A 204,783-nucleotide genomic window follows, 5' to 3' on the forward strand; every position below is an offset into this window, starting at 1 on the left:
AGTAAAACCACTGAGTATTAAAATAGCCTGTGGTTTTACTGTAGTTAACCTGAACTAAGTTAGTTAACGCCATATCCCCACGGCGCAGCCGGTGGTGTGATAGGTTTAGTTAAATCAAAATCAACACGGAATTCGCGACCTTGGCGAATAAGTCGATAAGTGAACTGTTCAGGGTAAATATACATTTGCCATGTATTGCCTACCGATTGCGGTATGCCTTGGCTAACAAATAACTCTTTTGAATACTGATCTGCAGGGAATGACTGCATATTAGCAAAACCCGCATCCACAGTATGACCGCCATACATAGTAGACACATCATCGCTGCCATCTTTATGGCGATGATCGTGCTTTAGGCTCAAACCACTACCTGTTTTAGTAATGATCCACGTACGTGAAGCATCATCACCGACATGAAACGGCACCTGTAACTCACGGTCATTACACTTACGCACATGCATAATTAACTTTTTATCGGCAAATGAACTCGGCCCTGTTGCATTATCAACCGTTACTTTACCCTCGAAAGCTTTACCGCAGTGAGCAGCAATACTATTGAAAAAGCTATCATGACTTGGAATTGATACCAAAGGCGCTGGACGTGCTAATGCAGCAGTGGATGCCAGCATAAACGCTGCAGCTGTTAATAATTTCATAATGTGTCCCTAAACATGTAAAAAATCAGCTTAGCGTTTAAGCAAACACAAAGAAAATAATCACGATGAACAGCAATAAAAATTAACAGAACAATAGGGTTTTACTTTAATTAATTAGTAAAAAAATATCGCTTGAAAGAAGATAAGAAATTAAATATTGTTGTTTGATAAAGGGGAAATAACTAATACCAATTCGCTTAATTAAGCGGTCTATTTTGAGGCAGGAAAAACGGGGTGATAGCTAGGCAAAAAATTCGCTATTTAGTTGTTCGAAATTAGAATTTTTTAACACAGATAGCGACACGTTTAGCCCCGCAAAATGATTGAGTATTATTGCGGATTGGTATAAACGTAAAGCCAGTTTTAGCGCGGAGCACATATTTAAATGGAAAAATATATCGGCTTAATAATCATCGTATTACTATTAATTATTCAAAATCGCTACACTCTGCACATATATCAACACCTTGCTGAGCAGCACCCAGAACAATGGAAAAAATTATCACAAAATTCATTAGATGGGACACCCTATGCCAATCTTGCTGAGTCATTTAAAGATGGTTTTTTTTCGACTATCAACGACCCAAAGGTAGTCCGCTACCAGAAATTTAAAACTCTCAATTTATTACTAATGGCAATGATTACATTAGCAAGCTTATTGCGTGGTTTTTTAATATAAGCGATTAAAAAAGCGCAACCTAAGTTGCGCTCCAGTTTCATATGTAAAAGGTTACTGCCACGGTCTCTCTGCGGCTAACTGCTTTTCAAACGCATCAATTTGCGGATTGAGGGTTTCGGTTACACCAATAAAGTCTAAGCCACTTAATAAACGCTCTTTCACGTCTTTGCGAATATCAAAGCGAATTGGCGCAAACTTATTGCTGGTAAGTAACTGGTTTTCAAGATCCACATCAATGTGAATATCGTCGTGCTGCTCACTTAACACAAATAACTCTTCCAGCGTTTGCGCTGGCAATGTAATAGCAAGCATTTGATTGTTACCACAGTTATTAAAGAAAATATCAGCAAAGCTTTCAGCTAAAATCACTTCAAACCCATATTGCTTTAATGCCCATGGTGCGTGCTCGCGTGATGAGCCACAGCCAAAATTATCGCGGGTTAATAATATTTGCGCACCTTGGTAACAAGGACGATTTAAAATAAATTCAGGGTTTGGCTCGCCATTATCTAAATAACGCCAATCGTAAAACAGTGCTGCATCAAAACCATCACGGCTGGTTGAAGTTAAAAACTGCTTAGGAATAATTTGGTCGGTATCGACGTTGTTTTTATCAAGTGGGGCCATTAAGCCGCTAAAATAGATGCTCATTAAGCTTCTCCTCTAATATCAACAAAGTGACCATGTATTGCAGCTGCTGCCGCCATTGCAGGGCTCACTAAGTGTGTACGCCCGCCGCGCCCTTGGCGACCTTCAAAATTACGATTCGAGGTGGAAGCACAGCGTTTACCAGCTCCTAAACGGTCATCGTTCATAGCTAAACACATCGAACAACCCGGCTCGCGCCACTCAAACCCTGCAGCTTTAAAAATATCGGCTAAGCCTTCATCTTCAGCTTGCTGCTTAACTAAGCCTGAGCCTGGAACAATCAGCGCTTCAATACCAGCTAAAACCTGTTTACCTTCAACAATTTTTGCTGCAGCGCGTAAATCTTCAATGCGGCTGTTGGTGCATGAGCCAATAAATACCGTGTCTACTTTGGCGCTTGATAGTTTATCGCCCGCTTTTAAGCCCATGTATTTAAGCGCACTGCGAATTGCATCGGCTTTAATTAAATCGGTTTCTTTATCTGGATCTGGAATACATTCATCAACGCCAATCACTTGCTCTGGATTAGTCCCCCAAGTAACTTGCGGTTGAATACTGCCTGCATCTAACTCTACTTCTAAATCAAAATGAGCACCATCATCCGTTTTTAAAGTTTCCCAGTAGGCAACAGCGGCATCAAAATCAGCACCTTTAGGTGCAAACGGGCGCCCTTTTAAGTACTCGTAAGTGATTTTATCTGGGGCAATTAAACCTGCCTTGGCACCCATTTCAATGCTCATGTTACACAATGTCATACGGGCTTCCATTGATAGAGCTTCTATGCCTTCACCACAAAATTCCGCCACATAGCCAGTGCCACCAGCAGTGCCTAGCTTACCAATAACCGCCATAATTAAATCTTTAGCTGTTACTGTAGGGCGTAATACACCGTTAATTTGAATTTTTAACGACTTCGCCTTTTTTTGCTGTAGCGTTTGCGTAGCTAATACATGCTCAACCTCTGAGGTACCAATACCATGTGCCAAGGCACCAAACGCACCATGCGTTGAAGTATGACTATCGCCGCAGACTATAGTGGTACCTGGTAAAGTAATCCCCTGCTCAGGGCCAATAACATGCACTATGCCTTGGTTTACTGAATTTAAGTCGTACAGCAAAATGCCAAATTCTTTACAGTTTGCATCCAGTGCCATTAATTGATTTTTAGAGACTTCGCTGGCTGCATCCAGTGAACGACTTTTAGTTGAAACATTATGATCCATGGTGGCAATGGTTTTTTCTGGACAACGCACTTTACGATTTTTTTCACGTAAGCCTGCAAATGCTTGTGGTGACGTCACTTCGTGTACTAAATGACGGTCAATATAAAGTAAATCGGTTTGCTCATTAATACTGGCAACGGTATGTGCTTGCCAAATTTTATTGTATAAGGTTTGGGCCACTTGCTAACTCCCTGATCTGATTGAGCCACAGCCTGACGGTGCTGTGGCTTTAATAATTAAATGCGTGAAACGATGGCCGCTGCTACATCGGTGGTGGTATAGCCGCCCTGCGGATAAATATCTGGCGTTCCCACACCGGCTTCAACCGCCTCTGCGACTGCTTTTTCAATCGTACGAGCCGCTTCGTCTTGGCCTAATGAGTAACGTAGCATTAATGCGGCACTTAAAATTTGTGCGATTGGGTTTGCCACCCCTTTCCCGGCGATATCAGGCGCTGAACCACCCGCGGGTTCATACAAGCCAAAGCCTGATTGATTCAAACTTGCCGACGGTAATAACCCCATCGAACCGGTGATCATGGCGCACTCGTCCGATAAAATATCACCAAATAAATTATCGCAAAGTAATACATCAAACTGGCTAGGTTGCTTAACCAGTTGCATCGCTGCGTTATCTACATAAATGTAATCTAAGCTCACTTCTGGAAAGTCTTTACTCACTTCGGTTACCACTTCGCGCCATAAAACGCTTGATGCTAAAACATTGGCTTTATCAACCGAGGTCACATGATTGCTGCGCAACTTAGCGGCCTCAAAAGCAAAACGTGCAATGCGCTCTATCTCTTTACGTGAATAAGTTTGCGTATCAAATGCAGTTTCTTCTGCCCCTTCGCCACTGCGGCCTTTCTCACCAAAATAAATACCACCCGTTAGCTCGCGCACACATAAAATATCAAACCCTTTTTCGCTAATATCAGCACGTAGTGGTGATGCAGCGCTTAATGCGGGTAACAACTGAGCAGGGCGTAAGTTACAAAACAAACCAAAGTGCTTGCGCAGTGGTAACAATGACGCGCGCTCCGGTTGGTCATTCGGTGGTAAATGTTCCCACTTAGGGCCACCCACGGAGCCAAATAAAATAGCATCGGCGTTTTCACACGCTTTTAAGGTCGTATCAGGAAGTGCTTTGCCAAATTCATCAATGGCAGCGCCACCAATAGCATGGTGTTCACGGTTCAGAGTAAAGCCAAACTTATCACTTACTGCATCAAGCACTTGCTCTGCAGCTGCCATAACTTCTGGGCCAATACCGTCGCCCGCTAATACGGCAACGCTGTAATGTGTTTTACTCATCCTGCTTTCCTTTGTTGTTTTAAATCAGACACTTTTTGTGCTCGATAAATTAAGTTATAAACCCGAACCATAGCGCGTACTGAGGCTTCGACCACATCGGCCGCAATACCGGCACCGTGATAAGGACGGCCATCATATTTAGCAATAATATTCACTTGTCCTAATGAGCTTGCACCTTGGCCGGTGGCCTCTAAATTGTATTCAATCATTTCAACGCTCATACCAGTTAAGCGCTCAATGGCTGCAAATGAGGCTTCTACCGGGCCGTTACCTGTGGCCGCTTCTTGTTTTGCTTCGCCATCAATCAACAAACCTATCGTTGAGCTGGCTACCGATTGAGAGTTCGACGTAGAGTGAACAAACTCTAATTGATATTTTTCATCTTTGTCACTGATTTGATTAAAGTAAATCATTGCTTCTAGGTCGTAGTCATATACTGTGCCTTTTTGGTCAGCTAACGCAACGAAACTTTGGTATAAGCTATCCATGTCGTAATCAGATTTTTGATAACCTAACTCTTCTAAGCGATGCTCTATAACATGACGCCCTGAACGCGAGGTCATATTTAATTGATTACTTGGCACACCCACACTTTCAGGTGACATAATTTCATAGGTATTTTGCGCTTTTAATACACCATCTTGGTGAATACCTGAACTGTGGGCAAACGCATTTTCGCCAACAATCGCTTTATTTGGCTGTACCGGCATATTACAAATTTTGGCTACTTGGCGAGAGGCGCGGTAAATTTCTTCGCTTTTTATATCGGTATATACGTTTAAATGGTCTTTGCGCATTTTCATGATCATCGCCACTTCTTCAAGTGAACAATTACCCGCGCGCTCCCCTATACCATTAATGGTGCATTCGATTTGGCGCGCACCGGCTTGAACGGCAGCAACAGAGTTAGCAACGGCTAAGCCTAAGTCGTTATGGCAATGCACACTTAAACGGGCTTTATCAATATTTGGCACGTTGTTCATTAAATGACGGATCATTGCTGCGTATTCATCTGGCGTTACAAAACCGACGGTATCTGGCAAGTTAATCGTGGATGCACCGGCATTAATAGCTTGCTCAACTATTTTGCATAAATCCCAATGTGGTGTACGTCCTGCGTCTTCACATGAAAATTCCACATCATCAGTGTAATTACGGGCAAGCTTGATTGATTTAACCGCCATCGCGGTTGCATCATCTAAGCTCATACGTAGTTTATGCTCAAGGTGTAAAGGGCTGGTTGCAATAAAAGTATGAATACGGCTTTGCTGTGCACTGCGAAGCGCCTCGCCACAGGCTTCAATATCTTTGGCAACCGAGCGTGCTAAGCCACAAATAATAGGGCCTTTTACTTCAGTGGCAATTCGCTGCACTGAGCGAAAGTCAGCGGGGCTCGAAACCGGAAAGCCCACTTCCATGACATCCACATTTAAGCGGCTAATGGTATGCGCTAGTTGAATTTTATCATCTTCAGTCAGGCTTGCTTTAAGTGCCTGTTCGCCATCACGTAAGGTGGTATCAAAAATCCATACTTTATCTTGCTCTTGCATAACTGCCTCTCATTCCTGTGTTACCCAAATTTCGATTTATCCCTGCAGCGAGATAAAAAAAACCCCGCAATTGCGGGGTTTTGTTGTTTAGCTCAATGCAAACACACTAATCCCCGCTCACTTGCCACAGCAGTAAGAGGTTTAGTTTTAGTGTAATTAAACGATTAGTTTGCATTTGTTTTCTTGTGTGTGTGTCCAATGAGGCTTATTTTTATCATTGCAGCGCAGTAGGTGCAAGCATAAAAATGCCATAAAAATAATTACACAAGACTTTTAAGGGATTTTAAATTCAATAAATAGATAAAAAAGAGATAAAGAATTCAACCTTGGAGGGCGTGGCGTTTAAATTAACAAGCACCGTAAAGTACAGTGCTTATTTTAACTTTTTTTAATATTTACTCTTTCTTTTCTGCGCGTACGTAATTTGACGCACCACGAGTAATATAGCGTAACTGCCAAATAACTCGCTCAATTAATTCATCGCGTTGCTGACCTTCAATATCTAGCGCTTCGGCGCCAGCATTAAATACCAACGTAACCATAGCCTCTGCCTGAATATACGCATGAATCGCATCACAGGGCGTTTCACTTTCTAAATAATGAGCAAGCTCTAAAATAAAGTGTTTCACTTCACGTGCTACTGCCGCTCTAAATGCTTTTGAGGTACCTGAGCGTTCACGCAGCAATAATCTAAATTGATTACTAGAGTTATCAATAAACTCCATAAAAGTAACCACAGACGTATTTATTACACTGCCGCCACTGGCTATTCGCCTACGAGCTTGACGCATCAGCTGACGCAGCGTTAAACCCGCTTCATCAACCATGGTTAAACCTAGCTCGTTCATATCTTTAAAGTGACGGTAAAAAGAGGTGGGCGCAATACCGGCTTCGCGCGCTACTTCACGCAAGCTCAAATTTGAAAAGCTATGATCAGCACTAAGCTGATTAAAAGCAGCTTCAATTAATGCTTGTCGTGTTTTTTGTTTCTGTTGTGCTCTAACGCCCGACATCAACAGCTCCCTGAATGAATTTGTAATAAATTTTTAATTAAAAAAATAGCTAATAGTACAGTCTAATACTTGACGGCAGCAGATTGAAATATTATTTTAGCGTACAGTTGTACGCTGAGAAATGAGAAAGATGAAAAAACCACCACTTATATGGACCAACGTCCTTTTCTTTAGCCTGACGTTTTTGGCTGCTGTTACACTTGTACCTTGGTATGGGTTTAACTATGGCTTTACAGGCACACAATGGGCTGCTTTTGTAGCTTGCATGTTTTTCGCGGGATTATCGATCACTGCGGGTTACCATCGTTTATGGGCGCACAAAACCTACAACGCACACCCGGTCGTTGAATTTATTTTTGCCTTAGGCGGCGCGTTTGCTTTGCAAAACAGTGCGCTGCATTGGAGCAGCGATCATCGTATTCACCACGGTCAAGTTGATGACCCTGTAAAAGACCCTTATGCCGCTACCAACGGCTTTTGGTATAGTCACATAGGCTGGATGCTGCGCGACTACCAAGGCGATAGCTACGGTGATTACAGCAATTGCCGCGACCTACAACGCAATAAAATAGTGATGTGGCAACATAAACATTACTTAAAGCTGGTAGTTGCCATGAATGTTGGTTTACCACTGGTATTAGGTTTAATGTTAGGTGATGTGTGGGGCATGTTATTACTAACGGGACTACTTCGTTTAGTACTGAGCCAGCATTTTACCTTTTTTATTAACTCTGTTGCGCACATTTGGGGTTCTCGCCCTTACACAGAAAAAAATACCGCACGCGATAACGGCTTTTTAGCCTTATTTACTTATGGCGAGGGTTATCATAACTTTCATCATATTTTTGCTAGCGATTACCGCAACGGCATTAAGTGGTTTCATTACGACCCAACTAAATGGATGATCCGCTCGTTAGCTGCACTTGGTTTAGCGAGTAAATTAAAGCGCACACCGGTTGAGCGCATAGAAAAAGCTAAAGCAGAAACCTTGATGAGCAAAACACAAGGTCGCCTCGCAAAATTGCCTTTAGCGCAAGATAAGCTTACATTATTACAACAAGAGTACGATTTGTTGCTTAAAAAACTGCAAAATTATTGCTCATTACAAAAACAAGTGTTGGAAGCTAAAAAAAATAATATGGCAAAGCAGTGTGAAAAGTCGGCATTAATGGCACAATATCACGAGCTTGAGGCCGCCTGGGAAACACAAAAACAGGCATGGCTAGCACTTAATGCGAGGTTATTAAAAGCCTCTTTTAGTTAAAATAGGAGTGGCTGTGGCCAAACAACCAGAAAAGAAAAAAGTACCCGTGACATACCAATATGATGCAATCATTATTGGCACGGGTCCTGGCGGTGAAGGGACCGCTATGAACCTCTCTAAAAGTAACAAAAAAGTAGCGGTTATTGAACGCCAAACAGCCGTGGGTGGTGGCTGTGTACATTGGGGTACCATTCCTTCAAAGGCACTTCGTCATTCTGTTAGTCGCTACATTGAATACAAAGCAAATCCTTTATTTAACGTAGGCGAGCGTCCGGTAAGACTTACCTTTCCTGATATTTTACGCCATGCCAGTTCGGTAATTTCAAAGCAGTCAAACTTACGCAGCAGTTTTTACGATCGTAACCGCATTCATATGTTTCAAGGCGACGCTAGCTTTGTTGATAAGCACACTATTGAAATTAGACGTAATGACGGTTCTACTGAGCGCCTTACTGCACAAACGATTGTTATTGCTACCGGCTCACGACCTTATCGCCCACCAGGGGTGGATTTCACCCACTCACGAATTTACGAAAGTGACACTATTTTAGGCCTTGAACACGACCCGCATCGCGTACTTATATACGGCGCGGGTGTAATTGGTTGTGAATATGCGTCTATCTTTAAAGGGCTAGGTGCCAAAGTCGACTTAGTGAATACTCGCGATCGCTTATTGGCGTTCATGGATGCTGAAATATCTGATGCATTAAGCTATCACTTTTGGAATAGCGGTATTGTAATTCGTCATAACGAAGAGTTTGATCGCATTGAAACCCGTGATGACTGCGTTGTTATGCATTTAAAATCGGGCAAACGTGTTAAAGCTGACTGTATTTTATTTGCCAATGGCCGAACAGGTAACACTGATACCCTTAATTTAGAAGCCATTGGCTTAAAAGCAGATAGCCGCGGACAGATAAAAGTAAACGAAACCTACCAAACAGAAGTAGACAATGTATACGCGGTAGGTGATGTTATTGGCTATCCAAGCCTTGCGAGTGCTGCCTTTGATCAAGGTCGAATTGCCGCAGATGCCATCGCGTGTGGTAATTGTGATGAAAAGCTGATTATTGATATTCCAGCCGGTATTTATACTATTCCTGAAATGAGTTCTGTCGGTAAAACAGAGCAGCAATTAACTGCTGCAAAAGTACCGTATGAAGTGGGACGTGCGCAATTTAAACATTTAGCCCGCGCGCAAATTGCAGGCACCGATGTGGGCAGTTTAAAAATATTATTTCATACAGAAACCAAAGAAGTACTCGGCGTGCACTGCTTTGGTGAGCGTGCCTCTGAAATTGTGCATATTGGCCAAGCTATTATGGAACAAAAAAATGGTGGCAACACCATCGACTACTTTGTAAATACCACGTTTAACTACCCAACGATGGCAGAAGCCTACCGAGTTGCGGCGTTAAATGGTTTAAATCGCTTGTTTAAGTAATATTAAGCACTAGGTAACAAAAAGCCCGCTTGAATCAAGCGGGCTTTTTTAATAACTCATCGTTATTTAGAAACTATTTATGATATTGCGCACTTAATTCATGCACGGCGTTAATGAATACACCGGCATTTTCTGGGTCAACATCTGGTGTAATACCGTGGCCTAAATTAAATACATGGCCATTGCCAGTACCAAAGTCTTCTAAAATAGTACCAACCTCTTGGCGAATACGATCAGGCGTACCATGAAGCATTGATGGGTCCATATTACCTTGCAGTGCAACTTTATCGCCAACACGACGTTTAGCATCACCAATGTTAATAGTCCAATCTAAACCTACTGCGTCACAGCCCGTTGCGGCAATCGCTTCAATCCACTGACCACCATTTTTGGTAAATAAAGTAACCGGTACTTTACGGCCATCGTATTCACGAATTAAGCCATCAACAATTTTATGCATGTATTGCAATGAAAACTCATTGTAATCACGCGGGCTTAGTACACCGCCCCATGAGTCAAATACCATTAGCGATTGCGCACCCGCTTTAACTTGCGCGTTTAAGTAATCTATCACCGAATCAGCTAGTTTATCGAGTAATAAATGCAGTGTTTGCGGCTCAGCAAACGCCATTTTTTTGATTTTACCAAATACTTTACTGCTACCACCTTCAACCATGTAAGTTGCAAGTGTCCAAGGCGAACCAGAAAAACCAATTAATGGCACTTCGCCTTTAAGTTCACGACGAATAGTGCTCACTGCGTTCATTACATAGCCAAGCTCATCGGTAGGATCAAGTTTAGGAATTTTTTTAACATCAGCTAGTGACGAAATTGGGCGTTCAAACTTAGGGCCTTCGCCTGTTTCGAAGTACAAGCCTAATCCCATTGCATCGGGAATAGTTAAAATATCACTAAACAAAATAGCTGCATCTAATGGGTAACGGCGCAAAGGCTGTAATGTTACTTCACAGGCTAACTCAGCATTTCTACACAGGCTCATAAAATCGCCCGCTTGTGCACGTGTAGCACGGTATTCAGGTAAATAACGTCCTGCTTGACGCATCATCCATACCGGCGTGACATCAACAGGTTGCTTGGCAAGGGCACGTAAATAACGGTCGTTTTTTAATTCGCTCATAGCGTATAGAGTCCTAGGGCTTTTAGAAATTGTGCAAGATTGTACCACCATATTCACGCCCCCTCTATCGCTAAGCGATTAAATCGCTACAGAGTAGCGCTAGATCAAGTAATTTTTAATTTTCATGTTACTTTGTACATAAAACAACCAAACAAACGTTAATAATAAAAACTTTTCATTAAACTATTTGCAACATCTAAAAAAGCTTGATATTGTATCTCCCGCGTTAACAAAACAATAACAAAAATTGTTAATATAAAAATAATAAAAATAAGAATGCTTGTTTAAACAAGTCTAATAAAGAAATTAAACCACCGTAATAGGTGGTTTTTTCTTGCCTGGAATAAATTACTTACAACTTATACCCTTAAACAAAATTCCCTCTGGTATTACATCTATTTTACTTGTTGATATACACGCCAATTAAATATATCTTGGATAACATAAGTTTTATTTTTAATTTAAAAAATCCAACCCAGCTTAGGAGAAGAATTATGCTGAAGCGTGTAGAAAAAGCTCAACAAAAGTGGGGGGGTAGCCATACGGTCATCGATAATTGGTTAAACGAACGCCAAGAGTTGATTGTGCTTTACTGTAAAATTGCAGGCTTTTCACCTTATGAGAAAAAAGATCAGTCTTTGCCTGAACCATCACAAATTCAGGCATTTTGCCAAATTTTAATGGATTATTTATCTGCCGGCCACTTTGAAGTGTACGACGATATTGCTAAAGCCTGCGAAAAGAAAGGCCTAGAAAGCCAGCAACTCGCTAATACGATATACCCACGTATTTCAGATACCACTGACATCGCTCTGGATTTCAACGATAAGTACGCTGAGGTAGACGCTGAAGATTTACTAGAAGGCTTTGATAACGATCTTTCAGTAATGGGTGAAGCACTCGAAGCGCGCTTTGCACTTGAAGATGAGCTGATTGATAACTTATTTTCTAATCACACTGACTAATTAGTTATTCAACGTAATAAAAAAGGGACCTAAGGTCCCTTTTTTATTATCTATAACGCTTATTCTGCAGCGGCAGCTGCTGCATCATTTTGAATTTCTAATAATTCAACTTCAAAAATGAGTGTTGAATTAGCAGGAATTTTACCTAAGTCACGATCGCCGTAAGCAAGGTCTGAAGGAATAGTAAATTTGTACTTAGACCCTACAGGCATAAGTTGTAAACCTTCAGTCCAACCAGGAATTACACGGTTTAGTGGGAACGTTGTCGGCTCGTTACGTGAGTAAGAGCTATCGAACTCAGTACCGTCTAACAATGTGCCTTTATAATGTACTTTAACCACATCAGTTGCTACTGGTTTTGCGCCTTCGCCTTCGCTCATTACTTCGTACTGTAAACCAGACTCAGTAACCATCACGCCTTCTTTTTTAGCGTTATCAGCTAGGTATTTTTCACCTTCAGCTTTGCTTTTTTCAGACTCTACTTTTGCTTTTTCTTCTTGTTTAGTACGCACTGATTCGTCTAATGCTGTTAGTACTTCACGAATTTTCTCTTCGTCAATTTTTGCATTACCCGCAAGTGCATCTTCAAAGCCTCGCATTAATAAAGCTTGGTCTAATTCAATACCAATTTCTTTTTTATCCGCTAGGTCTTTATTTAAAAAGTTACCCACAGATGCACCAATACCGTACGCTTGTTGCTGTGCTACAGTATCTAGCTTAACGTCTGCTTGCTCTTTTTTTGCTTCTTGATTACAAGCTGTAAGCGCTAAAACTGACGCTGCAATCAATGACAATTTAATCGTCTTTCTCATTTTAAATCTCCGACACACTTTGCAGTTGCCATTTATTGTAATATTACTAGTTAAAGATTAACGGCCTACATGGTAGGCTGCTTGTTTAATAGCTAAACTAAAAACATATCCAGTGATTAGACAAACAACCTAGGCGTTTAACGAGACCTAGTCTAACCTCTCAGTCACTAAGAGTTAAGAGGAAATACCTGTAATATGTCGTTATTTCGTACTTTTTTAGTCGCCACTTGCTGTTTATTAACAATTGCATGTAGTGATGAAAAACAACAAGCAGTGGCCAGTTTTGAGCACACTGCACAGGGCGCCTTTTCATCTGCGTTATCGCACGATGGTCAATACAGCTTAGTGTCTTCTATCCATCATGGGGTCGCCCTTTGGGATAATCAACAGCAAGCGCTTAAATACCAATGGTTTCAACAGCAGGCTGAAGATAGCTTAGTTTATGCCGTAGCCATTGCTTTTGATAATAGCGTGGCTGTTACCGCCGAAAAAACCACCTTTGCGGTCTGGGATATTGCCACCGGCAAAAATAAAGGCTTTTATAAAATACAAAAAGCCAGCATTCGCGATATTGCCATTAGCAACCAAGGCCAAAGTGTTGTTTACGGGCGCAGCGATGGCGTTGTGGTATTTATAAACCTTAACACAGGTAGGCGCATTGAATTTTTAGGCCATCAAGAAAAAGTAAATACCGTTGACCTATCACCCAACGGGCGCTATGCACTAAGCGGCTCTAACGATTATGTTGCCTACTTATGGGATACTCAAAGTGGGCAAGTAGTTCATCGCTTTAATCACCCAACCCGAGTAACGCAGGTCGCTTTAGATCCTCAAGGGCGCTATGCTTTTACCGCCGACAGTATGGCACAAGCAAATGTATGGAAGCTGACTACAGGTGACCTTGTTAGTAAACTAAAGTATATTGCGCGTCAGAAAATTTTTACCGCAGTGCGCTTTAACGATCAAGGCACTTTATTAGCAACCGGTTCACCCAATAAACGGGTTGATTTATGGCAGCTAACCAGCGGTGAAAAAATTCAAACATGGCAAGTCACTCCGCGAGAAGGCAGTAAGCCCAAATCGGCAGTGGTACTTGATGTGGCATTTACAGATAACGGTAAATCATTGTTAACTGAAAGCTCGAGCGGAATCGCTGAGCGCTTTATTATACGAGAACCAAATGAACACAATTGAACATCGGCTAATGGAACTTGAGGCTAAAGTGGCTTTTCAAGACGAAACAATTGAAATTTTGAATGATGAAATAAAAGTTCACCAGCAACAGTTGGCAAAAATAAAGCGCCAAACCGAATTGCTGGCTGAAAAACTTAAAGAGTCACAAGCATCGCAACCTATGATGTCGAATATGCCGGAGCCTCCGCCACCGCATTACTAAACTGTTTAGGTTTAGTCGCCTGGATTAAACACGCCAATGATCTGTTCAAATTGGCGTGTTGATGCCTGCACAGCCTGCTCTGGTTGAGCCATTTTATGACCACACTGCATACATTCAACTTTTTCTACGTCATGCTCTTTGTAGAGCATTAACATATCCATGGTTTTACACTCAGGACACGTTGCTCCAGCAATAAATCGTTTTTTATGTTTCACTTCGTTTTTCCTACCATTTTAACTGACGTTATTTTATCGCAATATTTGCCTACTTGATACGATTGATATAGCTAATAAGATCCGTGTTATAATGGCTGCAATTCAATCAAGGCACAGTAAAGTAACGTATTTATGATCCAAATCTCAGAAATAGAACTGCTTCGCGGTGGCAAAGCTTTATTAAAAAATGCATCGGCTACATTATTTCCAGAGCACAAAGTAGGCCTTGTTGGTGCTAATGGCTGTGGTAAGTCAACGCTATTTAGTTTATTAAAGTCTGAGCTTTCATTAGATGGCGGTAATTGCAGTATTCCTAAAGATTGGTCACTGGCCTCAGTAAAACAAGAAACCCCCGCCCTTGAAATAAGCGCTATAGATTACGTACTGCAAGGCCACCCTGAATATTATGCGCTACGAATTGCTTTGCGTGAAGCTGAGCAAACCAATGATGGCGACACTCAAGCTAAAGTGCATATTCAGCTAGAAAATATTAAAGGCTATAGCATAGAAGCCAAGGCAGGAGAGCTATTACATGGTTTAGGGTTTGCTAATAACCAAATAGAAAATCCGGTAAGTGCATTTTCGGGTGGTTGGCGTATGCGTTTAAACTTAGCCCAAGCGCTTATTCGCGATGCCGACTTACTGTTACTGGATGAGCCTACAAACCACCTTGATTTAGATGCTGTGTATTGGCTTGAGCGTTTTTTACGTGCATACACTGGTACACTGGTACTGATATCTCATGATCGAGAGTTTTTAGATGCGGTGGTTGATCAAATTTGGCATATAGATAAACAACTTATCAATGTATATAAAGGCAATTACTCGCAGTTTGAACGCCAAAAAGCTGAGCGTTTATTACAGCAGCAAGCCATGTTTGAAAAACAACAAGATCAAATTGCCCACTTAGAGCAATTTATTACTCGTTTTAAAGCTAAAGCCAGTAAAGCCAAACAGGCACAAAGCCGCGTTAAAGCGCTAGAACGCATGGAAAAACTTGCCCCTGCACATGCTGACTCGCCATTTGATTTTGAATTTGCCGAGCCAACCGCTCTGCCTAACCCGCTAATGACGCTCGACAAAGCAAAAGCTGGTTATGGCGATGTGACCATTTTAAACAGTATTAAGCTGAACTTAGTGCCAGGCAGCCGTATTGCACTACTTGGTAGAAATGGCGCAGGTAAATCAACACTTATTAAGCTGCTCTCTGGTGACTTACAACCTCAAGCAGGTGAAGTGTTTCAGCATCAGGGGTTAAACATTGGCTACTTTGCGCAGCATCAATTGGAATCACTTGATTTAAAAGCCAGTGCCGTCACTCACCTGCAACGTTTAAACCCTAAAGCCAGCGAACAATCACTGCGTGACTTTTTAGGCGGCTTTGCCTTTGTAGGCGATAAAGCACTCGACCCTGTTGCCCCTTTTTCAGGCGGCGAAAAAGCGCGCTTAGTGCTAGCTATGTTAGTCTATCAAAAGCCAAACTTACTGTTACTCGATGAGCCAACCAACCACCTTGATTTAGAAATGCGCCACGCATTGGTTATGGCATTACAAGGCTTTGAAGGCGCTATGGTCACGGTATCGCATGATCGCCACATGCTTAAAAACACCGCTGATGAATTTTACTTAGTTGATAACGGCGAAGTTACTCAGTTTGGTTACGACCTAGACGCGTATTATCAGTGGCTGCTTAATGCTAATAAAGAAGCCGCTAAAAGCGACACCGATGACGAGCCAAAAGCCCACTCACAAGTAAACCGAAAAGAGCAAAAGCGCTTAGAGGCCGAGTTTAGAAAAGCGATTCAACCGCTTAAAAAGCAAATTGAAAAGCTTGAAAAACAATTGGATAAATTTGCTGCAGAATTAGCTGACGTTGAAGAGGCGCTCGGCGATAACACACTTTATAACGATGAAAATAAAGCTAAGCTCAAAGAGCTAATTACCAAGCAAGCCACACTTACGCCTAAGCTTAATAATGTTGAAGAAGAGTTATTAATGGCCCTTGAAGAGATGGAACAAAAAGAACAGGCATTCGCCGATGAACTTGCTTAACAGCAACGATTTTTGGCAGTTTGCATGTCAGCTTTATAGCGAAGATGGCATGCAAGCGCGCCTGTTAGATTACCAAAACCTGCAAGGTAAAAACGTCAACCTATGCTTGTTGCTGTATTACTTAGATTCTCTCAATCTAGCTATTAACCAAACACAGCTGAGCAAGCTTGAACAATCTATTAGTGAATTTGAGCAGCAGGTATTAAAGCCTCTACGTACTACCCGCGCCTATTTAAAAACAATTCAAACCGAGATTACCGATTACGCCGCAATTCGAAAAGCACTTCTCGGCGCCGAGTTGAAGTTAGAAAAGCAGCAACAAATAATATTGATTGATGTAGTTAATAGTATGGATTTAACAGCCTGTTCAACGCCCAATAACAGCGATAAATATTTGGCATGATTTTTCACCATTATTTTCATCATATCACTTATATTATGAATATTAGCTCGTAATATACGTGGTTACTTTGGTTTGTTTTATAAACCAAGCTGCATATCTTTGGCTTTGTATTGAAACACCTCTTCTAATGGCAAGTTAAAAACTATAGAAATTTTAAAAGCCACTTCTAGAGAGGGTGAATATTTATTTGCCTCAATTGCCATTACCGTTTGCCGAGTTACACCAATAGCATCTGCTAATTGCTTTTGCGTCATTTCATCGCGTAAAAAGCGTAATGTTCGAATAGAGTTAGTTATTACATACTCACTCATAAATATTACCCGTTCTACCTTTATAAAGCTGCGCTATATAGTTGACTATTTCGGCAATCAAAAAAGCACCTACCATGACGTGCATTGGTAAGTATGGAATATTATATTCAATGGCTGGGCCCCAGTTATTAGCTTCAATTTGATACTGAACAATAGCAACACAAATTCCCGTCTGTAATATTATGGCCTTATATTTATAACCCACTAAATTTATTTGCTTTTCTCTCACATCAGGTGGCTGATTTAATTCATTATCACTGATAAATGAAAGTAATAAATAGCTCAATACTATAAGTATCACAGAATAAATTAACACCTGTAGCAATAAACCAGATAACCAAGAAACAGAACTAAGCTGCTGCGTACTCGCATTCATTAGGCTGTTTACATAAAAGTAAGATATGTACACGCTTACTAGTAAATCGATACTCAGCGTCAGTTCTCTAAAACTTATGCTTTGTAAAAATTCTTTAAAGTGCTCTGAACGAGTCATATAAAGCTAACCCCAAGTAAAATATTTTTGACTTTAAAACTATAAGTTCACTCTTTAGCCATGTCAAATATATTTAACACTAGGTTTATTTTATTTAACCTAAAACAAAGCAACGGTTATTCAAAGCTGAACTTTGCTGACCATCTTTATTATAAAAGTGATTAAAAAATCGCAGATAATTTACTAAAAAGTGCAAAATCGACTTAACTTTATTGATCAAAATCAACATCTGCATTGCCCATTTTATAATCTTTTAAATAGCTTGATCTGGATCATATCAAGCCCTGCCAAGCCAGCCTATGATTAACCCATAGACATCAGGAGGCCATTATGGACGTATTCTTTAGAGATTTTTTTAGCGACCCAGTACTATTTTTATCATTTGGATTTTTAGGCGTCGTTATTAGTTTATGCCTCTTCTTTGTGTATTTTTTCATGAAAAAAGTACACGATGCAGATATTAAAGAACAGCATTAAGCACGACGCACAAAGCGCCTTATTAGTTTACTGATTAGGCGCTTTTTATTTTTAAATATAAAAAATTTGCTACACTAGCGCTTCGTTTATTGCAAAGTGCGTAGTACAGACATGATCCCTAAGTTCAAACCCGCATGGTGGATGACCAACCGACACGTTCAAACCATAATGCCGCGTTTTTTTCGCCCTTTTCACCATACTCGCTACGAACTTGCGCAACTTGATACACCCGATGGTGACTTTATTGAGCTTGCTTGGTCACTCCCGCATAACGAAACGGCGCCGCTCGCAGTGGTACTTCATGGACTTGAAGGCAACATAAATAGTTTTTATGCCAAAGGCATGATGAAAGCATTAAAAAAGCAAGGGTTTGCAGTGGTGCTAATGCACTTTAGAAACTGCTCAACCGAAGTCAATCGCCTGCCAAGAGCCTACCATAGTGGCGACACTGCCGATTTAGCTTTTTTTATAAACCATTTAAAACAGCAATTTCCAAAGCGCCCGATTGTGGCGGTTGGCTTTTCATTGGGTGGTAATGTGCTGGCTAAATACTTAGGGGAAGAACACATTCACTGCCCGCTTAGTGCAGCCGCCGTGATATCTGCGCCCTATGATTTGTCATCATCTAGTGATGTTATTCGTAAAAGCTTAGGTAAAATTTACCAAAAATATTTGCTCGATCGGATGAAAAAGTCGATGCAACGCAAACTACCACAAATTAAACAGCAAATACCGATCACCACCGATCAGTTAATGGAAATTGACGATTTATTAGAGTTCGATAACCAGCTTACAGCACCGCTACATGGCTTTGAAAATGCGCACGACTACTACAAAAAAGCCAGTGCCATGCCGTATTTAAAAGATATTGCGACACCCACACTAATTATTCATGCCAAAGACGACCCTATGCTGTCGATTAAAGCAGTTCCAAGTAGTCAGAATGTGAGTGAGCATGTTACGCTGCGTATCTCAGAGAAGGGCGGCCACGTAGGTTTTATTAGCGGTAACAACCCATTTAAACCCGTGTTTTGGTTAGAGCAAGTGGTGCCTGATTATTTTAAGCAATGTGTATTTAATAACACCGATAAAGAGTGGCTATGATTATTCCTTTTGAACAACTTGATAAAGACACACTGTACAACCTAATTGAAAGCTACGTTTTGCGCGAAGGCACTGACTATGGCGAACAAGAGTTCAGTATTGAAAGTAAAGTAGCGCAAGTAAATCAGCAATTAAAAAGCGGCGAAGCTATGGTATTTTTCTCTGAGCTACATGAGTCGGTCACCATAATTTCTAAAAGTGAATTCAAAGCACTACAAAGTGAAGCGCAATTCGACGAGTAAACTTGTCAGACACGGCGTAAAAATAGACAATGGCTTTTTTAACTTAAAGAGCCATTATAAATGATAAAACTAAGCTCAATAGTTATTGCAATGTCGATTGCATTAACAGGTGCAGTACACGCAGAAATTAATCCCTCGGATAAAGCAATTAAGCTTGCACACGATACCATTTTAATCGATACCCACATTGATGTACCTTACCGTATTCACGCAAAATGGGCTGATGTAACTAAAGCTACTGATGGCGGCGATTTTGATTACCCTCGTGCAGTAAAAGGCGGTTTAAACGCGCCATTTATGTCGATTTATATTCCTGCTCATTTAGAGTTTGAAGGCAAAGGCAAAAGCTTTCAATTAGCGAATCAATTGATTGATGGTATGGAAGCAATTGCACAACGTGCACCTGACAAGTTTGCCATTGCCAGCTCAACAAGCGATATCGAAGCACAATTTAAGCAAGGTAAAATGTCGATTGCTATGGGCATGGAAAACGGCTCACCCATTGAAGGCGATTTAAACAACCTACAGCATTTTTTTGACCGTGGTGTGCGCTATATCACCCTTGCTCACTCGCAAAGCAACCATATTTCTGACTCATCATACGATATTCGTCGCAAGTGGAAAGGCCTAAGCCCATTTGGTAAAGAACTAGTAAAAGAGATGAATAATATCGGCATGCTGATTGATGTGTCTCATATCTCGGACGATGCGTTTTATCAAGTGATGGAACTGTCTAACACCCCTGTGATTGCATCACACTCATCACTACGTAAATACACACCAGGTTTTGAGCGTAATATGAATGACGACATGTTATTAGCTCTTAAAAAGAACGGTGGTGTTATTCAAATTAACTTTGGTTCAAGCTTTGTTACTGCTAAAGCAGGTACGTGGGGCAAACAGTTAAAAAGTAAAAAAGAAGCGGTAAAAAAAGATGGTACTAAGTTAAGTAAAGATTTTGATGCGATGTACCGCGCTAAAAACCCTTACCCATTTGCAAGCTTAGAGCAAGTGCTTGATCATATTGATCACGTTGTGAAGTTAATTGGTATCGAGCATGTTGGTATTGGCTCTGATTACGACGGCGTAGGTGACTCACTGCCTATCGGTTTAAAAGATGTGTCTAGCTACCCCAATCTAGTTCAAGGTTTAATGGACAGAGACTACAGCGATAGCGATATTAAAAAGATTTTAAGCTGCAATACGCTAAGAGTGTGGAAGCAAGCTGAGCAATACGCAAAATCTCATTAAGCTTTACGCGCTAGGCTTAGGTCTAGCGCTTATAGCCACTTTAAACACCGTATTTCGCCACTCACGCCCCGCATTCTTAATTAACCCGTATATTTAACCCTCATTTAACACACTTTTTAACAGACTTATATTTCGAAAACAGATAAATTACCCATTTTAGAGGCTGATTATTTTATGACTATAAACAAAGGAACTATTGCGATTGCTATAGCAACACTTGCCTTGGTAATTTCATGCTACGGAACATTTTTTAAAGATCAGGCCAGTTCGCTTAATAAACCCAACCAGCAACAGCTAAGCTCCACAGTTTCTATTAGTACTCCTGCAGAATACCAGCAATCAAATGAAGCCCTAATTGACGAACTAAGCAAGAAAGTAAGTTCGCTACAACGCAAAATAGCAAACTTAAAACTGCACGCTAATGACTCTTATCAAGAACAAGATACCGACGAATTTAAGGAGCTTGTTCTTGACGTACTAGAGGAAAAACAGCAGCAAGAAGATGAAAAACGACGTGAGCAAAATCCTCTTTATAGCTTTTATGCAGATTTACCAGAAGACTATGATTTAAGGATCAAATCAGAACCTGATTATGCTAAACAAATAAACTCTCAATTAAGAGAGCAAACTTTAGATCCAAGCATCTCTGATTTAAATAGGTTAGCTGCACTGAGCCAACTGCAAATGAATATGTATATTCTAAATAAATCTACTATGCCTGAGTATGACTATGAAGTAGTGGGTAACATTTTAAATTTAGCGAACAACAGTAGTGACGAAAAGTTTAAAATTCAAGCTGTTGAGTTATCAACTCAAACACCGGTACTTGATTACCGCCTTGCAGAGCAGTTTACAAACTTGTTAGAGCAAGACTCGAATGATTATATCCGTCGCTTAGCTGCACAAGGGTTGATGGCGCAATACTACCAAGCTCAAAATAAACAAGGTGGTTATACGAAGCAAATGGCGCAACATCTACTTTCAGTTTATGACAATACCTCTGACAATGCAGTCAGGGCAACGCTTGACGAAATGATGGGTAACCAAGATATGCTTGATGAATTACGTAAGAATGCTGGTTACTAACTAATTAAGTCCATACTCCTACTTTGTTACAGCGATAACATTAATAATTACATTTTACCTCAGGCATAAAAAAACCGAGACTGAGCTCGGGTTTTATTAATGCTTAATGCATTACAACTAATGATTACTCTACGATAGTTGCTACAAAGCACCGATGCCTAAGTAAGTGCGCCACCTTCATGCTTTATCCTCTGAGTTCGATAAAACTCAACCCATGCTACGATGATCAAATTAATACCGCTTTGCTCTGCCTGAAGCCTCGCACCTAATACCTGAAACCTGTATTTTTCTTGAGACATTAAAAAGCCCGACGCTAAGCTCGGTTTTTTTCGTATTAATTAGCTAGGCTAATTATTACTCGTTGAACGTTGCGACAAAGCACCTACCCCTAAGGTAAGAGCGCCACCTTCACATGAAGTAAATTGCAGACATTAAAAAACCCGAGGCTAAGCTCGGGTTTTTTCGTATTAATTAGCTAGGCTAATTATTACTCGTTGAACGTTGCTACAAAGCACCTACGCCTAAGGTAACTGCGCCACCTTCACATGATGTAAATCGCAGCCATTAAAAAAGGCCACCTAAGTGACCTTTTTCTAACAATTAACTTAAACGTTAATTATTACTCTACGATAGTTGCTACAACACCAGCACCTACAGTACGGCCACCTTCACGGATAGCGAAACGAAGACCTTCGTCCATCGCGATTGGCGCGATTAGCGTTACAGTCATCTTAACGTTATCACCAGGCATTACCATTTCTACGCCTTCTGGTAACTGTACGTCACCTGTTACGTCAGTTGTACGGAAGTAGAACTGTGGACGGTAACCTTTGAAGAATGGAGTATGACGACCACCTTCATCTTTCGAAAGTACGTATACTTCTGAAGTGAATGTAGTGTGTGGCTTGATTGAACCAGGCTTAGCTAGTACTTGACCACGTTCAACGTCTTCACGCTTAGTACCACGTAAAAGTGCACCAATGTTCTCACCAGCACGACCTTCGTCAAGAAGCTTACGGAACATCTCAACACCAGTACAAGTAGACTTAGTCGTCTCTTTGATACCAACGATTTCAACTTCGTCGTTCACGTTGATGATACCAGCTTCAACACGGCCAGTTACAACAGTACCACGACCTTGGATTGAGAAAACGTCTTCGATAGGCATGATGAATGGCTTATCGATGTCACGCTCTGGCTCTGGAATGTAAGTATCTAGTGCTTCTGCAAGCTCTACGATTTTAGCTTCCCATTGCTCTTCGCCTTCAAGTGCTTTAAGTGCAGAACCTTGAATTAGTGGTAAGTCATCACCTGGGAAGTCGTATTCAGAAAGAAGTTCACGAACTTCCATTTCTACTAGCTCAAGTAGCTCTTCATCATCAACCATGTCACATTTGTTCATGAATACAACGATGTAAGGAACGCCAACTTGGCGAGAAAGTAGGATGTGCTCACGAGTTTGTGGCATAGGACCGTCAGTCGCAGCAACTACTAAGATAGCGCCGTCCATTTGAGCAGCACCAGTGATCATGTTTTTAACATAATCGGCGTGACCAGGACAATCTACGTGTGCGTAGTGACGAGTAGGCGTATCGTACTCAACGTGTGAAGTTGAGATTGTGATACCACGCTCGCGCTCTTCTGGAGCGTTATCGATTGATGCGAAATCTTTAGCAACACCGCCGTATACTTTTGCAAGTACGTTAGTGATTGCTGCAGTTAGTGTAGTTTTACCGTGGTCAACGTGGCCGATTGTACCAACGTTTACGTGCGGTTTTACGCGTTCAAACTTTTCTTTTGCCATGACGGAACCTATCAGTTTTGTGTATCTAGATTACATATGAAAATAATCCACCATAGGTAGATTAAGTTAATTTTTTCAAATTTCAAATAGTTTTTTCTGACAGATAAAGGAAGTGTTTAAGGCGATTCGATTGACTGGTGCTGATAGGCAGATTTGAACTGCCGACCTCACCCTTACCAAGGGTGCGCTCTACCAACTGAGCTATATCAGCATCATCAAATTGGAGCGGGCAGCGGGAATCGAACCCGCATCATCAGCTTGGAAGGCTGAGGTAATAGCCATTATACGATGCCCGCTTTAAGGAACCTGTTCTTAAACTACCTCTAACCGTCTAGAATAAAGTGGTGGAGGGAGCTGGATTCGAACCAGCGAAGGCTGAGCCGTCAGATTTACAGTCTGATCCCTTTGGCCGCTCGGGAACCCCTCCACGATAATTCTTTACTAAGCACTTCCGGTAAAAGGAAAGTGGTGCCGACTAACCGAGTCGAACGGTTGACCTACTGATTACAAGTCAGTTGCTCTACCAGCTGAGCTAAGTCGGCACTGCTTTAGTACGGGGCGAGATTCTAGAGTAAGGTTTATTGGGATGCAACCAAAAAATTAAAAAAAATGTGATTTAATGCTTCAAATGCTCACTATTCGCGCAAAAAGCTGTTTTTTTGTTGTTTTTAACTCTTTTTAGCTAACTCATACCAGTAATTTAAGCCTTTCATTACTAGCATTGGGTCGAAAATACTCTGTGAAAAATGCCCTTGTAACAGCTGACCATAACCACCCGCAAAAATTAAGAGGCTATTTTTTGTCTTTAAATGCAATCTTGCTTGCTCAATGGCACCCATAGTTGCCACTAAGGCTCCGTTTTTTAACCCATTAGGGGTGTTTTTTCCAAGCTCATTAGCAAATGGCGTGTTTGCATCATCAAATACCCGCTGAGTATTTTGAGTGAGTGATGAGGTCATTAAATCAAGCCCAGGTAATATCCAGCCTCCTAGATGCTGCCCATCATTATTGAGAACGTCTATAGTAGTAGCCGTGCCAGCATCAACAACAATAGCAGCCGTATTAGGGTAAAGCGTATAACCGCTAATAAGCGCCAACCATCTATCTATACCCAAATTACCTACTTGCTGATACGCGCAGCGCAACCCACCAAGCTCACTACTAACCGTAGCCTCAAAACAATCAATATTATGCGTTTTGGCTTGCGCTAATAATTGTTTAAGTAACTCGCTACGACCAACACAAGCGTAAATAACAACCGTAATTTGCTGCCATGAAATATTATTAATATCACATGGCTGTATTTGCCCGTTTTCCCACAATACGGCTTTGAGTGAAGTATTACCTACATCAATTAACAATCTCATGCTTGCGCCTTTCTTAATGAAATCTCGCCGCCATAATAACTTTTTACTTCGCCGTCTTGGCGAATACGTACACCACCGTGCGCATCTATACCTTCACAAATGCCACGCCAACTACGATGCCCAGTATTAAGCTCTACCTGCTCGCCTGCAAACGCATTTAATGCATTCCATTGTTGATACATAGTTTGTAAGCCGTTCTCGCGATATTGCGCTAAGCGCTGCTCTAACCAATAAGTTAATGAAGCTACTAATTGATTTTTATCTAGCTGCTGGGTGTGCTGACTTAAATCTGTCCATGCTTGGTCAATGTGCTGACTTGCACTTTGTGGCATATTTAAATTAATACCAATTCCTATCACCAACTGACAGGGCCCTTGTGGTTGCCCGTCTAATTCAACTAATACGCCAGCGAGCTTTTGTTTGTTTATGTAAATGTCGTTTGGCCACTTTAACTCTACATCAATACCATAAAGTGCTTTTATCGCATCATACACCGCTAAACCAACCGCAATCGATACACCCATAGCGGCTTGTAAACCATCATCTAATCGCCAAAAATAGCTGTAGTATAAGTTGGCACCAAATGGCGATTGCCATACACGCCCTCGACGCCCCCGACCTGCTTGCTGCATTTCGGCAACGATTACCGTGCCCGACTGAAGTGGTGTTTTAGCCTGAATGCGGCGCATTAGTTCGCTGTTGGTTGAATCAATGAGCGGCTGCACTTCAATATTAGCGGTATTTTGCCCTAACTCAGCATAAAGCTGTTGTATTTTTTCCTGATTAAGTAATCCTACTTGGTTATTTAAGCAATAGCCTTTACCTGTAACTTTAAATACATCTAAGCCCATAGCTTGTAGGCTTTGAATGTGTTTACTAACAGCGGCACGACTAATTCCTAATTCCTCTCCTAAAGCTTGCCCAGAGACAAACCCGCCTTTATTAAGCGCATTTAAAATAGCCAGCTTGTTTCCATCAGGTGCTTTCATGCTGATTGCTCCAAAGAGATATGGCATTCATTGTGTTGATCAATTAACCGCACTTCGTGTTCTAAGTTTATGTTATAGCGCGCTAAAACAGTGTTTTGAATATGGGTGATCATGCTGATCAAATCATCCCCTGTACTGTGACCATGGTTAACGAGCACCAAAGCTTGCTGCTGATGCACTTCAATACCGGCAATCTTATATCCCTTTAATCCCGCTTGCTCTATTAACCACCCCGCTGCAACTTTATGATGACCGGCTCCGTGTGGGTAATGAGGTAACTCAGGAAACTGCGCAAGTAACGGCACTAACGCAGCATTCGTAATAATGGGGTTTTTAAAAAAACTCCCAGCATTAGCTAGTTTATAAGGGTCTGGGAGTTTGCTATTGCGTGTTTGTATCACCTGCTCACATACTTGCTGTGGCGTCGGGTTTTTTAGTTGTTGTAGCGGTCCATAACTGAGTACTGGTTGCCATATTTTTGGCAGTTTAAAGTGCACTTGGGTGATCACCGCTTTATTTTTTAACGCGTGTTTAAAAACCGATTCACGATAAGCAAAGTGGCATTGCTGATTAGTTAAAGATTTGAAGCAGTTGCTATTAATATCAAAATAGTCAACAGCTTCTATAAATTGTGCTATTTCTAAACCGTAGGCACCAATATTTTGCACTGGCGCAGCACCGACTGTGCCAGGTATGAGTGCTAAATTTTCAAACCCTGCTATGCTTTGCTCAAGCAAGTAAGTCACTAATTGATGCCAATTTTCACCGGCAGCCGCACTGACTAAAAAATCATTTTCCCGTTCAGTAATATTAATTCCTTGGGTCGCCATTTTAATAACCGTGCCAGCATAATCATTTAAAAAAATGGTATTACTGCCCTCCCCTAACAGACAAAAAGGCGCGTTAAAGCTCTGAGTTTGAAGCTGCGCTGAGTCGGTGATCTCAATAAAATTTTGGCATTGGCTACTTAATGCAAATGTATGTAGGGGTTGTAATGAGTGCGCCACAAGGGTCCTAAAGGTACCAGTAATTAATCGCTCTAGTTTAACTCATCGTCGCAAATTGCGCATCAGCTTGTAAAAATTGTTCAACCCACTGTGGCAATCATGTTATAAAACGGGTACTTTTTTATTTGTACTCAAGGTAATTATGAAAATCAAACCTCTTTTTTTAAGCCTCGCTATGGCCGGTATGTGCTCGCAAGTAATGGCTAGCGCTATTGATCAAAATTCCTACGCCAACCTTGATGATGTTATCACCACGCATTTAAACCTTGATTTAGACATCGACTTTGCCGACAAGCAATTAGAAGGTTTTGTTGAGCATACGCTACAATGGCAAAACGCGAAAAGCACAAAGCTAGTACTTGATACCCGCGATCTTGATATTGATAAAGTGATGTATCAAACAGCCAATGGCAATTGGCATAAAGCCAGTTTTAACCTTGCTAATCGCGACGATGTTAAAGGCTCAAAACTAACCATTACATTTAAAAGCCAAGCTGAAAAAGTCCGTATTTACTACAACAGTCGCCCAGAAGCGTCGGGCTTACAGTGGTTAACGCCAGAGCAAACAGCCAGTAAAACGCACCCGTTTATGTATAGTCAATCGCAAGCGATACATGCACGTAGTTGGATCCCTGTGCAAGATACCCCAGCAATGCGTGTGACTTATTCTGCACGTATTCATACCCCTGAAGATGTGCGTGCGGTAATGAGTGCCGATAATAAAGATGCCCTTTATAAAGACGGTGATTACCACTTCAATATGCCACAAGCAATTTCGCCTTACCTAATTGCGATTGGTGCTGGTAACTTAGAATTTAAAGCGATGTCTAAACAAACCGGTATTTTTGCTGAACCGACTATTTTGGATGCCTCAGTTGCTGAGTTTAATGACACCCAAGCGATGATCGACAAAACCAATGCGATGTATGGTGAATATGCTTGGGGTCGCTATGACTTACTTATGCTACCGCCTAGCTTCCCATTTGGTGGCATGGAAAACCCGCGTCTATCATTTATTACCCCAACCGTTGTTGCTGGCGATAAAAGCCTAGTTAACCTGATTGCACATGAGCTTGCTCACTCTTGGTCTGGTAACTTAGTAACCAATGCCACATGGGAAGACTTATGGTTAAACGAAGGATTTACCTCTTACGTTGAAAACCGCATTATGGAAGAAGTATTTGGTCGCGACCGTGCAGTAATGGAGCAAGCGCTTGATGCTGCTGGTCTGCGTGCGCAACTTAAAACCATTGATGCACCAGACACTCGCCTTAATTTAAAACTTAATGGCCGCGATCCGGATGATGCGTTTAGCTCAGTGCCTTACACAAAGGGTCAGCTATTTTTAATCTACCTAGAAGAAAAATATGGCCGTGATAAGTTTGATGACTTTGTTAAAACTTACTTTAATGAATTTGCGTTTAAATCGCTAACCACTGCGCAATTTGTGACTTACATCAAAGCTAACTTAATTGAAAAGTACCCTGGTGTAGTGAGCATGGATAAAGTGAACGAGTGGATTTTTGAGCCAGGTTTACCAAGTGATGCACCTAACCCTACCTCTGATGCGTTCGATAAAGTAGATGCTGCAACACAAGCATGGTTAAAGGGGGATACAACTGCCGCACAATTACCTACTGCAAATTGGACAGTGCATGAGTGGCTGCACTTTTTAAATAACCTACCGCGCGATTTAAGCATTGAAAAAATGACTGAATTAGACGGCGAGTTTAACTTAACCCAATCAACTAACGCAGAACGCGCATTTGCATGGTACATGCTAGCAGTGGGTAACGGTTACCAACCGATTTACCCTGCGCTTGATAAACACTTATCGGGTATTGGTCGTCGTAAGCTAATAGTGCCACTTTACAAAGCACTTATTACACATGGTAAAAAAGGCTGGGCACAAAGCGTGTACTTAAAAGCACGTCCGGGTTATCACCCACTTGCACAAGGTACCATTGACGCGTTATTTGAATAAATAATAGCGTTACCAATAAACTAAAAAGGGCCAATTTGGCCCTTTTTTAATGCTTAATTATTTTGTTACTTTATCTAAAAAAGCCTGCCTTTCAGCGAGCGTTGCTTGTTGCCACCAAAAGTCGAGCATATTTGCCGCACTTGGCATGCCTTTTCCATTAATTGGCGTAATCGGTTTAATGGGACGACTCGGTTTTTGCGGGCCCGCTGGGGTTGCTGTTGTTTGCTGGTTAAACTGTGCGCTTTGAACTTGTCGTTCGGCAATAATATTTAATGGCTTAGCTAAGGTGCTGCCTTTTGCTTTTAAACTCACTTGCGGTGCCTCAGCAAATACTTTTGCCGCTACCGCATTTTCAGCACGATTAAATACTAAGGTGTAATCTTTACCCGCTTCAATGGTTACATTCACCCAAAAAGGTTCTGACTCAATCACTTCATGATCGTCATAACCTAAGTCATATAAATCTGTGTATTTAAGTTTTAGCTGATAAGTACCCGGTGCTAATTCAACATCATCAACACGACTAAAAAGCGAACTTTCAATTATTCGTTCACCCACTTGCAAAGGAACAAATTCCTCAGGAAAGTGAATATTTTCTGCCAAACTCGATGCACTCACTAAGAGCGCCGCTACACTGCCTAATAATATTGATTTACGCATAATTACTCCTTTAGTTGATTTCAGTTTGACACTGCTAGCAAAATTTGTCATTAGTGACACATATATTAATCAAATAAATTAGAGTCATCATTATGAGCCAAGAGACTATTTTTACTAAAATTATTAATCGCGAAATTCCAGCAGATATTATTTACGAAGACGATGACACGCTAGCGTTTAAAGACATTAATCCTCAAGCGCCATTTCATGTATTAATTATTCCCAAGCAACCAATTGCCACTATAAATGATATAAATAATGAAAACTCACATTTAGTTGGTAATTTATACACGGTCGCCGCAAAACTGGCCAAGCAACACAACTTTAGCGATGACGGCTACCGCGTTGTGATGAACTGTAATGAACATGGTGGCCAAACTGTGTATCACATACATTTACATATGCTCGCAGGTAAAGAAATGGGCTGGCCTCCATACCAAGAAACTAAAAAAACGGCGCTATAGTGCTTAGTTAAATCTTAGATTAGTTTAAAAAAATCAAAAATACGGCGTTTTTCTTACTACACGAAAAAAAACAATTACTTATTTGCAACATTTTATGTTTAAATAATCGGAAATCGCACCTTTTCTCCAGTGAAATAATGATTTTCTAATACAAAAGGTGTGTAGGGATTGTGGTAAAATTAATTAGCCAGCTTTATAAAAGAGTAAAAAAACATGAGCAGTTCAGCCTTTTTGTTGTTAGATGAAGAACCAATTAACACTATTGGTATTAACGTTTTAGAGCCATTGTTAAAAACGCAAGGCCTTGACGTAACTACGGGTACAAATATTTTAGATGTTCCGGTAGGTACTCGCTTATTGTTCATTGAAACATCAAGTAAAGACGCATGGACAAAGCTAAAAGAGCAACTCGTTAATTTACGCATCAAGTGCGATATTGTGTTGTTCAATTTAGATGAAAACCCAGAGCTTGCTAATCGCGCATTACTTAGCGGTATTCGTGGTGTATTTTACACCACAGATAATGCCGATGTACTCATGAAAGGGATTCGTTTATTACTCGAAGATCAGCTTTGGTATCGTCGTGACATTATGTGTAATGCGCTTAACCGCATGCTGCAATTTAATAAAGATGCCCTGCATAAGCTAACTGATGGTGATATTGAACCAATAAAGCTAACGAAGCGTGAAAAAGCAATTATCTCGTTAATGAGTAATGGTTCTAAAAATAAAGAAATTGCTGAAGAGTTAAGTATTAGCCCGCATACGGTTAAAACTCATTTATACAGTGCATTTAGAAAAACTAAATGTCGTAACCGTATTGAATTACTTTCTTGGGCACAACAAAACATTCCTGACGAAATTCGTTAACGTTTGTTTGAATAAATACCATACAGGCACTTTAAGTGCCTGTTTTTATATCTTCTTTAAAAAACGCTGTTGGGGTCTTAATGCTCGACTCATTTACGCTTTATTTTGCCAGTATCGCCGTTATGACAGTGATGACGCTACTGAACTTTTTAACCTGGCGTACCAATAAGCATGTTCCCGGCACGTTACTTTATATTTTCTATCCTTTACTGCTATTAGCTGCCATTGTTAGTTTTGCGCTAATAGGCAAAATTCCTGATCAGATTGCCATTACCCTTGCTAATAACATGATGTTTTTAGCCTCTATTGTGCATTGTTTGTCACTGAGTCAATTTTTAAATTATCATGGTCGTGGCCTTAAGTTTGTTTGCCTATTTACAGCGCTCAGCGCTTTGCTGCTTGTTTATTTCACATTTTTACAGCCCTCAATGCGCTCACGGGTATATATTTCTGATTTGCAGCATATTGTAGAGGCCACTTTTTTATTATTTATATTTATAAAATATGCGCGAAAACCCTACCCTAACGCCAGTATTGTTTACATAATTATTTTAACTTTAGTTGCAGCAAGTTTTATTACCCGAAGCCTATTTATGGATGACATTGCACAACAGGATGCCATTTTAAATTCATGGTTTAACTCACTGTTATTTTTAAATAGTGTTATTGCCCCCATGTTCTATGCTGCAGGTATGGCGTTGTTATGTAATGAGCGCAGGGAATTACGACTTAATAAACTCACCGAAAAAGCTCATAAAGATTTAGAAATTCGCGGACTGTTTTTATCCACCATCAGCCATGAAATACGCACACCACTAAACGGCATATTAGGCAGTGCACAACTAGTATTAAACCAAACCAGCGACAGCCGTAACAAAGCCTATTGTGAGGCAATTATCAACTCAGCAGAGTCACTCAACTTACTGGTAGATAAAGTGCTGGAATATGCAAGCTTAGATCAGCACGACGAAGCCCTGTACGAAGAAGACATAGAGTTTAAAACGTGGCTGCAAAACTTATGTTTGCTGTTAAGCCCTCTGGCCGAACAAAAACAACTTAAATTTGAGCTCGCCTGTAATATCCCCGACAAAGCCTGTTACTACTGCGACCAACAAAAACTCAGACAAATTATTATTAACCTTGTCGGTAATGCGATTAAATTTACCGATACGGGGATGGTAAAAGTACAAATAGATTTAATTAATGAAACCCAGCTAGATCATACCCTTAAAGTAAGCGTACTCGATTCAGGTCCAGGCATTGAAAAAGATGAAATTGATTATTTAACTGAGCCCTACATTCAAAGCAGTGCCGGTAAAGAAAAAGGCGGAACAGGCCTAGGACTAGCTATAACCAGTCGTCTTCTCGATAAAATTAATAGCCAGCTAGAAATTACCAGTGAGCTGGGAGTAGGCAGTGTCTTTAGCTTTAACATGACGTTAGCCATTGGTGAGCTTAGTCTCGTAGAGCAACGCCATCAAAGTAAGGATTATTTAACTGGGCTTGATGTGTTACTTGTTGAAGATTTAGATCTGAACCAAAAAATTGCCGTTGAATTTATGGCTGACGACGAGCATAAAATTAAGCTCGCTAAAGATGGCAAAAGTGCGATTGAGTTAATGAAAAAATACCACTTTGATGTGGTGCTACTTGATATGAACTTACCCGATTTAACAGGGCAACAGGTACTAAAAACTCTCAAACGGGTGGAGCATAAAAATCAGCGAACGCCGGTGCTGGCCTTTACTGCCAGTTTGAGCCCTGATGAAATAAAAGAATACTTAGCACTGGGTATTAAAGACATTGTTGGCAAGCCATTAAAGCAAGAGAAACTACGCCAAGCATTGAGTGATTCACAGTCAACACAAACAGCTAATATTGCCGTCGAGCTGATTGATACGTTATACGATGAAACCGCAACAGACACCCTGACAAGCTCTTTTAGTATTGATGAAGTGTCTTCTATCTATAATGAATTTATTCTTTCTGCTCGTAATAAGCTGAGCCGTTGCCAAGCTTTATTAGAGCAAGACACCGAGCAATGCATTAAGTTATTACATCGCCAAGCTAGCACCGCTATGCAACTTGGTTTTAATAGCTATGGACTAGCTCTAAAAAAAATTGAGCGACGCTTACTAGATAAAAAACCATTAAATAACTCGTTAAATGAAGCCAGCACACTGTGGCAACACAGTTTAGAGGCGTATTTAAAGTATGTACGGCAAGGACTAGGGTAAAAACGGGCTACGGGCTACGGGCTACGGGCTACGGGCTACGGGCTACGGGCTACGGGCTACGGGCTACCAAGTTTTACTGCAGTGACAAATAATCAAGCATTTTCACTATTTATACTGTTATTTTCTGCCGTATATATCGTCAAATCGCTCTATATCGCTTTCATCTAAAATGGCACCCGTTTGCACTTCAATAACAACTAAGGGCTCGGGCTGATTATTCGCTAAACTGTGCAGCTGTTTTGCAGCAATATAACAAGACTGGTCATGGGTCAGCGTTAAGCTTTGCTGGTCAATACATATATCTGCAGTGCCCGACACCACAACCCAATGCTCAGCGCGATGCTGATGACGCTGCGTTGAGAGCCTAGCCCCACTATTAACGGTTATTTTTTTTACTTTAAAACCGATACTTTCTACCAGCGTACGATAATTTCCCCAAGGGCGGTAAACCACCTGATGGTGTGTCAGTTTGTTATTATGTGTTGTTGTCAATTGCTTGAGTAATAACGGGAGGGCATCAAGCGCATTTTGATCAGCAATTAAAGTGGCGTCGTGGGTATGAATAACCGCTAAATCGCTTACCCCTAACGTCGCTATTGTGTGTCCATCTTCGCTAATAACTAAGTTGTTACTACTGTTTTGGGCGATATGTTCTTGGTGTGGGCTATTACCCTGTGGATCTTTTTTACTCAACGCTGCGAGTGCAGAAAAACTACCCACATCGCTCCAATTTAATGCAACGGGCATTACCACCACATTATTACTACGCTCTAAAATAGCATAATCAATCGAGTCACTTGGGCAAGATTCAAGTGCATGAGTATTTGCTCTTGTAAACGCTAAGTCTTGTTTAAAATCAGTGGCACTAGCAACACTTTTAGCTATTTTTGGCGCAAAGCGTTCCAGCTCTTTTAGATATGCAGCGGGAGTAAATAAAAACATTCCACTGTTCCAACTATAACCGCCCTCAGTTAAATAGGTTGATGCAGTTGCTAAATCAGGTTTTTCTTTAAACTGGTCTACCTCAAAGCAAGCAGTACCTATAATTGCTGTGCCCTGTTTGATATAGCCATAACCGGTATGCGGCTCTGTTGGCGTAATTGAAAATGTAACTAATTTACCTTGCTCAGCCAGTGTCACCGCATCAGATAACTGAGCAGTTAATGGCGTAAAATCTTCAATATAATGATCGGCAGGCATCACCAACAAAGGACCTGTAATATTATTTTTTAATGCATAGTGCGCGGCAAGGGCAATGGCTGGTGCGGTATTTTTGCCTTCTGGCTCAAGTACTATGGCATGGGGCTTTGCAAATGCTGCCTGCTGCGCGGCAATAAATCGATGCTGCTCATTACAGACCAAAATAGCGGGATTAAAGTCCTCAGTTGCAACACGCACTAACGTGCTTTGCAATAACGACTGCTGGTTTTTATTATCAAGCAAAGATAAAAACTGCTTTGGCATTGCTTGGCGCGACAGCGGCCAAAGCCGTGTGCCAATGCCGCCAGCTAAAATTACCGGTGTAATAAGGGTTGTATTCATAAAGCCGCCAATAAAAATATCAGCGGCTATTTTAGCACTTTATCGGCTGGGCGCTAATTTATACCAATGTAAAAGCATCAGCATCTAAATGTGCCGGAAATTTAGCTCTAAACTCATCAAGCGGCGCTTTATTTAACATGATTGTTAGTAGTGCTTGCTGGTCGTCATTCGCTTTAATCAGTGGCTCACCTTTAAAGTCATACACTGCAGTTCCACCACTGTGGTCAATACCATTGCCATCTTCACCAACCCGGTTTACGCCAACCACGTAGCATAGGTTTTCCATTGCTCGTGCCATTAATAAAGTGTCCCATACATTGCGCCTTGCTGCTGGCCAATTGGCAATATTTATCATCACGTCGTAGTCATTGTTATTGCGCTGAAACACCGGAAACCGTAAGTCGTAGCATACTTGTGGCAATATTTTAAACCCATTGAGTTCAAACACTTCACGCGTTTGTCCTGCCACTACAAACTCGCCTTCGTTACCTAAACAAAATAAGTGCCGTTTATCGTAATAGCTCACTTCTCCATTTGGTTGTACCCAGTAAAACCGATTCGCTTTTTTACTTCCTTGGGTTACCAATACCGAGCCTGCAATTACCGCATTATAGTGCTTCGCCTGTGCCTTGAGCCAACTCAGTACTGAGCCATTTTCAGCTTCGCCACAGTCAAGGTTAACCGCAAATCCAGTGGCAAAGGTTTCAGAAAGTACAATTAAATCAGGTTGATTGGTGATATTAGCAAGCTGTTTTTCAAACATAGCTAAATTGGCTTTTTTATCGAGCCAATGCAGCGAGCTTTGTAATAATGCGAAGGTTAAAGTTGACATAAAATATGTGCCGCCTCTATTAAGGTTTGATCATTTTTAGCAAAACATAAACGAATAACTTTATCATTGCTTGGTTGCTGATAAAACACGCTCAGTGGAATGGCTGCAACGCCTGCTTGTTCTGCTAACCATTGGCAAAATTCTACGTCATTTAAATCCGATACATCACTGTAATCAAGCAGTAAAAAGTAGGTGCCTTCACTTGGTAAAATGCTAAAGCGGCTATCTTGTAGAGCATTACTGAGCACATCGCGTTTTTGTTGATAAAACTCACTTAGCGCATCCACATGCTCACCTTGCTGTTCTAACATATCGGCGAGTGCATGTTGCGCAGGCGTGAAGCTTGAAAAAGTCACATATTGGTGAATTTTACGAAACTCGACCGCAAGTGTAGCGGGTGCGATGCAGTAACCCATTTTCCAACCAGTGCTATGAAAAGTCTTGCCAAAGCTTGAGATCACAAAGCTGCGAGCAAACAATTCCTCATCTCGTAACACACTTAAATGTGGTTGCTTATCAAAAGTAATATGCTCGTATACTTCATCACTTATCAGGTATAAATCATGCTCGATGACTAAGGCTTTTAGGGCATTAATATCGTGCTGTTTTAACGTTTTACCACTTGGGTTATGTGGAGTGTTGATAATAATAGCCCGCGTTTTGCTATTAATAGCCGCAGCCACCGTTTGCCAGTCAATTACATAACTCGGAGCATGCAGAGCAATATTAACTGACTTACCACCGGCCAATTCAATCGCTGGCTGGTAAGAGTCATAAGCAGGGTCAAATACAATGACTTCATCACCTTCGCGCACTAGCGCTTGAATGGCAACAAACAGCGCCTCGGTTGCCCCTGAGGTTACCGTTACTTGCTGCGCGGCATCTATTTCAACCGCATATTTTCGTTTTGCTAACTGGGCAATTTGTTGCTGCAGGCGCGGTACACCAGATGAAGGTGAATATTGATTAACTCCTTCAAGCACATAATGATTAAGCTGTTTTTTAAGTAGCTCAGGCGCATCAAACTCAGGAAAACCCTGCGATAAATTAATCGCTTCGAATTGATTTGCTAAAGCAGTCATTTGACTAAAAATACTGGTGCCTAAATTTGGCAATTTACTTTCAAACACTGGTTACCCTTAATGATGGTTTTACGCCCAAAGCGATGCTATCATTGCTTAAAACAGAAGTATAGCCGTCTAAAACAAATAGCTTTATGCTCATTAGTGAGGAATGTATGCAAAACAATACCGCTATTTCAGAACTTATTGAAGCCGGAAAATGGGTCAGTCAAAAAGGTTGGGTACCCGCAACAGGTGGAAACTTTTCAGCTCGCACCAGTACGGGCTTTGTAGTCACAGCCAGTGGCCACGACAAAGGCGCGTTAATGCCTGAGCATTTTCTACAATTAAATCATTTAGGTGAGCGTGTTGCAGGGGCAATAAAACCCTCAGCCGAAACACAACTGCATTTGAGCTTGTATCAACTTATTCCTGACGCGCAATATGTTTTGCATACTCACTCGGTAGCGGCAACTGTACTTTCAAATATTATTCAACGCCATCAGCTTGAACTAACCGGCTACGAGATGCAAAAAGCGCTCAGCGGTATTACATCGCACTTAGAATCACTGGCCATCCCTATTTTCGATAACGATCAAGATATAGACCGTTTAAGCCTACTTGTGAGCGACCATCACTTACACTCACCAATTAAGCATGCCGTATTGATCAGAGGTCATGGTTTATATGCTGTTGGCCGTAACATTGATGAAGTTCGCCGCCATTTAGAGGCATTAGAGTTTTTATTTAGTTGCGAGCTAGAACGCTTAAAAATAACAGGAACCGCACTATGATCAAAGCATTGCTAACTGATATTGAAGGCACTATTACGCGTATTTCGTTTGTAAAAGATGTGCTATTTCCTTATGCCGCACAACAACTGCCTGCATTTGTGCGCGGTCACACAGAACAGCCTGAAGTAGCAGAACAAATTAGCGCTGTAAAAGCTGAAATTAACGAGCCTAATGCCGATATCGACATCGTTATTAGCACTTTACTTACTTGGATTGAAGAAGATAAAAAAATAACGCCACTTAAACAATTACAAGGTTTAATTTGGCAAACAGGCTATGAAAACGGTGATTTTACTGGTCACTTATACCCAGATGCTTATCAATTTTTACAACAACAAAAGCAAGCTGGCCAACAGTTATACGTTTATTCGTCGGGCTCTGTGAAAGCACAGCATTTAATTTTTCAGTATTCTGACTTTGGCGATATTCGCTCACTATTTAGTGATTACTTTGATACCAAAGTAGGCGCTAAACAAGCGCCAAGCGCCTATGAAAACATAATAACGCAATTGCCTTTTAACCCAGACGAAGTATTGTTTTTAAGTGATGTAGTTGCAGAGCTTGATGCTGCAAAAACCGTTGGGCTTAAAACTTTACATTTAATTCGCGATGGGCAAGAAAGCTCATCAAAGCACAGCTACATTAACGATTTTAGCCAATTTAAAGCGGAGCATTTAGCATGAGCCAACTCACTATTTTTGCAGATTCTGACGCCAATAATGCACTGCTGACCAGTAGCGACGTTCAAAATATTGCCGCTGAACTTGCTAAGGTTAATGTGCGTTTTGAGCAATGGCAGGCAAATACCGAGATCACTGAAAGCACCAGCAATAATGATATTTTAACTGCCTACAGCGGCGATATTGAACGCTTAAAACAGCAAGGCGGCTATCAAACTGTTGACGTTATATCACTAGCTAAAGGCAACCCTGATGCTGCAGAATTGCGCAAAAAATTTTTATTTGAACACACTCACAGCGAAGACGAAGTACGCTTTTTTGTCAAAGGCCAAGGGTTATTTTGCTTACACATTGGCAGTAAAGTGTACCAAGTACTTTGTCAACAAGGCGATTTGATCTCAGTACCTAAGCTGACCCCTCATTGGTTTGATATGGGTAGCGACCCAGAATTTACCGCTATTCGTCTATTTAACAATACACAAGGTTGGGTAGCACAAAGCACGGAATCACCGATTGCAGAGCAATTTCCATTATTACCGTAATTTAATCATTCAAAACCCTGGTCCACACTAATAAACATAACGTGGACCAAACGCATCGCAAAATTACTTCAGCTTTAAAAGCACGCCACTTTCTACCTGACTTTGGTTATAAACACCGGTATCTAACACCCACCCAGTAACCAAGTTTGCGGGTGTTACGTCAAATGCGGGGTTATATACATTAGCATTCGTGGGAGCCCACAATGCCTCGCCAAAACTACCACTAACACCACGCACTTCTTGTGGATTACGTTGCTCTATTTCTATATCGCTACCTTGGGCAGTATTTACGTCAAGCGTAGTAACCGGTGCCACCACATAAAATGGAATATTATGAAAATGCGCAAGCACCGCTAAATTATAAGTACCGACTTTATTGGCAAAGTCGCCATTAGCAGCAATACGATCAGCCCCTACAACAATTTTATCTACCTTACCTGCAGCCATTAAACTGGCCGCCATATTATCGCAAATTAGCGTGTAAGGTATTTGCCAACGCTCCAATTCAAACGCGGTCAAACGCCCGCCTTGCAGTAAGGGGCGTGTTTCATCCACCCACACATGGACATTGCCATGGACTTGTTGTGCTTTATAAATAACACCCAATGCCGTACCTATGCCCGCAGTGGCTAAAGCGCCGGTATTACAGTGAGTTAATATATTGTCGCCGCTATTTATTAGCTCGGCACCACGTGTTGCCATACGCTCACATAGCTTAATGTCTTCAATAAATAACTGCTCAGCCGTTGCAACAATACTGGCAACATAATCAGTTTGTTTAAGCGCTTGGCGCAACGCCGCCATACAATGCATTAAGTTAACCGCTGTTGGGCGAGTGGCTTCTAGCTCATTTATGGCGGTTGCAAGCGCGTCTCTAGTCATACCTTGCTCAGCTAAATAAGCAATTAATAAACTGGCCCCTAAGCCTATAAGTGGCGCACCACGCACTTTTAAGCTGATGATCAGCTCTTTCATTGTCTCTACAGTGTGGCATTCATGCCACACTTGTTGATGAGGAAGCAAATATTGATCAAGTACGCTCAGCGTACTATTTTCATATTTTAAACTGCTTGCGATTAAATTTTGCATAAGGCTTAAAAGATTAGAAGTGCGTAGGGTTATTTTACACCACTTTGAAGAACTCTCAAGTTGGACTTATAGACATCTAAACATTTAAAAGTATAGAATGCTTAAATGCATCTTTATTGAGAATAAAACCATGACTAACTATGTTGCTTTTAATGCACAGCACGCTATTAATTACATCAATTCATTAATTGAATCTAATCAATACGACTTTTTTAAGCCGGGACAAGCGCTTACCGCTTATGAATTTGGTGACGGTAATCTCAACTTAGTATTTAGAATTACGGATGAGCTAAACAACAGTATTATATTAAAGCAAGCTTTACCGTATGCGCGTTGTGTAGGTGAGTCGTGGCCATTAACACTTGATAGGGCACGAATTGAGGCAGAAGTTTTACTTAATCATGGGACTATTTGCCCTGCGCATACGGTTACTGTTTTACATTACAATAAAGACTTAGCTCTGACCATTTTAGAAGATTTAGGTGATTTGCAAATTTTGCGAACAGCGCAAAATAATGCTGAACAATTTCCAAACCTTGCTCACCACGTAGCTGTGTATTTAAGCCAAACGGGCTTTTATAACTCTGACTTTTATTTATTAGCGCAAGATAAAAAAGCACGTATTAGCCAATTTACCAACCCTGAACTGTGCCAAATTACTGAAGATTTATTTTTTAGCGATCCGTACACAGAACATGAACGCAACAACTATCCGGCACAATTACAAACTGAAGTTGAGGCTATTCGTAAAAACGGGGCATTAAAACTTGAAGTAGCAAAGCTAAAAGCTAACTTTTTATCGAACCCACAAACCTTGTTGCATGGCGATATGCACAGCGGAAGTATTTTTGTTAATCAAACTACCACTAAAATGATCGACCCTGAGTTTGGCTTTTTTGGCCCTATTGGCTTTGATATTGGATCTTTTATCGGTAACTTACTACTAAATTACTGTGCTCAGCACGGTCGCATTGACGACTTTGTAGCACGTCGTAATTATCAAACCCATTTATTAAGTACATTGGTTGAATGCTACGCCACATTTGAACAACAGTGGTTTGAGCTCATAAATAAGCAAACAACTGATGAGACACTTAAAGCTTCAGGCTACGCAGAGTATTTTATGAAACATGTTTTACAAGATGCTATTGGCTACTGTGGCATAGAGCTAATTAGACGCACTATAGGCCTTGCTAATGTAATTGATATAGAAGGCATTACCGATGAGGCCGCACGGTTAAACGTACAAAAACAAACATTAGCACTGGGTGAGCAATTGATTTTAAATGCCCACACTTGCGATACTAAAGACGCGTTTTTCAGCTTGCTAATAAGCCATTTAAATTAGGGTCTGTTTGACCCTAAACTAAGTCTTTATTTTATTAAAAAAGGCGCTTTAAGCGCCTTTTAAGCTATATTTAATGATAGTGCTCGTACATTTTATCTAGTGGCTCAGAAAGACCGCTCTCTTGCACTATACGCACATGTTTGCGTTTTAATTCGCGAGCACTGGTAACGCCACAAGAATGTGCAATAAGCCCCGCACCGTAATGAATGTATTTATTATAATTTGCGACCCGCTGCGCTTTATCCTCAACATTTAAACCACGCTGTAAACGTTCATTATGCGTAGTAATTCCTGTGGGGCAGGTATCTTTATTACATTGCATAGCCTGAATGCAGCCTAGTGCAAACATATGTCCACGTGCAGACACAACAAAGTCGGCACCTAGTGCTAATGCCCACGCAACTTTTGAGGGCACAATTAATTTGCCAGAGACAATAATTTTAACTCGCTCTCTAAGGCCATGCTTTTTTAGTAACTGAATAACTAAAGGAAGACTTTCTTTTAGCGGTAACCCCACCGAATCGAGTAAAGACTGAGGCGCAGCGCCGGTACCACCATCAGCACTATCTATGGTAATGAAGTCGGGTGCAGACTCAATACCACGATGATTTATCTCGGCAAATAAACTTTCTAACCAAGCATGTTCACCAATTACCGCTTTAAAGCCTGTCGGTTTACCGGTTGTACTTCTTATCGTGGTGAGCATGTCTAAAATATCGTTTGGATTTTTTATTTCTGGGTGCCCATTTGGGCTAATTGAATCCTGCCCCTCAGGTATGCCTCTTATTTTAGCAATTTCAGCATTCACTTTTCGCCCAGGTAACATACCGCCTTTACCTGGCTTGGCACCTTGGCTCATTTTCAGCTCAAACATTTTAACTGCTGGGTGTGCAGCAACGGCTTTTAGTTTTTCTGTGCTTAAATTTCCCTGCTCGTCGCGTACACCATATTTAGCCGTACCAATTTGAAACACGATATCGGCACCACCTTCTAAGTGATACGGACTAAGTCCGCCTTCCCCCGTGTTCATCCAACAACCGGCTAATTTTGCCCCCTTTGAGAGTGCACGAACAGCAGGACTAGATAACGCGCCAAAGCTCATGCCCGATATATTAAATAACGAATTTGTGGTGTAAGGAAATTTACAATAAGGCCCAAGCGTTACGTTGCTAGGCGCTAGGGCTTCTTCATCTAAGGTAGGAAATGCGCAGTTCATAAACATTACGGTGCCTGTCGTTTCTAAGCTTTGGGTTGAACCAAAAGCAGCCGTATGATCAACATCTTTAGCAGCCCGATATACCCAACTGCGTTCGGCGCGATTAAAGGGCATTTCTTCACGGTCGAGAGCAAAAAAATACTGACGAAAAAACTCACCTTGGCGTTCAAAAAAGTAGCGAAAACGTCCAATTACTGGATAATTACGCCTAATAGCATGCTTTGTTTGGGTAACATCTCGAACATAAAAAATAGCAATTAATATAACCAGCAATCCAAATACAACAATAAATAAGCTGGCAAACACATCGATACTGAACATTATAAATTGACTCATTACTTATCCTTAAATGCTAAAAAAGCGTGATGTCATTAAATAACACCACACTTTTATAGTTTCAAAATAATGCGCTTTTAGCTATCTGTTTTTGCTAATTCTGCTTGTATATACAAACGTATTTGCTGCTCAAGCACCGACAAAGGCACTGAACCATGGCGCAATATTTGATGATGAAACTCACGAATATCAAACTGCTGACCTAATGCTTGCTCGGCCTCTGCACGCAGACGTTTAATTGTTAACTCACCAATTTTGTATGACAACGCTTGTGCAGGCCATGAAATATAACGATCGGTTTCTGTTTTTACATTGTGTAATGAAAGCGCCGTATTATCGGCCATAAAATTCATTGCACGCTCACGACTCCAGCCGTACATGTGCATACCCGTATCAACCACTAAACGTGCAGCACGCCACATTTCGTAGGTTAAACGACCAAAGTTGCTGTACGGGTCTTGATAAAAACCCGCTTCAACACCTAAGTACTCTGAATACAGTCCCCAGCCCTCACCAAACGCTGATAAATACGCATCACGGCGATAGCTAGGTAAGCTTTCAAGTTCTGCATTGAGTGATATTTGTAAATGATGACCCGGAACAGCTTCGTGCAAAGTTAATGCTTCTAAAGCGTAGAGTGGTCGTTTATCTAAAGCGTAGGTATTCACCCAATAAAAGCCGGCTTGATCATCACGGCTCGAACCCGAATAGCGCCCAGTAGTGTACTTAGGAGCAATATTGGCAGGCACCGGCGCTACGCCATAAGGTTTGCGCGGTAAGGTATGAAATAATTTAGGCAACTGCGCATCCATTTTTTTGGCAATATACGCGGCCTCTTTTAATAATTGCTCAGGCGTTGTGGCGTAAAACTGCGGATCTGTTCGTAAAAAGTGGATAAATTCTGCAAACGTGCCTTTAAAACCTACTTCTTTAATAACCGCTTCCATTTCACTACGAATGCGCGCAACCTCCGCTAAACCCAGCTCATGTATTTCTTTTGGGGTCATTTGTGTGGTGGTGTAATATTTAGCACGATTTGCATAAAAGGCCTCACCATTTGGTGTTGACGAAATACCAATATCACTACGTGCGCCTGGTAAGTATTCGTTATTAAAAAAAGTTAAGTAGTCTTTGTAGGCATTAATAACTTGGCTACTGATAATTGCTTTAGCTTGTTGTTGCAAATCTGCAAATTCACTATCACTTAAACCCGCGGTATTGTTTAAAAATGGCTTATAAAATTCAGATTGTGTGACGTCATCAACAATGTAAGCAGTAATCGAGTCTTGATAACCAATTAACACCGCTTTGGGTTGAGTTAAACCAACCTCTAATCCTTTACGCATCCATGCCATATTTTGCTCAAAAAAGCGCGGAACTTGCTGTAATCGCTTTAAATAGTGTTGATAATCTTGTGCGGTTTTATAATCAGAGCTATTAACAATAAACGATAGGCTTGAATGGAATCCATATTCTGACGTTAAAGGCATGTAGTGCGTATTAAATACATATTCATCAACACTATTTTGCACTTGCGCTCGAATAATACTGTAGTTAATTTGGTTTTCATCACTGAGCTTACTTACATCTATGGCATCTAAATCTGCTAATAACTGGGTGTTTTTTTGATATTGCTGCGCTAAAAATTCAGCTGACAAATTAGGTAATAAGTAGCCATCAACTCCTTCGGGGTTACTATACGGGCTAACATTTTGGCGATGCTGTACGATATTTTCAGCCGCTTGCGTAAATTGTTGATCCGCATTAATTGCGGTGAGCTGACACGCGCTTAGTGAGCACACTAAAGTGACACTTAATAAGGAAAGACGCATTTGTTTTGAAAGAGATAAATTCATAGTGAGTGATCTTAGTAATATTACAGATGTGATAAACCTATCGTAGCCTAGATAAATAGCAAATAGATATACGACCAACTGCGCAAAATATACGCCCGTGAGACATTGTATTAACTTAAGTTAATACAAAACTATAAATAACTTAGAGTAATTGCTCAGAAAAACAACGGTTATTGAAATTATAGTGCTATTTTAGCCAACTCCGACTCATTTTACTTTTAAATAACGGATATAATGATTATTGTATCGTTGCTTGGAAGCAAATTGCCTCATTGGACGAGTTTTATAAATCAGCATTTATGCGTATTTGGTTGGTAATTGCAAATGATGTTCCATGATTCCATGGCTTTAGCACAAGAAAAAATGACAAAAGTATGTATGTTTTTAGAGCATCATGTTTTGCCTCCTACCCCCTTAAATTTTCAAGTTGTGTATACATACATTAGTAAAATCCATTTTGCGCTTAATAATGCCATTGATAATGCCATAGATGCCCATCAAAATATTGATGAGCTGTTTATTGAACAACTCTATTTTGAATATTTAAATCAAGGGCATAAAACCGAAGTAGCAATAATTGAAAACGTCAATGGCGTGATCAATTCACTATCGCAAAATGCTCAACAGACCGAAAAAAAGCTAAATGACTTTGCAGGTCATGTTAATGACTGTATGCACTCTCTAGATGAAAATAATATTGCCAACAGCCGTATTGCTTTAGAAAGGCTTAATGAACAAACTCAGCTTTTATTAACGCAACAAGCACAATTTAAACACCAACTAAGTCAGGCCAAAAAACTACACGAAGCAACTAAAAAACAACTTAATACCTTACGCAAACAACATGTGATTGACCCACAAACTGGCTTATATAAACGCCATTATTTAACCAAACAAACACAGTTATGGTTAAAACAAGACAAATCAATCTCAGCTATTGCAATTCAAATTGATAATTTAGAGCATTTTATTAATAATTTTGGCGATGCCATTGGCGAAGTGATTTTAAATAAAGTGGCTAAGCAAGTGCAAAAATATGTTTCGCAAAGTGGCTTAGCTGGGCGCTCTGCAAAAGATCAATTCATCGTTTTACTTGCTAACATAGAGCCCGAAACCGCTAACCTTATTGCACAAAAAGTGATAAGCGGAGTTGAAAAGCTACGTTTTATTAGTTCAAAAAGCGATCTAAAACTACCCCCCATTTCTCTCTCACTAGGGATCACTGAGCAACAACAAGGCGACTTTAACCAGCTGGTTAAAAGTGCCTCAAACGCCGCTTTTAAGTCACACTCTTCTCAATAACCCAGTACACTGTTCAAACAATAAAATTAACTGATAAATCATATTCAAATTGCACCCTTGGTGCACAATCAAGTACACTAGTCTTTATTACCACGATAGAGATTAATCATGAACGAGAACCCTGAAAAGACCACGCATTTTGGCTATAAAACTGTTGCCGAAACCGAAAAAGCTTCTATGGTTGCTGATGTATTTCATTCTGTTGCGACAAAGTACGATGTTATGAATGATCTCATGTCTTTTGGTATTCATCGTTTATGGAAACGTCAAACAATTGCCAGCTCAGGTATTCGTAAAGGTCATCATGTATTAGATTTAGCCGGTGGTACTGGCGATTTAACTGCAAAGTTTAGCCAGCTTGTTGGCGAAACCGGTCAGGTTGTTTTAGGTGATATAAACTCTTCAATGTTAAAAGTAGGCCGCGAAAAGCTGCATAACTTAGGCCTTGTAGGCAACATTGATTACGTACAAATGAATGCCGAAGCCTTGCCTTTCCCTGATAATAGCTTTGATTTAATTACGATTGCTTTTGGTTTACGTAATGTGACGGATCAAAATAAAGCGCTGCGCTCTATGTATCGTATTTTAAAGCCAGGTGGTCGTTTACTCATTCTTGAGTTTTCAAAACCAGAGCAAGAATTGTTGAGCAAAGCATATGATTTTTACTCTTTCAACATTTTACCTACTATGGGTAAGTTGGTTGCTAACGATAGTGAATCATACCAATATTTAGCTGAGTCAATTCGTATGCATCCAGATCAAGAAACGCTAAAAGCGATGATGGTCGAAGCAGGATTTGAACAAGCAACTTATCAAAACCTTACAGGCGGCATTGTTGCACTTCACCGTGGGTTTAAATACTAAGGTTAGTAATTTATGGCGCTTGAAGAAAACAATAAAGAACAATCGGCTGAAAGCAGTTTTTTTATGCTACCGAGCTTTGTGCTTTCGCTTATTGAACAAGTATTAAATCAAGCGCTTAAACTCGACCCGAGCTTAGTCGATAAGCTAAAAGCGGTAGAACATCAGCGTTTATTAGTTGAAGTTAGAGATTGGCAGCAAAAAATAGCCATTACTTATGCCAATCAGCAGCTACATCTTTACACTGCATTAGCACATGCTGACGCTGACTGTATGATCAGTGCCAATATAAACACCTTGTTAGCTCTTAAAAATCCAGCCATGCTTACCCAGCTTATACGTCAAGACAAACTTGATTTGCAAGGGGATTTAAACATAGCTCAAAATTATAGCTCCGCCTTTTCAAGTTTAGACATTGATTGGCCAGAGCAACTAGCAAAGTATGTTGGGGATGCACCTGCACAGCAACTTTATTTGCACTTTCAGTCGTTTAAGCAGCAAGGTAAAAAAGCAAAATCACAGCTCGATAGCACCTTGATTAGCCTGTTCCAAGATGAATTGGCAATTACAATTCACCCATTAGAGCTTGCGCAATTTAAACAACAAAATAGAGCACTAAAAAGCCAAGTTGCTGCCATTGAGCAACGCATTAACGCCCTAATTAAAGCACTTTAACGCGCTAAGGATTTTTTGTGTCAACTGCCCGACTGTATTACATAACTAAAACCCTGCTTAGCTACGGACTCGATGAGCTTATTCCAAAACACAAAGTACCTTGGTTTGCTAAACTTGCACGAGGAAGTTTGTTTTGGTTGCGCAACCAACACAAAAATAAACCCCCGGGCTTAAGACTTCGTTTAGCGCTGCAACAACTTGGCCCGGTATGGATAAAATTTGGCCAAATGCTCTCAACCCGTCGTGACTTGTTACCCCACGATATCGCGCTAGAGTTAGCCTTTTTACAAGATCAGGTAGAACCTTTTGAAGGTGAATTAGCGCAAAAGATCATCGAAAAAGCATTAGAAATAGATGATATTAGCCAGCTATTTAGCGAGTTTTCACAAACCCCCTTGGCATCGGCCTCAATTGCTCAAGTGCATACTGCCACCCTAGTTGATACGCAGGGCGAATCGCAAGATGTTGTTATTAAAGTTATTCGCCCTAACATTGAGCAGCAAATTAATGCCGATTTAGCCTTAATGGAAAAATTAGCTAAAGTTGTTGGTAAGTTAATTAATGAAGCGAAACGCTTACGCCCTGTAGAAGTGGTTAAAGAGTATAAAAAAACATTACTCGATGAACTCGACTTAATGCGTGAGGGTGCTAACGGCATTCAATTAAAGCGTAATTTTGAAGGCTCAGAATCGCTATATATTCCAACAGTATACAGTGACTATAGCCGCAATAATGTGCTGGTTATGGAGCGAATTTACGGTATTCCGGTGTCAGATACTGAAGCACTGATGGCACAAAATACCAATATGAAATTACTAGCTGAGCGCGGAGTGGAAGTGTTTTTTACTCAAGTATTCCGCGATAGTTTTTTTCATGCAGATATGCACCCTGGCAATATTTTTGTGTCGCGCGAAAACCCGCATAATCCTAAATATATTGGCATAGATTGCGGCATTGTGGGAACACTTAACAAAGAAGATAAACGCTATTTAGCTGAAAACTTTATTGCCTTTTTTAATCGTGACTACCGCCAAGTAGCTCAGCTGCATGTTGATTCAGGGTGGGTGCCGCCCGATACCAGCATTGAAGAGTTTGAATTTGCTATTCGTACCGTTTGCGAGCCCATTTTTAATAAACCACTTGCTGAAATATCATTTGGCCATGTACTGGTTAATTTATTTAATACCGCACGTCGTTTTAATATGCAGGTTCAACCACAACTCGTATTATTACAAAAAACCTTGTTGTATGTTGAAGGCTTAGGTCGCCAGCTTTATCCACAACTAGATTTGTGGAAAACCGCAAAACCGTTTTTAGAAGACTGGGTAAAACAACAGGTTGGCCCGCTTTCTGTACTAAAGCAAATGTATGCAAACTTACCGTTTTGGGCAGAAAAGATGCCTGAGTTGCCTGATTTAATTTATCAAAATTTAAAACGAGCACCGCACGCACAACCTCCAACATCAACGGTTTCACATAAGCCCTTGGTTTTAGGACTTTTTAGTAGTGCAGCGATGATCGTTTCAGCTTTATTTTATTTACAACACAACTTAATGGCTGCTGGCGTTGTCTTAGGCTGTGCTGTAGTTGGCTTTATAGCGGCTTGGCGCCGCGCATAAACTAAGTGCTATTTACCGCTGTGGGCGTATAATCAGCATTTAATCTTAATATTAACGGCTTTAAAAGCAGGAGAAAACCATGGGGTTTGGTGGTATTAGTATTTGGCAGCTATTAATTGTACTTGCAATCATTGTACTTTTATTTGGTACCAAAAAGCTACGCGGTATCGGTGGTGATTTAGGCGGCGCAGTTAAAGGTTTTAAAAAAGCGATGTCGGATGAACAAAGCGCTGAAAAACAAGCCAGCGAAAATAAAACAGAACACATTGAAAAATCAGCAGAATCAACACCTATCGATTCAAGTACAACTAGCAAAACTAAAGACAACGACAAGGTTTAACCAGCATGGGAATGTGGGAGCTTGTTGTTGTATTTATTGTCGGTTTGGTGGTGCTTGGCCCTGAGCGTTTACCTGTCGCTATTAGAACTGTGAGCCGTTGGGTTAAAACAGCAAAAGCAATGGCCAATTCCGTAAAAGCGGAGGTGAGCGAGGAGCTTCGTGTGCATGAACTACACGAAAATCTAAAAAAAGCAGAGCAACAAGGTCTTAAAGATTTAAGTCCTGACCTACAAAACTCTGTTTCTGAGCTACAACAAGCGGCGCAATCAGTCACCCATAGTTATAAAAAAAGTCAAACGCCAGCATCAAATAGCCAACAAACAGATGACTCAAAGTGAACATAGCACTCTCTTTTTTTCATGCACTTAATACACGGTATAAAACACAATGACTGAGGAAGTAAAATCAGGGTTTGTCGCTCATTTAATTGAATTGCGCGACCGGCTAATTAAATCGTTATTAAGTATTTTAGTGATTTTTATTGGCTTAATTTACTTTGCAAACGATATTTATACCTTTGTAGCCGCTCCTTTAGTTGCTCATTTACCTAGTACAGCCACTATGATTGCAACGGATGTTACTGCACCGTTTTTTGCCCCTTTTAAGCTGACGTTGTTTGTTGCTTTATTTGCTGCCATTCCTTGGATTTTGCATCAAATTTGGGGGTTTATAGCCCCGGGTTTATATCAACATGAAAAGAAAATGCTGATGCCCATATTGGCTTCCAGTATTATCTTATTTTATAGTGGCATTGCTTTTTGTTACTTTGTGGTGCTACCTATAATTTTAGGGTTTTTCACCAGTGTAGGGCCGCAAATGATGACGCTTGCGCCCGATATAAGTAGTTATTTAGGCTTTGTGCTCAAGCTGTTTTTTGCTTTTGGGATCGCATTTGAAATCCCAGTTGCAATTATGTTGCTCTGCTGGAGCGGTGCAACAACCACACAAAGTCTAAAAGAAAAGCGTCCCTATATAGTGGTTGGCGTATTTGTAGTGGCAATGTTTTTAACGCCACCTGATGTGCTTTCACAAACCCTATTGGCACTACCTATGCTGCTTTTATTTGAGCTTGGTTTAATTTTAGCTAAATTTTATACCGCAAAACCACAACAAGAATCTAAGGAATAATATGAACAAGTATTTACTTTCTTTACTCGCTTTAGTCAGCGTACCGGTTGTAGCCGCTACTCCTATTAATGAGCAAGCTTTGCAAGCCTGTAGTTTTATTGAAAACGACTTTAATCGTTTACTCTGCTACGACAACACCATTGCCGGAAAGTCATTAACACAACCAGCACAAAGCCAGCTAAGCAAATCGGCACAAACAAATGTAAAAGCTGAAACTCCCGCTGCAACAGCGCCTGTGGCCATTAAAGCAAAAGAGTTTGGTTTAGAGCATAAAGAAATTGTGGAAAATGGTGAAGAGTCTATTACGTCAATGATTTCATCTGTTAAAAAAGCACCTTATGGTGAGCTAATCATTACCTTAGAAAATAACCAGCAATGGCGTCAAATTGGTTCAGATAGCTTAAGATTAGACGAAGGCGATACTGTTATTATTAGCCGTGGCGTATTCAACTCTTTTTTACTCAAAAAAGCAGATCAAAACCGTTCAATTCGTGTAAAACGTACTCAGTAATGCAATACACGTTAATTGATGCTGGCGTAAATTTAACTAATCATCAATTTGATGGTCAGCATCAAGAGGTGCTCGCCAGAGCAAAAGATGCGGGCGTAAACCAAATGCTGATTATTGGCTGTGATATCAGCTCCAGTGAAGAATCATTAGCACTTGCTGCGCACTATAATCAATATGCTACCGCTGGTATTCACCCTCATGACGCTAAAACAGCAACCCCTGAGCTTGAGCAACAACTTACTCAGCTCGCTCAAAATGAGCAGGTTATTGCCATAGGTGAATGCGGACTAGATTACAATCGCGACTTTTCCCCTAGAGATATACAACGTGCTGTTTTGCGTCGTCAGCTCGCATTAGCTGAAAAACTCAACTTGCCTGTTTATTTGCATGAACGTGATGCCAGTGAGGATATGCTCACTATTTTAAAAGAATTTACTGTTCGCGGTGTACTGCACTGCTTTACAGGTAATGCACAAGCACTCTCAGGTTACTTAAACTTAGGACTTTATATTGGTATTACCGGCTGGGTATGTGACGAAAGACGTGGCGAGGAGTTACAACAACTTATACCGAGTATTCCTATTGAACGTTTATTAATAGAAACCGATTCGCCTTTTTTAATTCCTCGTACAGTTAAACCAAAGCCAAAATCAAGACGAAACGAGCCAGCACTGCTGCATTATGTGTGTGACACGCTTGCTCAGCTTTATGGCATTCCGGCATCTGAAGTGGCAAAGCATACTCGTGAAAACTTTAATCGCTTATTTGGATTAGAGAAAAAATAATGCGCATCTTTAGCACCTTGCTGGCATTCATCATGGTGTTTTTTACATCCTGTTTCCCTGCAACTGCAATTGATATAAATAGTGAATTTAGCTCAAAAAAAATAGAGTCTATTCATTATTCATTTACCCCCAACTCATTAGAAGATGCGCAACAAAGCAACTTACAACAATGGCAGTCACTTAATAATAAACCGCTTAATTTAGGTCTTGAAACTCGCCCTGTGTGGATTAAATTTCAACTAAATAATTATCTTAATAAGCCAACAGAGCCAATTTTATCGTTAGATAACCCACTTCTAAACAATGTATACCTGTACCACTTTATGGGTGAGAAGCAACTAAAATCGGAACATCTTGGTGATGCTCTTCCTTTATCTAATAGAGCGATTAAAAGTGAGTCTTTGCTGGTTAAATTAACACTTCCCGCTAACAGCGAAACCACCGTTTATCTTAACGTTAATAATAATGCGGGAATCGGGCTTCGCGTCCCCCTCACCTTATGGCAACAAGATGCATTATTAGCCCATAAAAGTATGCTTAACTTGCACTATGGATTACTGATTGGATTTATTTTTTCTTTGGCTATCAGTAGCTTGGTTTTATTTGCTTTTTCACGTAAACATTATTTTGCCTATGCAGGTGTGATTACACTGATGCTTAGCCTATTTTTAGCATATTTAGGCGGATTTGGGTTTCGTTATGCCCCTCCAAGCATAACAGCCTTACAGCAATTAATGCTGCCTATTTTGCTAATGCTGATCACGGTATTGTTTCTTCCTTTACAGCGCCATGTTTGCATACCCATTAAATCCAACTTAGTTAAAGGGCAAACAATAATTACCACCTTATATGCATTGGTTATTGTACTTATAGGGTTGCTGCCTACTCCAAGCGTGGCTTTGTTTGCTATTTTAAGCATTCCTGTCATTTTAAGTTATCATGTTGTCACAACATTATTTTACCTACGAAAAAACCCCACGAGCCCCAATAAATCTCTATTTATGGCACTCGGGTTCTTTTTAATTGTAGTCATTCATTTTTCCGTTGCGTTAACAGGCCTGTATACCGTCACTAGATCCAGCTTAATACTCACCTTCGCGGCCTCTTTAAGCTGCTCATTTTGTTTAAGCTACACCGTCATAAAATTATTTATATTACAACGCGATGAGCAAGTCACAACACAACAGGCATTGATTGCAAAAAGTGCAGCGCAAGACGCGTTGTTAAATGAACGAATTGAATTACAAGAGCGCACTCGTCATGAACTTGAAAACCAAGTTGATGAGCGCACCTTTGAGTTACAAGTCACACTTAGGGAACTTGAAGATAAAAACCGCGAGCTTGAACAACTCAATATGGAAGATGCTCTAACAGGGGTAAAAAATAGACGCTTTTTTGATAAAAAAATAATCATGGAAATTCGCCGTTCACGCCGTGAGCAAACACCCTTGAGCATCATTATGCTTGATATAGATAAGTTTAAAGCAATCAACGATACGTATGGCCACTTAACCGGCGATCAGGTAATTCGAGCAGTCTGTGATGTTATTAAACAACAATTAAAACGTCCTCTTGATGAAGTGGCGCGTTATGGTGGTGAAGAATTTGTCGTCCTGCTACCCAATACTAATAATCAAGGTGCGTTAGCTATTGCCGAGCAAATACGGTGCGCAATAGAAAAAAACACTGTCAGTGTTGCAGGTACTACGATTAAATACACCATTAGTGCCGGTGTTTATACTCATATTGCCGATGATGTTCATAACCCTGAAACATTTACTGAGCGTGCCGATAAGGCACTCTATCTAGCAAAACAACATGGCCGCAATCAAGTGGTTAATTTTCCAATCTCACAGTAGGAGCGTATAACTTATGGCCCAATCTGGACTAGACCTTTTCCCATATACTCGCATGCGTAGAATGCGCCGTAATGATTTCTCTCGTCGCCTTATGGCTGAAAACCAGCTGAGTGTTAATGATCTTATTTATCCTGTTTTTGTGCTTGAAGGTAAAAACCGTCGTGAAAGCATTGAATCGATGCCCGGCATTGAACGTTTATCAATTGATTTACTGCTAGAAGAAGCTAAAGAATTAGTTGATTTAGGCGTCCCTGCGCTTGCTATTTTCCCTGTTACGCCTGCAGATAAAAAGTCTCTACTCGCTGAAGAAGCGTATAACGATGATGGCTTAGCACAAAGAACTGTACGCGCATTAAAAGAAACCTTTCCAGAGCTTGGCGTGATCACCGATGTTGCACTTGACCCATTTACTGTGCATGGTCAAGACGGCATTATTGATGATGCAGGTTATGTAATTAATGACGTCACTACCGAAATTTTAGTTAAGCAGGCGCTATCACACGCACATGCAGGTGCTGATGTTGTTGCTCCATCAGACATGATGGACGGGCGTATTGGTGCAATTCGTGAAGCCCTTGAAGCCGATGGCTTTATTCACACTCGCATTATGGCCTATTCAGCAAAGTATGCATCAAGCTACTATGGCCCATTTAGAGATGCTGTCGGTTCAGCAGGAAACTTAAAAGGCGCTGATAAAAAAACTTACCAAATGGATCCTGCCAACTCTGATGAAGCTATTCGCGAAGTGGCTCTTGATTTGCAAGAAGGCGCCGATATGGTAATGGTTAAGCCAGGTATGCCTTATTTAGACATTGTACGCCGCGTTAAAGATGAATTTGGTGTACCAACATTTGCTTATCAGGTAAGTGGTGAGTACGCGATGCATAAAGCCGCTATTGATAACGGCTGGCTGAGTGAGGAAGCCACTATTATGGAGTCTCTATTAGCATTTAAACGTGCAGGTGCTGATGGCATTCTGACTTACTTTGCAAAGCAGGCAGCCCGCTATTTAAATAAGTAATAAAAGCATATTGATATAAAAGGGCTTTATTGCCCTTTTTTTATGTTTAAGAACAACACATAGTTGGCATTTATGCAGCGTTACCCCCTATTTTTATAGATAGTAATCACACTACACAGGCTCTGTCTTACCTAAAACTAAACACACAACTGTACGTTCTACCTCAAAAAATAACAAAACTTAATATTGTTAACATTCTGTATTCTATTTGTAATCATTTTTCATTACACTAAGCGTCCCATTTGGGGAAACAAAAACACGGGAAAAAATAATAATGTTGAAAACAAAAATAACGCCATTGGCGCTTGTGTTAGCAAGCCTCAGTGCACCCGCTACCGCTAACCTCGTTATATCAGAATACGTAGAGGGCAGTAGCTATAATAAAGCAGTAGAACTATTTAATAATTCGACAACCCCACTGTCATTGGATGGCTACACCCTAAGTCTCTATTCAAATGGCAATACAGAGGCAAACAATACGCTCGATTTAACCGGTGAACTTGCTGCTAATAGCACTTATGTCATTGTTAATGGTAATGCTTCAGTTGAATTAAAAGAAAAAGCAGATCAACTCAGCGCCGTCACTAACTTTAATGGTGATGACGCACTGGTACTTACGCAAGGCTCAACCGTTATTGATAGCTTTGGTCAACGCGGCGTAGATCCAGGTTCATTTTGGTCTGAAGGTGGCGTACAAACACAAAATAAAACACTGCGCCGTAAAGAAACTCAATTAAACGGACGCACTGATGCCGATGGCGCTTTTAATCCAAGTGAGCTATGGCTGCAATTTGATCAAGATGATTTTAGTGATCTAGGTATCTTTGCAGGGAATTCTTCACCTAATCCAGATCCTGAGCCAGAACCTGAAGATCCTTTACTATGTGGCGCTGATAAAACATTAATTAGCAGTATTCAAGGTGAAGGCGCAAGCAGTCCACTGGTTAACACTGTGGTTGAATTTGAAGGCGTTGTGACAGCTGATTTCCAAGCAGATGATCAGCTCAAAGGCTTTTTTGTAAATTCACTTAATAGTGATGAAGATACAAATCCCCTTACTTCTGAAGGTGTATTTGTTTACTTTACCAATACTGATGTTAATGTTGGCGACCATGTTCGCGTACAAGGTACTGTTGAAGAGTACTTTGATGCCACCCAAATTGGTAATGTTAGCCAAGTTGCTATTTGTGATACCGGCCTTTCAGCTTATCCGACTAAAATCACTTTACCCGTTATCGATCAAAGTGAGTTAGAAGTATTTGAAGGTATGTTGGTGACCCTAGAGCAGCCATTAGTTGTCACGAATAACTATGGTTTAGGTCGTTACGGTGAATTAGAGCTTGCCACCGAACGTTTATATCAAGGGACACAAGTTGCACTTCCTGGTGCGGCAGCAAATGCGGTTGAAGCGCAAAATCTAACTAAAAAAATACTCGTAGATGATGGCTCAACTCGTCAAAATCGCGATCCTATTGCTTACCCTGTACCTGGATTATCAGCAGAGAATACGCTGCGTACTGGCGATACAGTAAATACCGTTACTGGCGCCCTAGCGTACAGCTTTAGCACTTACCGTATTCACCCAACGGTCACACCTCAGTTTATAGCTACGAATCCACGCACCGATGCGCCAGAGTTAAACCCTGACGCTGATTTACGTGTTGCCAGCTTTAACGTGCTTAACTACTTTAATGGCGATGGCCAAGGCGGCGGTTTCCCAACTAGCCGAGGCGCTGACTCAGAAGTAGAATTAATTCGTCAACAGGCCAAACTAGTTAGTGCTATCAGTGCTATGCAAGCTGATGTGATTGGCTTAATGGAAATTGAAAATGACGGCTTTGGCGAATTTAGTGCAGTTGCAAGCTTAGTAAATGCACTTAATGATGCCGACAGTCAAAATCAATATGCATTTGTGGACTTTGGTGTTGATAAAATCGGCACCGACGCTATTACTACCGCGCTTATTTATCGTGCTGATAAAGTACAGCAAGTAGGAACAGCAGCGATTACAACTGACGCGCCTTTTGACTACAGCAATCGCGCACCTATTGCGCAAAGCTTTAAGTCTTTAGAGACAGAAGAAGTCTTTACTGTTGCCGTTGCTCACTTAAAATCTAAAGGTGGTTGTGGAAGTGCAACTGGTGGAAACGCTGATCAAAATGACGGCCAAGCATGTTGGAACGAAATTCGAACTGCTGGCGCCAATGCATTTGCTGATTGGTTAAATAGCAAACCAACAGGGGTTGATGATGAAGATATCATTCTTGTTGGCGACATGAACGCCTATGCAATGGAAGATCCTATCCGTGCATTTGCTGATAAAGGCCTTAAAAATGTGGTTGCTGAGCTAGATGGCAACACTTTAGGTTACTCTTATAGCTTTTCTGGCCGAGCGGGTAGTTTAGATCACGCCCTAGTCAGTCCAAGCTTATTAAATAAAGTAGTCAGTGCAACCGATTGGCACATTAATGCCGATGAGCCTATCTCGCTTGATTATAATGTTGAATTTAAATCTGACGCACAACAATCAACCTTATATGCTCAAGGTCCTTACAGAGCGTCAGATCATGACCCTGTTATTGTCGATATTCGCTCGACCATTATCGCGCCACCTGAGCCAGAACCTGAAGTAATTATTGGCGAAATTAATAATATTGGCGGGTGGTTTTGGTGGAAAAGCTACAGCTTTGAAATCCCACAAGGTTATGACGAGCTAACGGTTAGCCTTGACGGTGGCTGGGGTGATGCAAACTTATTTGTACGCCATAAAAGAAACCCGACTCTTTTCAGAAAAGATTGCGCCTCAATAAGCTTCGGTAATAGTGAAAGCTGTTCATTTACCAACCCTAAAGAAGGTAAGTGGCGAGTGCGTGTAAACGGCGCCATTCCTTTTGGTAATGTTAAATTAACGTACAAAGCAACAAAGTATGCTGATTAAGCTTAATTAGTCGGTTAACAATTAGGTATTGTGACCTAAAATATCTATATAGTTACTCAAAAGCCGCTTTCGCGGCTTTTTTATTTTTTATACAAATGTAATTCAGACAAGCTTCAGCAAACATTGCTTACTATCTATGCAAACCTTGATATGGCCTTTATCAAATTTCACACCTTTCATTTATTGTTTAATAAATACAAAGTGTGAAGCTGCGTTACTACACCTGCGCTAAAACGATAATTGCCCAGTCCTGCTAACCCATATAAAAACCATTGAGATAGACGTTACTCTCGCTGTAAATATATTTTTATAAAGGATTCAAAATGAAAGAACGCATTCACCTTATATCAACTTGTCAAAGGGCTTTTAAACCTTTGGTAGGGATGTTGATAGTTTTTTCACTGTGGGGAACGAACAACGCCATTGCAGCAATCTCATTAGAAGCGGCAATACCACAAGGCAGCTTATTTGATGTGATAAGTGCGCGTGCTAAAAAGCTTGCTGAGCAAGATTACATTGCACCTAAAAACATACAAATAGAAGCGCTCAATAGTATTGATTATCAAGACTACCGCTCAATCCGCTTCAAACACGATCAATCGGTATGGAAAGATGAAGGGCTTTATGAGCTGCAACTGTTTCACCCAGGTTTTTTATATAAAACCCCAGTCAAAATCAATATCGTTGATCAAGATGCCAAACTTAGCCGCCTCCCATTTAGCACAGACTTTTATCAATATGATGGAACAGCAGCACACCTAAAAGATGAAATAGCAAAAAGTGTTGAAGGTACACAGTTAGGGCATGCTGGTTTTAGATTGCATTACCCACTAAATAACGATGACTATAAAGATGAAATTATGGTGTTTCAGGGCGCTTCTTATTTTCGCCTAGTTGGACCTAATCAAGTTTATGGCTTATCAGCACGCGGATTGGCAATTGATACCGCACAAACATCTGGTGAAGAGTTTCCTTCATTCAAAGAGTTTTGGTTAGTAAAACCAACACCAGAGCAAACTAATATTACTATTTTTGCTTTACTCGATAGCCCATCGGTAGCGGGAGCCTACAAGTTTGAAATAGACCCAAACACACAGACACGAGTTAACGTCGACATGCAAATTTTTGCGCGTAAAGATGTTAAAAAGCTAGGTATAGCGCCATTAACGAGCATGTTTTATCACGGTGAAAATAGCACTAAGTTTTTTGATGATTACCGCCCTGAAGTACATGATTCAGATGGTTTGCTCACGCAGTCACAAGAGAGCAATTGGGTATGGCGTCCGCTTAATAATCCATCCCAACTCAGTGTAACCTCTTTTTCTTATGAGAATCCAAAAGGCTTTGGCCTTGTGCAGCGTGACCGTGACTTTAATAACTACTTTGATATAGAAGCGCATTACCATGACCGCCCTAGCCTTTGGATAGAACCACAAGGTGAATGGGGCAATGGCCGTGTTGAGCTAGTAGAAATTCCAACAGATACTGAAACAAACGATAATATTGTAAGTTATTGGGTTCCTGAAAAGCCGTTCAAAGCAGGAGAGGCATTAAAGTTTAGCTATAAGATGACGACGTTTAATGATTATCTAAGCCAAAATAATTTGGCCAAAGTAGCTAGAACGCGTATTGGTAGTGCCGCATTACCTGGTGAAGATAATCCACCGCCAAAAAGCCATCGTCAATTTACTGTTGACTTTACCGGCCCTGATATCAATCAGTTATCAGCAAAATTAGCACTTAGCGCAGATCTTCAGCTTACTACCGGTGAAGCCCGCGATATTACAGTGCAAAAATTACCAAAATCATTAGGTTGGCGTGTTGCTTTTAAAGTCGCTCCCCAAGGTAGTGATCCTGTAGATATGCGTTTATCGCTAAAGCTACGTAATAAAGAAGTGAGCGAGGTATGGAGCTATGTTTGGTATCCAAATGACATCAAGTAAACAAAGCGCAGGCACGCCGATGCCTTTTAAAACACTTCGTGTGTGGTTATTTGCTATCGCTGCTATTGGTCTTTCAGGCTATGGCATTTCAATTATGTTTGAAATTTTAAACTCAAATGGCATGACCTTGCTTGAGTATGCACTTCTTGCTTTATTTTCTATTACTTTTGCGTGGATAGTCACCGCATTTTGTAGTGGTTGTATTGGTTTTATACTGCAGCTATTTCGGATAGATCCACTCACACTTAAAAAAATAAAGCCGGTCTCTATTAACAGTGAAGCACTATCACAGCAAAAAACAGCTGTGGTTATGCCTATATATAACGAAGATACGCACAGAGTGATTGCAGGCTTTGAAGTCAGCTTACAATCATTAAAAGCGACAGGGCAATTAAAACACTTTGATTTTTATTTACTAAGCGATACACAAGACGCAACTATTGCTAGTAATGAATTAAGTGCATGGCATGCGTTATGTGAGCGCTTAGGTGATACTGCAAAGCAGGTATTTTATCGTCGCCGTGAAGATAACAAACATCGTAAAGTGGGTAACTTAACCGACTTTTGTGAGCGCTGGGGTAGCCAATACGAGCATATGATTGTATTGGATGCCGATAGTGTAATGACTGGCCAATGCATGCTAGAGCTCACTACCAGTATGCTAAATAATCCACAAGCGGGATTGATTCAGACTATCCCTATTCCTGTGCGCCAAGATACCTTTTTTGGACGCTTTTTACAGTTCGCTTCAATTCTTTATAGTCCAATGTTAGCTACCGGCTCTGCTTTTTGGCAGACCGACAAAGCCAATTACTGGGGCCATAATGCCATTATTCGCGTCAAAGCATTTATTGATTGCTGTGGCTTGCCAACACTAAAAGGTAAAGCGCCTTTTGGTGGTGAAATTTTAAGTCATGATTTTGTGGAAGCCTCTTTATTACATAGCGCGAATTGGGACGTATTATTACTTGCCGATATTGAAGGCAGTTACGAGGAAGTTCCGAGCAACATATTAGATTATGCTGTACGCGATAGACGCTGGGTTCAAGGTAATATTCAACACCTTGGCTTATTATCATCAGCAAAATTAAAGCTAATGAGTAAGCTGCATTTTTTACTGGGTGCAACCGCGTATATATCATCACTCATTTGGTTATCTATGCTGGCGTTAAGTACCATAGATGCGGTAACACGCGCTTTAAATAGCGATGTCTATTTTAATCGCGCCTATCAACTATTTCCAACTTGGCAAATAGCCAAAACAGAACTCATTGACTCATTACTTTACCTAACTATCATTATTTTATTATTGCCTAAACTCATGGGCGTGATTGTTACCTTAGTACACCGTAAGCAGCGCTTTGGTGGTGCATTAAAACTTACTTTAGGGTCTATAATTGAAACCGTGTTTGCCATTATTGTGGCACCATTAATGATGGTTTTTCATGCATATTTTGTAGTCTGTGTATTTTTAGGTAAAAAAGTAAAATGGGACGCTCAACCGCGTGAAGGCAGAATGGTGCCATGGAAAGAAGCGTTTAGTTATACATTGCTTTCTTCGCTGATTGCCATTGTATGGGGTAGCGTTGCTTATTACTTTACGCCAGTCTTTTTTTGGTGGTTATCTCCTATTTTATTAGGGCTCATACTCGCTGCACCTATTGTGCGCTATTCAAGTAGTATCAAGCTAGGCGTTAAGCTCAGAAAATGGGGGATTTTTCTCTGCCCGAGTGAAGTCGATAATGATGCAACATTAGCGGCACTTAAAGTACACCTCAAAGAGATAACCGTTCCACCTGCAGGGCGTTATTCAACAGCAATACCGCTGTTACCACAAGAACATAAAGTAACCATGCCTATTCAGAGCTTTAGTAGTGAATCACATCGTAAGAAGTTTAAAGCACTCATCACAAAAACAGCTAATAAGCTAAATTAATACCAATTCGCTTAATTAAGTCAGCTATTTTGAAGATTGGTATAGTCATAATAAATAAAAAAGGAGCAACTAACTGTTGTTCCTTTTTTATGACCGCACGTTTTAATTTTCGAGCTTAATAACCTTCAGACAATAAAAAACCCGCAACAAGTGCGGGTTTTTTTTAAAGAGTTAAAGTGCTAATTACTTAGCTGCTTTTTTCTCTTTTTCTGCAGCGATTACTGTGTCAGCTACGTTTTGTGGACATGGTGCGTAGTGTGAGAACTCCATAGAGAACTGACCACGACCTGATGTCATTGTACGTAGTGAACCGATGTAACCGAACATTTCTGATAACGGTACGTCTGCTTTAATGCGAACGCCAGTTAAACCAGCTTCTTGGTCGCTTAACATACCACGACGACGGTTAAGGTCACCGATTACGTCACCTACGTGATCTTCTGGCGTGAACACGTCAACTTTCATGATTGGCTCAAGAAGTTGTGCACCCGCTTTAGGGATAGACTGACGGAAAGCGCCTTTAGCTGCGATTTCGAATGCGATTGCTGATGAATCCACGGCGTGGAAGCCACCGTCGAAAAGTTCAACTTCAACGTCAAGTACTGGGAAGCCAGCTAGAACACCTTCGTTCATCATTGACTTAAAGCCTTTCTCAACTGCAGGCCAGAATTCTTTAGGTACGTTACCACCAACAACTGAAGATGTGAACGTGAAACCAGAACCCACTTCGCCAGGCTTGATACGGTAATCGATTTTACCGAATTGACCAGAACCACCAGATTGTTTCTTATGCGTGTAGCTATCTTCGATTTCACGAGTGATAGTTTCACGGTAAGCAACCTGTGGTTGACCAACGATAAGGTCTACACCGTAAGTACGCTTAAGGATATCTACTTTGATATCTAAGTGAAGCTCACCCATACCTTTAAGGATAGTTTCACCTGAATCTTCATCAGTTTCAACTTGGAAAGATGGATCTTCTGCAACCATTTTACCGATAGCAACACCCATTTTCTCATTACCGCCTTTATCTTTAGGCTGTACAGCAATCGAGATTACTGGAGTTGGGAATACCATTGGCTCAAGTGTTACTGGGTGCTTAGGATCACAAAGAGTGTGACCAGTTTGCACGTTCTTCATACCAACGATAGCGATGATATCGCCCGCTTGCGCTGAAGTAAGCTCTTTACGCTCATCTGCTTGCATCTCAACCATACGGCCAACACGCTCAGTTTTACCAGTAAATGCATTAAGGATAGTGTCACCCTTGTTAAGCACACCAGAGTAGATACGTACGAATGTTAATGCACCGAAACGGTCATCCATGATCTTAAATGCTAACGCTTTGAAAGGTTCGTCAGCAGATACGATTGCATGCTCGCCGTTTTCGTTACCTTCTTCATCCATAAGAGGTTGAGGATCAACTTCTGTAGGAGCAGGTAGGTAATCTACTACTGCGTCAAGTACAAGTTGCATACCTTTGTTTTTGAATGCAGAACCACAGAATGTAGGGAAGAACGCAAGGTCACGAGTACCTTTACGGATACAACGCTTGATGTCTTCGATTGAAGGGATTTCACCTTCCATGTACGCTTCCATTAGGTCATCGTCTTGCTCTACAGCAGTTTCGATAAGCATTTCATGGTATTCATCAGTTTTCTCTACCATGTCTGCAGGAACGTCTTCAATAGTGTAGTTTTCTGGAAGACCTGTCTCATCCCAGATGTATGCTTTTTTGTTTAAAACATCAACAACACCACAGAACTCATCTTCGATACCGATTGGTAAAGTCATGATAAGTGGAGTAGCACCAAGTACTTTTTGTACTTGCGCTGTTACACGGAAAAAATCAGCACCCATACGGTCTAATTTGTTTACGAAGATGATACGTGCAACACCTGACTCATTCGCGTAGCGCCAGTTAGTTTCTGATTGTGGCTCAACACCACCAGAACCACAGAATACACCCACACCGCCATCTAATACTTTAAGTGAACGGTAAACTTCAACGGTGAAGTCAACGTGTCCAGGAGTATCGATAACGTTAAAACGGTGATCTTTCCAGAAACAGCTTACTGCCGCAGACTGGATAGTAATACCGCGCTCAGCTTCTTGATCCATGAAATCGGTAGTCGATTCACCATCATGAACCTCACCTGTTTTGTGGATAGTACCTGTAAGCTTTAGGATACGCTCAGTAGTTGTGGTTTTACCCGCATCAACGTGCGCGAAAATACCAATGTTTCTGTACTTCGATAAATCTGCCATTAATTTTACTCTTAATAAAGTCGATAAATTATTCGGCGGGAGTATAGCATTACTTAAAGCGAACATCACCATAGAAGTCGCTTAAAATGCAATCAATTTATAAAAAACTTGCTTTAAAGATATTTTGAGGTATGAGATGGGCTTAAAAGAGGCATATTATAAACTGTATTTAAACGACTTAAGTCTTTATCAGCGTCATTGTTGAACGTCAAAAGCGCAATCGGATGATGACATGAAGCAAACACAATTATTTTGCTCCATGTAAATCGTTAGTAAAATCACTCAAAACTCATAGTTTTGACTTTGTCGCTAATAACTAAATTACCCGCAGTTTTGGCTTTGATTTCATCAATAGTCACACCGGGTGCGCATTCTAATAAATGAAAAGCGCCATCTTTTATTTCTAATAGAGCCAAATCAGTAATTACTTTATTGATACAACCAACGCCGGTTAACGGTAGGTTGCATTTATTCAGTAGCTTTGATTCACCGTGTTTATTAGCATGGGTCATAGTGCAAATAATGTTTTTTGCCCCAGCCACTAAATCCATCGCCCCGCCCATACCTTTGACCAATTTATTAGGGATCATCCAACTGGCAATGTTACCGTTTTGGTCCACTTCAAACGCACCCAGCACGGTTAAATCAACATGCCCACCGCGGATCATGGCAAAGCTCTCAGCAGAGCTAAAAATAGCGGCACCCGTAGCTGCGGTTACTGTTTCTTTTCCTGCGTTGATCATATCGGCATCTACATTTTCAGCGGTAGGATAGGGCCCCATGCCCAGTAACCCATTTTCTGATTGCAGCATTACCTCAATGCCCTTAGGCACATAATTGGCCACCAATGTAGGTATCCCTATTCCTAAGTTAACGTAGTAGCCATCTTGTAATTCCATTGCCACGCGTTTTGCTATTTGCTCTCGTGTTAATGCCATTATGTGCTCCTTAGGACTTTGCCGCTCGAGTGGTGGTTTTTTCAATACGCTTTTCAAACTCACCTTTAATAACGCGATCGATATAAATACCTGGCGTATGAATTTGGCCTGGCTCAAGCTCTCCGGGCTCGACAATTTCTTCAACCTCTAATACGGTTATTTTACCTGCGGTTGCGGCCATTGGATTAAAGTTCATCGCTGTATGACGATAAATACAATTACCATAGCGATCTGCCTTCCACGCTTTAACAATGGCAAAGTCACCGATTATACTGGGCTCTAATAAATATTCGCGCCCCTTGATTGAACGGGTTTCTTTACCTTCAGCCACAGGCGTACCGACACCCGTTGCGGTATAAAATGCTGGAATTCCGGCGCCGCCTGCGCGCATTTTTTCGGCTAGCGTCCCTTGTGGCGTTAGTTCAACATCTAACTCGCCACTCAGTAACTGCTGCTCAAATAACGCATTTTCGCCCACATACGAGGCAATCATTTTGCTAATTTGCTTGTCTTCAAGTAACAATCCTAATCCAAAGCCGTCAACACCACAGTTATTCGATACTAAGGTTAAGTCTCGGGTGCCTTGGCGCTTAATCTGTGCAATTAATCCCTCAGGAATACCACATAAACCAAAACCACCAGCAATCACGGTCATGCCATCTTCAAGCCCAGTCATAGCGTCACTGTAGCTTGTTACTACTTTATCAAAACCTGCCATTAGCTCCCCCTTATTGTGCAGTCCAACCGCCATCAATGGCGATTGCTTGAGCGGTAATGTTGCGTGCAGCATCTGCCATTAAAAAACTCACGGTATGCAAGATTTCGTCTAAGCCGATAAATGCCTTTTTCGGCATGGGTGCCAGCATAATGGTGTCAATTACTTGCTGCTCAGAAATACCATGCTCTTTGGCTTGTGCGGCAATTTGCTGCTCCACTAATGGCGTTTTTACATACGCTGGGCACACTGTATTAATAGTAATATTGGCATCACCTGTTTCTAATGCTATGGTTTTAGCAAAGCCAATTAAGCCATGCTTCGCGGCGATATAAGCAGATTTATACTTAGAGGCCACCATGGCGTGAATAGAACCTATATTAATGATGCGGCCAAAATCTTGCTCACGCATGCGTGGCAGTACCGCTTTAGTCATCATTGCGGGACCTACCAACATCACTTGCTGTAAAAGCAGCCACTTATCTGCAGGAAAGTCTTCTAATTTAGCTACATGCTGTATTCCTGCATTATTAATTAATACATCCACAGGTTGCGTAAGAGTGCTAAAAAAATCTTCAATCGCTTGGCTATCTGCCACATTCAATGCATAGCCCTGAGCGTTACCGCCCTGATTAACTATTTTTTGCGCGGCTTGTTGAGCTACCTGTTCATTAAGGTCGGTTACAATAATGCTATGCCCAGCTAGGGCTAGCTGCTCAGCAATGTGTAGCCCTATACCACTAGCCGCGCCGGTGATTAATACGTTTTTACTCATACTGCTACTCCTCTAAAAATTCACTGATCAGCTGCGCTTTAGGCGAGATTGAAAAAATTCCATCGAGATGCCCCCAGCCGCCTTCAATTTCAGAAAGCTGAACCTCTTTCCCAAGCGACTTCATTGACTCATATACAGTGCGCATATTTTCAGGGCGTAGCAGTAAATCATTGGTTGCAGGCAATAACAGTGTTTTAGCGCTAATTTTTTTAAGTGCTGCGCTTAAGTTGCCTTCCATACCGGCAGTAAACAGTTGTGATGCCCGTACCAAATACAATACATGATTTGCATCTTGGGTTTGTGCACGCGCCATTGCACGCTGTGCTAGTACTTGGTTTAACTTAGGCAAGGTACGAATGTCTTTTAACGCGCCTTCATCAAGTACGTTAAAGTCAGGGAAGCTAGCGTTATAAATAATTGGATGCATCGCATCTTGGGTAATATTTAGCATGGTTGCGGCAAGTCCATCTAATGGGCGCTCCTTGTCGTAGTAATTACCTTGCTGCCAGTTTTTATCTAAACGAATGGGGAGTGCCCATTTTTCAAGCGCAGCGACAGTCCATGCATCCATGGTTGCTGCACCAATAACATGGATTAGGCGTTCAACCTGATCTGGATAACGCGTTGCCCACTCTAGCGCCTGAAAAGAGCCCATAGATGCGCCCATCACGGCATGTAATTTAGTAATACCCAAACTCTCTAATAAGCGTTTTTGTACGTTAACAAAATCAGTAATAGTAACCACTGGAAAATCCAAGCCATAAGGTTTACCTGTCGCAGGGTTAATTGATGCAGGCCCCGTAGTGATTACGTGTGGGTCATGCCAATTAGCATTGACTAAGGTGTCAGAGCTGATCACAAAATACTTGTTAGTATCTATGGCTTTTCCTGGGCCAATTAACGCATCCCAGTATCCTGCTACGGCTTCGTCGGCTGAATATTTACCTGCTGCATGAGAGGTTCCTGAAAAATAATGAGTGATCAAGATTACATTATCTTTGGCTTTGTTAAGCTCACCATAACTTTCCCAACCAATATCAACCTGTGGCAACGTTGTGCCAGAAACCGTTGTGAAGTTTTCTGTGCTGAAATGTTGCTTTTCTACTAGTAACGGCTCGGCTTTATCAGCGCCAGACACCGTACTACTAAATAAAAACAGCAACCCTATTATTAATATTGTTTTCATTGCAATTCCTTAAAAAGTGATGAATAAGCTCAGCGCAAGAGCCACCCCAACCAATGGGATAACCACCGTCAATGCGGCTAATGGCCAATAAGCGCGTTGATGTGTTTCTTTACAAATGGCACGTATAGTTGTGACCACGTAACCATTATGTGGCAGGCTGTCTAATGCACCAGAACTAATAGCAACCACTCTGTGTAATTGCTCTGGATTAACCCCCATATCCAAATATCCAGGAGCCACAAGCGGTAGTGCAATCGCTTGCCCGCCTGATGCTGAACCCGTTAATCCGGCTATTACGCTCACGGCAACAGCAGCCCCCACTAACTCATTACCTGGCATATGAGTCATAGCATCAACAGCAGCAATAAACGCCGGTGATACTTTAGCCACTGCGCCAAACCCTACTACAGCAGCAGTGTTACCTATAGCAACTAAGGCGCCAGTGGTACCCATATTGATGGCATTTGCCATGTTATGAAAATACTTGTAATTGATGACCACAATACTTAAAACACCACCAAGCAACGCCACAATTAGTGCGGTTTGTTGTAAAACATCATGCAACATAAATGATAAGAGTAGCACCACCAGCAAAGGAATTACGCCGGTGATTGGATGAGGGCGTTCACGCTCTAAAATAATTGGGTCGTCTTCTCTAGCAGCAAAACGCTCACCTTTGGCAACCGCCTTTTTAATCATTTTATTTAGCCAAAAGTAACCGACTGTTGCCATAAAAATGGCCACTACTAAGCTTACTTCCCATGCCGCATAGGGTGAGGTACCTAAATGCTTTACGGGTATCCAATTTTGAATTTCAGGCGAGCCCGCAGAGGTCATAGTGAATGTCACTGAGCCAAACGCTAATGTTGCGGGTATAAAGCGCCGCGGCAAATCGGCATCTTTAAATAAACTGAGCGCCATTGGGTAAACCGAAAACGCCACAATAAATACACTGACTCCGCCATAAGTCAGCACGGCACAAGCAATCACCACCGCCAGCACCGCATGCTTCATACCTAACTTGCCAACAATGTAACTGGCTACACTATCTGCTGCACCAGTATCTTCCATAAACTTACCGAACAACGAGCCCAGTAAAAACATAAAAAACCATGCACTTAAAAATCCAGCAAAGCCATCCATGTACGCGTTAATAAAATTACTGTCGGCAGTCACCGGGAATATAGCCATCCCGCTTGTTAGTGCCACCAACAATGCACATATTGGCGCGGCAATAAATAAATTGACCCCGCGCAACGTTAAAATTATCAGCAGTATTAAACCGCCTAACAGCCCTATCATGCTCAGCATAGACATTCCTATAATTATTGTTATTACCCAGATGAGGTGACATCGCAGTAACTGTTGTTAGTTTTATCGCTCAGCGCAAATAAAGACATAGCACTAAGGTACTATACGTTATAAAACTTACACAAAAATCATATAAGTCAAGGTGTTAAGCTTTTATAGCACTATGGTACTAATTCATTTTTTAACACTATCTTCTACATTAAGTGCAGGTGACATGAGCAAACAAATAATCAACTAATAACAACAGGAACACACCAATGATAAAGCTCAAACAAAATATCACACCCGTTACACTCGCTGTTTCACTCGCCTTATTAAGTGCAACAAGTGTGGCAGCTGAACAAGCGCCTAAAGTAAAAAAAGCAGAGTTAGAGCGAATAGAAGTAACCGCTCGCAAAACCGTTGAAAACTTACAAGAAGTTCCGGTTGCCGTAACCTCAATTGGCGCACAAGAATTAGCAGAAAACGGCATCAGCGTAATGACTGAAGTACAGCAGTTTTCACCCAACACTACGCTACAATCAAGCCGAGGCACTAACTCTACCATCACTGCGTTTATTCGCGGTGTAGGTCAGCAAGACCCGCTTTGGGGCTATGAACCTGGCGTAGGTATTTACATTGATGATGTATACATCGCCCGCCCGCAAGGTGCCGTGCTCGACTTACTTGATGTACAACAAATTGAGGTGTTACGTGGCCCACAAGGTACGCTATATGGCAAAAACACTATTGGTGGTGCAGTTAAGTATGTCACCAAAGAAATGAGCGGAGATGCAACGCTAAATATTCAAGGCACCGTAGGCAGCTACAGCCAAAAAGATTTAAAAGTCACTGGGCAGCTCCCGCTTATTGACGAAAAACTCTATGTTGGTTTTGGTTTTGCCACATTGAACCGTGATGGCTATGGTGAATTTTTAACGTCAGCGCTTGATAATCAAGACCGCGAAAACTATAACAAAGATGTTACCGCAGCACGGGTGACGTTAGAGTACACCCCTACAGATGACTTATTCTTTCGTTTAGCGTGGGATAAAACCGATGATGACTCTAACGCGAAAGGCGGGTATCGCTTACTTCCAAGCATATTAACTAATGCACCTGTGCCAGATAGCGTGTATGACTCTTATACTAGTTTACCAACATGGAACAAAGTAGAACTTGAAGGTATGAGCTTAACTGCTCGCTGGGATATGAGTGCAAACACGAGTATTAAATACGTTGCAGCAACAAGAGAAAGCTATTCACCAACCAATATCGACTTTGATAATACCTCTTTACCTATTTTTGATGTTCCAGCCATTTATGACGATGAACAAACCACGCATGAGTTGCAGCTAAATCACAGTGGCGATAACTATAAAATGGTCTCAGGGCTTTATTATTATGATGGTGAATCGTGTGGCCAGTTTGAAGCAATATTAGGTGTGCTTGGTCAAAGTTTAGGTTCCCCTGGGCTTACGCGTGAAGTAAGCGGTTGCAGCAATTCCACCAGCAAAGCGGCTTATATACAAGGAAGCTACGACTTTGATGAAAAATGGTCAATGACACTTGGCGCTCGCTATACCAAAGACAGCAAAGAAGCGATTGTAAATAATGGTCTTATTTTTGACATTGTTTACCCTGAATCAGGTTGGATCCCGGGTTATGTTCGCCCAGAAGGACAACTCGTGCCTACGGTACTAGATGACAGCGAAGATTGGTCACGCTTTACGCCTCGTGCGGGTGTTGAATATCAATATAATAACGACATCATGTTTTTTGCTAGTTACTCGCAAGGGTTTAAGTCAGGGACATTTAATCCACGAGCTACAACAGCAGAACCTGCAGCAAGGCCCGAAGTGGTTGACTCTATTGAGTTAGGCATGAAAAGCGAATGGAATGATAATTTACGCGCAAATTTAACTGTATTCACACTTGATCATAAAGACCGTCAGTACATATCGGTATTACCCGGTGACAGCGCCGCCGATTTAAACCAGCGCTTAGGTAATATTGGCGAGTCTAAGTCTGATGGCGTTGAATTAGAACTTAGCTATGTTGCAAACGATGCACTAACTTTCGACGCGTCAATAGGTTACATCGACAGTAGTTTTGAAAATGTAATTGATACCAATCCTGATACCGGTGAAACATTTGATAAATCAGACCGTTTTAGTGTTTCAAACACCCCAGATCTAACTTTCAACTTAGGTGCTACCTATCGTTTATACACAGAAATGGGCGACTTTGTTATGAATGGAAATTATTACCATCGCGGTGATTACGCACTGTTCGAAGAAGATAGCCTCTTAACACAAGACGCCTACGGATTATTAAATATTGGTGTTACTTGGTATAGCGCAGATGGCCATTGGACTGCGGGTATTTATGGTAAAAACCTAACCGATGAAGAATACATGATTGGTGGTTACCAGTTTGTAGCACCTGACCCGTCAGATCCAACTGATACCAGCAAATACACACCGGGTCTTGGTGGCGATAATACCTTAATTGGTTATTACGGTGACCCCCGCACAATATCACTCACTGTGGGCTATCGTTTTTAAAATTTAATATCACTAGGGCCTGTTGACCTTTGCGGATTGAAATTTGTTCAAACTAGGGGCTATTTTAATCGCGGCGCGAGGTTTGTAACCTAGTGGGCTAAGTAAAAACCGAGCAACAAAGAGTAAATCGCCCCTCGGAAGAACCCGAAGGGCAGCGCCTGTTTGGCATTGATGCTGCAAATTCAATCTTGAAAGGTGAACAGACCCTAGGGTTTGTCTGTATATCCCCACAGACAAACCTTGTTTCACATCGCAAAATCACATATAACTTATTGCATTGGAGACTATTTGAAATGGCTTGTGCTGTGAATACCATAATTGCTGATGATCACCCTTTATTCAGAAGTGCGCTACGTCAAGCAGCAGCGACTTCTGTACCAGAACAATATATAAAAGAAACCAGCGATATCGATGGGTTATTTAGCTTATTAAAATCACACCCCGAGATAGAGCTGATATTTTTAGATTTAACAATTCCTGGCGCCAATGGTTTACAAGCGCTCTCGCAACTAAGAAATCAATACCCTGATATATTAATTATTATGGTATCGGCTAACGAAACCCCCACTATCATAAAACAAGCCATGAGCTTAGGTGCTGCAGGCTATATTCCAAAGTCATCATCCCTTGATGTGATCAGTGAAGCCATTGAACATGTACTCAATGGAGACTCCTGGTTGCCAACAGATATTGACTTAACTGATGTGGTTGTTAATGACGAACAGAGCAATTTTGCCCGCAACCTAGAAAAACTCACTCCACAGCAATACCGTGTACTCGCGATGATAGCCGACGGGCTTTTGAACAAACAAATTGCCTTTGAAATGTCGATTCAAGAAACCACCATAAAACAACATGTATCGGCCATTTTGCGAAAGCTGAATGTGTATAACCGTACCCAAGCAGGCATTTTGTTTAACCAGCTATCTCAAGTTGGTAAGTTAGAGGCGAGCTAATATGAATTAATACACTTTAAGTATTTCTTTATAATCTTTTTTAAGGCTGTCTAGCTGAAATTGTTAATACATACATTAGCACCTGCAACTAGCTGGCTCATACGCGGACTGTACTACCCACCAAACGCGCCAACCAAAAAGTTAACAAATGATGTAAAATTGCAAAAAACAAACCAAATTTAAAAAATTTCATGTTGATATTTTTATGCAATAAAAAACTAAAAAACACCGAAAAAAACCTTTTTAATGAATAACCTCCCTAGATTAATGAATATTGATTTTAAAGCCACACCCACCGCACCTGATTACATCTCATTAACATGCTTTCTTGATATAAAACAATAATCAAACAAACATTCACAGGGTCAAAATGAAAAAGTTTAAAAGAAAAATTCTTGCTTGCGCAATTACAACTCAATTAATCACCTCTTATCATGCCTCAGCAGAAGAAAAGCCTAAAGTTGATAAAGAAATTGAACAGATTGAGGTTACTGCTACACGTCGCTCAGGTTCAATTCAAGAGGCTCCTTTAAATATTACAGCGCTTAATAGTGATGTCATAAAGGATCAAAACATTGGTGATTTAGAAGATGTAGCTCGTTGGGTCCCAGGCCTAACAGTTTCAGATCAAGGTGGTCGTGAAGGTTCTCCAATTATTGTTCGAGGTTTAAATACTAACTCGTCAGATCGTGGCTCTGATGGGGGCACTGTAGCTACTTATGTTGGTGAAATACCGCTTAATATTAATCTTCGCTTGACTGATATTGATCGAGTCGAAGTATTAATTGGCCCGCAAGGTACCTTATATGGTGCTGGTACTTTAGGTGGTGCTATACGCTATTTATTAAAGCAACCACAATTAGACATTACTGAAGGTAGCGTGAGTGGCGATTTATTCGCAATTAATGAAAGCGATGATACTGGGGGTGAGTTTGGCCTGGTATTTAATACCCCGCTTATCGATGACGTATTAGCCGTTCGTGCCAGCGTTAATCATTATGACAGACCTGGTTATATTGATTATAAATACGTAGTACGAAACCCAGGGGTCTCAAACCCTAATCCAGATTTTACAAACCAAGATGATATTGATGAAAACTTACAACGCGTTAATGACGTTAACGATGAGCAAATCACTACGGGACGCTTTTCTGTTCGTTGGCAGCCAAACTCATCAATTGATGCAACACTCAATTACTTTTATCAAAAACAAGAAAATGGCGGCAACTCAACGTCACAATATGGCGCATTAGCAAATAGCAGCGCACTTCAAGGTACTGTAGGTAAATATGAAAACGCAGCTCGCGTGCTTGAACCGGGCGAGCAAGAAAACGATTTACTTAGCTTAGAAATCAAAGCTGATTTAGGCTTTGCTGAACTTGTATCAGCCTCTGGTTGGTCAAGCTATGAGCAGTCTGGGCAGCGAGATCAAACCGACTTACTTTATGATATTTGGACTGGTTACGCTGATTTTCCTGCATTTGTTGGTCAAACTTTAGATACTTCAGATCAAGATAACTTCACTCAAGAATTGCGTTTAGTATCGGCTTCAGAGGGCCCATTAAGTTGGATTGTAGGCGGCTACTATAATAAGCAAGAAAACTTATCAGATGACCGCGAATATACCCCAGGCTTAACTGACTTTTGGGGCGGTGGTATTGCGAACGTACAAAAAGATCTAGAATATATCGCCCTTAGTAATTCAGAAATAACAGAAAAAGCATTATTTGGTGAGGCTGGCTATAGCTTTACTGATCAGTTTGATATCACTTTGGGCGCGCGTTTATATGAATATGATATCTCCACCAATGCAGGGTCAGCTACACCACTTTATTCTGGCAATTTCTCGTCTCTTGACCAAATTGAGATGAAAAATGTTAGCGCCAATGATAACGGTAATCTATTTAAATTTAATGCAAACTATACGTTTGATTCTGGTGTACTCGCTTACTTTACTGTCAGTGAAGGGTTTCGAATTGGTGGCGGTAATGGTATTGCGCCGTGTCCAGATGTGTTACCAGAACAGCAAATTGTTTGTGCTCTTCCAAGTGAAGAAGACTATAAGGCTGATACTACGGTAAACTATGAACTTGGCTTTAAATCAACCTGGCTCAGAAATCGATTGCACTTTAATGCTGCACTCTTTAATGTTGACTGGAATGACGCCCAAGTGGGTAGCTCTACTGTTAATGGCCAAGAGCTTATTACATCAAATGCAGGCTCAGCAAACTCAAAAGGCGTAGAAATTTCATCTCGTGCAATCATTGGCGATCACTGGACAGCTTACGCGACTTACGCTTATGCAAAAGCAGAACTAACTGAAGATGCACCAGATTTATTTGGTATTGGCATTGGCGCTATGAATGGGGATCGATTACCCGGCGCCCCTGAGCATCAGTTTTCATTCGGCCTTCGTTATGAGCAAGATGTGCTCGACGATAAACTACTGAGCGTTAACTACGGTATGACTGCACAAAGCGATATGATTACCAAAGTGGGCTTAAGAGACGATGGTGAGACATTAGCTGGCTATTCATTAAGCAACTTATCAGCTAAGTTAACAGGTGATATGTGGTCAGCTACATTATATATCGACAACCTGTTCGATAAGTATGCTTTTACTTCGGTACGCCGTGATAAGTCATGGGCTGGTATGTCGACCTCTGGCGCTAATAAAGCGTTACCTGAATTACAACGCGTATACGCTCACTATACAACAACGCCTCGCACTATTGGTATGAAGTTTACTTATAACTTTGAACTATAAAACTGAGCGATAGTTAAAAGCCTTGTTGATAATCAGCAAGGCTTTATTATTACCTCTCGTTAAGGTTATTTATGCTAACAGCACATCAACATCAGTTAAAAACACAGGTATTTACAGCAATAAACAATAACCAGTTATCCGCCGCTCACCAACTGCTAGTTAAGCAATTACAGTACGATGCGACAGACCATTTTTGCTATTACCTACTAGCCGAAGTGAATATTGCTGCAGGCGACAACTACAAAGCCATACAACTGATAGAAAAAGCCTTAACAATCAATAACCATCCCTTATATGTGCTGCATTTATCTAAGCTAATGATACTAAAGGGTGACGTAACATTGGCGACCAGTTACTATCAGGAAGCTATCAAGTATCAAGGTTATGGGCCTCTAGAGTGGGATACCTTAGCTAATATAGCGACTCGACTTGGTGACTATAAACATGCTTTAGCATGGCAAAAAATAGCTTATGAAGCCGCACCTACACACCCCAAAATTAATTACAACTTAGCCATTGCCTATAAAATAAATGGCCAATTAGATCACGCAAAAACGCTATTATTAGCGCTTATAAAACGCGAGCCAAGTTACTTACAAGCACATTACTCTCTTGCAGAACTAAATACCTCAACTGAAGCAAAAACACATATTACCGAGCTAAAAAAACGACTTAGTAGTAGCTTAACTGCAACAGAACAGCAAATGATTTATCACAGTTTGGCACTAAATCACGAACATATTGGTGATTATGAACAAGCTTTTAGTTACTTTCGTGATAGTAAATTGGCTATAAAACATCAAGTAAACTATGAAGCCAGCAAACACCAAATATTTTGCCAACAATTAATAGCATTAAGTGAAAAGATTCAATTAACAGCAAAAAACGCTGACTTCTCACCCATATTTGTCATGGGTATGCCTCGTTCTGGTACCACATTAGTAGAAAAAATTATTAATCAAAGTACCGAGGTGACCGGCCTTGGGGAGCTAAATGACATTGCACAGCTACTTCAAAGCACTGCGGCGTCAAAACATGTTTTAGATATCCGTATGATTGAGCAGGCATTTCAAAAGTTTACGCTTGATAACCCCTTAAATGGCTACCAATCGCGCTGCGAAGGCATGATGACTTCATCTAGGAGCTGTGACAAGCAACCCTTTAATTTTTACTTTATTGATTTTATTTTAACTGCGTTTCCAGAGGCAAAAATAGTCTGTATGCTGCGCGACCCTGTGGATAGCTGTATTGCAAATTACAGGCAGCTATATAGCCCGCACAGTGCATTTCATCATTACAGCTATGACTTACAAGATATTGCTCATTTTTATCAAGATTATAAGTTACTTATCAACCACTTTCAGAAAAAGTATCCTAATAATGTAATGATTCAACACTATGAAGAGCTAGTAACAGATGCCACCTTGCAAACTCAAACATTATTTAATTTTTGTAATTTACAATGGCAGCCCAGCTGCTTAGCGTTTTATAAAAGCAACAGCGCCTCGGCTACTGCTAGCAAAGTGCAAATTCGCCAACCACTCAATAGTAAGAGTATTGGCTACTGGCAACATTATCAGCAAGCCTGTGATATGTTATCGAATAAGTTTAATTAATCGATAATAATTAGCAAGTCATGCCTTTCACCCGCAATTAGTGATTTAAACATAGCTAAAAATCATGAAAAACAAGGCTCTGGTGTGTTATTAACCCACTTACCTTAAAGTAAAGTCAGTCGTTTTATCATTCTTTTTAATGCCGGTGCTTTAAGTGGTTTGTACAATAAAGGATAACCTGCATCGAGTACGCGCTCGCGTATTTGCTCATCATGGTTTGCAGTATTAACAATGGCAGGCAACGTCATTAATCCTGCTTGTTCAATCACCTCAAGCCCCGTTACACCATCATCCAATTGATAATCAACAATAAGTAGTTGTGGTAGTGTATTTTCTGCTTTGAGTTGCTCAAGTTCAATTAAGTTAGTGGCGGTGGCAATTTCACAGCCCCAGTTTTCTAGCAACTGTTTTAGCGCTTCAAGTACATTACGATCGTTATCCACAAGCCAAATACATAAACGACCCAATTCAGTTTCTGAATTGGCAGGTACATGCGCAGTGGCTGGTGTTTTTAAACTAGGTTTGCATGGCATGGTTAAAGTAAATTGAGTGCCTTTATTAAGCTGAGAGCCCATTACCAAAGGAATATTTAATAAATCACAAATACGTTTGGTGATAGAAAGCCCCAATCCTAATCCCTCGGCGTTAGGTTTATCGCCCAGCTGCTTAAATTCTTGATAAATACTCTGCTGATCACTGGTAGCAATGCCTATGCCTGTATCTTCAATCACAAACGATACATGATGTTCATCAAGTAAAACTTTTAAACGTACTTCACCATACTCTGTGTAGCGTATAGCATTACTAAGTAAGTTTCTTAGTACACGCTTAAGTAATGCTTTGTCGGTATAAATTCGCGCATCGCACGACTCAACGATAAAACCGAGGCCTTTTTCTTGAGCTAGTGCTAAATAATCATTACGCAGTGGCTCTATTAAACTACTCACATTAAATTCCGTTAACTGCACTTTAAACGAACCTGAATCGAGTTTAGTTAACTCTAAAATACTCGAAAGTAGCTCTTCTGCACTTGCTAAGGAATTTTTAATATTCATAGCTAGATCTTTAAGCTCAGTATCTTGGGCTTTTTCGTTCATTAGCGAACAAAATAAACTTGCGGCATTAAATGGCTGCAATAAATCGTGACTCGCCGCGGCAAAAAAACGCGTTTTACTTACTGTTGCCTGCTCTGCTACTTGCTTAGCTTTAGAAAGCGCTTGGTTAGCCTGTGTTAATGCTGCAGTGCGCGTAGCCACTTTTTCTTCAAGACTAACATTCGCTTCGGTGAGTGCTTTTTGTTGTTTTACAAACTCACTTATGTCGGTGTAAGTCGTTACAAACCCGCCACCAGGCAAGGGATTTCCTTGCATTTCAAATACTCGGCCATCACTATGTGCGCGTTGATATTTATACGCACTGCCTTGTTTTAAATAAGCTAAACGCTTATCGACTTCTGTATTAATATCCTCACCACGAAATAAGCCTCGCTCAGCGTTAAAGCGAATAATATCGGCAACGGGTCGGCCTATATATAAAGCACTATCGGGGTAATTAAACATGTGCTTATAGCCCTGATTCCAAGCGACCAAACGCAACTCACTATCTACTACGCTAATCCCTTGTTGAATATTTTCAATGGTAGATTGCAGTAAATCACGATTAAATTTAAGCACTTGGCTAGCTTCATCGACAAACTCAGCAACTTGCTCTAAAGGCTGACGCTGCTCATTTTTCGCTACATCTAAAATTAGCCGTGCTGATGCACCACCAATAACCGCTGACATTTCACGCTCAACTAATAACTCAAGCTCAACATTAGCAATCCGTTTCCATTGGCTTTTGTCATGCGGAAAATACTGCTGCACTAAAGAATGGCTCGCGTCTTTTTCAGCAAAACGCTGTAATAATGCCCCTAAATCTTCATAATTGAGTGGCTGCAATGTGGTGTTTAATCGCGAGTCGTTTAATTGAGATATGAACTTATTGCTTTGCAGGCGCTCAGCAAGCGTTGCACGACTAAATAGTGGTACAAGCAAATACACTAACGTATTAACCCCTAACGACAACAGTAATGATTGGCTAATACTTTCTAAATTCAATGAAAGTAAATTAGTGGGCGCTAACCAAGCAACTTGCCATGGCCCTTCTATTAACCAACTACTTTGACTACCAAAACCACTGGCTAAATTAGGTAGCAGTAAAGTGTAACCCCAAATTACAAAGCCACTTAAAATACCGAGCTGTGCACCACGACACGATGCGTGGCGCCACCATAAACCAATAATCATCGCAGGAGCAAATTGCGCAACTAAGGTAAACGACATAAGCCCAACGGTTGCAAGTGTGGTGGTTTCTGCCAGCACTCTATGAGTGAAATAGCTGAGTAATAAAATAAGTACAATTACAATTTTACGCGCATGCAATAAGTTGTTTTTATCCAATCCTCGGCTGCTTGACGTTAACTGTGAGCGACGCAAAATAAACTGATTAATAAAATCATTAGTGATCATCACCGACAGCACAATTGCCGACACAATCACCATACTTGTGGCCGCTGAAAAGCCACCTAAAAAGGCCAGTAAGGTTACCCCGCTATTATCTGTCGCCATTGGCAACGCTAATACGAAGGTATCTTGACCAACGCTACTATCACTAAAATAAACCAGCCCAGCGTAAGCTATAGGTAAAATAAATAAGTTGATCAGTAATAAATACAACGGAAATAACCAGCGAGCGGTTGCCAGCTCATTATTGTTATTGTTTTCAATAAAGCTCATATGAAACTGACGCGGCAAACATAACGTTGCCAGTATCCCCAACAAGGTATGTGCAACATAGACATAAACGGGGCTTTGAGTCGCGGCAACGTGTGTTGGTATGTTTAGCGCTTGCGCCTGTTCATACAAAGCAATAGGGCTATCAAATATAGAAAAACACACATACAAGCCCACCGCAATAAAGGCAAGTAACTTAACAATTGATTCAAAGGCAATACTGGCAATTAACCCGGGGTTATGCTCACTGGGCTTAAGCCTGCGAGCGCCAAATAAAATAGCAAATAAAGCCAGCAATAACGTAATATAAAACGTACTATCTGCCCATACTTGGTTACTTTGAGTGGGGGCTCGGTCGGTGAGTAAATTAATACTTTGTGCGGTCGCACTAAGTTGTAAAGAAATATACGGTACAATTGCTATCACTGAAATAAGTGAAATAAGCCCTGACAAACTCGACGACTGCCCATAGCGAGTAGCAATAAAGTCAGCCATAGAGGTAAGCTTTTGCTGTCGACAAATATGCGCAATACGACAATACAGCTGCCAGCCAAAAATAAATAATATAATCGTGCCCGCATAGGTAGGCGCCAACCACCAGCCATTACTAGCCGCTTGTGCTGTGGTGCCGTAAAAAGCCCATGAGGTACAATAAACACCCAATGACAGCCCGTAGGTTAAACCTTTGAAAGGAAGTACCTTACGCCTATCCGCCCAGCCCGCAACTGCAAATAATATCCCTAGATACACCACAGCAATAAGGCTAATAAACCAAATTGAAAACATATTTTTGTTCTTGTTATTATTTTTATAATACTTAACTTAGCATAAGGGGATGTGTAGCAAAAAGCAGCCCTTACTTTAGTGCTATAAATGAACAAAAAGGTAAAATAAGAATTATTTGCATTTAGGTGTTGACAGTTATTTAAATCTAATTGATAATCACTATCAACAAGACGAAGCATACTTCTTGTGACGGAAAAGTTCATTTGTTTCTCGACCCTGAAACAACGTGTGGCGCACGTTAACAGCTATGGAAACCTGTTATAAACCACAACGCCCCTTGCTGTTTATGACCTGTTTCCGCCCTACTCATTTACTTGCTACATTGCTCATATCGGTGACGGTAGATATGAAACTAAAAAAGCCCTTACGGGCTTTTTTTATGTCTGTAATTTAGTGCGTAAGGCCTTAACCTGCGCTTTTATAAATTAACGACGGTTTTTTCGTGCACGTGCTCGGCGTTGTTTTTTCTCTTCTTCTTTGGCTTGCTTTTTCGCCTCTGCTGCCGCGCGCAATCCAGCCACCATTATTTCTTCTTCTTCACGCATGGCAGGTGTTTCCATGGTAATACGACCGATAATGCCATCTCGTAATTCATTAATTAGAATTTCCGACATTTTATACGTATCGATTTGGTTACCACCGCGAATACAGCCGCGCTTTTTACCCGCCATTTCAACAAACTCCCAATCGCTTTCTGGCAGTTCATCTAATTTATAGCGCGCTTTTAAAAGCTCAGGATAAGCATGCAATAAATACTCAGCGGTGTAACTTGCCACTTCTTCGTACTCAATAGCGGTATCACGTATCGCACCGGTTGCGCCTAAACGATAACCTGAGTTTTCGTTCTCTACTTTTGGCCACAGCATCCCTGGCGTATCGTAAAGCATAATGCCATCATCAAGTTTAATACGTTGCTGCGCCTTAGTAACTGCAGGCTCGTTACCCGTTTTAGCCACTATACGCCCAGCAAGCACATTTATGAGCGTCGATTTACCTACGTTAGGAATACCCATGATCATGGCTTTAATTTGCTTATCGGCACCGACTTTATGTGGCACTAACTTTTTACATAGCTCATTAATTCGATGCACTTCTGCGGCTTTATCGTTACCAAATGCAATGGCTTTTACGCCATTTTCTTGCTCAAAATAGTCTTTCCAGGTTTGCGTCATTTTAGGATCAGCTAAATCGGCTTTATTGAGAATTTTGATGACCGGCTTACCTTCACGCAGGGTAGCCACCATCGGGTTTTCGCTACTGTAAGGAATGCGCGCATCTAGCACTTCAATGATCACATCCATTTGTGGCATTATTTCTTTAATTTCATTTCGGGCTTTATTCATGTGCCCAGGGAACCACTGGATAGCCATTTTTAACTCCTAACATATAATTTGTAGCTATTTTAACTGGCAATTCATTTAATTGCGCTATACTGACGCAAATTTTTTCATATAAGACACTATGGCTCTCAAATCTACCATCATGAAGGCGCAGTTATCGCTTAGCGATATGGACCGTCACGTATACCAAGACTTTCACCTGACCTTGGCACAACACCCATCAGAAACAGATCAGCGGTTGATGATCCGCTTACTCGCTTTTGCACTTAATAGCTGTGATGGTTTAGAGTTTACCAAAGGGTTAAGCGCTGATGATGAGCCGGAGCTTTGGCATGTCAATTACAGTGAAGAAATAGAGCTGTGGATTGAGCTGGGGTTACCAGATGAAAAGCGCCTTAAAAAAGCCTGTAATAAAGCTAAAAAAGTAATTTTATATACCTATGGCGAGAATAACCAAGCTATTTGGTGGCAAAAGCATCAGCCTAAATTATATGAGTTTAAAAACTTAAGCATCTTTAGTCTTGATTATGCTGCTACTCAGCTATTAGCTGCGTTGGTTGATCGTAATATTAAATTGGCAATTACCATTCAAGATGGTGAAGTTTGGGTTAATACCGACACCACTAACATTGAGATAAAACCTCAGCAATTAATGTAACTAGAATAGGTTATACCAATTGCATTAAATTAGTTATCTATTATAGCGACAAGTAAATAAGTCGGTAACAAGGCGAAAATTGTGACATATAGTTGTTCTATATAAATAATTTTTAACGTAGGTAGCGGATTATTTAATACGCTAGAATGATCATGTTTTTAATAAAATTGGTATTAGGGGGCATATGAAAGTTAAACACGTTATTGTTTTACATGGCTTATATATGTCTGGCTTGGTGATGCGCCCGTTGTGCTCACGCTTGGAGGAGTCGGGGGTGAAAGTTTTAAACCTTACCTACAATACGCGTGACCCTAATCGGGATGCTATTTTTTCGCAAATAGATGAATTTATTGGCAACGAGCCTTCTGCTTTAGTGTGTCACTCTATGGGGGGCTTAGTTGCTCGCGCCTATTTAGAGGCAAACTCAGCGCCAAGTCATCATGTTGAAAAGGTAATCACCTTAGGAACCCCACATACTGGCAGCCATATTGCTGAAAAAATGCAGCAAAAAGGGTTCGAGCTATTATTAAAAAATAGCGTTGAGTTTTTACTCTCTAAGAATGGTGATTGGCCTTTTAAAGCCAAGCTATATAGCATTGCCGGCGACTTACCGATTGGCTTAATGCCACTCATTGTAAAAGGCAGCCGCTCTGATGGCACCGTATTATTAGATGAAACCAAGCTAAAGGGTATGGCCGAACATAAGGTATTTCACTTAAGCCATACCAGTATGATTTACTCACGCCAAGTCGTTAATTATATTCTTGAGCGCTTGAATGAGGACATTTAGTCCTCGGCTGCAGCCGCCACTTTGTAGCTGATCAAAAATATAATACCTAGCACTAAGGGCATTGGTGCAGCAATATAGCCAAAGGCATCAGAGTTTGCAAAACTTGCACCCGCTAAGTGCGCAACTAACCCTAATACAAACCCTAGCAAAGCAATACCAATAACGATGAGTTCAGCTTTATTTTCTTTACGTGTTTTAGCTTCCATAATTTCTCTCCGCATCTAATCAAGTAGCCCCTTAACTCAATAAAGTGATCTCTATCAAGTTGGGTTATAGTGATTATGCGCTTTACTTATGAGCGTTTTTTGACCTACATCAATAAATAAAATAAGTGTGCGCTGCGCCTGTCAAAAGCTTGTTTTAGATCATATTTTGTACTCACAAAATAAACAATTTCGCTGCTCAAGGTAGTATTTTTATAAACACAACCCATATCTATTGAACAGCGTTAGCTAACTTATTTAAAAAGTCGAGCTACGGTGATAGCTTTTAGCTATGACACCAATATGTATAAACGATTTTATTAATACACCATCTTAGGTAATACTGACTGTATTGAACAAGGTGTAAACAAATTCATAAAACGGTTATTTAAGGAGCAAAGTATGTCGCAAGTAAATGCAATTGGTTTAAACAGTACAAAAAGTGAAGATATTATTAAGTCACTGAATACGCTTTTAAGCAGCTATCAAATTCAATATATGAATGCGCGCGGTTTTCACTGGAATATTAAAGGCCGAAACTTTTTTGAATTACATTTAAAGTTTGAAGAAATTTATAACTTACTACTGTTAAAAGTAGATGAAATCGCAGAACGTATTTTAACGCTTGATGGTGCACCGCTACATGCATTTTCAGATTACTTAGAAGTAAGCGAAATTAAAGAAGCAAAAGGGATCAGCGACGGCGTAACCGCAGTAGAGAACTTACTTGCCGGATACAGCAGCTTAATTAAAATGCAGCGCGATATTCTTGCACAAGCCGCTGAAGCTGATGATGAAGGTACCGCGTCATTAATGAGTGACTACATTAAAGAGCAAGAAAAACTAGTGTGGATGTTAAAAGCCTACCTAGATTAAGTTATTTTAAAAAATAGAAAGCCTCAGTTATTACTGAGGCTTTTTTGTAACAATCATTTACGGGCTATGACAAAGCGATAAAAAAGGCCATTTCTAGCGCTTTTTCTTCTAAGCTTTTAAAGCGACCCGATGCCCCACCATGTCCTGCATCCATGTCGGTTTTAAACACTAAAATATTATCATCGGTTTTATATTCACGCATTTTAGCCACCCATTTCATTGGTTCCCAATACTGTACTTGTGAGTCGTGCAAACCGGTTGTCACCAGTATATTGGGATAGTGTTGCGCACTAATATTGTCGTACGGTGAATACGCTTCAATAATGTCGTAAAAATGGGGGTCATTTGGGTTACCCCATTCATCATACTCATTTGTTGTAAGCGGAATGCTTTCATCTAACATTGTGGTGAGTACATCTAAAAATGGCACATGGCAGCCCACTCCACAGTAAAGCTCAGGCGCTTGATTTACCACAGCTCCCATTAATAACCCCCCAGCACTGCCACCAGAGGCAAACACTTTACTTTTGTTGCCATATCCTTGCTCAGTGAGCGCTTTGGTTACATCTATAAAGTCATTAAAGCTATTTTGTTTATGCTGTTTTTTACCATGTTCGTACCATGAACGCCCTAGCATTTCGCTACCACGCACATGCGCAATCGCATAGACAAAGCCACGGTCTAGTAAACTCAGTGATGTACTCGAAAAACTAGGATCTATGGTGATCCCATACGCGCCATAACCATATTGAAACAACGGATTTGAGCCATCTTTGTTAAAGCTATCTTTACGATATACCAACGACACGGGTACTTTTACTCCATCTCGAGCGCTTACCATAAGTCGCTCTGACTGGTAGCCTTCTGCGTTAAAATCACCGAGTATTTTTTGTTGTTTAAGTAAGGTTTTTTCGCCTGTGGTTAAATCAACATTATAGAGCGAACCTGGCGTTGTTAAGCTTGAATAGTAAATGCGTGCATGGGTTACACTTGGCTCTGGGTTCATCGCAATAGCGGCGTAGTAACAAGGATCATCAAACTCAAGGTTCATTCGCTCGCCGTTTTTGTTAACCACAACAAAGCGTGCTTGGCCTTGTTCGCGCTCGCTAAGCACTAAAAAGTCGTTAAATAGTTCAACGCCTTCTAATAATACAGTTTCACGGTGAGGGGTATGTGCTTGCCACTGGTTTTTATCAGCAATGGTGTCGCTTGTTGCGGTCATTAATCTAAAGTTTTTGGCCTGCCAGTTAGTCACTATATAAAAAGTATCACCAAGCTTATCGATATCAAATTCATGCCCCTCTTCGCGCGGCATTAAAGCGGTAAACTCACCTTGCGGTTGATTGGCATCAAGCACCCACATGTCGTTAGTTTCTGTGCTCGCTAAATCAATAATAATTAAGCTTTCATCACGACTTTTACCTAAGCCCATAAAAAAGCTGCTGTCTTGCTCTTCGTATACCAGCACATCTTGGTGTTGCTCAGTCCCTAGCTCATGTCTAAAAACTTGATAACCCAATAAGGTTTTTAAATCCTTTTTTACATAAAATACGGTTTTATTGTCGTTCGCCCAAACAACTTGCCCCTCGGTAATCTCAAGTGCATCGTCGAGCATTGTATTGCTACTTAAATCTTTAAACCGTACTGTGTATATACGTCTGCCGTCGGTATCTTCAGAGTAAGCCATTAATTGCTCGTTGGGGCTCAGTGCCACTTCCCCTAACTCATAAAATTCATAGCCATTGGCAAGCTCATTAACATCAAGTAGTAGTTCTTTATCAGCCATTGCCATACTGCGGCTGCGATAATGACGCGCATATTCATCATCTCCGCGAACCTCTGAGTGATACCAATACTGGCCGTCTTTTACCGGTACAGTGTTATCGTCTTTTACAATACGACCTTTAAGCTCCTCAAATAATGTATTTTGTAGTGGCTTAATGGCAGCTAATTGTGCATCACAATAGGCATTTTCTTGCGCTAAATGTGCGAGTATATCGGCATTTTGTCGCTCATCATCGCGCATCCAATAATAATCATCACTGCGTGTTTTAGCATGAGTAGTCAGCGCATGAGCTTGCTTTTTAGCAACAGGGAAATTAGGTAATAAGCTTAAAGAATAATCAGAAGAAGACACAAAAAAACCGCTTAAAAAATAACAATGGCGGTCAGTTTATCATAAAAATAAAAAAGCCCACTCATAGTTGAGTGGGCTAAAGCGGTATAAATTCGATAACTAAAAACTACGAGAATTTTTATTGTTGTCGTTATACCTAAGGGAAGTTGATTTACTGTATTTGCTGCCAAGCCATCGCCCAGCTTTCACCAACGCCTGGCTCAAACATAGCGCTATTCTCATTCACACGGCAAAACTCACTAAATGGCCATGCCTTACACTGGTATATATGCCCTGTTTTTGGCTGTAATACTTTGGTGCCCGCACTGTACATATCGCCATTTTGAGGATAAACCGCGTCGTATCCAAGGCTATTGACTGTGATTAATTTTTTATTTTTTTCAGCGCGATTAAAGTGAACCACCGCGCTACAAATACCACTGCTTTCAAGTGCAAATATTTTGTTATGTCGGTACGCAACCACCAATCCTTGCTCTGTCATTCTACCAGCGCACACAAGCGGAATATGCATATTAATATGCTCAACCACCAGCAAACTCCAAGCATGCGGTTCGCCCTGCTCTGGAGAGAGTATTTCATAATCAAACGCTAGCTGAGTTAATTCGCCATGCTCATCGTAAAAGCTCACACTAACCGTATCACCAACAAAGAGCTGGCTATACTGATCGAGCCCAAGACAGCCAATAGTTAACCATTCTCCACATGTTAATGATGAATGTATAAACACTGCAAAACCTTAAAGAGTCAAACGTCGCCCATAACATATGGCTTTCAACAGGCAAACTAGCTCGTGAGCTAATATGCGTTAACTAAAGTATTAGGTTAAAAACCATTGTGTAATACCAATACCGACTGATTGTAATTCGCAATGTTGCAATAATCAAACAAAAGAATGTAACCAGAGTTTAAAAACAATACTAAAGTTTGCACTAATGAGCATAAAACAAAAAAGCCAACCGCTTTATAAACGGTTGGCTTTTTTCAGCTACATGATCTGGGTGATGTTAACTTACGCTCGCTTTTTTACTTGCGAACGGGCGCTTAAATAGCGCGCCTATGTCGGTTAAAATAATATACAAACACGGCACCAAAATAAGGGTGATCAGTGTTGCAAACATAACCGCAAAGCCCAGAGCTACCGCCATAGGTATTACAAATTTGGCTTGTAAACTGGTCTCAAACATAATCGGCAATACCCCTGCAAAGGTCGTAATTGAGGTAAGTAATATGGGCCTAAAACGTGCACAGCCTGCTTCAATAACCGCATCTTTTATACTGATACCAGCACGACGCGCCTGATTAATAAAATCAGTCATCACTAAGGAGTCGTTAATAACCACCCCTGCAGCAGCAATTAAACCAAAGCCCGACATTAAACTAATATCTAAACCAAACCAAAAATGACCCCATATTGCCCCCGTTAAACTAAATGGAATAACCGACATTACAATGAGAGGTTGTGAGTAACTTTTTAACGGTACGGCAAGTAGTATATAAACTAAAATCATACCACCAGCAAAAAATAGCAGTTGCTCATTAGCTTGCGCCTGCTGTTCTTCAATTGCGCCACCTAGTTCTGACTTAACACTTGGGTATTCGTCCAACAGTTGTGGTAGTAAATTTTCTTTTACTTGCTTAACCACTTCGCCTGGCTCAATCACTTCCTCATCAATGTTGCCATACACATAAACAGTGCGATAACCGCCTTCACGACGAATATAACTAATACCAGGGGTTTCAGTTAGCTCAACCACATCTCCTAGCAATACTTCTTTGCCTTGGGGCGTGGTGATAACCGCGTGTTTAAGCGATGAAAACGCTTCGCGAGTAAGCTTAGGGTAACGTACCATCACCCGTACTTCTTCACCGCGACGAATAACACGTTGCGCCTCGCCACCATAAAAACTGGCACCGACTTGATTTGCAATTGAGGCCAAATCTAACCCTAAGTCAAAGGCGACTGGTTTTAAGCTCATTTGTACTTCTTTGCTAGCAGGATCAATGGTAGAGCTTATATCAAATAAGCCTTCTTGCTGCTGCAATAATCCAATAAAGCGACGCCCTGCTTCATTCAATGTATCGATATCAGAGCCATACAGCAAGTAACCAAACTCACCGTTACCGCCGCCACCTCCACCGCCAACATCATCCTGAATAGTTAACGATTTAACGCCCGCAATATTAGGCATCGCTTCACGCCAGCGGCGCGAAAGCTCAAAGGCATTATAAGGGCGTAAATCTTCATCAACCAATGGCGCTAATAACTGCGCCTCTGTACGACCTTGGTTAAATACCAATACATCGCGAATCATCTTTTGCCCTTCTTCTCGCTCGGTTTGCTTATCTATTTCAAGCACCATGGCTTCGATTTGGCGAATAGCATTAATAGTTTGGATGTCTGATACGTTATCGTTCATCTCAACATTAATTTGCGGGAAGTCATGCGGCACTTTAGGCGATGGGATCATTCTCACCTGATTTGACGATATTAACGCAAAGGTGAAAATTAGTAGCGCAATAAAACTAAACAGCACCGTCCAACGCCACTTTATACAATTAACAATAAACTGCCTATACGGTCCATTTACAAAGCCAAAAAAGCGCTTATTAAAGCGTGCTCGCCAACCGTCAGGGTTAATAGGTGAAAAGTGAGTATGCGCAATGTGTGCCGGTAATATCAGCTTAGATTCAATCAAGCTAAATATTAAACATAAAATCACCACCACTGAAATACCTATAAAAAAGGAACTTTCAGGGCCGCTTGAAAGCGTAAACGGCGCAAATACCGCAATGGTTGTTAGTACACCAAAGGTGGCAGGGGTTGCCACTCGTTTAGCGCCATTAACCACATTAACAACACCACCGCCTTTTTTTTCTATTTCGGTGTAGGCACTTTCACCTATGACAATGGCATCATCCACCACAATCCCCAGCACCATAATAAAGGCAAATAAAGACACAATATTAATTGTGATACCAAATAACGGCATCAGCATCATCGCACCTAAAAAGCACACTGGTAAACCAATCATTACCCACAGTGCGAGCTTAAAACGTAAAAATAACGAAAGCATAATAGCGACTAAAATTGCACCTTGCAGCAAATTAGCTTTCATCATGTCTAAGCGTGCATTTAGATAGTAAGTAAAGTCCATTAGCGGCTCTATACGTACACCCAATGGCAGTTCTTTATTTTTTTGATCAATATACGCTTTAACCGAATCGGCCACCGGAATAATGTTTTGATCTTCGGTGGCTTTTACCGATAAATAAACCGCGTTTTCGCCATTAAATTTAAAGTAACGCTCACCTTCAACGAACTGATCTTTGATTATAGCAATATCTTGTAGCAACACTTTGGCACCATTGGCGCCAATTTTTACCGGAATTTGCCTAAACTCTTCACCAGAATAAAACTGATTTTCTACTCGAACCGAAATAACACCCGCATCAGTTTTTAGTTGTCCGGCTGAAAAGTTAGCCGAATAACGACGTACCGCGTTCGCTACATCCGATAAGGTTAAATTATATTGGCGCAGTGTGTCGGGCTCTATTTCTATGGCAATTTCATCCAGTGGCACATCGTTTACCACTAAAGATACATTCGATAACTGCAAGAGTTCATCTTCAACCTGATTTGCGATTGGCTTAAGCTCATTTAGCGGTAGGTCAGCCACGAGCGTCATGCCAATTACATCTTGGCGAAACTCTATTTGGCTAATGGTAACCGGCTCCATTCCTGCAGGAAAAGTCGCGATACCATCTACTCGCAGTTTTACCTTATCGAGAACGTCAGTAAGCTCTGCGTCAGTATTAATTTCAAGGCTGGCAGAACCCCCATTACGAAAAGCGCGATATACCCCTTTTTTTATCTCAGTTATATCTTTTAGCGACTCTTCAATTTTTATTAAGATACTTTCTTCAATTTCTTGTGGCGACGCCCCCGGGTAGTTTGCATTTACAGTAATATAGTTGACTTCTATATTAGGGAACATTTGTCGCTGAATGGTAAAGTAGCTTATAAGCCCCATTACAATAATAAAAAACATCATTAAATTGGCAGCAACAGAGTTGTTAGCAAAATACGCAATTAACCCTGTTTGTTTGGTTGTATTGGGCTGTTCTGTGTTATTCATAACTCACCCTACCTTAAAGTTTTTCAGTGGATGCATTTTCTGCTGCATCTGTATTTTTAGTCTCTGTTAAACCGGCTATTTTTACTGCCATGCCTTTTTGAGGGTATTCCGGTAAGGTGGTAACGAGCTTATCGTTGGCTTGTAAGCCATCGCTAATATAAAAATATTCGCCTTCTTCACGAATCACTTTTACTTTACGCGGCTCTAACTGTTGCTCATCATTAACTATCCACACGGTTTGGTTATTTACTAACTCTTGCGGTAAACGATAAATATTATTGAGCATAGTGCCGGCAAAGTTTACTTGTACATAAGTGCCAAATTTAATTGCAGGCTGCTGATTAGTCAGTCCGTAAGGATCTTCAATTCTTACCACTAAACTGCTCATGCGAGTCGCGTTATCAACAATCCCTAAATCGCGGTCTATTACTGCTTGGCGAGTAAACCCATTGAATCCTGTTTTAATAACGGTTGCCGTTACCCCTTTAACGCGCTCAGGTAAAAACACACTGTCAAAACCTGCGATCGGAATAATCACTTCAGCGGTTTCAATATTATTCAGCTCGGCAATTTGAGCGCCCATACTAACAAACTGGCCAACCCCCACATTCCGACTAACCACTAATGCATCGTAAGGTGCGGTGATTTCACAATTGTCTAAATCGCGTTGGGCTCTTTTTAATGCTGCTTGCGCCGACTTAACTGATGCTTGCGCACTCAGCACTTGTGGTTTGCGTAAAAATAGATCTGTACGTGCTTTATTTGGGAAACGTTTTGCTTCGTCTTCTGCGACTTTGGCTTGCGCTTGCTCTTCAATTAACATCGCTTGAGCGCGGGCAAGTTCAGCTTCAGCTTGCAATACCGCAGCCTCGTAGTTATCTTTTTCAATAGTAAATAAGGTTTCGCCGCGACCCACAACACCACCCGCCACAAAGCTTGGATGCCAGCTGACGACTTCACCTGACACTTGCGCTGAAAGTTGGGTATTTTCTAGTGGCTGCACTTCACCATAACTATTAATGATAACTTGATGATCGTTAGCGGAAACGGCTTCAACTTGCACCGTTGGTCGAGTGTCTATGACTTCTTTTTTGTCTGACTCTTTTGCAATCGCATTAATTGCAACAAAACCAGCAACACCTAATGCCAGTGCTACAAATGGAAAAGCCCATCTAAGTACATTACCTTGCATCTGTTTATTTCTCCCAAATTACTATTAGCACTATGATACCAAAGCTTAATGAAACATTAACGTGACATTTGTAAGCAACTGTTACAAAAAGGTATAAATAAGGTCTTCCTCAGCAAATAAAAGGTAAGTCAAAAGCACTGTTAAGCCGCTTTATAAATGTATTGTTACAATCTTTTACCATTATAAATCATAAAGCTAATCACTTTAGGTTAGTATTTATTAATCATACTGTGCGAAAAAGCATGACACACCGTACAGTAAAATTACATTAACAACTAAAAAAGACTAAACGATGAAATTAACCACACTTACCTTGGCGCTGAGTATAGCGCTTAGTGGCAGCTATGCTGTTGCAGCAGAAAAAAAAGAAGAAAAGAAACCACAAACATTAACTGAAATGATTAAAGGGCAAATCGAATTTGCGGGTATTTTTAATCTTTACCAAGATGAAAAAACCGGCGATCACTTAATGGTGATAAACGAATCACAACTCGATACGCCCTTTGTGTACTTTGCGCATACCATTGATGGTGTAACTGATGCGGGTCATTTTCGTGGGTCGTATCGTGAAACAAAGCTGATTGAATTTAGAAAATACTTTGATCGTATTGATATTATTAGTAAAACCCCTCGCTACTTATTTAACGAAAATAGCGCACTTGCCAAAGCCAGTGAAGCTAATATCAGCGAAGCCGTGCTTGCAAGTATAAAAATAGAAAAACAAGAAGAAGGTAAAATAGCCTTTAATGTAAATAAGCTTTTTTTAAGTGAAGCGCTACATAAAGTGTCTCCTACGCCTAACCCGAACGATAAAAATGCTAAAAAGCGTTTTAAAGTAGGTAAATTAGACGATAAAAAATCACGCATCATCAAACAGCGCCCATACCCTAACAACCTAGATGTGGTTGTTGATTATGTTTTTACCAATAGCAGCCCAACCGTTCGAGGTTCAGGTGCTGTAAGCGACCCCCGAAGTGTGTCGGTAAAAGTACAACATTCATTTGTGGCTTTACCAGAAAACAATTACCAACCTCGCTTTGATGATGCACGTATTGGTTATTTCACCAATCAGTTTGATAAAATGACGTCAACCGACTGGGCGCCATACCAAGATGTCATTAAGCGCTGGGATTTACAAAAGAAAGATCCAAACGCTGCACTTTCAGAACCAGTAAAACCGATTACCTGGTGGATAGAAAACACCACACCGGTTGAATGGCGTGACACCGTGCGTGATGCCGTACTTGCTTGGAACACCTCATTTGAAAAAGCAGGCTTTAAAAATGCACTTGAAGTGAAAATACAACCTGACGATGCCGATTGGGATGCCGGCGATATTAACTATAACGTACTACGCTGGACTTCATCACCCAAACCACCGTTTGGTGGGTATGGGCCAGCATTAGCGAACCCGTTAACCGGTGAAATTTTAGGCTCAGACATTATGCTTGAGTTTGTATTTATGAAAAACCGCTGGATATACGACACACTGTATACTCAAGGCACGATGAGCCATACACAGCCAACCAACTATTCAGAACTCAATTGCTCTTTAGGTCATGAATTACAGCAAAGCCTAATAATGGCCAAGGGCTTAGCAAATGGCGCTGATATTGAAGATACCCAAATGATACGCCAAGGCTTAACTCAGCTGGTTTTACATGAAGTAGGGCATACTCTAGGTCTTAATCACAACATGAAGTCTTCTATTTTGTGGGATGAGAAAGAAGTTCACGACAAAAGTAAAACCCAAGGCATAGTTACCGGCTCGGTAATGGACTATGCGCCAGCAAATATAGCGCCAACGGGTGTGACTCAAGGCGATATTTTCCAAACTAAACCAGGTCCATACGATGATTGGGCAATAAATTACGGCTACAGCGTAGCGCTTAAAGATGAAGCTGCAGAGCAAGCTCGCCTTGATAAAATACTCGCTCGCTCAAGCGAACATGCGCTTGCCTTTGGTAATGATGCCGACGACATGCGTGCCCCTGGCCGCCATATAGACCCTCGCGTGATGATAGGTGACTTGTCGTCTAACCCTGCAGCTTACGGGGCAGATAGAATGGCACTGATCAATACGCTCTTTGCAGAACTTAAAGACAAAGCTACAGTAAAAGGTGAGTCTTACCAACAGCTTGTTACTTCAACTAACAGCCTATTTGGCCAGTATCGTGGACAAGCAGGCGTGGTGTCTCGTCAAATTGGTGGCGTGTATGTAGAGCGTGCCGTCGTGGGCGATGAAAATGCAGCAAAGCCTTTTACACCGGTACCACTTGAGCGTCAAACCCAAGCAATGGCTATTTTAGCTGAGTATGTGTTTGCTCCAAATGTACTGCAAAGCATGCAGCCATTGTATAACTTTATGCAGCAGCAGCGTCGTGGGTTTAATCATTACGGTAAAAACGAAGACCCTAAACCGCATAAAATGATTTTAGGTATGCAAAAGAGTGTACTAGCGCAACTACTACATCCCGCTGTGTTACTGCGTATTTCAGATACTGCTTTATATGGTAATGAATACAGCCTTACGCAATTTATGGAGGATTTAACTGCAAGTATCTTTGTTGATAGTAAAACCGCTAATTCAGTCAGTCATAATTTACAGATTGAATATGTTAATCAGCTAATTGCGATTGCAGGCCTAGAAAAAGCAAGTAAATACGATAACTTAGCGAAAACAGCCGCGCTATATCAGCTAACTCAAATAGCCGATAAAAAGGTTGCATGGGGCGCTGATACCGCAACCAAAGCACATAAAAAATATATCGACCGCTTAATTAGCAAAGCGCTAGAAGCATAAATAACACTGAGTAAACCAAGGCCACGTCATACGTGGCCTTTTTTACACTAACTCAAAGGTAAATAGTGCCTTTAAGGTACCTTACGGCATGACCCGTTAATGTCACTGTTGTATTGCCTACTTCACAGTGTAGCTTCCCACCTCGTTGTGAGGCTTGATAAGCACTGAGAGAATTTTTTCCAAACTGCCCTGCCCAATAAGGGGCAAGCCCAGTATGAATTGAGCCGGTTACAAAGTCTTCATCACTCCCACTGGCAGGCCAAAAATAACGAGAAATAAAGTCATACTCAACACTCGGTGCTGTTGCAACCACATCTAATGGGGCTAATTTTTTTAGTTGTTCATTAGTTGTTTTCAGATCTACAACCTGCTGCTCATTATCATAAATAGCAAAATAAGCTTGGCGGTTTTTCAGTACTTTAACAGGTTGTATAGACAGGCCAGCTAATAGAGCATCAGGGATGAGCTGAACCTCTTCAGGGGCTTGTTTCGGAAAGGTCATAGCAAAGCTGCCATCGTTATTTTTATTAACAATCAGTTTGCCCACCGCCTCTGCGCTAAAGCACACCTGCGATATACTATGTTGCTCACAAAGCACATAGGCCGCCGCTAAAGTAGCATGGCCGCAAAAATCAATCTCCATTAATGGCGAAAACCAACGTATCGCAAAGCTTCCATCTGCCGACTGACAAGTAAAAGCGGTTTCAGACACATTGTTTTCCGAAGCTATATTCAGCATAAGATCATCACTAAGCCAAGACTCCAATGGGATCACGGCAGCATAATTACCTTTAAACAGTTCACTGCTGAACGCATCGATTTGATGGATAGTTAATTTCATAGTGGGCACTTTTTATTTATTGGTCACTCAAAGTGCCACAAATGAAATTAACGGTCACTATAATTTTATGCCAACACAGGACGTACGCGATAATACTGCATACACGCAAATTGCAGCGCATTAGTTAGCAATATCATAATAAACATTAATATATGCGAAGTACTTTGCACTGGCATGGCTAGCTCTGCAAACAAACCACAGATACCTGCTATAAATTGCAAACTAAAATAGCGCGCACTCAGGTTACTAATATTCCCTGTTCGCAATGTTTTATAGGTTTGTGGCATAACCCGAACCGAACTCATAATTAAGCCCACATAAGTTAAGCCGTTTAGCACAGAGGCAGTATCTAGGTTAGGGTTTAACAGCAACAAAAAAGGTAATAACGAAAAGCTAAGCATGCCAAGTAACTGCAGCTTCTGACGTTTAGCGGCATTATAACGGGCAAAAAAGTATAAAATTAAACCACTCAACAATCCTGTCGCAAAAAACGGCAAGGCAATATAAAAGCGAGCAAAATAAAGATTGTAGCTAATAAAGTACACACTTTGCGCTAAACCAAATGTCATCATTAGCAGTGATACACCCGATACACTGCGGTTTTTAATAATTTTATTAAGTAGCGGTAAAAAACTAAAAACCAAAATAAACACTGACAAAATAGGCAAATAATACGCCAAAGCAAACCTCGCTCGTTACATTGTTGTTAATAAAAAGGAAGAAATAAAACACTTTTTAAACATCTGTTTTTAAAGGCTTTATTTGTGTGCGCGCATTGTAGGGCTGGCTAGGTTTTATACAAGCTTAACGCTTACTTTAGTTTTTAGTGATGGCAACTTGAGTATACAAAAACCGTTACTAAAACTTCACAGCACGCCACTTTAACTAATTGCAATACAAATGATAACTGTTATCATGCGCATACGTGTAATTTAACATACAAGCTAAAATAATGAGAAAAACACTGTTTAAAATTCATAGTTGGTTGGCGCTAATTGCCATTATTCCGTTAATTGTTATTAGCATTACTGGCAGTGTTTTAGTGTTTAAAAGTGAAATAGACGGCTTACTGATGCCTGACAAACACTTTGTGGTACAGCAGCAAGCTGCTCGCTTACCTATGGACTCATTAATAGATAAAGCCGAAGCAGCCTTTCCTGAGTATGTAGTAGGAAGCTGGGAGCTTTTTAATAACACCACCGCCGACCGGCTTTATTTGGTTAAGCGTGGCACTGACGATTGGTATAAGTTGCATTTAGACCAATACACAGGAGAAGTTTTATCAGAACCCGTAAGCACAACTCATTATTTTACCGACTGGTTTTTAGAGCTCCATTACACCTTTTTACTTAACGACTTAAAAAGTTTACCAGGGCAAACAGGCACCGTATTAGGGTTCTTTTTTGCTTTATTTTTATTAACTTTAGGTATTACTGGCTTAATTATTTACCGCAAATTTTGGCAGCGACTATTTAGCGTACGCTGGCGCGCAACGTTACAAATAGTACTCAGTGACATTCATAAGATGACCGGTGTTTTAGGCTCACCTATTCTTATCGTTTTAGCGATTACAGGTGGTTATTTTAATGGTGCAGTGTGGTATCACGAAGTAATAGAACACGCAGAAGAAGAGCACCACACTATTACAAATAAATTATATAGTGACGACATCTCTTTTGAGCGGATTCTTAATGATAGCAAGCTGCAAATACCCACTTTTAATACAACTTTTTTAGTTTTTCCACGAGAGTCCGATGAAAATATCACTCTTTATGGCGAAGTAAATACCAGTAACCCACTTACCAGTGAATATGCCAATACCATAACCTATAATAAGCAAATAGGTGAACACATCGCTAACTGGGATATTCGAGAGGCTGGTGCTGGTTGGCAAGTAATAGACAGTTTTAGAAAACTACACTTTGGTTATTTTGCTGGGCTTATCAGTAAAATACTATGGTGTATTGTTGGCCTTAGCCCTGTATGGCTCGCTGGTACAGGCTTTTATTTATGGCTCACACGCCGTAAGCGTAAAAAGCAATCACACAAAAATCGCTTAACTCAACGACGAAGCGCGAATGCTTGATAAAACAATCACTCCCTTGTAAAGTGAAACCAACGAGGGAGTGAGTTAATGAATATGTTCAAGGTAATAATAAGTTTAACTTTTTTATTTGTTGTGGGGTGCAGCAGCAAAATCAATACGCAAACTCAGCTCGTACAATTAAGTTCATTAATTAATCACACATTATTTGTACAACAAACCACACCTTCTGAAAAGGTTATATTTGAACTTCCCGAGGCAGAAAAAGCACGCTTTTTAGCCTTCGTAACAAAACAACAAACAGCTAATATTCGTAGTGACCGTATTATTTATAACTACCTTGAAAATCAGCTCTCTAATTTTAATTATCATGGCGATACGCTTACATCATCTCAATCTCTCAACCTTGCACAAGGTAACTGTATCAGCCTTGCTGTTCTTACCCAAAGTTATGCACAAACATTAGGGCTTAAAACCAGCTTTCAAGAAATGACTAGCGAGCCAGTTTACGCACAGGAAGATAACTTGGTTTATGTAGCAAACCATTTTAGAACTAAAGTTTATGCCCCAGAAGAGGAACTGCCTGAAAAAGAAGAAAATGTGATCACTTTTTTTCGCCCAGGAACCTTAATAGACTACTTCCCAACCAGAGGTAGTGTGTATTCTGATAGTGCTAATTATAATGATTTAATCTCTAAATTTTATAGTAACTTAGCTGCTGACGCGCTTTTAGATAAGCAGCTTGATCAAGCGTACTCTCTTATTTTACAAGCAAATAAATACACCCCTTATGATCCTGAGCTATTTAATATGGCTGGAATTTTACATCGACGAGCTGGCGATTTAAAAAGTGCACAGCTTATTTACCAAACTGCTTTAGATAATAAGCTGATAAATATAAATTTACTTACTAATTATCAAGTTTTAGCCAAACAAATTGGTGATCAGCAACTTGTTGAACAATTAGCAAGCCGACTTGCTGAAGTAGAAAAAGATCCTTATGAACTTTTAGTTATTGCAAAAAATGATCTAGAAACAGGACGAATTAATACCGCTACAGAGCATATTGAACAAGCCATAACAAAAGCGCCGTATATTGCAGAACTTTATTTAGAGCTTGCTAAAATTCGCTATCAACAAGGAAAAAATCACCAAACACAAAAATTACTTGAGAAAGCGATAGAGCTCGAAAAAGACAAGCAAAAGTTAAATGTATATCAAGCTAAGTTACTGTCCTTAAAAGCGAGTAAGTAACTTAGCTAAATAGGCTTTTACAATGAATAGTAAAAGCTTAACCACGCGCGCATTTCATCTTCAAAGCTGTCACCTTCTACTCGCGACAACCCCATATCAAAGGTTAAGTCATTAACGCCCGCAGGCCCCATCCCGAAGCTAAAGTCACCTTGGTATTTTAAGCCGTAACTTTGTGCATAAACGTTGCTATCTAATTGATGTTGCTTGTAATAAAGCCAAGGCATTCCCTCTTTAAAGCTAATGCCACCACCATACCCTTGGTAGCGCTCAGTGGTTGCACTATAAAAAGGCAGTTCAGCAGCAAGCACAAATTCACTACTTTGCTGCTGATTAATTAAATTAGAACTAAAGCCGCCTAATGTCAGGCTACTGTCATCTCTTTGCTTTTGCTCAAAGTTAACAAAAAGTGGTATATCAAACGCTTTACCAAATATTTTTGCTGCCAAGTCATAACCTTGCCAATGACTACTGTGATTCTGCCCATCATAAATGCTGGCATAAATACTCTGCCCAATAGCAAATGCTTGGCGGTCATGTTGCCAGCTTTGAGCAATACTCAACCGTGTCCAATTTTTATGGCTATTTTTATAATCTGTATAGTTATAGGCCAATTCTGGGGTTAAATGTAACTGGCCAAACTTCAATGGGTGGCTTACTGCAGCATAACCACCTCGGGCTTCAATATCAGCGTTTAAGCTAGGTTGATATTGATGTGATGTATCCAAATTATAATCAAATAGCGCAAGCTTAAACTTTGTATTTAACGCATTGTATTTTGCTTGTATAAAGCCGCCATGTAATGCACCGTCATGCAAATCAATGTTATAACCCGCTTGTAAATCAAGTTGTTTTAATAGGTCGCTACTTTTTATACCTACACTTAGCAAACTGGTTGACGCTGAATAATACTGAGATCCCAAAGCAAACGTCGCTTGCTGATCAAGTACTGCGTAATCGCTTTGTTCTGCTATCTCATCGGTATATATTTTTGCCGGTGGCAGAGTATGCTTATTTACCATCAACAATGGAGCTTCACTGTTTACAGCGAAATCAGTCACGGCTGTGCGGTTTTTTGTTGTAAGCGTTTTTACATCAGGGCCATCGGCATTAATAGAGAAATAAAGTAGTGAGCCATCTTCAGCCTCAATCGGGTATGCGAGCGCTTCTTGCCCGTTAGTTAAGCGGGTGAGGGTGTTATTTTTTATATGATAATTATAAATATCAGTTTTATTATTTAGGCCAGCAACAAAATAGATAGATTCCCCATCTTGACTGAAACTCGGCTGACTTAAATACTGATACCCGTTAGGCATTGGGATTGACCGCCTGGCATCACCGTTTAAGCCTTGTATATACAACTGCCAATTTTCGTTTAATGATGCTGATAAGTAAGCTAATTTTGTTTCATCGGGGTTCAGTGTCGGGTAATCATAACTTGTTTTTAAGCTCTTAGTAAAAAATGGCGTGATTGTTTGTGTATTAAGATCGACTTTTACTAATTCAGAATACCCAGCTCTTATTTGCTCACCGTAAAGTGTTTCACCATCACGGGTAACACTAAAACGGCGAATACCGGCCAGCTCTGTAAGTTGCTCTATGTTGCCAGTGTCGGTGTTGTAGCTAAAAATGTCAGACACTTTGTTATAAGTTCCCGATCCTTCACTACTGTAGGCATTAAAATAAAGTGTGTTGTTATTTACCCATTGCGGGTTAGCAATACCTGCGCGATTAATTTGATTTAGTACTTGTTTTTGTTCGCGCTTAAACACGATTGGCGGGGTATCAGGAACATCTTGCTTATCGTTCTCTAGGAGCTCCTTTTGCACCTTAGTAAACTTATCTCGTGCTTTGGTGTTGTCTTCTGTACTGTAAATTATTAGTTTTGTTTTACTCTTTTCATCACGTTCAACTATCGCAATTTTGCTACCATCATTTGAAAGAGCTGGATTGCTAGCGTATAAATCAAGTTCTAACCAAAGCTTGCTATTAAGTGATGATTCGGTTTGCTCTTGTTGCATCGCTTTATAAGTGTATTCAGCAATAAATCGACGATATAACCTTGCAGCGCTTTGCCCAAATACACCAGAAAATGCGTCGTCAAAATCTCGTGATTTCACTGCTCGCATACGAACCCATACATTATCGAGTAGCTGCTCTGAGTAATTTTGCTCTAACCAATATAAAAAACGACTTCCCATTAAATATGCCATAGAGCCCGCCATAAAGCCCTCATCGCTATTTAGTTGCCCATAGGTGGGAAGCGCTCCCTGCTGAGCAAACTCTCTAAGTATTGCCTCAGCATAGTTATCAAATAAGCGCCCTCGACCTGTCATTTTTGATTCAATTAAAGTGGCGTACCCTTCGGCTACCCAGCGCGGTGTATCACCATAGGTTAAATCGTATATATCCCATACACCGCGAATCTTTTGCTGCCAGTCGTTACGGGTTGGCTGCGCTAAATGGACTAAATGAATGTATTCGTGCAGCACCAACAATTGCTGCCAACCCGATGAATTTGATATCACGGTATCCGACTGCGGTGGCGTAGTAAAAAGCGCCATAACAGGATTATTAGAGGTTGGTAAGGCAAAGCCATTCGCTGCATTTAGAGGGTCAAACACCACCACATCGACGATTTTATCAAGCGCCCGATTTTGTTGCTCAAGCACTTTAGTGCGAACAATTTCCAGCTCCACAGCAGTCGATTTAGCAAAATCAGTATGCTCACTACTAAAGTGAACATTAAAATGCTCGGTATGAATGGTTTGCCAATTAGCAGCAAAGCTAGGTGCAGCCAATAATAAGGCTGATGCAATGAGTGACTTTTTCACAATAATCCCTTAAATAGTACATTTGATAATGTTTAGAGTATTATCAAATGGAAAAAACGGGCAGTAAAAAAGTGTAATAAAGCATGTGCAAATGTGTATTTACACCCGCTTTATTATTTAATCTGAGTTTTGAACAAAGGAAGTTACATCCAACTGCGAGGGTCTGACTCAGCCTGCATAAGTGTAAAATCTATAATGAAGTCAGCATCTTGCTGTTTTAAATATGGGACGTACGCACCGCCTGCAGCAAGTTGTATATACAGGCTTTTTAAGCCAGAACGACGCATAAAAAAGGTGCTCACACTGCGAGCGCTTTGTGCTTTGTACAGCTCAAATACCCGGTAATGCACACCAATCATACCTTTGCGTACCACCAAATAAAAACGCCCATCTTGTTGATGAAGGTAATACCCATAACGTTTATAAGATAAAAACACTAACGCGGCTAATACCAAGAATAATGCTAATGCAATTAATATATTAAGTTGCATAAAGCTAATAAAAAAACCAGAAGCAACGCTCGGTAGCAAAGCATAAAACACCGTGTTTTTATATAACAACGCCCTTTCTACCGCATTGAATGCCAGCTTTTTACTGTCAAACCACGGATAAATCCACTGACACACATTATCAACTTGCTCCTGCGTGAGCACAGGCAGCACTAAGGTTTGTTTATTCTTTTTCGCCATGCTTGCAGCACCGCCGCTACTGGCTTGCAAACACTCCACAGTAGAGCGTTTTAATAGCCTAGCAACTAGGTTTTGCTTAATAACGATTGACTGTACTTTGTCTAAACTAATTGATAGTTGATGACGCTCTAACAGCCCTGCAATACGTTTGAATTTATTATTTTTAAAGTAAAGCTGATAGTTATAAAAACGAATGAGCGACATAGTTACCGATAAAAGTACCGCTATAAATATCAAAATAATGATCAGAGTAATTATTGCAAACACAGCTGCATTAGCCATCAAACCGAGCTCTTGTTGATAATAACTCTCTATTTTTGTTATAAATTGCTGCTCTAAAAAGTCGATGGCCACATTCATAAAAGGGGCAATTGCCGCAAGTGCCAAAATAGCCATATTCGACATTAAACCAAACTTAGCTATTTCTTTATTTGAGATGAGTAAGCTATTTTCGCTCAGCTCTTCAATATGAGATTGCGCTGAATCAGCCACCTCAGCTGATGGTTGCTGCTGCGCTTTATAGTCAAACACTCGTTTACGCATTTGTTGCGCGTAATCTTTAGTTACCCCTGGCAAAACAGCTTCTTGAGCCACACTGCCTGCCGCATCAAAAATACAATTAACTAACCCTATGGGGGTGAAGTAAAATGGCTCCGCTATATTTACGTTTTGCACTCGAGAAAATTTTAAGGTAAGTCGCTCTTTTTTAAATACGCCTTTATTAAGTAAAATTTCATGCTCGTCAGTAATACAAAAACGAAAACTACGGTAATACAAAAAACAATAGGCAAGCAATGAGGTCAAAGCAACCGCGAGCCCAACCTGCCCCCAAAAGAGTTTATTTTCTACTTGGGTAACAAATACCACCAACACGGGCAGTAAATTAAATAAGCCGTCTTTTATGAAGCGCACACTAAAATGCATCACAAAATAAGCCAGCGCCCAGGGCGACACTTTTTGCCAATTAAGTGAAGGTGACGTTATTTGCGCAGCATCAACACTCAATGGCAGCTACCTCGCTTGCGGTTTCATCGTGGCGATAGCTTTGTACAAACTGACGAATATTTTTGCATTTTTCGTGGGTCAGGCCGCTAATTTGTAAATCGGCACTCATACCGCCGGCGCTATAAAGTCTTAAACTGGCTAAACCAAGCTTTCGCTCTATGGGCCCACGGTGTATTTCAATATGCTGCACACGCGCTAACGGTAAAATTGTCACCTGCTGCCAAATAATGCCTTTTTTAAAAGCAATATCGTGGGTACGCAACGCGCTGCCCTGTAATTTTATGCTGAACACGCTATATAACATACACAGTAAAATTAATAGCGGAACAGCAACCAATAAGTAACCTTGCGCCATAGCAGCAAAGTCTGTATTAAAATAGCAAACAGCCGCTAGTACTAAGCAAAAAGGAATGAAAAATAACAACCAATTCAATTGTGCATGCAACAATGCTTTGTCCGCAAGCGGCTCAAACACTATGCTTTTATGTTGCGGTAGGTCGGTTATTTGTTGATTAGTAAACACACTTTGCTCCATTACACGTATGGTAGGCTTAGCCAAGCCACTTAATTGTTGTTACTAGGGTATGACTTTGTTTTGGCTCAAGCGTAACCGCATCTTCAAGTACATTCGCAGCCTCTAGGCATAACATGCTTTTATAATCATCATCGGCAAAATTTGATAGCCTCTTTGATTTTTCAATCCATGGATTCCATAACACGCACGAGCGCGAGTTTTCTCTGCTAACGCTGATCATCCCTTGAGGAGTTTCAATGGTTTGCACAGCCGCGGCTTGGGTATAAACCATATCGGTTTCACGGGTAAAACCAACCACATCACTTTGCTGATAAGGCCCTTGGCCAAATTCTATGTATTGCGCTCCTTGCAGCCCTGTTACGCGAGTATTATTAATATCATCAGTTGGAAAGTAAGTATGCAGCGCCTGTGTATAACTAAATGGGGTGTTACCTAAATTACAGGTGGTTAAACGCACCTCTAACTGCTCAGATAAAATAAACTCAACCCTTAAAGAAGATTGATGAGGCCAAAAGGTAGAATCTATCTGCTTCATTGGTAATTTAAGACTAACAGTAATCTCGTTCTCGGTTTCATGCACTTCATCGGCTTGCCATACGTGCGTGCGCGCAAAACCATGTGCTGGAAAGTCTTTATTTTCATGTTGACCAAACCAAGGCCAGCAAATAGGAATACCGCCACGAATGCCCTTCCCTTCACTAAAGGTTTCATCCCCAGACACCCACAATAGTGGCAATTTACCTTTGGGTGTAAACTCAGTTATTTGCCCACCTTGTAAAAATATCTTCGCCTTACATTGGCGACTATTAATACTAATAAATTCCAAACCGCTATGTGTACGCTCAATACATACTGAGGGTGATAATTGCATTTTATTTCCTTTAACACTGAGACTAATTTTTAGTACTTAACCTGAGTTCAGGTTACTGTACACAAACAATAATGCATGCTTAAAGCATAAGCTACATAGAATAGTTATTTAAATTGAGTTAGTTACTATATTTTTATGCCACATCAACGGCTCAATTACGACTAAAGTTTTAAACCTGTGGCTTGCGTATCGCTTTTAACTTACGTAAGGTGCGCAGCCTTAGCAAACAGAGTGTTATTAACTTTTAATAAAATAAAGATAATAAATGCCATTTTAATTACTGCTCAAATTAATAAAAACCAATAAAAACTAATAACAGCGGGCTAAAACAACATATATCATTTGAATTCAATTTATTTGATGTGTAACATTTCGTGATTACGGCAACTGATTCGCCTTTCATGAGACAAACAAATGCAAAAATATGACGAGTTACTAGTTTCTTTACGCAAGGTGATCCGTGCGATTGACTTACATTCAAAACAACTTAATAAAACAGCGGGTTTAACTGGACCACAACTGCTTATTATGCAAGAAGTGTCTCAAACTGATGGTATTACCGCCAGTCGTATTGCGCAAAACGTCAATTTAAGTCCGGCAACGGTCACAAATATTCTTGACCGAATAGAAAGCAAGAATTTGGTAACACGCGTTCGTAGTCAAATGGACAAACGCCGGGTCAGCTTATACCTTACTGAACAAGGTAAAGAATTACTCGAAAAAGCGCCTCAGCCCTTGCAAGAACACTTTATCGAAAAATTTTCAGCGCTTGCTGAATGGGAACAGAGCCTACTACTTTCATCAATGCAACGTATTGCCGCAATGATGGATGCAGATAAGCTAGATGCCTCTCCTCTTTTAGAAGTAGGCGCACTGTTTCAAACTTCTAAAGAATAAAACGCAGTATAAAAACAATAAACTAAATTAGTCTGCCATTTTCTCCTTTTTCCACACTAAGAGGCGCATCGTTGCGCCTTTATTTTTTAATCACAATCAAAACGGCTATTATGACTAAACTCTCAAAACTAACACTCGCATTAATTTTAAGTGGTGTTGCTAGCAATTCTTATGCATCAAATCTTCAACCTCTCCAAAGCCAATTAACGCAGTTAAAGCAACAAGTAGATAAACTTGAAAGCAAACTCGCTGAAAAAAAGTCTCAGCAAGTAGAACAAGTTAGTAAACAGTTGCAAGCTACTTCTACAGATACTGCACAGCAAGAAAAGCAATCATCTGGAATAAAGGTAGGAGGTGCTATTCGCGCTAACTACGGTATAAACTCTTACGATGAAGACAATGAAGATCGCGGTGGTGACTTTGATTTTGATATTTTCCGGTTAAATGTCTCTGGCGAAATTAATGATATTTCAGTCAATGGTGAAATACGCTTTTACGATTATATGACTGTCGTAAAGTACGCTTACTTAGGGTACGAATTTATTGATGGCTGGGAAGCTCAGGCAGGCATAACAGCCGTGCCGTTTGGTAACGGTCCTTATAATTCCCACAGCTACTTTTTTAGCACTAACTACTATGTTGGCCTAGAAGATGATTTTGATTTAGGTGTGGTTGCTAAGCGCAAACTTAAAGACAACTGGACACTTGATTTAGGCTTTTTCAAAAATGATGAACTGGGTGGAGTTGATGGCTCAGCATCAGACAAAAATCATCGTTACTCTTATGATATTGTTGGTAGTCGCCCTGCAGATGAAGGCACCTATGCCGAGCCAGCAAAGCAACTTGGTGAATACAACACCTTTGCTGGTCGCGCTACTTATCAGCTTGAGCATAGTAAAAATATCACAACTGACATCGGGGTATCGTTACTCAGTGGTGGACTTCACGACGGTGAAGACCGCGCTGGTAATTACAGTGCTTGGGCTGTTCACTTAAACAGCAACATTAATAACTGGAATATTCAATTGCAACACGGTGAATATGACTACGACTTAGACGATGGTAATAACCGCTTTGCGGTGGGTGCTTTTGACTATTATGACAGTGTATCGAGCCAAGCCACAATGACCAACTTTAATATTGCCTATGACTACGCACTAGAATGGGGCCCAGTTACCAACCTGCAGTTTTATAACGACTATGGGATCATCTACAACAAGTCAGATAATAGCGCCAATACTTGGATGAATGTAACCGGTATGAGCATTACTGCTGGCGGATTCTTTAGTTATGTTGATTTCGTACAAGCCCGCAATCAACCCTTTATTGGCGGTACCATTATTGGTGATGGCGATACCGAGCGCCGTTTTAATATTAATTTAGGCTATTACTTTTAATAGGTAGTGCAATCAGGAAATTCTTTTCCTTTGCTAACCCTAAATGGCTTAGTTGATAACATGCAACTAAGCCATTTTCTCTTCATTTTACCTTTTAATTAGCTTACCCTTTTACCGTTTAATTAATTAAAAAAGAGCTAAAGTGAGCATAAAAAACGTTTTTATTTATTATAAAAATTTCGGCTTTAAATTGCTGGGGCTACTGTGTGTATTACTGGGCATTATTGGTGTTGCCCTACCGGTTATGCCAACCACGCCGTTTTTAATTTTAGCCTTAGCCTGTTTTGCTCGCTCATCCGTGGCGCTTGAGTCTTGGCTATTAAACCACCCTCGCTTTGGCACAACATTACAACATTGGCGCGCCCATCAAGTGGTTCCTGTAAAGGCAAAGTATGCTGCGGGTATAGGTATGCTAATAGGCTTTATATTTTTATTATACAACAGCCCTCCAGCTTGGATTATTGCCCTAGTGGCTGTTGTTGAAGTGCTGGTTATGGCTTACTTAATTTCTAAGCCCTCAGCTCCTCCTAAAAAATAAAGTGTAAAGTTTGGTAAATAAATTTGTAACAGCTAATGCAAATCATTATCATCCGTATAAATTAAATAACCCAGCTCCTTTTATGCCCTTTGTTAATAAACGCACTTTATATAGTACAAGTCGTACCCTACATATCTATATTTCCACCGCTTTGTTTTTTTTACTTATTCTATTTTGTGTAAGCGGTATAGTGCTAAACCATGTTGACTGGTTAAAAAACGATAAAAAAAATGGCCAAATTACGGTCCAAATCCCCCAAGATCTGCTTACTCAAGCAAATACACAATTAAATAGCCTGCCTGCTATTTATCCCCAAATAGAAGCTTATTTAGCCAAACACTATGGGCTTAATAAAGTGAAAAGCATTGAATGGGAAAAGCAAGATTCACTGGTTATGCTCGACTACCCATTACCAGCAGGCTATGCCTATGCAGAGTTTGATTTTATCAGTGGCGAATTGTTGCTCGATTATCAAACCGGTGGTTTTTTAAGTGTTATCAGCGATTTACACAAAGGTCGTCACTCAGGAGAAGTATGGAGCTGGGTTATTGATATATCAGCGGTGCTGATGATTCTATTTGCCATCACCGGCATGATTATTTTATTTCAAAACAGAAAAAAACGCTTAGCAGGAATATGGATAACCGTATTAGGAATCGCAACACCATTGGTTATTTATTTATGCTGGGTTCCACAAATTAAAGGAGTGTTTTAATGTTCAAGTTTAAATCTTTAATTAGCACCGTATTGCTGTTAATTGCCGTGTGTTTTCACACTTCGGTGGCAGCGCAATCACCCCAATTAGAAATCGAATTAACTTTACCTGAGTTAGATGTGCAGCCCTATCATCGACCTTATGTTGCTGTTTGGCTCGAAACACCAGAGCGTAAACATGTCACAACTTTAGCGCTTTGGGTACAAAAAGCGGAATGGTTTAAAGACCTACGCCAATGGTGGCGTAAAGCAGGTAAAAGTGATGCAAACTTCGATGGGGTTAGTAGCGCAACCAAACGCGCAGGCACTTATACCATTAATTGGGACGGAAACGATCTTAATGGCAAATCAGTTATCGCAGGAAAATACCTGTTAAATGTTGAAGTTGTTCGTGAAGAAGGCGGGCGTGATTACAGCCGTATTGAGCTTGATTTAACCCAATCAGGAAAAATAACCATTGATGGCAAAAACGAATTTTCAACCAGCTTTGTCACTGTATCCGCTAGGTAGTCCCTACTTATCATTCAAATTTAAAGGAAAAATAATGAACGTTAATTTATTAAAAACAGCACTCATTGGCGCACTGAGTTTATCAGCGCTGGTATCAACAGCTGCAAGTGCACATGGCCGCTGGTTACTACCTTCGCATACCTCGCTATCAGGGGATAAAGCCCATTATGTAATGATTGATGCGAGTATTTCTAACGAAATTTTTGCACCTGATAAAGCATTTCGTCCAAGCACAAAAGGCGCAGAGTACGACGATACTCTGCTTATGGCACTTGCCCCAAATGGCGAGCAAGTTACCGATACCATTCGTGCCTATTACCTACAACGCAAAAGCTCTGCTGCAGTAAAACTTCAGCAACAAGGCACCTATCATATTGCGATGACGCAAAAACCTATGTACATGACATTCTACAAAAATACAGCAGGTGAGCGAAGCCGTGTATTCGCCAAAAAAGCAGATGCCAATCTACCTAAAGACGCCAGCGACATCACTACAATTAAAACCATCTCTACTGTTGATACCTTTGTTAGTCATAATGGTACCTCTAAACCAGCACAATTAGGTCAAGGCTTAGAGCTTAGCGGCCCAACGCATCCAAACGATTTATTTGTTGGCGAGCAAGCGCGCTTTCAGCTAATAAGCGATGGAAAGCCGGTTGGCGAAGGCATTGAAATAAGCATTTTAAAAGGTGATACACGCTACCGTAACGAACGTGGCGAAATAAAAGTAACGACCGACAAAAACGGCATGTTTAGCACAACGTGGAAAGAGCCAGGCCTATACCTAATCGAAACCTCTCAAAAAGTGACAGTAAACGAAAAAGATGTAGACGCCAGCCGCTATGTATTATTTACCACCCTTGAAGTAGCACCTGAATAAATTTTTAATTCCCTACAGGCCACATTAATCGTTTGGCCTGTAGCTTCTTTATAATTAAACCCCTTTAGCAAAGCTTTAAAGCAAGTTAGTCTTTTTCGCTGCCTAAATAAGCATAATCCTATATTTTAGCCTCCTTGTCTGTTCCTATTTCAATCTATTATTCCGATCACTTATTTTTATGAAAATAGTTGAATAACTTAGTCAATTTAGATCTTTGCGATGCATTAGCCGCTTATATATGATGCGCCCTTTTCAAAATCTTCAAGGCACGCTCAATGACTTTTCAGCATTTATCAGCTAATAAAAAATTAGCACTTAGCTTGGCTATTACCACCGCACTTAGCGCCTCTTTTTCAGCTGCTAATGCGGCTGAGCAAACTAACCAAGTCGAAGAAAATATCGAAGTAATTTCAGTAACAGGCACGCGCCGCAGTTTGCGTAGTATTGCGCAAAGTACTGTGCCTGTAGATATTATTAGCAGTGACGATATGGCAAGTACGGGGCAACTTGAAATTAGCCAAGTGCTCGCTAACCAAGTCCCGAGCTTTAACTACCCAAGTGCCACACTCTCTGATGGCACCGATCATGCTCGCCCAGCGGTTTTAAGAGGCCTTGCACCCGATCACACCTTAGTCCTTATTAACGGTAAGCGTCGCCACTCTGGTGCGTTATTAAACTTAGGGGGTACGGTTGGTCGCGGCTCTACCGCGGTTGATTTAAACATGATCCCAACCTCTGCAATTAAGCGTGTTGAAGTACTGCGCGATGGGGCTGCAGCACAATATGGCTCTGACGCCATTGCGGGAGTAATCAATATTGTTTTAAAAGATGCCACCGAAGGCGGCAGTGTTAGCGTAACTTATGGCCAATACGACAGCCAAATGGCCGGTGTACCGCAACTAAATAGCACTTATGCGGATGATAACGGCAACCTTGCATTTAATTTAGGCGACGATCGTCACGTTAACGACGGTAGTACCCGCACAATTAGCGCAAACTCAGGTTTTTCATTAACAGACAATGGTTTTGTAAATGTATCAATTGAATACCGTGATAACGACTCAACTCAACGCTCTGGTTTTGATCCGCGCGAACAATACAGCCGCCTAGATGATGGCAGCCTAGACCCACGCGAATTTACAATTGATCGCTACAATCACCGTTTTGGTAAAGCAGCGCTGGAAGACTACGCTTTGTTTTACAATATGGGATACGATTTAGAGAATGGCTTTAATGTTTATTCGTTTGGTAGCTATTCAGAGCGTGAAGGTAACTCGGGCGGATTTTACCGTCGTGCAAAAGACAGCCGCAATGTTTTAGAGCTATACCCAAATGGCTTTTTGCCACAAATTGCTACCGACGTAAAAGATTACTCGCTGGCACTTGGTTTACAAGGCGATAGTGGCGACTGGACTTGGGATGTAAGCACCAACTACGGCCGAAATGACTTTGGTTTAGGGGTTGTAAATAGCCTAAATACTTCTTTAGGTACTAACAGCCAAACTGAGTTTGATAACGGCGCCATGGTTTACGATCAATTTTTAGTTAATTTTGATGCCAATACCAGCGTTGATTTTGGTCTACCCGATGATGTGTTTTTCACTATTGGTGCTGAATACCGCCGTGAAAGCTATAAAATAGAGCAAGGCGAAGAAGCCTCTTATATTACTGCGCTTGATAACAACGGTAACCCAATTGCTGCTGGCGGTGCGCAAGTGCTTCCTGGGTTTGGGCCGCAAAGCGCAACCAATGAAAGTCGTCATAATGTTGCTGTATTTGCTGAATTTGATACTTACTTAACTGATAAATGGAATGTTGTTTTAGCCAGTCGCTATGAAGATTACAGCGATTTTGGTAACACATTTACTTCAAAATTAGCCACGCGTTACAGTATTAACGACAACCTATCGTTACGTGGTGCGGCAAGTACTGGCTTTCGTGCGCCGTCACTTGCACAAAGCTCGTACCGTCAAATATCGACTATTCTCGAAAATAACCAGCCTTTTGAAGTTGGTCTATTCCCAAGCTCTGCTCCTGCAGCGCAAGCGTTAGGTGCAAAACAGCTCGATGCAGAAGACTCAGTTAACGTTACCGCTGGATTTGTTTACACTCAAGGTGGCTTTAGCTTAACAGTTGATGCGTATCGCATTGATATTGATGACCGGATTGTACTCTCTGAAAACTTAAGCGGTAACGCTGTGCAGCAAATTCTAGCGAATGCTGGCGAGCTAAATACCGAAAGTGTTCGTTACTTTACCAACGCCATCAATTCGCGCACGCAAGGTGTTGATATTGTGGCAACGTACACACTTGATTTAAATACATTGGGTGATGTGCGCTTAAATGCGGCGGCAAACATTAACGATACCGAAGTGACTCATGTAGATGCAAACCCGAGCGAGCTAAATTCTTTAGGCGATGACTACGTGGTATTTGCCCGTCGTGAAGTAGGCCGTTTTGAGCAAGGCACACCCGATAACAAACTAAACCTATCGGCTGTTTGGAGCTTTAACCAATGGCAAACAACCTTGCGTGCAACTCGCTATGGGGAAGTGGCAGATATTTCAACCACCAGCGAGGGTGATGAATATTTAGATGCTAAATGGATTGCCGATTTAGAAGTCGCTTATCGTCCTAACGAAGCGTGGAAATTTGCAGTGGGTGCAAATAACTTGTTCGATCAGTACCCTCAAGCAACGGTAGATAATATTGGCTACTCTAACTTTGGCCAAATATTTCCGTACACGCCTTACACACCCTACAGTTTAGATGGGCGCTTTTTATACGGTAACATTACTTACAATTTTTAAGTAAAACGCCCATTAACAATAGAGTAATTACAAAAGGATGCAGTGTGCATCCTTTTTATTAACATTTAGTATTTTTAACCATATTTTAGCATTTTAACTTTTTAACTACTGCTGCCATCTCATATAAAACAACAACTTACATTTCGGCCTCAATTTTGCTCTATACTTTGTATATTAACTAAAATAATCAATATCAAAGGACTAAACATGAGCGCATCAACTCTATTCAACTTCACTAAGCCCGTTTCACTAATTAGCGGCATTTTATTACTCAGCGGTTGTGTATTTCACATATCGCCCAGTGTCGCATCAGTTAAACAAACCCAGCAGCTTTCACTACCAAGCAATAACCTTGAGCACCTAACGATATTAAGTGGTGCCGGTTCGCTCGATATTCAGGGCTCTAATACTGCAACCAATATTAGCGTTGATGCCATCATCTACACCGCCGACATTGACGATGAATACGAACTCACCCTTGAGAAAAGCGGTACACAAGCAAAACTTGTTGCACAAAATACAAGTAATAATGGGATTAGCTTTTACAGCGGGCAATCACCAAGTATCAATTTAGTTGTTACCGTACCTAACACCCTAAATTTAGATATTAACGACGGCTCAGGCGATATTGTTATTAACGAGATGCAAAGCAATATTGATGTAAAAGATGGTTCTGGCAGCTTATCTATCAATGGTGCTAAAAGCCTAAATATTGATGATGGCTCGGGCAGTATTTACGTAAAAAATGTGGTCGGCGACTTAGTATTAAATGACGGCTCAGGCAGCATTGATATTGATAATGTCAGTGGTAATGTCGCTATTGAAGATGGCTCGGGCGAAATGCAAGTGACTAACGTAACAGGCGTATTAAATGTTGAAGATGGCTCGGGCGGCATAACTATTAAACATATTAAAGGCGCAGTCACCGTAGACGATAACTCAGGAGATATGTTGATTGAACATATTGGCTCAAGCGTGACGATTGAAGATGGCTCTGGCGATATTCGCGTTAATTACGCTAAAGGGCTAACAATTACAGAAGCAGGCTCTGGCGATGTTAGTATCGATAATATCTCTGGTTCAGTAAAGCTAGACTAATAATCTAATCTTATTTTTAAATCATATAAAACGGTCAATTAATTGACCGTTTTTGGTTTTGTATAATCAATGGTGTGGTCACAACTGCCATCGTTTTCACAATCATTTATTCCATCGCCATCGCTATCCCAGCTTGGGTGCATAGTTTTTACAGGCACGGCTACACCTGCATGTTTAATGATGGTTAACTTATAATCACTTGTTTCACCACGTCTCGCTGCATTACGCATTAAATAAACTCGCACAATATAATCTCCATCTGTGCTGAGTTGATATTTAGCTTCATGCCCTTCTATTGAGCCAATAAATACGGCTTCATTACTGTCTAAGGGCAAAATATTAAAGTAGTTACTTAAATTTGAAGGAGTCAGAGTCACATTCAGGATATCACCTGCTTTTGCACTAACTAAATAGTCATTAAATTCATCACCAGTAATTTGCTGTTCAAGCTCAGCTCGCTGTGGTTCAAACTCAACCTTGTACTGTTGAGCTTGCACCGTTTGTGTAAACACCGCAGCAAACACAGTGGTCAGCATAATTTTTAAAAGCAGCTTAATACTCATTTTAGTTCCTATAAAAAACATATTATTAAATTTAATGGTACACAATAAAGTAATACCAATTCGCTTAATTAAGTGAGCTATTTTGAGGGAAGGCAATCGTGTCGATAGCAAGGTAAAACTTTGTTATTTAGTTGTTCTAAAAGAGAAGTTTTTAACGCAACTAACATCTGGTTTACCCGTTCAAAATGATTAAATAGTATTGCGGATTAGTATGCGTTAATAATGTTTCTTTCACAATTAACTCAAACTTAATTTATAGTAGTATCAAAATATAAATAACTCCTAACCTCAAGAGAGCACCCCATGCTAGAAATTGCTTTAATTTATTTAGCCGCCGCCATTGTGGCTGTTCCTATTGCCAAACGACTTGGCTTAGGATCAGTACTGGGTTATTTAATTGCTGGCATACTAATTGGTCCCTATGCATTGGGAGTCGTAGGGGATCAAACCGATGTAATGCATTTTGCCGAATTTGGCGTAGTGATGATGCTATTTTTAGTCGGACTTGAACTACAACCCTCACGACTATGGAAGCTTCGGCACTCTATTTTAGGGCTTGGTGGCTTACAGGTGGTGCTAACTGCGGCGGTTATTTTTGCCTTTTGTTATTGGTTTTTTACCATGCATTGGCAAACCGCATTGGCCATTGGTTTAATGCTGGCACTTTCTTCTACCGCGATTGTATTGCAAAGCCTCGAAGAAAAAGGCTGGTTAAAGCAAGAAGCTGGGCAAAATGCATTTTCGGTTTTATTATTTCAAGATATTGCCATTATTCCTATTTTAGCGCTACTCCCCTTACTGGCCTTTGCTGCACCAAGTAGTTCAAAACAAATTAGCGATTCAATCATTGCTGACTGGCCTGTTTGGCAACAAGTAGGCGTTTCTGTAGCTGTTATTGCCGCTATTATTGCCGGCGGTAAATATGTTTCTGCGCCACTGTTTAGATACATCGCACAAACTCACATGCGTGAAATATTCACTATTTTTGCATTGTTTTTAGTCGTGGCTATTTCGCTTGTAATGCACAGTATTGGCCTATCACCTGCTTTAGGTACTTTTTTAGCCGGTGTAGTATTGGCCGAAAGTGAATTTAGACACGAATTAGAAGCCGACATAGAGCCCTTTAAAGGCCTATTGCTAGGACTATTTTTTATCACTGTAGGGGCTTCAATTAATTTTGAGCTATTATTTAATCAATTTAGTACCGTGGTTGCTTTAGTTGCCTTATTAATTGTCATTAAAGCCTGCATTTTGTTTGCCCTTGCTGTCACATTTAAAATTAGCTCAAAGCAAAAACTATTGTTTACATTGGCACTAGCACAAGGTGGTGAATTTGCTTTTGTACTTTTAAGCGTGACCACCACATTAAGTATTTTAACCCCAGAACAAACCAGTCTAGTGACCTTAGTGGTTGCGGTATCTATGTTGATAGCTCCTTTATTACTGATGCTGTATGAGCAAATACAAAAACGCAGTAGTAGCACTAAGCCTGAGTTTGATAAACCAGAACAAATAAATACCGCTAAACACGTAATTATTGCGGGCTATGGCCGCTTTGGGCAAATTATGGGACGTTTATTACATGCACAAGGCTACGAAATTACCGTACTTGATCACAGCCCAAGCCAAATAGAACTGCTGCGCCGCTTTGGTAACACCGTATTTTACGGTGATGCTGCTCGCCAAGAACTGCTTGAAGCCGCAGGCGCGCATACTGCACAAATGCTGGTTGTTGCGATTGATAACCCAGATAAAACCATTGAAATTATTAAGCTGGCACATAAAAACTACCCACAATTAAAAATAGTGGCGCGCGCAATCGATCGTCGCCATGCGTATCAACTACTGAATCTAAAAGTGGATGCGTTTAACCGCGAAACCGTCGACTCAGCCATTAACTTAGCCATAGAATCACTGCAGCTACTTGGCAATAGCAAAGAAGACGCTGAGCGTGCTGGTAAATTATTTAGGGATCATGACCGTGCATCTGTGTTACAACTTTCTGAGCTTTGGGGAGATGATGCCAGCTACGGCGTTGCAGTACGCCAACGTATGGAAGATTTAAAACAGGTATTACAGCAAGATAAGCAAGCACAGCAAAATTTAAATACCTGTGATGCCAACGATTATGAAAATGGCTTAACAGAAGACTCTGCTAAGCCCAAAAAACGACCTAATGATGATGTCCACCTTGAATAGCCTCACCTTGAGGATTATAAAAACCGGTGGCGCCGTGCTCTATAAAGCCTAGGTTAATCATTTTTGCTAAAAATGGGTCGCTTTCGTTATCGCCAATGTCGGCATAGTCGGTGGTTTGAAAGTTATCCCATTTTGCAAACTGAGCCTTAATAGCTGGTGTGTCATTTTGCACCGCGTCTAAGCTAAGTGACATGCTTGCTTTATTCGCTAGGTTACTAATGCTAAATGTTTTTACCAGTTTTGAATGGGTAAAAAATGCCAAGTTATACTGAGAGTTATTTTCTTCTAAGCTGTAATTTTTTATTTCGTTGCAGCCTTCACCTTCAGTGCTCACTAATGTCATTTTTTCAATAAGATGATTATCTACCAGCTGTACTTTTGCACTCCAGTTTTGCACTCCTTGCACCTCTGAGGGCTGATATTCAATACCGCGCTGCTGCGCATTAAAATAACGAATAGGCCGTATTTGATTGTTGCTCGTATGCTGCCAAAGCTCTGTTATAACTTGGCTTTGGTGCGCCACTTGTTGCTCATTTCGCCAAAGGGCGAGAGTTTGGCTGTTTTCCTTATTATTTTTAAGCGTTTGTGGAGCCTTATTAATAATAGTGTAAGTGGCTTTTAATACCTGTGGATTTATATCGCACTGCTCAGCAAAGCTGCTTGCGCTAAATAATGCGCTCATTATTAAAAATACTTTTTTCATTGGGCTATCTCTTTAGTTAATCGCTTTTAGCTTAATTGCCTTTAACATAACCAAAAATAATGGCAGTTTAATGACATAAAAAACCCGCACAGTGTGCGGGTTGTTTTATATCGCAAGGTTTATTGCGCTACTTTTTCATCCGCGGCTTTTACAAAGTCAGCGGCAAAGTCCATAACATGGAATAAAAAGCTTTGCTCATTAGTACCTGTTACTAAATGCGCCCCTGGGCCCATTGCATACACACCTACATCTTCGCCTGCGTGAGTTTCTGATGATAGTGGCACAAGTGCCTCTTGGTGAAAACCTGGCGTTGTTGTATCAACATTACTTAAATCAACACGCCCTGTAACGGGTGCTGCTAAGTAAGATGCATCAGCATCGGTTTCTGCACCTAGGTCTCTGTAGCCTAAACCATTAGTGTAACCAACTGTAGTATAAGGCATATCGTCGGCAGCAAGGCTGGGCTCTGTTTGCCCTACACCAACCACTTTACCTAAAATTGGGTTACCGCGTTTAGGGTAGCCCGCAATGGTAAATACGTGACTGTGATCGGCTGTCACTACAATTAGCGTCTCTTCTGGGTTGGTGTTTTCCATCGCTACTTTTACTGCTTTAGCCAGCTCTACAGTATCGTTCAGTGCGTTGTATGCATTACCCGCATGATGCGCGTGGTCAATACGACCCGACTCAACCGTTAAGAAAAAGCCTTTATCGTTGTTATCAAGCACATCAATCGCTTTTTCGGTCATTTGTGATAATGAAGGCTCGCCTGCAATATCATTGCCACGGTCGGCTTCGTATTGCATGTGAGATTCATTAAATAAACCAAATACACGCTCAGTTGTGGTTGCATCAATCGCAGCAAAACCCGCTTGATCCATCACATAAGCCCCATTTGGATATTGCGTTTTCCACTCGGCGGTTAAGTCGCGATTATCTGTACGATCGCCCTCTACAGCACTAACTGCGTCAGCAGAGTTAAACGCGGCATCTTTTGGTAAAAAGTGACGACGCCCGCCACCCATAACCACTTCAATTCCGTCTACATCAATACCACTAAAACGTGCTTCTAGGTTCTTTTCAAAGTTAACCAGCTGTGAGGCAATATCTTCACAATTAGCTGACTCAGAAGCAGGCATATCTGAAATATCTTCCCAGTTACGGTCTGCCGATTTAGCGTAGGTTGCCGCAGGTGTTGCATGGGTAATACGTGCAGTAGAAACAATACCCGTAGACTTACCGGCAATCTCAGCCAGCTCTAATGACGTAACAAGCTCATGTCCTTTGCCTGATGCACAACTACCACGTTCAACCGCTTCGTCTATACCAATTACACCCACATCGGTTTTTACACCTGAGGCCATTGCCGTCATTGTACCGGCAGAATCTGGCGTTTGTGCATCCACGTTATAGGTTTTTACAAACCCAGAGTACGGCATGGTTTCAAAGCTTAATTGGTGATCTTCACCCATTTCACCCTGTAATTGCCCCGCTAAAATACGGGCAGCTGTCACAGTAGAAATACCCATTCCATCGCCAACAAACAAGATCACATTTTTAGCTTTACCCGATTCAGTTACCACTTTACTTGCAGCATCTTGCGCGCCGGCGAGCTTAGTTTGTGCATCACTAAACCATACGTTATTGCTAAGAGACGCCAGCTGCTCGCTCGTTAATGAGGTGGCTGGGTCGTTACAGACTAAGTTAGTGTGCGTTACTTCGTTGCTCTCTAATTGCCCGTTTGTATTGGTATCAACACCGCTTTGTGTTTCTACGCCGCCATTGATACATTGTGCTGAGCCTACAGCAATTGGGAGATCGACCGCTAAAATATTATTGCTGTTTTTGTCGTCATCACTCGAACACCCCGTTAATGCGACCATTACTGCTAAAGAAAGTACTGTTAATTTATTCATGTGAGCCGCCATTATTGCTGAGTTAGTTCAAGAGCTTGATTAATTAAATGAAATACAACGTTTTGCTCAATAACACCTTGAGCTAGGTGAGCACCCGGTCCGGTTGCATGCAGTGAAATATCTTCACCTGCGTGTGTTTCAGAGCTCAGTGGTACCGTGGTTTCTTGGTGAAAACCTGGCGTTGTTGTATCAACACCATTTAGCTCAACACGTCCTGCAACCGCAGCTGTTTCATAGCTTGCGTCCGCATCCGTTTCATCGATTAAGTTTCTAAAACCGAGGCCATTTGCATAACCTACTGTGGTGTATGGCATGTTATCAGCAGCTAGCGTTGGTGTAGTTTGCCCTACAGCAACCACCTTACCTAAAATTGGGTTACCACGTTTAGGGTAACCTGCAATAGTAAATACATGGCTATGGTCGGCAGTAACTAAAATAAGGGTTTCTTCTGGATTGGTGTTATCAACGGCAGCTTGTACTGCTTTTGCAAATTCAATGGTGTCATTAAGTGCATTATATGCGTTACCCGCATGGTGAGCATGGTCAATGCGCCCCGACTCAACCGTTAAGAAAAACCCTTTTTCGTTTTTACCCAGTACATCAATGGCTTTGGTGGTCATCTCGGTAAGTGAAGGCTCGCCTGCTATATCGTTGGCACGGTCAGCTTCGTATTGCATGTGCGATTCGTTAAATAAACCAAATACTTTAGTGGCGTCATCGGCAATGCTATTAAAACCGGCTTCATCCATCACATAAGTGCCATTTGGATACTGTGTTTGCCACTCAGTAACAAGGTTACGCTCATCGGTACGATCGCCTTCTACGGCGCTCATAGCGTCAGTAGAATTTGCCGCGGCCTCTTTTGGTAAAAAGTGACGACGGCCGCCACCCATTACAAAATCTAAGCCATCAACATCGGTTCCGACAAAGCGTGCTTCTAGGTTTTTTTCAAAATTAACCAGCTGTGAGGCAATATCTTCACAGCCAGCATTAACAGCCGCTTCGGGCATGTCTGAGATATCTTCCCAGTTGCGATCAGCCGATTTAGCATAGGTTGCCGCAGGCGTTGCATGGGTAATGCGGGCAGTAGAGATAATTCCTGTTGCTAGGCCTTTAATTTCAGCAAGTTCAGTGGCTGTAAGTAACTCATTACCAGCCACCGTTGAGCACTCACCGCGCTCAATATCTTCATCAACACCAATAACACCCACATCGGTTTTTACACCTGAGATCATGGCCGTCATGGTGCCTGCAGAGTCTGGCGTTTGTGCATCCACATTATAGGTTTTAACTTGCGCAGAGTAAGGGAACTGCTCAAAGCTTAAATAGCCTTCTTCGCCAAGCTGATTATTGCGTTGACCTTGTAAAATACGCGCTGCGGTTAAGGTAGAAATACCCATGCCATCGCCTACAAATAAAATAACATTTTTAGCTTTAGTGTTTTTAATTGCCTGCGCTTGCGTTGTTTTTGTTGTTAGTTTTGCTTGGGCAGCGCTGTACCAGCTGCTGTCTTTTTGACTTTGCGGTAAAACATTGGCATGACTAACGGCACTAAACGCACAGGTTAGTGCGATTGCCGCAGCAACTTTTTTAATTTTCATCCGTAATTCCCATTATGTAGTGGTTATTTTTAAAAGTGTGAACACAAAAAACATCAACCGCTGTACTCTAAAAAAGAGTTATGACTAATAAAGGTAATTTTGATGAAGAAAAAATGACGGTGGCAATAAAGCGCAGAAAAAGTGAAAGGATATGGGATTTAAAAAAGCTTAAACCCCATTAAATAGTTAATGAGTAATATTTATTGCTTTTGCATACGTTGCAGGAGCAAAGCGGGTGGTCATAAACAGCATTGCAATTAGCGTTATTACCAACATAAACCAAGATGCTTGATAGCGTGCAGTAACATCGAGTAAAACACCTGCTATATAAGGCACGATAGCGGTAATAATAAAGCCAACACCTTGGACAAACGCAGTGAGTACACCTGCCAATTTTGGATTAGACAAGTGATCGAGCGCCACGGTGAGTGTTAGCGAAAAACAAGCACCTAAACCACACCCTATCATCCCCACCCAAACGTTCATCATAGAATCGGGCATCAATATTAATCCTATAAAACCTATTAGCTGAATCGCAACAGCAAAAAATAACCAAGGTCGCCTGTCTAAGCGGTTTGCTGAAAGTACCGGTGCGCCCAATGCACCAATTACCTGAAAAACAGTCATAACGCCAATAAGCTCCCCACTATTTTGTGCACTCCATCCTAAATCCTGAGCGTAACTAGGTAACCAAGCAATCATGCACGCGTAGCCGCCATTAGCGAATCCAAAATAGGCAGCAAGTAACCATGCTCGCTGGTTAAAAAATAAATTAAGCTTAATACTGTTATGCTTTGCGTCCATCGGCTCCTGCGGCCTTAACCACCAAAGCAACAGAGCAATAACAGGAATAATAAGCCACACTCCAAGCCCTGCTTGCCAACTGCCATAGTGCACCGCCACCCGCGGCGTTAATATTGCAGCTATACCACCGCCTGCCATAAGTGAGGCAGAATATACCCCCATAGCTAAAGGAACTCGCTGTGGATACCAACGTTTAACCACTCCTGGAGCCATCGCTTGCACTATTGCAATGCCTGTACCGCCTAATAGCGCACTGATTATTAACGCCCAACCACTGCCAAGCCACAAACGCCAAAAACCAGCTAATGCAATTGCAAACAATCCACCAGCAATCCACGCATTTTCACTTAAATAACGCCCAAGCCAAGGAAGTAATAATGGAAACACGCCCATACAAAACATAGGGAGTACGGTTAACAAAGACGCCCCTTGTAAACCAAGCCCAGTGCTTAAACGAATTTCTTCAAGTAATGGGCCGGTAGAGGTAAGCGTGGGTCGTAAGGTCATTGCGAGCACAGCAATGATTAACATTGGCCAAAAAAGCGAAAGCGCCGATGCATAAGAAGAAGTAGAAGTGCTGTGATTACTCATCAATAAAAACCATCCTTAATAACCAAAAAAAGCCGGCGCTTAGCGCCGACTGTTTATATAAAAAGTATTATAAAACGTTTAGAAAGGCTTGTAAGGTAAGAACTTACCATCAAGCGTAATTACAGCACGTGAGCCACCTTCAGGATCTTCAACTTTTTTCATATCTACTTTAAAATTAATTGCACTAATAATACCGTCGCCAAACTGCTCATGAACTAATGCCTTAAACGTTGTACCGTATACTTGCATCATTTCATAAAAACGGTAAATAGTCGGATCAGTTGGCATATTGTTTTCGACACTACCACGTAGTGGAATAGCTTTAAGTAACTCAACCGCACTTGCATCAAGGCCCAGCGTTTGTGCCACTTTTTCAGCGACCTCTGCAGGCAATGGGTGCTGGCCTAATAAAGCCGCCGTCACGTAAACGTCGCTTAAACCTGTGCCCTCTGCAATTTGTTCAAACGACAGATTTTTTTCTGCTTTTGCAGCAATAATTATATCGGTTAATGCTAGGCGCGCCGTGTTGCTCACTTGAGATTGGATCATAATAGTACCTCTTACAATGGTTGGTTAAACAGCTACAGGAAGCTGAATTGGATATGCACGAACATCGGTATGTTCGGCAAGGGAAACAAACGTATTCGTTGCGCCATTTAAAGCTTCAATGCCGCCAGATTCGATATCATAAACCCAGCCATGTAATGCCAAGCGACCTTCGCCAAGCGCAAGACGCACCGATGGATGGGTTTTAATGTTTTCAAGTTGTGCGATAACGTTTTCGCGTACCATAGCTTCAATGCGCTCACGTTCATTTGCGTGATTGCGCGCTTCATTGACAATGCGAGCTGAGTCGGCGTAACGCAGCCAACTGCCAACAGCAGGCATGTTATCCATGCACTTACAGGTTGCTATTGCCGTCATTGCTCCGCAATCAGAATGGCCGCAAATAACCACATCGGTTACTTGCAGTGCAGTAACTGCATATTCAACTGATGCAGAAACCCCGCCAGGCTCAGGCCCGTAAGATGGGACGATGTTTCCGGCATTGCGAATAACAAATAATCCACCAGGTTCACGTTGTGTTACGAGCTCAGGCACTAAACGACTATCAGAACATGAAATAAACAAAGTCCGTGGATTTTGCTTAGTAGCCAAATTTTTAAATAAATCGGCACGCTCTGGGTATGCATCACTTTGAAACTTTAAAAAACCTTCAATGATATCTTTCATAACGGGTGTCTCTATATTATCGATGAGATGAATATTACGCCCGCTTTTTAATAAGGTAAAAGACTGGTATATTATGATACCGATAAGAAATACTTATAGTTAGCTATGATACTTCGCCACATCAATTACTTTTTGGCCGTTGCCAAGCACAAAAACTTCACCAAAGCAGCAGCGTCCTTATATGTGTCTCAACCTGCGTTGTCGCAACAAATTAAACAGCTTGAAGAAACCCTCGGTGCACCTTTATTTGACCGCTCAGGGCGCAGCGTAAAGTTAACCGATGCGGGTGAGGTATATGCTCGTTATGCACACAGAGCCTTGCAGGATTTAGAAGAAGGTAAGCGGGCGATTCATGATGTACAAAACCTCAGCCGAGGTTCATTGCGAGTGGCTATTACGCCGACGTTTACTACTTATTTTATTGGGCCATTAGTCAACGCATTTCATCAGCACTACCCCAACATCACCTTAAGCATGGAAGAAATGTCGCAAGAACGCATGGAAAATCGTTTGTTAGATGATGAGTTTGATGTAGGTATAGCCTTTGAAGGCAACCATAGTGCAGACATACACGCCCAAACTTTATTACAAGAGACACTCGCTTTAGTAGTAAATAAACACCATGCTTTAGCTAGCAAACACCGTATTGACCTGAGCACTTTAAATGAACAATCACTGGTGCTGCTCAGTAATGAGTTTGCAACTCGCGAACAAATTGAACGTCATTGTCGCCAACACAAGGTGCAGCCTAATGTACTTATGGAAGCCAATTCACTCAGTGCCGTTATTGAAATAGTGCGCCATACACAACTAGCTACTTTGCTTCCCTCTAACATAGCGAGTAAACACGAAGAGTTAGTTGCCATTACTCTTGCACCTTCATTATTAAAACGTACCGCGGTGTTACTACAGCGACAAGATGCTTACCAAAGTGCCGCAACAGCCGCTTTTATAGAGCTGGCTCACAGCACCGCTGAGGCAATAAGCTCAAACATATAACGATAAAACTAAAAGCCGCTCAGTTTATGAATGTCGTGCTTGAGCATAAGCCAGCTATTGCCTACAATAGCGCATAATTAATTCAACGCAGATCACCAATATGACTGATACAAACAAACCAGAATTACCAAATCAACTGTCTATCAACCCACGTAGCAAATTTTATGTAGAAGAAGTATTTGAGCATGAAATCGGTATTACACTTAACGGTAAAGAGCGTTTTGACGTTGAAGAATACTGCATCAGCGAAGGTTGGATAAAAGTAGCGGCACCTAAAGCGCTAGACCGTCGCGGCCAGCCATTACTTATGAAAGTAAAAGGCACTGTAGAAGCGTTTTACAAGTAATTGCTTACTTGTAAAAAGAAAAGCGACACCTTACTGGGTAGTCGCTTTTTTTGTGCCTTTTAAAAACAGCTTTAACATGTTGAACTTTTTTCATACTCAACCTGATGAAGTTTCATTATGAATTTTCAAAAAGTATGTTTGAATAGCCTTAATTATTTAGACGTATAGAAGTCCATTATGAGTAGGTTAACAATATTAGATGGCGGCATGGGTCGTGAACTTAAACGCATGGGCGCGCCATTTTCACAGCCACTTTGGAGTGCACAAGCTTTAATAGAAGCACCGCAATACGTAACTCAAGCGCATCAAGCTTTTATAAATGCGGGGGCAGAAATTATTACGGTAAATAGCTATGCGTGTGTCCCCTTTCATTTAGGTGAAACGCTTTACCAAGCACAAGGTGCAGCACTTGCACAGCAAGCTGCTGTAATTGCAAAAAAAGCAGCTCAAAACACTAATCAAAACGTGCTAGTTGCGGGTTCATTGCCACCCGCATTTGGATCGTACCGTGCTGATTTTTTCCAAAGTGAACGCGCATTTACTATTTTAAATACCCTGTATAAAGCACAAGACGAATATGTCGATGTTTGGATTGGTGAAACCATATCAAACATTGCAGAAGCGCGGGTTATGGCAAGGGTGCTTAAGAATTCAAACAAACCATGTTATTACGCATTTACCTTAAATGATGAAGTAAGCGAACAAGCGACATTGCGCTCTGGTGAATTAGTATCCGACGCTATCTTAGCATTACTCGAACATAATATAGCGGGCATATTCTTTAACTGCTCTATCCCTGAGGTTATTGAACAAGCGCTACGCGACACTAATCGCGTACTAAAACAGCAGAATAAAAATGTTGATTTAGGGGTCTTTGCAAATGGTTTTACACCAATCGCCAGCGATTATAAAGCCAATGAAGGCTCGCAAGGTTACCGCGACTTATCACCCGCTGAGTATGTAGCGTTTGCAAAGCAATGGCATAGCCTAGGCGCGACAATTATTGGCGGCTGCTGTGGTATTGGCCCCGAATTCATAGCAGCGCTGGTAAAGTGGAAAAGCGATATTAAAGCGCTTTAATATCGCTTATTTAACTACAAAAGTATCGAGAACCCCTTTTGAGCTTATTGACTGCTTCCCAATACCCAATCGAGCCCTTGTATTGCGGTGGTTGGGAATGCGGTTGCATGCTGTGCTCCCTCAATAACAACACTTTTTAATTTTATATTTTCACTATTGAGCGCATTAATTTTTTTTACAAGTTGCGCAGCGCCTTCAACCATATTTTGCCCTTCACCAAAGGCTGGCGTTTCCTTTGCCCCAACAGATACATAAACCTTTATTGGCATTTGGGGCTTATTCGCTTTTAACGCTAGCAGTGCATTGTTATCAAACCAAACCGACGGGCTGCCAATAATATAATTGCTAAATAAATCAGGTGCTGTAAATAAAATAGTGGCGCCAAATAAGCCGCCTAGCGAGTTACCTATATACGTTCTTTGCGTGTTGCTTGCTCGGTAATTTTTTTCGATAAAAGTAAATACCGTACTTTGCAAAAACGTAGCGTGCCCTTTGGCATTACCCGTTTGCTTCTTCCAATTTTGAGTCTGAGTCGGTGTGTAATCCCTAATTCGACTATTAGATCCTCTCGAGCCTTTTTCATAGCCAATCGCCACAATAATAGCCTGTTGCACTTTGCCGCTATTCATAGGAAACCGTGTAGCCCCTGCCACTATAGGAAACGTGTACGGCGCATCGGTTAAGTAAATAACTGGATATGTTTTATTAGGCTCCTTTGCATATGACTTAGGTAGCTGAATAAAAATAGGATACACCCGCTTGGTAACAGGATCGGTGAGTTCAATAACACTGCTTCTAGGGATTTCGTAAGGGGTATTTGCGCTTAATTTAAAACAGATGAAAACACAAAGTAACAGCAAAAGCTTTAAAGCAGTATTCACTAAATTAGTTTACCTAAAAAACGATATTTATAATTACAATGCCACATAGTCGCTATGTTTAACACTGGCAGTGTTAAACAAGTTGGTCTGATTTATCACCTGAACAGCGGCATTTTTCGTTATTTTTTTTAAAACACTGTTGGTAGTTAAACCAATGGGCTAATGCGATAAAAGCGGAGCCAATTAAAGTGAGTGCTTTTTCGGCCTCTTCGTAACCTAGCAATACTGCAATTATCAAAAAAGCTAAACCAACAACTCCACACGCCATATAACGTGTACGTTTGTGCTTTTTACAGCCTAAGCTCAAAGCTAATAAGCTTGTTGGTAATACTGCAGCAAGAACCCATAAGTGAAACTGTTCACCATTTATTTGTAGTACAGCAAAGCTTGGCAACAGCGCTAAAATAACCGGTGTTGCAAAACAATGCACCGTGCACATTAACGAAAGCCCAATGGCAAACTTGTCTGCTGTCGTTTGAGTCAGCTTCATTATTTATCCTTCTTTTTAATTGTGTTAGCGGTACTTTGCTGGCACCCAAAACAAACACCTGAGATTTCTAATTGCGAAGTTGCTGGCGTAAACCCTTTCATTTTCAGTTCCCTAAACAAAGATTTAACCGAATTGTTAAGGTCATTCACCTCACTTGCTTTATTACAAGAGCTACAAATTAAAAACATCGATAGTTGATGCTCTCTATCATCATTAACGTAACTGCACGGTATAAACTTATTTTCTAACTTTAATCTATGTACCAGACCTACCGACTCTAAAAAACCTAATATCCGATAAACGGACATTGCCAAAATCGGTGTATTTATTTGCTTATTAAATTGATCTGTTAACTCATAAGCAGACAAAGGTTTATTTGCTTGCAATAGAATTTCAAATACCTGCTGGCGTTTTGGCGTTAATTTTTTTTCAGAGGCTTCACATCTTTTTATCGCAAAACCCATCATCTCTTTAAATTGCTGCTTATTCATATTACCCACTCTAATGTAGTGGGCTGATGTTTTAACTTTGCCATCCTTGTTGCTCAATGCCTCCGCTGTGGTTTTACCTAAAAATTTATTAACTAGAGCTAAATAAATGTAACAACTAACTTTTGCTTTACAGCAAACAGATCCCCCACGAACAACACCTAAACAATGACAGAAACACTTAAAGTACTGAATTTAAATAAATTTAATTTAAATTATGTAGATGAAGCAGCCAAATTATATATCCTGAGTGATTTTTAGTTAATTAACTATTGATACAATATAACATTTCAAGCACAATTGATACAATATAACATTCGTAAAGGAATTCAAATGACACGAAAATCTCAATTAGCTTTGTTTATAGCAGCCCTACTACCAACAAATGCACTTGCAAATACCATAGAAGGTGTTGTTCTAAACAACCAAGGTAAAGTGGTGACCAACGCAACTGTAGAAGTTGAAGGCTCAGATATAACAGCAGTAACAGATGCAAGCGGTAAGTTCGTAATAACTGATTTAAAAAGTGGTTTAAAAGAACTTCATATTACCGCCCCTGGTTATGCCCATCTGCATCGAGATATCACATTTAGTGATGATAAAAGCCAGTCAATTACCTTTAACTTAGAACGTTCACCCATTGAAGTAATTGATATTGAAGCGACGCCTATTCACATGTCGGCAATGGAATCCTCGTCTCCCGTTAGCGTGTTATCTGGCGAACAATTAAGACGGCAGCAAGCTGCAACCCTTGGCGATAGCCTTGAAAAACTCCCGGGGGTTAATACTAACTTTCATGCAAAAGTAGCCAGTACACCTATTATTCGTGGCTTAAGCGGGCCGCGTGTTCTAATTACTCAAAATGGTCTTGATGTCAGTGATGTTTCGCGCGTTGGCCCTGATCACTCCGTTGCATCAGAGGCATCAACCGCAAAACAAATCGAAGTATTACGTGGCCCTGCCACATTATTTTATGGCAGCGGCGCCATTGGTGGTGTGGTTAATGTAGTTGATAATCGGGTGCCTACCGACAGCACAACTCGCGGCGAATGGAACCTTGAGCACAACTCTGTTGATAATCAAAAAGTAGCCTCGTTTAACGCCACTACAGGAACTGATTCTTTTGCATTTTATGCCGACGCCTTTTGGCGTGAAGCCGATGACTATGAAATACCCGTGGCCGCTGAATTAGCCCATGATGACCATAACCATGAAGAACATAGTGGCGATTACACCGTTGCAAATAGTAATGAAGAGTCTGACGGCTTTACCTTAGGTACTAGCTATCTATTTGATCAAGGTTTTGTAGGTATAGCTGTTGAGCAATTTAATCGTCAATACGGCATTCCAGGCCACACCCATGGTGGCGAAGATGTTAATAGCGCTGAGGAAAGCGTATATGCCGACTTAGAGCAAACTAAAGTGCAGTTGCTAGGTGAATATAACCTTGATAACAAATGGCTTAATAGAGTAAACCTGCGCGCAGGTTTTACAGATTACGAACATGCTGAAATTGAACATGGCGCAGTGGGTACCACGTTTGAAAATGAAACCAATGAGTTACGCGTAGACTTAATGCATAACCCGTTTGCGCAGTGGAATGGTGGTTTGAGCTTTCATTACAAACACAGTGATGTTGAAGCGCAAGGCTCAGAGGCATTCACACCACCGTCACAAACACAAAGCTTTGCTATAGCACTGATGGAAGAAAAACACTTTGGTGACTTTTTAGTGCAATTAGGTGGCCGAGTTGAACGGGTAACCATCGATGCTGATAACGTGTTACTACCTAACATTGATGCACACGCACACCATGACACCGATGTTCATGACGATCATGCTCATGAAGAACATGCCGGCAATACTCGCGTATTTGACGTAGAACAAGAATTCACTCCTGTCAGTTTATCAACAGGTGTCGTGTGGGATTTTGCACCTAGCTACAACTTGGGTTTATCGGTATCTCGTTCTGAGCGCGCTCCTTCGGTGTCGGAGCTATTATCATTCGGCCCTCACATTGGAACTGGTACTTATGAAGTAGGCGCACTATTTGATATTCATGAAGACGGCCATTTTGGTTTATCTGAGCAAGCGCTTGACCTAGAAACAGCAAACAATATTGATTTAACGTTTCGTAAAACCCAAGGTGATATCGGTTTCATTCTTAATGCTTTCTACAACCAAGTAGACAATTATTATTACCAAATCGACACAGGCCTATACGCCGAAAGCGGCCACGACCATGGTGATGAGCATAATCATGACCACGGTGACGAGCATGATCACTCATCTGAACTCCCAGTTTATTTATTTAAAACAGATGACGTAATTTTGCATGGCTTTGAAGCCCAATTTGCATGGCAGTTAACCGATGAGTTTAAAGTTGATTTATTCTCAGATTACGTTCGCGCCCGCCTTAAAGACGGTGGCGATTTACCCCGTACACCACCATTGCGATTCGGTACTGAGTTTAGCTATCAAACAGAAAAGCTAAGTGCGCACCTTCACGTAACTCGTTATCAAGATCAAGACCGTACCGCGCCAGAAGAAACAACCACAAACGGCTACACCATGATTGATGCGAGCGTTTCATATGACTTATCAGTGCTAAATCAAGATATGTCCGTGTATCTACGAGGCACTAACTTAACAGACACAGAAGCTCGCGTGCATAGCTCATTTTTAAAGAATATAGCGCCACGTCCAGGTCGTAGCTTTGCGTTAGGTATTCGCGGTTATTTTTAAGCGCTAAAAAATTATAAATAAAGGAAATTAACATGACTAAACTATTCAAATTAAAATTAATTGCACTGGCAATAAGCAGCACATTAATCACCGCTTGTGGTGATGCAGAAACAAACATTGTTGAAAAAGACCCAATAGAAGTACCTGATGACGGCCACGATCATGGCGATGGTGGCGACCACGGTGATGAATACACTATTGATTCATTAGGTAGGCTTGCGATACTTGCTGGCGATAGCAACGAAGCGAACTTTTTCGACTTAGACGACAATGAGCTTCTTGATACATTCACTCTTACTAATGATTCAAACACGCTATCGTCGTCACCTGATTTTCGTTATGCCGTGATTGCTAGCCGCGCTCAAGATTACCTCGGCTTTATAGACGGTGGCTTATGGCGTGAAGATCACGGCGCACACCTTCATGATTACGAACAAAGCCCTGAGTTTAGCAGTTATGAGCTAACTAGCGGCAGTCGCCCTACTCACTTGGTAAAGCACGATGGTAAATTAGCGGTATTTTACGATGGTGATGCAGCATCAGGCACAACTGCGTCTGTTGAAATATTAACAGATAACGACATAACAAACGCAACAGCGACCTTACCTGGTATTAGTTACGACATTAATATGCATGGTGTAGCAGAACCTCGTGGAGAGCATTTATTAGCGACCATTCGCCGCGATGATGCACAGAGCTCATCAAACGCTAAAATTTTGCCGGATCAGGTAGGTGTTTATCACTTTCATGATGGCGAATACGAACTTGAACAAACGTTAGAGTTAACATGCCCTGATTTGCACGGCGCAGCACAAAACCATGATTACGTAGCCTTCGGCTGTAGTGACGGTGTGCTATTAGCCCATCAACATGATGACGAGTACGAAGCTGAAAAAATAGCGAACATTGCAGCCGTTGGCGATTTACGCATTGGTAGTATTTATGGCCACGAAGATAGCGAGGCCTTTATTGGCGTAGCGTCTGGTCACGGCGGCGGCCCTGCAGTGCTCTTAAGCATTAACCCTGCGGAAGCTGAAATGGAAGAACTAGAATGGCAACTAGCCGATGGCGCAAGCGCTGTTTCTTACTCTTTCTCAGCGAATGGCGAGCACTTTTTAGTTTTAGACAGCCTAGGCTTTTTAAATGTGCTTGAGGCGCATGCGCACGACGATCACATACACTGGGAGCTAGCAGGTCAAGTTGATATTACACAAGAAGATGTAACAACAATGCCTGAAGGCATGAAGTTTAGTATGACAGTAGCGCAAAATGGTCAGTTTGCTTACGTAGCCGACCCAATAGCCCAACACGTTGTGCAAGTACACCTAGAAGACTTAGAGATTGAAGGCGAGTTAGAACTTACATTCCCACCAGCCGCGATCACTTGGTTAGGTATTGCACAAGAGGAAGAACACGCACACGAACATTAATTTTATATCTGTATTTACTTAAAGGTTGGCGCTTTTTGCCAACCTTTTTTATTCACATTTTGTAACAGACCTTTTATCGTAAGTGCATCGCTATTTTTCACCTTATTGTTATGATGGGATAGCTATTAATATAGGACGTAATTCCATGAAAAAACTAACAACATTGGCTCTTGCCTTGGCTGCAGCAATCGCGCCGGGTGTATCGGCCTATGAGACTAAAGACACTCGTTTACTCCGCTTTCCAGATATCCATAACCAAACCGTTACCTTTGTCTACAGTGGCGATATTTATATTGCGAATACGCAAACAGGCGAAAGCAAACGCTTAACCGACCATATTGGATTTGAAACATTTCCTAAGTTTTCCCCTGACGGTAAGCGCATTGCATTTTCAGCCGAGTATAACGGTAGCCGACAAATTTATGTGATCAACAGTGACGGTTCAAACCTAAAGCAACTTACTTATTATAATGACGTTGGCCCAATGCCACCGCGTGGAGGTTTTGATTACCGCGTTTTAGATTGGACCGCCGATGGTAAAAATGTGCTATTTAGAGCTAACCGCACACCATGGGGAAAACGTATGGGCCGCCCTTACATGGTTCCTGCAGATGGCGGACTTGAACAGCCATTAGCGATTCCAGAAACTGGTGGCGGCATGCTATCTCCAGATGGCAGCAAGTATGTTTATACGCCAATTGACCGAGAGTTTCGTACGTGGAAACGTACTCGTGGTGGTCGTGCGCAAGATGTATGGATTTATGATTTAGAAAAAAACACCTCAGAACAACTAACTACAAACCGTGCAACCGACCAGCAACCAACTTGGGTTGGTGACAATATTTACTTTGTGTCTGACCGTGATTACACGCTAAACCTTTACCAGTACCGCAAAGGCAGCGAACCAAAAAAACTTACCAACTATAAAAACTTTGACGTACTTTGGCCTTCAGCTGGCCCAAATGCGATTGTTTATGAAAACGGCGGTTATTTATATCGCTTTGACGCAAAAACACAAAAAAGCGCTAAGCTAAGCATTAACATTGCTGGCGTGCGCCAATACGCAATGCCATATAGCAAAAATGTTAGCGATTTTATTGATTCTATGTCGCTCTCTCACGATGGTAAACGCGCTGTATTTACTGCCCGTGGTGAGTTGTTTAGTGTACCAATTAAACAAGGGCCTACACGCAACTTATCTTACACAGAAAAAAGCCGCGAAATAGATGCAAGCTGGTCACCAAATGGGCGCTACATAGCCTACATGAGCGATGAAAGCGGCGAGTACGAAATTTACTTAAAAGATCGCAGTAAAAATAATGCTATTAAGCAACTCACTAGCAATGGCACTATTTGGCGCTTTACGCCCATTTGGTCACCAGATAGCTCTAAATTGTTGTTTTCAGATAAAAACAACACACTTTGGTGGTTAGATGCAAAATCGGGCAAGCAACACAAAATTGATACCGGTATTTACGACGAAGATGGCATTACTCAATATACTTGGTCGCCTAACAGCCAAGACATTGTATTTGTTAAAAATAACGAAAACCGTTATGCCTCGCTATGGCACTACAACCTTAAAAAGAAAAAGGTAACGCGCTTAACAGACGAAATGAGTAATGAGCAAAACCCTACTTTTTCGCCTGATGGTCAATACCTTTACTTTAGCTCAGAGCGCGACTTTAATCTGGCATTTAGTAGCTACGAGTTTGATTACATGTTTAATCGAGCAACCCGTATTTATGCAGCTGCAGTAAACGATAGCGTTAAACCGCTTATTGCCTTACAAAGTGACGAAGCCACGATTGTCCAAGATAAAGAAGATGAAAAAGAAGACGACAAAAAAGTTAAAAATGCACTGCAAAGCAATGACTTTATGCAACGTGTTACCGCACTTAATGCCCCAGCAGGCGATTACCGTAGCTTAACCGCAGTAAAAGACGGCGTACTGACTCTTGCTAATGGCGGTTTACAGCTAATAGGCACCGATCACAACAGTGAGCTAGAAACAGTCGCCAAAGGCGTTAGTAATTACACCATTTCAAGCAATAGCGAACACCTACTTGTACATACAGATGGCGGTTACAGCTTAATTGAACCTAAGCCAAAACAAGATTTAGACGCAAATAAGCTCGATTTAAGCAAAATGACGCTTAAAATTAATCCGCAAGCAGAGTGGCAACAAATGTATGTAGAAGGTTGGCGCACACTGCGCGATTGGTTCTACGACGAAAACCATCACGGACAAGATTGGGATGCTATTTTAGCTAAATACCAACCTATGGCTGATGCCATTAGCCATCGTAGCGACCTTGATTATGTTCTTAGCGAAATTGCCGGTGAAATTAACTCTGGCCATATTTATGTGCAGTCGGGTGATATGCCTAAAGCAGAGCGTAAAAACCATGGTTTATTAGGCGCTAAGCTTGCAAGCGACCCATCTGGTTATGTAAAAATAGAACAAATCTTTAAAGGTGAAAACTGGCATGACGATTTCCGTTCACCGCTTGGCACCACAGGTGTAAAAGCACATAACGGCGATTACATTATTGCGGTAAATGGCCGCTCAGTTAAAGACGTTGCTAACTTTTACGAACTCCTTGAAAACACCCAAGGCGAGCAAGTAGAGCTAGTGCTAAACAACAAGCCGCGTAGCAAAGGCGCATGGCAAATAACTGTAAAACCGATAGCAAGTGAGCAAGGCCTACGTTATTTAGACTGGGTTAATTCGCGTGCAGCCTACGTTGATAAGCTATCAAGTGGGCGTATTGGCTATGTGCACCTGCCAAATACAGCCTATGAGGGTAACCGCGCCATGTTTAAAAACTACATGCCGCAAACAACCAAAGACGCCATGATTATTGATGACCGTTACAATGGCGGCGGTTTTATTCCTGAGCATATGATCACCTGGCTTGCGCGTAAACCGCTTAACTATTGGAAACGCCGTGGTGTAGAGCCAACTAAAACACCGCAGTTTGCACACAATGGTCCTAAAGCCATGCTAATAAATGGCTATTCAAGTTCTGGTGGTGACGCAATTCCTTACTACTTCCGCCAAGCTGGTCTAGGTAAGCTAATTGGTACCCGTACATGGGGTGGTTTAATTGGTATTTCTGGTAACCCAAGCCTTGTAGACGGCGGGCAAGTAATTGCTGCTACATTCCGTATTTTAGATACAAAAGGTAACTGGATCATAGAAAACGAAGGTGTTGCACCAGATATTAAAGTAATCGATCGTCCTGAGCTTATTTATAAAGGCCAAGACCCATCAATAGAGCGTGCTGTACAAGAGTTATTAAAGGAGCTTAAAGAAAACCCTAAGCAACCTTTAGTGGTGCCACCAGCACCTACTGATTTTTAATTTGCTGCTTAGCAATATTAGCTAATAAAAAAACCCTGCAAATTTGCAGGGTTTTTAATAATTCGAGTTTAATGACTTATATGTATTAAGGCTTATCTTTTTCTCCAGCCGCTCCATACGTCATCTTCTTGGTTGGCTTTGTTTTTCTTCTTTTTCTTACCGGTACCTTCAGGCTTTGCCATTGGCTTATCATTTTTAAGTGCTTGTGCGGCATCAAGGTTGGCTTGGTTTACAGCAAAGCCTGTAACCTCTTCGCGCTCTAAACGTAGTTTGTTTTTCTTTTCAATAATTCTAAAGTGATGAAAGTCTTCATAATCAATTAACGATAACGCTAAACCTACTTCACCGGCACGGCCGCTTCGGCCAATACGATGCATGTAATCAGCAGGGCTGCGCGGTAAGTTAAAGTTAATTACTACTGGTAGCTTTTCAATATCTAAACCACGGGCTGCAATATCGGTAGCAATAAGCACTTCAATCTCACCCGCTTTAAACTTTTCGATTACCCGAGAACGCTCGCTTTGGCCTTTATCACCATGGAATACTTGTGCATTCACGCCACGCTTTTCAAGTTTGCCCGCTAAATGCTCACAGTCTTTTTTAGCATTGACAAAAATCAGCGCTTGGCGCCATTTGTGCTGCTTAATTAAGTGCGCTAAAACCGTGGTTTTCTCGCCTTTATTAACCGTAAAAACGCGCTGTACAAGCGTGCTCTCTTCTTTACTTTGTACTTGTATTTCAACAGGGTTGGTTAACAGCTCTTGCGTTAAAAGCGTTACTTGCTCTGGGAAAGTCGCTGAAAACAACATGGTTTGCTTTTTAGCAGGCATAAGCGCTAATAAGTTAGCCAACTCTTCGGTAAAGCCTAAGCTTAATAAGCGGTCGGCTTCATCAAGCACTAAGGTATTTACTTTATCGAGCTTAATGGCGTTGCTTGATATTAAGTCGAGTAAACGCCCTGGGGTTGCTACGATAATATCGGCACCACCACGTAGTGCCTGCATTTGGGTATTAACCGACACACCACCAAATACCGCCACCGTTTTAATGGCGCCATTAAAGTTAGCAGAATACGATTTAACATTATCAGCTACTTGCACTGCCAACTCACGGGTAGGTACCAAAATAAGCCCTGAAACAAAGTTATCTTTGCTCGGCGTTTTATTCGCGCCTTTTGCTAAAAATAGCGTTTGTAGCATAGGCAAAGCAAAGGTTGCTGTTTTACCTGAGCCGGTATTTGCCCCCGCAATTAAATCGCTACCAGCAAGTACATTTGGGATCGCCTTAGCTTGAATTGGCGTAGGTTGGCTATATTGCAAATCAGTTAAACGAGCTTGTAGCTCTGGAATAAGGCCAAGATCGTTAAAAGTACTAGGGCTTGCGGCTGAGGTCATATTTATTACGGGCTTATTGCTAAAAAGTAGCCTGTAATTTTAGCGTATTTAGCAGCTATTAAGTAGAGGTTAGTGATCTAAATAAAATGCATCTTGTTTTATTAAACGATGATTCACTGAATATCACTTTGCATTAATACTATTTTTCACATACATCAATCATTACAAATAATAGCTGAACACGCTGTATTATTGATTTCAACATTTCAAGTGTGTTATTTTTGCGGCCTGATGGATTAATTTTAGATACAAGGAAATGTCATGTCTCAATTTGATTTATGTTTCAATACGAAAAGTCGAGCAAGTTTACCTTTTAACAGTAATGACTTAGAGCAATTAAAGCGATTTAGAGAGGATAACCCTCATATTATAGGTAACTTTATACCTCAAGGAACCCCGTTCATTTTAAGAACTCCACAATCTGGGGATATGAGTGATTTCAGGCGCTCTCGTCCTGACATAGCTTGTGCACTTGATAATACGGTGTCTTGGCCTGAGCATACAAAGAGAAATGTCAGTACTATAGTAAACAACTTCGGTGATGAAGATGCTTTGGCTATTGCCGCGCTATACGATGCGGAAATATCTCCATATGTTGATAAAGTAAGAGGTTTAACGAGTCAACAAGTTCTTGGAAGAAATCTTGATACCTTGACTGCCACTGGCGCAGCACTTACTTCATTAGAGTCAAGCCAAGTGAGATTAAGTACATTTGGAAAAGCGATTCTAAAATACCAAACTAGCTTAATTGAAATTAGAAAAGCATCGCAGAACAAGCAACCTAAATTAGAATTAATCAAACTAGGTAACAAAGCTAAGCAAGCCCATCTAGAGTTAAACACTGAATTTAAAAGAGAAATGGTTAAATTCAAAGGCAAAGTGAAAGCATCTGCACGGGGTAATATCTGGTCTAATGCGCAACGAGGCATAGATACAGCAAGAAGCGCAAGAAGTTCAGCTCCCTTGCAATTAACTTCTTTAGCTAACATACAGCACTTACGTAAATTAGAGCAAGGATCCAACATTGCAGGAAAGTTTGTTATTGCGATTGATGCTGGTCTTCGAGCTGATAGCGTTTATGACGATTACAAAGCAGGTAAAGACTGGCAGCGCAGTGCAGTAAGGGAAGCTACAGGTTTTGGTTTAGGGACAGCTGCAGGAGCCTATGTTGGCGGTACGACTATAACCGCAGGGGTAGGAATAGCAATTGCAATGGGTCCAGTTGGCTGGGTAATTCTTATAGGTGTAGGCTTGGGGGCTGGTTATGCTGCAGGTAAAGTTGGTGATGCTGTTGGAAAGGGTTTCTCAGGTCTAGTTTATGACCTTAGCTCTAATATAAGCTGGTTTTAAGCTATGTATCTTATGCCTGAAACTTTTTACTGGATAATAACTGGGCCATTTATAATTGCTTTTCTTATTTCAGCTTTGTGCTTCACTCGTATTTCAATGAAACACATAGAGAAGAAAATGCGTGAGGAAGGGATACATGAGCCACTTTGGGATAAAGGACTGGGCATAAGAGTGAGCATGTATGGCAAAGTAATAAGGCGGCAAAAACCCGCAAAGGCGACGGTTGTTAATGACGAAGCAATTTTACGACACGCCAGACCTATCGATTTAATTTTAGCTCGCACAATGCATTACTCTTTCGTAATTATGATGACCCTAGCTGTATATGGTTATTTTGCATATGACTTAGGTGAGCGCGCTTATTAATTTTGTGCCTAAATTATAATCGTTAGGTGTTATGTTGATAAATCATCTTGCACCTTAATATATGCTTACTTCTCTGATATGAATTGGTTTTAATCATGTACATAATTCCCGAAATCATTTATTTTATAGTGTCGCTTCCAGCATTGATATTTTTCCTCATTTCAACCTTATGCTTTACGCGTATTTCAATGAAGCATATTGAGAAAAAAATGCGTGAGGAAGGGATACATGAACCACTTTGGGATAAAGAGCTGGGCATAAGAGTGAGCATGTATGGCAAAGTAATAAGGCGGCAAAAACCCGCAAAAGCGACGGTTGTTAATGACGAAGCCATTTTGCGACACGCCAGACCTATCGATCTAATTTTAGCTCGCGTAATGCATATATCATTTATAGGTTTGATGTTCGTAATTGCCTATGGCTACTTTGCCTATGATTTAGGTAATCGCGCAGACTAAAAAGGCGCACAAAGCGCCTTTTATATCAAACCTGTCGCCTATTGATTTTAAAATTTTTAGGCGACTTTGCCAAATAGCATGGTTCGTCAAAATCTGTGCTTTCATTTCCACTTTGTAGTGCGACAGTAACTGTAGTGGAATTGTATATACAATAGAGGCAATCACATGGTTTACACGCATGGTCATCTGACTCACAGTATGAGTATTTACCAGTAAACTCTTCTTAGTCTGCAATATCATCAGCAAGTAATATTGCTTCTTCTAATTTGTTTGGTAAAACTTTAATCACCTTAAAAATCACTCTTTGAACCTGAGCCCTACTCTTGTAATTAATTTAACTGTCACCGTGAGCACTCCAAACTTAAAGAGGCAATCATAAAAAAGCCAACAACTAAGTTGGCAATATTATTAGTTCTTGCTAAGTTCTGCTTGTAACCTAGCTTTTGTTTCTTTTAAGTAATTTATATAAGGATATGAGTCATCTGCAATGACTAAAGCAGACTCCATCTGTTCAAGTGCTTGACGAGTATCACCTTGCATTTCATAGCCATAAGACAAGGCTGAAAGCGCATCGACTGATTTGGGGTGATTTTTTATATTGTATTTAAACACCTCAATAGCACGGGTAAATTGCTTGCTGCCCGTTAGGTTATAACCGAGTGATCTAACAGCACGGTCTGGTGGAGATATCTGCTCACCCCATTGCTGAGATAATGTTTTGTAATAAGCATCAATAGAGGCTACATCGTCAGTTAAAGCACTTATAGGCATTTGTTTAGGTAAAAATAAGTTGTAATAGGCATTAAATACGCCAGCAGCAGCGGTTAAGTTATGCGAGATACCATCAAACGCATCACTAGAGAAGCGTAACCCTCGCACTTTATGCGATTGTATAGTTTGCTGCAATTCATCGTACCTTTCACGCATTATGCCGGCTTCTTCGCCAATATTGGTGTAAACGTAACTGTTAAGGTCTTTCGTTTTAGCTATAAACGATTTTGTACTTTTTACCATTGCGCCATAGTTCCACCAAACCGCAGGGCTATAAGCAATATGCGCTTGAAATAGTTCGGGCTTTGCCTGCAAAGCATACAACGCAAATACACCGCCCGCAGAGGCGCCAGCAATAACCTTATAGTCATGCGTGCGATAGTTTTTATTAACTAAAGGAATGAGCTCTTGTTCAAAGAACGCTAAAAACGCTGTAGCACCGCCCCCTTCACCAACTGGGCCCTGAGGTTCCTTGTTCACTGTAGGATACATATCTCTAAGTCGATTAGTGTTTTCGATAGCGACAATAATAACCTCAGGCGCACGATTATCATTTTGTAAACGCTCAATAACAGCACTAGCAAGCGGTATATTAACCGCGCCATCTAAGCGATATATAACAGGATATACCTTATTTGGCTCAGCTTGATAACTCTTTGGTAACTGCACAACAACTGTGCGTTCTTCATTTAAAACAGTAGATTTAATAGTGTGCGTGTGCACAGAGTAATCTGTACTTTGCTGTTTAATGCCAGCTTGTGCAAATGCATTTTGTGAACTAAAAGCAAAAAAGCTAACAAAACAAATAACGGTTAATAAACGCATGACTAATCCCTTAGAGAATAATAAGTTACTTAAGCTAACAGACTTTCAGGCACAAAAAAAGCGCCTTAAGCGCTTTTTTAACATTAATCAAAACTGTGCACGTTAAATAATGTTCGAAACTGAGATGCTCTATAAATGTATGATCTTAAATAGAAAGTACGATCCCAGCCAATTTAAAGTGTACGCTCCCAGTTTCTACTTCTTAAAGTTCGCTACTAGATAACTTCGCAACTAAACAAAATAGGTATTAATCACTTTTTAGCTTAACTATCCGGGTAAAAGCAGCTCAAAAACCTCGATGCAACCTCAGTTATGCGCACATCATTCAGCCCAGATTTTCGAAGAACTAACCACCTTGGTAGTGACATGTCGTCGCTATTTTTTAATGTATAAGTTAATCTCCTAATTTGATAGTCAGATACATCTTCTGAATATCTTCGAAGAAACTCAGCGGTTAAAGAAAGTTTATTGAATTGCTTTTCAATTGATGTGCCTTTATCCAAATGGCTCAGGTACCATTTTTGAGATCTTCTTGGGCCTTCAAGGTCATACAAATACAAATCCCTAATTTCTACTAATTGGCGAATCAGCTGAACATCTCTTTTGTGCCAGTCAACTCGTGTATTAATGTATGGTATAGGCTGTTTATATCGAAGGTTAACTTTAAGTAGCCAACCTTTATCGTGCCTGTATAGCCAAGCATATATAGCAGCTCCATTACCTGTACGAGCAATTTTAGTTCCTCTGGTTTTAACCAAATTGTACCAATCTTTTTTATAGCCTTTTAACTCCCTATCAGTGTGAGTACAACCCTTATATGTTAGTTCTTTTCCTAATTGAATTAACTTTACGCACCTTAAAATTTCAATAATATTCGCAGATTCCCCTTTAAGTGCATAAATAAAAACTAAGTGCTCAAGATAGCTGAATGACCTCCGGTGTTTTCTGGTAATGCAGTGTAGCCAACTAGATTCTGATTCACTCGGAACTAGATTCATGGCGCTAAGCCAAAACAAAGGCCAAGCTTTTAATATCGCTGATTTTATCTTTAGATAGTCGACATAATTACCCTTGCTCATACCAGCTTCGTTCACTAGTTGATGGTAGAAAGCCGTCCATTGGCTATAGCTTGCTGAAGTTTCAGATCCTTTCTCAAGCAAACCCATTACTTGATTAGCAAGCCAATAAAAACAATGAAACTCAGATATGGTGTTCATTTTAATATCGTCGAGCGAGATAATTGATAAGGGTATATATTCATGTCGCTTAGATACTGAGTGATATGGCTGCACTGAAACTAACTTTGCTTTATGAACAAGGCAGTATTCAACTCCACTAATCTGGTGTACTCGCATCCAGTATGGCTCACCCAAAGTGTTTAATTGCTCGGAATAACATTTAGGACAACACCGAAGGTGATGTAACTTTGGAATTCTTGAGCAGGCATACCCAGAGCGTAAATGCACCGCTCCATATGATTTACCTTTCAAAAGTTCTAAACATTGTACTCGACGGTCTTCCGGCATGAATGGCGCATATAATGGAAATAGCGTGTTGTTATAAGTCAATTGTTCGCTTGAACGCAGGGTTAAAGAGTTTGTTACACTCAGAGCATTAAGTCTGGAAGGGAAGTTAATTGTCGATATTGCTGTTCGAGTATCCATTGCAAGGTCAATCAATCGCTTGGGACTGACCTCACAAAATTGCACTCTCGCTCTCGCTAAAATGCTGTATAACAGCTCATCTGGATAAGGTTTGGGGAAATTTATCATGAAGAGTGAAATCTCCAATTGGCAATACGAGTCCAACTTCCTTGAGCATTAAGTAATAATTGTCCTCTTTTTGTTGAGATGCTATGTAACGCAAATCATCTTCAGGCAGAGTCTTCCATTGTGATTTTGATATGCGGCTAAAGTCTTTTCGCTGCATGGATTCCAATTTAGGCATTTTACGACGCTTTGGCTTTGAAGCTGGCAGCGGCAGAGGTTTAGCTGATTTATCGCATCGCTTTTCACGAGCAATGTCAGAGAAAAACGAACGGTGCTGGCTAAAGTACTTTTTCTGTACTCTCAACATTAACTCTTTAGAAATGCTTTCCATTCCCGTATTTATAGCCTCATGCAGGCATCGTGCATAAAAGCGCACTGCTATTCCAACAACACCTTTACATGCGTTAAACCATATTTCTTTAAGTTCTTTATTTAGCTCAATATCCTGCGCTTTCAAGCAGTTAAACTTCCAAAGCCTAGCTGTAAATCGAGACCAGCGATCAGATAGTTCTTCGTTTTCACTTGCGAAAGCACAAAGAGGATCCCAGGTAAGCTTTTCCGAACTTATTTCATTAATGTCATAACAATCAACATCACTCGAAAGCATAACAACAGGAATTATGTCAGCAAGACCAGCTAAGTGTTCAAATAACAATTCTCGTTTATCGGTAGGCCAATTCTGAGTCGATTCTAATGAGTCAATGATCAAAGTTCCCACATTATAGGTTGTTAGAAGACTCCTCATTTTCATAAATGCAGCGCATACACTAGGGGCCACCTTCACTTCTTCATCAAACTTGTCTCTTCCTAAAGCAAGCTCTAAGGCTTCAAGGAACCGGGCGCAATACTCAAATAGATTGGAAGCCCCTTTCAACTCAACTTTTAAATACACGACTTGAACTTGAGAAAGCTTCCCATGCCAAACTACTTGCGGATAGAGTGACAAACAACGCTCAATTGCTGCCGTTTTACCACAGTTCTTCGGCCCTACAATGGCGGTAATCTCTCGGCGCTTTTGTATTGCTGTGTCGTCATGCCAAACATGGGGACTACCGCCCATAGCTAACATTAGGTTATTAGATAAGACTCGACCTTTATTCCTAATAGGAGCCTTATTTTGATACCCGCTTTTTATCGTCAAGTCTAAGCGATCGTACAAATCAACAATCTCAGGCACTGAAACATAAAAACTATCAATTAAAGACTGAATACTACTTTTCCGCCGGCTATCTTTGTCTTCAGCTGTTGCCTTAATAACTTGATCATTTTTAAAATGAGCCTTTAATGAGCCCATATCTAATGTATCCCTGAGCACATCCACAAATTGATTACCGGTTGTGTCATCAGTTGAAATCGTATCTTCAGCTCGCCAAGCTTTTGGTGGTATCGTTTCAATAGGTAATGTCTGCTGTTTTTTCATAATTAGTCCTCATCATCCATGAAAATTTCGTTCAGTCGTGTATTTGCAATCACGACAGAAGTTTGCGAATCGTTGTTGGAAGGATTGCGTTCGTTTCTCGCTGACTCAGGCTTTACAGCACCGTAAATCGCTTTACTTTCATCCCTTTGAGCAGCTTTATCACCAAGTTTAGAAAGCTCTTCATTCATTGTTCGATTAGCTGACTTTGACTTCTTATCTTCTATAGCTGCACGCACTTCTTCCTTGTTTTTTAACTGTTGTTCAAGCGCATACAGCGTGTGATGGTGCATTGCGTCATTATTTGTGTCTTGAATTTCTTTGTACCTCAACTCTACGTCACGCCAAGTTAGTCCTTCAAATCGTCTATAATGAACATACAGGAGACATTTAATATACTTAGTCTCTCCATTCTTTGGCACTAGGTAGATAGCAGAGGCGTCTGATTGATCAATAGCAACCTCCATTTTTTGCCTGTTGTTGTAAACCCTTTCTCGTAGACCTGGCGCATCAGGGATCTCAAATTGAAGATGTTTGTAAGTGAGAATATAACCTCTAGACACGCTCGCTTTATCTCTTTCAAGCAATGAATACCAGAAATACTCTGGATCAACAGAATGAAGCGGACCTGTCCTATGAGCTATGCCCCAATTCCATTTCGAGTTTGGAGAGGTATCAAGATTGGTTGGATAGTCTGCGTCGACTTTTCCCACTCCCATCGTTTTAGAGTTAAGCACCATGACAGTTCGCGCAATAATGCGGTTCAACTCACTTAGCAGCATTGTATATTCATCGGGCTTGTACTTACCGCCATGTTTTTTTGGTAAGTAATGCGAAATCAAACCAGGAAGTAGGTGGCTTATTTCCGCATAAACTCGACCAAAACTTCTTTCACCTTTACCTCTTTTTTCTGGCTGGGAGGCTCCGCTATTAATCATAGCTATTCCATGCTCGACAGAAACAGAAGTGATTTTTTTACTTCGAAGGTCAGAACCTAAGTCCCCAAAAAAAGCTTTTGGCAAGCCCTGCATCGACCAGTCACTTGGCTCGATTTCCAAACCAAATTCTCGACATAATTCAACTTTATCCCTGACCGCAACAGTCATAGCGTTCATTGCATTGAAATACGATGGGGGCGTTAGTGTCAGCAAGAAGCCTACACAGCTAGAAGTATCGCTATCAATAACTTCATAGAGGGTCGGCCTACCCAGAGGGAATCGCTCTTCATCGGCCAATCCTGCATCGAAAGGCGTCGCATCTATTTCATAAGAGTATCCAGGGCCAACTAAATTGGCACTGACTGCTGAAGTAAGCTTTCTAACGTTAGCATTGAAATGTTTTTCACCAAATTTAGCTTTTGCTCGGGCTTCAGAGCTGAATTTGTGATAATAGAAAGCTTTGAATAAATCAAAGCTAGGTTTTTCATTTTCCAATTTACGAACATCCCCATTGCACCAGCGCGCTAGAAAGTCATAATAAGCATCTTGTATTCTGTTTGTATTCTTGGGTTTACCCTTTTTATCAACAGTGTATTTACCGCTGAAAATTGTGTACTTGATAGCAGTTTCCATCACTGATTCCATTTCAGGAGTAGACTGAGTTGAATCATAACTTCCGTGTTCTTTAGGTCGACCTAAGCGTTTTTCCCGTCTTGTTTTTTTCTTACCTTTACCACCACAGTTAGCATAATCAGGCAAAAGTGCATTGGGGGTTTGTCCGCGCTGCCAATATCGTCTGAGATAACGATAAATCGTACTTTTTGCACCGACACCCATTGCAACAAGTACTTTAATTAATTCAGCCCGCTGTTTTTTAATCCAATATTTAGAGCCACCAATGACACCTTGGATTCGAGCAAGGTTACTATCACGTATTGCATGATAATCATGACCTACTTCATAGCTACGATTTACACTTTCTCGCCATGGATCCTCAACATTGATAATCTGGTGTTGATCATCAATATTTTCGACTTGTTGTACAGTTAGCTGAAAAGGGAGAGCGTCATCTTTTTCAATATTAATGAAAATGGCAAAGTCACCAAAATCATCCAATAAACGGTACTTATGTCCGTCCCAGCTGTAAACATGATTGCGCGTCATAAAATCAAGCATGAAGCACCTCATTTACAACTTGAATGTCAGCTCCCCTTAGGTCAAAGAAGTCTCTGTCAAATTTCAAAAAGAAAGCACCAAGCTGCACGAGTTGCTTAAACCTGTAAAGGTAGGTGCCATCCTGACCCCCTTTTTCTTCATCAAGAGCAACAAGTAAATTATGAATTCGTTCGTCTGGGTTGCTGAGAAAAACGTTCTCAATTGTGGCAACATGAGAGTAAAGCTCATCAACATCACAATCATCTAGGTTCGCGCCAATTATCCACTCCAGAGTACGGTGGGTTTTCCTACAAATTTGTTCTTCCGTAACCACATACAACGGAATGCCAAGTCGAGCCAACGAAGCTCGTTCTAATTGAAGCTTTTCAATCGTCCGCCATCCTTTTAAATCTTGTACGTATTTTACATAAACACCAAACATTTCATGTTCAGGACCGTCAAGCGTAACAACAAAATCGGTTGTTAGAGGCTTTTTCTCTGGCTCGTACTGTGGCGAGTGGTTAATCCCTAAATCATGGGCTAGCTTCAACGTGGTTTTTAGGTCATGTGGGTACTGAGATTGAATGTCGACCACTTGAGGATCCATATCCAAAATGATGAACACCATATATTCAAGTAAAGACAGTGTATGTTCAATGCGCCCAGTTGTGCGACTTTTAACTCGTCGCATTTGACCCTTTGAAGAAACCGTGTGCACAGTAGCACCAGGCTGATAATCTTTGTCTGGAACATAAGCTTCTTCGACAATTTCATTTAACTTAAGACTCATTTGAGCCTCGCCACTCATATTCGTGGTACTTAACATCGTCAACATCCTTATCAACATAAGACTCTTTGAGGCACCATCCTGATGCCCATAGGTACACGTAAATTTTAACAGATTTTGACCATCCTGATTTTAACTTATTGTTTTTTAATTATTTAATTTAATATAACCAAGTTAAAAACAAACTTTTTAAGTTGTTTTTTGTTGTTTATGAAGGAGATGGAGAAAATGAAAAAAAATAAAATTTTTTCTTCGTGGCTGAAGGTTTATATAGTTTTTAGCTGATTGAGTTAGTCTTATCCAGACTAATTGCTAGTGGGATATAACGCGTTAGTCACAATGTGTGTCATCAAACTTACACTGAATACGCAACCAGAAGTCGTGAGGCATGCCAGTAGTATCTCCAAGTTTTTTGGCGAAGTCTAAGTTAACACTCACCTTTCCTTGTAGAAATTTGTTGAAAAAGTTTTCGGTAATGCCTAAGCGATTAATTATATCTTCTCTACTAACACCATTACTCTTGAGTAAAAATAAATGGGCGAAATACACAGATGGATGGAGCGAGCCTTTGTGATGAGGAACAACAACGAAACCCTCCTGAGTAAAATCATCAAGAGATAATACGCCCTCAACTAAAGCATCAATGTCTAATCGTTCATCATTTTTCAAAATTGTTCCTCAGACTGTACTTTAGCATTTTAAATCTGGATTGCTTTTTTGTGTAAAAAGCGAATGTCGCTCCATATAAATGTCTATTGACACTGACGGCCTTCTTTATCATTTATCTCTATTAATAGTTACCCTCCTATTGTAGTATTTAAATTAGCCCACATGCAGATTTGTTGGTTGCGCTTCGCAACCTGTGACAACATTGTCCAAGTGACTCGCCTTCTCGGATTGCTTCATAGGCTTTCCCGAATTACTCGCTCGCGGCGCGTAAGAGTGCATGTGAGCTACTTTTCTAAGAAAAAATATATTAGGGAATAATTTGATTCATAGAAGAAACTATTTGCTGCTTAAGCAGGCTAAAACCAAATCTGAGTTAGCCTCAATACTAGGCGTTTCAGCTGCTTTTCTTACTAAAACTTTGTATAAACCAGGCGTTCAGTCGCACGTAAATTCGCATTATCACCAATTTGATATTACTAAAAAGTCTGGTGGTGTCAGAACTATCAGTGCACCATCAGCTGAATTAAAAGACCTACAACGCAAATTGTCAGATTTACTGTTGGATTGTAAAACGGTCATTCAGCTTGACAACAAGATTGAATGCAGTCTTTCTCATGGCTTTGAGCGAGAAAAATCCATTATTACTAACGCACGTATACATCGTGGAAAAAAGAATGTATTAAATTTAGATCTAGCGGATTTTTTTGGTAGCTTCAATTTTGGTAGAGTTCGGGGGTACTTCATTGCCAACAAGGATTTCAAGTTAGATCCCCATATTGCAACAGTTATTGCTCAGATCGCTTGCTATAAAGATACCCTGCCTCAAGGTAGCCCATGCTCTCCAGTAATAGCAAATCTAATAACTAACAGTCTCGATGTGAAATTATCAAAGTTAGCTAAAAGAAATGGCTGTTCTTATACCAGGTATGCCGATGATATTACTTTTTCAACCAGAAAAAAGAGCTTTCCCGCTGCCATAGTTAGCGACATTGAAAATTTAACATTAGGTTCAAAGCTATTAGGTGAAATAAGGCGAGCTGGATTTTCCGTAAACCCCAAAAAAACTAGGCTACAATTTAAAGATTCAAGGCAAGAGGCTACGGGCCTAGTTGTAAACAAAAAAGTAAGTGTTAAATCAGAATATTGGCGTCTGACCAGAGCAATGGCCCACTTTCTATTTAAAACTGGAAAATTTCAAGTTGCCGAACAAGATGGCTCCTTTAGAGATGGGAATATTTCGGAGTTAGAAGGCAGGTTAACTTTTATCGACTCTATCGATTTTTATAATAACTTAGAGAAAAAGAAGCACCCGGAACCCAAATTTGAACCAAAGATCCACTCTGGACTCAACAAATTCAAAGGCAAATTAAACTCACGAGAAAAAGTGTATGGTAGATTTCTCCAATACAAACATTTTTTTGCGAATGAATACCCAACAATTTTGACTGAAGGTAAAACAGATAACGTTTACTTAAAAAGTGCTTTAAGTCGCCTTCAAGCTGTTTACCCTAATTTAGTAACCCCAAAATCAGCTACCGCAGCTTACTCACCCAAACTAAAGTTTCCCGAATTGAATCGTAAAACAATGTATTTACTCGATATAGGTGATGGTGCGACACCATTTGTTAGATTTGTTCAAAGATATGCCGATGAGTTAAAGAGCTTTGAAAAGAAGAAAGCTAAAAATCCTGTAATTCTAGTGTTGGATAATGATACAGGCCCTAATGACTTATTGAACCATTTAGTGAAGAACGTTAAATCATGCCCTAACGATAAAGCCACATTAAAGAGCGGTGGCTTTATTCATTTATTCCATAATTTGTATCTTATTTTGACACCTCTCAATGCTGGAGGAAAAGATTCAGCAATGGAAGATCTATTTGACGATGCAACACTTGGTCGTACTATCAATGGAAAAACTTTTTCAGCGGCTAAACACTTTGATGAAACCAAACACTTCGGCAAACATATCTTTTCAACTAAAGTAGTGCGGTCAGGTAAAGCAAATATCAATTTTGATAAGTTTAAGTATATTTTTGATGAAATTGAGAAAGTTAAGCAACATTTTTCAAAATTATGACTCGAAGAGTCAATTTCAACCTACTATTTAAATCATCTCAATGTCTCATAAAAGCCTAGTTTAAATTCATACATTCTCAGCCAGTCAAATCATGTAAAAGATTTAGCCAAGTCTATACCTTGTCGGTGCAATAATTGACCTTTATTATTTATCTAGAGCTAGATGCCGTCAAAAAATCTAATGTCAATTTCCGCAAAAATAGTCATTTTAAATAGATCTTACAAATCAAACTCCACTAGGGCGATGTAAAGTTTTCCCAACTTCAAAAGTAGGGGAAACTATGAATTCACAAAAAAATAAAAATTTTATTAGCGCGGCTTTACTCTTGGCGATCACGCAGGTTGTTGGCTGCACATCTGAAAGTGACGTTCAAAAGAGCGTTAACAACACTGGTAAATCAGATGCCACAGATAACAAAATTTCTGGAAGTTTTAAAAGTGCGTATGACACAGGTGTGTTTTACTCTACAGAGATGATGCCTTCATCTCAGGTGTATGGAAGAAAAGCTAACGGGTGCACTCAACAGTACAACGATCACTACTTTGAAACTGCAAATGCTCTGGTATATGGTAATCCAGAATTACCTAGCAGCGACTATGAGAGAGTTGCTAGCTGGGTAGAAGAGAATTTTGATTCTGCCTTAAGTGCGATGCAAGTAACTAAAGGTGAGTATTTTTCAAATCGATACGCAATTCGTCTCGATGGCTTAAAGTATATCAGAAATAATCTTGCCTATAAGCAGTATGACTCAGTTTCATATCCATCAGAGTTTGATAATTGGAATTACGAACAACAGGTTGATTGGGCGACTAAAACAACAAAAAACATGGATACAGCTCAAGCTGTTGGACTGTTAGTTAATGATCCATATTCACCTTTCCAAACGGAATCAGAAGCTGTTTTGGAAGATAAACTCTACGTTTGTATCCATGAAACAACCTCAACGAATGGCTGGGGTGAAGGCAATTTGGTCGGAATTAATGTAGGTGCCCCGTCTATTGCTGTACCACATGAAGTAGACAAAATCGTAAAGCACGAAATTATTCACACAATTCAATATGCGTTAACGGGCAATTTCGAAGGATTAGGATTACCAAGATGGTTTAGTGAAGGTCAGGCCGTCTCGCTGAGCGGCATGAACGTGGCTCATAAATCACAACACAGTGAATATGATCCAACGCTTGTTGTTTACTACAACGATGAAATTGGCGACCAAGCCACTGCCTATAGCCATTACGGCCTTGCCTATCAATACTTGAAAGATACTAACGGACAATCTTCAATTATCAGTTTTATGAAAGATGTGAAACAAGTCACGTATGATTTTTCTAAGCAACTGAACTCCCCACTAGAAGAGTATCACGGCTACGTTGAAGCCTTTGATAAAAGCATGAAGCAATTCAACGGTGCCCCACTATCTGTAGAGCAATACCGTTACGACTATCATTCATTACTAACTGACTATTAAGCCAACAAGTTTAAAAGGTATCTATCATGACAATTGACTCAAAAGTGATAATTCTAGAACACGCAGGCTTTGATATTTATGGCAAAAATTTAAATGCGCTAGAACACGTTATAGAGCTTAAAAAATTCATACAGGATAAGTATCCGAAAATAGCTGAGCTAAACGGCTTCGAAAACTCTTTCAATGAGTTTCCGTATGACTTCCTAGGAAATGTTCAAGCTGTTTCAGACCTTGCTGATCAGCATCTAGGCTTTCTTGTTGTTGCAATGTAGAGATAGAAAAATGAAATTAGCTATTTTTTCAGATATTCATAATGAATTTGGTGTTTGGCACCCTCCTAAACTAGATGCCGACGTGGTCATTCTGGCTGGTGATATACACTCCAAGCACCGCGGTGCTCAATGGGCTACTGAGTCCTTTGATGTACCCGTAATCTATGTACCGGGCAACCATGAATACTATGGTTCTAATATTGACTCTGTAAATAAGAAGCTTAAAGAACAGGTAGAAAACTCACATGTTCATGTACTGCTAAATGAGAATATCAATATCGGTGGAGTCAATTTTATTGGCTCAACCTTGTGGACTGATTTCAAACTGTTTGGAGAAAAAAAACAGCGTGAGTGCTCGTTTTATGCTGGTTCAAGAATCAATGACTATGAGCGTATTCGACTCAATGACAATGGTAAGTACCGCAAATTGAGAACTGCCGATACTCAAGGTTTTTTCGATAATTCAGTTAGCTTTATTGAAAAAACGCTAGCTAAAAATACCAACAACAAAACGGTGATCGTTACTCATCATGCACCGTCTGATAGATCAACACCGCAGCAGTACAAAGATGATTTACTGTCAGCCTCGTTTTCATCAAACCTTGAGAAACTTCTAGCGCAATATGACATTAACCTATGGGTACATGGGCACACACATCATAATGTCGATTACATGCTCTCTGGAACCCGAGTCGTTTCTAACCAGCGAGGTTATGCCAAGGTTGAAGAAAATACTTCATTTTGTGAAACATACACCATAGAGGTTTAATTTATGAACATAAATTCGGACGAAATAGAAATTACCACTTGTGCCTCTCCTTACGATCCACCAATTGGCGCTCACGTAGGGGTTAGAATAAGGCATTTGAAGTTAAACATTGAAGTAACAAGCACAGACCAGAAATCGCAGCATAAAAATCATATGGTAGCGACGGAAAATCTTAAGTCAGAGTTAGCTAAATTTGAACTCGTCAAATCTCGCTTTGAGGATATAGATGAGGATGATTTAATAGATGGTGAAACATTTTGGCGTGAGCTTAACTCCGGAAAATATGATTAAAAACCTGAAAAAAATTTGATTCTTACAAGTTAAACTGAAGCTGCCTATGCGAGTATTTCGTCATCAATTTGGAGACGTAATATGAAAACAGTAATTAAAGCAAATAATCAATACACAGCGAAGGTTATTGGTAATCACTTTGGGCTTGAATCACACGTAGTGAACAGCCTATTGATGAGTGTTGGCTACATTACAAAAGCGGCAGAAGGACATGGTTATTACTTAACAGAACTAGGCTTTAATAAAGGTGGCGAGCAGATCAGTGACACGATTAAGAATATCTCATCGGTAAGATGGCCAGAACCTATTCTTAATGATCAGTTATTAATGTCAGCCATCGTTAACGTTAAAAATTCAGCAAAAAACGTTAAGGCCCCTACAGCAGGCGATACTACACTCGATTTCAGGAAAAAATACCCTGCCAATATCCGTACAACAGACGGACACTATGTAAGGTCAAAAGCCGAAGCATTAATTGATGACTTTTTATTTAACAACGGCATCGTACATGCTTACGAGAAAAAGCTGCCTGTTAAGGAAGATTTATTTTGTGATTTCTATTTGCCTCAAGGCAAAGTATGGATTGAGTATTGGGGCTATGAAAACAAGCCGGAATATTTAGATAGAAAGAAGAAAAAACAGGCAATCTACAAAAAATATGGTGTCAATTTAATTGAGTTAACCGATATGGATATTCAGAACTTAGATGACGTGTTGCCTCAAAAACTATTAGCGTTTGGTATCCAACTTTTTTAGGCTGAGCACAATATTAATGTATAAGAGGAGAGTTTATATGAGTAACGAAAAAGTCAGTGCGTGCGAGTTAACACAATTACCTGAAGAAGAACAAATTAAACTGATTAAAGCTTGGTTTTTAAAGTACTTTCATTGCCCAAGTGAAACTTGTTTTAGAGATGATGATACTGGCGGCTGGGTCTTTTTTAGTGGCCCTTGGGAGCAAGCCTCTGTATTAGAAAAGTATTTTGGCGAATATGTAGACCAGAACATTATCAATCGCATTTCAGAAGAACTAAATGATCACGCCAGTGAATGGAATTCCGAATATGAAGCTCATGAAATCGATGATTTTTTATTGCCAATTGATTTAACGGTAAATAAAGCAACTCCAAAGATAGACACGCTATTAACTGCTGATTGCGTCATCAGCGAGTTCCTTGAACCAGAGGACGTTTTTTAAGGCTGTACTTTAACATTATTAACCTCATACAAAACACAAGGGCACACAGATCAATATTTTACAAAATAAAACATTCATCCAAAATGAATGTGGAAATGACTTTGTTATAGGTGACATCCACGGTAACTTAGATGCCTTGTTTGCATTATTGGAAAATGACTCGTTTAATTTCGACCACGATAGGCTATTCGCATTAGGTGATATCATAGACAGAGGCGATAACTCCGAGGGATGTTTAGCTTTATTAAATGAGCCTTGGTTCTTTTCAGTGCTTGGCAATCATGAGGCCATGTTTTTAGAGTTATGTGAAAATGATAACTCTACATTATTGAATAAGAATATTGGTAATCAATGGCTGGAAAAATGGCTTAAACAAAAAGACCAATTAGTGCAATGGGCGCATGCTATTCAGCACAAAATGCCATTAACCATAACATTGGATTTCCATGGCTTCACAATAGGGCTTGTTCATGCAAAAGCACCAGAGCGCTGGCCAACACAAGCTGAAAAACGAGTATCATTAGCACAGCATAATGAAGAAATCTGGGATAGAACAGAATTTTATAACCGAACAGGGTTAACACCTTATCGAGGTACCGACATAGCCCTAATGGGGCATAACCCGGTTAGAAAGGTGACCTTACACGGAAACCGTATTTGGTTGGATACCCACCATACCTCTGGCCACCTCTCAATCGTCAAAGTAAGCCAGTTAGTAGAATTATTTAGGAAGTAGTATGAGCAGCAGTCAATTTAGTCAAAGTGAACTTGAGCTTCAAAAAGGATTTATAGAAAAGGCCAAAAGGGTTTTTGAGGTCATCAAAAGCGTTGCGCGATTTAAAACTTCTGACTCTGATGTAACTGCTAATGAGCTAAAAAATACATACGCTTATCTGTGCCAAGAATATAATACTTATATAGCCTATCAACAAAACTGTTTACAGCTTTGTGATTTTATTTTGAAGTGGCTATGTGAGCCCGAGCAGTTTCAACAAGAGTTCAACTCGAAAGACGTTAAAGTCGATAGCTTTTTAAATAACGTTAAGGTAAATGGGCAGTATTTAAAAGCTGAGATCTACAATTTTATGGCGCTGTTGGAAACAGAAAACGTTGGGGGCACCAAGTCGACACATAACTGGTCTCAACAAGTTAGAGTGCTTGAAAGGCACAGTAGTGACTTTAAATTATTCCTTGCTGATAAGCACTTACATGCTTTCCCCGATCTAATTGAATTAGACCGCAATGTATTGTTGTTAGGTTTTTTACGTTACTGTATTAATGATGGTCGCACAATTTTAGAAGAAAGCTTTCATCATTCAGTGAACAATGATGATGCAGAGCGGCCCGACCGTTTCAGTAAAATTTTGACGGCAAAACACTGGAGGGAGTCTTTTTCCAATAATAAAAAGTTGTTCAATAGACTCATTTTACGGGTTTGCGGTCTGCACCAAATAGAGTTTGCCTCACTTAAAAATTCCCGATTGAAATTCTTCGCCAAATTAGATGCATTGGATAATGACTTAACCGCTTTTATGAACGACTTCTCTGACATCCTGGGCATTCGTTACTATCAAGATAAATTAAAAATCGACTCCGATGACATCGTTTGGAATTGGTTTAAGAAGGAAAAATTTTTAGATTTACTTGGCTTATTTGAAAAAGAGAAAGTCTACCTGCAACTAATTGAATTGGAACCGGAAAGTTCAGATTTTTTACCTCTGGAAAAACAAGCGCTGGGGACAAGGTTAGGCTTGCCATTCAAGTCAGATGAAATTGACCAGGAAAAGTTGTGGATGATCGTTGGTGAGCCAAACACCGCTTACTTAAGAGTGCTAATTGATTTAGCAAGGCTCGCGGACAATTTTGATGAATTTAAAATGTTAGTGGTAAAGGAATTTGAGCCAACGTTCACAATTTCAACGAAGGAAAATAAAACAACCAAATTTGAGGAAAAAGCAAAAGAGTTAAAGCAAAAAGCTTTGGAGCAACTGCTTAAACCTTCAATGGAAATGGGAGAAGGTAATTATAATAAAACGCAGTTATCTCAATCCTTCTTTCAACTGTTTGGCAAGTCAAAAAAACAACGCTCAAGTTTTGTTAATTTGTATATAAAATACGTGGATCAAACCTATTGTTTGGACAGCGACAGATATCAAGCCAAAGCCTTTCCAGGCAAGAGTGATTTAAAAATTTTATTAAACGAAGTAGACGAGGTGTCTTTTTCCAATAGTCACTTTGCTGAATGTTTCAGCGGCTATTTAGCAATCAACTCTCAAATGGGAGCCGTTGTCCGAGACTTGCACGATTACATCGAACGAGACAACCAGTCATTGTTAATCAAGCATTCGCTAGACGCCATGATGGAAAGCTTTAATCAGCCAGGTAATGCGACTAAGACCCTAACGGAAATAATTAGTCTTATTGATGAGAAAGTTAGCAATGAAACTTTTTCTCAAAATGAAAACGAGGACGATTTTGTTTCATTTAAAGACTTATCAGGCTTTTCTACAGAGCACACAAATTTTATCCCCTCTGACACTACTTTCGTTGTTGTTTATCGCTTAAATGTTTTATTGCGATTGATGATTAACACGGCAATTTCTGAAGAAACTCCGTCTATTAACGCGCTAATTGAGCAAAGCTTGCAAGAAGAGTTTGAGTGTACTTACCGAGCTTGTTTTATCCGTCAGTCGATATTCGAAGAATTAAGCGCTAAAAATAGAAAAAAGGCGTTACAAGGTTATCGCACTTATCGAGATCAACAAATTGAGCTTGCTAAGATTTATGTCACTGTGAAACTCGCCATTAGTGGCAAGCCAGACACTGATCGGGCTTTACTAGATGCGACTAAATCATTAGCCAAAACCTATTTTAAAACCACAGGAAAACCTAATGATGTAAAGGCATTAACTAAAATGCTGGATAAGGAGGATAATGTTAAAAAGATATTTGGCGAACCATTTTCACGCATTCAAATCCACCTTGAACAGCTCCTTTATTTGTTAGAGGAGAACGGTTCTGTTTTATCATCTGACTTCTTAACTAAAGAGTCTTTGGGGAAATTATTCGACCCAGGAAGTGATGACATTGATAGTCTCAAATATTTGCTGTTTTCATCCAACGTGATTGAATCTGTATGGAATGAATTAGTCACCATTGATGACGATTTATTCTTCGCTGTTTTAGTTTCGAGAATGTTAGATAAAACGTCTCCAAAAATTTCTGAACGAAATAATGTTCCTCACTATTTCTCGGGTTCACACAAAAACAGCATTTTAAAACAAATTACAAATTTCGATTATGAAAGCCTGCTTTTTCCCGCAACTGACGAACAACACGAAGTATTGAATACGAAGTTAGACACGCTTAAGAAGCTTCGAAAATTTAATGACGAGCGATTTGAAATTCAAAATATAAACCCTAATTTATCGGAAAAACTTGGAACTGGGGCCTTTGGTGTTGTTTATCTATGCAGAGACAAATTATTACAGACCGATGTAGCAATAAAGCTTATTCCTACTTGGGGTGACGATGAACGGATTAAAAAAAAGCTAATATCAGAAGCAGCTATAATGAGGCAATGCCAAGGCGAACACGTAGTTACAGTGTTTGACTTACATAAGTTCAATACCCGTCACTTTGAGTTCAATAATGGCTGCGTGGAAAGTGAAATCCAACGTCTTAATGATGACACAGTTTTTGGTATCGTCATGGAGTATGTTGAAGGAGCCGAAACACTTGAAACATTTTCTAAATCAAAAGAGTTTGGCTCGTTCAACCTTAACGAAAAGTTAGAACTTTTTCTTCAGATATGTGGCGGTGTTGAGCAAGCTCATAATTTGCCATCTCCCATTATTCATGCCGATATTAAGCCATCAAATGTCTTGATAGACAAAAGAGCAGGTGCGGCAGTTCCTAAGCTAACGGATTTTGGAATAGCCAGTAAGACGGGCGCTTATTTGGGAGCCAGTTCAGGGGAGGTGTATTCGTCGCCTAATATATTAAATGGAGGGAAAGCCTGCATTAAAGACGACATTTACAGCTTAGGAATGCTTCTTCTTTACATTCTTTATCCCAAAATTATAGAGGCAGTGCAAAGTAATGTGTCGGACTGGGAAATTAAAGATAAGTTAATTGAGCTACTTTTCTGGGTTGTTAAAACAGAGCAGGAAAATATAGACGATTGTAAAGATGGTTATGAATCGTTCATTCTTAAACACCTTGTCTCTAAAGACCTTCTTAGTCGGTTATCGTGCTTTTCCGAAGTTATAACAACATTGTTTGACTATCAATATAAACTGTCGGATGACTCTTTATCACCGATTAAGTCTATTTTGTCATCGTTGATTGGAAATAGAGATATAAGTGAGTTTGACTGTGTAGACACTGAAGCAAGATTTAGTTCCTCTGTTGCTCCACATGGCAGTGTTCGCGAATTCTCTTTCCAGATTGGAATCTGCAAGAGCCTGGGAGTTGTCGATACAAAAACCGTCGCAACGTATGGCGGTAGAGTTTTGACTTTGGAAAGTTATAACGCTATCCCGAAGTGTGATCTCATTAAGGCCGCAAGGCTCTCAAATTATCAAAGGCCTGAATTGGAACTATTTTGCGCCATAGCTGCTGACACGTCTAAGCAAAGAAAGAGAACTTACTTAGGGCGTTTATGGGACTTTGAAAGCGGCTCAAAAGGCAAGGTATTTGGATTCGAATCGCCTGGCTTTGTTCACGCTGAAATGCTCGAACGGACTTATATTTTTGACATGGAGTTAATTGCAGCTATAAAAAAAATCCATTACTCAGAGTTTAGCGTGGAAGAATTTTACAATGTCCTCAGTAAGTTAGCTATACGGGATCGGTTAGAAGAGTTTGACCCCATCGAGCTACCAGTCAACTTGGAATCTTTTTTAAGGAAATGCACATTAACAAACAGACTTTGCTCGAAAGCATATTCCGAGCTGAGGATTTGTTTTAAGGCCTTGACTGAGCAATGTATGTCAAAATCATTTATGAATGGGGTGAAAGTTATTAACTCGCTCTCTGTCGGTAGTTTGAAAGCGCTAAGGCTGAGCTTTGAGCAATCGAATAACGCTGAAGGAATGTTGGAGTTACTTGTCGCCGATGGGCTACATGATTGGAATGGAGAAGGTGTCGAAAAGGTCGTCAATATTGTTTATGGCGATGAATACGGATTAGTGGGGTGGTTCTTGTCCCATGGACGCAACATGGAAGAGTGGGAGTTACTCATTGGGGCCATGGCAATCGCTGAAGAGTCATCCACTTATATAAGTATCATAACCCAAACCATAGAGAAGTTTTTAGTGAGTGAAGCATATGAAAAACTTGCAGTTGAACTAAAAGAGCTCGGTTTTTTGGTAAACGCCCACAAGCAGATAAGTGACAATAATGTTTTGGCTCGTTTATTCTAAGTCGACGTGATTTTTAATTTGTTACAAACCAAACTGCAATAACTATTGATTTAATGATGCCCAACAACCAGGAGTTGGTGGGTGCATTATATGCGTTATCCCACCTGCTCCTCATTAATGGAGCAGCTTATGAACTACAACAACAATACAAATCAAAACAACGGTGAAGGTGGTGCAGAGTTAGTCTTTTTACTTATCATTATCGCCGCGGTTTATTACTTTTTCAGCGAGAGTGAGCCAGAAGAAAAGCCTGAGTATATTCTTACGGCTGAGACTCGCATTAACCAGCTGAATAAGACTTTAGATTATTATGGCTCATTGCGGAGTCGAGCAACCAGCAATTGTCAGAACTTTGCCACCGAGCTTCACAATAAAGGCCATTTCAACGTTTATCACTCCACCTTCCATGGCACAAATAGCTTATGGGATTTAAACAAGCATACGGCTTCAAACAAACTTACACCTTTAAGAAGTTGTTCGGTTAAACAAGTTAACTTCGACCAAAAAGGCACAGCCAATAATTTGGTGATGCTATGTGAAACTGGGGGCGGTGGCTGGACTACCAACCGTGTACTCGCCTCTTGCGCTATTGATGATGAGTTTAACGTTAGCAAAATTAACGTCTATTCAGGCAAATCGTTTCACATTATGGAAGGCACTGGAACTGGAGGCCCTGGTAATTTTGCCGGCAAGCTTGTATCAGGCAAGGTGAAGTTTGAGATTTATAAAAATAAGTATATCGATTATGTAAACGACAGCTTTTTGAAAGGTTTAAACAATAGAAAATCAATGGATGAATTGGTTTCAGATACAAAAAGCAAAATTAGCAAGGCTGAGTGGAATTTAGAGTTCTTGGCCAAAAATGGCTAACTCGCTGGCCACACACTAGACACCAAAATTAACTTAAAAAGGATAATATTTTATGAAGAAATTACTTATTGCACTATTTGCATTCACATTAAGCCCTAGCATTGTAAAAGCTGTAGAAATTGATCCTCAACTCCAATCAGCGCTACGCTCTTTTAAAGCGTTAACTCGATTAGAAATTAAAGGGGTTTCTCGAACACCCACAACAGGCATGTTCGCATTGTATACTAACAATGGTCCTATGCTGATTAACCACACAGGCCAATTACTTTATTCAAAAGACCAGTCATTTCATGCCGATGTTAAGGGCGCGATTACAGGAAAGAAGCACCTAGAAATCAGAGCTGAAGCTCTTTCAGAAATTAACGAAGATAATGTCATCGTCATTAAAAAAGGGAGCGGCTCAAAACGTGTCGTTGTAAACACCGCCCTAGATTGCCCTTACTGCTTGAAACAAGAAAAGTTACTTGCAGCACAAGATAATTTAGACGTCACACTGCTGTTAGTTCCATCTGTTTTGGATAAACAGAACTGGCCTATTTTAGAAAAGGTCATGTGCAGTGCTGATAGGGCCGCTGCTTGGCATGATTATATGCTGAACCAAGTTGTTCCACAAAACAGTGGTAAATGTTATTGGTCTGATAACTTTAGTTTTCTAGGTCAAACCATTTATACATCAACCGTCCTTCGAACATTTGGTACCCCGCAAATGATTTACGGAGACGGTAAGGTGCAAAATTTCAGAGAAGAAACTCCGTTAGGCTTAGTACCAACTTTTGGTAAAAATCAGAAAAATCTGTTTGACTCGAAGAGCATTAAAACGGCTTATTTTTCTGACGAAGTCTACAAGACTAAGAAGAAACTGTTCAATTGGTAAAAAATATTAGTAAAGGGCGGTAAATATGCCGCCTTTTCAGATATAATATTTAAATTAATTCACAAGCGCATGAATTAATTAATTTTATTCTTTTAATAGTAGTACCTATGGATAAACACGACATCACGAATTATTTTTATACTATCCCCCCGAACCAATGGCAAGGAATGCTCGGTTTTCGTTACGAAACGGAGTATCACGGTATTAATACACCTGAGAATGTAGAATTTAATCGTCAAATGGATGAGTTCGACGACTTTTGTAAGGAAAACAGTCTCAAAATTGAAGATTATCTTCCTTTGTTCGATCTAAAACCAATCATTAAAGCCTTAGGAGTTATTTGTCATAATATAAATATCCCAAAAGCGAGCTTTACTCTTGTTGAGTTTCTTAGTTCAATATATGAAAGCTTGCCAAGTAAAGTGTTTGATAGCGAAGGCATGATTACTTTGGATGAGCTACCCGAATCTTGCTTTTGGCAACAAATAGACGAACACACCAGTGTTCATGTTGAAATTGGTGGTGTGGAGCTAGGATCGCGTGAGAGTATGAACTCTTACAAGGCTTATGTTTATATACTAAATTCTCAAACTGGGTATATGGAAGAGCTAGTTAAAATCGAAAGAGACGTTTGATTGTTAACTTCAATTTAGACAGCCATTATTTGGATAGCTGACAATAGAGGATTTTACATATAAATTTTGAAGTAATTGAAATGTTACAATCTAAACTCCAGAAATGCGGTGTTTAATGCTTCTCAAATCGAGGAGCATTTATATGAAATATGTAAACAGAAATAACCAAGCAATTGAGGTATCAACTACTGAACTACATTTTGACGAATTAAACACCTTTCCTATTGAAGTCATCACAGAAGTAATTAATTACTGGATGCCAACACTCACGGTGGCTAAGGCAATTAAATATGCTGATTGGCAATCAGTGTTAAATTTATTTCATTACACCCAGTGTTTAGACCAAGCATTTTTTACTGAAATTCCTCCCTTTGAATTATTGGAGTGCACACCAAAAGAGTCAGTTCTTGCCCAAAACATTATTCTAAAGAAGCTTCGCCAAGTACAAGCTGTACAATTGTCTAAAGGCAATAAAGACGTGAAATCAAAATACGTTGAAGAGCCGTCACAAATTTCTAAGTTAATGTTATATCCAAACGAATTTTTGCGAGACGCGTTAACATTGCTACCAGAATGTGAGCGCGGAACGTTAGCGCCTTTTATTATTCGAAGCGAAAACGGTGATAAATGCCCACTGTTACTACCTTTTGAAGAAGAGCCAAATTCTACAAAAGCTCAGCAAGCATTAGATAATTTAGTCGATAAATTAGAGCGTTACCTGAGAGAGCCTCATCATATTGGCTTTGAACCAGTAAATAGAAGCAACCAGGCGATCATCGAATATAAATTCTCGCAATTAGTGGGGTGTCACCCAGAACTGCTGGATGTCTGCTGCCAAGAGCAGCCTAAAAACAAACTCGCTAAAGTGTTGCTACCGCTTGAAAAGCAAATGAGAGAAGCTCTCTATGGATTTTTGTCACCTGAGTTAGCTACTGCCATTAAGGAAGAATTGCAAAAGCGAGAAAGTGAAACGTTTGAAAAATGGCAACAGCGCTTTAAAAATAAAACTAAAAACGAAATTAAGACATTCTTAGATAGAACAAGTGAACACGCATTTTTAGTCGCGTATAAGCCTTTATGTTTGTTAGAAAAAATCGTACAGAAAAAATCAGAGAGCCCTGAGCCTACCGCTGAAGCAATTGAAGTTATTGAACAACCGCCATATTGCTTTGAACAATTGGAAAACCGTTCGCAAGATTGCATTCGATATATGGTGCGCAACTCAACACCCAGTGAACTTTTAACCGCATTTTACTACAGTAAAGACATGCTCACTCTTGAACCGCTATTTGATGTATTTCCGTCGATGAAGCGTCGCTTTGAAGTTGAATATGCCGACTTCGAGCAACCCACAGTGGAGCAATCTTTAAGTGCACAACTCCAGCTAGGCACTTTATTAGACTCTTTTAGTGTATCTGGTACTTATGGACAGGATTCAGTAAATAAGGCCGATGAAAATGTAGAAGCCCCAACATTCATTGAAGAACAAGAATCAGAGCTACAAACCATTGCTATCTTCGATAAAAATGAACTGGAAGAAACTGCAACCCTTAGAGAACTGACAGGGGAATACGGCGCAGAATTAGCAAATGAGGTTCTGAAAAAAGGCCCAGAAAAAAAAATTGTTTTAGCCACTGAATCAATGCTTGATGAGCTTGATTTAATGAAAGAGCAGTTTCCAAATTTCGAAGAGGTAATTGAAGAGCTTTATATTTGTTTAAAAGTGTCATTGTTAAACGCATCGCCGATTGAATTTCCGGTTATCAATTTACAATCGGTGCCTGGCTGCGGAAAAACCGAGTTTGTCAGAACACTTGCTAAAAGACTGAAATTAGAATTCTTTGATCTCAGTATCGCGACATGTCATTCAAAGGCTGATTTGATTGGCGGCTCCAGCCAGTTCAAGTCAAGTACAATGGGCGCAGTAGGAAAGGGAGTACTGCTAAAAACAGACACCTTTAATCCGATTATGTTCTTAGATGAGCTCTGTCTGGCAAAATCGGATGGCGAGTGGGCGATTACACCAAGTTTATTGTCGTTGTTCGATATTGAGCAAAGAAAAAACGTTAAAGAACAGTTCTTAGATTTAAACTTTGATTGTTCAGGTGTGTTGTTTTTTACCACCACCAATAATTATGAGAATTTACTGCCAGCCCTGAAGAGTCGCTTAACCAATTTCGATATTCAGCCACCGTCCAAGGCTGACATGAAAAAGATTTGTCAGAACATTTACCAAAGTTATCTGAAAGAAAAAAAGTTTCATCACCATTTTGAACAACAGCTCAGTTTTGACGTGACTGAGTCACTAAGCTTGCTAACCCCGCGTGAAGCAAAAAATACATTAATTTCAGCAATCAGGAAGGCTTTTGTTCGTAGCGCAGATTGCAGTGAATTAGCGCAGGTAACCTTGCAAGATATTGCCATTCGCAAAGGCAGTGTTTGCGAGCCACAGTCGGTTGGTTTTATTCATTAAGGAGAGACTATGAAATTATTTGATCCGTCTTTACGTATTAATCTTAATCGCCAGAACTTTGAACTTGATGAATTTATCATGATTGACGTAGAGGCCTCTGGTTTGCGGCATTCGTCATACCCAGTGGAGGTCGCATTTGCGTCCTCTACTGCTGCACAGGCTAATTTTCTCATTAAACCTACCTCTGAGTGGTTAGAAAAAGGCGAGTGGGATAAAAATGCTGAGAAGCTACATGGTTTATCGCAACAGCAATTGCTACAACATGGTGACAATATTGTTAATGTCGCCCAGCAATTAAACAAATACCTGTGTGGGAAATTAGTGCTGTGTAATGATCTAACCTATGACGGGGCTTGGCTTTCCCAACTTTTTAAAGCAGCAAACACCTCAGTTACCTTTCATCTAATGGACTTAAGTGCCCTGTTCGATTTTTGGGGCGAACAAAAGACAAAGGTATTCAAAGAGGAATATGGCAAGACGCTTAATACCAATGAACACCGCGCGCTTCCTGATGCCAAACGTTTTGTTGAAACCTACCAGGCATTGTAAAAAAACGAAGACTACTTTCAAGTCTTACAACTCAAGCGGAACAACCACCTTGTAAGCTTTAAAACATAAAGATTGCGCGAGAGGTTGGTATGCAGAGATTAGATAAAACATATTACGAAAAGCTAAATCGTAAGGTTAAAAAGTATGGTTATACCGTTATGAGTGTTGTCTCTGACGAGCCTAGAAATGAAGACCATGCCGCATATTGTTACACCATTGGTTTATCAAATTATGGCTTTGCGGAGATCATGTTTGCTGACTGTTTTTATGACGATGTGATCGTGGCGGCAGACATGATTTTTGAATGTGTTAAAAATGGTCATAGACCGAACATTGGACAAATCATTCTCACTGAAAATGGACGCTTTAAACTGACGTCACTTTTACCTGGAATCAAAGAGGAAATTAGCGAACAGGCGTTGTTTTATTTTGAATTGTTCAGAAAAAGAGAAACAAATTATGACTTGGTTTATTTAGCGAAAGAGGATGAATGGGGGCTATTTCCTGACGAAAAAGTGTTTGCAAAATCTAAACACATTAACCAGCGATTTTTTGAACAGAGCGTAAATACAACTAAGCCTCTTGTTTTGGCTCTGCCCGAAGTTACCAATTAACTTTGTCGCGAATCATATACTACATAGGAGAAATGTAACTTGGATTTAAATAGTTTAAAAAAAAACTACTTAGTTTTGGACTTGGAAGCGACCTGCTGTGACGATGATTCGTTCCCTACATCTGAAATGGAAATGATTGAAATCGGTGCACTTATGGTTTGCGGAGAGTCCTTGAAACCAGTGGGTGAATTCAATATTTTCATCAAACCGGTAAGGCACCCGCAACTGACGGAATTTTGTACCAAGCTTACAACCATTCACCAATCAGATCTTGATGGAGCTCCTACATATAAAGAAGCAATTGCAAAGTTTAAAGCTTGGATGCTTCAGTTTGATAACTTCTTATGGGGAAGTTGGGGGCAATATGACCAAAACCAAATTTGGCAGGATTGTAATTATCACAATGAGCCATATCCGATCCCAGCCCCACACTTAAATCTGAAAAAACAATTCAGTAAAGCGCAGAAAGTGAGAAAGCACCAAGGAATGGCCGGTGCCCTGCAACTCGCTGGCATTCCTTTGGAAGGCAGGCACCATAGGGGGATCGACGATGCTAGAAACATCGCACGGTTATTACCTTTTGTCTTAGGTCGTAAATTTATTTCACAATAAAATTAATAAGGAAAAATATAATATGAAAACAGAAGAACTCATAGCAATTAACATCCCTAAAAGCCTGCTCACTAAACTACATTGGGCTTTAGCTTCGGGAACAGACACCAATAGAGTATACTTTGTCCTTCAGTTATACGTTGAGAAGGCCGAGCTAGAAGAGGGCGTAACATACCCGACAGATCGAGAGCCTGGGCATGACTTTGACGGATTTACCCTTAAAGTTTAATCGGCTGTATTGTTCAATGTAATAAACATATGTCTAAATAAAAACGGCCACACATTGTGACCGTTTTTGTTTCGTACTTTGTACCAGTAGCGAACTTATAAGTTTCTGACTTTAATATTAGTTGCGCACATTAAACACTGTTTCGAACATTATTTAACGTGCACAAAAACCTATAACCTGTTGATTTTACTCAACTGTAACCGATTTTGCTAAGTTACGTGGCTGGTCAACGTCAGTGCCTTTAATGACCGCTACATAGTACGACAGCAACTGTAGTGGAATTGTATATACAACAGGGGCAATTACGTCATCTACGTGGTTTACGTTGATTACACGCATTGTGTCGTCTGACTCAAAGTGTGAGTCTTTATCAGCGAATACATAGATGATGCCACCACGTGCACGTACTTCTTCTACGTTTGATTTAAGCTTTTCAAGCAATTCATTGTTTGGTGCTACAACAATAATTGGCATGTCTGCATCAATAAGTGCTAATGGACCGTGTTTAAGCTCACCTGCTGCATAGGCTTCAGCGTGGATGTATGAAATCTCTTTAAGCTTAAGCGCGCCTTCCATTGCGATTGGGTATTGTGAACCGCGACCTAAAAACAGTGAGTGGTGCTTATCAGCAAACTCTTCTGCAAGGTCTGCAATACCATCAGCCAACAATAGCGTTTCCTCTAATTTAGCTGGTAGCAGTTTAATAGCGTTAACAATCGTGCTTTGATCTAAGCCTTTTTCCTGCGCAATAGACGCAGTAAGCATTAACAAACCAACAAGCTGCGTAGTAAATGCTTTAGTAGAGGCTACACCAATTTCAGCACCAGCTTTGGTCATAAAGGCAAGGTCTGATTCTCGTACAAGCGATGAGCCTGGTACGTTACAAATAGTCATTGACCCCATATAGCCTTGCTCTTTAGCTAAACGCAGTGCAGCTAAAGTATCAGCCGTTTCACCTGACTGTGAAATCGTTACTAGCAGGCTATTTTCGTGTACAAACGATTGACGGTAACGGAACTCAGAGGCAATTTCTACGTTACAGCTAACACCTGCAAATTGCTCAAGCCAGTAACGAGCAACCATACCTGAGTGATATGACGTTCCACAGGCAATAATTTGTACGTGTTTTACGTCTTTAAATATTTGCTGTGCACTGTCGCCAAAGGCATCAATCGCTACGCGATCGTCGTTTAAACGTCCTTCAAGGGTGTTACGTACTGCAAGTGGCTGCTCATAAATTTCTTTTAGCATGTAGTGACGGTAATCACCTTTACCTGATGCATCTTGTGTGATGTTTGATTCAACAACTTCACGCTCAACCGCGTTGCCATCTGCATCAAAAATCTCTACCGTGTCGCGAGTAATACGCGCTACATCACCTTCTTCTAAGAAGATAAAGCTGCGAGTTACCGGTAATAATGCAAGCTGATCAGAAGCAATAAAGTTTTCACCAAGGCCTAAACCAATAACTAACGGGCTGCCTGAGCGCGCTACAATAATTTCGTTATCATTCGCTTTATCAAACACAACGGTACCAAATGCGCCTTCAAACTGTTTAACAGCTGCTTGAACTGACGCTAATAAAGTCGTGTGCTGCTGACGTAACTGATGAATTAAATGCACCATGACTTCAGTGTCGGTGTCTGATAAAAACTCGTAACCGTCGCCTTTAAGTGCTGCACGCAAGCTTGCGTGGTTTTCAATGATTCCATTATGTACAAGCGCTAATTGATTGCTTGAAACATGTGGGTGAGCATTGGCTTCAGTTACACCGCCATGAGTTGCCCAACGAGTGTGTGCAATACCTGTGTGACCGCTAACACCAGCTTGTTCAAGTGCTGACTCTAAGTTTACAACCTTACCTACTGCTTTAACTGTATTAAGAGTATTGCCTTCAAGTAAAGCTACACCTGCTGAGTCATAACCACGGTACTCAAGACGCTTAAGGCCTTCAACTAAGATTTTATTTACTGGACGTTCTGCAACAGCCCCAACGATTCCACACATAGTGTCTCCATTAATTTTTTAATTCTAGCAACTCACGATGTAGTTGCTATTCCATAATCTCTGCGCAAATTAGTTTTACACCACACGCCTCTATGGCTGCACGCTTATCACTTGCTAAGCCACTGTCGGTTATTAATGTGGTTACTGTTTGCCACGGTAATTCTAAATTTGGTATTTTTCGACCAATCTTTTCTGACTCAACCAGCACAATAACTTCGCGCGCCGCTTTAGCCATCACTTGGCTTAGCCCAACAAGTTCATTAAACGTGGTTGTTCCACGCGCTACATCAATGCCATCGGCACCTATAAATAGCTGATCAAAATCATATGAGCATAGAACATTTTCAGCTACTTGCCCTTGAAACGATTCTGAATGCGGATCCCACGTGCCACCTGTCATCAAAAGGGTAGGCTCGTTTTCAAGTGCTAATAAACGTGTTGCCACTTTAATTGCGTTAGTCATAACAACTAACCCCTGCTTGGTAGCCAACTCAGGGATCATCGCTGCAGTAGTGCGGCCGCTGTCAATAATAATGCGGTTATGATCTTTTATAAGCGCCGCTGCTGCCTTAGCAATTGCTACTTTGCGCTTAGAATCGATCTCATCGCTTACTATCTCTTTTGGTAGCGCAATAGCCCCACCATAACGGCGCAGCAACAAGCCACTTTTTTCAAGCGCGGTTAGGTCTTTTCGAATGGTTACTTCTGATGTTTGAAACTGTTCAGCAAGAGTCTCAACAGCCACTTCACCAAGCTCATTTACTTGGCTAAGGATCAGATGACGGCGTTGCTGGGTGTTTCGTTTGGTCATTAAGTAACTGCTATTAAGTTTCGTTTCGAAAGTTAGGGGATTTTAAACGAAACATAATAAATGGCAAGTGAATGCATAAAAAAAGCGCAGTTTTATTCAAATTATCATCATGCTCAAAGTAGGTTAAGCTAGACACCATTATTTAAGTTAAACAAAATTGATATGCAGTCATTTAATAGTATTAGTAAAGAGAATCTAGCGCAGCGAAAAGCTGTGCACGAAATTTGCCGCTTATTTAATAAAAGCCCCAGTAAAGGTAATTTAAAGCGAATAAAAGAATTATGCTCACACTGTGGTGATGGAGTAATTATTAAAGCGGGCTTTCATTGTGACTATGGCAGTCAAATACAAATAGGTGATCGTACTTTTATAAACATTAACTGCACTATGTTGGATGCCCCTATTAGTGAGGGTGTAATTACCATTGGCAGTGATTGTTTAATTGGCCCGAACGTTCAACTATTAGCCGTATCTCATGCAGTTAATCCCATGGCGCGGCTCAATAAAGAAAACTTTGCAGCACCGATAACCATTGGCAATAACGTATGGATAGGCGCGGGGGTTATTGTGTTAGCTGGCGTTACCATTGGTGATAACGCTGTAGTAGGCGCAGGGTCGGTAGTAACCAAAGATGTGGCTGCGAACACTGTTGTTGCCGGTAACCCCGCGATAAAGCTCAAGGATATTTAACACGCTAAAGCCCGCCCTAAAGGTCGCCGTTTACGGCGATATTTAATTTATATTGAGCTAGCCTTTAATTCCTAATTCAACCCTTAATTGCTCAATATCTTTATGTTGCTCAAAATACTTCACAACAGCTTGAATCTGCTGTTGCTTTATGCCTTCAAAATTATCGGTTAGGTAATCTTTAATCTCACTAAAGTTCCACGTTAAGTCCGTCGCTGTTGGGATTTTGGTTAAGGCAGTAAACACCTCCTCAATCGTTTTATCGTTAAGTAAAAAACGAATAAACTGCATCACAGCTAAGTACTGTGGGTTATCTGAGTATTTTTCTGCTTGTGCAACACGAGTAAGAACCTGTTCTGGCGTTTCATAAAGTAAAGCCTGTTCAGCTATATTTGTTCTTGAGTTAGCTATAGTTTTTTGAATCTCTTCATTCGATGAGCCTTTGAACTGCTCAATCAAGGTTATAAAGCTGTTTAGTGCATCATCAAACTTCCCTTGCTGACCATAAGTAACGCCTTGGTTATACATCGCTCTAGCCACTTGAATTTGAAGCTCTTCATTCGATGAACCTTTGAACTGTTCAATCAAGGTTACGTAGCTGTTGAGCTCTTCATTTGGCTTACCTAGCCTCCCATAAGTAACGCCTTGGTTACCCATTGTAATGGCATAAAGCTTTGGCTCTTGTTCGCTGTCAACTAGCCCTAATACCTTATTCCAGGCATTGAGAGCCTCATTATATTCACTATTAGCGAACGCATTTATACCAGCTTTAAACCATTCTTGAGCTGTTTGATATACTTTCGGTTTATTATGTTTGGTAGCTGTATTGTCTTCTTTATTTCTTTTCGAGGTAACAACATCTTTGTTTTCTGCTAAGAGGGCGTCCCAAGCTTGTTGCTGTTCTTGCTTGACTTTTTCCAGCGCAGCCCTTGCCTCTGCTTCTAATTTCTCAGCTCGATCTTTTAGCTCAAGGCTCACCTCTTCAAGCTCAGTTTTGGTATTTGCGATTAATGTATCTTTATTCTCTAATAACCACTTTTCCATATGACTTTCTGAGGCTATATTAGCAGCCTGCTTGGCTTCGTATACCGCTCTGTTTTTTGCACTAAAACCGAGAGCGATTGCAGCAACCGTGATAATCAAACCAAAAATAGTCAATGCCAAGCCCCACATATTAGTATTACTTGCTATGTCAGAAATCCGCCCATCAACCCCATTCAACTGATTAGTTTGCAGCTTTTCTTGCGCTTCGAGTTTAGTTTGTAAGTTAGCAAGTTGAACTTTGAGTGTTTGCTGCGCCGCTTCTAAGGTCTTAATATCATTACCGAGTGATTTTTGTTGCTGTAGCTTTTCATCTAGTCGAACAAGCTGGCTTTGCATACTAAACAGTTGCTGATACATCAAATCTTGGCTATTGTGCGTATTAGCAATAATAGGAGCAGAATTTACAGGCGTTGAATTAGGTGTTGTTGTAGCAAAAGCTGCGTTAGTCAAACACCATAAAAATACAAATAGTAAGAAAAAACGCATCAATCATCCCTAAAATAAGTTTGCTTTGCCAAAGTTGTAGTTATAACCACATAGTAGCCTTTTAATCTAACCGAGTTTTGTAGCACATACCACTTAAAACCAAGTATTTATAAAATATTCTAAGCTATTTTTTTGATGCTAAATCAACCTAAATATCAGCGGGCTTACCAATATTAGTCCGCAACCAAAGCCCACTTTAACTTGCCATGCTTTATATTTACCTGTGACTTTAATCCCTAACATCGGGCTTAATAAGTCGATACGGCGCGCAGCAAGAAACACCAGCCAACAAATAATGAAAGTGAGGCTGAGTATAAGTAATGGCTCCACAAAACCACCTAATTGCAGCTTCGACAAATAAAAGGCAAGGCCAATAATCACACTTTGATGTAATAGATAAAAAGGGAATACTGCACAGTTTAATAAAGCCAGTTTAGGGTGATCGTGATTCAAAAAACGTTGTGCTAGTGCCAGCATTAACAACACGCCCATTAACCGTTGCGCAGTATACAGCATATCCATGCTGGTAATTTGCCATTGGCTAGCAGCAGGGTTTTGCCAAATCGTGTGATAACCCAGCACGACAACTAAATAACCTAAAATAAATACCACGAATAGCACTCGCCAATGGCGAAGTAGCTGGCTATAAAATGTAGGCTGCCAAGCAAATAAGTAACCATAAAGTAAGAACAGCGCGCCCATGGGGTATCTAAATGTGTCGCTCGGCCAGCTCAGTTTTAAAATACACAGCGGCAATAGCAATACAATAAAAATAGTAAATAACGAGCGCCCACATAAACGCGTGATTATTGTATGCACAGTAGCGTGATGAAGCAGCGGCATCGCTAGCACTAGCAATAAAGTAAATTGCCATAACGAACGCAAGTACCAAAGATGGTTTACATCGACATGAGGCCAAATCCCTGCTTGATAGTGATTAAATAAAGGGTTAGTTAAATTAAAGAACTGCTGGTAGAACTGCCAAAAGCTCATAGCTAAACCAACCTCTTGGCTCATTTGCGCATAAAGCTGAATAGGCACTATAAACCAAATGCCAAACAATAAAGGCAGTAATATTTTTACACTTCGCGTAGTTAAAAACATACCTAGACTAAAGCGCGCAACAATAAAGCGCAGCGCCACACCTGAAATAAACCAAATTAATCCCATCCGCCATGGCGACAATAAAAGCATGACGTTTTCAATACCGCTGGATAAGTACTGACTTTTAAAATGAAAGCCCCAATTTTCACTGTATAACATGCCGGCGTGGTAAAAAATTAATAAGCCAAAGGCAAGTACTCTCAGCCAATCTAAATCATAACGGCGAGATGGTAACTCTTCACCTTGATTAAATACATTTAACCATGGCTGCAATAGCTTACGTGTTGTGTTTTTAATTACTATTTTAAGTTTCATGATAGATTTAGCTTACGACTAATTAATAACAACTATGAACAACACTCTGCGTTAAGCAATCACAAAAGGCTGATAAAACAGTCAGTGGGGATAAGCGGTGGATATCAGGGATGATAAGTTTGGTGATCTATCACTATCTTGCTAGTCTAATGATGGTCTTTTAAGAGTTACAATAATAATGATCACTTTATCGCACTTTCAGCGCTATCAGAGATGGTATGCGGCATTATTTTTATCTAGTTATATTTTTATAAACAACACGATTAATGCCAGCTCAAATATTATGGAAGCCCAACGTGATGGCGCACTTCCTTTTATGATCTGGGAGCCCTTTGTGTGGGAATACTCGAGTGCTATTAGCACTTTATTATTGTTTCCGGCTTTAGTTTGGTTATTAAAAGCTAAGCCCTTTAATTGGCAAAAAATCTCTCATTCAATATTACTGTACTTAGTAGCGAGCATTGCTTTTTCGTTATTACATATTGGTATTATGGTCGCTATCCGCAAACTCATTTACACCGTGCAGGGTATGCAATATGACTTTGGGTTAGTATGGTTTGAGTTACTTTATGAATACCGCAAAGATTTGTGGGGATTCTTATTTTTGATTGTTGTTATTAAAACCTATCAATATGTCGTGAGCCAATTAACAGGTGAAGCAGCCCCGATCAGTCAAGGCGAAGATACTGCTGAACATGTAAACTTAGACAGGCTACTGGTAAAAAAGCTGGGAAAAGAATTTATTGTCCGCGTAGCACAAATAGACTGGCTTGAATCTAGCGGTAATTATGTAAATCTACATATTGGCGCTCGAATTTACCCTTTTCGTGCAACCATGACACAACTTATAACTCAGTTAGAACCACAAGGATTTTGCCGCATTCACCGTTCTCATGCGGTTAGGTTAGACGCGGTTGAATCAATCACGCCATTAGCAAGTGGAGATAGTGAAGTAAAACTTACAACAGGAAAAATACTTAACTTATCGCGTCGCTATAAAGATCAATTTAAGGAACTGTTAAATTCAACTACAAGTCATTCTTAACTCACGCTATGTTAAGCTAACCTGCTTTAGGTTAGCCACATTCATTTTTTCGGAGTAGTTTAGTACGTGCCTTTAAATCGATTTATCCGCATTTTGCCATTAGTGTTAATTTTATCCGGTTGTGAAACCACACCCGAACAGCCATCTTCACAACCTGATATTAAAGCTAACCCGAATATTGTTGTTAAAGAACAAAACGAAAATATTGAGCAAATAGCTCCCTTAAGTCCTCAGAAACTCGATGATGTGTGGCAACGCATCCAAACGCAGCTTACATTTGCCAATTCTAGCCACCCAGATGTACAGCAACGTATTGCATGGTATTTATCGCACCCAAATTACATGGATGAAATTAGTCGCCGTGTTGAGCCTTATCTTTATTATATAGTCACAGAGGTTGAAAAGCGGAACTTACCCATAGAATTAGCATTAATGCCGCTAATTGAAAGTGACTTTGATGCCAGTGCCTATTCGCACAAGCATGCATCTGGACTTTGGCAATTAACGCCTGCCATTGCTAAATATTTTAAAGTGCAAATATCCTCTTGGTATGACGGACGTCAGGACGTAATAGACAGTACCCGAGCAGCGTTGGATTTTATGGAATATTTACACAGGCGCTTTGATGGTGATTGGTATCACGCTATAGCAGCCTATAACTTAGGTGAAGGTCGTGTACTTAGAGCAATTAGTAATAATAAAAAACAAGGCAAACCCACTGATTTTTTCAACTTAAAACTGCCCAAACAAACCAGTCAGTACGTGCCAAAATTACTAGCTGCGGCACAATTATTAAAAAGCCAAAAAATGGCTTTTCCTACAATTTCAAACAGCCCAACAATTGCAGTATTGCCTATTGATGACGCTGTTATTTTAGATAACCAAAAGCAATGGCAGCAACTTGAATTTTTAAACCATGGTGTGATCCGCTTTCCAGCAATTATTGATGCGCCCCACATTGTTGTTCCAGTTGCTGAACAAACACAATTTAAAGACATGCTCGCTAATCTTGATTCCAATGATTATAGTAAGTGGCAACACTACACAGTAAAACGTGGCGATAGCTTAAGTGTTATAGCGAAACGCTACAAAGTGGGTATTAGCCAACTCAAAGCGTTTAACGATCTAAAAAGTAACACCATTAGAATTGGCCAAAAGCTTGTGCTCCCTCAATTAGCCGATACCCAAATTGAACATCAGGTTAAATCGGGTGATAGCTTATGGAAAATTTCCAGTCACTACAAAGTCAGTATTACTAAACTAAAACAATGGAATAACCTTTCGAGCGACCATTTAAAAATAGGTAAAAAGCTTACTGTATTCTTATCTAATCGCTAACGACCTCGCTGATTATTAAATATATGGACTGATGAATTTATCAGCCCATATACCCTTCAAAAGACCTAATACCAACCCGCAATAATACTCAATCATTTTGCGGGGCTAAACGTGTCGCTATCTGTGTTAAAAAATTCTCATTTAGAACAACTAAATAGCGAATTTATTGCCTAGCTATCAACCCGTTTTTCCTGCCTCAAAATAGACCGCTTAATTAAGCGAATTGGTATAAATTTAGATTCGAGCTTGCACATATTTGGCGTCGGCGCGTTCCTTCGTAGTGACCACGCAGTAGAATATCGTAGTGCCCACAGCGGTAGAGAGCCACATAGCAAATACGACACTATCTTTGTGCCAATGCGGCCTTGTGTGAGGCTTGCCTTCGCGCTGTTTTGTTTGATGTATAGGAATACGAATGCCGTGAAGTACAGGATGTACGAGAGCGGCCACTAATGAGTTCGGCATGGGCTCTTGGTTTTTTTATTAAATCCCAAACAGCAAAAAACCCGCTACATCGCTGTAACGGGTTTCTCTTATTTGGAGCCTGGTAATGTCCTACTTTCACATAGCAAATGCTACACTATCATCGGCGCTGTTTCGTTTCACTACTGAGTTCGGCATGGGGTCAGGTGGGTCCAAAACGCTATTGTCACCAAGCAAATTTGGTGTAAGTTCGATTTAATCAAGCTTACTAAAATTTGGAATTCTGATAATAAAGAGTAATCAAGTAATCTACTTTAGTTATATTAACTTCTTCGCTTAAACTATCACATAAAACGCGTTTGGCGTTGTATGGTTAAGCCTCACGGGTAATTAGTACAAGTTAGCTTAATGGCTCACACCACTTCCACATCTTGCCTATCAACGTTGTAGTCTTCAACGGCCCTTCAGAGACTTTAAAAGTCTAGTGAGAACTCATCTCGAGGCCTGCTTCGCGCTTAGATGCTTTCAGCGCTTATCAGTTCCGAACGTAGCTACCGGGCAATGCCATTGGCATGACAACCCGAACACCAGCGGTTCGTTCACTCCGGTCCTCTCGTACTAGGAGCAACCCCTCTCAATTCTCAAACGCCCACGGCAGATAGGGACCGAACTGTCTCACGACGTTCTAAACCCAGCTCGCGTACCACTTTAAATGGCGAACAGCCATACCCTTGGGACCGACTTCAGCCCCAGGATGTGATGAGCCGACATCGAGGTGCCAAACACCGCCGTCGATATGAACTCTTGGGCGGTATCAGCCTGTTATCCCCGGAGTACCTTTTATCCGTTGAGCGATGGCCCTTCCATTCAGAACCACCGGATCACTATGACCTACTTTCGTACCTGCTCGACGTGTCTGTCTCGCAGTTAAGCTGGCTTCTACCATTACACTAACCGTACGATGTCCGACCGTACTTAGCCAACCTTCGTGCTCCTCCGTTACTCTTTGGGAGGAGACCGCCCCAGTCAAACTACCCACCAGGCACTGTCCGTAACCCCGATTCAGGGGCCAACGTTAGAACATCAAAACTACAAGGGTGGTATTTCAAGGACGACTCCACAAAAACTAGCGTCTCTGCTTCTAAGTCTCCCACCTATCCTACACATGTAGGTTCAATGTTCAGTGCCAAGCTGTAGTAAAGGTTCACGGGGTCTTTCCGTCTAGCCGCGGGTACACAGCATCTTCACTGCGATTTCAATTTCACTGAGTCTCGGGTGGAGACAGCGTGGCCATGGTTACACCATTCGTGCAGGTCGGAACTTACCCGACAAGGAATTTCGCTACCTTAGGACCGTTATAGTTACGGCCGCCGTTTACCGGGGCTTCGATCAAGAGCTTCTCCGAAGATAACCCCATCAATTAACCTTCCGGCACCGGGCAGGTGTCACACCGTATACGTCATCTTGCGATTTTGCACAGTGCTGTGTTTTTAATAAACAGTCCCAGCCACCTGGTCACTGCGGCTCCAATCAGCTTAGGGAGCAAGTCCCATCACCAATCGGAGCGTACCTTCTCCCGAAGTTACGGTACGATTTTGCCTAGTTCCTTCACCCGAGTTCTCTCAAGCGCCTTAGTATTCTCTACCTGACCACCTGTGTCGGTTTGGGGTACGATTCGGTATAATCTGAAGCTTAGAGGCTTTTCCTGGAAGTATGGCATCAGCAACTTCATCACCTTGGTGACTCGTCTCGTGTCTCAGCCTAACAGCAACCCGGATTTACCTAAGTCACTAGCCTACACACTTTCACATGGACTACCATCGCCATGCTTGCTTAGCCTGCTCCGTCCCCCCATCGCAATTATACCAAGTACGGAAATATTAATCCGTTTCCCATCGACTACGCCTTTCGGCCTCGCCTTAGGGGTCGACTTACCCTACCCTGATTAACATGGGATAGGAACCCTTGGTCTTCCGGCGTGCGGGTTTTTCACCCGCATTATCGTTACTCATGTCAGCATTCGCACTTCTGATACGTCCAGCATACCTCCCGGTACACCTTCAACCGCTTACAGAACGCTCCCCTACCACTCAAAATAAATTTTGAATCCGCAGCTTCGGTGCATAGTTTAGCCCCGTTACATCTTCCGCGCAGACCGACTCGACCAGTGAGCTATTACGCTTTCTTTAAAGGATGGCTGCTTCTAAGCCAACCTCCTGGCTGTCTGGGCCTTTCCACATCGTTTCCCACTTAACTATGACTTTGGGACCTTAGCTGGCGGTCTGGGTTGTTTCCCTCTTCACGACGGACGTTAGCACCCGCCGTGTGTCTCCCGGATATTACTTTACGGTATTCGGAGTTTGCAAAGGGTTGGTAAGTCGGGATGACCCCCTAGCCTTAACAGTGCTCTACCCCCGTAAGTATTCGTCCGAGGCTCTACCTAAATAGATTTCGGGGAGAACCAGCTATCTCCCGGTTTGATTAGCCTTTCACTCCTAACCACAGGTCATCCCCTAACTTTTCAACGTTAGTGGGTTCGGTCCTCCAGTTGATGTTACTCAACCTTCAACCTGCCCATGGCTAGATCACCGGGTTTCGGGTCTATACCTTGCAACTATTCGCCCAGTTAAGACTCGGTTTCCCTACGGCTACCCTAATCGGTTAACCTCGCTACAAAATATAAGTCGCTGACCCATTATACAAAAGGTACGCAGTCACCCAACAAGTGGGCTCCTACTGCTTGTACGTACACGGTTTCAGGTTCTATTTCACTCCCCTCACAGGGGTTCTTTTCGCCTTTCCCTCACGGTACTGGTTCACTATCGGTCAGTTGGGAGTATTTAGCCTTAGATGATGGTCCACCTATATTCAGTCAAAGTTTCACGTGCTCCGACCTACTCGATTTCACTTAAAATGCGTTTTCATGTACGGGACTATCACCCTGTATCGTGGCACTTTCCAGAGCCTTCCATTAACACATAATAAGCTTAAGGGCTGTTCCGATTTCGCTCGCCGCTACTATCGGAATCTCGGTTGATTTCTTTTCCTACGGGTACTTAGATGTTTCAGTTCTCCGCGTTCGCCTCGTTAACCTATGTATTCAGTTAACGATACCTGCAAGCAGGTGGGTTTCCCCATTCGGAAATCCTAGTCTCAAGTGCTTTTTACTAGCTTGACTAGGCTTATCGCAAGTTAATACGTCCTTCATCGCCTCCAACTGCCAAGGCATCCACCGTGTACGCTTAGTCACTTAACCATACAACCCAAACGGGTCTTTGTTGTGTGACAGTTTAACTTCGCCAGAAGTTAATATTGAATACTAAAGTAGATACCAATCAATAAACGTAAACGTTCATTAAATGGCACTGAATGATACTGCTATCATTCTTTTTTACTTTTGAAAACTCTGTACAAATACACTGTATTCATACGAATTTTATTATCAGCTTTTCCAAATTTTTAAAGAGCATATTAATTAGTTAAGCCAGTGGCTTAGCTAACTAACAATCATCTGTGTGGACACTACGAACAAATAAGTTCTAAATCGTATAAGGAGGTGATCCAGCCCCAGGTTCCCCTAGGGCTACCTTGTTACGACTTCACCCCAGTCATGAATCACTCCGTGGTAAACGTCCTCCCGAGGGTTAGACTATCTACTTCTGGAGCAACCCACTCCCATGGTGTGACGGGCGGTGTGTACAAGGCCCGGGAACGTATTCACCGCGTCATTCTGATACGCGATTACTAGCGATTCCGACTTCATGGAGTCGAGTTGCAGACTCCAATCCGGACTACGACGCACTTTAAGTGATTCGCTTACTCTCGCGAGTTCGCAGCACTCTGTATGCGCCATTGTAGCACGTGTGTAGCCCTACACGTAAGGGCCATGATGACTTGACGTCGTCCCCACCTTCCTCCGGTTTATCACCGGCAGTCTCCTTAGAGTTCTCAGCATTACCTGCTAGCAACTAAGGATAGGGGTTGCGCTCGTTGCGGGACTTAACCCAACATCTCACAACACGAGCTGACGACAGCCATGCAGCACCTGTATCAGAGTTCCCGAAGGCACCAAACCATCTCTGGTAAGTTCTCTGTATGTCAAGTGTAGGTAAGGTTCTTCGCGTTGCATCGAATTAAACCACATGCTCCACCGCTTGTGCGGGCCCCCGTCAATTCATTTGAGTTTTAACCTTGCGGCCGTACTCCCCAGGCGGTCTACTTAATGCGTTAGCTTTGAAAAACAGAACCGAGGTTCCGAGCTTCTAGTAGACATCGTTTACGGCGTGGACTACCAGGGTATCTAATCCTGTTTGCTCCCCACGCTTTCGTACATGAGCGTCAGTGTTGACCCAGGTGGCTGCCTTCGCCATCGGTATTCCTTCAGATCTCTACGCATTTCACCGCTACACCTGAAATTCTACCACCCTCTATCACACTCTAGTTTGCCAGTTCGAAATGCAGTTCCCAGGTTGAGCCCGGGGCTTTCACATCTCGCTTAACAAACCGCCTGCGTACGCTTTACGCCCAGTAATTCCGATTAACGCTCGCACCCTCCGTATTACCGCGGCTGCTGGCACGGAGTTAGCCGGTGCTTCTTCTGTCAGTAACGTCACAGCTAGCAGGTATTAACTACTAACCTTTCCTCCTGACTGAAAGTGCTTTACAACCCGAAGGCCTTCTTCACACACGCGGCATGGCTGCATCAGGCTTGCGCCCATTGTGCAATATTCCCCACTGCTGCCTCCCGTAGGAGTCTGGGCCGTGTCTCAGTCCCAGTGTGGCTGATCATCCTCTCAAACCAGCTAGGGATCGTCGCCTTGGTGAGCCATTACCTCACCAACTAGCTAATCCCACTTGGGCCAATCTAAAGGCGAGAGCCGAAGCCCCCTTTGGTCCGTAGACATTATGCGGTATTAGCAGTCGTTTCCAACTGTTGTCCCCCACCTCAAGGCATGTTCCCAAGCATTACTCACCCGTCCGCCGCTCGTCATCTTCTAGCAAGCTAGAAATGTTACCGCTCGACTTGCATGTGTTAGGCCTGCCGCCAGCGTTCAATCTGAGCCATGATCAAACTCTTCAATTAAAAAGTTTTATGTCTTTCGACAGCTCAATGAATTCTGAATTTATTTAATATCTTTCGATATTGAATTGACTGTGCTGAATAACTACCTAAGTAATTATTCTGTTGGTCACTCAGTTTTGATTGAGACTCTAAATTTGTTTGCCTCACTACCTAAGTAGCTTGGCTGTTAGAACTCAATCTGTACGAGTGCCCACACAGATGATTGCTTTATATTGTTAAAGAACGTTGCGATTAAAGCGTTTAACTTTATCTCGCCAGGGCTGCGCATATTACGCCTTCCTATTTTTTTGTCAACACTTAATTTTAAGTTTCTTTTAAAAGATTTAAAAGCTAAGTTTTACTCGACTCACTTACCGTTTGTTCAGCGCTTTTCATTGCTGCCTGCCGGGTCAGTGGATGCGCATTATAGGGATATTCTGGAGAGGGTCAATGCTTTATTTCAGTTTTATTAAATTAATTTCAATTTAGTACAATAACCATACAAAAAAAGGGCTACAGGGCTGTTTTTGATTAAAAAGCATTCACATAAGGCATGATTATTGAGAGGGGAGGAAGTAAAAGCGATTTATAGATAACCGCTACATCGCTTTTACTTAAAACTTTACTAATTACTGAGTTGTTATTTCCCATACGGCAATTGAGCCTGAGATTTCATTACCGACTATAAGCAGTGCTTCGTTTGTTGCACTTTGCGCTGCAGGAACAAATGTAATTCCTTCAGGAGCAAGGTCGCCACTTATATCTGCACTTGGTTCTAAACCACGATTATAGAAGTAATCTTGAAATTTCACATTGTAAGGTTGGTTATATCAAACACCATTATTGCGCCCATACGCTCTAAGCCAACAAAAGCAAACAACCTATCGCCAACCTTACCTAATGTTAGCGCTTCGGGTTCCGCCCCTTTATCATCTGAGCGAGTATCGCCTTTGTTTTCATCTTCGTTATTATTGAATGCATTGCCATGAGCAGAAGCGGTTACTCGTGCAATTTGATCGCCTGAGTCAAACACCACCAGCCCATTGCTATCCCAAATGGTAAATGAGCGTGCGCCATAGACATAAAGCGATTCGTATTGGCCGTCGTTATTCGAGTTGTAGCTAGGCAATAAAAAAGCGAGTTATAAAACTCGCTTTAATAGGGCTTGGCCTGTTACTCATTAAAACGGACTGGCCGCTACATATTATTTATATAATCATCGCGCATTTTTCGAGTTATTTTTATAAACTCTTTTAACTCATCAACGGAAGGTTCAATACCTTGTTGGTTTTTCTGTTCAAACCAATCGGTAACATCACTGATTATGACGGAACCACCCTGTAGGCATAATTCATCATTTTTTAGCCAAACATCGGGACCTCTTAATGATGGACTGGTATACCAATTACAAAAGCTATATCCCTCGAGTGTTAATTTAGACTCAATATAAAAACTATTAGCAATAGATAAAATTATATATAAAGGTATTGCGCGCAGCATAAGCTTTACCATTAACCTTATTGTTTTTTCATTGCGGAAGTTCAATACTTTTTGTAAACCTGCAATTGTCATTAAAACAGGAAATGGAGCCATTACTATTATCGGAGCCAACAAGCCGCTTTCTCGAATATAATAAAGCGACTCATCAAAATAAACATTTTCAACAAACCCATAATAAGAGAAATAAAATAAAGCAATTGTAAATAATATAAAAGCAAACAGGCCTATCACAACAGTTAATTTATGCTCGAAGCTTTGTTCTGTAAAACGTTCCTCGGATTTTTCCCATTCTAAAATAGGCATTGTTTATAGCTCATTTTTATTAGGGTGAAATTTACCTCTGGAAGCCAGAAGAATCCTTTTATAAAATTATTTAGCTTATCTGGTTATTTTAAATAAAAATGACAGCAGCAATTTTGAGTTAATTTTAACGATTATACTCTGCTCTAGTTTCTTGTATAAAAACTTCAAGTTCATTAAGTGTTGGCTCAATTCTTTTTTCATTATGCATTTCAAACCAATCATAAATATCACTAGTGATTACAGAACCATCTTGTAAGCATAACTCATCGTTTTTCAACCAAACATCAGGGGCACGAACTGAAGGTTGTGTATACCAATTACAATAAGTATAGCCATTGCTTTTTATATATGACTCTACATACAAGTTAAAGGGGATTACTAGCAAAAAAAATAAAGATAATGCAATAAACAACCCTTTAACAAAACCTGCCATTAAGTATTCAGATTTATAATTTAATAACTTCTGAATAGAAGCTAAAAAAAATAAAGAAAAAGGGAAAAAGAAAAAAAGTAAAAGAACCTTTCCACTTTTTTCTTTAATAAAAGAACTAGACCCAACATCTTCCAGTAAACTAATTTCTGATATGACGGTATAAATTAGAGCAAAGCAAAGAATGCAAATTACGATAGGCCCTAACAAATTTATACATAATTCTTTAAAAGCGAAGTTTCTATCACTCTCACTTACTTTTTCCCATTTAAATATTTTCATAATATTTTTATGCTCGGAACCCCAAATAATGTACCGAATACTCCATAAGAATCTTCACTCAGTGCTTTATTAAAATCTTCTCTTTTACTATTAATAAAAATAGACTTTTCTTTTAATTTGTTTTCAATCTTAACAAGCTGGAGAGCTAAAAACTCCGAGTACTCAGATGTATCTGAAAAAAGTACGTAAAAAGAAGTCCAACCGTCACAACTATAGCTAAAGGTAAAATAGTTGAGTTTATTTGAATTAAAATAAGACTATTACTGATAGAACACTTCTTAACTGGCTTTCGAGTTGTCTTTCAACAATTGCCCGGCGAGCATAAGCTGACATGTAGCACCCTCCTTGAGTTATATTTTAATCCGTCATTGAATAATCTAATTAATTAAGAATATTTAGGCAATAAAAAAGCGAGTTATAAAACTCGCTTTAAATATTTAATAAGTAATGGTCATTACTATTTTTTAACTGGGCGTTTCCAACCATCTAAATTGCGTTGCTTGCCACGTGCTACGGCTAACTGATCATCCGCGACGGTATTGGTAATAACAGAACCTGCACCTACAGTTGCTGTAGCACCAATATTTACAGGAGCAACCAGTGATGAGTTAGAGCCAATAAAGGCATTATCGCCAATAATGGTTTTCGCTTTATTCACACCATCGTAGTTACAGGTAATCGTGCCTGCGCCAATATTCACTTTCTCGCCAATTTCAGCATCACCTAAGTAACTTAAGTGGTTTGCTTTAGAGCCTTTACCTAAACGGGTTTTTTTCATTTCGACAAAGTTGCCAATGTGAGAGTCTTCTTCCATTATTGCACCTGGGCGAAGGCGGGCGTATGGACCGAGTGTACATTTAGCCGCAACTGATGCATCTTCAATCAATGTATTGGCTTTAATAACAACATTATCGCCGATGCTACAGTTTTTAAGTACGCAGTTAGGGCCAATTTGTACGTTATTACCTAAGGTTACTGTACCTTCAAAAATAACGTTGATATCTATGAGGACATCTTCACCTGTTTTAACGTCGCCACGTACATCTATGCGAGCAGGGTCGGCAAGAGTTGCACCATTTAGCATCAGCTCTTCTGCTTGCCATGCTTGATAAGCACGCTCTAATCCTGCAAGTTGTACGCGGTTATTTGCACCTTCAACTTCCATTGGGTGATCTGGTTGTGCTGATGTAATTTCTACACCTTCACTGTGCGCCATAGCGACTATATCTGTTAGGTAGTATTCGCCTTGGGCATTATTGTTAGACAAATTACCTAACCATGTTTTTAAAAGCTTACCATTTACCGCCATAATGCCGGTGTTTACTTCGTTAATAAGTAACTGCTCTGCATTGGCATCTTTTTGTTCAACAATACCCACTAGCTTGCCATCAACACGTAGCATACGCCCATAACCATTTGGGTTTGCTAGATTAACGGTTAATACTGCTAAGCCATTTTTAGGTGTTGCTGCTAATAAACGTTCAAGTGTCGATTGCTTAGTTAAAGGTACGTCACCGTATAAAACCAGTACGGTATCGTCGTCGTTAATATGAGGGTTTGCTTGTGCCACTGCGTGGCCTGTACCTAGCTGCTCAGCTTGCAGTACCCAATTTACGTTATTATCGGCTAATTGTTGTTGTAATAGTTCGCCGCCATGACCATAAACTAAGTTAGTCGATGTAGCACCTAGCGCGTTGGCATTATCGATAACGTGTTGCACCATAGGTTTACCTGCCACTTTATGCAGTACCTTAGGAAGAGCAGAGCGCATACGAGTACCTTTACCCGCTGCAAGAATAACCGTTGTTAAAGACATTAAAACAATTTCCTTTTTCCGTTGTTTTAGCTTAATAGAATAAGTGTGCTGCATAGTAGATTACGTAAGTCACATCATGTGCAAATACTCAGTAGGCTAAGCAATGACTACTGAATCTTAACTTAAGCAAAGTAACACCTAATAGAATAGGGTTATTGTAGCGAGGATCGCGTGCAGATATAAGTAATAATGATGAGATATTAGCCATAACGATCAATTTATTTACAGATAGGCTGAAGTAGTTAGTTAGTGGCACAAAAAAGCCCACATAAAGTGGGCTTTTAAAAACCAGATAGGCTTACTTTTTACGTAATTGCTGAATAATGCGTAGCTGAGCAATTGCTTCAGCTAGTTGCATTGCTGCTTGATTGTAATCAAGTTCAGCAGATGCGCCTTTTGCCATTTGGGCTTCAGCGTCACGCTTAGCTTGCTCTGCAGCTTTCTCGTCCAGGTCTTCACCACGAACAGCTGTATCAGCAAGTACGGTCACTATGTTCGGTTGAACTTCTAGTGTACCGCCAGCAATATAGATGAGTTCTTCTTCACCAAATTGCTTAACTAAACGTACCATACCAGGTTTAAGGGCAGTTAGTAGTGGGGCGTGACCGGCGTTAACACCTAACTCACCTTCACTACCAGATACTTGAATAGATTCTACTAAACCAGAAAATAATTTCTCTTCAGCACTTACTACATCAAGATGTACAGTCATAGCTGCCATACTACCCTCCTAATTACATGCTTTTGGCTTTTTCTTGAGCTTCTTCGATAGAGCCAACCATGTAGAACGCTTGCTCTGGCATATCATCAAACTCACCGTTTAAGATACCTTTGAAGCCTGCAATTGTGTCTTTAAGTGAAACGTATTTACCTGGCGCACCTGTAAATACCTCTGCCACGAAGAATGGCTGAGATAGGAAACGCTGGATTTTACGTGCACGAGATACAAGTTGCTTATCTTCGTCAGAAAGCTCGTCCATACCTAGAATCGCGATGATGTCTTTAAGCTCTTTGTAACGCTGAAGAACTGTTTGAACGCCGCGCGCTATACCGTAGTGCTCTTCACCGATTACTTGTGGATCAAGCTGACGTGAAGATGAATCAAGAGGGTCTACCGCTGGGTAGATACCTAGTGATGCGATATCACGTGAAAGTACCACTGTTGCATCTAAGTGAGCAAACGTTGTTGCTGGAGATGGATCCGTTAAATCATCCGCAGGTACGTATACCGCTTGGATTGAAGTAATTGAACCCGTCTTAGTAGATGCGATACGCTCTTGAAGTACACCCATTTCTTCAGCAAGTGTAGGCTGGTAACCTACCGCTGATGGCATACGACCAAGAAGTGCTGATACTTCTGTACCCGCAAGTGTGTAACGGTAGATGTTATCTACGAAGAAAAGTACGTCACGACCTTCGTCACGGAACTTCTCAGCCATAGTAAGACCTGTTAACGCTACGCGTAAACGGTTACCCGGTGGCTCGTTCATCTGACCGTATACAAGCGATACTTTATCAAGTACGTTTGAATCGTTCATTTCATGGTAGAAATCGTTACCCTCACGAGTACGCTCACCAACACCTGCGAATACTGAGTAACCGCTGTGCTCGATTGCGATGTTACGGATAAGTTCCATCATGTTTACGGTTTTACCAACACCGGCACCACCGAATAAACCAACTTTACCACCTTTAGCGAATGGACATACAAGGTCGATTACCTTGATACCCGTTTCTAAAAGTTCTACTGAGCTTGATTGCTCTTCGTAAGTAGGTGCTGCACGGTGGATAGACATACGCTCGTCTTCACCGATTGGACCTGCTTCATCAATTGGCTCACCAAGTACGTTCATGATACGACCTAGGGTCTTAGTACCAACTGGAACTTGAATTGCTTCGCCTGTGTTTGCTACTGCAGCACCACGACGTAAACCGTCTGTAGTACCTAGTGCGATAGTACGTACCACACCGCCACCTAGCTGCTGTTGAACTTCTAAAGTCAAACCAGCTAAATCGCCATCTGTTACTTTTAGCGCGTCATATACGGCTGGCACGCTGTCTTGTGGAAATTCGATATCCACAACGGCGCCGATAATTTGGACGACCTTACCTAAACTCATGTCTATTCCTCTCGTTAATCTTTGCCTGAAGCATTAAACTGCTGCTGAACCAGAACAAATCTCACTAATTTCTTGTGTGATTGCTGCTTGGCGAGCTTTGTTATATACAAGCTGTAACTCATCCATAAGGTCACCGGCATTATCAGTTGCAGCTTTCATTGCAACCATGCGGGCAGCCTGTTCAGAGGCAGCGTTTTCAACTACACCTTGGTATACTTGAGACTCAATGAAACGTACTAACAAAGACTCTAAAATAGCCTCTGGGTTTGGTTCATATAAGTAATCCCACGCATGTGTAGATACTTCTTCTTCAGCTTTTGGCAAAGGGAGTAACTGATCTACTATTGGCTCTTGCTTCATGGTATTAACAAAGTTGTTATATACCAGGAATAAACGGTCAATTTTACCTTCAGAGAATGCATCTAGCATTATTTTTACTGGACCAATTACGTCCTGTACTGAAGGCTTATCTCCAAGACCTGCTTTTTTAGCAAGTACTTGACCACCAAAACGTTGAAAGAAGCCAGCTGCTTTACTACCTAAAGTAGCAAAATCAGCATCTACGCCTTTTTCTTTCCACGCTTTAATCTCTAATGCGACTTTTTTAAACTCGTTTGAGTTTAAACCGCCACACAGACCACGGTCAGTAGAGATAACAATATAACCAACTCGTTTTACTTCACGTTCTTCTAAGAACGGGTGAGTAAAATCAAGATTTGCTTGAGCAACACGACCAATCACTTTACGTAATTTTTCAGCGTATGGACGGCTTGAAGCCACTCGTTCTTGCGCCTTTTTCATTTTAGACGCAGCAACCATTTCCATTGCGCTAGTGATCTTTTGAGTATTTTTAATACTGCCGATCTTGCTTTTAATCTCTTTTCCGCTGGCCATGACTCTCTCTCCGAATCAAGGTGTGCTTTAAGATATAAAGCACACCATTAATAACTAAATTACCAAGTTTGCGTAGACTTGAACTTCTCTAGAAGTTCTTTAAGCTGCGCTTCGATCTCGGCGTTGTAGTTACCAGTTTCATTGATTTGAGCCATAAGCTCTGCGTATGTGCTATTTGCGTAAGAAAGTAAAGCCGCTTCGAAATCCATAATTTTAGCGATTTCGATGTCTTTTAAGTAACCTTTCTCAGCTGCGAATAACGACAAAGACATTTCAGCAACAGACATTGGCGCGTACTGTTTCTGCTTCATTAGCTCTGTTACACGCTCACCATGCTCAAGTTGAGCACGAGTAGCATCATCAAGGTCAGACGCGAACTGCGAGAACGCAGCTAATTCACGGTACTGAGCTAGGGCTAGACGGATACCGCCACCTAGTTTCTTAACGATTTTAGTTTGTGCAGCACCACCAACACGCGATACCGAGATACCAGCATTTACTGCCGGACGGATACCTGAGTTGAATAAGTCAGTTTCTAAGAAGATCTGACCATCGGTGATAGAGATAACGTTTGTCGGTACGAACGCAGAAACGTCGCCGCCTTGAGTTTCAATGATAGGCAATGCCGTCAATGAACCTGTTTTACCTTTCACTTCACCGTTAGTGAATTTTTCAACGTAATCAGTGTTTACACGTGATGCACGCTCTAAAAGACGCGAGTGAAGGTAGAATACGTCACCTGGGTATGCTTCACGGCCTGGTGGACGCTTAAGTAGCAATGAGATTTGACGGTAAGCAACAGCTTGCTTAGATAAATCATCATATACGATTAATGCGTTTTCACCACGGTCACGGAAGTATTCACCCATAGTACAGCCCGAGAACGGTGCTAAGTACTGAAGTGCCGCAGATTCAGAAGCAGATGCTACAACTACGATAGTATTTGCAAGTGCACCGTGCTCTTCTAATTTACGTACTACGTTAGCAATAGTAGATGCTTTTTGACCAACCGCTACGTACACACACTTAACGCCTGTGTCTTTTTGGTTGATGATTGCATCGATTGCTAGTGCAGTTTTACCTGTTTGGCGGTCACCGATAACAAGCTCACGCTGACCACGACCAACTGGGATCATAGCATCGATAGATTTGTAACCAGTTTGCACTGGCTCATCTACTGATTGACGCTCGATTACACCTGGTGCAATTTTTTCTACAGGTTCAAACCCGTCGTTATCTAAAGCGCCTTTACCATCGATAGGAGCACCTAGTGTGTTTACAACACGACCAAGTAGACCCGCACCAACAGGAACTTCTAAAATACGACCAGTTGTGTATACTTTTACGCCTTCTGTAAGGTCAGCGTAAGGACCCATTACTACTGCACCAATTGAGTCGCGCTCAAGGTTTAGTGCGATAGCATAACGGTTGCCAGGAAGCTCAATCATCTCACCTTGCATACAGTCAGCTAGACCGTGGATGCGAATGATACCGTCAGTAACAGATACAATTGTACCTTCGTTACGAGCTTCACTTACAACTTCGAACTTCTCAATACGTTGTTTGATCAGATCTGAAATTTCAGTGGAATTAAGTTGCATGCTCTTTTTCCCAATTACGATTGTAGTGTTGTGGCTAAGCGATTTAATTTACCGCGTAAAGAGCCGTCAATTACAGTGTCACCCGCCTTGATAATAAGGCCGCCAACAACTGTAGCGTCTTCACTACAATTCAGCTTAACTTTGCGTGCGAAACGTTTTTCAAGTGCCGCTACCAATGATTCTTGCTGCGCTGCAGCAAGAGGCGTTGCCGAAATCACGTCAATATCGATTTCTTTGTCATAGTCTGCTTTTAAAGCAGAAAATAAATGAGCAACTTCAGGTAGTGCAATCAAACGTCCATTTTCAGCCATCACCTTAACTAGGTTCTGACCTTGTTCGTTGAGCTGCTCACCACATAAGTTAATAAATAACTCAGCTTGTGCAGTAGCAGTAGGCAATCCAGCTAAAATGGTTGATGCCTGTTCATTGCTGGCAACGTGGCCAGCAAAGAACAACATGTCATTCCAACTTTCAATGGTGCCTTTTTCAACGGCAAGTTCAAAAGCCGCTTTAGCGTATGGGCGAGCGATAGTAGTCAATTCAGACATGCTCATACCCTCCTAATTACAGCTCAGCGACAAGTTTTTCAACGATGTCACTATGTGCGGCTTGATTGATTTCGCGCTCTAAAATTCTTTCTGCGCCAACCACAGCCAGAGTTGCTACTTTCTTACGTAGCTCTTCTGTCACACGGTTACGCTCTGATTCAATTTCAGAGTGCCCTTGAGCAATAATTTTTTCACGCTCTTGCTGACCACGAACAGTTTCTTCGTCAACAATTAGCACGGCACGCTTTTTAGCTTGATCAATGATATCAGCCGCTTGAGCCTTTGCATCTTTAAGCTGTTCTGCAGCTTTGTGTTGCGCAAGTTCTAAGTCTTTTTCGGCTCTATCAGAGGCAGCTAAACCATCTTCGATTTTCTTCTGGCGAGCTTCAATTGCACCGTTTAGTGGTGGCCATACGTATTTCATACAAAATAATACGAACACCGTAAACGCAATTAATTCACCGATAAGAGTGGCGTTTAAGTTCACAACCGCTCCTCCTTAAATAGTAAGCTGTTCAAAAAATAAAATTAAAGTACGAACAACAATACCATCGCGATACCAACACCAATCATTGCTACAGCATCGATTAGACCAGCAAGGATAAACATTTTAACTTGTAGCGATGGTGCAAGCTCAGGTTGACGCGCACATGCTTCAAGGAATTTACCGCCCATGTTACCAAAACCGATTGCTGTACCGATTGCACCGAAGCCGATAAGTAAAGCTACTGCGATGTACTTAAGACCTAATACTAGTTCCATTTTTTTCTCCAAAGTTTCAATTGTAATTAAAAGTAAAAATTAAAAGTTATAAATTAGTGATTATCCGAACTTGCCATGCTTAGGTATACGATTGTAAGCATCATAAATACGAATGCTTGCAATACAATTACCAAGATATGGAATACAGCCCACACAAAGTGTAACGGTAGTTGCATTAAACCTATTGCACCGATAAGGATGAAGATTAACTCACCTGCATATAAGTTACCGAACAAACGCAGTGCCAGTGAAAACGGCTTAGAAACCAATGCGATAAGCTCTAGTAATAGGTTAAATGGGATTAAAAGAATCTGCATAGCTGTATTGTTTGAACTAAACGGATGAAGTGTTAGTTCTTTAATAAAACCGCCGATACCCTTTATTTTTATTGAGTAACCAATCATTAGAATGAACACGCCCAGCGCAAGTGCTGCTGTCATGTTGATATCTGTAGTTGGTACAATTTTCATGTATACGTCGTGTGAATCCATACCAAACGCAGTTTCGCCAACAAATCCGGCAAATGCTGGTAGGAAGTCAACTGGGATTAAATCCATTAAGTTCATTAAGAATATCCACACGAATATTGTTAATGCTAATGGTGCAATTAGCTTACTTTTACCGTGGAAGGTATCGCGTACGTTGTCGCCAACGAACTCAACAACCATTTCAATGAAACACTGAAATTTCCCAGGTACACCCAGAGTTGATTTTTTTGCGGCACTACGGAAGATCCATAAAAATATTAGACCTAGTCCGATAGACCATGCGAGGGTATCTACATGCCATGTCCAGAAGCCACTATCCGTACATGCTTTATTGAAGGCAAGACCAGCGTCGGTCGAGCACATCTTAGCATTGGTTAAGTGGTGCTGAATATGGCTAGATAGAGTAACTTCTTCTGCAGCCATGTTATATCCCAAAAGTTAATGTTTAAAAAAAACGGGTGTAAACAATCCTGTAAACAACACCAACACATAAGCACAAAAGAAAGGTAATAAAACTACCGGATAAAGCTTTAGCATTAGTGCAAACAAAACGATTGTTAGCATAAATTTTAATCCGTTGCCGCGTTTCAACGAGGCATACGCTTGATTTGCTCGACTTGCACCCATATATCTGAATGCATAAAGCGCAAATACAAAGTTAGGAAGTACTGCGACAGCGCCACCAGCTAATGCTGAAAGTGCGGCATTGGTTTCCCAACCTATAAAAATTATTAGTGCAGCTAAAAGGGCTACAAATCCCTGAAGGCAAATTAATTTTAATGCGGCAAGCCTATACGGGCCTGCTAACTTATTAGTCACTTTTAATTAACCTTTATGACGCTCTAATTGTCAGGGTATGAAAACTGGCGAAATTATACTTAATCCTGCCAGTTTTGCAACTTGAGTAGGTGCTTTGTAACACAAAATCGCTGTAAATGTCCCTTTTTAGACATCCAATGAATTAATGGTGGGAATAGTCTTGATTGATACGGTTTAAAATACCGTCTAACTCGTCAAGATTAGTGTAAGAAATAACCAACTTCCCTTTGCCTTTCTTGTTGTAATTTATTTCTACTTTTGCCCCTAAGTTATCAGCAAGTTGTTGCTCTAACTGTTTAACATCTGGGTCTTTTTCTATTACTTCTTTTGCTGGAGCAGGCTCTAAAATAGAGCGCACTAGCTTTTCAGTTTCGCGAACGGTCAATGCTTTCGCAACAGCTAAACGGGCTGCATCTGATTGCACTTCACCTTCAAGTGCTAATAAGCAACGAGCGTGACCCATTTCAATGTCACCATGCTCTAACAATATCTTTACATCGTTATTAAGATTATTTAAGCGTAATAAGTTAGTCACGGTCGTACGCGATTTACCAACTGCATCCGCCACTTGTTGATGCGTTAACTCAAACTCATTAAGCAAGCGATTAAGCGCTATCGCTTCTTCCATGGCGTTTAAGTCTTCACGCTGAATATTTTCAATTAGGGCAATAGCAACGGCCGCTTCATCGGGTACATCTTTAATAATACACGGTACAAACTCAAGCTTGGCAATTTGAGCCGCGCGCCAACGACGTTCACCGGCAATAATTTCATAACTGTTATGCGCAACTGGGCGCACAACAATCGGTTGAATTATCCCTTGTGAACGAATTGAACTGGCGAGTTCTTCAAGTGCCTCTTCAGACATGTCTTTACGAGGTTGGTATTTCCCTGAGTGTAAAAACTCGATGGGTAGTTTTTGTAATTCACTGTTGCTAGGCTGTGCCGCATTTTCAACTGCGTTTGTTACATTGGCGCTGTCGTGTTCCTTGCTTTCGCTTGGTGCAGGTTTAGATGAACTTAAAAGTGCATCGAGTCCTCGGCCTAAACCTCGTTTTTTAGCAGACATGTTATTTTTTTACCTCAAAGTTAGGCGACAACGGGAGTTGTTTTTTCTTTTCTGCGTAGCATTTCACCCGCGAGAGCTAAATACGCTTTCGCACCACTTGATGCTCGATCGTAGTACATTGCCGGTGCGCCAAAACTTGGGGCTTCTGCAAGTCGAACATTACGTGGGATCACCGTACGGTATACTTTATCGCCAAAATGTTGTTTTAATTGTTCTGATACATCATTTGCTAATCGATTACGCGGATCGTACATAGTACGAAGTATGCCTTCAATCTGTAAGTTAGGATTAACTAACTTAGCAAGTTGCGTAATCGTATCCATTAATGCAGTTAATCCTTCCAATGCATAATATTCACATTGCATTGGGACTAAAATAGAATCGGCAGCAGCCATGGCATTAACGGTTAACATATTTAAAGAAGGTGGGCAGTCTATAAAAATAAACTCGTACTGATCCTGAATTTTTTCAAGTGCATTGCGTAAGCGTACTTCGCGAGCAAATAATTCCATCAATTTAACTTCTGCAGCGGTCACATCGCCGTTTGCAGCAATCATATGATACTCGCCTGAGGTTTCTTTAATAATCACCTCATCAATAGGCTTATCTTCTATGAGTAAATCATAGATAGTAGGGACGTCACCATATTTGTCGACGCCACTGCCCATGGTCGCATTGCCTTGCGGATCGAGATCTATTAACAGCACTTTACGTTTCGTTGCAGCCATAGATGCAGCGAGATTAACGGCAGTGGTCGTTTTACCTACTCCGCCTTTTTGATTTGCTAATGCGATGACTTTTGCCACAGTGTCTCTGATCCCTAGTCTTTAGAAAGAATTATTAAATGTCGTTGTGCATCTAAATCGGGTACTTCTAATGCAATTTTTTGCTCAAACTTAACACCAGCAGGGAGTGAGTCTAATTCCTCACTTGGAAATACCCCTTTAAGTGCAATGAACTTACCTGAATGATCGATTAAGTGCGAACACCAGTCAATCATATCTTGTAACGATGCAAATGCACGACTTAGTACGCCATCTAATTTAACACTTGGTTGATATTCTTCAACTCTTGACTGCACAGGGGTCACATTATCAAGGCCAAGCTCATGTTTAACATGCATTAAAAAACGTACACGTTTACCTAAACTATCTAATAATACAAACTGCGTATCGGGTAAGGCAATAGCTAACACTATGCCCGGTAAACCAGGACCTGTGCCAACATCAATATATTGATGACCGGTCAAGTGAGGCGCAACAACTAAGCTATCCATTATATGTTTAACCATCATTTCTTGAGGTAAACGTACTGAGGTTAAATTATAGGCTTTATTCCACTTATCGAGTAATTCGACATAGCGAACAAGTTGTTGCTGTTGTTTTTGTGTTAGCGCAATATCAGTTTGCGCTAACAAAGTTGTTAATTGTTGCTGTAACACAATGTACCTTTACCGTTACGCAGTTTTGCGCAACAAGCCTTGCTTCTTCAGATACACTAATAATAGCGAAATCGCCGCTGGGGTGATACCAGAAATACGCGAAGCTTGACCAATAGTGTCTGGACGAGCATCAATTAGCTTAGCAACAACCTCATTTGATAAACCAGAGACGGTTTTATAATCAAACTCTTTTGGTAAAATTGTTTCTTCATGACGAAGCTGCTTATTGATCTCATCTTGCTGGCGTGCAATGTAACCTGCGTACTTAGTATGAATTTCAACCTGCTCTAAGGCGGCCTTATTGGTAAACTCAGATCCGAGTCCTTCAATAGCCATCAAGTCGTTATAACGCACTTCAGGTCGGCGTAATAATTCTTCTAAGCTGGCTTCACGCACAAGTGGCGTTTTTAGTAATTCATTTACTTGATCAACAACCGCATGATCTTTATGGATCCAGGTATCTTTAATACGCTGTTTCTCTTTAGCGATCACTTCCATTTTTTCGTTGAATGCTTGCCAACGTTCATCGTTAACTAAACCTAATTCACGGCCTTTTTCAGTTAAACGTATATCAGCGTTGTCTTCACGTAGTAACAAACGGTATTCAGCACGGCTAGTAAACATGCGGTACGGTTCTTTTGTACCCAGTGTTGCTAGGTCGTCAATTAGTACGCCAACATAGGCTTCATCACGACGTGGCGTCCACGACTCTTTGCCTTGCACTTGTAATGCCGCATTCATACCTGCGATCAGACCTTGTGCGCCCGCTTCTTCGTAACCGGTCGTACCATTAATCTGACCAGCAAAAAATAAACCATCAATAAATTTAGTTTCTAATGATTGTTTTAAGTCGCGCGGATCAAAAAAGTCATATTCAATAGCGTAGCCAGGACGACAAATATGTGCATTTTCAAATCCGGTGATCGATTGCACAATTTCTAACTGCACATCGAACGGTAAGCTGGTTGAAATACCGTTAGGATATAACTCGTATGACGTTAAGCCTTCTGGCTCTACAAATATCTGGTGCTTATCTTTATCAGCAAAACGGACAATTTTATCTTCAATAGACGGACAGTAACGTGGGCCTATTCCTTCGATAACACCTGAGTACATAGGTGAGCGATGTAAGTTTTTGCGAATAACATCATGTGTTTTTTCATTTGTGTAAGTGATGTAACACGGAATTTGTTGTGGGTGATCACTTTGTTTACCCATAAATGAGAATACCGGTGTTGGTGCATCACCTGGTTGTTCTTGCATTTTAGAAAAATCAACAGTGCGTGCATCAATACGTGGTGGTGTGCCTGTTTTTAAACGATCCACTCTAAATGGAAGTTCGCGTAAACGATCAGCCAATGCAATTGAAGGTGGATCGCCTGCACGGCCACCTTTAAAGTTTTCAAGACCGATATGAATTTGGCCACCTAAGAATGTGCCTACGGTTAGTACTACACTAGGAGCACTGAAACGCAGACCCATTTGGGTAACGACACCTGTTACACGGTTGTTTTCAACGATAAGATCATCACATGATTGTTGAAAAATCTTTAAGTTTTCTTGGTTTTGAAGTGTGTTCTGAATAGCCGCTTTGTACAAAGCACGATCCGCTTGAGCACGAGTAGCTCGTACAGCAGGGCCTTTAGAAGAATTAAGCGTACGGAATTGGATCCCGCCTTTGTCAATAGCCTGAGCCATTGCGCCACCAAGAGCATCAATTTCTTTAACTAAGTGGCCTTTGCCAATGCCACCAATCGCTGGGTTACAAGACATTTGACCAAGGGTATCCATATTGTGAGTCAGCAGCAGGGTATTCATCCCCATACGGGCAGCTGCCAATGCGGCTTCAGTGCCAGCATGTCCACCACCTACTACGATAACGTCAAAATTTTCGTGAAAAATCATTAATGGGATCCTACTTAAATCAAACCAGTAAACTTCAAAAGGGAGCGTATTCTACCTAGAAATTAGCAGAAGATAAATGATTAAACAGTGCTCAAGATCTAAGTAAGTGATCTCTAATAATATAAAGGATCTTTTAAAGAGATCTTTTAATACTATTACTACTACTGATCAGCTTTTCTGTTGATAAGCTTTAGATCATGATTAAAAACATATAATTAGATCGGATCTAAAAGTGTTAATATGATCGGATCTTCAGGTAAATAAGCTCTGATCAAAACAGGCTGTTATGCACAGGCCGATCAAGTCTCGATCTTATCCCATGGATAAGCATGGTTAAAAAAGCAGTTTAATCAGTGTTTATCCACAAAATCTGTTAAATTATTAGTAAATTGTGGGTAACTTTATTTATAACTTTTTACTTGATCTTTCTATTTTAGACCTGTTTTTGCTATCCACGAGTCTAACCAAGCTAAGGCCGTATCTTCTGGAAGTGCTTCATCAAGAATATTCAGTTCTAAGCGCGGTGCTAACTGTATCGCGCCTTTTTGGCTTAAAAGCGTATCTATATTACGCCCTGCAAGGTTATACGTGTCATAACTGGTATCACCTAAAGCAATGACCGTGTACTTTAAGTGCGATAAATCATCAACTTGAGATAACTCATCAACAAAGTTAATAAGGTTTTCTGGGTAATCACCCGCACCATAGGTTGATGTACAAATTAACCAAATGGTATTTTGCTGATCTATTTCACTAAATTCAGGTTGATCATGTAGTTGGGTATTAATACCTTGGCTATTAAGCGCATCGTTTAGTTGCTCGGCAACGTATTCTGCGGATCCCATTTGACTACCAACGATAAGATTTACTGAACTCATGAATATTTGTGATCACTATTAGTTTTAATTGCCGCCTATGATAGCCCAGTGAGTATAACAGTAAAGTTAAGAGTGCCATTTTGTATAACTATTTTTGTACTTATTTAAGCCTTCACTTAAATGTACTGCTTAACTACTTGATAATTAAAGGTTTAACAAAATATCTTTAAATGTAATCTTCTGATCAAGTTGTTGATAAGGTTGGGGAAAGCTCTGCTTAACTATCAATTAAAGTTGCAGTTTTATTGCTAAGTCATTGATTTTATATTTAGTATTTGCCACCAGCGATTGAAAATAAACGTATAGATGCTTGTTGATCTTAATGTGGATATAAAGCTTGTTGATAACCTTAAATTGGGATCGAAAAAAATTTTAAAAAATGATCTATTTGATTAGATCAGGCTAAATAACCATTATTATTTTTTATAAACAGCCCTTTTTTAATTAAATACAGCTTATTTCCCCATTTTAAAGACGTTTAATTCCTCGCTGAAGCAAAAAAACACGCAATTGTGGATAACTGATCTGCAAAAAAATAAATTTGAGTGATCTAAAGTGAATATTTAACTGAATTTTGCTGGTGGTGTAGACGAACAAAACGTATTTTTTAGTTACGTTTTGTTTTTATGACTTGATAATTCCCCCTATTCAAACATGGATAACCAATGCTATAGCTTCAGTTTTAGAGTGTTTAATAAGCATAACTACAGCTATTTTTTCTATAAATTAAGGCGTTCTAGCCGCTATTTGCTGTGATTATTGGCCTTGTAAAATCTTTTATGTACATTATTAAAGGCGAATTGAGGCTGATATAAGTGCAGCTTAAACTGTATTTGTAGTCTGTTTGGTTTTTAAAGTGGATTATTAAAACACAGCTAGGTGAGTTGTTATTGTAAATATTAGGCATGAAAAAGAGCGCCTAAGCGCCCTTAATAAATTATATCGTTACTTATTAATTTGACTATTTACCGATACAAAACGAGCTAAATATTTTGCCAAGTAGATCATCTGAGGTAAATTCACCAGTTATTTCGTTAAGATACTGCTGCGTTAAACGCAGTTCTTCAGCCAAAATTTCACCGGCCACATGCATTTCTAATTGTGTTTTACCGGTATCTAAGTGGTAGGCTGCATGCTCAAGGGCATCTAAGTGACGACGACGCGCCATAAATCCACCCTCTGTGGCCCCATCAAAACCAATACAGGCTTTTAAGTGCTCACGCACTAGTTCTATGCCGTCAGCATTCTTAGCGCTTAAACTGATGACCGGATATTGTTGCTCTTGATCCATACCGACTACATCACCTGATAAATCGGCTTTGTTTCTGATCACGGTCACGCCCATACCTTGGGGTAACTTAGCCATAAATTCTGGCCAAATAGCATGAGGGTCGGTATCGGCTGTATCTGTACCATCAAGCATAAATAACACGCGATCGGCTTGGTTTATTTCATCCCATGCACGCTCAATACCTATTTGTTCAACGCGATCTGGGCTTTCACGCAGGCCTGCGGTGTCGATTATATGTAGTGGCATACCATCTATATGTATGTGCTCACGAAGTACATCGCGGGTGGTGCCGGCTATTTCAGTTACGATTGCCGCTTCTCGTCCTGCTAATGCATTAAGTAAGCTTGATTTGCCTGCATTAGGACGACCTGCAATAACGACACGCATACCTTCGCGCATTATGCTACCTTGTTTGGCTTGATTGGTAACCGCATTAAGTTGCTCAATAATGGCATTCAAATCACCGCCTACTTTTCCGTCTGATAAAAAATCGATTTCTTCATCAGGAAAATCAATAGCCGCTTCTACATACATACGTAAGTGAATGACTTTTTCTACTAAGGTTTCTATATGCTTAGAGAATTGACCTTGAAGTGACTGTAGGGCGCTTTTGGCCGCTTGTTCACTGGTTGCATTAATTAAATCGGCAATAGCTTCAGCTTGAGTTAAATCAAGCTTGTCGTTCATAAAGGCACGCTCAGAGAATTCACCAGGCTTTGCTAAACGTACACCGTCTATTTTACTTATTTCTTTAAGTAGCATATCAAGGACAACAGGGCCACCATGGCCTTGAAGTTCGAGTACGTCTTCACCGGTAAATGAGTGTGGGCCGGCAAAGTAAATTGCAATACCTTGGTCAAGCTGATCCCCTGCAAGGTTATTAAAAGGCACGTAGTCGGCAAAGCGAACTTTAGGTATTTTGCCTACTATTTTCTCAGCGACTTGCTTTGCTAGGCTGCCTGAAACACGAATAATACCAACCCCACCACGTCCTGGTGCGGTTGCTTGTGCTGCGATAGTGTCTTGATTAATCATGCGTTTGAAATTGCCAATATGAAAGTGAATGCTGGTTTGTATTGTAACCTATGGCTTTATTTCATGCGAATAGCTGTATGTAAAAATGCGTCAGCAGATACATTTTAAGCATTTCATTATTTAGTTTTAATTAATAATCAGTTATTGAAAATGATAATTATATTCATTAGCATATGCGTATTATTTTTCTACGTACTTAAACTTTATGCGCTATTCTCCAGTTTTATTGGCTGTTCTAGTCAGTTTTTCAGGTTCTTCACTAGCTGAAAATCAAAATATTGAAAATGAAATAGAAACTATTGATGTTGTTGGCCGTGCTTTTTCTTTATACAGACCAACAGAATCCAGTTTTGGGACTCGCACAAATACCCCAATTGAGAAAATCCCGCAGTCCATTCAAATTCTTCCCCAAGCGTTAATTAACGATCAGGCTGCACGTCAAATTACCGATTTATATAGCAATATTGCAGGGGTTAACGCATTTAGTTATTCCGGGGTGACGTTTCGTGGTTTTCGCCAAGATGAGATCTTATACGATGGTGTAAAAGGCGACCCATTTAATGGTTTTGCTGTCCCACAGTTATTTAATATTGAACAAGTTGCCGTATTAAAAGGCCCTGCGGGCGCTATTTATGGTAGCGGAAACCCTGGCGGCATTATTAATTATGTAACTAAAAAGCCAAAGTTTACCGATGAGCACAGCATTGAAGTTGAAGTAGGTAATGATGACTTTTTCAGTGGGGCAATACAAAGTACTGGTACGCTAAGTGAATCGCTCGATAACCATGCGTACCGTGTTGGTTTATATCGTGATTCAGAAAATCCATTTCGTACTAATACCAGTAGCGATAACACCATTGTTGATCTTGGTTATACTTGGTTAATTAATAGTGCGACAGAGCTGACTACGCAATACACTTTTATTGAGCAAGAATTAGGTGGTGCACGTTTACGCGGTGTCCCCGCTGATGATAATGGCCAATTTATTACAGATATTAGCTGGAATCATAATGAAGCGACTGACTTTCAAAATGTTGAAGCTCATGTTTATCAAGCTACTTTAAAGCACGATATTAATGATATTTGGCGAACGGATATTACGGCTCGTTATTTCGATAATAAAGAAGTGCAAAACTATCATGAACCGAAAGGACTCGATGATACAGATAGCGATGGTGTGCTTGATTGGAGTGATCGAGAGTTTCGTGATCAAGTTCGTGAGAATGAAGGTTTTAGTTTAACGGCTAATGCGGTTGCGGAGTTTGTATTGGCTGATATGCAACATCAAGTATTACTAGGTAGTGATTGGTATGAGCATAACTTTGAAAGTGTATATCGTACGGCAAAGCAACAGAGTCAAGGTGGACCTGTACCCGGGCTTGATCTTCACGACCCTGAATATGGTCTTACAGCGGGTGATGATTATAATTTAGATAGCATTACACCACGGTTAGGTCGAACGAATAGCACTCGTTTTGGTGCTTATGTTCAAGATCAGCTCGATATTACCACTAATTGGAGTATCACCGCAGGGTTAAGATATGATCGCTTTGAAGATAAAGACGAGTTAAATCAAACTGAGTTTTCAGATAGTGATGTGACTTATCGTGTGGGTACAACTTACAACATTAACGATACTTTCTACCCCTATGCTTTATACGGTACGGGCTTTGTTCCACAAAGTGCAAGTGATCAAGAAACGGCTAAGGGTGGGCCATTTTCTCCAGAAACAAGCCGTATCAATGAAGTTGGTTTAAAAAGTAAACTGCTTGATGATAGCTTGGCAGTTAATTTGGCTGCTTACAATATTGTTCGTGAAAATATCCTCCAAGCAAGCTTATTAGGTGATGTGGCTGGCGATGGTGTTGACGACCTAGTGGCTGTAGGTGAAGTAGAAAGTAAAGGATTCGAAATTGAAGTGGTTGGTGATATTACCGAGCGCTGGGTTGTGACTGCTAACTATGCCTATAATGATACCCGTATCACTAAAGCGAATGAAAGCATTCGTAATCAAATCCCTGATAGTGATAATTTTGCTAATGCCCCACAAAATACAGTGGGCATTTGGACACGCTACGAGCTTCCTCGCTTCTCTTCCTCTATTTCTGCCGGTTTAGACTATGTTGACGAACAGCTAAGCTTAGGTGGTCAACAAGTTAAGCCTTACACTATTTATAATATGGCATGGCAAACCACAGTAGATAATTGGCAATGGCAATTGTCGGTTAAAAATTTGTTTGATAAAGAATATGCTAGTAGTGGCTTTATTGAACGTACAGGGCACTTCCCAGGTGAACCTCGCCGTATTTATTTTAGTGCTAAATACAGCTTTTAAAGGTGGCGTGTGAACGCTAGACAATGGTTTAATCTGCATTCATGGGCAGGGCTCTTTGTTGGTGTCCTGCTTTTTGTTGTTTGTTTATCTGGTACACTTGCGACGCTAAGTCATGAAATTGAATATCTGACAGACAGTAAGTATCGTGCGTTAACGTCCTCTTCAATCACCAACTATCAAGCCATTGAAAATACCCTCAACAAGCATTATTCAGGTGCACAAGTGTTGTATCTTCAGCGCCATAAGCAAGAGTACTTGGCTTTGGAAGTTGCACTAAAAATAGATGACGCATTTCGGTTTATTTATTTAGATGCAGCCACAGGGCATGTGTTAGGTGAGGGGGAATGGGCACGTGCTTCACGGTTTTTACGTAACTGGCACATGTATTTATCCATGGGCTGGATAGGTAAGCTAATTGTTACAAGCTTAAGTATTTTATTGGTTATTCTGCTGGTTTCGAGTTTTTATGTGTATCGTCGCTGGTGGCAGGGCTTTTTTAAAAAGCCTGCCCAGCTAGTTTTAGATAAACGTAATGGCTGGTCTAATTGGCATAAGTTTCTTGGGTTATGGAGTATGTGGTTTATGGCTATCATAGCCATAACAGGTCTGTGGTACCTTATTGAACATGGTTTGCAAACAGCGAAAATAAAGCATTATATTGCACCACCAGTCGCTGTTAGTGAATTTAAAAAACAAATACCCACTGTTAATGCAACACCAATAAGCTTAACTCAGGCTTATAACGCTGCGCAGCAGGCATTTCCGACGCTTGATATTCGCTATATACGTTATGGTAATAAAAAGAATCAACCTATTGAAGTACGTGGTTATAACGATGATATTTTACTTCGCTTACGCGCCAATCGCGTGTATTTAAAGCCAACGACAGGCACAGTATTAGCAGTACAAAAAGGAGAGAATTTACCGCTTATTCCTCGTATTAAAGATACTGCCGATCCTTTGCATTTTGGTAACTTTGCAGGCCTCGGCACTAAACTTATTTGGGCGCTATTCGGCGGTTTTATGAGTTTTGTTAGTGCTGTTGGCATATATATGAGTTGGCTCAGAGTGAGGCGTAAAAAAACTGTTTTTGAGTGGTTAGGCATATCAGGTTACGTGGCTATAGGTTTAGCTATTTTCTCTCTGACAATAACGGGTGTGAACTTTAGTGAGCGCAGTGTACCAAAGTCGCTTTATTCGCCTATTCTTAGTGAGTAAATTTCAGATATTAAAAAAGGCGACCTAGGTCGCCTTTTTTGTAGGTAAGGGGAGTTAGCCCCTTACTTTAATACCTTTCTTTTCCATGCCACGGTAGATGATTAACATCTGGACAATAGAGATAAGGTTAGACACTAACCAGTAAAGTACTAAACCAGATGGGAACCATAAGAAGAACACAGAGAAGATAACCGGCATAAAGGTCATCATTTTTTGCTGCATTGGATCGGTAACCGTCATAGGTTGTAGTTTTTGCGTTATAAACATACTCGCACCAAATAAGATTGGTAATACGTAGTATGGGTCTTTCGCAGAAAGGTCTGTTAGCCAAAGTACAAATTCAGCGTGACGAAGTTCTGTAGACTCTAAGAATACATAGAACAAGGCTAAGAAGATTGGCATTTGCAGTAAAATAGGGAAACAGCCACCCATAGGGTTTACTTTTTCTTTACGGTACATTTCCATGGTCGCTTGGCCGAATTTTTGACGATCATCACCATACTTTTCTTTTAGCGCTTTCATCTTAGGCTGTAATGCACGCATTTTAGCCATTGAGGTGTATTGTGCTTTAGTCAGTGGATACATTAATGTTTTAACGATAATAGTGATAGCAATAATTGCTACACCCCAGTTACCTAAAATGCTGTGTAACCATTTTAATAGTACAAATAACGGCTGAGAGATAAACCATAACCAACCGTAATCAACGGTTAAGTCTAGGTCAGTGTGAATCGCTTCAAGTTTATCTGACTCTTTAGGGCCCATGTAATAAGTTGCAGTAAGTACTTGCTCACTACCAGCTTGAACATTTACCGCTTCGTCTTTAACACCAATAATAGCTGCGTTACTTTTAGTGATTAAACTATAAAGTGTATTCGCTTGATCTTGCATTGGTACCCAAGCACTTACAAAGTAATGCTGAATAAAGGCAACGTAACCACCTTGGGTATTAATGTTTAGGTTTTTATCGGCCATATCTGAAAAACTATACTTTTCGTATGGTTCCTCATCTGTACCGTATGCAGCCCCTAAATAGTTTTGATCAACCATGCTGCCTTTTTCTTGTACGGTACGCTTTATTTGTGTGTAAAGCTGTACTTGTACAGGCGCGCTGGTGGTGTTGTTAACTTTATATTCTAAGCCAACATCATACTGACCCTTTTTGAATACATAAGTCTTAGTAAAGCTTACACCGTTGCTGTCGGTAAATTGCAGTGGAACGCGAAGCTCATCACCTGTTAAGGTGTAAGAGGTTTGCTCTGATTGGTAAGTAGGACGACCATTTGCAGATGCATCTGGGCCATTTAAACCTATTAAACCACTTTGTGAAAAGTATTGTTTACCATCAAACTCACCAAGTAGCATGTAAGGAACATCACTGCCTTTGGTTTCTTTATAATTAATTAAGTCTGTTTCAACAATGTCACCGCCTTTGGTGTCAATTTTAACTTTGAACACGTCAGTTGTAATATCAATGACTGAGCGTTTAGCTAAAGTAGTTGAAGCAGGTAAACCAGAGTCTGATGAAGCTGGAACATAATCATCTGATTCCGGTGAGTTTGCTTTTAGTGTTTGTGTAGTGGCACTAGGATCGGCTTTTGGCGTGTTGTAGTCATTATTCCATTCTTGAAATAATAAAAACGACACTAGCATTAGGCCGATGAATAAAAACGTGCGTTGCGATTCCATAACAGCTCTTATTTCTCGTGTTGGTGGTTAATACGGGTTAATTTTTCAGGAACGGGGTCGTCTCCACCTGAATGTAAAGGATGGCATTTTAATATGCGTTTAACTGCGAGCCAACTGCCTTTTACTGCACCATGCAAATTAATTGCTTGAATAGCGTAGCTAGAACAGGTTGGATTAAAACGACAATGCGGACCCAATAGCGGGCTAATCCACTTTTGATAACCGCGGATCAATAAAACTAAACAACGTGTTGGTAACGCAGCAAGTGGTTTAAGTAACCTCATGTTGTACATGCCCCTACGTTATGTTTAGTGAATAGATACCATGTATTTAAAGACTTACTTTAAGATTTTAAACGCATGATTAAAAGGTGAGCTAAAGATACCTTAATTAACCCTGTAATTCTATTGCTATTGAGTTTGTTTAGTCGATTTAGCTGATTTGTTTGGGCGTTTTTTAAATGGTGGCGGTTTAGGGGCACCGGGTTTGCAGCGTTCATTAATTTTACGCCACAACTTTGTTAGTTGTTTGGTTAATTCTTCATTGGACTGTTCATCAATGCCACTTTTTACCATCAACACAATATCTATATTATCGAGAGTATGTTGGTTTAAACGAAAACTTTCGCGAGCAAGACGTTTAATACGGTTTCGTTGACATGCCTTTTTTACACGTTTTTTAGCAACAGTAAGGCCTAACCTAGGTTTTGACTGGTCACTTGGTTTTGCTAATAAAGTAAAGAAAGGAGTTGCAGCCCGAGCGGGTTCATTAAATATGCGAGAGTAATGCGAGGGAGTTAACAGACGTAACTCCCTGCCAAAGCTAAAGTCTTCCACTTATAAATTAAGCAGAAAGAACTTTGCGGCCTTTAGCACGGCGACGAGCTAATACTTTACGGCCATTTACAGTTGCCATACGAGCACGGAAACCGTGTGTACGTTTGCGTTTTAAAACGCTAGGTTGAAAAGTTCTTTTCATAACAATCTCATCCGATCGGTTAAAGTTAAAACATCCTATGCAGGTCGCGATCCTGGCACAGGTGCCATTGCGAGCGCGAGATATTATAGATGAAGTGACGAAAAGTCAATCATAATAGAGCGCGTAAAGCATGTTTATTTATGATCAATTTTCATGATCCGATAGGATCATCATAAATAAGAAGTTTTCCACAGCCCCTGTATAAAAAGTGAATAAAAGCATGGGAAAAGTAAATTAGATCATAAATTATAGTCGCGATCTGCTGCCAGTTTTGTTATGATCTCTAATCAGGCTTTAAAATAAAAAGCTATTTAAATCAGTCTGTTATTATATTTATACATCGATA

The 204,783-nt window shown here is 40.7% G+C and carries 169 protein-coding genes, 4 tRNA genes, 3 rRNA genes and 1 pseudogene; 84 read left to right on the forward strand and 93 right to left on the reverse strand.

The features are described from left to right. Nucleotides 1–59: 59 nt before the first annotated feature. Complete coding sequence (locus PTET_RS14945) at nucleotides 60–656, reverse strand: hypothetical protein (protein WP_028834823.1); 597 nt, start codon at nucleotides 654–656, stop codon at nucleotides 60–62. Nucleotides 657–1,041: 385 nt separating this feature from the next. Between PTET_RS14945 and PTET_RS14950 the strand changes: the two genes are divergently transcribed. Further along, nucleotides 1,042–1,335 carry a hypothetical protein gene (locus PTET_RS14950; RefSeq protein WP_013466154.1) on the forward strand — a complete coding sequence of 98 codons (294 nt, stop codon included), beginning with the start codon at nucleotides 1,042–1,044 and terminating at the stop codon, nucleotides 1,333–1,335. A 51-nt stretch (nucleotides 1,336–1,386) separates the two neighbouring features. Here the strand turns inward: PTET_RS14950 and leuD are convergent, their stop codons facing one another. The 5 genes from leuD to fabR all read right to left on the reverse strand — a co-directional run bounded on the left by leuD (nucleotide 1,387) and on the right by fabR (nucleotide 7,082). Then, complete coding sequence (gene leuD / locus PTET_RS14955; protein ID WP_028834822.1) at nucleotides 1,387–1,986, reverse strand: 3-isopropylmalate dehydratase small subunit; 600 nt, start codon at nucleotides 1,984–1,986, stop codon at nucleotides 1,387–1,389. Continuing rightward, on the reverse strand, nucleotides 1,986–3,386 hold the full coding sequence (gene leuC, locus PTET_RS14960; protein WP_008465616.1) for a 3-isopropylmalate dehydratase large subunit: 1,401 nt from the start codon (nucleotides 3,384–3,386) through the stop codon (nucleotides 1,986–1,988). The genes leuD and leuC overlap by 1 nt, the downstream gene beginning before the upstream one ends. Before the next feature lie 56 nt (nucleotides 3,387–3,442). Next, nucleotides 3,443–4,519 (reverse strand): 3-isopropylmalate dehydrogenase, encoded by a 1,077-nt coding sequence (gene leuB, locus PTET_RS14965; RefSeq protein ID WP_013466156.1) that lies wholly within the window; start codon nucleotides 4,517–4,519, stop codon nucleotides 3,443–3,445. Beyond that, complete coding sequence (gene leuA, locus PTET_RS14970; protein WP_013466157.1) at nucleotides 4,516–6,069, reverse strand: 2-isopropylmalate synthase; 1,554 nt, start codon at nucleotides 6,067–6,069, stop codon at nucleotides 4,516–4,518. Before leuA ends, leuB begins: the two co-directional genes overlap by 4 nt. A 395-nt stretch (nucleotides 6,070–6,464) precedes the next feature. After that, complete coding sequence (gene fabR / locus PTET_RS14975) at nucleotides 6,465–7,082, reverse strand: HTH-type transcriptional repressor FabR (protein ID WP_013466159.1); 618 nt, start codon at nucleotides 7,080–7,082, stop codon at nucleotides 6,465–6,467. Between the two features lie 130 nt (nucleotides 7,083–7,212). On the opposite strand from fabR, the gene PTET_RS14980 reads away from it, so the two are divergent. Further along, nucleotides 7,213–8,346: an acyl-CoA desaturase gene (locus PTET_RS14980; RefSeq protein WP_013466160.1), complete on the forward strand. Its 1,134-nt coding sequence runs from the start codon at nucleotides 7,213–7,215 to the stop codon at nucleotides 8,344–8,346. A gap of 13 nt (nucleotides 8,347–8,359) precedes the next feature. Further along, complete coding sequence (gene sthA, locus PTET_RS14985; RefSeq protein ID WP_016900074.1) at nucleotides 8,360–9,790, forward strand: Si-specific NAD(P)(+) transhydrogenase; 1,431 nt, start codon at nucleotides 8,360–8,362, stop codon at nucleotides 9,788–9,790. A gap of 73 nt (nucleotides 9,791–9,863) precedes the next feature. Here the strand turns inward: sthA and hemE are convergent, their stop codons facing one another. Beyond that, the gene (hemE, locus tag PTET_RS14990; RefSeq protein ID WP_013466162.1) at nucleotides 9,864–10,928 is read right to left on the reverse strand and encodes a uroporphyrinogen decarboxylase; all 1,065 of its coding nucleotides are present in this window, start codon (nucleotides 10,926–10,928) and stop codon (nucleotides 9,864–9,866) included. Nucleotides 10,929–11,422: 494 nt separating this feature from the next. Between hemE and PTET_RS14995 the strand changes: the two genes are divergently transcribed. Beyond that, nucleotides 11,423–11,893, forward strand: a complete 471-nt coding sequence (locus tag PTET_RS14995) for an Rsd/AlgQ family anti-sigma factor (protein WP_013466164.1) — start codon at nucleotides 11,423–11,425, stop codon at nucleotides 11,891–11,893. Nucleotides 11,894–11,952: 59 nt separating this feature from the next. Here the strand turns inward: PTET_RS14995 and fkpA are convergent, their stop codons facing one another. After that, nucleotides 11,953–12,705 (reverse strand): FKBP-type peptidyl-prolyl cis-trans isomerase, encoded by a 753-nt coding sequence (gene fkpA, locus PTET_RS15000; protein WP_013466165.1) that lies wholly within the window; start codon nucleotides 12,703–12,705, stop codon nucleotides 11,953–11,955. Between the two features lie 195 nt (nucleotides 12,706–12,900). Here fkpA and PTET_RS15005 point away from each other — a divergent pair, with 195 nt between their 5' ends. Continuing rightward, nucleotides 12,901–13,899, forward strand: a complete 999-nt coding sequence (locus PTET_RS15005; protein WP_013466166.1) for a WD40 repeat domain-containing protein — start codon at nucleotides 12,901–12,903, stop codon at nucleotides 13,897–13,899. Beyond that, nucleotides 13,886–14,101 carry a SlyX family protein gene (locus tag PTET_RS15010; protein WP_013466167.1) on the forward strand — a complete coding sequence of 72 codons (216 nt, stop codon included), beginning with the start codon at nucleotides 13,886–13,888 and terminating at the stop codon, nucleotides 14,099–14,101. The genes PTET_RS15005 and PTET_RS15010 overlap by 14 nt, the downstream gene beginning before the upstream one ends. 11 nt (nucleotides 14,102–14,112) lie before the next feature. Here PTET_RS15010 and PTET_RS15015 read toward each other — a convergent pair whose 3' ends face one another. Then, the gene (locus tag PTET_RS15015) at nucleotides 14,113–14,316 is read right to left on the reverse strand and encodes a YheV family putative zinc ribbon protein (RefSeq protein WP_008114218.1); all 204 of its coding nucleotides are present in this window, start codon (nucleotides 14,314–14,316) and stop codon (nucleotides 14,113–14,115) included. A gap of 132 nt (nucleotides 14,317–14,448) precedes the next feature. Here PTET_RS15015 and PTET_RS15020 point away from each other — a divergent pair, with 132 nt between their 5' ends. Beyond that, nucleotides 14,449–16,368, forward strand: a complete 1,920-nt coding sequence (locus PTET_RS15020) for an ATP-binding cassette domain-containing protein (RefSeq protein WP_013466169.1) — start codon at nucleotides 14,449–14,451, stop codon at nucleotides 16,366–16,368. Beyond that, the gene (locus tag PTET_RS15025; protein ID WP_013466170.1) at nucleotides 16,355–16,771 is read left to right on the forward strand and encodes a TIGR02444 family protein; all 417 of its coding nucleotides are present in this window, start codon (nucleotides 16,355–16,357) and stop codon (nucleotides 16,769–16,771) included. The genes PTET_RS15020 and PTET_RS15025 overlap by 14 nt, the downstream gene beginning before the upstream one ends. Before the next feature lie 77 nt (nucleotides 16,772–16,848). Here PTET_RS15025 and PTET_RS15030 read toward each other — a convergent pair whose 3' ends face one another. After that, nucleotides 16,849–17,082 carry a helix-turn-helix transcriptional regulator gene (locus tag PTET_RS15030; protein WP_013466171.1) on the reverse strand — a complete coding sequence of 78 codons (234 nt, stop codon included), beginning with the start codon at nucleotides 17,080–17,082 and terminating at the stop codon, nucleotides 16,849–16,851. Beyond that, nucleotides 17,075–17,575 carry a hypothetical protein gene (locus tag PTET_RS15035; protein ID WP_013466172.1) on the reverse strand — a complete coding sequence of 167 codons (501 nt, stop codon included), beginning with the start codon at nucleotides 17,573–17,575 and terminating at the stop codon, nucleotides 17,075–17,077. Before PTET_RS15035 ends, PTET_RS15030 begins: the two co-directional genes overlap by 8 nt. A 588-nt stretch (nucleotides 17,576–18,163) precedes the next feature. On the opposite strand from PTET_RS15035, the gene PTET_RS15040 reads away from it, so the two are divergent. The 4 genes from PTET_RS15040 to PTET_RS15055 all read left to right on the forward strand — a co-directional run bounded on the left by PTET_RS15040 (nucleotide 18,164) and on the right by PTET_RS15055 (nucleotide 21,735). Further along, nucleotides 18,164–19,156 (forward strand): hydrolase, encoded by a 993-nt coding sequence (locus PTET_RS15040; RefSeq protein ID WP_013466176.1) that lies wholly within the window; start codon nucleotides 18,164–18,166, stop codon nucleotides 19,154–19,156. Next, nucleotides 19,153–19,398 carry a YheU family protein gene (locus PTET_RS15045; protein ID WP_008114225.1) on the forward strand — a complete coding sequence of 82 codons (246 nt, stop codon included), beginning with the start codon at nucleotides 19,153–19,155 and terminating at the stop codon, nucleotides 19,396–19,398. The genes PTET_RS15040 and PTET_RS15045 overlap by 4 nt, the downstream gene beginning before the upstream one ends. A gap of 60 nt (nucleotides 19,399–19,458) precedes the next feature. Continuing rightward, entirely contained in the window at nucleotides 19,459–20,649 is a 1,191-nt protein-coding gene (locus PTET_RS15050) for a dipeptidase (protein WP_096038834.1), read from the forward strand. A 174-nt stretch (nucleotides 20,650–20,823) separates the two neighbouring features. After that, nucleotides 20,824–21,735, forward strand: a complete 912-nt coding sequence (locus PTET_RS15055; RefSeq protein WP_036957063.1) for a hypothetical protein — start codon at nucleotides 20,824–20,826, stop codon at nucleotides 21,733–21,735. Nucleotides 21,736–21,893: 158 nt separating this feature from the next. Here the strand turns inward: PTET_RS15055 and PTET_RS19070 are convergent, their stop codons facing one another. From PTET_RS19070 to murB, 9 genes are all read right to left on the reverse strand, one after another. Beyond that, entirely contained in the window at nucleotides 21,894–22,034 is a 141-nt protein-coding gene (locus PTET_RS19070) for a hypothetical protein (RefSeq protein ID WP_164907914.1), read from the reverse strand. A gap of 320 nt (nucleotides 22,035–22,354) precedes the next feature. After that, nucleotides 22,355–23,539, reverse strand: coding sequence for an elongation factor Tu (gene tuf, locus PTET_RS15060; RefSeq protein WP_013463851.1), 1,185 nt, complete (start codon nucleotides 23,537–23,539; stop codon nucleotides 22,355–22,357). A 135-nt stretch (nucleotides 23,540–23,674) separates the two neighbouring features. Further along, a tRNA-Thr gene (locus PTET_RS15065) sits at nucleotides 23,675–23,750 on the reverse strand. A gap of 10 nt (nucleotides 23,751–23,760) precedes the next feature. Continuing rightward, nucleotides 23,761–23,835, reverse strand: a tRNA-Gly gene (locus PTET_RS15070). A gap of 46 nt (nucleotides 23,836–23,881) precedes the next feature. After that, nucleotides 23,882–23,966: transfer RNA gene (locus PTET_RS15075), tRNA-Tyr, on the reverse strand. 39 nt (nucleotides 23,967–24,005) lie between these two features. Then, nucleotides 24,006–24,081: transfer RNA gene (locus PTET_RS15080), tRNA-Thr, on the reverse strand. 126 nt (nucleotides 24,082–24,207) lie between these two features. After that, nucleotides 24,208–24,906: a type III pantothenate kinase gene (locus PTET_RS15085; RefSeq protein WP_024602234.1), complete on the reverse strand. Its 699-nt coding sequence runs from the start codon at nucleotides 24,904–24,906 to the stop codon at nucleotides 24,208–24,210. After that, complete coding sequence (gene birA, locus PTET_RS15090; protein WP_024602235.1) at nucleotides 24,903–25,895, reverse strand: bifunctional biotin--[acetyl-CoA-carboxylase] ligase/biotin operon repressor BirA; 993 nt, start codon at nucleotides 25,893–25,895, stop codon at nucleotides 24,903–24,905. Before birA ends, PTET_RS15085 begins: the two co-directional genes overlap by 4 nt. Further along, on the reverse strand, nucleotides 25,892–26,902 hold the full coding sequence (murB, locus tag PTET_RS15095) for a UDP-N-acetylmuramate dehydrogenase (protein ID WP_096038835.1): 1,011 nt from the start codon (nucleotides 26,900–26,902) through the stop codon (nucleotides 25,892–25,894). Before murB ends, birA begins: the two co-directional genes overlap by 4 nt. A gap of 142 nt (nucleotides 26,903–27,044) precedes the next feature. On the opposite strand from murB, the gene PTET_RS15100 reads away from it, so the two are divergent. Further along, entirely contained in the window at nucleotides 27,045–28,886 is a 1,842-nt protein-coding gene (locus PTET_RS15100) for a M1 family metallopeptidase (protein ID WP_096038836.1), read from the forward strand. Nucleotides 28,887–28,943: 57 nt separating this feature from the next. On the opposite strand, the gene PTET_RS15105 is transcribed toward PTET_RS15100, so the two are convergent. Further along, nucleotides 28,944–29,546: a DUF2057 domain-containing protein gene (locus tag PTET_RS15105; protein ID WP_013466184.1), complete on the reverse strand. Its 603-nt coding sequence runs from the start codon at nucleotides 29,544–29,546 to the stop codon at nucleotides 28,944–28,946. A gap of 92 nt (nucleotides 29,547–29,638) precedes the next feature. Between PTET_RS15105 and PTET_RS15110 the strand changes: the two genes are divergently transcribed. From PTET_RS15110 to PTET_RS15120, 3 genes are all read left to right on the forward strand, one after another. Then, a complete protein-coding gene (locus PTET_RS15110; protein WP_013466185.1) occupies nucleotides 29,639–30,010 on the forward strand; it encodes a histidine triad nucleotide-binding protein in 372 nt (123 codons plus the stop codon). A 213-nt stretch (nucleotides 30,011–30,223) separates the two neighbouring features. Continuing rightward, nucleotides 30,224–30,880 (forward strand): helix-turn-helix transcriptional regulator, encoded by a 657-nt coding sequence (locus PTET_RS15115; protein ID WP_008108518.1) that lies wholly within the window; start codon nucleotides 30,224–30,226, stop codon nucleotides 30,878–30,880. Between the two features lie 80 nt (nucleotides 30,881–30,960). After that, nucleotides 30,961–33,117 carry a response regulator gene (locus PTET_RS15120; RefSeq protein ID WP_013466186.1) on the forward strand — a complete coding sequence of 719 codons (2,157 nt, stop codon included), beginning with the start codon at nucleotides 30,961–30,963 and terminating at the stop codon, nucleotides 33,115–33,117. 117 nt (nucleotides 33,118–33,234) lie between these two features. On the opposite strand, the gene PTET_RS15125 is transcribed toward PTET_RS15120, so the two are convergent. From PTET_RS15125 to PTET_RS15135, 3 genes are read right to left on the reverse strand one after another with little or no spacing between them, the layout of a single operon-like run. Further along, nucleotides 33,235–34,659, reverse strand: coding sequence for a mannose-1-phosphate guanylyltransferase/mannose-6-phosphate isomerase (locus PTET_RS15125; RefSeq protein ID WP_090495071.1), 1,425 nt, complete (start codon nucleotides 34,657–34,659; stop codon nucleotides 33,235–33,237). A 58-nt stretch (nucleotides 34,660–34,717) separates the two neighbouring features. Beyond that, nucleotides 34,718–35,491: an amidohydrolase gene (locus PTET_RS15130; RefSeq protein WP_096038837.1), complete on the reverse strand. Its 774-nt coding sequence runs from the start codon at nucleotides 35,489–35,491 to the stop codon at nucleotides 34,718–34,720. Then, nucleotides 35,479–36,621, reverse strand: a complete 1,143-nt coding sequence (locus tag PTET_RS15135) for a methionine aminotransferase (RefSeq protein ID WP_013466189.1) — start codon at nucleotides 36,619–36,621, stop codon at nucleotides 35,479–35,481. Before PTET_RS15135 ends, PTET_RS15130 begins: the two co-directional genes overlap by 13 nt. A gap of 107 nt (nucleotides 36,622–36,728) precedes the next feature. On the opposite strand from PTET_RS15135, the gene PTET_RS15140 reads away from it, so the two are divergent. The 3 genes from PTET_RS15140 to PTET_RS15150 are packed head-to-tail and all read left to right on the forward strand — an operon-like array spanning nucleotide 36,729 to nucleotide 38,568. Next, complete coding sequence (locus PTET_RS15140; protein WP_013466190.1) at nucleotides 36,729–37,346, forward strand: methylthioribulose 1-phosphate dehydratase; 618 nt, start codon at nucleotides 36,729–36,731, stop codon at nucleotides 37,344–37,346. Continuing rightward, the gene (gene mtnC, locus PTET_RS15145) at nucleotides 37,343–38,029 is read left to right on the forward strand and encodes an acireductone synthase (protein ID WP_096038838.1); all 687 of its coding nucleotides are present in this window, start codon (nucleotides 37,343–37,345) and stop codon (nucleotides 38,027–38,029) included. Before PTET_RS15140 ends, mtnC begins: the two co-directional genes overlap by 4 nt. Continuing rightward, nucleotides 38,026–38,568 (forward strand): 1,2-dihydroxy-3-keto-5-methylthiopentene dioxygenase, encoded by a 543-nt coding sequence (locus PTET_RS15150; RefSeq protein ID WP_096038839.1) that lies wholly within the window; start codon nucleotides 38,026–38,028, stop codon nucleotides 38,566–38,568. The genes mtnC and PTET_RS15150 overlap by 4 nt, the downstream gene beginning before the upstream one ends. Before the next feature lie 63 nt (nucleotides 38,569–38,631). Here the strand turns inward: PTET_RS15150 and mtnA are convergent, their stop codons facing one another. Then, the gene (gene mtnA / locus PTET_RS15155) at nucleotides 38,632–39,657 is read right to left on the reverse strand and encodes an S-methyl-5-thioribose-1-phosphate isomerase (RefSeq protein WP_096038840.1); all 1,026 of its coding nucleotides are present in this window, start codon (nucleotides 39,655–39,657) and stop codon (nucleotides 38,632–38,634) included. 130 nt (nucleotides 39,658–39,787) lie between these two features. On the opposite strand from mtnA, the gene mtnK reads away from it, so the two are divergent. Beyond that, nucleotides 39,788–41,005, forward strand: coding sequence for an S-methyl-5-thioribose kinase (mtnK, locus tag PTET_RS15160; protein ID WP_218029678.1), 1,218 nt, complete (start codon nucleotides 39,788–39,790; stop codon nucleotides 41,003–41,005). A 70-nt stretch (nucleotides 41,006–41,075) separates the two neighbouring features. Here mtnK and PTET_RS15165 read toward each other — a convergent pair whose 3' ends face one another. Together PTET_RS15165 and PTET_RS15170 are read right to left on the reverse strand one after the other, a co-directional pair. Beyond that, nucleotides 41,076–42,557, reverse strand: coding sequence for an FMN-binding glutamate synthase family protein (locus tag PTET_RS15165; protein WP_016899068.1), 1,482 nt, complete (start codon nucleotides 42,555–42,557; stop codon nucleotides 41,076–41,078). A gap of 77 nt (nucleotides 42,558–42,634) precedes the next feature. After that, nucleotides 42,635–44,413 carry a DUF885 domain-containing protein gene (locus PTET_RS15170; protein WP_013466196.1) on the reverse strand — a complete coding sequence of 593 codons (1,779 nt, stop codon included), beginning with the start codon at nucleotides 44,411–44,413 and terminating at the stop codon, nucleotides 42,635–42,637. A 342-nt stretch (nucleotides 44,414–44,755) separates the two neighbouring features. Between PTET_RS15170 and PTET_RS15175 the strand changes: the two genes are divergently transcribed. The 14 genes from PTET_RS15175 to mdoH all read left to right on the forward strand — a co-directional run bounded on the left by PTET_RS15175 (nucleotide 44,756) and on the right by mdoH (nucleotide 61,331). Continuing rightward, nucleotides 44,756–45,715: a GGDEF domain-containing protein gene (locus PTET_RS15175; protein WP_096038842.1), complete on the forward strand. Its 960-nt coding sequence runs from the start codon at nucleotides 44,756–44,758 to the stop codon at nucleotides 45,713–45,715. A gap of 108 nt (nucleotides 45,716–45,823) precedes the next feature. Next, on the forward strand, nucleotides 45,824–46,579 hold the full coding sequence (gene ubiE / locus PTET_RS15180) for a bifunctional demethylmenaquinone methyltransferase/2-methoxy-6-polyprenyl-1,4-benzoquinol methylase UbiE (protein WP_008108541.1): 756 nt from the start codon (nucleotides 45,824–45,826) through the stop codon (nucleotides 46,577–46,579). A gap of 12 nt (nucleotides 46,580–46,591) precedes the next feature. Next, the gene (locus PTET_RS15185; RefSeq protein ID WP_013466198.1) at nucleotides 46,592–47,251 is read left to right on the forward strand and encodes a ubiquinone biosynthesis accessory factor UbiJ; all 660 of its coding nucleotides are present in this window, start codon (nucleotides 46,592–46,594) and stop codon (nucleotides 47,249–47,251) included. A gap of 17 nt (nucleotides 47,252–47,268) precedes the next feature. Then, the gene (gene ubiB, locus PTET_RS15190) at nucleotides 47,269–48,870 is read left to right on the forward strand and encodes a ubiquinone biosynthesis regulatory protein kinase UbiB (protein WP_096038843.1); all 1,602 of its coding nucleotides are present in this window, start codon (nucleotides 47,269–47,271) and stop codon (nucleotides 48,868–48,870) included. A gap of 79 nt (nucleotides 48,871–48,949) precedes the next feature. Next, nucleotides 48,950–49,210, forward strand: a complete 261-nt coding sequence (tatA, locus tag PTET_RS15195; RefSeq protein ID WP_013466200.1) for a Sec-independent protein translocase subunit TatA — start codon at nucleotides 48,950–48,952, stop codon at nucleotides 49,208–49,210. Between the two features lie 5 nt (nucleotides 49,211–49,215). Then, a complete protein-coding gene (tatB, locus tag PTET_RS15200; protein ID WP_013466201.1) occupies nucleotides 49,216–49,548 on the forward strand; it encodes a Sec-independent protein translocase protein TatB in 333 nt (110 codons plus the stop codon). 49 nt (nucleotides 49,549–49,597) lie between these two features. Beyond that, nucleotides 49,598–50,338, forward strand: a complete 741-nt coding sequence (gene tatC, locus PTET_RS15205) for a twin-arginine translocase subunit TatC (RefSeq protein ID WP_013466202.1) — start codon at nucleotides 49,598–49,600, stop codon at nucleotides 50,336–50,338. A gap of 1 nt (nucleotide 50,339) precedes the next feature. Continuing rightward, on the forward strand, nucleotides 50,340–50,849 hold the full coding sequence (locus PTET_RS15210; RefSeq protein ID WP_096038844.1) for a hypothetical protein: 510 nt from the start codon (nucleotides 50,340–50,342) through the stop codon (nucleotides 50,847–50,849). Next, nucleotides 50,849–51,634, forward strand: coding sequence for a TatD family hydrolase (locus PTET_RS15215; RefSeq protein ID WP_013466204.1), 786 nt, complete (start codon nucleotides 50,849–50,851; stop codon nucleotides 51,632–51,634). The genes PTET_RS15210 and PTET_RS15215 overlap by 1 nt, the downstream gene beginning before the upstream one ends. Then, a complete protein-coding gene (locus tag PTET_RS15220; protein ID WP_096038845.1) occupies nucleotides 51,634–53,493 on the forward strand; it encodes a sensor domain-containing diguanylate cyclase in 1,860 nt (619 codons plus the stop codon). Before PTET_RS15215 ends, PTET_RS15220 begins: the two co-directional genes overlap by 1 nt. 13 nt (nucleotides 53,494–53,506) lie before the next feature. Continuing rightward, nucleotides 53,507–54,514 carry a porphobilinogen synthase gene (gene hemB / locus PTET_RS15225; RefSeq protein WP_008108557.1) on the forward strand — a complete coding sequence of 336 codons (1,008 nt, stop codon included), beginning with the start codon at nucleotides 53,507–53,509 and terminating at the stop codon, nucleotides 54,512–54,514. A 274-nt stretch (nucleotides 54,515–54,788) separates the two neighbouring features. Further along, nucleotides 54,789–57,452, forward strand: coding sequence for an ExeM/NucH family extracellular endonuclease (locus PTET_RS15230; protein WP_096038846.1), 2,664 nt, complete (start codon nucleotides 54,789–54,791; stop codon nucleotides 57,450–57,452). 323 nt (nucleotides 57,453–57,775) lie between these two features. Beyond that, on the forward strand, nucleotides 57,776–59,395 hold the full coding sequence (locus tag PTET_RS15235) for a glucan biosynthesis protein G (RefSeq protein ID WP_096038847.1): 1,620 nt from the start codon (nucleotides 57,776–57,778) through the stop codon (nucleotides 59,393–59,395). Continuing rightward, nucleotides 59,367–61,331 carry a glucans biosynthesis glucosyltransferase MdoH gene (gene mdoH / locus PTET_RS15240; RefSeq protein ID WP_016899059.1) on the forward strand — a complete coding sequence of 655 codons (1,965 nt, stop codon included), beginning with the start codon at nucleotides 59,367–59,369 and terminating at the stop codon, nucleotides 61,329–61,331. Before PTET_RS15235 ends, mdoH begins: the two co-directional genes overlap by 29 nt. A 183-nt stretch (nucleotides 61,332–61,514) precedes the next feature. On the opposite strand, the gene fusA is transcribed toward mdoH, so the two are convergent. The 6 genes from fusA to PTET_RS15270 all read right to left on the reverse strand — a co-directional run bounded on the left by fusA (nucleotide 61,515) and on the right by PTET_RS15270 (nucleotide 68,524). Beyond that, on the reverse strand, nucleotides 61,515–63,599 hold the full coding sequence (fusA, locus tag PTET_RS15245; RefSeq protein WP_013466210.1) for an elongation factor G: 2,085 nt from the start codon (nucleotides 63,597–63,599) through the stop codon (nucleotides 61,515–61,517). Between the two features lie 278 nt (nucleotides 63,600–63,877). Beyond that, nucleotides 63,878–64,537 carry a CoA transferase subunit B gene (locus PTET_RS15250; protein ID WP_016899057.1) on the reverse strand — a complete coding sequence of 220 codons (660 nt, stop codon included), beginning with the start codon at nucleotides 64,535–64,537 and terminating at the stop codon, nucleotides 63,878–63,880. 10 nt (nucleotides 64,538–64,547) lie between these two features. Next, the gene (locus PTET_RS15255) at nucleotides 64,548–65,255 is read right to left on the reverse strand and encodes a CoA transferase subunit A (protein ID WP_016899056.1); all 708 of its coding nucleotides are present in this window, start codon (nucleotides 65,253–65,255) and stop codon (nucleotides 64,548–64,550) included. A gap of 10 nt (nucleotides 65,256–65,265) precedes the next feature. Next, complete coding sequence (locus PTET_RS15260; RefSeq protein WP_096038848.1) at nucleotides 65,266–66,027, reverse strand: 3-hydroxybutyrate dehydrogenase; 762 nt, start codon at nucleotides 66,025–66,027, stop codon at nucleotides 65,266–65,268. Between the two features lie 4 nt (nucleotides 66,028–66,031). Further along, the gene (locus PTET_RS15265) at nucleotides 66,032–67,213 is read right to left on the reverse strand and encodes an E22 family MetX-like putative esterase (protein WP_016899054.1); all 1,182 of its coding nucleotides are present in this window, start codon (nucleotides 67,211–67,213) and stop codon (nucleotides 66,032–66,034) included. A gap of 9 nt (nucleotides 67,214–67,222) precedes the next feature. Beyond that, nucleotides 67,223–68,524, reverse strand: coding sequence for a GntP family permease (locus PTET_RS15270; protein ID WP_013466216.1), 1,302 nt, complete (start codon nucleotides 68,522–68,524; stop codon nucleotides 67,223–67,225). Nucleotides 68,525–68,781: 257 nt separating this feature from the next. Here PTET_RS15270 and PTET_RS15275 point away from each other — a divergent pair, with 257 nt between their 5' ends. From PTET_RS15275 to PTET_RS15295, 4 genes are all read left to right on the forward strand, one after another. Further along, nucleotides 68,782–71,070, forward strand: coding sequence for a TonB-dependent receptor (locus tag PTET_RS15275; protein WP_096038849.1), 2,289 nt, complete (start codon nucleotides 68,782–68,784; stop codon nucleotides 71,068–71,070). A gap of 293 nt (nucleotides 71,071–71,363) precedes the next feature. Then, nucleotides 71,364–72,026 (forward strand): response regulator transcription factor, encoded by a 663-nt coding sequence (locus PTET_RS15285; RefSeq protein WP_010392247.1) that lies wholly within the window; start codon nucleotides 71,364–71,366, stop codon nucleotides 72,024–72,026. A gap of 370 nt (nucleotides 72,027–72,396) precedes the next feature. Beyond that, on the forward strand, nucleotides 72,397–74,793 hold the full coding sequence (locus tag PTET_RS15290; RefSeq protein WP_096038851.1) for a TonB-dependent receptor: 2,397 nt from the start codon (nucleotides 72,397–72,399) through the stop codon (nucleotides 74,791–74,793). Nucleotides 74,794–74,864: 71 nt separating this feature from the next. Further along, entirely contained in the window at nucleotides 74,865–76,409 is a 1,545-nt protein-coding gene (locus PTET_RS15295; RefSeq protein ID WP_096038852.1) for a tetratricopeptide repeat-containing sulfotransferase family protein, read from the forward strand. Between the two features lie 104 nt (nucleotides 76,410–76,513). On the opposite strand, the gene PTET_RS15300 is transcribed toward PTET_RS15295, so the two are convergent. Together PTET_RS15300 and ylqF are read right to left on the reverse strand one after the other, a co-directional pair. Further along, nucleotides 76,514–79,969 carry a PAS domain-containing hybrid sensor histidine kinase/response regulator gene (locus PTET_RS15300; protein ID WP_096038853.1) on the reverse strand — a complete coding sequence of 1,152 codons (3,456 nt, stop codon included), beginning with the start codon at nucleotides 79,967–79,969 and terminating at the stop codon, nucleotides 76,514–76,516. A 425-nt stretch (nucleotides 79,970–80,394) separates the two neighbouring features. Then, entirely contained in the window at nucleotides 80,395–81,339 is a 945-nt protein-coding gene (gene ylqF, locus PTET_RS15305) for a ribosome biogenesis GTPase YlqF (RefSeq protein WP_008465001.1), read from the reverse strand. 91 nt (nucleotides 81,340–81,430) lie between these two features. Between ylqF and PTET_RS15310 the strand changes: the two genes are divergently transcribed. Next, nucleotides 81,431–81,967, forward strand: coding sequence for a YaeQ family protein (locus tag PTET_RS15310; RefSeq protein ID WP_024602252.1), 537 nt, complete (start codon nucleotides 81,431–81,433; stop codon nucleotides 81,965–81,967). 184 nt (nucleotides 81,968–82,151) lie between these two features. Continuing rightward, a complete protein-coding gene (locus tag PTET_RS15315) occupies nucleotides 82,152–82,757 on the forward strand; it encodes a PGAP1-like alpha/beta domain-containing protein (RefSeq protein WP_028834704.1) in 606 nt (201 codons plus the stop codon). On the opposite strand, the gene PTET_RS15320 is transcribed toward PTET_RS15315, so the two are convergent. Continuing rightward, nucleotides 82,754–82,963, reverse strand: a complete 210-nt coding sequence (locus PTET_RS15320) for a hypothetical protein (protein WP_016899028.1) — start codon at nucleotides 82,961–82,963, stop codon at nucleotides 82,754–82,756. The genes PTET_RS15315 and PTET_RS15320 overlap by 4 nt on opposite strands. 399 nt (nucleotides 82,964–83,362) lie before the next feature. On the opposite strand from PTET_RS15320, the gene PTET_RS15325 reads away from it, so the two are divergent. Next, nucleotides 83,363–83,836, forward strand: a complete 474-nt coding sequence (locus PTET_RS15325) for a Dps family protein (RefSeq protein ID WP_008112861.1) — start codon at nucleotides 83,363–83,365, stop codon at nucleotides 83,834–83,836. A gap of 64 nt (nucleotides 83,837–83,900) precedes the next feature. Here PTET_RS15325 and PTET_RS15330 read toward each other — a convergent pair whose 3' ends face one another. From PTET_RS15330 to PTET_RS15345, 4 genes are all read right to left on the reverse strand, one after another. Continuing rightward, nucleotides 83,901–85,973 carry a S9 family peptidase gene (locus tag PTET_RS15330; RefSeq protein ID WP_036957027.1) on the reverse strand — a complete coding sequence of 691 codons (2,073 nt, stop codon included), beginning with the start codon at nucleotides 85,971–85,973 and terminating at the stop codon, nucleotides 83,901–83,903. A gap of 151 nt (nucleotides 85,974–86,124) precedes the next feature. Then, entirely contained in the window at nucleotides 86,125–86,700 is a 576-nt protein-coding gene (locus PTET_RS15335) for a hypothetical protein (RefSeq protein ID WP_013466224.1), read from the reverse strand. A 277-nt stretch (nucleotides 86,701–86,977) separates the two neighbouring features. Further along, nucleotides 86,978–90,109, reverse strand: a complete 3,132-nt coding sequence (locus PTET_RS15340) for an efflux RND transporter permease subunit (protein WP_013466226.1) — start codon at nucleotides 90,107–90,109, stop codon at nucleotides 86,978–86,980. Between the two features lie 13 nt (nucleotides 90,110–90,122). After that, nucleotides 90,123–91,301 carry an efflux RND transporter periplasmic adaptor subunit gene (locus tag PTET_RS15345; RefSeq protein ID WP_096038854.1) on the reverse strand — a complete coding sequence of 393 codons (1,179 nt, stop codon included), beginning with the start codon at nucleotides 91,299–91,301 and terminating at the stop codon, nucleotides 90,123–90,125. 292 nt (nucleotides 91,302–91,593) lie between these two features. Between PTET_RS15345 and PTET_RS15350 the strand changes: the two genes are divergently transcribed. Continuing rightward, nucleotides 91,594–94,104: a zinc-dependent metalloprotease gene (locus PTET_RS15350; protein ID WP_016899024.1), complete on the forward strand. Its 2,511-nt coding sequence runs from the start codon at nucleotides 91,594–91,596 to the stop codon at nucleotides 94,102–94,104. A 52-nt stretch (nucleotides 94,105–94,156) separates the two neighbouring features. Here the strand turns inward: PTET_RS15350 and PTET_RS15355 are convergent, their stop codons facing one another. Together PTET_RS15355 and PTET_RS15360 are read right to left on the reverse strand one after the other, a co-directional pair. Beyond that, complete coding sequence (locus PTET_RS15355) at nucleotides 94,157–94,945, reverse strand: PhzF family phenazine biosynthesis protein (RefSeq protein ID WP_016899023.1); 789 nt, start codon at nucleotides 94,943–94,945, stop codon at nucleotides 94,157–94,159. 65 nt (nucleotides 94,946–95,010) lie between these two features. Beyond that, nucleotides 95,011–95,625, reverse strand: a complete 615-nt coding sequence (locus PTET_RS15360) for a PQ-loop domain-containing transporter (RefSeq protein WP_016899022.1) — start codon at nucleotides 95,623–95,625, stop codon at nucleotides 95,011–95,013. A 272-nt stretch (nucleotides 95,626–95,897) separates the two neighbouring features. Between PTET_RS15360 and PTET_RS15365 the strand changes: the two genes are divergently transcribed. Both PTET_RS15365 and PTET_RS15370 read left to right on the forward strand, forming a co-directional pair. Continuing rightward, the gene (locus PTET_RS15365; RefSeq protein ID WP_016899021.1) at nucleotides 95,898–97,031 is read left to right on the forward strand and encodes a PepSY-associated TM helix domain-containing protein; all 1,134 of its coding nucleotides are present in this window, start codon (nucleotides 95,898–95,900) and stop codon (nucleotides 97,029–97,031) included. A 48-nt stretch (nucleotides 97,032–97,079) separates the two neighbouring features. Next, entirely contained in the window at nucleotides 97,080–98,243 is a 1,164-nt protein-coding gene (locus PTET_RS15370; protein WP_016899020.1) for a tetratricopeptide repeat protein, read from the forward strand. A 17-nt stretch (nucleotides 98,244–98,260) separates the two neighbouring features. Here the strand turns inward: PTET_RS15370 and PTET_RS15375 are convergent, their stop codons facing one another. The 4 genes from PTET_RS15375 to PTET_RS15390 all read right to left on the reverse strand — a co-directional run bounded on the left by PTET_RS15375 (nucleotide 98,261) and on the right by PTET_RS15390 (nucleotide 104,174). Further along, nucleotides 98,261–101,074 carry a TolB family protein gene (locus PTET_RS15375; RefSeq protein ID WP_016899019.1) on the reverse strand — a complete coding sequence of 938 codons (2,814 nt, stop codon included), beginning with the start codon at nucleotides 101,072–101,074 and terminating at the stop codon, nucleotides 98,261–98,263. Nucleotides 101,075–101,217: 143 nt separating this feature from the next. Continuing rightward, the gene (locus PTET_RS15380) at nucleotides 101,218–102,768 is read right to left on the reverse strand and encodes a PH domain-containing protein (RefSeq protein WP_016899018.1); all 1,551 of its coding nucleotides are present in this window, start codon (nucleotides 102,766–102,768) and stop codon (nucleotides 101,218–101,220) included. After that, entirely contained in the window at nucleotides 102,758–103,303 is a 546-nt protein-coding gene (locus PTET_RS15385; protein ID WP_016899017.1) for a PH domain-containing protein, read from the reverse strand. Before PTET_RS15385 ends, PTET_RS15380 begins: the two co-directional genes overlap by 11 nt. A gap of 16 nt (nucleotides 103,304–103,319) precedes the next feature. After that, on the reverse strand, nucleotides 103,320–104,174 hold the full coding sequence (locus PTET_RS15390; protein WP_008466787.1) for a D-hexose-6-phosphate mutarotase: 855 nt from the start codon (nucleotides 104,172–104,174) through the stop codon (nucleotides 103,320–103,322). A 414-nt stretch (nucleotides 104,175–104,588) separates the two neighbouring features. Here PTET_RS15390 and PTET_RS15395 point away from each other — a divergent pair, with 414 nt between their 5' ends. From PTET_RS15395 to PTET_RS15430, 8 genes are all read left to right on the forward strand, one after another. Continuing rightward, on the forward strand, nucleotides 104,589–105,071 hold the full coding sequence (locus tag PTET_RS15395) for a MarR family winged helix-turn-helix transcriptional regulator (RefSeq protein ID WP_016899014.1): 483 nt from the start codon (nucleotides 104,589–104,591) through the stop codon (nucleotides 105,069–105,071). Nucleotides 105,072–105,181: 110 nt separating this feature from the next. Then, nucleotides 105,182–106,468 carry a porin gene (locus tag PTET_RS15400; protein ID WP_029609900.1) on the forward strand — a complete coding sequence of 429 codons (1,287 nt, stop codon included), beginning with the start codon at nucleotides 105,182–105,184 and terminating at the stop codon, nucleotides 106,466–106,468. Nucleotides 106,469–106,610: 142 nt separating this feature from the next. Continuing rightward, nucleotides 106,611–107,006: a YbaN family protein gene (locus tag PTET_RS15405; RefSeq protein WP_016899012.1), complete on the forward strand. Its 396-nt coding sequence runs from the start codon at nucleotides 106,611–106,613 to the stop codon at nucleotides 107,004–107,006. A gap of 82 nt (nucleotides 107,007–107,088) precedes the next feature. Then, nucleotides 107,089–107,721, forward strand: coding sequence for a PepSY-associated TM helix domain-containing protein (locus PTET_RS15410; RefSeq protein ID WP_029609899.1), 633 nt, complete (start codon nucleotides 107,089–107,091; stop codon nucleotides 107,719–107,721). Beyond that, entirely contained in the window at nucleotides 107,721–108,230 is a 510-nt protein-coding gene (locus PTET_RS15415) for a DUF2271 domain-containing protein (protein ID WP_016899010.1), read from the forward strand. The genes PTET_RS15410 and PTET_RS15415 overlap by 1 nt, the downstream gene beginning before the upstream one ends. A 34-nt stretch (nucleotides 108,231–108,264) precedes the next feature. Then, the gene (locus tag PTET_RS15420; protein ID WP_016899009.1) at nucleotides 108,265–109,110 is read left to right on the forward strand and encodes a DUF4198 domain-containing protein; all 846 of its coding nucleotides are present in this window, start codon (nucleotides 108,265–108,267) and stop codon (nucleotides 109,108–109,110) included. A 275-nt stretch (nucleotides 109,111–109,385) separates the two neighbouring features. After that, entirely contained in the window at nucleotides 109,386–111,920 is a 2,535-nt protein-coding gene (locus tag PTET_RS15425; RefSeq protein WP_096038855.1) for a TonB-dependent receptor plug domain-containing protein, read from the forward strand. Nucleotides 111,921–112,127: 207 nt separating this feature from the next. Then, entirely contained in the window at nucleotides 112,128–113,018 is an 891-nt protein-coding gene (locus tag PTET_RS15430) for a DUF4097 family beta strand repeat-containing protein (protein ID WP_016899007.1), read from the forward strand. A 38-nt stretch (nucleotides 113,019–113,056) separates the two neighbouring features. Here PTET_RS15430 and PTET_RS15435 read toward each other — a convergent pair whose 3' ends face one another. Further along, nucleotides 113,057–113,581 (reverse strand): hypothetical protein, encoded by a 525-nt coding sequence (locus PTET_RS15435; RefSeq protein WP_016899006.1) that lies wholly within the window; start codon nucleotides 113,579–113,581, stop codon nucleotides 113,057–113,059. Nucleotides 113,582–113,884: 303 nt separating this feature from the next. On the opposite strand from PTET_RS15435, the gene PTET_RS15440 reads away from it, so the two are divergent. Then, nucleotides 113,885–115,780, forward strand: coding sequence for a monovalent cation:proton antiporter-2 (CPA2) family protein (locus PTET_RS15440; protein ID WP_016899004.1), 1,896 nt, complete (start codon nucleotides 113,885–113,887; stop codon nucleotides 115,778–115,780). Here PTET_RS15440 and PTET_RS15445 read toward each other — a convergent pair. The 6 genes from PTET_RS15445 to PTET_RS15470 all read right to left on the reverse strand — a co-directional run bounded on the left by PTET_RS15445 (nucleotide 115,755) and on the right by PTET_RS15470 (nucleotide 122,628). Further along, complete coding sequence (locus PTET_RS15445) at nucleotides 115,755–116,483, reverse strand: hypothetical protein (protein WP_016899003.1); 729 nt, start codon at nucleotides 116,481–116,483, stop codon at nucleotides 115,755–115,757. The two genes, PTET_RS15440 and PTET_RS15445, sit on opposite strands and share 26 nt — an antisense overlap. Nucleotides 116,484–116,602: 119 nt before the next feature. Then, nucleotides 116,603–118,399, reverse strand: coding sequence for an alkaline phosphatase (locus PTET_RS15450; RefSeq protein ID WP_016899002.1), 1,797 nt, complete (start codon nucleotides 118,397–118,399; stop codon nucleotides 116,603–116,605). Nucleotides 118,400–118,410: 11 nt separating this feature from the next. Beyond that, nucleotides 118,411–120,000, reverse strand: coding sequence for an alkaline phosphatase (locus PTET_RS15455; protein ID WP_016899001.1), 1,590 nt, complete (start codon nucleotides 119,998–120,000; stop codon nucleotides 118,411–118,413). Nucleotides 120,001–120,186: 186 nt separating this feature from the next. Further along, entirely contained in the window at nucleotides 120,187–121,395 is a 1,209-nt protein-coding gene (locus tag PTET_RS15460; RefSeq protein ID WP_016898999.1) for a CynX/NimT family MFS transporter, read from the reverse strand. Between the two features lie 78 nt (nucleotides 121,396–121,473). Continuing rightward, a complete protein-coding gene (gene cynS, locus PTET_RS15465) occupies nucleotides 121,474–121,944 on the reverse strand; it encodes a cyanase (protein ID WP_016898998.1) in 471 nt (156 codons plus the stop codon). A 24-nt stretch (nucleotides 121,945–121,968) separates the two neighbouring features. Beyond that, entirely contained in the window at nucleotides 121,969–122,628 is a 660-nt protein-coding gene (locus PTET_RS15470; protein ID WP_016898997.1) for a carbonic anhydrase, read from the reverse strand. A gap of 105 nt (nucleotides 122,629–122,733) precedes the next feature. Between PTET_RS15470 and cynR the strand changes: the two genes are divergently transcribed. The 3 genes from cynR to PTET_RS15485 all read left to right on the forward strand — a co-directional run bounded on the left by cynR (nucleotide 122,734) and on the right by PTET_RS15485 (nucleotide 125,053). Continuing rightward, a complete protein-coding gene (gene cynR, locus PTET_RS15475) occupies nucleotides 122,734–123,627 on the forward strand; it encodes a transcriptional regulator CynR (RefSeq protein WP_016898996.1) in 894 nt (297 codons plus the stop codon). A gap of 100 nt (nucleotides 123,628–123,727) precedes the next feature. After that, nucleotides 123,728–123,973, forward strand: coding sequence for a DUF3297 family protein (locus PTET_RS15480; RefSeq protein WP_008112798.1), 246 nt, complete (start codon nucleotides 123,728–123,730; stop codon nucleotides 123,971–123,973). A 177-nt stretch (nucleotides 123,974–124,150) separates the two neighbouring features. Continuing rightward, nucleotides 124,151–125,053: a homocysteine S-methyltransferase family protein gene (locus tag PTET_RS15485; RefSeq protein ID WP_016898995.1), complete on the forward strand. Its 903-nt coding sequence runs from the start codon at nucleotides 124,151–124,153 to the stop codon at nucleotides 125,051–125,053. 44 nt (nucleotides 125,054–125,097) lie between these two features. On the opposite strand, the gene PTET_RS15490 is transcribed toward PTET_RS15485, so the two are convergent. The 3 genes from PTET_RS15490 to PTET_RS15500 all read right to left on the reverse strand — a co-directional run bounded on the left by PTET_RS15490 (nucleotide 125,098) and on the right by PTET_RS15500 (nucleotide 126,915). Continuing rightward, nucleotides 125,098–125,934, reverse strand: coding sequence for an alpha/beta hydrolase (locus tag PTET_RS15490; RefSeq protein WP_016898994.1), 837 nt, complete (start codon nucleotides 125,932–125,934; stop codon nucleotides 125,098–125,100). Nucleotides 125,935–126,007: 73 nt separating this feature from the next. Continuing rightward, the gene (locus PTET_RS15495; RefSeq protein ID WP_016898993.1) at nucleotides 126,008–126,424 is read right to left on the reverse strand and encodes a MerC domain-containing protein; all 417 of its coding nucleotides are present in this window, start codon (nucleotides 126,422–126,424) and stop codon (nucleotides 126,008–126,010) included. Next, entirely contained in the window at nucleotides 126,424–126,915 is a 492-nt protein-coding gene (locus PTET_RS15500; RefSeq protein WP_020476917.1) for a Fur family transcriptional regulator, read from the reverse strand. The genes PTET_RS15495 and PTET_RS15500 overlap by 1 nt, the downstream gene beginning before the upstream one ends. A 330-nt stretch (nucleotides 126,916–127,245) precedes the next feature. Between PTET_RS15500 and PTET_RS15505 the strand changes: the two genes are divergently transcribed. The 3 genes from PTET_RS15505 (at nucleotide 127,246) to PTET_RS15515 (ending at nucleotide 134,454) form a co-directional block, all read left to right on the forward strand. Further along, nucleotides 127,246–129,657, forward strand: coding sequence for a TonB-dependent receptor (locus PTET_RS15505; protein ID WP_096038856.1), 2,412 nt, complete (start codon nucleotides 127,246–127,248; stop codon nucleotides 129,655–129,657). Nucleotides 129,658–129,689: 32 nt separating this feature from the next. Continuing rightward, on the forward strand, nucleotides 129,690–131,087 hold the full coding sequence (locus PTET_RS15510; RefSeq protein ID WP_096038857.1) for a 5-methyltetrahydrofolate--homocysteine methyltransferase: 1,398 nt from the start codon (nucleotides 129,690–129,692) through the stop codon (nucleotides 131,085–131,087). Nucleotides 131,088–131,232: 145 nt separating this feature from the next. Then, nucleotides 131,233–134,454 carry a S41 family peptidase gene (locus PTET_RS15515; RefSeq protein WP_096038858.1) on the forward strand — a complete coding sequence of 1,074 codons (3,222 nt, stop codon included), beginning with the start codon at nucleotides 131,233–131,235 and terminating at the stop codon, nucleotides 134,452–134,454. Between the two features lie 92 nt (nucleotides 134,455–134,546). On the opposite strand, the gene PTET_RS15520 is transcribed toward PTET_RS15515, so the two are convergent. Next, nucleotides 134,547–135,848, reverse strand: a complete 1,302-nt coding sequence (locus PTET_RS15520; protein WP_096038859.1) for a DEAD/DEAH box helicase — start codon at nucleotides 135,846–135,848, stop codon at nucleotides 134,547–134,549. A 261-nt stretch (nucleotides 135,849–136,109) separates the two neighbouring features. Here PTET_RS15520 and PTET_RS15525 point away from each other — a divergent pair, with 261 nt between their 5' ends. From PTET_RS15525 to PTET_RS15535, 3 genes are all read left to right on the forward strand, one after another. After that, the gene (locus PTET_RS15525) at nucleotides 136,110–137,198 is read left to right on the forward strand and encodes a hypothetical protein (RefSeq protein WP_096038860.1); all 1,089 of its coding nucleotides are present in this window, start codon (nucleotides 136,110–136,112) and stop codon (nucleotides 137,196–137,198) included. Nucleotides 137,199–137,210: 12 nt separating this feature from the next. Then, nucleotides 137,211–137,564: a hypothetical protein gene (locus PTET_RS15530; RefSeq protein ID WP_147154738.1), complete on the forward strand. Its 354-nt coding sequence runs from the start codon at nucleotides 137,211–137,213 to the stop codon at nucleotides 137,562–137,564. Between the two features lie 188 nt (nucleotides 137,565–137,752). Continuing rightward, nucleotides 137,753–138,022 carry a hypothetical protein gene (locus PTET_RS15535; protein ID WP_147154736.1) on the forward strand — a complete coding sequence of 90 codons (270 nt, stop codon included), beginning with the start codon at nucleotides 137,753–137,755 and terminating at the stop codon, nucleotides 138,020–138,022. 408 nt (nucleotides 138,023–138,430) lie between these two features. On the opposite strand, the gene PTET_RS15540 is transcribed toward PTET_RS15535, so the two are convergent. From PTET_RS15540 to PTET_RS15565, 6 genes are all read right to left on the reverse strand, one after another. Further along, nucleotides 138,431–139,618 carry an alpha/beta hydrolase-fold protein gene (locus PTET_RS15540; RefSeq protein ID WP_096038862.1) on the reverse strand — a complete coding sequence of 396 codons (1,188 nt, stop codon included), beginning with the start codon at nucleotides 139,616–139,618 and terminating at the stop codon, nucleotides 138,431–138,433. A gap of 263 nt (nucleotides 139,619–139,881) precedes the next feature. Then, nucleotides 139,882–141,390, reverse strand: coding sequence for a TnsD family Tn7-like transposition protein (locus PTET_RS15545; protein ID WP_096038863.1), 1,509 nt, complete (start codon nucleotides 141,388–141,390; stop codon nucleotides 139,882–139,884). Then, complete coding sequence (locus tag PTET_RS15550) at nucleotides 141,359–142,807, reverse strand: TniB family NTP-binding protein (protein WP_096038864.1); 1,449 nt, start codon at nucleotides 142,805–142,807, stop codon at nucleotides 141,359–141,361. Before PTET_RS15550 ends, PTET_RS15545 begins: the two co-directional genes overlap by 32 nt. A 2-nt stretch (nucleotides 142,808–142,809) precedes the next feature. After that, nucleotides 142,810–144,918, reverse strand: a complete 2,109-nt coding sequence (locus PTET_RS15555; protein ID WP_096038865.1) for a hypothetical protein — start codon at nucleotides 144,916–144,918, stop codon at nucleotides 142,810–142,812. Further along, nucleotides 144,911–145,723: a TnsA endonuclease N-terminal domain-containing protein gene (locus tag PTET_RS15560; RefSeq protein ID WP_157740503.1), complete on the reverse strand. Its 813-nt coding sequence runs from the start codon at nucleotides 145,721–145,723 to the stop codon at nucleotides 144,911–144,913. Before PTET_RS15560 ends, PTET_RS15555 begins: the two co-directional genes overlap by 8 nt. A 291-nt stretch (nucleotides 145,724–146,014) precedes the next feature. Beyond that, nucleotides 146,015–146,353, reverse strand: a complete 339-nt coding sequence (locus PTET_RS15565; protein ID WP_096038867.1) for a helix-turn-helix transcriptional regulator — start codon at nucleotides 146,351–146,353, stop codon at nucleotides 146,015–146,017. Nucleotides 146,354–146,672: 319 nt separating this feature from the next. Here PTET_RS15565 and PTET_RS15570 point away from each other — a divergent pair, with 319 nt between their 5' ends. From PTET_RS15570 to PTET_RS15650, 17 genes are all read left to right on the forward strand, one after another. After that, entirely contained in the window at nucleotides 146,673–148,433 is a 1,761-nt protein-coding gene (locus tag PTET_RS15570) for a retron Ec67 family RNA-directed DNA polymerase/endonuclease (protein ID WP_096038868.1), read from the forward strand. Between the two features lie 280 nt (nucleotides 148,434–148,713). After that, a complete protein-coding gene (locus PTET_RS15575; protein ID WP_096038869.1) occupies nucleotides 148,714–149,901 on the forward strand; it encodes a hypothetical protein in 1,188 nt (395 codons plus the stop codon). A 26-nt stretch (nucleotides 149,902–149,927) separates the two neighbouring features. Then, the gene (locus PTET_RS15580; RefSeq protein ID WP_096038870.1) at nucleotides 149,928–150,173 is read left to right on the forward strand and encodes a hypothetical protein; all 246 of its coding nucleotides are present in this window, start codon (nucleotides 149,928–149,930) and stop codon (nucleotides 150,171–150,173) included. After that, complete coding sequence (locus tag PTET_RS15585) at nucleotides 150,160–150,942, forward strand: metallophosphoesterase (RefSeq protein ID WP_147154732.1); 783 nt, start codon at nucleotides 150,160–150,162, stop codon at nucleotides 150,940–150,942. The genes PTET_RS15580 and PTET_RS15585 overlap by 14 nt, the downstream gene beginning before the upstream one ends. Before the next feature lie 3 nt (nucleotides 150,943–150,945). After that, nucleotides 150,946–151,233, forward strand: coding sequence for a peptide chain release factor family protein (locus PTET_RS15590; RefSeq protein ID WP_096038872.1), 288 nt, complete (start codon nucleotides 150,946–150,948; stop codon nucleotides 151,231–151,233). An 81-nt stretch (nucleotides 151,234–151,314) separates the two neighbouring features. Continuing rightward, a complete protein-coding gene (locus tag PTET_RS15595; RefSeq protein ID WP_096038873.1) occupies nucleotides 151,315–151,989 on the forward strand; it encodes a glycerol kinase in 675 nt (224 codons plus the stop codon). A gap of 37 nt (nucleotides 151,990–152,026) precedes the next feature. Then, complete coding sequence (locus PTET_RS15600) at nucleotides 152,027–152,431, forward strand: hypothetical protein (protein ID WP_096038874.1); 405 nt, start codon at nucleotides 152,027–152,029, stop codon at nucleotides 152,429–152,431. 115 nt (nucleotides 152,432–152,546) lie between these two features. Further along, a complete protein-coding gene (locus PTET_RS15605; protein WP_255314650.1) occupies nucleotides 152,547–153,167 on the forward strand; it encodes a metallophosphoesterase in 621 nt (206 codons plus the stop codon). A 1-nt stretch (nucleotide 153,168) separates the two neighbouring features. Then, nucleotides 153,169–157,857, forward strand: a complete 4,689-nt coding sequence (locus PTET_RS15610; protein ID WP_096038876.1) for a serine/threonine-protein kinase — start codon at nucleotides 153,169–153,171, stop codon at nucleotides 157,855–157,857. 129 nt (nucleotides 157,858–157,986) lie between these two features. Further along, nucleotides 157,987–158,727, forward strand: a complete 741-nt coding sequence (locus PTET_RS15615) for a hypothetical protein (protein ID WP_096038877.1) — start codon at nucleotides 157,987–157,989, stop codon at nucleotides 158,725–158,727. A gap of 52 nt (nucleotides 158,728–158,779) precedes the next feature. Continuing rightward, on the forward strand, nucleotides 158,780–159,601 hold the full coding sequence (locus PTET_RS15620) for a thioredoxin fold domain-containing protein (RefSeq protein ID WP_096038878.1): 822 nt from the start codon (nucleotides 158,780–158,782) through the stop codon (nucleotides 159,599–159,601). Nucleotides 159,602–159,708: 107 nt separating this feature from the next. Then, nucleotides 159,709–160,236 carry a hypothetical protein gene (locus PTET_RS15625; protein ID WP_096038879.1) on the forward strand — a complete coding sequence of 176 codons (528 nt, stop codon included), beginning with the start codon at nucleotides 159,709–159,711 and terminating at the stop codon, nucleotides 160,234–160,236. Nucleotides 160,237–160,378: 142 nt separating this feature from the next. Then, entirely contained in the window at nucleotides 160,379–162,709 is a 2,331-nt protein-coding gene (locus PTET_RS15630; RefSeq protein ID WP_157740508.1) for an AAA family ATPase, read from the forward strand. Between the two features lie 9 nt (nucleotides 162,710–162,718). Beyond that, nucleotides 162,719–163,258 carry an exonuclease domain-containing protein gene (locus tag PTET_RS15635; protein ID WP_096038881.1) on the forward strand — a complete coding sequence of 180 codons (540 nt, stop codon included), beginning with the start codon at nucleotides 162,719–162,721 and terminating at the stop codon, nucleotides 163,256–163,258. Nucleotides 163,259–163,347: 89 nt separating this feature from the next. Further along, the gene (locus PTET_RS15640; RefSeq protein WP_096038882.1) at nucleotides 163,348–163,872 is read left to right on the forward strand and encodes a hypothetical protein; all 525 of its coding nucleotides are present in this window, start codon (nucleotides 163,348–163,350) and stop codon (nucleotides 163,870–163,872) included. 39 nt (nucleotides 163,873–163,911) lie between these two features. Then, nucleotides 163,912–164,484, forward strand: coding sequence for a 3'-5' exonuclease (locus PTET_RS15645; RefSeq protein ID WP_096038883.1), 573 nt, complete (start codon nucleotides 163,912–163,914; stop codon nucleotides 164,482–164,484). 22 nt (nucleotides 164,485–164,506) lie between these two features. After that, nucleotides 164,507–164,713: a hypothetical protein gene (locus PTET_RS15650; RefSeq protein WP_096038884.1), complete on the forward strand. Its 207-nt coding sequence runs from the start codon at nucleotides 164,507–164,509 to the stop codon at nucleotides 164,711–164,713. Between the two features lie 186 nt (nucleotides 164,714–164,899). Here the strand turns inward: PTET_RS15650 and glmS are convergent, their stop codons facing one another. Then, nucleotides 164,900–166,720: a glutamine--fructose-6-phosphate transaminase (isomerizing) gene (gene glmS, locus PTET_RS15655; RefSeq protein ID WP_008112790.1), complete on the reverse strand. Its 1,821-nt coding sequence runs from the start codon at nucleotides 166,718–166,720 to the stop codon at nucleotides 164,900–164,902. A 46-nt stretch (nucleotides 166,721–166,766) separates the two neighbouring features. Further along, the gene (locus tag PTET_RS15660) at nucleotides 166,767–167,531 is read right to left on the reverse strand and encodes a DeoR/GlpR family DNA-binding transcription regulator (protein WP_016898983.1); all 765 of its coding nucleotides are present in this window, start codon (nucleotides 167,529–167,531) and stop codon (nucleotides 166,767–166,769) included. 162 nt (nucleotides 167,532–167,693) lie between these two features. Between PTET_RS15660 and PTET_RS15665 the strand changes: the two genes are divergently transcribed. Next, on the forward strand, nucleotides 167,694–168,221 hold the full coding sequence (locus PTET_RS15665; protein ID WP_096038885.1) for a sugar O-acetyltransferase: 528 nt from the start codon (nucleotides 167,694–167,696) through the stop codon (nucleotides 168,219–168,221). 57 nt (nucleotides 168,222–168,278) lie between these two features. On the opposite strand, the gene PTET_RS15670 is transcribed toward PTET_RS15665, so the two are convergent. Together PTET_RS15670 and PTET_RS15675 are read right to left on the reverse strand one after the other, a co-directional pair. Then, on the reverse strand, nucleotides 168,279–169,748 hold the full coding sequence (locus PTET_RS15670; protein WP_096038886.1) for a tetratricopeptide repeat protein: 1,470 nt from the start codon (nucleotides 169,746–169,748) through the stop codon (nucleotides 168,279–168,281). 138 nt (nucleotides 169,749–169,886) lie between these two features. Then, nucleotides 169,887–171,167, reverse strand: coding sequence for an acyltransferase family protein (locus tag PTET_RS15675; RefSeq protein WP_096038887.1), 1,281 nt, complete (start codon nucleotides 171,165–171,167; stop codon nucleotides 169,887–169,889). Between the two features lie 181 nt (nucleotides 171,168–171,348). On the opposite strand from PTET_RS15675, the gene PTET_RS15680 reads away from it, so the two are divergent. Together PTET_RS15680 and PTET_RS15685 are read left to right on the forward strand one after the other, a co-directional pair. After that, a complete protein-coding gene (locus PTET_RS15680; protein WP_096038931.1) occupies nucleotides 171,349–172,212 on the forward strand; it encodes a LytR/AlgR family response regulator transcription factor in 864 nt (287 codons plus the stop codon). Between the two features lie 66 nt (nucleotides 172,213–172,278). Then, on the forward strand, nucleotides 172,279–173,550 hold the full coding sequence (locus PTET_RS15685) for a LysM peptidoglycan-binding domain-containing protein (RefSeq protein ID WP_096038888.1): 1,272 nt from the start codon (nucleotides 172,279–172,281) through the stop codon (nucleotides 173,548–173,550). Between the two features lie 542 nt (nucleotides 173,551–174,092). Here PTET_RS15685 and rrf read toward each other — a convergent pair. The 22 genes and pseudogenes from rrf to mnmE all read right to left on the reverse strand — a co-directional run bounded on the left by rrf (nucleotide 174,093) and on the right by mnmE (nucleotide 198,217). After that, nucleotides 174,093–174,207, reverse strand: a 5S ribosomal RNA gene (gene rrf / locus PTET_RS15690). A gap of 135 nt (nucleotides 174,208–174,342) precedes the next feature. Then, nucleotides 174,343–177,229, reverse strand: a 23S ribosomal RNA gene (locus PTET_RS15695). A 293-nt stretch (nucleotides 177,230–177,522) separates the two neighbouring features. Next, nucleotides 177,523–179,056: ribosomal RNA gene (locus PTET_RS15700) — 16S ribosomal RNA — on the reverse strand. Together the 16S, 23S and 5S rRNA genes form the textbook arrangement of a ribosomal RNA operon. Before the next feature lie 608 nt (nucleotides 179,057–179,664). Further along, nucleotides 179,665–180,152, reverse strand: a pseudogene (locus PTET_RS15710) (choice-of-anchor I domain-containing protein); the annotation flags it as partial. An 80-nt stretch (nucleotides 180,153–180,232) separates the two neighbouring features. Next, entirely contained in the window at nucleotides 180,233–180,838 is a 606-nt protein-coding gene (locus PTET_RS15715; protein ID WP_096038890.1) for a DUF1240 domain-containing protein, read from the reverse strand. A gap of 124 nt (nucleotides 180,839–180,962) precedes the next feature. Beyond that, nucleotides 180,963–181,550, reverse strand: a complete 588-nt coding sequence (locus tag PTET_RS15720; protein WP_244186365.1) for a DUF1240 domain-containing protein — start codon at nucleotides 181,548–181,550, stop codon at nucleotides 180,963–180,965. 457 nt (nucleotides 181,551–182,007) lie between these two features. Next, a complete protein-coding gene (gene glmU / locus PTET_RS15725) occupies nucleotides 182,008–183,366 on the reverse strand; it encodes a bifunctional UDP-N-acetylglucosamine diphosphorylase/glucosamine-1-phosphate N-acetyltransferase GlmU (RefSeq protein WP_096038891.1) in 1,359 nt (452 codons plus the stop codon). Between the two features lie 298 nt (nucleotides 183,367–183,664). Further along, nucleotides 183,665–184,087 carry a F0F1 ATP synthase subunit epsilon gene (locus PTET_RS15735; protein WP_008464176.1) on the reverse strand — a complete coding sequence of 141 codons (423 nt, stop codon included), beginning with the start codon at nucleotides 184,085–184,087 and terminating at the stop codon, nucleotides 183,665–183,667. Nucleotides 184,088–184,100: 13 nt separating this feature from the next. Next, nucleotides 184,101–185,486: a F0F1 ATP synthase subunit beta gene (atpD, locus tag PTET_RS15740; RefSeq protein WP_008464175.1), complete on the reverse strand. Its 1,386-nt coding sequence runs from the start codon at nucleotides 185,484–185,486 to the stop codon at nucleotides 184,101–184,103. Between the two features lie 33 nt (nucleotides 185,487–185,519). Continuing rightward, nucleotides 185,520–186,380 (reverse strand): F0F1 ATP synthase subunit gamma, encoded by an 861-nt coding sequence (gene atpG, locus PTET_RS15745; protein ID WP_008464174.1) that lies wholly within the window; start codon nucleotides 186,378–186,380, stop codon nucleotides 185,520–185,522. A gap of 59 nt (nucleotides 186,381–186,439) precedes the next feature. After that, nucleotides 186,440–187,981, reverse strand: a complete 1,542-nt coding sequence (gene atpA / locus PTET_RS15750) for a F0F1 ATP synthase subunit alpha (RefSeq protein WP_013466263.1) — start codon at nucleotides 187,979–187,981, stop codon at nucleotides 186,440–186,442. Between the two features lie 14 nt (nucleotides 187,982–187,995). Then, on the reverse strand, nucleotides 187,996–188,529 hold the full coding sequence (atpH, locus tag PTET_RS15755; protein ID WP_016900009.1) for a F0F1 ATP synthase subunit delta: 534 nt from the start codon (nucleotides 188,527–188,529) through the stop codon (nucleotides 187,996–187,998). Between the two features lie 16 nt (nucleotides 188,530–188,545). Beyond that, entirely contained in the window at nucleotides 188,546–189,016 is a 471-nt protein-coding gene (atpF, locus tag PTET_RS15760) for a F0F1 ATP synthase subunit B (RefSeq protein ID WP_016900010.1), read from the reverse strand. A gap of 41 nt (nucleotides 189,017–189,057) precedes the next feature. Next, nucleotides 189,058–189,291, reverse strand: coding sequence for a F0F1 ATP synthase subunit C (atpE, locus tag PTET_RS15765; protein WP_004335261.1), 234 nt, complete (start codon nucleotides 189,289–189,291; stop codon nucleotides 189,058–189,060). Nucleotides 189,292–189,344: 53 nt separating this feature from the next. Next, nucleotides 189,345–190,202, reverse strand: a complete 858-nt coding sequence (atpB, locus tag PTET_RS15770) for a F0F1 ATP synthase subunit A (RefSeq protein ID WP_013466266.1) — start codon at nucleotides 190,200–190,202, stop codon at nucleotides 189,345–189,347. A gap of 15 nt (nucleotides 190,203–190,217) precedes the next feature. Continuing rightward, complete coding sequence (locus PTET_RS15775) at nucleotides 190,218–190,598, reverse strand: ATP synthase subunit I (RefSeq protein WP_013466267.1); 381 nt, start codon at nucleotides 190,596–190,598, stop codon at nucleotides 190,218–190,220. Between the two features lie 142 nt (nucleotides 190,599–190,740). After that, entirely contained in the window at nucleotides 190,741–191,667 is a 927-nt protein-coding gene (locus tag PTET_RS15780; protein WP_016900011.1) for a ParB/RepB/Spo0J family partition protein, read from the reverse strand. A gap of 20 nt (nucleotides 191,668–191,687) precedes the next feature. Next, a complete protein-coding gene (locus PTET_RS15785) occupies nucleotides 191,688–192,473 on the reverse strand; it encodes a ParA family protein (RefSeq protein ID WP_008112117.1) in 786 nt (261 codons plus the stop codon). Between the two features lie 14 nt (nucleotides 192,474–192,487). After that, entirely contained in the window at nucleotides 192,488–193,108 is a 621-nt protein-coding gene (gene rsmG / locus PTET_RS15790) for a 16S rRNA (guanine(527)-N(7))-methyltransferase RsmG (RefSeq protein ID WP_016900012.1), read from the reverse strand. 15 nt (nucleotides 193,109–193,123) lie between these two features. Continuing rightward, nucleotides 193,124–195,013, reverse strand: coding sequence for a tRNA uridine-5-carboxymethylaminomethyl(34) synthesis enzyme MnmG (gene mnmG / locus PTET_RS15795; RefSeq protein WP_013466270.1), 1,890 nt, complete (start codon nucleotides 195,011–195,013; stop codon nucleotides 193,124–193,126). 428 nt (nucleotides 195,014–195,441) lie between these two features. Then, nucleotides 195,442–195,891, reverse strand: a complete 450-nt coding sequence (mioC, locus tag PTET_RS15800; protein WP_016900013.1) for an FMN-binding protein MioC — start codon at nucleotides 195,889–195,891, stop codon at nucleotides 195,442–195,444. A 961-nt stretch (nucleotides 195,892–196,852) separates the two neighbouring features. Beyond that, nucleotides 196,853–198,217, reverse strand: a complete 1,365-nt coding sequence (gene mnmE / locus PTET_RS15805) for a tRNA uridine-5-carboxymethylaminomethyl(34) synthesis GTPase MnmE (RefSeq protein WP_013466273.1) — start codon at nucleotides 198,215–198,217, stop codon at nucleotides 196,853–196,855. Between the two features lie 205 nt (nucleotides 198,218–198,422). On the opposite strand from mnmE, the gene PTET_RS15810 reads away from it, so the two are divergent. Both PTET_RS15810 and PTET_RS15815 read left to right on the forward strand, forming a co-directional pair. Beyond that, nucleotides 198,423–200,552: a TonB-dependent siderophore receptor gene (locus PTET_RS15810; RefSeq protein WP_096038892.1), complete on the forward strand. Its 2,130-nt coding sequence runs from the start codon at nucleotides 198,423–198,425 to the stop codon at nucleotides 200,550–200,552. Between the two features lie 9 nt (nucleotides 200,553–200,561). Next, nucleotides 200,562–201,770, forward strand: coding sequence for a PepSY-associated TM helix domain-containing protein (locus PTET_RS15815; protein WP_096038893.1), 1,209 nt, complete (start codon nucleotides 200,562–200,564; stop codon nucleotides 201,768–201,770). A gap of 54 nt (nucleotides 201,771–201,824) precedes the next feature. Here the strand turns inward: PTET_RS15815 and yidC are convergent, their stop codons facing one another. The 4 genes from yidC to rpmH form a co-directional block, all read right to left on the reverse strand. Continuing rightward, nucleotides 201,825–203,459: a membrane protein insertase YidC gene (gene yidC, locus PTET_RS15820; protein WP_016900028.1), complete on the reverse strand. Its 1,635-nt coding sequence runs from the start codon at nucleotides 203,457–203,459 to the stop codon at nucleotides 201,825–201,827. An 8-nt stretch (nucleotides 203,460–203,467) separates the two neighbouring features. Continuing rightward, on the reverse strand, nucleotides 203,468–203,743 hold the full coding sequence (gene yidD / locus PTET_RS15825) for a membrane protein insertion efficiency factor YidD (RefSeq protein WP_036957173.1): 276 nt from the start codon (nucleotides 203,741–203,743) through the stop codon (nucleotides 203,468–203,470). 126 nt (nucleotides 203,744–203,869) lie between these two features. Continuing rightward, a complete protein-coding gene (gene rnpA / locus PTET_RS15830; protein WP_008467046.1) occupies nucleotides 203,870–204,295 on the reverse strand; it encodes a ribonuclease P protein component in 426 nt (141 codons plus the stop codon). Nucleotides 204,296–204,302: 7 nt separating this feature from the next. Then, nucleotides 204,303–204,437, reverse strand: coding sequence for a 50S ribosomal protein L34 (gene rpmH / locus PTET_RS15835; protein WP_008112968.1), 135 nt, complete (start codon nucleotides 204,435–204,437; stop codon nucleotides 204,303–204,305). Nucleotides 204,438–204,783 lie beyond the last annotated feature (346 nt).

Origin of the sequence: Pseudoalteromonas tetraodonis, assembly GCF_002310835.1 — a bacterium.
GTDB classification, from domain to species: domain Bacteria; phylum Pseudomonadota; class Gammaproteobacteria; order Enterobacterales; family Alteromonadaceae; genus Pseudoalteromonas; species Pseudoalteromonas tetraodonis.

Excerpts from the sequence above, each read along its gene's own strand:
- PTET_RS14945 (WP_028834823.1), bottom strand. The coding sequence starts at position 656 with ATGAAATTATTAACAGCTGCAGCGTTTATGCTGGCATCCACTGCTGCA.
- PTET_RS14950 (WP_013466154.1), top strand. The coding sequence starts at position 1,042 with ATGGAAAAATATATCGGCTTAATAATCATCGTATTACTATTAATTATT.
- leuD (WP_028834822.1), bottom strand. The coding sequence starts at position 1,986 with ATGAGCATCTATTTTAGCGGCTTAATGGCCCCACTTGATAAAAACAAC.
- leuB (WP_013466156.1), bottom strand. The coding sequence starts at position 4,519 with ATGAGTAAAACACATTACAGCGTTGCCGTATTAGCGGGCGACGGTATT.
- leuA (WP_013466157.1), bottom strand. The coding sequence starts at position 6,069 with ATGCAAGAGCAAGATAAAGTATGGATTTTTGATACCACCTTACGTGAT.
- fabR (WP_013466159.1), bottom strand. The coding sequence starts at position 7,082 with ATGTCGGGCGTTAGAGCACAACAGAAACAAAAAACACGACAAGCATTA.
- PTET_RS14980 (WP_013466160.1), top strand. The coding sequence starts at position 7,213 with ATGAAAAAACCACCACTTATATGGACCAACGTCCTTTTCTTTAGCCTG.
- hemE (WP_013466162.1), bottom strand. The coding sequence starts at position 10,928 with ATGAGCGAATTAAAAAACGACCGTTATTTACGTGCCCTTGCCAAGCAA.
- PTET_RS14995 (WP_013466164.1), top strand. The coding sequence starts at position 11,423 with ATGCTGAAGCGTGTAGAAAAAGCTCAACAAAAGTGGGGGGGTAGCCAT.
- fkpA (WP_013466165.1), bottom strand. The coding sequence starts at position 12,705 with ATGAGAAAGACGATTAAATTGTCATTGATTGCAGCGTCAGTTTTAGCG.
- PTET_RS15005 (WP_013466166.1), top strand. The coding sequence starts at position 12,901 with ATGTCGTTATTTCGTACTTTTTTAGTCGCCACTTGCTGTTTATTAACA.
- PTET_RS15010 (WP_013466167.1), top strand. The coding sequence starts at position 13,886 with ATGAACACAATTGAACATCGGCTAATGGAACTTGAGGCTAAAGTGGCT.
- PTET_RS15020 (WP_013466169.1), top strand. The coding sequence starts at position 14,449 with ATGATCCAAATCTCAGAAATAGAACTGCTTCGCGGTGGCAAAGCTTTA.
- PTET_RS15025 (WP_013466170.1), top strand. The coding sequence starts at position 16,355 with ATGAACTTGCTTAACAGCAACGATTTTTGGCAGTTTGCATGTCAGCTT.
- PTET_RS15030 (WP_013466171.1), bottom strand. The coding sequence starts at position 17,082 with ATGAGTGAGTATGTAATAACTAACTCTATTCGAACATTACGCTTTTTA.
- PTET_RS15035 (WP_013466172.1), bottom strand. The coding sequence starts at position 17,575 with ATGACTCGTTCAGAGCACTTTAAAGAATTTTTACAAAGCATAAGTTTT.
- PTET_RS15040 (WP_013466176.1), top strand. The coding sequence starts at position 18,164 with ATGATCCCTAAGTTCAAACCCGCATGGTGGATGACCAACCGACACGTT.
- PTET_RS15045 (WP_008114225.1), top strand. The coding sequence starts at position 19,153 with ATGATTATTCCTTTTGAACAACTTGATAAAGACACACTGTACAACCTA.
- PTET_RS15050 (WP_096038834.1), top strand. The coding sequence starts at position 19,459 with ATGATAAAACTAAGCTCAATAGTTATTGCAATGTCGATTGCATTAACA.
- PTET_RS15055 (WP_036957063.1), top strand. The coding sequence starts at position 20,824 with ATGACTATAAACAAAGGAACTATTGCGATTGCTATAGCAACACTTGCC.
- PTET_RS19070 (WP_164907914.1), bottom strand. The coding sequence starts at position 22,034 with ATGTCTCAAGAAAAATACAGGTTTCAGGTATTAGGTGCGAGGCTTCAG.
- tuf (WP_013463851.1), bottom strand. The coding sequence starts at position 23,539 with ATGGCAAAAGAAAAGTTTGAACGCGTAAAACCGCACGTAAACGTTGGT.
- PTET_RS15085 (WP_024602234.1), bottom strand. The coding sequence starts at position 24,906 with ATGAGATTGTTAATTGATGTAGGTAATACTTCACTCAAAGCCGTATTG.
- birA (WP_024602235.1), bottom strand. The coding sequence starts at position 25,895 with ATGAAAGCACCTGATGGAAACAAGCTGGCTATTTTAAATGCGCTTAAT.
- PTET_RS15100 (WP_096038836.1), top strand. The coding sequence starts at position 27,045 with ATGAAAATCAAACCTCTTTTTTTAAGCCTCGCTATGGCCGGTATGTGC.
- PTET_RS15105 (WP_013466184.1), bottom strand. The coding sequence starts at position 29,546 with ATGCGTAAATCAATATTATTAGGCAGTGTAGCGGCGCTCTTAGTGAGT.
- PTET_RS15110 (WP_013466185.1), top strand. The coding sequence starts at position 29,639 with ATGAGCCAAGAGACTATTTTTACTAAAATTATTAATCGCGAAATTCCA.
- PTET_RS15115 (WP_008108518.1), top strand. The coding sequence starts at position 30,224 with ATGAGCAGTTCAGCCTTTTTGTTGTTAGATGAAGAACCAATTAACACT.
- PTET_RS15120 (WP_013466186.1), top strand. The coding sequence starts at position 30,961 with ATGCTCGACTCATTTACGCTTTATTTTGCCAGTATCGCCGTTATGACA.
- PTET_RS15125 (WP_090495071.1), bottom strand. The coding sequence starts at position 34,659 with ATGAATACAACCCTTATTACACCGGTAATTTTAGCTGGCGGCATTGGC.
- PTET_RS15130 (WP_096038837.1), bottom strand. The coding sequence starts at position 35,491 with ATGTCAACTTTAACCTTCGCATTATTACAAAGCTCGCTGCATTGGCTC.
- PTET_RS15140 (WP_013466190.1), top strand. The coding sequence starts at position 36,729 with ATGCAAAACAATACCGCTATTTCAGAACTTATTGAAGCCGGAAAATGG.
- mtnC (WP_096038838.1), top strand. The coding sequence starts at position 37,343 with ATGATCAAAGCATTGCTAACTGATATTGAAGGCACTATTACGCGTATT.
- PTET_RS15150 (WP_096038839.1), top strand. The coding sequence starts at position 38,026 with ATGAGCCAACTCACTATTTTTGCAGATTCTGACGCCAATAATGCACTG.
- mtnA (WP_096038840.1), bottom strand. The coding sequence starts at position 39,657 with ATGCAAAATTTAATCGCAAGCAGTTTAAAATATGAAAATAGTACGCTG.
- mtnK (WP_218029678.1), top strand. The coding sequence starts at position 39,788 with ATGACTAACTATGTTGCTTTTAATGCACAGCACGCTATTAATTACATC.
- PTET_RS15165 (WP_016899068.1), bottom strand. The coding sequence starts at position 42,557 with ATGAGTCAATTTATAATGTTCAGTATCGATGTGTTTGCCAGCTTATTT.
- PTET_RS15170 (WP_013466196.1), bottom strand. The coding sequence starts at position 44,413 with ATGAATTTATCTCTTTCAAAACAAATGCGTCTTTCCTTATTAAGTGTC.
- PTET_RS15175 (WP_096038842.1), top strand. The coding sequence starts at position 44,756 with ATGGCTTTAGCACAAGAAAAAATGACAAAAGTATGTATGTTTTTAGAG.
- ubiE (WP_008108541.1), top strand. The coding sequence starts at position 45,824 with ATGAACGAGAACCCTGAAAAGACCACGCATTTTGGCTATAAAACTGTT.
- PTET_RS15185 (WP_013466198.1), top strand. The coding sequence starts at position 46,592 with ATGGCGCTTGAAGAAAACAATAAAGAACAATCGGCTGAAAGCAGTTTT.
- tatA (WP_013466200.1), top strand. The coding sequence starts at position 48,950 with ATGGGGTTTGGTGGTATTAGTATTTGGCAGCTATTAATTGTACTTGCA.
- tatB (WP_013466201.1), top strand. The coding sequence starts at position 49,216 with ATGGGAATGTGGGAGCTTGTTGTTGTATTTATTGTCGGTTTGGTGGTG.
- tatC (WP_013466202.1), top strand. The coding sequence starts at position 49,598 with ATGACTGAGGAAGTAAAATCAGGGTTTGTCGCTCATTTAATTGAATTG.
- PTET_RS15210 (WP_096038844.1), top strand. The coding sequence starts at position 50,340 with ATGAACAAGTATTTACTTTCTTTACTCGCTTTAGTCAGCGTACCGGTT.
- PTET_RS15215 (WP_013466204.1), top strand. The coding sequence starts at position 50,849 with ATGCAATACACGTTAATTGATGCTGGCGTAAATTTAACTAATCATCAA.
- PTET_RS15220 (WP_096038845.1), top strand. The coding sequence starts at position 51,634 with ATGCGCATCTTTAGCACCTTGCTGGCATTCATCATGGTGTTTTTTACA.
- hemB (WP_008108557.1), top strand. The coding sequence starts at position 53,507 with ATGGCCCAATCTGGACTAGACCTTTTCCCATATACTCGCATGCGTAGA.
- PTET_RS15230 (WP_096038846.1), top strand. The coding sequence starts at position 54,789 with ATGTTGAAAACAAAAATAACGCCATTGGCGCTTGTGTTAGCAAGCCTC.
- PTET_RS15235 (WP_096038847.1), top strand. The coding sequence starts at position 57,776 with ATGAAAGAACGCATTCACCTTATATCAACTTGTCAAAGGGCTTTTAAA.
- mdoH (WP_016899059.1), top strand. The coding sequence starts at position 59,367 with ATGTTTGGTATCCAAATGACATCAAGTAAACAAAGCGCAGGCACGCCG.
- fusA (WP_013466210.1), bottom strand. The coding sequence starts at position 63,599 with ATGGCAGATTTATCGAAGTACAGAAACATTGGTATTTTCGCGCACGTT.
- PTET_RS15250 (WP_016899057.1), bottom strand. The coding sequence starts at position 64,537 with ATGGCATTAACACGAGAGCAAATAGCAAAACGCGTGGCAATGGAATTA.
- PTET_RS15255 (WP_016899056.1), bottom strand. The coding sequence starts at position 65,255 with ATGGCAGGTTTTGATAAAGTAGTAACAAGCTACAGTGACGCTATGACT.
- PTET_RS15260 (WP_096038848.1), bottom strand. The coding sequence starts at position 66,027 with ATGAGTAAAAACGTATTAATCACCGGCGCGGCTAGTGGTATAGGGCTA.
- PTET_RS15265 (WP_016899054.1), bottom strand. The coding sequence starts at position 67,213 with ATGAAAACAATATTAATAATAGGGTTGCTGTTTTTATTTAGTAGTACG.
- PTET_RS15270 (WP_013466216.1), bottom strand. The coding sequence starts at position 68,524 with ATGCTGAGCATGATAGGGCTGTTAGGCGGTTTAATACTGCTGATAATT.
- PTET_RS15275 (WP_096038849.1), top strand. The coding sequence starts at position 68,782 with ATGATAAAGCTCAAACAAAATATCACACCCGTTACACTCGCTGTTTCA.
- PTET_RS15285 (WP_010392247.1), top strand. The coding sequence starts at position 71,364 with ATGGCTTGTGCTGTGAATACCATAATTGCTGATGATCACCCTTTATTC.
- PTET_RS15290 (WP_096038851.1), top strand. The coding sequence starts at position 72,397 with ATGAAAAAGTTTAAAAGAAAAATTCTTGCTTGCGCAATTACAACTCAA.
- PTET_RS15295 (WP_096038852.1), top strand. The coding sequence starts at position 74,865 with ATGCTAACAGCACATCAACATCAGTTAAAAACACAGGTATTTACAGCA.
- PTET_RS15300 (WP_096038853.1), bottom strand. The coding sequence starts at position 79,969 with ATGTTTTCAATTTGGTTTATTAGCCTTATTGCTGTGGTGTATCTAGGG.
- ylqF (WP_008465001.1), bottom strand. The coding sequence starts at position 81,339 with ATGGCTATCCAGTGGTTCCCTGGGCACATGAATAAAGCCCGAAATGAA.
- PTET_RS15310 (WP_024602252.1), top strand. The coding sequence starts at position 81,431 with ATGGCTCTCAAATCTACCATCATGAAGGCGCAGTTATCGCTTAGCGAT.
- PTET_RS15315 (WP_028834704.1), top strand. The coding sequence starts at position 82,152 with ATGAAAGTTAAACACGTTATTGTTTTACATGGCTTATATATGTCTGGC.
- PTET_RS15320 (WP_016899028.1), bottom strand. The coding sequence starts at position 82,963 with ATGGAAGCTAAAACACGTAAAGAAAATAAAGCTGAACTCATCGTTATT.
- PTET_RS15325 (WP_008112861.1), top strand. The coding sequence starts at position 83,363 with ATGTCGCAAGTAAATGCAATTGGTTTAAACAGTACAAAAAGTGAAGAT.
- PTET_RS15340 (WP_013466226.1), bottom strand. The coding sequence starts at position 90,109 with ATGAATAACACAGAACAGCCCAATACAACCAAACAAACAGGGTTAATT.
- PTET_RS15345 (WP_096038854.1), bottom strand. The coding sequence starts at position 91,301 with ATGCAAGGTAATGTACTTAGATGGGCTTTTCCATTTGTAGCACTGGCA.
- PTET_RS15350 (WP_016899024.1), top strand. The coding sequence starts at position 91,594 with ATGAAATTAACCACACTTACCTTGGCGCTGAGTATAGCGCTTAGTGGC.
- PTET_RS15355 (WP_016899023.1), bottom strand. The coding sequence starts at position 94,945 with ATGAAATTAACTATCCATCAAATCGATGCGTTCAGCAGTGAACTGTTT.
- PTET_RS15365 (WP_016899021.1), top strand. The coding sequence starts at position 95,898 with ATGAGAAAAACACTGTTTAAAATTCATAGTTGGTTGGCGCTAATTGCC.
- PTET_RS15370 (WP_016899020.1), top strand. The coding sequence starts at position 97,080 with ATGAATATGTTCAAGGTAATAATAAGTTTAACTTTTTTATTTGTTGTG.
- PTET_RS15385 (WP_016899017.1), bottom strand. The coding sequence starts at position 103,303 with ATGGAGCAAAGTGTGTTTACTAATCAACAAATAACCGACCTACCGCAA.
- PTET_RS15390 (WP_008466787.1), bottom strand. The coding sequence starts at position 104,174 with ATGCAATTATCACCCTCAGTATGTATTGAGCGTACACATAGCGGTTTG.
- PTET_RS15395 (WP_016899014.1), top strand. The coding sequence starts at position 104,589 with ATGCAAAAATATGACGAGTTACTAGTTTCTTTACGCAAGGTGATCCGT.
- PTET_RS15400 (WP_029609900.1), top strand. The coding sequence starts at position 105,182 with ATGACTAAACTCTCAAAACTAACACTCGCATTAATTTTAAGTGGTGTT.
- PTET_RS15410 (WP_029609899.1), top strand. The coding sequence starts at position 107,089 with ATGCCCTTTGTTAATAAACGCACTTTATATAGTACAAGTCGTACCCTA.
- PTET_RS15415 (WP_016899010.1), top strand. The coding sequence starts at position 107,721 with ATGTTCAAGTTTAAATCTTTAATTAGCACCGTATTGCTGTTAATTGCC.
- PTET_RS15420 (WP_016899009.1), top strand. The coding sequence starts at position 108,265 with ATGAACGTTAATTTATTAAAAACAGCACTCATTGGCGCACTGAGTTTA.
- PTET_RS15425 (WP_096038855.1), top strand. The coding sequence starts at position 109,386 with ATGACTTTTCAGCATTTATCAGCTAATAAAAAATTAGCACTTAGCTTG.
- PTET_RS15430 (WP_016899007.1), top strand. The coding sequence starts at position 112,128 with ATGAGCGCATCAACTCTATTCAACTTCACTAAGCCCGTTTCACTAATT.
- PTET_RS15435 (WP_016899006.1), bottom strand. The coding sequence starts at position 113,581 with ATGAGTATTAAGCTGCTTTTAAAAATTATGCTGACCACTGTGTTTGCT.
- PTET_RS15440 (WP_016899004.1), top strand. The coding sequence starts at position 113,885 with ATGCTAGAAATTGCTTTAATTTATTTAGCCGCCGCCATTGTGGCTGTT.
- PTET_RS15445 (WP_016899003.1), bottom strand. The coding sequence starts at position 116,483 with ATGAAAAAAGTATTTTTAATAATGAGCGCATTATTTAGCGCAAGCAGC.
- PTET_RS15450 (WP_016899002.1), bottom strand. The coding sequence starts at position 118,399 with ATGAATAAATTAACAGTACTTTCTTTAGCAGTAATGGTCGCATTAACG.
- PTET_RS15455 (WP_016899001.1), bottom strand. The coding sequence starts at position 120,000 with ATGAAAATTAAAAAAGTTGCTGCGGCAATCGCACTAACCTGTGCGTTT.
- PTET_RS15460 (WP_016898999.1), bottom strand. The coding sequence starts at position 121,395 with ATGAGTAATCACAGCACTTCTACTTCTTCTTATGCATCGGCGCTTTCG.
- cynS (WP_016898998.1), bottom strand. The coding sequence starts at position 121,944 with ATGATCCAATCTCAAGTGAGCAACACGGCGCGCCTAGCATTAACCGAT.
- PTET_RS15470 (WP_016898997.1), bottom strand. The coding sequence starts at position 122,628 with ATGAAAGATATCATTGAAGGTTTTTTAAAGTTTCAAAGTGATGCATAC.
- cynR (WP_016898996.1), top strand. The coding sequence starts at position 122,734 with ATGATACTTCGCCACATCAATTACTTTTTGGCCGTTGCCAAGCACAAA.
- PTET_RS15480 (WP_008112798.1), top strand. The coding sequence starts at position 123,728 with ATGACTGATACAAACAAACCAGAATTACCAAATCAACTGTCTATCAAC.
- PTET_RS15485 (WP_016898995.1), top strand. The coding sequence starts at position 124,151 with ATGAGTAGGTTAACAATATTAGATGGCGGCATGGGTCGTGAACTTAAA.
- PTET_RS15495 (WP_016898993.1), bottom strand. The coding sequence starts at position 126,424 with ATGAAGCTGACTCAAACGACAGCAGACAAGTTTGCCATTGGGCTTTCG.
- PTET_RS15500 (WP_020476917.1), bottom strand. The coding sequence starts at position 126,915 with ATGAATAAGCAGCAATTTAAAGAGATGATGGGTTTTGCGATAAAAAGA.
- PTET_RS15505 (WP_096038856.1), top strand. The coding sequence starts at position 127,246 with ATGACACGAAAATCTCAATTAGCTTTGTTTATAGCAGCCCTACTACCA.
- PTET_RS15510 (WP_096038857.1), top strand. The coding sequence starts at position 129,690 with ATGACTAAACTATTCAAATTAAAATTAATTGCACTGGCAATAAGCAGC.
- PTET_RS15515 (WP_096038858.1), top strand. The coding sequence starts at position 131,233 with ATGAAAAAACTAACAACATTGGCTCTTGCCTTGGCTGCAGCAATCGCG.
- PTET_RS15520 (WP_096038859.1), bottom strand. The coding sequence starts at position 135,848 with ATGACCTCAGCCGCAAGCCCTAGTACTTTTAACGATCTTGGCCTTATT.
- PTET_RS15525 (WP_096038860.1), top strand. The coding sequence starts at position 136,110 with ATGTCTCAATTTGATTTATGTTTCAATACGAAAAGTCGAGCAAGTTTA.
- PTET_RS15530 (WP_147154738.1), top strand. The coding sequence starts at position 137,211 with ATGCCTGAAACTTTTTACTGGATAATAACTGGGCCATTTATAATTGCT.
- PTET_RS15535 (WP_147154736.1), top strand. The coding sequence starts at position 137,753 with ATGAAGCATATTGAGAAAAAAATGCGTGAGGAAGGGATACATGAACCA.
- PTET_RS15540 (WP_096038862.1), bottom strand. The coding sequence starts at position 139,618 with ATGCGTTTATTAACCGTTATTTGTTTTGTTAGCTTTTTTGCTTTTAGT.
- PTET_RS15545 (WP_096038863.1), bottom strand. The coding sequence starts at position 141,390 with ATGATAAATTTCCCCAAACCTTATCCAGATGAGCTGTTATACAGCATT.
- PTET_RS15550 (WP_096038864.1), bottom strand. The coding sequence starts at position 142,807 with ATGAAAAAACAGCAGACATTACCTATTGAAACGATACCACCAAAAGCT.
- PTET_RS15555 (WP_096038865.1), bottom strand. The coding sequence starts at position 144,918 with ATGCTTGATTTTATGACGCGCAATCATGTTTACAGCTGGGACGGACAT.
- PTET_RS15560 (WP_157740503.1), bottom strand. The coding sequence starts at position 145,723 with ATGTTAAGTACCACGAATATGAGTGGCGAGGCTCAAATGAGTCTTAAG.
- PTET_RS15575 (WP_096038869.1), top strand. The coding sequence starts at position 148,714 with ATGAATTCACAAAAAAATAAAAATTTTATTAGCGCGGCTTTACTCTTG.
- PTET_RS15580 (WP_096038870.1), top strand. The coding sequence starts at position 149,928 with ATGACAATTGACTCAAAAGTGATAATTCTAGAACACGCAGGCTTTGAT.
- PTET_RS15590 (WP_096038872.1), top strand. The coding sequence starts at position 150,946 with ATGAACATAAATTCGGACGAAATAGAAATTACCACTTGTGCCTCTCCT.
- PTET_RS15595 (WP_096038873.1), top strand. The coding sequence starts at position 151,315 with ATGAAAACAGTAATTAAAGCAAATAATCAATACACAGCGAAGGTTATT.
- PTET_RS15600 (WP_096038874.1), top strand. The coding sequence starts at position 152,027 with ATGAGTAACGAAAAAGTCAGTGCGTGCGAGTTAACACAATTACCTGAA.
- PTET_RS15610 (WP_096038876.1), top strand. The coding sequence starts at position 153,169 with ATGAGCAGCAGTCAATTTAGTCAAAGTGAACTTGAGCTTCAAAAAGGA.
- PTET_RS15615 (WP_096038877.1), top strand. The coding sequence starts at position 157,987 with ATGAACTACAACAACAATACAAATCAAAACAACGGTGAAGGTGGTGCA.
- PTET_RS15620 (WP_096038878.1), top strand. The coding sequence starts at position 158,780 with ATGAAGAAATTACTTATTGCACTATTTGCATTCACATTAAGCCCTAGC.
- PTET_RS15625 (WP_096038879.1), top strand. The coding sequence starts at position 159,709 with ATGGATAAACACGACATCACGAATTATTTTTATACTATCCCCCCGAAC.
- PTET_RS15630 (WP_157740508.1), top strand. The coding sequence starts at position 160,379 with ATGAAATATGTAAACAGAAATAACCAAGCAATTGAGGTATCAACTACT.
- PTET_RS15635 (WP_096038881.1), top strand. The coding sequence starts at position 162,719 with ATGAAATTATTTGATCCGTCTTTACGTATTAATCTTAATCGCCAGAAC.
- PTET_RS15640 (WP_096038882.1), top strand. The coding sequence starts at position 163,348 with ATGCAGAGATTAGATAAAACATATTACGAAAAGCTAAATCGTAAGGTT.
- PTET_RS15650 (WP_096038884.1), top strand. The coding sequence starts at position 164,507 with ATGAAAACAGAAGAACTCATAGCAATTAACATCCCTAAAAGCCTGCTC.
- glmS (WP_008112790.1), bottom strand. The coding sequence starts at position 166,720 with ATGTGTGGAATCGTTGGGGCTGTTGCAGAACGTCCAGTAAATAAAATC.
- PTET_RS15660 (WP_016898983.1), bottom strand. The coding sequence starts at position 167,531 with ATGACCAAACGAAACACCCAGCAACGCCGTCATCTGATCCTTAGCCAA.
- PTET_RS15665 (WP_096038885.1), top strand. The coding sequence starts at position 167,694 with ATGCAGTCATTTAATAGTATTAGTAAAGAGAATCTAGCGCAGCGAAAA.
- PTET_RS15670 (WP_096038886.1), bottom strand. The coding sequence starts at position 169,748 with ATGCGTTTTTTCTTACTATTTGTATTTTTATGGTGTTTGACTAACGCA.
- PTET_RS15675 (WP_096038887.1), bottom strand. The coding sequence starts at position 171,167 with ATGAAACTTAAAATAGTAATTAAAAACACAACACGTAAGCTATTGCAG.
- PTET_RS15715 (WP_096038890.1), bottom strand. The coding sequence starts at position 180,838 with ATGCCTATTTTAGAATGGGAAAAATCCGAGGAACGTTTTACAGAACAA.
- PTET_RS15720 (WP_244186365.1), bottom strand. The coding sequence starts at position 181,550 with ATGAAAATATTTAAATGGGAAAAAGTAAGTGAGAGTGATAGAAACTTC.
- glmU (WP_096038891.1), bottom strand. The coding sequence starts at position 183,366 with ATGTCTTTAACAACGGTTATTCTTGCAGCGGGTAAAGGTACTCGTATG.
- PTET_RS15735 (WP_008464176.1), bottom strand. The coding sequence starts at position 184,087 with ATGGCAGCTATGACTGTACATCTTGATGTAGTAAGTGCTGAAGAGAAA.
- atpD (WP_008464175.1), bottom strand. The coding sequence starts at position 185,486 with ATGAGTTTAGGTAAGGTCGTCCAAATTATCGGCGCCGTTGTGGATATC.
- atpG (WP_008464174.1), bottom strand. The coding sequence starts at position 186,380 with ATGGCCAGCGGAAAAGAGATTAAAAGCAAGATCGGCAGTATTAAAAAT.
- atpA (WP_013466263.1), bottom strand. The coding sequence starts at position 187,981 with ATGCAACTTAATTCCACTGAAATTTCAGATCTGATCAAACAACGTATT.
- atpH (WP_016900009.1), bottom strand. The coding sequence starts at position 188,529 with ATGTCTGAATTGACTACTATCGCTCGCCCATACGCTAAAGCGGCTTTT.
- atpE (WP_004335261.1), bottom strand. The coding sequence starts at position 189,291 with ATGGAACTAGTATTAGGTCTTAAGTACATCGCAGTAGCTTTACTTATC.
- atpB (WP_013466266.1), bottom strand. The coding sequence starts at position 190,202 with ATGGCTGCAGAAGAAGTTACTCTATCTAGCCATATTCAGCACCACTTA.
- PTET_RS15780 (WP_016900011.1), bottom strand. The coding sequence starts at position 191,667 with ATGTCTGCTAAAAAACGAGGTTTAGGCCGAGGACTCGATGCACTTTTA.
- mnmG (WP_013466270.1), bottom strand. The coding sequence starts at position 195,013 with ATGATTTTTCACGAAAATTTTGACGTTATCGTAGTAGGTGGTGGACAT.
- mioC (WP_016900013.1), bottom strand. The coding sequence starts at position 195,891 with ATGAGTTCAGTAAATCTTATCGTTGGTAGTCAAATGGGATCCGCAGAA.
- mnmE (WP_013466273.1), bottom strand. The coding sequence starts at position 198,217 with ATGATTAATCAAGACACTATCGCAGCACAAGCAACCGCACCAGGACGT.
- PTET_RS15810 (WP_096038892.1), top strand. The coding sequence starts at position 198,423 with ATGCGCTATTCTCCAGTTTTATTGGCTGTTCTAGTCAGTTTTTCAGGT.
- yidC (WP_016900028.1), bottom strand. The coding sequence starts at position 203,459 with ATGGAATCGCAACGCACGTTTTTATTCATCGGCCTAATGCTAGTGTCG.
- yidD (WP_036957173.1), bottom strand. The coding sequence starts at position 203,743 with ATGAGGTTACTTAAACCACTTGCTGCGTTACCAACACGTTGTTTAGTT.
- rpmH (WP_008112968.1), bottom strand. The coding sequence starts at position 204,437 with ATGAAAAGAACTTTTCAACCTAGCGTTTTAAAACGCAAACGTACACAC.